The following is a 230,686-nucleotide window of genomic DNA, read 5'->3' on the forward strand; positions in this document are numbered from 1 at the left end:
AAAGCGGTGAGAGTTTACTTCTCGTAAACTCTCACCGCTTTTTTCATCTCAGAGGAGGGGTTTTGTCCCAGCCTCCTTTTCTCCAAATAAAACGAACTTTATTCGCCGCGCTTTGCTTTTGTTGCGCTGTTTACTTGCTCATCGGCATGGTAAGAAGAGCGCACTAAAGGACCTGCTTCAACGTGGCTGAAGCCTTTTGATAACGCGATCTCTTTCAGTTCTTCAAACTCATTTGGATGGTAATATTTTTGTACTTTCAAATGCTTTCTTGTCGGCTGTAGATATTGGCCAATTGCCATAATGTCTACATTGTTTGCACGCAGATCATCCATTACGTCGATGATCTCTTCTTTTGTTTCCCCAAGCCCAATCATAATACTAGACTTTGTTGGGATATCTGGCTGCATTTCTTTTGCACGACGTAAAAACTCTAACGTACGATCATATGTAGCACGAGCACGAACTCTTGGAGTAAGACGACGTACTGTTTCAATGTTATGGTTTAGGATGTCTGGACGAGCATCCATAAGTGTTTTAAGGTTTTCTTCTACTCCACCCATGTCAGAAGGAAGTACTTCAATGGATGTTAATGGGTTTGCACGACGGATAGCACGTACTGTTTCAGCAAATACGCCAGCTCCTCCATCTTTTAAGTCATCACGCGCAACGGCTGTAATAACCGCATGCTTTAAGTTCATGATACGAACAGATTCTGCTACGCGCTCTGGCTCTTGCAAGTCTAGCTCTGTAGGTAGTCCTGTTTTTACTGCACAGAAACGGCACGCACGAGTACATACGTCTCCTAGAATCATAAAGGTTGCTGTGCGACGAACAGCCCAACATTCATGAATATTAGGACATTTTGCTTCTTCACATACTGTATGAAGATTTTTTTCACGCATCATTTTTTTAAGATCCGTGTAGTTTTCGTTTGTATTTAACTTAATTTTCAGCCATTCGGGCTTGCGAACATGTTCCTCTTTTGTTGCCATTTATACCAACTCCATCGTTTTACAGAATATTACGCAAATCTATAGTTATATACACCCTGTATTGAAAAAGTAGTTCTATGTCACTTTATCATATAAAAGTTGGGTTCGACAACCCTTGCGCTTCCAATAATTATTATTCAGAGATATATTTACTTGACAAAACAAGACCTCCTTCCTTTTTCCATTAATTAAGTATTATGAAAAGTTTTCATCCTCCACAAACTATGAATACGACTTTTTGAAATAGAAGGGAGGAAAATTTCTTGAAAAAAGCCCTTATTTGCTTCCTATTGCTTTTCATTACTCTTTCTCAAGCACCTGAAAGCTATGCTACTAAAACAACGTCAAATGAACAAACGTACCAAAAGCGAATGGAATTATATACCCACATGGAAAGTATTACGCATATTCCGTGGTACTACTTCGCGGGAATTGATCAATACGAACGAAGCGTACGCAGAGCACGACGTGATATTCCAAAAGAGTTAGGAGTATTAGGTATTTACATCGAACCTCAGCGATGGATTGGCAGCTTAAACAAAGACACATCGGACACTAATCCATTAACGATAGAGCTCCTAGGAGGCATCGGAAGAGATGGAAATGGTGACGGAAAAGCACTTTTAACGGATGATGAGGATGTCATTTATACAGTTGCAGAATATCTTCAAACCTACGGGGTTACGAAGGAACATATTGAAATTGGCTTATGGAATTACTATCAGCGAAGCAAAGCTGTTGATGTCGTGGTGGAAAATGCCAGAATGTATCAGCATTTCGGTCGACTAGATCTTGAAGGTAGCTCCTTCCCTGTTCCCCTACGTTCAAACTACAGCTACCGCAGTACGTGGGGTGATGCGAGAGGATGGGGTGGACGAAGAATCCATGAGGGAACAGACATTTTTGCAGACTATGGTGTTCCTGTTCGTTCTACCTGTTACGGCGTATTAGAAATTATGGGATGGAACAAATATGGTGGATGGCGAATTGGCATTCGTGATATTAACAATACTTATCACTACCTCGCCCATTTAAGCGGATTTGCGAAAGGATTAAAGGTAGGACAAATTGTTGAGCCGGGGATGCTCATCGGTGGAGTAGGCAGCTCTGGATACGGCCCACCAGGAACAGCGGGAAAATTCCCTCCTCACCTTCATTACGGTATGTACAAAGATAATGGCTTAAACGAGTGGTCGTTTGATCCTTATCCACGCCTCCGTTCATGGGAGCGTCAAGACCGAGTAAAGCGTCAAACAAAGAAATAATGATCTAAACAAACGTTTGTTTAAAAGTAAAAAAAGCCGCTAATAGAGCGGCTTTTCATGTTATTTCAGTGAAGTACGTTTGGCTTCCTTTGCCTTTCTAATTGCGTGAATAATGCTTAAAGCAAGCCCACCCCAAATAATACCCATTCCAATAATCATCATGATAATTGAGCTTGTATCCATTAGCTTGAAACCTCCTTGCTATCAGTCGGAAGGGATAATGAATTCTTTTTCCACTTGGATATTGAGAACACGATTCCAAGTAAAATGGCTAGCAACGTAGCCATCCATCCGTATGTGACAATAAAGGATGTTTCATAGCCTTCATAGTTGGTTTTGATGTTTGTACGAATGTTATCAAACATCATATACCCGAGTACAAGTGGGGTAACAACACCTAAACAAACCTTCCACCAGCTCCCGATAATAATATCTGACACTGAGTTGGCATGCTTTTGTAGGCTATTTAATTCTCTTAGTACCCAAGCAACTACGATTACTTCCACCAGACCAGCAAGCGCCACACCAAAATTATTAATAAAATAATCGACAACATCTAAGAAGAACAGTCCGCTTTGTGTCGCAAATAACAGTGATAAAACGGCTGCTAGCCCTCCACCGATCATAATTGACTTTGTGCGAGACACATTAAACTTATCTTGTACACCTGCTACGAACGTTTCTACGATTGAAATCAGCGACGTTAAGCCTGCTAAAATGAGCGAGAGGAAAAAGAGGACCCCAAACAACTCGTTAAAGGCTGGGAACTGATTAATAATTTGTGGAAAGACAACAAACGCTAGTCCTACTCCACCCTTTACGACTTCATCTACGCCAACGCCCTGCTGCTGGGCCATAAACCCTAACACGCTAAATACACCAATACCGGCTAGTAATTCAAATGCAGAGTTTCCAAAGCCGGTGATAAACGCGTTATTCGTAATATCCGATTTTTTTGGAAGATAGCTTGAATAGGTCACCATAATTGCAAATGCAATAGACAAACTAAAGAAGATTTGGCCATACGCTGCGACCCATACTTTCCCTTCAGTCAGCATGTCCCAGTTCGGTTTGAAGAAGGCATTCAGCCCTTCTACGGCTCCGTCTAACGTCAACGCTCTAATTACAATGACCATAAAAATAACAATCAATGTCGGTAAGAAAATTTTATTCGCTACTTCAATTCCCTTTTTTACTCCTTTAAATAAAACACCTAGTGTAATGACCCAGACAATAATGAGTGGGATCAACACTCCAGGTACTAAACTCCCAATCTCTCCAGGCGTTTTTGCAATATGTAGATAGTCATTATATAAAAAGCTCTCTGTATTTTCCCCCCAGCCTAACTTAAAGGCAAAAACAGTATAAGACATCGCCCATGCGACAATTGCCGCGTAGTAAATTGAGATGATAAACGAGATAGCTACCTGCCACCATCCAAGCCATTCTAACTTTCGATTCAATCGTGCGTAACTCAAAGGTGCTGAGCCTCTAAACTTATGACCAATTGTAAATTCCATAATTAACAGCGGAATCCCTGCGGTCAATAACGCAAATAGATACGGTAAAAAGAAAGCTCCTCCACCGTTTTGAAACGCCGTTGACGGAAACCTCCATATGTTTCCTAACCCTATTGCTGATCCGGCAGCCGCTAAAATAAAGCCTGCCCTTGATCCCCACTGCGGACGATTTTCCATCCCTATTCCCCCTCTTCTTTTTTTGTTTTAATTTTCTTTATTTTCTGTCTTTATTCTACAAATTAGTATAAGGATATTTTTGTAAAATGTCAAAAAATGTTGTCAGATTTTCTGACCAAAAGCTTGATTTCAATATAAATAAGGAAGCACATGGCGTGCTTCCTTATTTGTCAGACTTACTAGATGATGGCACCTGAATAGATGTACCGTCTCCTCGACCGTTATTATAATAATCGGGTACGTCACCCTTAAGAAGAGCTGTTGCTAACGGAATATCCGTCGTAATCGTCGTTTCCTTTGTGGCAAAAGGAATAATTACTTGAACGTTTACTTTTACATGAATGTACACTTCAAATAAGGCATTGTTAATTCCAAATTCCTTAATGCGCCGTTGAATGTCTGTTCTGGCATCACCAATAACGTGAAATTTGACTGGAATCATCGGGCCTAAGTTTCCTAATAGGGCGTTATCCGTTGCTCGACCAAGCGGAACGCGATAAATAATTCCCTGGCTTTTCATTTTTTTATCTTGTTCAAGCTCTACGTCTGCCGGAAGCTCAATGGAATCTAAATGTCCCTTTTCAGCTGCTTTTAAGTTCTCTTCTAGAAGTCTTGTCACTTCTGCCCATACACGATTTGATACTGATTCGTTGATACTGTAAATACCTGTTTCGCCTTTTGAATCACGATCTATTTCAATAAGACCCTTTGTATCTAAATCATCTGCTAGCTTCTTATTAATCGCTTTATTGACAACGAGGGTAGCAATTCGGTTCGTTTGCGATTCTGCGTAAGCCATTAACGTCGGTTCAATGCCTCTGTTAATGACCCAGATGCTGAGCATCGTAGAAAAAATAAAAAACACGACCGTTAACAGCAAGACATAACGAAAAGGTAATGGTCCTCTGCGCTGTCTTTTTATTCGAATTTTAGGCAACCATCATCCCCTCCTCACTTGATATGTATGCGAAAAGGGGACGGCCTAGACTATGAAAAAGGTGACCATCCGCTCTCTGACGGGTGATCACCTTTTTTTATATCATCTTTAGTAGCGCATCTGTTCCAGACATTCCGACATGAATTCCGAGCTTTTCTGCCTCTACTGTCACAGATTCTAACGGCGCATATAATAGCTGTTCAATTGTACGTACCCCAACAGCTCTTCCGGCGATAATGCCACGATCCTTCAACTTTTCGTTCAATAATCCGACATCCAACGCGCCACACATAATATACCCTTTATCTGACGCAACAGCTAACAGCGTGGTTTTAGGAAGTAAGACCGTGATCGCCTTAAATGTATATCCATCAATCGTAATTGGTTCTAATGACATCATTGAAATCAGCTCCTTTTCATACACACATTACAGTATGAAAAGAGAGAGTAGAAAGTGTATGTTTTATCCGACAATACTTTCGTATACCATCCGAATTCCGACGGCTAATAAAATAATTCGCAGTAAAGAAACGACTGTTTTATTTTTTCCTTTGGAATTAATGAACCAAGGTTTGCTTAAGTCTAAGCACCTGGAACGAGAAATGAAGCGAGCAGCCAATCAACGTTTCCTAGGCTAATATGTGTAATCGAGAACAAAAAGACCATCAGAACGGACTTGATAACAGCTACATGTAGGAAAACAAACAGCATGATCATAGCGGGAACCATTAGCGATCTGCCGCCTAAGCTCACTAGGCTACCGATTACGATTAGTCCACTACCAAGACACCAATCGATAATGATATGATTACTAGGCTCCTAACATAGCATTTGGTGTATACGTACTAAAAGCAATATATGTAAACGCAAAGCCTGCTAAAAAGCAGACGAGAGAACCTCCGAGCATAATTTTGCTTTGCCTCTTCAGTCCTAGTAACAGAAAAATAAACCCCATTAAAAATAACAGTAAGATAAAAATATATGATTCCATTTCTCCACCCCTTTATCCCTTAAAACAATTCATCAAATAAGCCAAGCTGCTTCGGTGCAAGTCCATCATATTCTAGGCCAAGCATTGCAATGAGCTGCTTCGCATTGTCAACGGCATCTCCACCTGAGTTATTGTTAAACAGCAGATAAATATCCTTTGTCTGTTTTTGCAGCTGTTCAAGCTTTTCTTTCCACTCTAGTAGCTCTTTTTCATTGTAGCGATACAAAAATCGAACCTTGCGCCAATTCCCCTCTGGCGGCTTGTTCCATCCATGAACATTACGACCATGAAAACGAATAAGCGTTTTATCCTTGTTCGTTGGGTGTAGAACCGTTGGGATGGATCCTTCCCCTGCCTGAGGCTCATCACAAATACCGTGAATCCAATTTTCTTGCTTCATAAAAGACAGCGTCTTTTCGTAAAATGAAGGCTCAAACCACGTACGGTTGCGAAACTCTAGGGCAACAGGAAAATCTCTCAGCTTCTCTCTGCTGTAGCGTAAGTAATCAACGTTCTCCTTACGACAATCAAACCAAGGCGGTGTTTGAAACAAAACCATTCCTAGCTTATTTGCCTCAACGTAGGGCGTTAGAGAATCAATAAACGCATCAAACATCTCTTCTTTTGATTCATAATACTCTTCTCCTCGCTGATGCCCCGTCATTCCCTGATAGGCTTTCACGACGAAACGAAAATCATCAGGCGTCTCTGACACCCATTTTTCAGCGTTTGATTTTGGCTGCACGGCATAAAACGATGCATCGACTTCAACGATCGGAAAATGTCCTGCATAAATACCTAGCTTGTCACGAGAAGGAACCCCAGCTTCATATAAAACATCATGATCCCCCCATCCTGTTACGCCAATATAAATCATGTCATCCCTCCTCTTTATTACTTTTATTTTAATACAAATCGGAATAGGAAGGAAATGTAGGAAGCCAACAGGCTGTTCAAAAAGGATGGTACTAAAAAAGCCCGCCTGCGTAAGTAACAGGCGAGCTCGTAAATGGAATTAACCGATTGAACCTTCCATTTCAAATTTGATTAGACGGTTCATTTCAACTGCGTATTCCATTGGAAGTTCTTTTGTGAATGGCTCAATGAAGCCCATTACGATCATTTCAGTTGCTTCTTGCTCTGAAATACCGCGGCTCATTAAGTAGAATAATTGTTCTTCAGATACTTTTGATACTTTCGCTTCGTGCTCAAGTGAGATGTTATCGTTTAAGATCTCATTGTACGGAATTGTATCAGAAGTAGACTTATTATCCATGATTAACGTATCACATTCAATGTTTGCACGAGCACCTTCCGCTTTACGTCCGAAGTGAACGATACCGCGGTACGTTACTTTACCACCGTGCTTAGAAATTGATTTTGATACGATTGTTGAAGATGTGTTTGGCGCTAAGTGAATCATCTTAGCTCCAGCATCTTGGTGCTGCCCTTTACCTGCAAGAGCAATGGATAATGTCATACCACGTGCGCCTTCACCTTTTAGGATAACCGCTGGGTATTTCATTGTTAATTTAGAACCGATGTTACCATCAATCCATTCCATTGTTGCATTTTCTTCTGCTACAGCACGTTTTGTTACAAGGTTAAACACGTTGTTTGCCCAGTTTTGAATCGTTGTGTAGCGGCAGTACGCATCTTTTTTGATCATGATTTCTACAACTGCACTGTGAAGAGAGTTAGTTGTATAAACAGGTGCCGTACAACCTTCTACGTAGTGTACGTGTGCGCCTTCGTCTACAATGATTAGCGTACGTTCGAATTGACCCATGTTTTCAGAGTTAATACGGAAGTATGCTTGTAAAGGCGTATCAACTTTAATGCCTTTTGGCACGTAGATGAATGATCCACCAGACCAAACAGCTGAGTTAAGCGCAGCAAATTTATTGTCTGTTGGAGGAATTACTTTACCGAAGTGCTCACGGAAAATGTCTTCGTTTTCTTTAAGAGCAGTGTCCGTATCTTTGAAAACGATCCCTTGTGCTTCAAGGTCTTCTTTCATGTTGTGGTATACAACCTCAGACTCATACTGAGCAGACACACCTGCAAGGTATTTTTGCTCCGCTTCAGGAATACCTAATTTGTCAAACGTTTGTTTGATTTCTTCAGGTACTTCATCCCAAGAGCGCTCTGATTTCTCAGATGGTTTTACGTAGTACGTAATTTCATCAAAGTTCAGGCTTCCTAAGTCGCCGCCCCATTGTGGCATCGGCATTTTATAAAAATGCTCTAGAGATTTCAAACGGAAATCGAGCATCCATTGAGGCTCAGACTTCATGCGAGAGATTTCCTCAACGATTTCTTTTGTTAATCCGCGCTTTGAGCGGAAAATGGATACATCTTTATCGGCAAAACCGTACTTATAATCACCGATTTCTGGCATTTTCTTTGCCATGATTAAATTACCCCCTCGAAATGGATTTGGGATTTATTATTTAGTTCGAATCTGACTGATCTTTATCACGCAATCCTTTTTCCATTGCTTTCCAAGCTAATGTGGCACATTTAATACGTGCTGGGAACTTTGAGACACCTTGCAGTGCTTCAATGTCCTCTAACTCTATACTATCATCATATTCTTTCCCTTGCATCATGTCGGAGAAAATCTGAGACATGTGAAGAGCTTCTTCGATCGGCTTGCCTTTCACTGCTTGTGTCATCATAGATGCAGATGCCATTGAAATCGAGCAACCTTCACCTTCAAATTTCACATCAGATACTTTGCCTTCCTCGACTTTAAACGAAAGTTGAATACGATCGCCACACGTTGGATTGTTCATGTTGATCGTCACCGTATCTTCTTCTAATACGCCGCGATTACGTGGATTTTTATAATGATCCATAATCACCTGACGATACAACACATCAAGGTTGTTATTAAAAGACATTAGTGAAATACTCCTTTGTTTTGACAAGCGATGATACAAACTTATCCACATCTTCTTCTGTGTTATACAGGTAGAAGCTTGCGCGCGCCGTTGCTGAAACATTTAGGTAGCGCATTAATGGTTGTGCACAGTGATGACCGGCACGAACTGCAATTCCTTCAGCGTCTAATACCGTTGCCACATCATGAGGATGGACTTCGTCAAGATTAAACGTTACAAGGCCTGCGCGCTCTGTTGGACCATAAATGGTAACACCGTCAACTTCAGACATACGACCAAGCGCATATTGGGCAAGCTTATGCTCATGCGCCTCAATATTTTCTAAACCAACTTCTTCTAGGAAATCAATGGCTGCACCTAGACCAATTGCGCCTGCAATGATCGGCGTGCCGCCTTCAAATTTCCACGGAAGCTCTTTCCACGTTGAATCGTATAGGTTAACAAAGTCAATCATTTCCCCGCCAAATTCAACTGGCTCCATGTTTTCTAGAAGTGCCTTTTTACCGTACAGTACCCCGATACCTGTCGGGCCACACATTTTGTGACCTGAGAAGACAAAGAAGTCGCAGTCTAGATCCTGTACGTCTACCTTCATATGAGGCGTACTTTGTGCACCATCTACGACCATAATCGCACCATTGTCATGGGCAATTTTGGTGATTTCTTTAATCCGGTTGATCGTTCCTAGCACGTTTGATACTTGCATGATTGAAACGATCTTTGTATTTGATGTAATGGTCTTTTTCACTTCTTCAAGATCCAAGCGACCATCCTCTGTTAAATCAATATATTTTAGCGTTGCGCCTGTTTGCTTCGCTACTTGTTGCCATGGAATGATATTACTATGGTGTTCCATATGCGTAATGACAATTTCATCGCCTTCTGAAAGATTCGCTCGCCCGTAGCTTGCTGCAATCGTGTTAAGAGAAGTAGTTGTTCCACGCGTGAAAATAACCTCTTCCGTCGACTTTGCATTAATAAACTTACGAACCTTTTCACGAGCGCCTTCATAGCCATCCGTTGCTCTTGTTCCTAACGTATGAACACCGCGGTGAACGTTTGAGTTGTAACCACGGTAATACTGTTCAATTGCCTCAATAACAGCCGTTGGCTTTTGAGAAGTTGCAGCACTGTCTAGATAAACAAGTGGATTCCCATTAACTTGCTGATCTAGGATAGGGAAGTGCTGACGGATATTTTTCATATCCATCAACGAACTTTCCTTTCAATAACTTCTACTAGCTGCTTCTTAACTGTTTCAATTGGAAGAGCATTAACAACTGGTGCTAGGAATCCATGAATTACTAGACGTTCAGCTTCAACACGTGGAATACCACGGCTCATTAGATAGTATAGTTGAACAGGATCTACGCGACCTACAGAAGCAGCATGACCTGCTGTTACATCGTCTTCATCAATTAATAGAATTGGGTTCGCATCTCCACGTGCTTTTTCGCTAAGCATTAATACGCGAGATTCTTGTTCAGCGTTTGCTTTAGAAGCACCGTGTTCAATTTTACCGATCCCGTTAAAGATTGAAGAAGCACTGTCTTTCATTACGCCATGTTTTAAAATATAACCTTCTGAGTGTTTACCAAAATGAACAACTTGAGTAGTGAAGTTTTGTTTTTGCTCTCCACGTCCAACTGTTACTGTTTTAGTATCTCCATAAGAGCCGTCACCCATTAGGTACGTTGTATTTTCAGACACTGTGTTTCCTTCGTTCATTAAACCTAGTGCCCATTCAATACGACCATCACGCCCTGCTACACCGCGACGATTTACGTAAACAGTTGATCCTTCTGAAAGGTAATCTACTGCACCAAACGTTACTTTTGCATTTGTGTTTGCAAATACTTCGGCAACGATGTTTACAACCGCTTCGTTTGCACCACTTGTAGAAATATAGTTTTCTACATATGTTACAGAACTGTTGTCATCTGCTACGACAATAACGTGGTTGAATAATGCTGCGTTTGCATCTTCATGTACAAATACAGATTGAAGTGGTTCTGCTACTTCAACATTTTTCGGTACATAGATGAATACCCCACCGTTTACTAGTGCAGCATGTAGAGCTGTTAGACGATTTTCATCTACTTTTACTCCGTCTTTCATGAAGTACTTTTGTAGAAGCTCGCCGTGTTCTCTTGCAGCTGTTTGGATATCAGTGAAGATCACGCCTTGCTCTTTTAACGTATCAGAAACCGCTGCATATGCAGGTGATTCATTGCGCTGTACGTAAAGATTTTTTGCATTTTCTGTATCGATAAGTGCCTTTACTTCCTCAGAAAGCTCATCAATAGAGCTAACAGCCGCTGCTTTTGTCGCATGGTTTGAGAAAGAAGTAAAATTCCACTTAGTAATGTTTGTTTTATCTGCTCTTGGTAGTGAAAGATCTTCTGCCTTCGCAAGAGCCTGTAAGCGAAGGTCTAGAAGCCAGCTTGGTTCGTTCGCTTCTTTAGAGAAGCTGCTGACGTACTCCTGATCTACCGGTAGTTTAGTGTCAATAGTCATTTGAATCCTCCTATCGCTTACGCTTCTTCGCCTACTGTTTCGTCTTCAATACCTAGTTCTTGTTTAATCCAGTCGTAACCTTCTGCTTCTAGACGTTGTGCTAATTCAGCACCACCAGATTTTACGACACGACCTTGCATCATTACGTGTACATGGTCAGGTGTGATGTAGTTAAGTAGACGTTGGTAGTGAGTGATGATCAAGCAACCAAAGTCTTCTCCGCGCATTTCGTTGATCCCTTTTGAAACAACTTTTAACGCATCGATATCTAAACCAGAATCGATTTCGTCAAGAATTGCAATTTTCGGTTGGATCATCATTAATTGAAGAATTTCGTTACGTTTTTTCTCCCCACCGGAGAAGCCTTCGTTTAGGTAACGTTGAGCCATATCTGGATCCATTTCTAGGAACTCCATGTTTTTGTCAAGCTGACGGATAAATTTCATAAGAGAAATTTCATCGCCCTCTTCACGACGTGCGTTAATAGAAGAACGTAAGAAGTCTGCGTTTGTTACACCGCTGATTTCACTTGGGTATTGCATAGCAAGGAATAGACCTACGCGTGCACGCTCGTCTACTTCCATTTCTAATACGTCTTCACCGTCAAATAAGATGCTACCTTGTGTAACTTCATATTTTGGATGTCCCATAATTGCAGAAGATAAAGTAGATTTACCTGTTCCGTTAGGGCCCATGATTGCGTGGATTTCTCCACCCTTAATTTCTAAATTTACACCTTTTAAGATCTCTTTGCCGTCGATTGCTACATGAAGATCTTTGATCGTTAATGTTGATGCTGCCATGATAAAACCTCCATCCAATTCTATACGTATATTCAAATTATATACCTATATAATTTTTATTAATTCTCAATTTATTCTCATTACAATCTTATAACAAATGAAATGTTATAGCAACCTTTTGGACCAGATCTTCCCTAGTTAATTCATGACTCGTTTCTATGTAAAAATGAATGAGTTTCTACTTATTAAAATAGACCTTCCTCCTGAAATGGAAGAAGGTCTATTTTGCTCATGTAAAAATTAATGCGTGCGATGATCTAACTCGTGGATACATTCGTGAACGAGCGTAACGGCTTGACTCATAGCCGCTCCCCCACCAAATGCTGCCGCTACGCCACAGGCTTCTAAAATTTCTTTTTCAGTTGCCCCTTGATCTAGGCACCCTTTTGTATGATAAATCATACAGTACTCATCTTGAGCTACTAAGCTAATGCCAAGCGCAATCAGCTGTTTTTCCTTTTTGGAAAGCTCTCCTTCTTTAAAGCACGCTTCGGTAAACGCATTAAACGTCTTTGTTACGTCAGGCATTTTTTCAGCAAAATGACCAACTCCAATTTTATATGCGTGTAACGCTTGTTCTGTCGAGCTCGTTGGCTGTTGATTTTCCATATGTAGCATTCATCTCCCATCATGATCGTTGTTCTTGCTTTAGTATGTCCTGGACACAAATATGATTATTCGCTCCTTGTGGGAAAATTGATGTGGAATAAACTAAAAAAAGAGCGTTGCTTATGCAACACTCTTTTAATGACTAACCTATTATTTTGATACTGGAAGTACAGCACCTTTGTATTTCTCTTTAATGAAATCTTTAATTTCTTTTGATTGTAAAACAGCGACTAATTCTTTAATTTTCTTCTTATTTTCGTCGCCTTTACGAACAGTGATGATATTCGCATACGGGTTGTCTTTTGTTGATTCAACGGCAATTGGATCTTTTACTGGATCTAATCCTGCATCAAGCGCGTAGTTGGCATTGATGACAACTGCATCGCCTTGATCATTTTTGTACACTTGTGGCAATAGGCCTGCTTCAACATTCGCTTTAAACTTTAGCTTTTTCGGATTATCCACAATATCTTTAATTTGAGCATCTACTTTGTCGACACCCTTTTTAAGCTTAATTACGCCCTGTTGTTCAAAGATGGAAAGAATACGCCCTTGTTCTGAAACAGCATCACGCATTACAACCGTTCCACCTTGCGGAAGGTCTTTTAAGCTTTTATATTTTTTAGAATAAATTCCGATTGGCTCGACATGAATAGCACCGGCACTTACAAATTTATAGCTTGGGTTATCCTTTAATACGGAATTCAAGTAAGGAACGTGTTGAAAATAATTCGCGTCCACGCGCTTTGTAGCAAGTGCCTTATTTGGAATGATATAATCTTGTGCAACCTCGATTTCTAAATCAATGCCTTTTTTCTTTAAAATTGGTTTTGCTTCCTCTAAAATCTCTGCGTGAGGAACGTTTGATGCACTAACTACTAATTTGTCGTTATCAGAAGATGCGCTGTCGTTGCTCGTTCCGCATCCAGCTAATCCTAGTACCAGTAATGAAGATGCTGCTAAACCTGTTATCCACTTTTTCATATTAGTTGATCTCCTTTTAATATGTTATCTCTTATCGATTTTTGCTGTAATAATATCTCCAATGAACTGGATGATAAATACAATAGCTAAAATTAAAATAGTCGCTACTAATGTTACGTCATTATTATTTCGTTGGAATCCTTGTAGGTAAGCTAGGTTTCCCAGTCCCCCTGCACCTACTACTCCGGCCATAGCTGTATATCCAACTAACGCAATAGCCGTTACTGTAATACCAGAAATTAGTGCTGGAAGTGCTTCTGGAAGTAATACCTTCCAGATGATTGTCCATGTGGTAGCTCCCATAGACCTTGCTGCTTCAATAACACCTTTATCAATCTCACGTAATCCAATTTCTACTAAACGTGCATAAAAGGGAGCAGAACCGATAATTAGTGCTGGCAGTGCTGCCTTTGCACCTAACATGTCGTTTACAAGGAAAATCGTGAACGGAATTAATAAGATAATCAAAATAAGGAACGGTATGGAACGGAAAATATTCACAATCGCTGCCACAACTGCATTGATCGCTTTATTTTGCCAAAGCTGACCCTTGGATGTTAAAAACAACAGCATCCCTAATAAAATCCCTAAAATTAAAGTAGCTACGACAGAAATAGCGGTCATGAACAATGTTTCCTTGGTAGCTAGGATAATCTCGCTCGCCTCTACATTCGGAAAATACTTCTCAAACATTTGTAATCACCTCTACTTCTACCTGCTGCTGTTTCACAAACTCAATGGCCTTCTCTACTTCACTCTCGCATCCACCAAGGTGAATCACGAGTGTTCCGTACGAGCCGCCCTGCGTGTAAGATACTTTCCCCTGTAGAATGTTGACGGTAATATCAAATTCTTTGATAACACTCGTAATGAGCGGTTGCTCAGCTCCTTGACCGATAAAGGTCAGCTGAATAATATGTCCATCTGGATATTGTTCTCGTACATTCTCAATTGCTTCAAAGCTCTCATCTGCCTCTGTTACTTGTTTCACGAATGTTTTGGTAATTTGAGCTTGAGGTCTTTTGAAAACATCTAATACGTTGCCTTCTTCAGCTACTTTTCCATCTTCCATTACCGCAACACGATGACAAATTTTACGAATAACGTGCATTTCGTGCGTAATAAGTACAATGGTAAGTCCTAAGTTTTTGTTAATATCAACGAGCAGTTCTAAAATTGAATCGGTCGTTTGAGGATCTAGTGCTGACGTTGCTTCGTCACACAGCAACACTTTAGGATTGTTTGCGAGTGCTCTTGCAATTCCGACGCGCTGCTTTTGACCACCGCTGAGTTGTGAAGGATACGCATTTTCTCTGCCTTCTAATCCCACTAGCTTGATCAGCTCATCAACTCGTTTTAAACGCTCCTGCTTTGGTACTTTCGCAATTTCTAGCGGAAATGAAATATTCTCTCTTACTGTACGAGACCAAAGAAGATTGAAATGTTGGAATATCATGCTGATTTCTTGGCGCGCTTTTCTTAATTTTCCGCCTTTTATTTGTCCAATATTGTTTCCTGCAACTTCCACCGTTCCCTCTGTTGGCTTCTCTAGACCGTTTAGCAACCGAATTAACGTACTTTTTCCGGCACCACTATAGCCAATAATGCCAAAGATTTCTCCCTGCTGTACGCGTAGATCCACGCCATCAACAGCTCGAACGGTTCCTTGACCACTTTGATATATTTTTTTCACACCTTGAAGTGTAATCATGTTGACTATTCACCTTCCTCTTAAAAACCTATCGAAACGAGGACTCTTATCTAAAACAAAAAAGCCTTTCTGCATAAATGAGCAGAAAGGCTTTTGACCTTCCTCTCATCTTTCAAAGCACCATACTTGCATGCTTTGTAGGAATTGGCACCATTTCAGTCTTCACTGACGGTTGCCGGGTTTCACAGGGCCCAGTCCCTCCACCTCTCACGATAAGAGTTATCTATTTAAATTTTCGACAAATTTCGTTTTATTGGATACGATTGTGATTTTAGCACGTACTGAAAAAGGTGTCAACATTATTTTCACATCATCTTTTTGCAAAATTAAAAGGTTAGTGAAGCAGACTTTTGCCCAGTTGCGACTTCGATTGCTTGCTCTAAATCATTTAAAATATCATCAATATGCTCTATTCCAATAGATAAACGAATGAGGTCCTCGCTTACTCCTGCCTCTTTTAATTGATCAGCCGTAAGCTGCTGATGAGTTGTGCTAGCAGGATGGATAATCAAACTTTTTGAATCTCCTACATTCGCCACATGCGACCATAATTTAACAGAATTAATGAGTTTTTTCCCAGACTCTCGACCACCTGCTATACCAAAAACAACTACAGCACCTGCACCTTTTGGTAAATATTTTGATGCTTCTTTTACTTGAGGATGTGACGGAACTTCCGGATAAAGCACCCAGTCAACAGCAGGATGATTTTCTAAATATTGTACAACTTTTCTTGTATTCGCAATATGCTCCTTCATTCTTACGTGCAATGTTTCAAGACCTAGGCTAAATTGATACGCATTAAACGGACTAATGGATACGCCTAAATCACGGAGCAATTGTACACGTGCTTTTACGATGTAAGCAGCTGTACCAATTGCCTCTGCATATACAAGATCATGGTAGCTAGCATCAGGCGTTATAAAACCAGGAAACTTCGGTGAATTCCAATCAAACTTTCCTCCGTCTACGATGACCCCGCCTAGAGTTGTTCCATTTCCCAACAACCATTTCGTCGCAGAGTGAACAACAATATCCGCTCCGTGCTCAATTGGACGGCATAGATATGGAGTAGCAAAGGTATTGTCGATAATAAGTGGAATGCCTGCCTCATGAGCAATAGTTGCGACAGCCTCGATGTCCAACACGCTTAAGCTTGGGTTGCCAATAGTTTCAGCATAAATAGCTTTTGTGTGAGGCGTAATCGCTTGTCTAAAGTTCTCAGGATTGCTCTGATCGACAAATGTTGTCTTGATTCCATAGCGAGGGAGTGTCGTATCAAATAAGTTATATGTACCTCCGTAAAGAGATGAAGACGAGACAATCTCATCGCCACTTCCTGCAATATTTAAAATAGCCGTCGTAATGGCCGCCATGCCGCTAGATACGGCTAGACTCCCTACTCCACCTTCTAGCTGAGCGACTCTTTCTTCAAATACGGATACGGTAGGGTTATGGATTCGTGTATAAATGTAGCCAGGCTCTTGTAGCGCAAACAAATTAGCTGCGTGATCCGTGTCTTTAAACTGATATGCATTAGACATATAAATCGGCAAAGCCCTTGCACCTGTTAGTGGATCTGGTTGTAATCCCCCGTGCACCCCTATTGTTTCCAGACGATACTTATTTGTTCCCTCTCCCATCATCAACACTCCTTTAGTCAGATTCATTGATAAAAAGCCTCTCTTCATAGAAAAGAGAGGCTTTTACTACCTGTTCTCATCTACCAGAATAAACTCTGTTGGAATTAGCACCGTGTGTACGTACCGGTTGCCGGGCTTCATAGGGCCAATCCCTCCACCACTCATGATAAGCATTCATGTTGATTATTTAATTCCTACTATTTTTATAGAATTATAGTATATTAAAACTAATAATTCCACATATTTTATTCGACAAAAAAAGAGAGAATTTGACTTCTCTCCCTTCACGCTATCTCTCGCAGCTCGCCCAGTAAATACTCAATTGAGCGGAACGCATAAATCTTTTTGTAAATACGATCATTTTCCACTGCGATTAAACAAGGAACGCTCTCAATTTCAAACCGTTCTGCCATTTTCGGCATGTAATTTAAATTACACATGCCAATTTCGAGCTGCGGCACTAGCTCTGCTGCTACTTCTAACATCTTCTTCGAAACTTGGCATGTCCCACACATCGGGGTATAAAAGAAAATGACCTGCATTCCTTTTTTCGCTAGCTGTAACTCAGCTTGCTGTTCTGTCCATTCTTGCATGAAAACTCATCCTTACTTATATGTTAAATATTCGGCACATACATCAATATTCGCACTAATTAACACAGAGGCAATATGATTTTTAGGGGCTGCCGCAACCTCACGATACATACGATCCACATACAAATGCTCTGCTTCAGGTAATTCTCGGCGAAATTGTTTTCGTAGCTTGTCACCTGCGTCATCGGAGTCCACCAAAATAAACACTTCACGATCAAACGTCGCATCAATGATTTCATCAAGCTTTGCGATACTAATCGTGCCATTCGTACAAATAATTTCAATAGGCTCTTTAATGATGCTTTGGATTCGTTTTTTATCCGACTTTCCTTCTACAATTATGACTTTCCCATTGTCTTCTAATGCCATCGTCATCACCTGTACTTATTAAGTGTGTAATAGAGTATGCCTCTATACTATACAATATTCGTTAAAAGATCGCAGTTCCCCTGTTTTTTGTAAAATGTGTCTTTTTAAATTTTTGTAAATGTATCCATTCAGAACTTTGTAAAAAGAGCAACTTACGAAGGCTTAAGCGCCCCATAAGTTGCTCTACCACTTTTTTGTGTTACTTAAACACGCGAAAGAGTTAGCACCAGCCGCCTTCTCCATCACAATCTACGTATTGGTTCGTTTCGCCTTTTGCGACCTTCTCTGCATGACGACGAATAGCCGCATCGTTTTGTTGCTCAGCTGCTGAATCCTCATATACGGCTTTATTTGTTTCATTCGTTACCTGATCTTTTTGCTCTTCTTTCATACGAAAAAGACACTCCTTTACTAAGTTCGTTAGTAATAGAGTGTCCTACTTGTTTCTCATCATTCAAGTCAAATTTTTGCTAAGCAAAAATCAGTCTTCGTTGATCATTTTTTTGTAGTCGTCAGCATTCATAAGCTTGTCTACTTCGCTTGCATCAGATGGTTCAAGTACAATCATCCATGCTTGTTCATATGGAGATTCGTTTACAAACTCAGGATTGTCGTTAAGTTCTTCATTCACTTCTACTACCTTACCGCTAATTGGTGCGTAAAGCTCAGATACTGTTTTTACAGATTCAACGCTGCCAAACGGCTCGTTTACTTGAACAGTAGCACCTACTTCTGGAAGTTCAACAAATACGATGTCACCAAGTTCAGCCTGTGCGAAATGTGTAATTCCTACACGTACCAAATTATCCTCTGTTTTTACCCATTCGTGCTCTTCAGAATAGCGTAATTCTTTTGGCGTACTCATGATAAATCCCTCCATATTGTTATGTATAAATTTCATCTTCTGCCTATGTAAAGCCATCACCAGCTTTAGCATATGAACAAGAGAACATACCTCGTCTTTAGTGTACATGAAACGACTGCTTTTTTCTATGTAAAGCTGACAGAACCGTTATTTTTTTACACCAGATTCTCTTTTCCCAAAGAAGCCTTTTTTATGCCCAAACCTGTTCAAACTGCTCTTCTTTAAAGCCGACGGTTACGTTCTTTCCGTCTGTTAAAAGCGGACGCTTAATTAGCATTCCATCTGATGCTAATAGATCTAGAAGCTCGTCATCAGAAGCTGTGCTTACTTTATCTTTTAGTCCCAGTTCTCGATATTTCATACCACTTGTGTTAAACAATTTTTTAATTTCAAATCCACTTGTTTCATAAATAGCTTTTAATTCCTCTTTCGAAGGAGGATTTTCAATGATATGAATTTCTTCGTACGCTACTTCATGATCATCAAGCCATTTTTTCGCTTTACGACATGTGCTACATTTTGGATAAGAATAAAATTTAACTGTCATTACCTGCACCCCATCTATTGTTCACTTTTTTCGTATTTTAACATACTCCAAATTCATTTCGCTAATTCTAACACATATTTTCACATAATTAATTTGGAAATGGGTGCAAATACACAGAAAGAAATAAGAGACCAAACGGCCTCTTACTTCCAAGCTTTACTTATAGATTAATGATCAAACAAGGTATTTTTCTGCTTCAAGAATTACACTTGCAATTTCACGTTTTTTCGCAATTACGTTGATTGGTGTATAACGTGTTAGCTTACGAAGAGCTGACATCATCATACGAAGCGTATCGCCTTTTTCTACTGCTACAAGTGTTTCTTTTGCATGAGCTTCAATCTCATTAAACGCTTCTTGACAGAATACTGCTGTGTAATTTACTTTTAATTGGTTTTTCTCTAAACCTGTGCGATCAATTGCTTTTTCTGTACGAAGGACAACAGATTCCATTGCGTACGCATTGCTGATCATGTCAGCAAGGTTCACAAGTACCTCTTGCTCTTTGTCTAATTCTTTACCGTATTTTTGTGCTGCTAATCCAGCCATCATAAGCGCGATTTTCTTCGCGTTGCGTACAAGGTATTTCTCTTGCGCTAATACTTCATCGCCCACTTCTTCCGGCATAAGCATCATAAGTTCCTCTTGAAGAGCTTGCGCTTTTTGTAATAATGGAAGCTCACCTTTTAATGCTTTACGAAGGAACGTGCCTGGAACTAATAAACGGTTAATTTCGTTTGTTCCTTCAAAAATACGGTTGATACGAGAATCGCGGTACATACGCTCAATTTCGTATTCGCTCATGAAGCCATAACCACCGTGGATTTGAACGCCTTCATCAACGATATGATCATGTGCTTCTGTCGCGAATACTTTGTTTAGTGAGCACTCAATTGCATATTCAGCAATCGCAGCTGCTACTGAACGACCGTCTTTTGCTTCTTCTTCTGTGAACCCACCCATACGAGATTCAAATAATCCCACTGTACGGTACACAGAGCTTTCAGATGCATACAATTTTGTTGCCATTGTTGCTAACTTCTCTTGAATTAATGAGAACTTCGCGATTGGTGTTTTAAACTGTTGGCGTTGATTTGCATATTGTGCACTAAGCTCAAGCGCACGTTTACTTCCTCCAACTGCACCTACTCCTAATTTGTAACGACCGATGTTTAAAATGTTAAAGGCAATAACATGCCCTTTGCCAACTTCACCTAATAGGTTTTCTTTCGGCACAAGCGCATCTTCTAAAATTAAGGTACGTGTAGAAGAACTCTTAATACCCATTTTCTTTTCTTCTGCCCCTGTTGAAACGCCACCATACTCACGCTCTACGATGAAAGCAGAGAATTTGTCGCCGTCGATTTTTGCATACACAACGAATACGTCAGCGAATCCTGCATTTGTGATCCATTGCTTTTCACCATTTAATACGTAGTGTGTGCCCTCAGCGTTTAAGTGAGCAGTCGTACGAGCACCTAATGCATCAGAACCTGAACCTGGCTCTGTTAATGCGTAGGCAGCAATTTTCTCACCTGTTGCTAAAAGAGGAAGGTACTTTTGCTTTTGCTCTTCGTTTCCGAAAAGAACGATTGGTAATGAACCAATTCCTACGTGTGCTCCGTGTGTAATCGAGAATCCGCCCGCTCTAGACATTTTTTCAGCAATTAAAGCTGAGCTTACTTTATCTAAACCTAATCCGCCGTATTCTTCTGGTACGTCTACGCCTAATAAACCTAGGTCTCCGGCTTTTTTCAGTAGCTTCACAGAACGATCGAATTCATGTTTTTCTAAGTACTCTACGTTTGGCACTACTTCGTTAACAACATAATCTTCTGTCGTTTTCGCAATCATTTTATGCTCTTCACTGAAATCCTCTGGAGTATACATTTGATCAAATGTTACATCTTCAATTAAAAAGCTTCCACCTTTGATTTCTTTTTCCACTTTGTTTGCCATGGTTTCTCCCCCTGATCTCATTTTAAAATTCACTACCTATTTTTGAAGAAGGAGCTATTCGCTCCCTCATTCTTATAACAGTTCAAATACCCCAGCAGCGCCCATTCCGCCACCGATACACATTGTAACGACACCAAACTGAGCCTGACGACGCTTCATCTCATGAATTAAGCTCAGCGTCAATTTTGTACCCGTACATCCAAGTGGATGACCTAGTGCGATTGCGCCACCGTTCACGTTAATACGTTCTTCGTCTAACCCTAATTCACGAATAACTTGAATAGATTGAGAAGCAAAAGCTTCGTTTAGTTCAAACAAGTCAATATCAGACACTTGTAGACCAGCTAATTGCAACGCTTTTGGAATTGCCACGACTGGGCCTACACCCATTACTTCAGGTGGTACGCCGCCTACTGCAAACGAACGGAATCTCGCAAGTGGCTTTAACCCCTCAGCCTCTGCCTGCTCGCGGTCCATTAATAAAACCGCTGCACCGCCATCACTTGTTTGTGAAGCATTCCCTGCCGTTACAGAACCTTTAATAGAAAAGGCTGGGCGCAGTCTTCCAAGCACATCAACTGTTGTTCCTTCACGTACTCCTTCATCTTCAGAGAACAGGAACGATTTTTCACGCAGCTTGTTATTTCCATCAACAAATCGTTGTGTAACCTCAACAGGTACAATCTCATCTCTGAACTTGCCTTCTCTAATTGCTCTTGCTGCTTTTTCATGGCTTCGAACAGCAAACGCATCTTGATCTTCACGAGAGATGCCATATTTTACAGCTACTTGCTCTGCTGTATGACCCATTCCCATGTAGTATTCTGGCGCTTCTTGTGCAAGCTTCAAATTCGGACGAGTCGTGTGACCCATCATCGGAACTAGACTCATAGATTCTGCGCCACCGGCAATAACCGTTTTCGCATGCCCAAGCATAATGCGCTCTGCACCGTAAGCAATACTTTGTAAGCCTGATGAACAGTAGCGATTAACTGTAATCGCTGGAACTGTGTAAGGAAGACCAGCTAAAGCTCCAATGTTGCGCGCCATATTCAAGCCTTGCTCTGCTTCAGGCATTGCACATCCGATAATAAGATCATCAATTGGCCCATCATAGTTCCCTGCTCTTTTTAGTGTTTCTTTTACTGCGATAGCCCCTAGATCGTCAGGACGAACAGTTGCTAATGATCCTTTTTTTGATTTTCCGACTGGTGTTCTAGCACCAGCAACAATGACCGCTTCTCTCATGCTATCCTCCCCCTTAGTTACGTAATGGTTTGCCTTTTACTAACATGTGCTGCATACGCTGTTGAGATTTTGCTTCCCCTACTAAACTAAGGAATGCTTCTCGCTCAAGATCTAATAAATATTGCTCATCGACTTCTGTTCCATAAGGGACTGTTCCACCAGCTAAAACATATGCTAGCTTGTCAGCGATTTTATAGTCATGATCCGAAATATAACCGGAATACTTCATTGTTTGTGCACCAAGTAACAGCGTTGCGTAACCTGTTTCACCGACAACTGGAATGTTTTTACGAACCGGCGCTTGGTAGCCATTGTCATACAGCGAAATAGCTGACTGCTTCGCATCGTGTAACAAGTGGTCACCGTTAATGCTGATGCCGTCAAAGCGATTTAAGAAGTTTAAATCACGCGCTTCTGCTGCGGACGTGGATACTTTTGCTGTCGCAATCGTTTCGAAGACTTTGTTTGCTACTTTCTGCAAGTCTACTTCCACACCGTTTGGAAGACCGCTTAACTGCTTAATGTATAGCTCTTTGTTACCGCCTCCGCCTGGGATCAGACCGACTCCTACCTCTACAAGCCCCATGTATGTTTCGCTAGATGCTTGAATTTTCGAGGATGGTAAACAAATTTCCGTTCCGCCACCAAGCGTCATCCCGAATGGTGCTGCAACAACAGGACGATTTGAATACTTTAACTTCATCATCGCGTTTTGGAAGTTCTTTACGACCATTTCGATTTCAAAGAAGTTATCGTCTTGTGCTTCCATGAGAATAAGTGCAAGGTTTGCACCAACACAGAAGTTTTTCGCCTGATTTCCAATTACAAGTCCTTTGTAGTTCTTTTCTACTTCATCCACCGCATAGTTGATCATCTGGATAATATCCATCCCAATTGCATTATTCGGTGAAGTAAATTGAAGTCCCGCAATGCCGTCTCCCAAATCAATTAAGCTTGCGCCACTGTTTTTCTTAATAACTTTGTTTTCATTTTTTAACGTTTGTAGATGAATGACCTTTTTGTTTTCTTGAACCGGCTTGTATTCACCGTTGTCGAAGTAAAGTGTTTTTCCATCTACTTTTTTATAAAACTCTGTAAAGCCTGCTTCCAACATGTTATGAATCCATGCTGGAACGTCATGGCCTTCTTCTTTCATTTTTTCAACTGAGCGCTGTAACCCAATTGCATCCCATGTTTCAAACGGGCCAAGTTCCCAACCGAATCCCCACTTCATCGCTTGATCAATTGCCACGATGTCGTCAGCAATTTCTTTTGTCAGCTGTGCGGAATATAAAAGGACAGGGCTGATGATGTTCCAAAGCAATGTTCCGGCACGATCATCCGCATATATAAGCGCTTTCATTTTGTTTTGTAAGCCCTTCGCCTGCTTGCTCATTTCAGTTGAAGCTGTTTTTAATTTTTTGCGCTCTTCGTATTCAAGCGTATGAGGATTTAACTCAACAATCTCTTTTCCTTGTTTTAAGAAGAATCCTTGACCAGACTTACTTCCAAGCCAGCCTTTTTCCAGCATTTCTTTCATAAACGCTGGAACATCAAACGCTTCTTTTTCTTTTCCATCCACTTTGTCATACACGTTTTTCGCTACGTGAACGAAGGTATCTAGTCCTACAACATCAAGCGTGCGGAATGTCGCACTCTTTGGACGACCGATTAGTGGTCCCGTTACGGAATCTACTTCTCCAACGCTGTATCCTTTGTTTAACATTTCTTGCACGGTAATCAGTAAACCATATGTCCCAATTCGGTTGGCAATAAAGTTTGGCGTATCTTTTGCTAATACAACACCTTTTCCTAATACATCTTCACCGAAGGTTTTCATAAATGAAACGACTTCATCTTTTGTATCTTTAGTTGGAATGACTTCTAATAGTTTTAAATAGCGTGGCGGGTTGAAAAAGTGTGTCCCTAGGAAGTTTGCTTTGAAATCTTCCGAGCGCCCTTCTGCCATCGCATGGACAGAAATACCAGATGTATTTGAACTAATAATACTACCTGGCTTACGAACAGCGTCTATTTTTGAAAATAGCTGCTGCTTTACTTCAAGGTTTTCAACAACAACTTCAATTACCCAGTCACAGTCACTTAATAGATGTAAATCATCTTCTAAGTTCCCTGGTTGAATCAATGCCAGATTTTGTTTAGAGGTAAGTGGTGCTGGTTTTTGTTTTAATAAACGCTTTACCGCATCACTACTAATACGATTTCGAACTACCTTATCTTCTAGCGTTAAACCCTTCTTCTCTTCCTGTGGTGTGACTTGTTTTGGAACGATGTCCAATAACAATGTCGGGATTCCTACATTAGCTAGATGTGCTGCAATACCTGCTCCCATCACCCCAGATCCAAGAACTGCTGCCTTCTTGATACGAAGGTTCATCACAACTCCCCCTTTTAACGAATGAACATTCATTCATTTTTTACTTAAAAAAATATTTGATGATTCCCATCTCTATTAATAATATAAAACATTTAGAAAATTTTCGCAATATATTTACTACGTTCTTTTCATGTTTTCTAAAAAGATGGTTACGTTAAGGATGAATCCTCTTCGTTTTTAGTCGGTCTAAGCGACGAAGATTCTTTTGAAAAATTTAGGCTCGTATTGAGGAGAGCGGGGTGAAAACATGGCACACTTAGATAAAAATCCTTCTAAAGCTGGCGTTAGCGCTGCAAGCGTAAAAGGGAACGCTGGACCTGGTAGCGAACGTGACAGAGGTGGGAAAAAGACCTCTCAAAATCAGCAGTACACTAAACATAATATGCAACAAGACTAAAAAAGTAAGGAGGAAACAGGCAAAAAAAGCCTTCTCCTCCTCACCTCACTATTTATTTTTTTACCATTCCTTTTAACACGAAAGCTACATTCGCTGGACGTTCTGCTAAACGTCTCATGAAATATCCGTACCAATCTGTTCCGTATGGTACATAAACTCTCATTTTGTACCCTTCTTTTACAAGCTGCTCCTGGCGCTCTGTACGAATACCGTAAAGCATTTGGAATTCGAACTGATCGTTTGAAATTCCCAGTTCTTTGACGACTTGTTTTGTGTAGTCAATAATCGCATCATCGTGCGTGGCTATCGCCGCATAGTTTCCATTTTCTAAATGCTGACGGATGATTTTTTTGAAGTTCTCATCCACATCTTTTTTCTCTGGAAACGCAACAGATGGTGACTCTTTATAAGCTCCTTTAACAAGACGGAGATTTGGTTTGTACGCATTCAAATCAGCAATATCCTGTTCCGTACGGTATAAATAAGCCTGAATAACGGTTCCGATATTGTCATACTCTGATTTCAATTGTTTAAAGATTTCGATCGTCTTCCCACAACGACTGTAATCTTCCATATCAATCGTAACAAATACCCCGTTTTCAGTAGCAGCTTCTAGTATACGTCGCATATTTCGTAGTACAACCTCATCCGAAATATCTAACCCCATGGACGTCATTTTAAGTGAAAGCTGTGCGGTTAAGTTCTGTCTTCCAATGGCTTTAATTGCTTCAATAGACTGATCTGCCATTTCATTTGCTTCTGCCTCATTATCCACAAATTCCCCTAAATAATCGATGGTCACATCAAGTCCCTTTGCATTTAAGCTCTGAATGACATTTGATGCAAGATCAATTGTTTCTCCTGCAACAAATCGGGCTGCCCCGAAGCGAAGTCCATACCTTTTCGCCATTTTTGTAAGCGCTCTATTCTTTGATAAAAATAAAAAGAAATCTCTCATTGCTTGCTCCATTGCGATTCCTCCTGTCCCCCTGCGTGATGCGCATATCCTCAATAAATAGATACTTCTATTATTATAATTTTAGCATTTTTTTCATTATTTGAATATATTATTTTGAAGATTTTGTCGTATTTTGACTGAATAAGGTAAGAAGCTTTGCCATACACTATCTCATGATAATTATTTTATGTGGGAGGTCTTCAAATGCAACAAGAAAATATGTCATCAGAAAAGATGAATCAACAAGGAATGATGTCTACACCACCTCAAGTGATTTCATCTAAAGACGCTTTTTACTTGTCTGACATGATGTCTTGGAACCTGCTTTCGATCAAAAAAGCAAACCATTTTGCAAAAGAGTGTCAAGACCAAGAAATTGCAGCTGCACTTCAAAAAGTCGCACAAATGCATCAGCGTCACTACGGACAAATTCTTCACTATCTAGAAAATGGACAAAAAGCTTCTCAAATGCCCCTTCAATAAGGAGAGATACATATGAATCAAAAAAAAATTAAAAACCCAGAAACACAAGTACCTAAAACACCTGAAATGAATGACCGTGACTATATCAATGATCTTTTGGCAACTGAAAAGTACATGACCGCTTCTTATTGCACAGCTCTAAATGAATTTAGCCATGATGCTCTTTACCACGAAGTATTAGGGATTTTCACTGAAACACAAAACTGTCAGCGCGAGCTATACAACCTCATGTTTAAAAAGGGATGGTACGGCGTAGAGGCAGCGGACCAGCAACAGCTTCAGCAGACGTACGAGCAGTTTTCAGGCTATACAAACCAATTCCCTCATCATTAATACATTAAAACGTCATCCCCTCAAAATGATTGCATGGGGATGACGTTTTTTACTCTATTCTTTTTTTGCACGATGCGATTCATTCAGTTCTTTAATTTCATGAATAAGCTTACGAAGCTCATCTTTTCCATCTGGATAGGTCTCATTCCAATGCTTGGCTAGAGGCGGCATGGATTTAGCAATATGGGTATAGAGTGCCCATATTTTGATTTTTTCCTGTAGCTCCTTGCTATTTTCCCCTACCATAAGCTCCGTATATTTCTCAATTAAACCATCAAATTGCTCGAGAAACGTTTGATTCATTTCTTTTCTCCTCCTTTTGATCGTTTAGAATGGGACAATTGCTACAATATTTCTTTTTCTCCATGCAATAGGAATAACAACACGTTTGTCGCTTTCCCTGCAGAGAATGAAACTGCTTAAAAGGATTGTGAACTGTTCCAAAGGACGCACCTTGTGCTTCATCCATTAAATAATCGTAATCTGCTTGTATGGACTTATGAATAGAAGCTAAAGTGTCATCTTTTAACAGCTGCTCATACATCCATTTGACGTACACGTAGAGGTTTTCCCACATCACTTTTTGAGGTATGTTTGTTAACGACTGTAACTGATGGAAGATCGGTGCAATATGAGTTTCAATGATTGCTTCAAGTGAAGAAAGATGGTTAGCTTGTGGTACCATTTCATATAAAACCGCCGAAGCATAAAAGGATGGAATCCACAAACGTTCTCGTTCATTTCCCACCTCTAGCTCAATGTCTTCAGCACTTAATCGTAATCGCTTCCTCCACACGCTTAATGCATAAAAGTGCATCAGGATAAAAAAACTGTACCGCTTCACAAAGATCGAAGCGGCTACTTTTAAGGAAGGTAGCGCCAGATATTCCTGCAAGGACATCAGTACAACTTTTAACTTTTCTGTTTTTACAAGACTTGTTCCTGAAACCTTAATGAGGGCGTCAGTACACTCACTCACCAAACGAAATTTACTCAAAGACTGGAGCTGATCTTTGTTTAGAGACTGTATCATGTCACACGCTCACTTTTTGCTGGACATAACGACCTTTCCCATGTGGAATACAAAGAGGTGTCCCAAAAATAGGATCAAATGATACTTCGCAGTCCATCTCAAATACATCCTTTACAAGCGCTTTTGTAACGACCTCTTCTGGTTTTCCCTGCGCATAAACCTGCTGATTTTGAATTGCAACTAAATTATGAGCGTAACGACACGCTAAATTTAAATCATGCAGCACCATTACAATTGTACGGTTTTCCTTTTCATTCAATTCAAACAACAAATCTAAAATTTCAATTTGATGCGTCATATCTAAATACGTAGTTGGTTCATCCAATAAAATAACGTCTGTGTCTTGTGCAAGGGTCATGGCAATCCATGCGCGCTGACGCTGCCCGCCAGATAACGAGTCAACAGGTCTGTCAGCAAGTTCAAGCATGCGAGTAGCTGCAAGTGCTTCGTAGACTTTCTCTTCATCTTCCTCTGACCATTGGCGGAACCACGTTTGATACGGATAACGACCTTGCTTGACAAGCTGCAACACAGTCAAGCCTTCAGGTGCAACCGGGCCCTGCGGTAAAATAGCCAATTGCTTGGCAATCTCCTTTGTTGGAAGAGATGAAATTTTTTCTCCCTCAAGAATAATGGAGCCCTGCTTCGGTTTTAATAGCCGAGCCAATGAGCGAAGTAACGTTGATTTCCCGCACCCATTACTTCCGATAAACACACTTACCTCACCTTTTGGAATTTGTAAGTCTAATTCATTTATAATAACGGTCTCACCATATGACAGAGTAAGGGAATTTGTTTCTAATGCACTCATCTCATCCGTTCTCCTTTCGTGATATCTTTCATTTATTTTTTCGAGCGAAATAGTAGAAAAATAAAATACGGTGCGCCGATCGCTGCCGTAAAGACACCTGCTGGGACCTCAACAGGTAGAAACGCTGTTCTTCCAATCGTATCAGCGATGATAACAAGAAGAGCACCAATCAAAGCGGTTAATGGTAGCAATGCACCAAAAGAGGAACCGACTAAACGCCTCGCGATATGTGGAGCCATTAGTCCGACAAACCCGATACCGCCCGCAAAGGCAACAGCACTGCCGACCAACCCCGTGCACAAAATAAGCAGAAGTAAACGATGCTTTTGCACCTTACTTCCTGCATTTTGAGCTAAATCTTCTCCAAGCTCGTGTATATTAATAATGCGACTCAACACAAAACTAATTATTAGTAGTACAAATGTGATGGGAGCAAGCACAGCGATATTACGCCAATTCGCTCCGTACACCGTTCCTGTAATCCAAATATTTGCTTGGCTTGCTTGATAAATAGGCCCTAGTACCATAAATAAAGTCGTAAAGGCTTTTGTTATCGCCCATAACCCCACGCCTACAAGAACAAGTGTAAGAGGAGAAACTCCCTTTTTCCAAGATAACATATATAAGATTAGTGTAACCAGTAATGCGCCAAGAAACGCACTCACCGGCATCCACTCAATGCTGACAGTTAATGAGTTGCTTTTATTACTAAATAGGGATAAAAACAGCACGACTCCAACAGATGCTCCTCCTGTAATGCCCATCATATCTGGAGCTGCTAGCGGGTTGCGAACCAGACCTTGTAGAATGGCTCCTGCAACACCAAGGCTCATCCCAACTAAAAGAGCCATGACAATACGAGGAAGTCGAAAAGAGTTAATGACTAGCTCATGAAAGGAATCTCCGTACCCTAACACCGTCTTTGCTACAATCCACGGGTTGAAAAACGTTTCCCCCATTCCCGTACTTAAAAGAAAAACAACGAGCAAAAGAAAGAAAAAGACCGCAATCGTAAGGATGACCTTTTGATGAATGAGCGTAGAGAATCGTCCCACCCTCACTGCTTTAAATTTGTTCATGATTGTCGTCCTCCTTTACGTGCGATGTAGATGAAAAATGGTGTCCCTACAATCGCCGTCATCACTCCTACCGGAACTTCTTCAGGCATAATGACGTATCTTGCGCCTATGTCTGCGATTAGAAGAAAAATCCCTCCAACGACTGCACAATAAGGCAAGATCCAGCGATAGTCGTGACCAACCAAGAAGCGGACGATATGAGGAATGATAATACCAATAAAGGTAATAGGACCTGCAATGGCCACAGCACCACCTGACAAAACCACAATAATAAGAGCGGTGACAACTTTTAGTGTACCTGTACGCTGTCCTAATCCTTTTGCTACCCCGTCTCCCATTGTTAAAATATTAATTTTTTGAGCGATGAAAAAGGACATCACAATTGCAACTGCGATATAAGGGAACACCGACCATAGAATGGATAACTTGCGTCCCTGTACAGAACCTGCAAGCCAAAATAGTACTTGTTCTAATGACGTTTCATCGAGGACCAGAAGTCCTTGTGTCAGCGAGGAAAACATCGCTGCAATCGCTGCTCCTGCTAGCGTTAGGCGAATTGGTGTTAGACCTTCTGCTCCTGACGCTCCTAATAGATATACGATCATTGCAGCGACCGCCGCTCCTAGAAACGCTACCCAAGCAAACGCTTGTAATGAATTGAGTGAAAACAGCATGAAGCCCACCACAATAAAGAAGCTTGCTCCTGCATTCACTCCCATAATATCTGGTGAAGCAAGCGGATTTTTCGTTAATGCTTGCATTAAGGCCCCTGCTATCCCAAGGCTTGCTCCTACTGTTGCCGCGATGAGAGCTCGTGGCAGACGAACATTCTGAATGACAAGATGCTCCGTTGATCCATTATTATGTTGAAACGCATCATAGGCCATTTTTAAACTTGTGTGCGTATATCCCATTACGATGCTTGCAACGGCACAAACAATGAGTAACAAAAGCCCCCCCACTAATCCTACAATTCGTGCATTTCTTGTTTGTAGCAACATGCTTTAAACTCCTATCTCTCCCTATGTAGCTTTTTTCTCTTTTTATAGGTCACGTTCAAACGTGTTGATTAAGATTTATTCTCAATTAAAATTTTATGGTAACGCTCGCACTCTGTCAATGAGTTTGAAAATCATTTTCAATTAGTTATTGACTTTTTACTCATTTATCCATTATTCTTTAATTGTTATTGAAAATCATTATCAATTATGGGGGTTTAAGATGAAACGTACATATTCTACACTACTAGCTGTTTTTACTGCTCTTTTACTCGTCGTGCTAGCCGCTTGTGGCAATAATAGCAGTGACAACAAATCCGAAAGCAAAGATGACTCAAAGAGCGCTTCCACCTATACAATAAAACATGCCATGGGCATCTCTAAAATAAAAGAAAACCCGAAACGTATTGTCGTCTTAACAAATGAAGGAACAGAGGCTTTACTTTCAATGGGCATAACACCTGTTGGAGCCGTTCAGTCATGGGCGGGTAACCCTTGGTATGACCATATTAAGAAAGACATGAAAGATGTGAAAAGCGTAGGTACAGAAAGTGAGCCAAGCTTAGAAACGATTGCTTCATTAAAACCAGATTTAATTATCGGGAACAAACAGCGTCAAGAAAAGATCTACGATCAGCTCAATGCAATTGCCCCAACTGTCTTCTCAGATGAGCTTCGTGGCGATTGGAAAGAAAACTTCAAGCTTTATGCAAAGGCCGTTAATAAAGAAGAAAAAGGCAACAAAGTGATTGCTGATTTCAATCAACGCATTCAGGACTTAAAAGGAAAACTTGGGGATAAACTTCAACAAAAAGTATCGATTGTACGCTTCACAGCTGGTGATGTTCGTATTTATCACAAAGATAGCTTCTCTGGAGTCATTCTTGATCAATTAGGATTTGCACGCCCAGCATCACAGGACAAACCAGATTTTGCAGAAATGAACGCGACAAAAGAGCGTATCCCTGCAATGGACGGTGACGTGCTGTTCTACTTTACTTATGACCCAGCGAATAAAGAAGTCTCAAAACTACAAAAAGATTGGCTGAACGATCCATTATTTAAAAAGCTGAACGTGTCTCAAAAAGGCAACGTACGTGAAGTAGATGACTCCATTTGGAACACAGCCGGTGGCGTAATCGCTGCTAATTTAATGCTTGATGATATCGAAAAGTACTTTTTGCAAAGTAAATGAAAGAAGAGTTTCCGTTTTTGCGGAAACTCTTTTTGGTTATTACTCGCTCTTCTCTTCTGAAGGAATTAAAATCTCACCTGTTTTCTCTTGTGTTAAAAGAATTTGAAGAATTAGCTTTGATAATTGGCTCGGTCGATATGGTTTTACTAGGTAGCTACTTGCTCCTAACGACATCCCCTTCTCTTTTTCCTCTAATGCGGATGATACGACAATTGGAATATCCTTTAGACGAGCGCTTTGTTTTAAGTACGTTAATACGTCCCAACCCGTTAAATCTTTTTCATTCAGCATAATATCTAACACAATGGCATCCGGTTTTTGCTCCTCAAGCGCACGCATTGCTTCTCTTCCTGATTTGTAATGCTTCACGGCGAAGTTACTATCTTGAAGCTCGGCCTCTAGCAATGTTGCCAAGCTCATATCATCCTCAATAATCATGACATGCGCATGAGCGCTTTTCGTAAGTAATACCTGCTCTTCTATCTCCTGGTCGGCCTGTTGCACCGACGGTAACTTAACGGTGAAAGTACTTCCTTCTTTGAGCGTAGACTGAACCTCTACTTCTCCTTGGTGAGCTTTAACGATTTCTTTGACAATAGAAAGACCAAGACCCGTCCCTCCAATTCTACGGCGATCGGAATTATCTACTCGGTAAAACTTCGTAAATAACTTATCAAGTGCATCTTTTGGTATACCTAGTCCCTGATCGATGATATCTACACAAAGCTTGCTTGATTGCTCATACACTCTTACCGTAATGTCTTTTCCATTTGGAGAATATTTCACCGCATTGCTAATCAGATTCATCAGCACCTGCCCGATTTTATCTTCGTCCATTAAAATAGTGGTCTGATCTGTCTCTCGTTGCAGGTGGAACGTATGATCTTTCACATTTATTTTTTGTAGATCAATTACTCTTTGAATGACTGGCATCACATCGCCATATCGTTTGTCATACGTTTGCTTTCCAGATTCCATCCTCTGCACATCTAAAAAGTCATTAATCAACGCTGTTAGACGCTGTGCTTCCTGGTAGATTGTTTGAACATATTTTTTCTGTCTCTCGGGCTTCAGCTCTTTAGATAGCATCAGTTCCGAAAACCCTAAAATACTTGAGAGCGGTGTGCGAAGTTCATGACTAACCGTGCTCACAAACTCCGATTTGATTTGATCAATTTCATACTCTTTCGTAATATCCCGATGAACGAGTATCGTGCCAATTTTTTCTCTCCCATTGTAAAGAGGCGTTGCGTATACTTGAATGACCTGCATTTCTTCTTTTAGCTGATAGGTGTACACTTCATCAGACTCATTAAACGCAATGGCAAAATAATGTGCCAAACCGTCAGCATCTTTTACAAGGTGAAGCAAGTTATCCTGCCACGCAGTTGCCTTCGTCTGACTTGAGCACGTTAAAATCTCAGTCATTTTCGTATTGAGCGTGATGATATCTCCTTCATTATTCACGAGCTGGATACCTTCTTGAACATTATTTAAAATACTTTGAAACGTTGAGCGGTCATTTTCTGCTCGCTCATACATCGTAATTTTTTCTAATGAAATGGCGATTTGCTTTCCTAGTCCTTCATATTCAGCCACTTCCGCTGCTGAAAACTCATGGCTAAAACGATTAAATACCATCACCGCTTCTACCTCATCTTTTGAAGACAGAATAGGGATATACACATCATAGCTGTACCCTACTTCAGTGTGAAATCCTTTTTCAGAAGGAGCAATCTCTCGTTTAATGGTGTACGCTCTTTTTCGCTTGAATAATTTTTCGTTTAACCCATTGTACAGATGGTCTAAAAATTGTTTTGCTCCTTCTGCTGAAACACCGATACTCGCATAGCTTCGTTCTTTATTAAATAGTGACACAATTCCTCGGTCAGCCCCAAGAAGTTGAGACATTGAAAGCACGATGCTCTCTAACACTTCCTGCTTATCTAGCGAATTCGAAAGGCCGTTAATAAGCTGATTTCGTCGATTCAGCATTTGCTCACGTTTTTCAGTGAGATCTAATAACTCCTCAAGCTCTGTTTGCTGTGCTTGAAGTTCCTCTTGTTGTGCTAAGAGCTCATCGTTTTGAGCAATTAAATACTGCTCTTTTTCATGAATCGTATGAACCATTCGTTGAAACGCACTTGATAACTTCCCTATTTCGTCTTTGCGATTCGTATCTAACAACATAGCGACTTCCTCATCCGCTGCTAGCTGTTCAGCGGCTGATGCTAGCGTACTCAGTGGTTTTCCCATTTGATTAACTGCCAAGCGGATAATGCAAGCAATCGCAAATAAAATAATTAAAATAAAGATAATAAAAGCGAACTCCATTTGAGATTGCTTGCTTACTTGTTGTAAAAAATCATTCTCAAGATCTTTGTTAATCTGACTCGTAAAATCCGACCAATCACGCTGAAAGGTCACGACGCTTTTTGTTCCACCTGATTTGGATAGATTAATGAGCTGGTCCCGTTCGTTGCGCTCATGATACTGAAAACCCTTGAGGAGCAGGTCTTTGAAATAATATTGCCTAAAGCTGTTCATTTCATTGAAATATTGCTTATCACGATTACTTTTTACGTATGGCTTCAGTTTTTCTTGTAGCTGATTGATGACTGCCTCTTGCCGAAGGGCATTTTCTTTTAAATCTTTTCGGTCAAAAGCGATGTACCCCCTTGAATCGAAAAATGCTTCATTAAACGCTGTACCAATTTCTTGCACAACTTTCCTTTTCGCTCGCAAATCCTCCTGATTATCGGCATAGTGATTGATCATGTAACGCTGATAACCAACTAACGAACCCGATCCAATGACAAAGATACAAATAAAGATCATCATCACAAGGGAAAATTTACGAGACAAGCTGTTACTAAAATAAGTGCTTACGTTACTCACCTACAATCTCCTCGACTCTCTTTACCAAATCAATTGGACTATAAGGCTTAGCCATGAAGTAATTTGCTCCTGCATTTAATACACGTTCTTTATCTGCCTGCTGACTTTTAGCAGAAAGCATCATAATTTTCACATCTTGATTACGATTCATTTTTCGAATATGTTGTACTACCTCTAGTCCTGTTTTACCAGGCATCATATAATCTAATAACACTAAATCATATTCATTTTTCTGGAGTAAATCGATTGCTTCATCCCCATCAATTGCTTCATCGATGCAATGATCTTCATCTTCCAATACATCAACTACCAACATACGTAGTACTTCCTCATCTTCTACCAATAAAATATTTGCCATTTTCGTCACGCCTTCCGATACGAACTTCTTAAAATCCATTTTTCTACACGATCTATTAATTCTTGATTATAAAAAGGTTTAATCATATAATCATCTGCTCCTAGATGAAGCGCTTTTGCAATATCATCAGGTGTCTGTCTTGATGTGAGCATAATTACTTTATATTGATCAGAGCTTTGTAGAGAACGAATATGTTTGAGTACCTCTAATCCGTCCAGTCCCGGCATTACTCCGTCTAGAATAACGATACATGGTGCAGGGTCTTGGTGAAAGCTTGAATCAACGAAATCTTGTCCATCACCAAACGTTTCAACGCTACACCGAACATTCATTTCTTCTATTAAACTAGTAATCGTATTTTTCACTACGACCCGCGCAATCGGATCATCATCTACGACAGCAATTCTGAGATCAGTGCGCTGTGAACCAATAGTAGATGAACCTTGATGAACTTTTACTCGATTTCGTCCGCTTTCCTTTGCCTCGTAAAGGGCATCGTCGGCTAGGTCAACCCATTGATCAATATCAACCGAAACGTCCTTTATTTCCACTAGCCCTGCTGAAAATGTACAGGAAAATTGCTCTGCCTCTCCATCAAATAACAGCATTGAAAACTGATCGCGAAGAGTATTCATGACCCTCTCTGCCTCACTAATGGAAATATTCGAAAAAAGTAGGACAAACTCTTCGCCTCCGTATCGACAAATGAAATCCTCTTTTCGCAGATGGCGACTTAAAAATTGAGCAAACGTTTGGAGTACTTTGTCTCCTACAATATGTCCGAAGCTGTCATTCACATTTTTAAAATGATCTAAGTCTACCACAGCCAAGCACGCTCTACCTTCGTGTAGCGTATGGTTAGCGAGAAGAGTTGGGTACATTTGCGTCAAAAACTTGCGGTTGTAAACCTTTGTCAACTCATCCACTAGCAGTAACTGATCAACTTTCTTTTTCCTCGTCAACTGACGCTTAATTCGAATAATAAGTTCGTCCATCTCCATATCTTTCGTTAAAAAATCATCTGCACCTTTTTCGTACGCCATGACTCGCGTCGATTTGGAATGATCCATGCTGATCATCATCGTCGGAATAAAACTGTTTTTTGACTGCTCTTCAAAAAAATTGAGCAGTTCAAACCCCGTTTCATTTTTCATATAAACATCTACCAAAATACAATCAGGTTGAATTTCATAAAAACTTTGGACCGCTCGTTTTATATCTGTTTTAGGTACTACTTGCCATCCTTCATCCTCTAACGCTTTTTTTGCAACCATTAAGAAGGAGGTATCGTCATCTACTACTAAAATAACGGGAGCATTTTTATTAATTCGTGTCTGTATCTCTCCATTCGGCTGATCTTCAATCGCTGAATCGACTTCAAACGTGTAGCAAAGGTGTAGCAGCTCTAAACAGTACTTTTTTACTTCATCAGATGTCCAAACACGTTCGCTTTCCTCTTGTAGTGAGTGCACAAGCACAGCCGCTTTATTGGAAATGTCTTGCAAGCCTAATATTCCGCTTGTCCCTTGAATGGAATGTAAAAAACGATAGACGTCCTGGTGAGAAATATGAGAAACTTCATCCCACCGAACGAGCTGATTTTTTATATTTTCTAAAAAACGATTGTGGTAACGTTTCACATTTATTCCTACCTTTTCTAAATCTATAACTCGATTATAGGTCTTAAGGACTGACCGAGTAAACCATTTCTATTGAATAAAGTACGATAAACGAAAAGGGCTAACGCTCCTCATGAACGAGGTAGCGTAAACCCTTCTCCAAATACATCACGTACATCGTGAATCACAACAAACGCTTTTTGATCAATGTGATGAATCACTTTCTTCACTTCAAACAGCTCTTGCTTGTTGATAACAATATATAAAATTTCTCTTGCCTCTTTCGTATAACCACCCTGAGCCGAAAAAACCGTCACTCCTCGGTTAACGTCCTTATTAATCTTATCGGCAATTTCAAGCGCTTGTGAAGAAATGACCGTCACTGCTTTTCTTGAATCCATTCCTTCCATAATATAATCGATCACTTTTGTGCTTATATAAATGGAGATAATCGTATACATCATGTTTTCAAGACCAATCACAAACGATGCGCTTACGACTACGATTAAATCAAAAAACAGCATTCCTTTGCTCATGCTCCATCCAAAATACTGTGTCATCATACGGGCTAATACGGTCGAACCTCCTGTCGTTCCACCAGCACGAAATACTAACCCTAGTCCCACTCCGATTATTACTCCTGCAAAAATTGCCGCCAATAACGTGTCATCAAGCGGTAATTGCAGATGTTCCGTTGCATATAAGCTGAGCGAAGTGGTCACAATGGAGATAATTGTATAAATAATGATTCTCTTCTGTAATAGTCTGTATCCGATCATGAGTAAAATTGAATTCAAGATAAAGCTTACGGTTCCTGGTGACCACTTAAAAAGATAGTACGTGATCATCGTGATCCCGGTAACGCCACCTTCAGCTAATTCATTTGGCAAAGCAAAATAGTTAATGCCAAAAGCAAACAGAAAAGATCCAATAATGATATAAATAATTTCTTTCATCCAGCTCTTCATGATGTCCCTCTCGTTTCTCTAGTTGGTAATCCCTTATGGTTCATTTTCAAATAACTTGATTGTAACAAGAAGGGAATCTATTGAAAAGATGCTTTGTCAAATAATGTTCTTTTTATCTAATGTCCTTTTTTGATATGATAGAGATTGATTATTTAAATAGAGGTGTAAACACATGGAATATCAAGTATTACTTTATTATAAATATACGCCCATTGAAGATCCGACTCTTTTCAAAGAAGAGCACATGGCGCTTTGTGAAGAAATCGGCTTAAAAGGACGTATTCTTGTGGCAAATGAAGGAATCAACGGGACCGTTTCTGGTACTGTGGCTCAAACAGAAGCCTACATGGCGGCTTTAAAATCTGATGCACGTTTCGCTGATATGATTTTCAAAATCGAGAAATCTGATGAGCATGCGTTCAAAAAAATGAAAATTAAAGTCAAGCGTGAAATTGTAAACTTAAGCTTAGAAGATGATGTAAATCCGAATGAACTTACAGGGAACCATCTTCCTCCTGAGGAGTTTTACAAAGCGATGCAAGAAGACGACGTCATCATTATTGATGCGCGAAACACATATGAGTATGATCTTGGACACTTTAAAAATGCCATTCGTCCAGACGTTGAAACGTTCCGTGATCTTCCTGACTGGATTCGTGACAATCTAAGTGACCAAAAAGACAAAAAAGTGTTAACGTATTGTACAGGTGGCATTCGCTGTGAGAAATTCTCTGGGTTTCTTCTAAAAGAAGGTTTCCAAGATGTGTCTCAACTTGAAGGTGGAATCATCACCTATGGCTACGATGAAAATGTACAAGGTCGCTTATGGGACGGAAAGTGCTACGTATTCGACGAGCGTATTTCGGTACCGGTAAATCGTACAGAAGAATCTACAGTCGTTGGAAAATGCTACTACTGTGGAAATCCTGAAGAGCGCTATGTAAAATGCGGAAATCCTGATTGTAATAAACATCTTCTTTTATGTGAAGACTGTGAACATGAGCATATTCGTTCTTGTAGTCAAGAATGCAAAGATCATCCACACAACCGTTATGTAAAAGAACACTCTGAACAAGTCCATAGCTAAGCAAAAAGGCAGCCCTCTAAACGTGAAGTTTCACCTATTTAGACCGCTGCCTTTTTTGTAAAACTTGGGGGTTGAATAGGTGAATAAGACGATTCATTTTCATTAATATTTGTAAATTACTATTATATAATTCCTATATTTGTTATCCTGTATATGAATGGACTTAAATTCTTTCGCCTGTTTTCTAGAAATATTTGATGTAATTCGGCGTGATTCAACCTTAATACGTCTTGGTAAACGATCGCTATGATCAAACGATCGTAAAATGTTTAGATACCAGTCATTCACCAAACATACTGTCATCCCCAAAAGTTTCGCAGGCCTTTTTAGTAGAAGGCTCTTAAATATGTATGTACTTAGTCTAGACGAATTCCCCTTTTTCCTTTAAAAGGGCGCCTAGCAATGCCCTTTTCACTACGAATTAGAAGATTCCTTTGCGTTTTAACATATACATATAAAGCAATTTTCATCATATGTATAGTGATGACGAAAAGGATCTTAGGCACATGTAATTTAAAAACCAAAGCAGAAATGTGGTGAGAATGTCAAATGGAACATGAAATGGGATATATGATCTCTCACTATGGATATTGGGGAATCATTGCTCTCTTTGTAGGAGGCATGATTGGGCTCCCTATTCCTGATGAAGTGATTTTAGTATTTGTAGGCTATCAAATTCACCGTGGGAACATGTTTTTCTTATATGCCTATATAAGCGCAGTATTTGGGACATTTATCGGAATTTCCATTAGCTATTGGATCGGTAGATTGTTGGGCATGTCCTTCTTACAAAAAATTGGACCAAAAGTGGGGTTAAATGAGAAGCGGATTGAAAAAGCTCATACCTACTTTAATCGCTGGGGACCTGTCGTACTATTCGTTGGATATTTTATTCCTGGTGTAAGATATATTACAGCGTATTTAGCTGGCATTTCGAAAATGGACGGAAAGAAATTCATCATTTATGCATATAGCGGTGCTATGTGCTGGGTGCTTGTGTTCTTGCTTATCGGAAGGGAACTTGGTCGCGGCTGGGAGCAGATGTCTAGTTACATTCACTACCCACTTATTATCTTCCTCGCCTTGTTAAGTCTAGGAATCGGACTCTTCTGGTACTACAAACAGCAAAAAAGAGTGTACAAATAAACGAGATGGTCTGCAAAAAGGACTGTCTCGTTTATTTGTGTAGTCTATTGAAACAGCAAGGCATAGAGCTGCTTGCCTAATTTATCGTTATGAGCGACGAGTGAAATTTGTCTACTTAAATCAATTCCCTTAATTTTCAACGCTTTGACATGAGATCCTCGGGCGTGATCAATAAAAATCTTTGGTAAAATAGACATTCCTAAATTAGCATGAATAAACCCAATAATACTTTGCCCAAAATCTATCTCCGTTGAAATAGGAAGGTCTTTTCCTTTTTCACTATATGCTCTTTCAATAGAGGAACGTACATCACAGCCTTCCGGAAGTAAAACGAGCGGTTCATTCTCAAACTCCGAAAAAGAGACCTCTTCTTTCTTTGCTAGCGGATGATCCGAATTCAAAAACAAATAAAAGTCTTCGGTAAACAACGGCTTTGACCAATACGTATGTGAGATAAATTGATCATCAATTAATGCCGCATCCACTTCCCCTGACTTCAAATAGTCAAAAATATCATGGTAACTGTATGATATTTTAACGTTTATTTTCCGCTCGGTCTTTGCCTCTGCAAGCTTGTACGGTAAATAAGAGCTCGCAATACTCGGCCACGTCCCTACCGTTACGGATGTCCATTCTTCCGTCAAAACGATTTCGCGCTGGATGCTTTGTAGCTTTTGAAGCAGCGGCTGAACTTCTTTATACAGTATCTCTCCTGCCTTCGTGAGCTCCACACCGCTAGAAGTACGCTTGAATAATGAAGCACCAAGTTCCTCTTCTAATTTACGCATTTGCTTACTCAAGGCCGGCTGCGACATATGCAGTTGCTCGCTTGCTTTTGACAAGCTACGTGTATCTGCGGTTATCCAAAAAGACTCAAGCCATTCTGTTCTCATCTTTATCACCCATAACCTTTTGTTATACCCCTACTACTTAAGGGAAGTTCTCAACATTTTAGATACATGATAGTCTATGTATGAATCAAACGCAACACACAAGTGAACCATACGGTTACAAGGAGGAATTGAACGATGTTTTTAAATAAAATGCTTATTAACGGTGAATGGATTTCAACTGAAAAAACAATGGATGTCACAAATCCTGCAACAGAGGAAAAAATCGGTTCTATTCCAAACGGAGGCGCAAAAGAAGCACAAATGGCAGTTGATGCTGCTTCTGAAGCCTTCACAACATGGTCAAAACGAACGGCAGAAGATCGCGGTCGCTTACTAATGAAATGGTTTCAATTAATTGAAGAAAACATAGATGAGCTAGCTGAAATTATGACAACAGAGCAAGGAAAATCATTAAAAGAAGCACGAGGAGAAATTGCTTACTCCAATAGCTTCATTTCTTGGTTTGCTGAAGAAGGAAAACGTATTTACGGTGAAACGATTCCAGCTTCTTCTCCAAACAAACGATTGTTCGTTCAAAAACAACCTATTGGGGTTGTCGCAGCTATTACACCTTGGAATTTCCCTGCTGCGATGATCACACGAAAACTAGCTCCGGCTTTAGCTGCTGGTTGTACAGTCGTACTAAAACCATCTGAAGAGACACCTTTTACAGCACTACGACTAGCGCAGTTAGCTGAAGAAGCAGGTATTCCAAAAGGGGTCGTGAATGTTGTAACAGGTGAAGCTGCACCTATTTCAGAAGTGTGGCAAAATGACGGACGCGTCCGCAAGCTTACCTTTACAGGATCTACACGTGTCGGAAAAATTCTCATGAGCGGTGCTTCTGAAACAGTAAAAAAATTATCACTAGAACTAGGTGGACATGCTCCGCTTATTATTACAAAGCGTGCTGACATGGAAAAAGCAGTTGAACAAGCAGTGGCATCAAAATTCCGAAATGGTGGTCAAACATGCGTATGTACAAACCGCATCTTTGTTGAAGAATCTGTCGCAGAAGAATTCACTACAAAATTCACCGCAAAAGTAGCGGAGCTTCGTGTTGGTAATGGTTTAGATGAGAGCACAGATATTGGACCGTTAATCAATAAAAGCGCAGTTGATAAAGTGAAAGCGCAAATTGAAGACGCTGTTCAAAAAGGCGGCGAAATCCTGACTGGTGGACATGCACTAACAGACCAAAAAGGATTCTTTATTGAACCAACTGTTATTAAAAATGCAACAGACGATATGCTTTGTATGTATGAAGAAACGTTTGGACCACTTGCACCAATCACAACGTTTACAGATGTTGATGATGCGATTCGTCGTGCAAACAACAGCCCATATGGATTAGCAGCTTACGTTTTCACGGAAGATATTAAAGAAGCCATCCATATTGTCGAAGCACTTGAATATGGAATCATTGGTTTAAATGATGGTGGCCCTTCTGCTGCTCAAGCACCGTTTGGTGGATTCAAAGAAAGCGGACTAGGTCGTGAAGGAAGCCGTCACGGTATTGAAGACTTCCTCGAAATGAAATATATTTCCTTAGGACTATAAGAGCTGATTGTGTATAATAGACCTTTATTGACAATTGATTAGTGAACCGGACTTGCCCTTTGCACGTCCGGTTTCCTTTGTTTAGATTTGAAAGAAAGGAGCTTCAACATGAAGCGTATAACAAAAGAAACAGCTGCCTTTCTCTCGAAAATGGGCATTACCTTACAAGTTTTTAAAACGGCGCTTGCTGCCGGTATCGCATGGTGGGTTTCAAAGCTCGTTTTCCCTGACCTTTTCCCATTTTTAGCACCGTTGGCGGCTGTCTTAATTACAAATACAACTATTCAAAACTCTATTCAAAAGGCCCTCTTCCGAATGGCCGGAGTCATTGGTGGGGTTACAATTAGTGTAGCCATCGCCCACATCCTACCGATATCAGGTTTTACCGTCTTTATTAGCATTTTAGTCGGTATGGCTGTATCAACCGCGCTCAACATCCATAAAGAAATTGTCTCTCAAATTGGCGTGACGGCCACGATGGTACTTGCTTTTATGTCTTCTTCAGGGTATGGATATGGACGAATTGTTGAAACAGCGATTGGTGCTTTTATCGGCGTCATGATTAACCTACTCATCGTTCCTAGCTCCTCATTTTCTGCTTATATAAAAGGTCTTCAAACGGAATTAAGTGAAGCGAAACAACTTGCTTCACCTAAGAACATTTTGAATAAGCGATAAAAAGCATTTCCTGTTGGAAATGCTTTTTACGTTAGATGATAAATACGGTGGCGATTCGTACCTTCCCGTGCTGGAGAAGTAAGCAAAAGCTTTCTAGTGACTATCGGAGACTCGATGCATAGGAAGTTGCGCGCTTGTTGATTGGAAATGGTGTGACTAATTAAGAGCTTATAATCATTGAGAGCAGCATAATGGGCCGTCTTTGATGTTTTATAACATAACAGACAGTCCCATCTTCCCCACCCTCTCTTCATTGAAAGCTCATCACAAAAAGGACATTGAACACCCTTTATGAGCTCGATCGGTAAAATCTCTTCCTGTTCTAAAATATCGATGTCGAGGGGCGCATGCTCGTTTAAGGTTAATTTTATTGCTTCATATACTTGATTTTTAGACCATTTCTTTTTTGAGTGAAGCTGAGACATTTCTCTTACTATGAATGGAATTTTTTCTGCGTGGATCATCGTGTGTATGTGAGGGTGATTCGGTGTGGATTGTAAAATCGTTTGTGGTCGGCTAATAACTACTAGGCCTTCAATAGGAATGGGGGCAATATGATGAAACGCAAACCATTTTTTAAGTTGATTTTTCTGTCGTTCAAGCTGAAAAACTGGATTAGGAAAGCCCTCTTTCTTCTCATCAATGATGCGAATCATCTGCTGAAAGCTTTCTTCTAAGACGAGTACACCTTTAAAGTTCTTCACTTCTAAAATGAGGGCGAATCGCTGTGAGATCACTAACGTATCAATCTGAAAATAATGGCTACCATCGAAAAGACGCAAATCATGCAAGATCCAGTAAGTATCTTCTGGTAAAAAGCTAAGGGGATAATCAATCTCCCTCTCTCCTCTATAACCCGCTTTTAAACGATATAACTTTTCAGCGATACTGTCTCTTTTTGCGTGCTGATGTGGAAGACGTCTCAGTAAGGCCTCTAACTTTTGAAGCTTTAATGGAATTGTGCGTTCCTTCGCAATCATTACATTCCTCCTTTTATTTAGTCATTCATATGTTCGGTTTAAAAGAGAGAATTCCCTGCTATTCTGAGATGATTTTCAACAGTAATCACTCGTCTCTTCCCTCTTATCCCTATAATTTAAGTAAAACGAATTTTTTTATGATTGAGTAACTCGTTTTTAACTGATTTTTCTTTTCTATCGATCGGTTTTTCTGTTCTATCGATCAATTTTGCTTTTCTATCGATCGGTTTTCCGCTCCTATCGGTCAATTTCTCCTCGCTATCGGTCTTTTTACTGAATTGGCACTTCTTTCTTCTCGCATTTAACTGGGTTTTCTCTTCTATCGATCACTTTTGCTTTTCTATCGATCGGTTTTCGGCTTCTATCGATCATTTTCTCCCCGCTATCGGTCTTTTTACTGAATTGGCACTCCTTTCTTCTCCCATTTAACTGGGTTTTCTCTTCTATCGATCACTTTTGCTTTTCTATCGATCGGTTTTCCGCTCCTATCGGTCGATTTCTACCCCTTATCGGATTTTTTCCTGGTCATGTGCTCAGCACCACGGTCTACCAATAAAAAAAGCAGACCCCAAAAGGTCTGCTTCTCTCTTATTCACCTAAGTCAACGTTGTGGTACACCTGTTGAACATCGTCTAATTCTTCTAACGCATCAATCATTTTTTCAAACTGTGCTTGTGCGTCTTCTGGTAGCTCAACGTCATTTTGCGCTAACATAATGATTTCTGCTACTGAGAATTCTGTTACACCAGCTGTTTTGAATGCTTCTTGAACAGCATGGAATTGTTCTGGATCTGCATATACGATGGCTGCGTCTTCTTCTTCAAGAATGTCACGCGCATCTACGTCTGCTTCCATTAGTAGTTCTAGCACTTCGTCACCAGATTTACCTTCTACCCCGATAACAGCTGTTGCGTCGAACATGTAAGCAACCGATCCACTCACACCCATGTTCCCACCGTTTTTACCGAACGCTGCACGAACGTCAGATGCTGTGCGGTTTACGTTATTTGTTAGGGCATCAACGATTACCATTGAACCGTTTGGTCCGAAGCCTTCGTAGCGAAGCTCGTCATAGTTTTCTTCTGCGCCGCCTTTTGCTTTTTCAATGGCACGGTCAATAATTGCTCTTGGTACGTTATATGTTTTAGCACGCTCAAGTACTACTCGTAATGCTTGGTTAGATTCTGGATCTGGTTCACCTTGCTTGGCAGCAACGTAAATTTCACGACCAAATTTTGCGTAGATACGGCTAGTATTAGCATCCTTTGACGCTTTCTTTTCTTTAATATTGTTCCACTTACGACCCATATTGAACACTCTCTTTCTTTTTTTGAATCTATCTCATTTCATCATAAATAAAGTATATTTTGCGTTTTACACGCAAGTCCTGCATACCATTATACATCAACTCCCCCTCTCATTTCGAGTTTATTAACTAAAATTAGGGGGAAGCTTCCTCTTCAAAATATTGACATTCAAAATTAAGTCGCATACAATAACTACCAATAAAGCACACAAAATTCGTTGATGAGAACTAGTACGCTACAAGCTGTTCCACAGAGAGCCGGTGTTTTGCTGAGAACCGGTGCTCAGGGTGTAGCCGAATATCCTCTCTGAGAAGCCAGGCTGAACAGTAAGTAAGCCTGGACGGTAGTCTACCGTTAAAAAGAACGCGTATGATTGTACGTTGCTGAGTGCTATTGATGAACGGTCAATAGAATCCAGGGTGGTACCGCGGGTTAGACCCGTCCCTTGTTTAGAGGGACGGGTCTTTTTTGTGTGCTTTTCATTCATTATGAAGGAGTGGTATCACATGAAAGAAGTGAATGCAAAAGAAACAGCCGTTGAACGCGAACAGCGCACCCAAAAGCGCTGGTCTGAGCAGAATGTATTTCAGCGATCCGTTGAAAATCGAAAGGATAAACCATCATTCGTTTTCTATGAGGGACCACCGACAGCTAACGGTCTTCCACACGTTGGGCATGCTTTAGGTAGAACGATTAAAGACGTGGTAGCACGATATAAAACAATGTCTGGCTATCACGTGTTGCGAAAGGCTGGTTGGGATACGCACGGGCTCCCTGTCGAGCTTGGGGTTGAAAAACAGCTTGGAATCTCAGGCAAACACGAAATCGAAGAGTATGGCGTAGAAGCATTTATTCAAAAATGTAAGGAAAGTGTGTTTACGTATGAGAAACAGTGGCGATCGTTTACGGAGAAGATCGGCTACTGGGTCGACATGGATGACCCATACGTTACACTTGATAATTCATATATCGAAAGCGTATGGCACGTGCTTGGAACTATACACGAAAAAGGACTGCTTTATAAGGGGCATCGCGTGTCACCATACTGCCCTAGCTGTCAAACATCACTGAGTTCACACGAGGTTGCACAGGGCTATAAAGATGTAAAAGACTTAACAGCAACGGTCAAATTTAAGCGGACCGATCGTGACGGAGAGTTTTTCCTCGGGTGGACGACTACGCCGTGGACATTACCAGCAAACGTTGCGCTAGCTGTTCATCCAGAGATCACCTATGTTCGCGTACAGCAGCAAGCGGAAACATATGTAGTCGCAAAGTCACTCGTTAATGAGGTATTAAAAGGTGACTTTACGCTTTTATCAGAGCATAAAGGAAATGAGTTTGTCGGCGTGTCCTATGAGCCTCCGTTTCAAACAGTGACTGTCTCTAATGGTCATAAAGTGCTCACTGCTGACTATGTTACAGAGGCAAGCGGAACAGGTGTCGTTCATATCGCACCTGCTTATGGGGAGGATGATTACCGCGTAATCAAAGAACATGGCTTTTCTTTTGTTAATGTTGTAGATGAAAAAGGACATTATACGGCTGATGTTCCGATGTTTGAAGGACGGTTTGTAAAGGATTGCGATGTAGATGTTGTTCGTTACTTGGCTGATCAAGGGCTTCTTTATCACAAAGAAAAATACGAGCATAGCTATCCATTCTGCTGGCGATGTGACTCCCCTCTCCTCTACTATGCGACAGAGAGCTGGTTTATCCAAATGACCGCGATCAAGGGTCAGTTAATCGAGAATAACCACGACGTTACTTGGCATCCAGATCATATCAAGTACGGACGTTTTGGAAACTTTTTAGATAACATTGTTGATTGGAACATCAGTCGAAAGCGATACTGGGGAACTCCGCTGAACGTATGGGAATGTGAGCAATGTAACCATCAGCTTGCTCCGAAAAGCATGAAAGAATTGCAGCGCTATGCAACGAGCACTGTAGAAGACGACGTTGAATTACACAAACCATATGTAGATAAAATTGATCTTACGTGCCCTTCTTGTCAGGGTAATATGAAGCGCACGTCAGAAGTCATTGACGTATGGTTTGATAGCGGCGCAATGCCATTTGCACAATATCACTACCCATTTGAAAACAGTGATCAATTCCAAAATCAATTTCCCGCCGATGTTGTCGCAGAAGGGATTGACCAAACACGTGGATGGTTTTATAGCCTCCTCGCCGTGTCAACGCTCTTTACAGGGAAAGCACCTTATAAACGAGTTCTCTCTCTCGGTCATGTGTTAGATGAAAATGGACAAAAAATGTCTAAGAGTAAAGGCAACGCACTTGATCCACTAGAGCTTGTAGATACATTCGGAGCCGATGCACTTAGATGGGCACTTCTAGCTGACAGTGCACCGTGGAATCCAAAGAAGTTCTCTAAGCGCGTCGTACAAGAAGCGAAGTCAAAAGTTATTGATACGCTCATGAACGTATACAGCTTTTACGTTCTATATGCAAAACTCGACGGATACGATCCTGCTCAACATCAGCATACGAAAAGAACAAAACTCGATGAATGGATTCTTTCAAGGCTTCACAGTACGCTACAAAACGTTACACATGGTCTAGAGAACTACGAATTTACAGGTGCTGCCCGTGAGATTGCCGCCTTTATCGAGGAGCTAAGCAACTGGTATGTTCGTCGTTCTAGAGAGCGCTTTTGGGCAAAGGATATGACGACAGAAAAAGCGGCTGCCTACGCAACGCTTCGCGAAGTTCTGTTAACACTTAGTAAAATGATGGCACCTTTTGCACCGTTTATGACAGATGAAGTTCATGAAAATCTTACAGGAGAAAGTGTGCACGTAGCTGATTATCCTACGCTTAACGATAAGCTCATCAACGTAAAGCTTGAGGAGGAAATGAGCGCTGTCTTACAAGTTGTAGAGCTTGGGCGGAGTATACGTAACAATCACTCACTTAAAGTAAAGCAACCACTTCAAGCGCTAACGATTGTGTCTGATGCGGATGTACCGTGGGAAAATTACGAGGACGTCATTAAAGAAGAGCTGAACATCAAACAAATCAAGGTGTCATCACCTCAAGAGAACCTTCTAACATATGAAGTGAAGCTTGATTTTAAAAGTGCTGGACCGAAGTTTGGAAAGCTTGTCAATGAGGTAAACCGCTGGCTAACGAGCCAGACTGATACGGTAGCAAAAGAATTGTTGGAGAGAGAACAGCTAGAAGTTCTGTTACACGATCAAATACTTCACCTTACAAAAGAAGATGTGATCATTTCGCAAGTAGCACCAAACGGAATGGCCGTTGCCGCTACAAATGAATTAACGGTTTTACTCACGATCACACTGACAGATGAATTGGTTCATGAAGGAATGGTGCGGGAAGTCGTGCGGGCCGTTCAGGATCAACGTAAAAAGCTTGATTTGCCAGTTAACTTACGAATTGATTTGACGCTCGGGGTGACCGATGAGATGAAGAACATTCTTTCGCAATTTGATTATGTCTTAAAAGAAAATTTATTGTTAAAAAATTTAATGTTGACCGATTTAAAAACAGAACCTACCCTCACGGTGAATCAGCAAGCCGTATCAATTCATATCAACGCTAACTAAACAAAAGCCTGCCCGTTCTCACGGGTAGGCTTTTCACAATTAAAATAAATGATTCCATTGAAGATATAGAACAACGGCTCCGATTATGAGCAAAACAAGTGGCATGACCATGCTTTTGAAGCTGTCTTTTATCTTTATATGTGTGAAGACCGCTCCAATCATAGTCACAACAACTAACAAACCACCCCACGCTGCAAGAGCTTCTTTCCATATCCCTGCTACTAATAATCCGGCAGACACGACCTCAACAAGTCCTGTAAAGATGCGGAACCAGCTTGGATAACCATACTGTTTGAACCCCTCCACCATTTGCTTGGAACCAAATTTCATTAGACCAAACATTACAAAGCCAATACCTAAGATTACTTGAAGAATGACGGATAACATCCTCATTCAACCCCCTTGTCATAGGTTTTTTGCTTCGAACAATAGGGTACATGTTCCCTATTACTAGGATATATTGCAAAAATGCCCCACGTAGAACTTCTTTTTTTGCTCAACCCAGTTTTTACAAAATAACAAATGAAATAGTTTGACAATTACAACTACCCTAATTATAATTATCTTGAGTTTGAAATATTTTAATTCGAAACAAAGGACAATTGGGAGGAATAACAAATGACAATCGATTTATATGAAGCGTTACAATCACGCCGTTCTTATTATGCAATTAACAAAGATGTAAAAGTATCAGATGAGCGTATTAAAGAAATTGTTGAATTTGCGGTTAAGCACACTCCATCTTCATTTAACTCACAAAGTGCACGTGTTGTGGTCTTAACAGGTGCTGCACATGATAAGCTTTGGGACTTAACAACAGACACATTAAAAGTAGTTGTAGGTGACGGAGACTTCTCTGGAACACAGCAAAAAATGGATTCATTCAAAGCTGGCTATGGCACAGTGTTATTCTTTGAAGACGAGTCAGTTGTAAGAGCTCTTCAAGAACAATTTGCTCTATATGCTGACAACTTCCCTGTTTGGTCTAACCAATCATCTGGTATGCACCAACTTGTTGTATGGACAGGATTAGAAGCTGAAGGCTTAGGCGCTTCATTACAGCATTACAATCCACTAATTGACGAGCAAGTAAAAGCAGAGTGGAACATTCCAGCAGAATGGAAGCTTATCGCTCAAATGCCTTTCGGAAACCCTGCTGCTGAACCAGGCGAAAAAGAATTCCAACCGCTAGATACACGTGTAAAATTTTATAAATAATGCAAAAAGCCGCAATTAATTTGCGGCTTTTTTGTATTGTAACTTGTTTTGCAGTCTGATTTGTGAGAATAAAACCAAAAATAAAAGTCAGCGCCTAGGGGCACTGACTTTTCGCTTCAATCATTTGTTTGATAAAAATAAAAAACCACCAACAGTATGTATTGGTGGAGACGGTGGGAGTCGAACCCACGTCCAAAAATATCGGCACTTAAGCGTCTACGAGTGTAGTCGGCATATTCGTAATTCGCGATCTCTTCTGCCTACCGACAGGCGTCCGAGTCGCTAGTCTGATTAATCTCTTCCTTCGTCCTCAGACGGCGAACTCCGGCGTAGCCCACTTAAAGTGAGTCCCTTACCCTACCACATGGGCGATGGAGGGAGGAACCGCTAAGCTACTATTAGGCAGCTAAAGCGAAATTGTTGTTTGATTTGCCAGTTATTATTGGCTTTGACGTTTTGACGAGGCCGATCCCCTCGACTCGCGGCTTAAGCTCGAACTATCCCTGTCGAATCCGTAACGTCCCCATATAAGAAAGGAGTTATTCGGAAAAGCTACAACGTCTTGTCATAGCAGGTAGCTACAATGAGCTTAAAATAACTGCGGTAACTGGCAACTACAGTTATTATTATAGCACAAACACAAAATCATGCAAATGTAACTTTTTGTAAGTTACACTTTCTGACGATCACGGAACGCACGCTCAATGTCACGCTTCGCTTCCTTCTTCTTCAGATCTTCACGCTTGTCATATTTCTTTTTACCCTTCCCGACACCAAGTAAAACTTTCGCAAATCCGTTTTTCAAGTACACTTTTAGCGGTACGAGCGAGTAACCTGTCTCTTTCGTATAGCCAATTAGCTTGTTGATTTCACGGCGATGCATCAGTAACTTACGCGTGCGCAGTGGGTCATGATTATAGCGGTTTCCTTGTTCATACGGACTTACGTGCATGCTGTATAGAAACAATTCCCCGTTGTGGACACGTGCGTATGAATCTTTTAAGTTCACGCGACCAGCACGAATGGATTTAATTTCTGTCCCTTGTAGCACAATCCCTGTTTCAAATGTTTCCTCAATAAAGTAATCATGGTTTGCTTTTTTATTTTGAGCTATTACTTTTCCTGCTCCCTTTGGCATAACAATCCCTCTCTATCTACATCAAACTTAGCGGGAGATTGGAGCCCTAAGGCTCCTTTCTCCTACTATTGTTTTTTGCGCTTTTTCTTTTTCGCCGGCTTTGCAACGCCTTCGTAGAACTTGCGCTTTTTCTTCGGCTTCTTATCAGATGATGATGAGGCTGAAGCTGAAGGTGAAGACGGTTTTCTTCTTGTTGAACGTTCGCCGCCTTGTTTTTTCGTCGGCTTTTTGCGTCCATCCTGTTTCCCTTTAATCACCGTTGGACGTGCTTTACGCTCACGGCGCTGAGAGCCCTTCATACCTTCTACAACAAAATCAACTGAACGCTCTTCTTTATTCACATCGACTACACGTACCGTAATTTCATCACCAATACGAAGAATATTACCTGTGCGTTCACCGATCATAGCGTATTGACGATCATCATAGCGGTAGTAATCGTCTGTTAAGTCACTTACATGAATAAGACCTTCAACCGTATTTTCTAACTCCACGAACACACCGAAGTTTGTTACGGAGCTAATAATACCGTCAAATACTTCGCCAACTTTGTCAGCCATGTATTCTGCTTTCTTCATGTCATCTGTTTCACGCTCTGCATCAACTGCACGACGTTCCATGTTTGACGAATGCTCCGCAATTTCAGGAAGCAGCTCTGCCCATTTCGCGCGCGTATTTTCATCAACTTTTCCTTCAATTAAGTACGTACGAATAAGTCTGTGTACAATTAAATCTGGATAACGACGGATTGGAGACGTGAAGTGCGTATAGAACTCCGTTGATAGCCCGAAGTGACCTAAGCTGTCTGGCGCATAACGAGCTTGCTTCATTGAACGAAGCATAACAGTTGATACAACCATCTCTTCTGGATTGCCGTGAACTTCTTCTAAAAGCTCCTGTAACGCACGTGGATGAACATCGTTTCCTTTTCCTTTGATCGTATAACCAAAGTTTGCGACAAACTCGAAGAAACGCGTTAGTTTTTCTTCGTTTGGCTCTTCATGGATACGATAAATGAACGGGATCTTCATCCAATGGAAGTGCTCTGCTACCGTTTCATTGGCAACTAGCATGAACTCTTCAATCAAGCGCTCTGCTACCGAACGTTCACGTAGTACTACGTCACTTGGCTTCCCTTCTTCATCAACCAATACTTTTGCTTCTTTAAAGTCAAAGTCAATGGCACCGCGATCCATACGCTTTTTACGTAGAACGCCTGCAAGTTCACCCATAAGTTCAAACATTGGAACGAGCGGTTCGTATCTTTCAAGAAGTTCTGGATCTTTGTCATCTAAGATTTTCTTCACGTCTGAATATGTCATACGCTCCGTTGTTTTGATGACGCTTTGGAAGATTTCGTGTTTGACCACTTCACCATGACTGTTGATTTCCATCTCACAAGAAAGCGTTAAGCGATCGACTTGAGGATTTAATGAACAAATCCCATTTGAAAGACGATGTGGAATCATTGGAATAACGCGGTCTACTAAGTAAACACTCGTTCCGCGATCTTGAGCTTCTACGTCAATCGCGCTATCTTCTGTTACGTAGTAACTAACGTCAGCAATGTGGACACCTAATTTATAATGACCGTTATCAAGCTTTGTCACCGTAACAGCATCATCTAAATCTTTCGCATCTGCGCCATCGATCGTAACGATCATTTGGTCACGTAAATCACGACGATTTTTGATTTCATCTTCGTTAATCGTTTCTGGCGTATCGTTAGCCTGCTGCAAGACGTTCTCTGGGAAAGCCGTTGGCAAACCGTGCTTGTGAATCACTGAAATGATATCCACTCCTGGGTCATTTTTATGACCAAGAATTTCAATAACTTCACCTTCTGCACTCATACGACCCTCTGGATAAGAGGTAAGGCGTACGATTACTTTATGTCCGTCAATTGCTCCGTTCTTTGCCTTTTTCGGAATAAAGATATCGCTCACGATTTTTTTATCATCGGCAATTACGAAACCAAAATTACGGCTTTCCGTATACGTTCCGACGATCTCCTTCGTTCCACGCTCAATGATTTTAACAATGGTACCTTCTTGTCTTGAACCGCTTGATTTTGTTGCGACACGTGCAAGAACGATATCACCGTGCATGGCGTTCCCTGTTTCATTCGGTGGAATAAAAATGTCGTCTAGCTCTGTATCCTCTGGATCAACGAAAGCAAATCCTTTTGCATGTCCAATAAACTTACCGCGCAGTAAATTCATTTTTTCTGGTAGACCATAGCGATTGCTTCGCGTACGAATAATAAGACCTTGGTCTTCCATCTCTACTAATGCTTTGACAAACAATTTGAACGTAGACGAATCTTCAATACCAAATACTTCTTCCAATTCTTTTACCGTAAGCGGCTTGTATGACTCTTCTTTCATATAAGCAAGCAGACGATCAATGTGTTGCTGCATTTCCTGTTCCATGCTGTTCCCTCCTTTAAATTGGAATCTGACTCTATGTAAAAAGGATGCTCCGCAGATTTATTTTATGTCGGAGCATCATACATTCATTCGCTGTTACCAATCTAAACTCTCTAAAAATTGATATACATCTTCATGGAGCTGATCACGTTCTTTACCAAACGTGATGGCATGACCAGATTCCTCATACCACTTGATGTTTTTGACCGGTGACTCAACACCGTTATAAATAATATTCGCACTGTCCGTATTAATCATGTGATCGTTGCGGGCTTGTACCACAAACGTCGGAGCATAAATCATGTCCACAGAATCACGCACATCGCCAATAAGGTTTTGTAGCTCTTTTAGCGTCGTCATTGGTGTTTCTTCAAACTTCTTCATTTCCTCTTCAATTTGTTCAGAAGTTTTTCCTTCACGCTTTTTATATTCTCTAGCGTATTCCAAAACACCTTCATACATCACTTCTTCGCTCTTAATGTACATAGGCGCACACATGGTCACAATACCCTTTATAGGTACAGTGTAACCCAATTTCAATGAAAATACGCCACCTAGCGAAAGACCCACAGCTGCGATATCTTCATAGCCTTCGTCACGCAGTGATTGATAGGCATCTTGTACATCCTTCCACCAATCTTTTGGACCCGTATGAACCAACTCTTCTGGTGATACGCCATGGCCGCTGTAGATTGGGGCATGACACGTATAGCCTTTCGTTTCTAAAAATCTTCCTAGCATGCGAACATCAGCAGAATTTCCTGTAAATCCATGTAGTAATAAAACCGCTCGATCTCCACCCTTAAAAGTAAAAGGTTTCGGTGCAACTAATTTCATGATTTTTGTACTTCCTTTCTTACTTTTAGCTATGTGTATTTTATGATGATATGCATCATTCATGCATTAATGAACTGAGTCATTCCTATCTAAATAAACGTTTGTTTAAATTGTCTTCCGTCTAGAAATATCAAGGCGTTGCCCGACTTCAATCAAACGTTTGTTTAATGCACAATCCTATTGGGTTATTATATCATTTGCCCGTAACGAATAAAAATAAAGTGACAAATTCATGAAGAGGAATTTAACGACTTTCCCCTTCTTACTCCCCTGCATCCAACCAATAAAAAAAGACCAGCCCAAAAGGTGAGCTCGTCTTACAATTTAAAGTAAGTAACTGCGATTGCTAGCCCGAAAAATAAAACCGCCAGAACAATTGTTACGCGATGTAGCACAAGATCAATCCCGCGTGCTTTTTGTTTACCGAATAACTGCTCTGCTCCACCAGAAATGGCACCTGAAAGCCCCGTACTTTTACCTGTTTGTAATAATACAACTACAATAAGGGCAATTGAAACGATCACTAATAATGTTACTAAAACTGTATGCAGCATGTGTCTACACCTCCTGAGTACGCACCTTACCAATTGTTTTAAATGTACCATAAAAGGATGGCATGTACAAGATAACTTCATTTAATATACATAAAATTAACAAAAAATTGTGTCTGATTTCCCTTCCCTATGTAAAGGAAACGGAATCCTTGACATTGACGTTAGTGTTAATGTTTATACTAAGAGAGATGTTTTTGTGAACGTATCAATTGTAAGGAGAGGAAAACGCATGAGAATTGGTGTCCTAGCTGAAAAAACAGGGGTTAGCGAGCGGTCACTACGACATTATGAACAGCAGCATCTACTCGTATCAACCCGTCTTAAAAATGGCTATCGTGATTTCGATGAGTCAATGGTCGAGCGTGTAAAACAGATCCAGCTTTATTTAAGCTTAGGGCTTAATCTTGAGCAGGTAGCCATTATTTTAAAGTGTCTGGAAGACAAGCCTCTTTTATACGAAGAGCCCTGTTCCTCTATTATTGATATGTACGAGCAAAAGCTTTCCGATGTAAACGAGCAAATTGCTTTGCTTTCCACCATTAAGCAAAACCTAGAAGATCACGTCGGAATTTTAAAAGAAAATGCCAAAAAACAACGTATATAGGAGATGACCAACATGATTCCATTTTTACAACATAACCCTACTCGACTATGGTTTGGAAAAGACCAAATCACACAGCTTTCAAATGAAGTAGGTGAAAATAAACGCGTACTGCTCGTGTACGGTGGCGGTAGTATCAAACGAAACGGTGTTTATGATGCTGTTATCAATCAGTTAAAACAAGTGAACGCTGAAATCTTTGAACTAACAGGGGTTGAGCCAAACCCTCGTTTGACGACTGTTCATAAAGGCATTGAGATTTGCAAAACAGAGAAGATTGATCTTATTCTTGCTATGGGTGGAGGAAGCGTAATTGACTGCACGAAAGCCATTTCAATCGGTGCTACTTATGAAGGTAACGTGTGGGATATCATTACACGCAAAGCAACGGCTACTTCTGCCCTACCGTTTGGGACGGTACTAACACTCGCTGCAACAGGATCCGAAATGAACAGTATTTCAGTCATTAGCAACTGGGAGGAAAACGAAAAGCGCGGTTGGGGAAGCCCACTTGTCTATCCAACCTTCTCCATTCTAGATCCGACTTATACATTCTCAGTGCCTCTTGATCAAACCATTTACGGAGTTGTCGATATGATGTCTCATGCTTTAGAGCAGTACTTCCATCGTATTGATAATACGCCAATGATTGATGGGTTCATGGAATCATTCTTAAAAACCGTTATGAACGCAGGAAAAGAACTCGTGAATGATTTAGAGAACTTCTCTTTACGTGAAACGATTATGTATGCCGGGACAACTGCTTTTAATGATACATTCTCTAACGGAACAGACGGCGGTGACTGGGGTTCACATCAAATTGAGCATGCGCTATCAGCTCTTTATGACATCCCTCACGGTGGTGGATTAGCAATCGTATTCCCTAACTGGATGAAATATTGCGCAGAGTTTGATCCAACGCGTATGAAAATGCTCGCTGTAAATGTTCTTGGCGTATCAGCAGAAGGCAAAACAGACTTAGAGGTGGCGCACGAAGGAGCAGATGCACTTCGTAGCTTCTGGAATTCTCTCGGTGCCCCGAACCGCTTAGCTGATTACGACATTGACGATTCACGCCTAGATGAGCTTGTTGAAAAATCATTCATGAAGGATCAAGTCGGCTCTTATAAAATCTTAAACAAAGACGACGTGCGTGAAATTTTAAAAATGAGCATGTAATGAAAAACCAGGTGCTAGCTGTGCCTGGTTTTTTATAAACAAAAAAAGCTGCCCCAGAGGGACAGCTTTTTTCTATTCAGTCAGACAACTTATTTTTTTAAGTTGTAGAAAGATTTAAGACCATCGTATTTAGAAACTTCACCAAGTTGGTCTTCGATACGAAGTAATTGGTTGTATTTCGCAACACGGTCAGTACGTGAAGGAGCACCAGTTTTGATTTGACCAGCGTTTAATGCAACTGCGATGTCAGCAATTGTGCTGTCTTCAGTTTCACCAGAACGGTGAGAGATAACTGCAGTGTAACCAGCGCGTTTTGCCATTTCGATTGCATCAAATGTTTCAGTTAATGTACCGATTTGGTTAACTTTGATAAGGATTGAGTTAGAGATTCCTTTTTCAATACCTTCAGCTAATTTTTTAGTGTTTGTTACGAATAGATCGTCACCAACTAATTGAACTTTGTTACCAATACGTTCAGTTAGTAATTTGTGGCCATCCCAGTCGTTTTCGTCTAAACCATCTTCAATAGAGATGATTGGGTATTTAGCAACAAGATCTTCGTAGAAAGCAACCATTTCTTCAGAAGTAAGAGATTTGCCTTCACCAGCAAGATGGTATTTACCGTCTTCTTTGTTGTAGATTTCAGAAGATGCAACGTCCATTGCAAGCATAACTTCTTCACCTGGTTTGTAACCAGCTTTTTCGATTGCTTCAATGATTGTTTGAAGAGCTTCTTCATTAGAACCAAGGTTTGGAGCGAAACCACCTTCGTCACCTACAGCTGTATTGTAACCTTTACCTTTAAGTACAGATTTTAAGCTGTGGAAGATTTCAGCGCCCATACGTAGAGCTTCTTTGAAGTTAGCTGCACCAACAGGCATTACCATGAATTCTTGAATGTCAACGTTGTTATCAGCATGAGCTCCACCGTTGATGATGTTCATCATTGGTACTGGAAGAGTTTTAGCATTTACGCCACCAAGATATTGGTATAAAGGCATGTCATAGTAGTCAGCTGCTGCACGAGCTACTGCCATAGAAACACCAAGGATTGCGTTAGCACCTAATTCACCTTTGTTTTCAGTTCCGTCAAGTTCAATTAACGCTTTGTCAATTGCAACTTGATCGAATACATCGTAACCGATGATTGCTGGAGCGATTTTTTCGTTTACGTTTTCAACTGCTTTTAAAACACCTTTACCAAGGTAACGATCTTTGTCACCATCACGTAATTCAACTGCTTCGTATTCACCAGTTGAAGCACCACTTGGAACTAATGCGCGACCCATTGCGCCTGACTCAGTGTATACTTCTACCTCTACAGTTGGGTTACCACGAGAATCTAATACTTCACGACCATAAATATCAACGATAATTGACATGTTACATTCTCCTTTTCATCTAGAAAATTTATTTGATTAACGTTTTGCCTGTCATTTCTTTTGGTTGTTCTACGCCTAGTAGTGTCAGCATTGTTGGTGCTAAGTCACCTAGGATTCCACCATCACGAAGCTCAATTCCTTTTTTCGTTACGATTACAGGAACCGGATTCGTTGTGTGAGCTGTATGCGGATTGCCTTCGTCTGTTGTAATGATGTCTGCATTACCATGGTCAGCCGTGATAATCACTGTGCCGCCTTTTTCTGTAATTGCATCAACAACTTTTCCAAGACATTCGTCTACCGTTTCAATTGCCTTGATTGTTGGCTCAAGCATGCCTGAGTGTCCAACCATATCAGGGTTTGCAAAGTTCAACAGAATAGCATCTTGCTTGTCACCAGCGATTTGCTCTAGTAACGCGTCCGTTACTTCGTAAGCACTCATTTCTGGTTGTAAGTCATACGTTGCTACCTTCGGAGAATCAATTAGAATACGTGTTTCTCCTGGGAATTCTGCTTCACGACCACCGCTCATAAAGAACGTTACGTGAGGATACTTTTCAGTTTCAGCGATACGAAGCTGTCTTAAGTTGTTTTGTGATAGCACTTCACCCAATGTGTTATCCATTCCAACTGGTTTGAACGCAACGTACCCGTCTACTGTTTCACTAAAGTGCGTAAAGCACACGAAGTGAAGGTTTTTTGGGTGTTTTTCTCCACGATCAAATGAACGGAAATCTTCGTTCGTGAACGTGTTTGAAATTTGAATCGCGCGGTCTGGACGGAAGTTGTAGAAAATTACCGCATCGTCATCTTGAATAGTGGCCACTGGTTTACCATCCTCTTGGATCACAGAAGGTAAAACGAATTCGTCATAGATGCCATTTTTGTAAGAGTCTTCTACAAGTTCGTACTCGTTTTCGTAAGCTGGACCTTCGCCATATACCATAGCTCGGTAAGCTTTCTCAACGCGTTCCCAACGCTTGTCACGGTCCATTGAGTAGTAACGACCTGAAAGCGTCGCTAATTTACCAATACCGTATTCTTTGATTTTTTCGTTCAATTCGTTTAAATACTTCTCTGCTGATTGAGGTGCTACATCGCGACCATCAAGGAAACCGTGAATGTATACTTGTTTCACGCCTTCTTTTTTCGCAAGACGAAGTAATGCATATAAGTGTTCAATGTGACTATGCACACCACCATCAGAAAGTAGACCAAACACATGAAGGTTTGTACCTTTTTCTTTTACGTGGTTAACCGCGTTTAGGAACGTTTCGTTTTCAAAGAACTCGCCCTCACGGATTGCTACATTCACACGTGTTAAGCTTTGATATACGATGCGGCCTGCACCGATATTCAAATGTCCAACTTCTGAGTTACCCATTTGTCCCTCAGGAAGTCCAACTGCTTCGCCTGATGCTGTTAACGTTGCATGTGGATATTCATTCCACAAGCGATCAAAGTTTGGTTTTTTCGCTTGAGCGACCGCATTACCATGCTCTTCGCCACGAAGTCCAAAACCATCTAAGATGATTAAAGCAACTGGTTTATTACTCATTGTTACCTGCCTCCAAAAGTTGTAGGAAAGATTGCGCTTCAAGACTTGCGCCACCTACTAAAGCACCATCGATGTCAGGTTGAGAAAGATATTCTTTAATGTTAGCTGGTTTTACACTACCACCGTATTGGATACGTACTGCATCAGCAACATCTTGTGAGAATTGCTCAGCCACTACGCTACGGATATATCCACAAACTTCGTTTGCATCTGCAGATGTAGAAGATTTGCCTGTACCGATTGCCCAGATTGGCTCATAAGCGATAACCGTTTGTTTTGCTTGCTCGTCAGTTAAGCCTTTGAAAGCTTCTTTTACTTGTTGAGCTACAACTGTTTTTGTTTCGTTGTTTTCATACTGCTCGTCTGTTTCACCACAGCACACGATTGGTACCAGGTTGTGAGCGAAAGCTGCTAACGTTTTTTTGTTAACCGTTTCGTCCGTTTCAGCGAACATTTCACGACGCTCTGAATGACCAAGGATTACGTATTGTACGCCTAGATCTTGTAATGCTACAGGGCTAACTTCCCCTGTGAATGCACCACTTTGTTCAAAGTGCATGTTTTGAGCACCGACTTTAAGGTCAGTTCCTTTAGTTGCTTCTACTAAGCGGTCTAAAAATAGCGCAGGCGCACATACTACTGCATCTACTTTTTCAGATCCAGGTACAGATCCTTTTACTTCTTCCACGAAGCTTGTCGCTTCTGAAAGAACTTTGTTCATTTTCCAGTTACCTGCAATAATTGGCTTACGCATAGTTATCATCCTTTTTCAGTTTGATAGTCAAGACTTGCTCTGTTTTGCATGTTAAAAGACTACAGTTTCCTGTATTGGCTCGTCTTTTATCACCTTCCTACCCAACTTCTCCCCTTCGTAATCGGCATATTACATCTGGTTAAAAGAGAGTGTGGGTCATGGCTTTTTTATTCATCACGATACTTCCCGGAAAACCGGTTGGCTCAAGCATTTGATGGTAATAACACCATGACCTCTCTCCGCTCTTTTAGAGAATTAAGCATTCGGGTTATAATGCACTTCTTACTTGTCGTTTAGAGCTACAACGCCTGGTAATTCTTTACCTTCCATAAATTCTAGGGAAGCACCGCCACCTGTAGAAATATGGTTCATTTTGTCAGCTAATTTGAATTTCTCAGCTGCCGCTGCAGAGTCTCCACCACCGATAACAGAATATGTATCAGTTGATTCTGCTAAAGCTTCTGCTACTGCTTTTGTACCGTTTGCGAATGTATCAAGTTCGAATACACCCATCGGTCCATTCCAGATTACAAGCTTAGAGTTTTTGATTACGTCTGCATAAATTTCACGCGTTTTAGGACCTGCATCTAAACCTTCCCAATCACTTGGAATGTTTTCGATCGGTACGATTTGTGTATTTGCATCGTTTGAGAAATCGTCACCAACAACAACATCTACCGGCATGTAGAAGTTTACGTTGTTTGCTTTTGCTTTCTCCATGAATGATTTTGCAAGGTCAATTTTATCTTCTTCAAGAAGAGATTTACCTACTTCATAACCACGAGCTTTGATGAACGTATAAGCAAGTCCGCCACCGATGATTAGGTTATCGACTTTATCTAATAAATGATCGATTACACCGATTTTGTCTTTTACTTTCGCTCCACCAATGATTGCTGTGAATGGGCGCTCTGGATTTGATAAAGCTTTTCCAAGTACGTCAAGCTCTTTTTCCATTAAGATACCCGCTACTGCTGGAAGGTGATGTGCAATCCCTTCAGTAGAAGCATGCGCACGGTGAGCAGCACCGAATGCATCATTTACATATACATCTGCTAGTTCAGCAAATGATTTTGCTAATTCTGCATCGTTTTTCTCTTCACCAGGGTAGAAGCGTACGTTTTCAAGTACTAAAACGTCGCCTTCGTTCATGTCAGCGATTTGTTTTTGTACGTTTTCACCAAAAGCTTCGTCTGCTTTTGCTACGTCTTTTCCTAGATGTTGTTGTAAGCGTTCAGCTACTGCATTTAAGCGTAGCTCTTCCACTACTTGACCTTTCGGACGACCAAGATGGCTAGCTAAAATAACTTTTGCTCCTTGTTCTACTAAATAGTTGATAGTAGGTAAAGCAGCACGGATACGAGTATCATCTGTTACTTTCCCATCTTTCATTGGCACGTTGAAGTCAACGCGGCAGAATACTCGCTTTCCTTTTAAATCGATGTCACGAACTGTTTTCTTGTTCATCGTCAAAAGGCCTCCCTTATGTTCAATGTATTGGCAGACTTTGTTTATGAAGTGGTGCTCCTGTAAACAATCGTCTAAATAAAACAAGGGAAAGTAGGGGTATAAGCCCCACTCCCCCTAATCACGTTCCATTATAAAGGTTCTCGTTCATCAAATCCAATGATAACCGACATTCTTCGACACCGCTGCTAAACAACGGTGCCGAACTGTCTTTTATCACGAAGCATATTCTTGTTGTGGCACGATGTGCTCTTAGATGTATGCTTCTCTGTTAAGAATTAAAGTCCTTTAGAAGCGATGTAGTCAACTAGGTCAACAACGCGGTTAGAGTAACCACTTTCGTTGTCATACCAAGAGATAACTTTAACCATGCTATCTTCCATTACCATTGTAGATAATGCATCGATAGTAGAAGAGTTAGCGTTACCGTTGTAGTCACCAGATACTAGTGGCTCTTCGCTGTAACCAAGGATTCCTTTAAGATCACCTTCAGCTGCTTCTTTAAGAGCTGCGTTTACTTCTTCAACTGTTACGTTTTTGTCTAGTTCAGCAACTAAGTCTACTAGAGAAACGTTTGGAGTTGGAACACGCATAGCTCCACCGTTTAATTTACCTTTTAGTTCAGGTAATACTAGAGATACTGCTTTAGCAGCACCAGTAGTTGTTGGGATGATGTTTTCAGCTGCTGCACGAGCACGACGGTAATCTTTATGAGGTAAGTCTAAGATTTGTTGGTCGTTTGTGTAAGAGTGAACAGTTGTCATCATACCACGTTTGATACCGAATTTATCGTTTAATACTTTAGCAAATGGCGCTAAGCAGTTTGTAGTACAAGAAGCGTTAGAAATTACATCGTGGCTTGCTGCATCGTATTTATCATGGTTTACACCCATAACGATTGTGATGTCTTCATCAGTTGCAGGAGCAGAGATGATAACTTTTTTAGCACCAGCTTCTAAGTGTTTTGCAGCGTCTGCACGTTTAGTGAAGAAACCAGTAGATTCTACTACTACTTCTACTCCACGGTCAGCCCAAGCTAATTTAGCTGGGTCGCGCTCAGCAGATACTTGAATTGTTTTTCCATCAACGATTAGATTGTTTCCGTCTACAGAAACCTCAGCATCTAATTTGCCGTGAACAGAATCATATTTTAAAAGATGAGCTAACATGTTAGCATCTGTTAAGTCATTAACCGCTACTACGTCCACGTTAGGATTTTTTAATGCTGCACGGAATACGTTACGACCGATACGGCCAAAACCATTAATACCAATTTTTACTGCCATGATAATTTCCTCCTTGAAAAGTGAGTAATTTTTATATATCAGGGATAATATCCCCTACTAACTGTTTTGCGGCACCTTCATCGGTAATTAATATCGAATCATGTGCTTGTTTCATAAACGCTCGGATCGCTTTTGCTTTTGATGATCCACCGGCTACGGCAATAACACACTTATTATTCTGTAAATCGTCTAGTTGTATGCCAACTGTTTTTACTTTGTGAACAATATTGCCTTCTTGGTCAAAATAATAACCAAATGCCTCGCCTACCGCGTGACCTTCCTCAATTTTAGTTAAATCTGAATCAGACGTTTGACGGCGTGCTGCCATTGTCATTGCGTCCCCAATTCCATGCACAACCATGTCGGCTGATTTAATCATGCGAATCGTCTCCCGAATAGAAGGTTCAGTTATAATTGAGCGATATGCCTCGTCGCTTAGCTGATCTGGAATATGTAGCAGGCGATAGTTCGATGAGAACTTGTCAGCCATTTTCGCACAAATCGTGTTTGCTTGATTTTCTACATGCTCTCCTAGTCCACCGCGTGCGGGGACAAACAGCGTATCACGATCTTTTCGGTCTGGAATCATCATCTCCGCTACAGAAGCGAGCGTTGTTCCACCTGTAACAGCAACGATATTTTTTTTGCCAATGAGACGCTCTTTTATACATCCGGCACATGCTCTTCCCATTTCTTTTTTGACCCAAGGTGACTGATCACTATCACCAGAGACCACAATGACACGAGAAATACCAAGTGCTTTCTGTATTGTTGTTTCCAATAAACGCTGTCCTGAAACTTCTTTCATAATATCTTCTAATTGTGAAAGGAGCATTTCGCCTTCTGTCGTTAGCGTCATACCAGATGTTTTAATATCAATTAAATTTTGCTCATTCAGAAAAGTTACTTCGCTTCTTAGCACACGTTCGGTTACTTCCAAACTGCTAGCCAAGTTTCTTCTTCCGATTGGTTGCATGAACCGTATGTACTGCAAAATTTGATATCGCTTCTGCATGACCGATAGAAGCTCAGGCACTAATTTTTGTTGAATGTTTAAAAGCGAATACATTAACAATTCCCCTTAAGGTACAAATAGAGTTGGACATTTTTTGTCCCGTATAGACATATTATGTCCCACCTACTGCAAAAAAAATTCACCCTGTTACGAGACTTATTTTAACAGGAGTGAAGACGTTATTCAACTAATACATCACGTTATTTTAAAAGTAAACGCTTTCTTATTTTTTCAGCGCTAATTATCCCAAAATCTACCTCTTCTCCGTTTATTTCCACCACTGGAATCATGATTTGATACTTCTCTAAAAGAGCGTCATCTTGGTAGATATCAACCAATGTATAAGTGAACCGATATTCTTTTTTCAATTCTTCTAATAAATCAATCGCTTTCTCGCATAGCGAGCATGTTTCTTTTGTATAGACGACTACTTCCACCTTTTCATCCCCCTCTAACAAACATACACTTTTCGCTGTGAAGACGGTAAAATATGAAGTTCATCTCGGTACTTTGCTACCGTTCTTCGAGAAACCGACATGTTATATGCTTCCTTCAGCAATTTCGTAAGCTGTTGATCTGATAACGGCTTTTGTCTATTTTCATTCGTAATAAGTGCTTGAATGGCCTCTTTTATCTGCGCTGACGAGGATGATCTTCCCTCGTCTGATACTCGACTATTGAAAAAAACATTCATTTCATGAGTTCCAAACGATGTTTCGACGTATTTATTACGGATCGCTCTACTAATAGTTGATTCGTGGACACCTATCTTGTCAGCAAGCTGCTTCATTGTCAGTGGTTTCATATAAGCCATTCCATTCGAGAAGAACGCCTCCTGCTCTACTAAGAGCCCCTCCATAATAAGCTGCAACGTTCTCTTTCTTGTATGTAAGCTTTTCATAATCCACTGCAATTCCCGCTGCTTGTCTTCTAAATAAGCCTTCGCTTCCGTACTTCTGCTTTCAGCTAATACGTTCATATACTGTTGATTTAAGCGAATCGTAAAATCTGTTTCGGCGTTCATTTGAACATCATAGCGATCGGCTACTTTTTTTACGATAAAGTCCGGTGTGATATAACGATGACGTTCATTTGAATATTGCAGTCCAGGTCGCGGATTCAAATGAATAATTTGGTCGTTAACGCCTTGAATATCTTTGGTAGTCACGTGCAGTTCTCGACTAAGCTTTTCCCATTTTTTTAGCGCAAACGCCTCAAAGTGGTCTTTAAGCAACTGAAGCGCGAGCGGCGTTTCCTGATGCTTTCTCTTTAGTTGAATCCACAAACACTCAGATAAACTCCGCGCTCCAACTCCACTAGGCTCTAGTTGCTGAAGGATTTTAAGACTGCTTTTGACCAGTTCTCGTTCCTTTCCTAGAACTTCACTGACATACTCAATCTCCTCATCGAGATATCCGTACTCATTTAAACTATAAATAAGATATGTAATAATAAGCTCCTCTTCAGAGGAAACAGGAAGAAAATGAAGCTGAGAAATTAAATGCTCCTGTAACGATTCATAGTCATCTCTTAATTGATCAAATTCGATGGACGATTTCGTCGAATCACGATCACTTTTTAAAAACGTCGAACCAAGCTCTTGAAAATCCATTAGCGGATTTTGCATTGCTTGTTCTTGTAGAAACGTTAGGATCTCTGTATATGAATATTGAAGCAGTGATATAGCCTGTGAAAGCTCCTTGCTCATCACCACACGCAATGATTGGGTTTGAAATAAACCTACTTCCATGTGTCTCTCCCCCTCTGATGCCACAACGTGGAATGTAACCTTTTTCAGCACATCTATATTAAAACGCTTACATTAATACTTATATTTTACTATAAAACGTTACATTCGAAAACATTCTTGTAAAGGAAGCTGACTACCAAAAATTTTCACTTTTCATTTTAAATGGATTTGTTATACTTGCACCATACGAACAAGCGTCGTATCTACTATTGATTTTTGTCCAGCCTCGGCAGGCTGGACTTTTTACATAAAAAAGCAGCCCTCACGTTGGAGGACTGCTTTTTCTTATTTGATTTGAATGGTTTTAGCCATTTCTAAATATGCCGGTAGTTCATCATTTGCAGAAGATGTGTAGATGCTTAATAATAACGGGCTTTTCCCCTGAATAAGGATCATTTTCACGTTGTCTTCTCCCGTTGATGCTTCGTACCATGTTGCGTCTTTGAATGCTGGCTTTTGGGCATCATCCGTAATCTTTTTCGCTTCGGAACTAATTGCTTCTGCGCTTTCTTTCATATTCGCTTCAGCTTGCTCAAGTGTAACATCGCTTGGCAGTACCTCTACACGCATGAAAGAATGAGAGTCTTTAATATTAGCAATGCTATCTTTTCCTGGCTCTTCCTCTAGCAAATCGTAGTTTTCAAGAACGTATAGTGAATACGGTTGATTTGTGCTTTCTTTCAACATCGCATCTTTTTGTACAGCTTGTCCATTTTCTTCAACCGTTAATTTCTTCTCTGGCACACGAACAGTCGTATCGCTAGATGTTGCTTGATCCTCTTTTTCTTCTGTTGCGTTGTCTTCTGTAGACGTCGTCGAACCATCCTCTTTTTCTACCTCATCTGTTGATGATGCAGAAGAGTCGTCTGTCTTTGTAGAAGTAGAGTCATCTGTTTTTGAAGAAGTAGCGCTATCCTTAGCAGTCGAATCATCTGCTGAGTCTTTTCCCTCCGTACTTGCTTCTGTATCAGATGTTGCATCTGTTGTTTCAGACTTTTCTTCCGTCTTTTTTGTATCCGTTGAATCATTCTTCACTACGCTTTCTTCTTTTTTATCCGAAGTTGTCGTTTTGTCTGATCCCTCATTAGTCGTTCCACAAGCGGAAAGAACGAAAGCGAGTGCAGCACTGAGCATGAGCATTTTGCTTACAGATTTCATTATTTTTCCTCCTAAGTTGTTCTTTTCCTTCTATAACTGTTGTAAATCATAGCAGGGAATTAAGCAAGAGATTCTAAAGTCTTATTTGCGTCTCTCTCGCTAGCTGTACAGGGAAGCTCGAGCTTTTTTTTGAAAAAAGGTACTTTTTTCTTATTGCTCTCTCTCTTCTAGTTATCGTTTATTTTCATGTTTTTTACAGTGTTTTTCAAAATTAAGGAATAAAAAAAGTCGTTGCTACGAATGTAACAACGACTCGGTACGCCCTCGACAGGATTCGAACCCACCCTAAGAGAACCGGAATCTCTTGTGCTATCCACTACACTACGAGGGCAAAAATTCACTCTACTCTTAATTATAGGTAATCCCATAACATTTTTCAAGCTATATTGCCCAAATTTGACTTCAAAAGCCTTCATTCATCAAGCTTCTCGACAGAATTTGACGCAGAGTGCTATTATTCTTTATATCCCTTCCTTACAATAGAAATAGCTGCTCCTAGCTTTCTGGGAAGCCGGGTTTAAATTTCAATTGTTGGGGGAAAAATTGAAATTATGTACGCGTAAGAAAAGGAATATCATAAAATCATATGGAATATGTTTAAAGGGAAATCCTTTCGTTTGACCTTCCCTGACCTTATGTGTATTATTAAGGATACATAACAAAATTTTTATTTAGAGGAGGAATTTACATGAATTTAATTCCTACAGTTATTGAACAAACCAACCGTGGTGAACGTGCATACGACATCTACTCTCGTTTATTAAAAGATCGTATTATCATGCTTGGTAGCGCTATTGATGATAACGTAGCAAATTCAATTGTTTCTCAGCTTTTATTCTTGGCTGCTGAAGATCCAGAAAAAGACATCTCTTTATACATTAACAGCCCAGGTGGTTCTATTACAGCTGGTATGGCAATCTATGACACGATGCAATTTATTAAGCCAAAGGTTTCAACAATCTGCATCGGTATGGCTGCTTCAATGGGTGCTTTCTTGCTTGCTGCTGGTGAAAAAGGCAAACGCTTTGCTTTACCAAACAGTGAAGTAATGATTCACCAACCATTAGGTGGAGCACAAGGTCAAGCAACGGAAATTGAAATTGCGGCAAAACGCATTTTATTCCTACGCGAAAAACTAAACCAAATCCTATCTGAGCGTACAGGTCAACCAATTGAGGTTATTGGCCGTGATACAGACCGTGATAACTTCATGACGGCTGAACGTGCAGTAGAATATGGATTAATCGACCGCATCATGACAAGCGATCCTACACAAACAGTATAATTCCATAAAAAAAAGTGCATTCTCTGGAATGCACTTTTTTGTTTAGCTTTCTTTTTTCACGTAGTTTACAAGTGCTTCAATTGCTTCTTCTTCGTCTGCTCCGTCAGCAATTAACGTAATTTCAGAGCCTGAATAAACAGCTAAGCTCATTAACCCCATAATGCTCTTGGCGTTTACTTTTTTACCTTCCTTCTCTAAAAAAACGTCTGATGAAAAACGATTTGCTTCTTGTACGAATAGTGCAGCCGGTCTTGCTTGTAAGCCTGTTTTTAATAGAACTTCTACCTTTTTTTCGACCATTGCTTCATTCCTCCTTTTTTCACTCTTCTTTTTTATATAGATTCCCTGCAAATGAGATAAACCCTCTCAACAAAATGCATATTTGATCTATACAAAATTTATCCCTTTTATTTGTTGTCTTAAGCATCGTATTTATGAAATCGTTTGACCTGCTCGTAAACGATCGGCAATTTCATCGATTTTACGAAGACGATGATTAATCCCTGATTTACTGATCGGACCTCCTGAAAGCATTTCTCCAAGTTCTTTCAACGTTACGTCTTGATATTCAACACGCAAACGCGCAATTTCTCGAAGCTTATCAGGAAGTACGTCTAGCCCCACGGTCCCTTGAATATATTCAATGTTTTCAACCTGTCGGAGGGCCGCTCCAATCGTTTTGTTCAGGTTAGCTGTTTCGCAATTTACAAGACGATTAACCGAGTTTCTCATGTCCCTCACAATTCGAACATCTTCAAATCGTAGCAGGGCACTATGCGCACCAATAATACTGAGAAATTCAGTAATCTTTTCTGCTTCCTTTAAATACGTAATAAAGCCTTTTTTACGCTCTAGCGTTTTGCTGTTCAATTGAAACGTATTCATCAGCTCACATAACGCCGTATTGTGATCTTCATATAACGAAAAGATCTCGACATGATATGAAGATGTTTCGGGATTGTTAATAGAACCTCCTGCTAAAAATGCTCCTCTTAGGTAAGAACGCTTGCAGCATTTCTTTTTAACCAAATCCTCTGAAATATCATGGATAAACGTGAAATCCTGATTCACGATTCGTAAATCTTCAAGAATCACGCGCGCTTTTTCCATTAATCGAACGATATAGACATTGTTCTTTTTCAGTCTCATTTTCTTCCGAACGAGTAATTCAACTGAAACGTCATAGCTTTTTTTTAGCAATACATAGATACGACGTGCAATAGCTGCATTTTCCGTTTGAACGTCCACCACTACTTTTCGGTTAGAAAAAGAGAGAGAACCGTTCATCCGAATCAGCGCTGATAGTTCCGCTTTCGCACAGCAATCCTTCGACTCTAAGTTTGTTAGTTCCTTTTTTGTTTCTGAAGCAAAAGACAACTTCCCACCTCCGTTCCCGTACTAAGAATCGTACGCTTGTCACTCTGTTATGAAATCGTCATAACTAGGATTATATTTCTCTCCTAATAAATCGAGTAGCAGTAGAGCTACTTTTTTTGTGTCATGGCGGATAATGTGTCCATCATATTGAACGATATGTTCCGCGATTACTTCTAGCCCCAACTTTTTCAGTTCCTCTTCATCAAGCTCTACTGGCGTAGCGTTCTCTTCCTCATATTTGCGCTTCACGATGTTTGGTACAGGAGCACTATTGACGATTACACTCGTTAAAAACGGTTCTGGCAAATGATCATACAGTGCTTTAATATGATCAGCTGCCGTGTAATTAGACGTTTCTCCTGCCTGTGTCATAATATTGCACACGTACACCTTCTTTGCATCGGATTTACAAAGTTCTTCTCCGATTTTTGGAACAAGTAAATTAGGGAGAATGCTTGTATACAAGCTTCCGGGACCAAAAACAATGAGGTCAGCACGACGAATCGCCTTCAACGTCTCAGCTAGAGGTTTGATGTCAGGAGGAGATAAAAATACTCGCTTAATCTGCTTATTCGCTTCTGGAATTTTTGACTCACCTGTTATAATCGTTCCATCCTCCATTTCAGCATGTAAAACCACGCTTCGATTTGCGGACGGAATGACCTTACCACGCACGTTCAGTACTTTACTCATTTCACGAATGGCATGCATAAAGTCTCCTGTGATGGAGGTCATGGCTGCTAAAAATAAATTCCCCACAGAATGACCAGTTAGCTCATTTCCCGTTTCAAAACGATGTTGAAATAACTCTTCTACAAGAGGCTCTACATCTGATAATGCAGTCAGTACATTTCGAATGTCTCCGGGAGCTGGAATTTCCAGCTCATCACGAAGTCTTCCTGAGCTTCCCCCGTCATCTGCGACCGTTACAATGGCGGTGATATCAATCGGGTAATTTTTTAACCCTCTCAACAGCACCGACAATCCAGTGCCACCGCCAATGACTACTACTTTGGGTATTACGCGCTCACTACCGGCAGTCATCGCTTCGTTTCCTTTCTCCTCTCGATATCTCGATGTGAAATATGAGTATTGTATTCTGTCTCAAAGTGATGGCCAATATGTTCTGCGAGCGTGACAGAGCGATGTTGACCTCCTGTACAACCGATTGCCACTACAAGCTGACTTTTTCCTTCTCGCTTATAATGTGGTAGCATAAATGCTAACAGATCGATTGTTTTTTCGATAAACTTTTGTGTCTCGTTCCATTTTAAAACATAGGAAGACACTTCTTCCTCTAATCCCGTTTTAGGACGCATGTGATCTATATAGTGTGGGTTAGGTAAAAAACGCACGTCAAACACTAAATCAGCATCGATAGGCAGTCCGTATTTAAAGCCGAACGACATCACATTCACTGAAAAGACTTCGCCTGCATTAGAAGAAAACTGCTTTAAGATTTTCTCTCGAAGCTCACGTGGCTTCAAGTCGGACGTATCAAGAATTAGCTGTGAGCGTCCTTTCAAATCCTCTAAAAGCTCTCGTTCATTTTCAATGCCTTCTAATGGCAGACCTGTTGGTGAAAGAGGATGAGATCGTCTCGTTTCTTTGTAACGAGAGACGAGGACTGAATCTTTGGCATCTAAAAATAAAATTTGCGGTGAAATCCACGTCGTCTCCGCAAGATTATCCAATGCTGCTAACAAACTCTCAAAGAAATCACGGCCTCTTAAATCCATTACAAGCGCTACTTGATTCATTTTACTTCCGGACTCTTTCATTAACTCTAAAAATTTAGGTAGCAGTGTTGGAGGAAGGTTATCTACGCAAAAATAACCTAGGTCCTCTAAGCTTTGAATTGCAACTGTTTTCCCGGCACCTGACATACCCGTTATAATGACTAATTTAATATCGTTTACAGCACCAACACTCATTCTTGTCTCCCCCTAATAAACGAAACCTTCCTTATAACTAAGGCGGTTTCAGTTTTCTATACCGCTAACGGCTTTATGCCCTCTTACGGTAAGAATAAGCGTATTTACATCCTATTAAGTTGGATCTATTCGATAGGCTAGCAGCTCAAAGTCTGTTGTATACGTAAAGTTTCCATAGATAACGCCGCTTCCCTTTGCCACATAATCAATAATATGATAATCCCCTGGGGCCATCGGAAGCTCACTAACATCCTCGATCTCATGCCATGAGAGCTTACCTTCTTCAGATTCTAGCACATTTGTCCCATCAAAATCTGTAGCAAAAAAAGTAAACATCATCCATTCCGAAACGACTTGATCGTTTTCTTTCATGGTAAACGTGAAAATTCCCTTTACCGTCGGATTTTTTAAGTAAATTCCCGTTTCTTCACGATACTCCCGCACCACGGTATCTTTAACAGACTCCCCTTGCTCCATTTTCCCGCCTGGAGCCACCCACCAGTTGCGTCGGGGCTTTTGAAGTAATAACACTTTGTTATCTTTTACTAATACACAGTTTGTGACCCTTTGCATCTTATTCACCTCACGAATATACACGTTTATCATTTATTATACTACGAATAAACAACTCGCTACAATGAACGAGAACTAAGTAAAGGGGATTTCGTGCCTGTCCCTTTTATTCTCTACACGAGCTCATCGCCCACCGACTTGTTGAATACGTTCTATTGTATTGTATGAGTTTACATCGGATTCAATCTCTGGATTCTTCGTTTCCTCTAAAAAATTCCCATTTAAACGCAAAAAAAAGGAGCACAGGCGCACCTGTACTCAAAGACATATATTTTATAAAAGGGGGTCAATTACTATCTTTATAATACCCCATCTATATTTCATCCGTGTTACAGGAGAATTAAAACATAATTACGTTTATTTTGCTACTTTTAATTCTTCCATTAACTCTTCTACATAATGCTGTGCTGCTTGTGCGGCAATGCTTCCGTCACCTGTTGCAGTTACGATTTGGCGAAGTGATTTCTCACGAACGTCTCCAGCTGCAAAAATCCCTGGTACGCGTGTTTCCATCAATTCATTTGTTTCAATGTAGCCTTCGTCATTCGTAATGTTTAAGCCTTCAAACGGTTTTGTAAGTGGCACCATTCCGATGTAAACGAACACGCCGTCTGCTTTAAATTCTTTTTCTTCTCCGTTTTCTGTGCTAACAAGCGTTACGCTTCCTACTTTTCCATCTTGTTCGTGAATTTCTTTGATCGTATGATTCCAAATGAAATCCACTTTTTCGTTGTCAAACGCACGTTGTTGAAGAATTTTTTGGGCACGAAGCTCATCACGACGGTGAACGATTGTTACTTTTGAAGCAAAGCGAGTTAAGTACACGCCTTCTTCTACCGCTGAGTCTCCACCACCGATGACCACAAGCTCACGGTTTTTGAAGAACGCACCGTCACACACTGCACAGTAAGATACGCCGCGTCCACCTAGTTCTTTCTCGCCAGGAACACCAATCTTTTTATACTCAGCACCTGTTGAGATAATAACCGCGCGGGTTTTGTATTCTTTGCTTCCAGCACGAACTGTTTTAAATTCTTTTCCGTCTACGATTTCTTTAATATCACCATACGCATACTCAGCCCCAAATTTCTTCGCATGTTCAAACATTTTGTTTGATAAATCTGGTCCTAAAATATGATCATATCCTGGATAATTTTCTACTTCTTCTGTGTTTGCCATTTGGCCACCAGGTACTCCCCGCTCAATCATTAAAGTTGATAAATTGGCACGAGATGTATATACAGCGGCAGTCATCCCTGCAGGACCTGCGCCGATAATAATGACATCATAAATTTTTTCTTCTGTCATTGAATGTACACTCCTTTTAACATCACTATAAGATCTTTATTGCATCAAAAGCATTTGCTTCCTTCATTGTATTCAAAATGACGGTAAGCATTTTCAGCTAGAACATTTAAATTTAACTACAATTATATGGTATAAAGAATTGGTACTAACGTCTATTTTTTTGCTCATTCAAGCAAGCTATTCACGACTTTAACATATTTTCCGATCGTGGACGTCGACATCCCATAAGAGTCAGCGACTTCTGCTTGTGACACTTTTTTCTCTTTCACGTATTTACGCCACATATAGTTAATCGCTGCTGCCCAACCTTTTGCATTTACGATCGGTATTTCCTTTTTAAATGCCTTTACATACAAGTGTGACCAAAATGACAACAGAAAATAACTATCTTCATTTTCCGTAAGGCCTAGATACTGAACAACTTCAGCACCTGGGTGAGTCCCTCGTGTCATAAGCTCCTTGTACACACTGATTAACAACTGATCGTCTTTCATCTCAGCCTCATAAGGCGAGAGAAGATGACTTAAATCATCGTTTAAAAAAGACGTTAAAAACAAGCCACATAACTGCTCTGATTGCTTGTCGCTTGAAAGATTCTCATGAATTTGTTGCTTTAACGCCACTGGGTCTAGTTGAATTTTCGCATCAACTCGATTCCAAGGCTCTAGCCCCTCTTTATCCGGCATCTCTTCTAATACACGCTTCCAGATGCTTTTCGCGAACTTTTCGTTCCCTGTAAAATAAGCAGCGCTTGAAAGCCAATAATAAAAAGAAGCATCTCCCTCGTACCCATGCTTGTAAAGCAAGCGAAGGCAACGATACGCGTACTCATATTTCCCTATTAACGCAAATGTCGCACCTAGTTTGTACCGGTGCTCAACGATCATTGGAGTAATCGGTGCTAGTTGTTCAGCCAATGCATTCATTTCCTCCGTTTGCTGACAGTAGTAATGGAAGATAAGCTGATTACATAAAGCATGAATATTACCCGGATTTTTCTCTAATACCATTTCTAGAATACTCATTGCTTCTTCTAGATGATCTAAATAAAAATGAGCAAGCGCTAAATTATTATATGCCGACCAAAATTCAGGGTAGTCTTCAATAACACCATTTAGCACGGTGATCGCTTCTTCGAACTTCGCTTGTTCTAAAAGACGCTTTGCCTCTTCTTGCTTAATAATTAAATCATCTTCATAAGCCGATTCTACATCATCATCTTCGACCTCAATGGACAATAAATCCAATAATTCTTCCGTTTCTTCCTTAAATTCCCCCTCCGGATCTGCTTCTAGGTAACGCTGTGCGTATTTTGCAGACTCCTGAAACAATCCAAGATGAGCATAATTATTTGCAATTAAGTAGTGACACTCTACGGTATCATTTTCTACATCTATATCAAGTAAGAGTTGGTTAGACTGTTGGTATTCCCCTAACTCCGTTAGGACGACAGAATACTCAAGCATAATGGATGTATCATCAGGCTTCAGACGATGGGCACGTTGAAAATACTTTTTCGCTTTCACTAAGTCGTGATTTTGGTAGGCCTTTACACCTTTTTTATAGTAAAAGTCACCGGCTTGCTTAAATAACACGACCTGTGCTTTTTCTGTTTTTATATTAGAGTCTTTTCCCATTCAGTCCTCCACAATCAATAATTTTGACGTTGGTAGTATACCATATTTACCAATGCGAATGACACACATTGTAGAGAATTTCAAAAAATTAGGGCAGAGCTCATAGCGCCAAAAATGCGCTGATGCTCTACCCTTTTTCTTATTTATGACGTTTATTTAAAACAGCGATAACTTCATCAAGAGGCAATTTTTGTTCACGGAGCAGGACAAGCACGTGATAAAATAAGTCCGCAACCTCCCACTTTAGCTCCTCAGGATCACGGTTTTTCGCTGCAATGATCACTTCTGACGCTTCTTCGCCTACTTTTTTAAGAATTTTATCGACACCTTTTTCAAAAAGGTATGTCGTATAAGCGCCCTCTGGCATTTCCGCCTCGCGTTCTGCGATTACGGTCTCTAACGTACTAAGAATTTCAAATCGATCTGCAGAAGGCGTTGACTGAACACCTGTTATTGTCTCATTAAAACAGCTGTAGGCTCCCGTATGACAAGCGGGTCCGTCTGGATTTACTCTCACTAAAATGGAATCTGCATCGCAGTCATAGGACATGCTAACAATCTTTTGCGTATTACCAGACGTTGCGCCTTTGTGCCAAAGCTCTTGGCGGGAGCGGCTATAAAACCAGGTCTCACCTGTCTCAACGGATTTTTCTAATGACTCTTTATTCATATAAGCAAGCGTTAACACCTCCTTACTGCCCGCATCTTGTACGATTGCTGGTACTAATCCTTGTGCATCAAATTTAATAGCTTCTATGTTCATCGCACTGACACTCCTTGTTGTTTGGCATAGGCTTTAATTTCTTTTACAGATGTTTCTTTGTAATGGAAGATCGAAGCAGCAAGCGCCGCATCAGCATGACCTTCTTGGAAAGCATCCACAAAATGCTGGCCGTTTCCTGCTCCACCTGATGCAATAACAGGAACGCTTACCGCTTCGCTTACTGCTTTTGTAAGAGGAAGGTTAAAGCCATTTTTAGCACCGTCTTGATCCATACTTGTCAGAAGGATTTCACCTGCGCCGCGCTTCACCACTTCTTTTGCCCACTCCACAACTTCCCACTCCGTTGCGTTACGACCGCCATGCGTATACACACGCCACGATCCTAATTCGGGATCATACTTTGCATCAATGGCAACGACAATACACTGTGAGCCGAAGAAATCTGCTCCTTCTGTGATTAAAGATGGGTTTAGCACAGCAGCTGTGTTGAGTGAAACCTTATCGGCACCTGCACGAAGCATGCGCTTCATATCGTCTACTTCATTAATTCCTCCACCTACTGTGAAAGGAATGGCAAGCTGACTTGCTACCTCTTCGACGACGTGAACCATCGTTTTACGTCCTTCATGAGAAGCTGAAATATCTAAAAAGACGAGCTCATCTGCTCCTTCTTCATCATAAAACTTGGCTAACTCAACAGGATCACCTGCGTCTCGTAGCTCAACAAACTGAATTCCCTTCACAACGCGTCCTTCTTTTACATCTAAACATGGAATAATTCGTTTCGTAATCATGCCTTCACCTCTTGAAGCGCTTCTTTTACCGTAAACTTATTTGTGTAAAGAGCCTTACCGACAATCGATCCAGCTACACCTTTACCGCTATATTCTTTAAGAGCAGTTAAGTCAGCTAGTCCACTAATTCCACCAGAAGCAATAACTTGCTTTCCTGTCGCTTCCGCCATCTCCACAATTCCTGTAACGTTTGGACCTGATAACATGCCGTCCGTTGCAATATCGGTAAAAATAAACGTCTCCGCACCGGCTGCCGCAAGTTCTTTCCCTAGATCTGTCGCTTTAATGGTAGACGTTTCTGTCCAGCCTTCTGTTGCGACATATCCGTCCCTTGCGTCAATGCCGATTGCAATTTTCTCCCCGTATGTAGCAAGCATCTTTTTCACAAACGCAGGATCCGCAATGGCCGCACTTCCTAAAATGACTCGGTCAATACCTGCGTTTAAGTAATAAGCCACGTCCTCTTCCGTACGAATGCCTCCGCCAATTTGAACCTTGACTGGAAGCGTCTCTTTTACTTTTAGCACGTATTCATCATTTACTCGTTTTTTCGCCTTTGCTCCGTCTAAATCGACCATGTGAATCCATTCTGCTCCCTCATCAGCAAACAGCTTTGCCATATCAACCGGTGAATCACCATAAACCGTTTCTTGATCATAATCTCCTTGTAACAAGCGCACACACTTTCCGCCGCGCATATCAATCGCTGGATAAATCGTAAAATTACTCATCACGATTTCCTCCTTTCTCAACAAAGTTTGCGTAATTGCGTAAAATGCCCATTCCTAGATGGCTACTTTTCTCGGGATGAAACTGCGTGCCGAATACGTGATCTTTTCCAACTACAGCTGGAACATCAACGTCATAGGAGCTTGTCGCAATCACTTCTTCTTGTTGTGTACCAGTCGCATAATACGAATGCACAAAATATACGTGACCTTGGTATACTTGCTTTAAAAGTGGTGAAGACTGTTGAAAGTCTAGTACATTCCACCCCATATGAGGAACCTTATAGCGCTCACCGGATTCTGTCACACCTTTGAATCTAGCAATTCGCCCTGCTAATAATCCCAATCCAGACGTTAGTCCATTTTCATCGCTTTCTTCATATAAAAGCTGCATGCCTAAGCAAATGCCTAGGATCGGTTTCCCTGCCTTTACTTCAGATTGAATGAAACTCGTTAATCCCTGGTTGTTCAAGGCTTCCATCGCATCTTTGAAGGAACCAACGCCAGGAAGAATATAACCCTTTGCTTTTTGAAGCTCTTCAGGATTTTCTGAAATAAAATAGTCGTACTCTAGGCGCTCGAGCGCTTTGCTCACGCTATATAAATTCCCCATTCCATAGTCAATAATCCCGATCATTTACAACATTCCTTTCGTTGATGGAACTCCTTTGATGCGCGGATCAACCGTTGTTGCTTCGTCTAATGCTCGTGCCATTGCTTTAAAGACGGCTTCAATAATGTGGTGCGTATTGCGACCATAGTGAATAATGACGTGTAGGTTCATGCGTGCCTCTAACGCAAACTTCCATAGAAACTCATGAACAAGCTCTGTATCAAACGTTCCGACTCGACTTGCGGGAATATCACCACGAATTTCAAAATGTGGACGGTTGCTTAAGTCTACAACCACTTGCGCAAGAGCATCATCCATTGGTACAAATGCATTTCCATAGCGCTTGATTCCTTTCTTGTCTCCTAGCGCCTCTTTTAATGCCTGACCTAAACAAATTCCGATATCTTCTGTTGTGTGATGATCGTCAATCTCTACATCGCCTTTTGCATCCAAATTCAAGTTAAACTGACCGTGTTTTGTGAACAAATCAAGCATATGATCTAAAAAAGGCACCCCTGTTTCAAGCTCTGCTTGACCCTCTCCGTCGATTGCCAGTGTTAAATCAATATTCGTTTCGTTTGTTTTGCGTGCAATACGTGCCTCTCTCATTCTGTTCGTTCTCCCTTCAGTTCGTATCTTTTTTAAAACGTGACTCAACCGCTCGTGCATGGGCTTCTAATCCTTCTAAGCGAGCAAACGCGGCAATTTTATGAGCATTCTCTTCTAATGCTTTTTGGCTATAAGAAATGATGCTTGATTTTTTGACAAATGTATCAACAGATAGCGGACTTGAGAACTTCGCCGTACCGTTTGTTGGTAGTACGTGGTTTGGCCCGGCAAAATAATCACCGACCGGTTCAGAGCTATAGCGACCTAAGAAGATCGCGCCTGCATGTTTGATACGACCTAAAATCTCCATTGGATTTTCGGTTACTACTTCTAAATGTTCAGGTGCTAAGCTGTTTACGGCATCAATTGCTTCAGCCATCGTTTTCGTTACGTATATAGCGCCGTAGTCACGAATGGATGCCTCCACGATCTCTTTACGCGGCAAGCGGCTCGTCTGTTCTTCTACTTCAAGTGCGACAGCTTCTGCTAGTTCCATCGAAGGCGTGACAAGAACACTTGAAGCTCGTGCATCGTGCTCTGCTTGTGATAACAAATCAGCTGCTACTTCATTGGCATAAGCCGTTTCGTCAGCCAATACGACAATTTCACTCGGGCCGGCAATCGAATCAATGTCGACTAACCCAAACACTTCTCGTTTCGCTAATGCGACAAAAATGTTTCCGGGGCCAACGATTTTATCTACCGGCTGAATGGTTTCTGTTCCGTATGCAAGAGCCGCAATAGCCTGTGCGCCCCCTACTTTGTAAATCTCTTCTACCCCGAGCTCTGCAGCTGCTACAATCACTCCAGCAGGTAGTTTTCCATTTTTTTGCGGGGGTGATACCATCACGATTCTCTCTACACCTGCTACTTGCGCAGGAATCACGTTCATTAAGACTGAGGAAGGATAAGCAGCTAACCCACCTGGTACGTAGACTCCTACTGCATCAAGAGGGGTCACCTTCTGTCCTAGCATTGTTCCGTCTTCTTTTGTCACCATCCATGATTGCTGTACCATACGAACGTGATAATCACGAATGTTATCCGCTGCCTCGCGAATAATGGCAAGCATTTGCTCGTCCACTTCTTCGTACGCCGCTTTCTTTTCCTCGTCGCTAACAAGAAGCGTAGGTATCGTCACTGAATCAAATTTTTCCGTATACGCCCGAAGCGCAGCATCTCCTTCTCGCTTCACCGTTTCTAGGATTGATAAAACAGCTTCTCGCTGCTGCTCATTTCCTTGATCAATCGATCTCTTTAAGCTTACTGAACTTGATATTTTCTCAATTTTCATTCGTTACACCTCCGTCACATGTTCTCAACAACTGTTGTTAAGCGATTAACCATATCATCAATTCGTTCATCTTTTAAACGATAGCTCACTGGATTTACAATTAGGCGAGACGTAATATCCTCGATATGCTCAAGCTCAACGAGTCCATTTTCGATAAGGGTTCGTCCCGTGGAAACAATATCTACGATGCGATCAGCAAGACCAATGATAGGCCCTAGCTCAATTGATCCGTTAAGCGGAATAATTTCGACCTGCTCCCCCTGCTGACGGAAATACGTGGATGCTACGTTTGGATATTTTGTTGCTACCTTTTTCGCTACTTCAGACGCCTGTCCGTTCGCTAATCCTGCTACAGCTAAGTGACATTTACTAATTTTCAAGTCGAGGACTTCGTAGACATCTCTCTCTTCTTCTAATAAAACATCTTTTCCTGCAATCCCTAAGTCTGCTACGCCGTACTCAACATACGTCGCAACATCCATTGGCTTGGCAAGGATAAAGCGAATGTTTTCTTCGGGAACGTCTACGATAAGTTTTCTTGAGTCATCGAATTCCTGTGGCAGCTGAAAGTTTGCTTTTCGTAGCAAATCAGCTGCTTCTTCAAAAATTCTTCCCTTGGGCATCGCAATGGTTAACACTTCGCTCATGATTGATCCTCCTTGCCGTTTCGTCCAATTAAATAGCTGACATCTTCAAATGCCTTTGTAAATGTATCAATATCATCTACACCGCTGACTTCTTGCATAACGATCATCTCTCCGCGCTGACGCTTCTCCGTTGCGAGAGCTAGCGCTTCTGTTAAGCGCTCTTGGCTATATAAAATACACGCTCGCTCTTTTTGCTGAAATGCGTCTTTCCCTAATGCTTCTAAAAGGCGATCAAGCTGAATGCCAAATCCCGTCGCTGCCATCGGCGTATCAAATTTTGCTAGCAGCTGATCATAACGACCACCGTTTCCGATTTGAAAACCAACGTTTTCCGCATAAACTTCAAATAAAATTCCCGTGTAATAGCTCATATGACTCACAAGATTAAAATCAATTTTAATTTCTTCCGTTACTCCATACGCATCTAACATGCTCCATAAACGCTGTAGCTCAGAGGCAGCTTTTTTGCCTTCTTCACTCTCCACTAAATCCATTGCTTCGACAATTTTCATTTCGCCACCGCGTAAATTTAGTAATTGTAGAAGTCTCTCTTTATCGATAGAGGATAATCCGAGCTTTCGAACGTGGTTACGGTATCCTACATAATCCTTTTCATAGAGAAAACGTCTCAGTACGTTCGCTCGTTCTTCGTTCCCCACGATCTCAAGGAACAATGCATTCACATAACCGATATGCCCAATCGCTACTTTAAAGGACGCTAATCCTGCTCGCTTTAATGCCCCAATCATTAAACTAATGACTTCGGCATCGCTGCTAAGAGACGGATCACCAATCAGCTCCACACCGATTTGTTCAAACTCAGCTGGGCGACCGCCCTCACGTTGCTGTGCGCGATATACGTTCGCTTCATAAGCAAGACGTAGCGGAATATTTTTGTGCAGCTTGGATGCTGCGACACGTGCGATTGGGGCCGTCATATCAGGGCGTAACACGAGCGTATGCCCATCTTTATCCAATAATTTAAAAAGCTGTTGATCTAAAATAGAGGAAGCACTGCCAACCGTTTCATAATACTCAAGGGTTGGTGTTGCCATATATTGATAACCCCAGCTGCTAATTTCGGAAGCCACCTGCTCTCGTACGGATTTTTTATATTCAAATAAATTTGGGAGCGTATCACGCATTCCGAGAGGCTTTTCAAACATAAATAACTTTGACACATCGACACATCCTTTTAAAATTAATCTCCGAGTTTATGATAGATAATACTTTAGCTTGGTAACGTATTATCGAAATAACAAATTAAAGTTATTTGTAGTTTACACCCCTTCCGATTGATCGTCAACCAAAAAGAAGTGATTTTTCAGATATCTATTTCCCGTTCTACAATAGAAAAAAAACCACAGCTTAGTATTTTCTAAGCTGTGGTTTCACATCCGCATCCTGCTGATTCATATGGGCTTCTAACTCTTCTTTTGTGTAAATTAAACGCATCGGATTACCTCCTACAAAGCATCCCTCTGGCACATCTTTGTGAACCAATGTTCCAGCCGAAACAATTGCTCCACTGCCAATTTTCACCCCTGGTAAAATGGTCGAGTTTGCTCCGATCATTACCTCATCTCCGATTTCAACGTCACCAAGACGATACTCCCTGACCAAATACTCATGAGCAAGAATGGTCGTGTTGTAGCCAATCACCGTGTTACGCCCAACGCTAATTTTTTCTGGAAACATCACATCCAGCATCACCATAAGCGCAAAGGATGTTTGCTCGCCCACATCCATTCGTAAAAAGGTACGGTATAGCCAGTTTTTCATCCCTAGAAAGGGCGTGTAGCGGGCAAGCTGAATGACCACAAAGTTTTTAACAACCTTCCAAAACGGCACGGTTTTATAGACGTGCCACAGTGAGTTAGGACCTTCCACAGGATAGCGGGTCGTGTTTCTCACTTCTTGTCTGCTCCTAAAATTTCAATCAAGTCCCGCATATCATCAAATAAATAGGTCGGCTCGAATGAGGCAATGTGCTCTCTTCCCTTCGCACTCCAAGCAACGCCAGCCGTCTGCGTACCAGCATTTTTTCCTGCTAGAATATCATGGTAGTTGTCTCCTACCATTATCGTTTCTTCTGGCTTTGCATCTAACAATTTCATGGCTTTTTCAACCGGCTCGGGATGTGGTTTCGCATGCTCGACATCATCAATTGCGACAATGACATCAAAAAATGCATCAAGCTTTGTGAGCTTCAGCCCCATCATAACCGTACGACGAATTTTTGTCGTCACGATCCCCATTTTATATCCGTTATCTTTTAACCATTGAACCGTTTCTAGTACGCCTTCAAATTCTGTTACTAAGCGGTCATGATTTGCGTGATTGTACTCACGATACGTTTCAATCATCTCTTCCGTTCGTTCTGGATTTAGTCCTGAAAACGATTCATGAAGAGTAGGCCCCATAAAAGGAAGCACGGCTTCACGATCATACTCACCTGGATAGTAATGATTTAACGTGTGTAAAAAGGATGAAATAATTAATTCATTTGTATCAATTAACGTTCCGTCTAAATCAAAAAGAATGGTATTTACACTCATGCTTATGTTCCTTTCTATCTATCAGCTTTTTTCATATGTAGTTCCCTTCACAAGTAAAGGAAAAAAGGATGCTAGTTCATCAAATAGGTGCGTCGAAATATCGTGTCTACTGAGCATCCTCTCTTTTATTATTGCCTCTTTTTTCACACTATTCTTCCGTGTATTTTTTCTTACTCATTCCCGTCACCCGGCGAACGATGATTAAGATAATAGCCACAGCAATTAAGATGAGCGACACAACTTGAGCGATACGCAAGGAATCGGGAAGCATTAAGCTATCCGTACGCATCCCTTCTACAAAATAACGCCCGATGGAGTACCAAATCAGGTACGATAAGAAAAGCTCTCCTCTTCTTAAAGGCGCACGGCGAAGCAGAATTAAAATCACAAATCCAGCTAAATCCCACAGCGACTCATATAAAAACGTCGGATGGCGATACATGCCGTTAATGTACATCTGATTAATGATAAAGTCAGGTAAATGGAGGTTTTCAAGAAATGCACGTGAAACAGGATTACCAAACGCTTCTTGGTTCATGAAGTTCCCCCAGCGACCAATCCCTTGTCCTAAAATAATACTCGGCGCTGCGATATCAGCTAAACGCCAAAATGATACGTTGCGAATACGGGAGAACACAATTGCTGTAATGACCGCACCAATTAAGCCTCCGTGAATAGCAATTCCACCCTGCCATATTTTCGGGATTTCATTTAGATGCTGAGAGTAATAGTTCCACTTAAACGAGACATAGTAAATACGAGCACAAATAATAGCAATTGGCACAGCAAATAAAATTAAATCGATAAACATTTCTTTTGGCAGCCCACGCTTTTGACTTTCACGCATGGCAATAAAAAGTCCAAGCAATACACCCACACCAATAATGACTCCATACCAGTAAACGGTGATTGGACCTAGGTGAAGGAACGCACGATCGAGCGGTTGAATCGTTGATTCCAAGTAAATCGCCTCCTTTTATCATCATGTGTGGTGATGAATTGATTTATACAATTCATCACCTTTTATATAAGAACACTTCTTTATCGTTCATCATGATCGACGTGGTCAACATCATCGATTACTGTTGTCAAACGATCAGAAAATTGCTCCGCAGCATTAATTCCCATGCGTTTTAGACGGAAATTCATAGATGCTACTTCAATAATAACGGCTAAATTTCGTCCTGGTCGTACAGGTACCGTTAGCTTCGTTACTTCTGTATCAATAATTTTCATTTTTTCTTCATCTAATCCTAAACGATCGTACTGTTTATTTTGATCCCATAGTTCAAGATCAATAATAAGAGAGATACGTTTGTAGCTACGAACGGACCCTGCACCAAATAGCGTCATCACATTAATGATTCCTAGTCCGCGAATTTCAAGCAAATGCTCAATTAATCCAGGCGCATTTCCGACTAATGTGTCCGTGTCCTCTTGGCGAATCTCTACACAATCATCCGCTACAAGACGATGACCTCGCTTCACAAGTTCTAGAGCGGTTTCACTTTTTCCGACGCCGCTTTTCCCCGTGATTAATACACCCACTCCGTACACATCAACTAATACGCCATGAACAGCTGTAGTTGGGGCTAACTTTGTTTCTAGAAAGTTTGTTACATGACTCGATAAACGAGTTGTTTTCATCGTTGATTGCAAAACCGGTACTGATTCACGTTCAGATGCTTCAATTAATTCTTTCGGCACTTCTAAATCTCGAGATACAATAATTGCTGGTGTGATATCTGTACAAAGCTTTTCCATTCGGATCACTTTTTGCTCATCATCTAATCGTTCAAAGAATGTCAGCTCCGTTTTCCCCAAAAGCTGCACACGCTCAGCAGGATAGTAAGCAAAATACCCAGCAATTTCAAGGCCCGGACGAGAAATGTCACTCGTTGGAATCGGGCGATCAATCCCCTCTTCCCCACTAATTAATTTAAGATTGAATTTTTCAATAATATCTTTCGTACGAACTTTCGCCATTCGAAAACCTCCTTTATGATGTAAGCTTCCTTCTATTTAACCCTCTGTTGCGGATGGATGTTTAGTCAATTTTTCGAACAGAGTTCATACTTTTAAAAGGAGTGCCATTTCTGTTCATCCTCTTTGTGTAAAAGTACCATTTTATTTTAGCATTATTTGTGAGAGAAGCACAAAAAAACATTCAGCTCTCCTAAGCTGAATGTTTTGCTTACTTTCTTTTCTCTTGAAGCGGATCAATAACAAATTTATAAATAAGCGTCGTTAAAATCGACATAATAACGGCGGCTAGTAAGCCCATGCCGAATCCGTCAATGTCAAATGAGCTTCCCATAATTCCTTGCGTAATCATCAGCGTAATCGCGTTGATTACAAATAAAAATAAACCAAGTGTTAAAACGGTAACGGGTAACGTCAAAAGCACCAAAATTGGTTTTACGATTAGGTTTAAGAAAGACAAAATGATACTCGCGATAATCGCAGCACCTATACCTGAAAGATGAAACGATTCATCAAAATAACCGGCAATGACGATCAGTACAACTGCATTCACCAAAATGCTTGTAATCCAACGTACAAACATGTTACTTCACCTCTTCATTTGGTACAACAAATATCCAAACTAAATAAATTAATGGAAGAGATCCAACGCTAAATAAAATGCCGAGTACGAACAAAATACGAAGAAGTGACGAATCAATTCCTGTGTATTCAGCAATTCCTCCTAGCACGCCGGCTAGCTTTCGATCTGTTTGTGAACGATATAACTTCCTCAATACTCTCACCCCTTACTTGGCTTTAACGTAATAGAGCCTGTTTTTGATTCTGCCACAATTTTCATTGGAGAAGAACTTCCTAAGTGCGTTTTAAATTGAAGCGATTTTTGAACAGTCTCACTTTTTTCATCTAAGATCTCAAGGTTTTCAACTAGGCAGTTAAAGTTTCCTAAGTTAGATCGAAGCGTTCCTTCTAGATCAAGCGAATCTGGAATGACAACATCGATCGATCCAGTGGTTGATTTAAAATAGGCTTTTTTCCCTCGATCTCCGCTAAGATAATATTTGATGCTTCCATTAAACGTTTGAATATCCGTACGCTCATAATCTCCTGCAATGTCAATGGAGCCGTTAATTGTTTCAGCTTCGCATTTTAACATGTAAGAATCCTTCAGCAAAATATGTCCGTTGGCCGTTTCAAGTTCAACAGATTCTCCTCTGAGCTCTGAGAACGCCACGCCGCCGTTCGCTGTTTTTGCTTTTAAATCCTTTACCATAAGTTTTGCCCCTTCAATTGGTCCATTAAACATGCGGACTTTAATCCGGTCATAGGTAAATTCCGGAACATAAATTTTGGCTGCCACTTTCATTTGCTTCTTTTGAATCGTAAATCGCAGCTTGCCGTTTTCGATCGAAAAGACCACGTCCTGTAAAAACATTTTGCGTGCCTCATCCTGACTTGTCGCCTTATAAACCTTTGCCTCACACTCAATTCGCACGTCTTGGCTTTGCCACGGGATAAGCGTTACGCTCCCGTTCGCTACGTCAATATCGAGCTCTGACAGGTACGCTTCTGCGTGCTGAAAAATATGCTGAACGTCAACTGAAGGACCAAAGTTGAAATCAAGATCGACATCCTTTACCTTTTTCAACGTTTGATTAACAAATCCCATCAGCTTCTCCTTTAACGGCGGAGTAACTACTTTTTCCTTATAGAAAGCCTTTGGTTCCTTATCTAAGACAACGGTGGACACATCTTTGCTGCTTGATACTTGCTGACCGGTTGAACTTTCATTTTCTAATGAATTCAACAGAACGAGTGCTTCATCAACCGATAGCTTTCCATCCTCAACCATTTGTAAAATTTGCTTCTTTTTGTCCATGCTTCTCTCTCCTTTTTCACATTTATATGAACCAAGTCATTTTTAATTCAGCAGTGCTTTAATACCCTTTACAATGTTCCAGACAATCACAATAAAGATAATAATGGCAGAAATTACGACTAATAGAAGGAAACCATAAAAAGCAGTTGAATCTGAATCTATGCTATAAAAATAGAGAAGGGTAAATACAGGAATAAGTACAACCGGGAATACGTGAGAAAGCAATGCAGCTTTCGCATCCCTTTTTACCTCGTATTCGTTGGTGATAAAATACACCACAACCGGCAATAAAAATGGTGCAAAAAAGATACTAAAATAACACAAAGCGGAAAGAATTTTGCGAACCTCCACTTTATCAACTCCTTTATAGGTTATACGATTAATCAGCGAAGAAGTTTCAAAATTATTGATCCTTTTTAACTCTATTCCGCGTGAAATCAGAACATGTTAGTTGTACTTTAAACACGAATTGTTTTCCCGCTTTTCTCTCATCGCAACCTTTCTTCGTATGTCACTCAATAAATAAAAAAACGAGCAGAAGAACCTCTTCTGCTCGTTTTTGGCTTATTTCACTGCTTCCATTTCCTCAAGCCTCTTTTTCATACGCTCACGTTCACGCTCTAAAATCGGCTTTAAGTAATGACCAGTATATGATTCTTTCACTTCAGCTACCTCTTCAGGTGTTCCGGTTGCGACAATCTCGCCACCTTTATCTCCGCCTTCAGGGCCTAAGTCGATCAGATAATCTGCTGCTTTGATGACATCGAGATTATGTTCAATAACAAGAACTGTATCTCCATTGTCCACTAGGCGTTGTAAAACCTTCAATAGACGCGCAATATCATCAACATGCAGACCTGTTGTCGGCTCATCTAGAATGTAAAGCGTGCGGCCTGTTGAGCGTCGATGAAGCTCAGAAGCAAGCTTCACACGCTGTGCTTCCCCTCCAGAAAGTGTCGTCGCAGGCTGTCCAAGCGTAATATAGCCAAGACCTACATCTAAAATTGTTTGAAGCTTGCGCTTAATTTTCGGGATGTTCTCGAAGAAATGAAGCGCATCTTCTACCGTCATATCTAACACGTCTGAAATGCTTTTATCTTTATATTTTACTTCTAGCGTTTCACGGTTGTAGCGTTTGCCATGACAAACTTCACACGGCACGTATACATCAGGTAAGAAATGCATTTCAATCTTGATGATTCCATCTCCGCGGCAAGCCTCACAGCGACCACCTTTTACGTTAAAGCTGAAGCGACCTTTTTTATAACCACGTACACGTGCCTCGTTTGTCTGTGCGAATACGTCACGAATGTCATCAAATACGCCTGTATATGTTGCTGGATTTGAACGCGGGGTACGACCAATTGGCGACTGATCGATGTCAATAACCTTATCCAACTGCTCAATTCCCTTAATTTCCTTATGCGCTCCAGGCTTACTTTTCGCTTTATGAAGTTTTTGCGCCAATGATTTATGAAGAATTTCATTGATCAACGTACTTTTTCCTGATCCAGACACACCAGTTACCGCATTAAATGTCCCGAGCGGAAGCTTCACTTTTACGTTCTTCAAGTTGTTCTCTTTTGCTCCTACGATCTCAATCATACGTCCTTTATCAACCTTGCGACGCTCAGTCGGAAGCGGAATGAACTTTCGGCCAGATAAATATTGTCCCGTTAGTGAATTCTCATCTTCCATTACTTCTTTTGGCGTTCCTTGTGACACGATCGTCCCGCCGTGAACACCAGCTCCAGGGCCAACATCAATCAGGTAATCCGCCGCCATCATCGTATCCTCATCATGCTCAACGACGATGAGCGTATTCCCGATGTCACGCATATTTTGAAGCGTTGAAATTAAGCGGTCGTTATCACGCTGATGCAGACCGATTGAAGGTTCATCAAGAATATATAAAACACCTGTTAAGCGAGAGCCAATCTGAGTTGCAAGACGGATACGCTGTGCCTCTCCACCTGAAAGCGTTCCAGCTGAGCGGTTCATCGTTAAATAATCCAACCCTACGTTATTTAAGAACCCTAGACGTTCGCTAATTTCACGAAGGATGAGTTTCGCAATTTGCATTTCCTTTTCAGAAAGAGAAAGACCTTCAAAGAAATCAAATGCTTCCTTCACAGAAAAAGTCGTTACTTCGCCAATATGCTTGTCATCGATCTTAACTGCTAGCGTTTCCTCTTTTAGACGATGTCCTTTACATTTCGGACACGGCTGCTGTGCCATGTATTTTTCCATTTGCTCACGAATGAAGTCAGAGCTCGTTTCCTTGTAACGACGCTCCACGTTGCGCACAACGCCTTCAAATTGAATATGATTTTCGCGTACTTGTCCAAAGTCATTTTCATAGCGGAAGTAGATTTTTTCGCGGTCACTTCCATATAAAATTTTGTCTAGCTGATGCTTTGGCAAATCTCGTACTGGCGTATTCATATCAATGCCATAATGATGACAAACTGCCTCTAACAGCTGCGGATAGTACTGTGAGCTTGTTGGCGCCCATGGTGCAATCGCATCTTGTTTCAGAGTTAAATCGTAATCAGGAATAATCAGCTCTTCATCTACCTCTAGCTTTGAGCCGAGACCGTCACAGCTTGGACATGCACCAAATGGACTGTTAAAGGAGAACATGCGCGGCTCTAGCTCTCCAATGGAGAACCCACAAATCGGACATGCGTGATGCTCGCTAAATAACAGCTCTTCTTCCCCATTAACATCAATCGTTACACGGCCGTCTCCTAAGCGAAGAGCTGATTCTAATGAATCAGATAATCGTGCCTCAACGCCTTCTTTTACAACGATTCGGTCCACCACGACCTCGATTGAGTGTTTTTTGTTCTTCTCAAGTTCAATATCCTCAGACACTTCACGCATCTCTCCGTCTACACGAAGACGAACGTATCCTTGCTTTTTAATATCTTCAAATACTTTTACATGGGTACCTTTTCGGCCAGATATCATCGGTGCTAGCACTTGAATTTTCGTTCGTTCCGGATATTCTAAAATTCGGTCAACCATTTGCTCAATCGTTTGGGACGTAATTTCGATCCCATGATTCGGACAGACCGGATGACCGACACGAGCAAATAAAAGACGTAAATAATCGTAAATCTCCGTTACCGTTCCAACCGTCGAACGAGGGTTACGACTCGTTGTCTTTTGATCAATTGAAATTGCGGGCGATAGCCCTTCAATCGTATCAACATCTGGCTTATCCATTTGTCCTAAAAATTGTCTTGCATAAGCAGACAGCGACTCTACATATCGTCGCTGTCCCTCTGCATAAATCGTATCAAAGGCAAGAGATGATTTTCCTGATCCTGATAAACCCGTCATAACGACGAGTTTGTCACGAGGAATATCGACATCAATATTTTTTAGATTATGAGCCCTCGCACCTTTGACGATTAGCTTATCCTTTGCCATATCTATGTCATCCTTCCGCTTTTAGCTCTAAAAGTAAATCGCGCAGTTCTGCCGCACGTTCAAAGTTCAATGCTTTCGCTGCTTCTTTCATCTCTGCTTCCATACTTGCAATGAGCTTTTCACGTTCTTTTTTGCTCATTTTCGATACTTCTGGTAACGCAGCTTCGTATGTTTCTTCCTCTTCTGCGACTTGTGTAGCGCGAATGGAAGCACGAACAGCCTTTTTAATCGTTTGTGGCGTAATGCCATGCTCTTCGTTGTACGCAATTTGAATTTCACGGCGACGCTTCGTTTCTCGAAGAGCAATTTCCATGGAATTCGTAACCTTGTCAGCATACATAATAACGTGACCGTTTGAGTTACGGGCAGCACGGCCAATCGTCTGAATGAGCGAGCGTTCTGAACGTAAAAACCCTTCCTTATCGGCATCTAAAATCGCAACAAGCGAAACTTCCGGAATATCTAATCCTTCACGAAGTAGGTTAATACCGACCAGAACATCATATTTGCCTAGGCGAAGTTCTCGAATGGTCTCAATCCGGTCGAGCGTTTTCACTTCAGAATGAAGGTATTGAACCTTGATCCCGATTTCCTTTAAATAGGTCGTTAAATCCTCAGACATTTTTTTCGTTAGCGTCGTAATAAGCGTTCGTTCATCTTTTTTGATACGCTCATGTATTTCTCCAATAAGGTCGTCAATCTGACCTTTAATCGGACGCACGTCGATCGTTGGATCTAGTAATCCCGTAGGACGAATGATTTGCTCAATGACTTCCGGTGCCTTTTCACTTTCATAAGGTCCTGGCGTTGCGGATACATAAACTGCCTGCTTCACATGCTTTTCAAATTCATCGAACATGAGCGGTCTGTTATCTAGCGCAGATGGAAGACGGAAGCCATGGTCAATTAATACCCCTTTACGTGCTTGGTCACCGTTGTACATTCCACGTACTTGCGGAAGCGTTACATGTGACTCGTCAATTACCAGTAAGAAATCCTCTGGAAAATAATCAAGAAGCGTATATGGAGTGGAGCCTGGCGGGCGAAGCGTGAGATGTCTGGAGTAGTTCTCAATTCCTGAACAAAAGCCCATTTCTCTCATCATTTCAAGATCATACCTTGTACGTTGCTCTAAACGCTGTGCTTCTAAAAGCTTGTTATTTTCACGCAGGTACGCCAATCGTTCTTCAAGCTCTTTTTCAATATTATCAATTGCTACCTTCATCTTTTCTTCGCGGGTAACGAAGTGAGATGCTGGGAAGATTGCGACGTGTTCACGTTCACCAAGGATTTCTCCTGTTAGTGAATCCACTTCACTAATACGATCAATTTCATCACCGAAAAACTCCACTCGAATGCAGCGTTCATCGCGTGAAGCTGGGAAAATTTCGACTACGTCTCCTCGAACACGAAACGTTCCGCGTTTAAAATCGATATCGTTTCGCTCATACTGAACATCAACAAGCTGGCGAAGAAGCTGATTTCGCTCTCGTTCCATGCCAACGCGAAGAGACACAACCAACTCATTATATTCTTCTGGCGAACCTAAACCGTAAATACAGGAAACGCTGGCGATAATAATGACGTCGTTGCGTTCAAATAATGAGGACGTTGCAGAGTGACGAAGCTTATCAATTTCATCGTTGATGCTTGCGTCCTTTTCAATAAATGTATCTGTTTGAGGCACGTAAGCCTCGGGCTGGTAATAGTCATAGTAGCTGACAAAATACTCCACCGCATTGTTTGGGAAAAATTCCTTAAACTCACTATATAATTGACCAGCTAGCGTTTTGTTATGAGCAATCACTAGCGTTGGTTTGTTAATTTCTTTAATGACGTTTGATACGGTGAACGTTTTCCCCGTTCCCGTTGCACCTAGCAATACTTGATGTTTTTTTCCTTGTTGAATTCCTTCAACAATCTTTTGAATTGCTTTCGGCTGATCACCTTGAGGTGAATAAGCTGACACTAGTTCAAATTCAAGCGAATCGTTCACTCAAAAGCCTCCAATCCAACCAAAATATATTTTCATTGTACCACATTGCTTCTTAAAAAAACCAAAAATACGAACTTATATTCGTATAACTTTTTTCCCTGCAATTTTCCTTTTTCCTCAACTTTTCCAAACAAAAAGCCGAACAAATAGATCCCTATCTGTTCAGCTTTCCCTTTTTTCTTAAAAGATTAACACCTATTCTTACACGCTCTTTTGCATTCGTTGAATCATGTTCCGAGCTTGGAGAACGCCAAGGAGCAGTGACAGCGTATCAATGGCTACGATAAGCGGATAATTAGCGTACCCTTTATAAATAGAAATAACAATTAACATCGCTGTCAAAGCGGTGGATACGTACAAATTATAGGTTACTCTGGCAAAAAGAATGACCAGAAACCACGGTACTATCAGCGCTACAATTAACTTGATCAGCATAGGTCCCCATCCCTTTTTCCTTATTTTAACACAAAACAAGCAAGTGCGAAGAACGCACTTGCTTGTTTAAGCGATTTTTATGGAAGAGGTTCTACCGCTACGTTTCCAACGGTTACAGCTTCCGTATATTTATTTGTACTGCCTTCGCGCAATCGAATATTAGCACTGCCAGTTGAACTTGAATTCAATTGAACATTGACAACCTTTTGGCCGTTTCCAGAAGCATCTGTTGTAACGGAGAAGTTACTGCTATAACCATATGCAGATGGCCAGCTGCCGTCTGCGTTCTGAACTTTTGCAATTTGGCTTCCTGATCCATTATAGATACCTAAATTCAGCGTGCTATACGTCGTATTAGCTGCCATACCTGTAACTTTCACACGAATTTGGAACGTTCCTGTCGTTGGTAAAACGGCTTGATGATCAAACGAATAGCCTGCTGTAGCCGGAGGCTGTGTTGTTCCTCCGCCCTTGTATCCGTAAGAACCAGAAGCAAAAGTAGACGTATCGTACCATTTGTAGCCTGCTGTTGGTGCTGACCACGGCTCTACCTGTGGTTCTGTGGATTGACTTGGGTCTTCAAATGATAAAAGTGATGTTTTTGGATCTAATTGTAGGCCTGATACTTGATTTAGTGCTGTATAGCTTTCTTGTTTCGATAACCAAGTCACCATGTTCACAAGAAGTGTCGCATCGTTCTGTTCTTTGAATCCATCATACGTTGTTTTTGTTGATCCTGTATCCTCACGCTTGTATTTTGGTGTTGCATCCTCTACAGGAGAAGAATCTCCAATGAACGCGGCTTTTCCTGCTCCCACTTTTGAAACGGCTGCAAATGGTCCTTCAGCTCGTCCACCACCATTATAAACGCCTTGATCAACCGCATTTCCCCATTTAGTTGTCGTTTGTGGTAAATAGACAATTCCTTTTGCTTTTGTTGGATCCATAATCGCAAGCGTTGATCCGGCATGCATAGCAGCTGTTGAAACACCTTGCGTAATGCCAAATGATTGTGAAGGTGCTACGATATCATTTGCCGTAATATCCCCTAGCGCATTGTAACGGAAACGAACGCCAAAGTTTGTTCCTAACCAATCTGAACTTGTCACGCCTTGCATTGCAGCAGAAGATGCTTCCTCCGTGCTCATACCTTTCGCAGGGTTTGTCCATGCTCCTCGTCGGTAGCCATTAAAAACTTCGGAAGAATCCCAGCGGTTTTTATTACGATCCGCATTGTAATGATCAGCGATAAAAAAGATGCTTCCACCGTTTTGAACATATTGAAGAAGTGCTGCCTGCTCAGAAGCTTTATATGGAATATTCGCCTCTGGAATAACGAATACGCTATAAGCACTTAAATCACTATAGGTAATCGGCGTCGTTTTACGAAGCTCTTTCACATCAAATCCATTGTTCGCTAGACCGTTTCCAAAGTCTGAAAAACCGCCGTCAATTACCCAGTCGGCCGTTCCTGCTGTTTGGCCATGTGTGTTATCAAATAAAACTTTCTTGCCGTTATTAGCGTTGACCACTTTGGCACTGATCGACGGTGCCGGATCTGTTGCGCTTTCTGCTAAAGCTGGTTGAGATGAAGAAGGAAATGAAACTGATAAAGCCGTTAACACCGTTAAAGCTGCGTACCCTAAACGTCCATATTTTCTTTGCATGCTGACATGCTCCTCTCAAATTTGTGAAAAAGGATTTCCTTTTACAAGAGGATTATAACAGCTAAATTTGAAAGTTTATTTAATTTAATGTAAATTATGAATATTTCTCAATAAATGAGAATTTATACCTATTTCAGGCAACAAAAAAAGACCTTTAGCCAAATAGCTAAAGGTCTTTGAAGCGTAACGGCTCAGCCTCTTCCTGCTTGGAAAGAAGGATATTTAGTCATACCGCCATCAGCGAATAATGTAATACCAGTTACATAGCTTGCTTCAGAAGATGCTAACCATGCTGCTACAGCTGCTACCTCTTCTGGTTTACCGATGTAACCCATTGGGATCATGCTTTCAACGTCAGCGCGTTGTACAGGATCAGCAAATTTCTCTGCATTGATTGGTGTATTCATTGCACCAGGTCCGATGTTGTTAACGCGGATACCTTTTGGCGCATATTCAAGAGCTAATGTTTCAGTCATTAACTTGATTCCACCTTTACTTGCTGCATAGTGAACAAATAATGGCCAAGGAATCATTTCATGAACACTAGACATGTTGATGATGTTACCTTTTACGTCGTTTTCTACGAAGTATTTAAGTGCCTCACGGCTACCTAGGAAAGCACCTGTTAAGTTTGTGTCGATTACTTTGTTCCAGTTGTCTAATTGTAATTCATGAGAAGGAACTGGGTTTTCAACACCAGCGTTATTGATCATAACGTCTAGTTGACCGAATTCTTTGATTGCTGTTTGAACAAGATTTATAACGTCTGCTTCTTTTGTAACGTCACCTTGTACGATGATTGCTTCTCCACCAGCTTGTTCAACTTCTTTTTTAGCATCTTGTGCTTCTTCTTCGTTATTGTAGTAGTTAATAACTACTTTTGCTTCTTCTTTACCAAAACGAACTGCCATTGCACGTCCAAGACCTGTTGAACCACCTGTAATTACGACTACTTTACCTTTTAAATCTGTATACATAACAAATTACCTCCTGTTGTAATCAATCATATTTTTATTATGAGCTAGGCAATGGAAATTTATCCTTTGGCCATTCCTAAGAATACGCCACCTAGAATGATTAAAATAATCCCGATTGTAATAGATACCATTTGGCGTTTTGATTTCTTTTCACCAAGTAAGAAAATACCGCCAAGTGTTGAGATAACAATCCCCATTTGAGATAGTGAGAAGCTTGTTGCTACCCCTACTTTTGGTTGAGAAATAAATAAGAACATATTACCTGCTGCCCAAATTAAACCTGGGATGATGTTGCGAATTGCATATTTGTTGAATGGTTTGTGCTTCGCACTAAGAATCAGTCCACCAATTAACATTCCAATTGCTTGTGGAAGTAGAGCTGACCAACCATCTACATCAAATAAACGAGCAATTACTACGTATACTAAATACCCGATTGTAGAAACGATTAACGTAAGAATACCTTTTTTGAACTCACCTGATTTTTCAGGGTTCTTTTCACTTTCAAGTGAAGTTAATACGATACCGATAACGATAAAGATAAGAGCACAAACTCCTAATATAACAGTGGTTGTTGTAGACCACTCATGAAAAACAATAACACCGAAAAGTGCTGTTGATACTAATTGCATACCCGTTGAGATTGGCATTGTTTTTGAAACACCAATATACTCAATCGTTTTTAACTGGTTTCCTTGTCCTACTGCCCAGAATAAGCCAGATACAATACCTACAATAAAGATCTTAGGCGTTAAGACAGGGTCGACTACGAAATAGATAACGATCGAAAAGATCAAGGCTCCTAATGTAGTCCCTAAAAGCTGGCTATATGCGCCACCGCCTAATTTAACATTAAATAAGACGATGCTTCCCCAGAAGATAGCAGGAAGAATGGCCAAAAGTATATCCATCCTAATTCGAACCTTCTTTCTAAAATGATTAGTATGTTTTTTATCCTAGGTAACTTTTCACGTCACTAGGTAACTTAACGTAACCAATCTTAAACCTAATATGTCAATTCGTCAACAGAAGTTTGTCGATTTTGTGAATTTATTTTTCAATCTTTACAATGGAACGCTTTCAATGTAAAGAATATTTCAAAAAGAAAAAAAGATAGCCTTTTCATAACAAAAATGTTACTCTATAATAAAGAATATATAGGTTATTAATTGTAACCATCTATACTAATAAGAAGGTGCTATTAAATTGAATGATTTCCAAAAATTATGTCCAAAAGTGCAAAAAACTTTCGACATTATCGGTAAAAGATGGAATGGTTTAATTATTTATGTACTAATGAGTGGTCCCAAACGTTTCAGCGAAATTCATACAAGCATTCCATCCTTGAGTAAACGCATGCTTACAGAAAGGATGAAGGAGCTAGAAGATGAGGGTATTGTCATTCGACATGTTATTCCTGAACGCCCTGTCCGTATTGAATATATATTAACGAAAAAAGGTACTGAGCTTGGAAGTATTCTTGGTCCTGTAAGCCAATGGGCAAATGAGTGGCTGTAAAGTTTCATTTGCTAGAAAAAAAGCGTGCCCCTATGAGGCACGCTTTTTTCATGGAAGAAATGGTTATTTATATATAATAGAAGAAAGTCATTCTATTTTGCATCACATAAAAAGCGATGGAGATAATTCCCCATCGCTTTTTGCGTTTCCTTATACGACCGCTGGCTTACGTTTTTTATAATCTTGCACAAACAAAATGCCTAATTCGTGATGCTCTCCGTCATACAGAGCACGCTGAGCAAAACGCACCTCACCGTGTACGTCTGCGACTTCTAACTTACAATAAGCCCGATTTGTTTGAAGCGCCTCGTAAAATTCTTGCACGTTTGAAATGGCGATCCCATTCACCTTCATAATCACTTCCCCCACACCAAGCCCCATTTTTTCTGCCGGTGATTTCGGAATCGTCGATAATACGACTAAACCACGCTCACGTTTAGAAAAGAAAAAGGACGAGCTGTCATCGCGCAGACGCTGACGAATAGTGATAAATTCGCGCACTAGAATCGCAAACCCTGCGATGAAAACAGATGCAGCGGGATAGAAAAATACCGCAATCGATGCTAGTGCAATGAAGATCCCGACAAAAAACACTCTTTTCCCAGTCATGGAAATAGAATGAACGGGAAGCATCCCTTGGACACGCTGGAAGAATCCAATGCTAAACGGAACAAAGAAAAAGCTAAACGATTGATGATGGACGTCTAAGACTGGCCACCATGAAAAAAGTTCTTGTAATCCGCTACCTGGAATAAGGACAAATAATGGGACTACCCAAAGCTTTTGTGAAAAATGAGCTCCCACATCTTGTCCGCGTTTGCTCGTGACAATGGCAGGCGATGTCCCCCTGTTGCCCCATTGCCAAATTAAGTAGCCTTCTGCGAGCATTAACAGAGCTAATAAAACCATTAACGATGGCAAATCGGCTTGACGGGCCTCATTCGCCCACTTTCCAAGTACACCTGTTAGACCTGTATGCTCCGGAATAAGTAGGGATACAATCATCGTTAATCCTACAATGTAAACAGGAGATAACCATCTAAACGTCCAAGGGCCACTCAATAGCACTGTAAAAATCGCCATTAGCACAATCGTTCCGATGGATAAATATGTACCAAGTAATACAGAGGCCACGGATAAAATAAGGCCAATTACAACTCCTGGGACAAATAAATGCTTTAGCTCTAAAACAAAGTCAAATACACGTACATGAAAATTCTTTCTCTCTCTTTTTACTCGGGACAAGCCAATAAAGAATGCAACCAAGATAAAAAAGTACGTTAACGGATGCATAAATAATCGACCGAAGCCTTTGAGTAATTCTAAAACAATCTCCACCCTTAGTCACCACCTACTATCTCTATATCAAAACGGGTAAAACGTATGGATCTTTGATGTATGTACGCTTTCTGTTTCCACCTTCACAAATGAAAGTTACACGTAATCCTATTCTATCAAAAATACACAATGAACATAAGAGCTTGATTTATCCTATTTTTGAAATCTCTGTGCCACTCCCCTGCACTCTTTCCCTTTTCAGAAGTAAACAAACCATCCTCCCAAAATGTTTCACGTGAAAATGAGCGCATATAAAAAGCTCCCAAACGACTTGGTTTGAGAGCTTTTTTATCGACTTACTTCGCAACAAGGTCTAGTGCTGCTTGAAGCTGTTTATCGGATTTTTCAGAGCGAATTTGCTCAAGAAGCTTTGTTTCAATTGATTCTGCTGTTTTTGTATCAATTTCGCCTGTCACACTCAGCTTATTCTTCTGCTGGAATGATTTCACGGCACTTTCGGTATCTTTACTGAAATAACCGTCCGAACGCTTCGGATCGTAGCCAAGCCCTTTCAGCATTTGCTGTGCACTTTTCACCTGTGCGCTTGTTGTGTCCACTTTTAATGGCTTTTCAATTTGAATTGGTGTGGCATAATAATAGTCAGGCTGATTTACTTTTACCGTTGGCTGAATTCCTTTTTTATGAATCCAGTTCCCGTCCGGTGTTAACCATTTGAAGAACGTAAGCTTTAAGCTGCTTCCATCCTTCATCGGAACAGCCTGCTGAACCGTACCTTTTCCGAATGATTTTTCACCTACAAGCGGATAGCCACCTGCTTCTTTTAGTGCACCTGCTAGAATTTCAGAAGCGGACGCACTGCCACGGTCGATTAGTGTCGCAATTGGATAGTCCTTCTGTTTTTTCAACTCAGAGAAGAAGCGTTGCTTATCACCGTCACGCTCTTGAATTTGAACGTATGGCTTTTTGCCCGTTACAAGCTGTTTTAAAATATCTTCTACGCTTTGTAAGTATCCACCTGGATTACCACGAACATCAATAACTAACCCATCGATACCTTTTTTCTCTAATTTGTTAAGCTGTGTCGTAAATTCTTTCGCCGTATCTTCTGAGAATGACGTAATTTCTAGATAACCAATTTGCTTATCATTGTCCTTCTTAACAGAACCATGAACGGTTTCAATTGGAATTTCATCACGGATTACATCGATTTTAAGAGGATCTTTTGCACCTGCGCGCTGAATTTCAAGCGCAACCGTAGATCCCTTTTTACCACGAATCTTTAATACGGCTTGAGAAAGATCAAGTCCTTCTGTTGTTTTCCCATCAATGCTTAAAATTTTGTCATTTGGCTTCAAGCCTGCTTTTTCAGCAGGAGATCCTTTAAATGGAGCAACAATTGTTACTTTTCCATCCGTCATACTTACCTCTGCACCAATTCCTTCAAATGAGGAATCAAGTGACTGTGTGAACTGCTGAGACGTCTTTTTATCCATGTAAACGGAATAAGGATCATCTAACGTGTCAACCATTCCTTGAATGGCTCCGTTTAATAACTTGTCTTCATCAACGTCTTTGTAGTATTGATTTGAAATCATGTCGTACACTTGCTTAATCTTTGCAAACTCTTTGCTTTCGTTTGTGCTTGTGCTCTTTTCATCCGAATCTGAGCTTACTACTTTACTGCTCATCGCAGGTACCGTAGCTTGTTCATTCTTGTCCGCAATTTCCATGCCTGCGTATGTACCGCCTGCACCAACGGCAAGAGAAAGTGCCATTAATAAGGCCACGACTTTTTTATTCAATTATGCTCAATCCTCCTCAAGGCTGACTCATCTCTTTTTATTATAGTAGATTCTAGCAAAAGTATGTAATAAAAAGAAGAACGTTGTATAAATATTATAGAAAAAAGCCGACTTTTTAGGAAAAATTCCCAGTCGGCTTTTTTTATAGATGATTAAAAGTTAATGTAACGTCGTGGGTCTACCGCATTTGATTTGCTCATATTCCACGGTCCTTCGTGAAGCTCAAAGTGTAAATGAGGACCCGTTGAATGTCCGGTGCTTCCCATATATCCGATCTGCTGTCCTTTTGATACAGATTGTCCAACAGAGACTAAATATTTTTCCATATGTGCATAAACGGTTGTATACATTTTTCCATTAATAGAGTGAACAATAAAGACGCAGTTGCCGTAAGAGCTAGAATGATACGCACGAACAACCTGGCCATCTGCCGCTGCTAGAATTGGTACTTCACTTGCACGCTTCCCAATATCTACGCCGTCATGGTGCGTTCCCCAGCGTCCACCAAATTCTGATGTGACAGGACCTGCTGCTGGACTTGTAAAGTTCCCTGCTGATGTCGCTGGCGTTGGTGCTGCCGGTGCTGGTGCTTCCTCAACTTTTTCTACCGCTTGAGGCGTACGCGCTGCTGCTTTATGCTGCTTTAGAGCTTCTTTTTTCGCTAATTCGGCTGCTGCTTGCTTTTTCGCTTCCTCACGCTTACGCTCTGCTTCTTTTTTCTCCCATGCCGCAAGCTGATTTTTGTATGCCGTTTCCTGATCAGCTAGAAGCTTGTCTTGGTCTTGAAGGGAGAGCGTTTCGGTATGCTCATGAACTTCACTTACTTTTAGTGAAGACATCAGTTTGTTTTTCTCATCCATTTCACTTTGAAGCTTTTTGCGAAGATGATCAAGGTCTGTTAGCGTTGCTTGAACCTCTTCTAGCTCCTTTTGAACTTCAGCTTCCTTTTGCTCACGGTCCTTCTTATCTTTTTCATGCTGCTCTAAAAGATCTTTGTCCGCTTGAACGATTGTTCCAACCGCATTCATACGGCTAATAAAATCTGAAAAGCTTTGTGCGCCTAATAGAACGCCCAAGTAATCCATGCTTCCCCCGTTTTGCTGAAAGGAGCGCGCACGATCTTTTAACAGCTCTGTTCGCTTGTTGATTCGCTCTGTTAAAATTTTAACTTCTTTTTTTAATTGATTAATTTTGTCTTGTGTTTCCTTTAGCTCTACTCGTTTCGCACGAACTTTATCACTTGTTTCTTCGACTGATTTATCAAGTCTCTCAATTTCTTTATCAAGCTTGCTTTGTTGATTTTGAAGGCTCTTAATTTGGTCTTGGTGTGTTTTAAGGTCTTTTTGAAGATTTGATCGCTTTCCTTGAACATCATTGATTTTGTTTTGTAAATCCTGACCGGCTGCATACGCGTTTGTACCAGAAAAGGTGAATACGCCACTTAAACCAATCGCAACAGCTGTTGTAACAGCTAGTTTTCGACTTTTCATGTCTTCTTCTCCCCCAATTTCCGTTTCTTGATGACTTAGTCATACAAATTCCTAGACGTAAAACATCTAGGAATTTGTGGTCTTCATATGTAAGCCGAACGAATGACGTTCGGTCAATCTAGCATTATGTTACTTATTTGTACAAGAATTTACGAACTGAAATTAAGCTTCCCCAAACCCCGATACATGCACCGATTACAGCTAGCACAGCTGATACTTGCAGAACAAACGGGAAGGTTGGTAATAGCTGAACAAACGGAAGGGATTGAATGACCTTCGGCTTGATGCTGTCATATAAGAAGCTGTACGACACGGATATAAGAATGATTGGGATGACCGAACCAATTAATCCGATGAACAGCCCTTCTAAAAACAGCGGCCAGCGAATGAACGAGTTTGTGGCTCCTACTAATCTCATAATCTCAATTTCATCTTTTCGAGCAAAGATGGTAATTTTAATCGTATTTGAAATTAAAAACATCGCCATTAATACAAGCGCAATGATTAAAGCAGCACCGATATTACGTGCCACCTTCAATACCTTAAACAATTTTTTCACTTCTTCTTGTCCGTATTGGACCTTTGTGATGTGCGGCAGCTCGTTCATTTGAGTCGCGGTCTTTTCAACGTACTTTGGTTCTTTTGTCTTCACGATGTAAACATCGCTAAGTGGATTATCCTGTTCGAACAGCTTAAACGCACTTCCATCGTCCCCAAAGCTCTTAATAAGCTTTTTTAATTCTTCTGCTTTTGAAGAAAATGTTACGCTTTCGACATATCGATTTTCTTTAATCTTACTTTGCATTGCCTGAATGTCAGCCTGTGACGTAGATGGATCGATGTAGAGCTTCATTTCAACATCGTCTTCAATAGAAGAAGCAAAGTTATTTAAATTTAGTAGTAAAACAAGAAAAATCCCTACAAGGAGTAACGTTACCGTTACAGCACTTGCAGATGCAAAGGTCATCCAGCTGTTACGACCTAAGCTTTTTCCACCTTCACGAAAATGGCGCCCTAATGTCCTAGCTTTCATAACCGTAATCACCTCTTACTTCATCGCGAACAATCTTTCCATTCTCTACAGCAATGACGCGTTTACGAATTGTATTTACAATTTCACGGTTATGTGTAGCCATTAAAATCGTTGTTCCCGTTTTATTAATTCGATCAAAAATGTCCATAATCTCCCATGATGTTTCTGGGTCTAGGTTTCCTGTCGGCTCATCAGCAATAACCACTTTTGGTTTATTGACGATTGAACGAGCGATCGACACACGCTGCTGCTCCCCACCTGACAACTCATCTGGAAGTGAACGAATTTTATGTTTCAGTCCAACAAGATCAAGCACTTCTAACACACGTGCTTTAATTTTTTCAGGATGCTCTTCAATTGCTTCTAAAGCGAACGCTACATTTTCATAAACAGTAAGCTTTGGTAGCAATTTAAAATCCTGAAAGACAACGCCAATATTACGACGGAAAATCGGTACGCGACTACTTTTTAGCTTTGCCACGTTCACGCCATTTACATTGATCGTGCCTGTACTCGGCTTTTCTTCACGGTACATCATTTTGATGAACGTTGACTTACCGGCACCACTTGGTCCTACTATGTAAGCAAACTCACCTTGATGAATTTTAACGTCGATCCCATTAATTGCTTTTACACCATTTGGGTACGTCTTATGTACATCCTTCATTTCAATCATATTTATCACCTTAACTAACGGTTTTTATTTTTCTTACCTCTCTTACTCTCGTAAACTCAATGTTCTTCACCTTTAAAATGTCGAAAACTCCTGTTGTCGGGGCTCCCCCTTCGACATGCCCCCTCATTATAACATCTAAAAATTACATGATAAGCCCCAAAAATATTACAATTTCATTTCAAGTATACCAAAAGTATGAATTTATAGGTTTTTTTAACAGTTTCACCTAGGTATTTTGACGTCATTTTACCAAGTAATTTGATTTCTTTACTGTTAACTTTTCGACAAAAAAAGACAAGGGGTCTGTTCCCCTTGCCATTTTATTTTTTCTTTGATAGCCATTCTGCTACTTTATCAGCATCTTCGCCTTCAATCACGTTTTGAGGCATGGCTCCTTTTCCGTTTGCAATAATGTCACGAATTTCATCCTTTGAGTACTTGCTGCCGATTTTTTGAAGACTCGGTCCGCCTGCACCTTCTAAATTACCACCGTGACACGTTGAACAATTTTGTTTGGCAATCGTCTCAGCGCTCTGCGTCGACTCGCCGCCTTTATCATCACTTCCGCCGCCACATGCTGCTAGCGCAAGCGACGTTCCTAAAAACAATACCGCTATTCTTTTTTTCATCGGTTCTCCTCCCTTGATGATTGGAAAATTATTCTCTCATTATATCCTAGTTACGCCTGTTTGAAACCCTCTCCCAATACATCAGAGGCATCTGTAATAATGACAAAGGCTGTTGGATCAATTGCTTTGATCATTTGTTTCAATTTTGTGAATTCTGTTTGATCAATGACCACCATTAATACAGGACGCTCGGTATCGGTATAGCCACCCATTGCCGATAATCTCGTGACGCCGCGATCAATTTCATTCAGCACTGCTTTTCGCACATCTTCTTCCTTTTGGGTAATGATGAGCGCCATTTTAGAACGTCTTACCCCAACTTGAACGAGATCGATCGTTTTACTTGTTACATAAAGACCAATCAACGCATACAGCCCACGCTCCAGGTCAAAAACAATCGCCGCCGTTAAGACGATGACACCGTCAATCAGCGCTACGCACAGTCCAAGAGAAAGCCCTGTGAATTTGTGAATGATTTGAGCGGCAAGATCCGTTCCACCCGTTGACGCTTTTCCTCGAAACACAATTCCAAGACCAAGTCCTACTCCTACTCCGCCAAATAACGCTCCTAGCAGCGGATCATGTGTGGCAGGCTCCATGTGCTTTGTGACATATACAACAAACGGTAAAAACATCGTTCCAATTAACGTTTTAGCTCCAAACTGTCTTCCTAAAAAGATAACCCCCGCAATAAACAGCGGAATATTTAATGCCCACTGCACATAAGCAGGCTCCCACCCTAACGTGGCGTCTATAATCGTACTAATCCCACTTACTCCACCAGATGCTACTCGGTTAGGCAGTAAAAACAGATTAAATGCGATCGCAACAAGCGCTGACCCGACCAGTATGTACAAAATCTCAAACAGTTGCTCCATTCTTGTTGAGTAAAGCCTTTCTCCCTTTTTCTTCACGTACGTGCTCCTCCATCCAATTACTTCATTAATTCTGTAGCGTAAGAAAGAACCCTAAAAAGTAACGAAGCCCACGCATCGTAACGATGCATGGGCTTCTACAAAACGGGTCGATCTACACGTCCCGTTTTGCTCTTATAGCTGTGAACGTAGGTAAGCATCAATAAACGGATCAAGCTCTCCGTCCATTACGCTGTTTACGTTCCCGATCTCTGTGTTTGTACGGTGGTCTTTTACTAAAGAATATGGGTGGAATACGTATGAACGAATTTGGCTTCCCCAACCGATTTCTTTTTGCTCACCGCGGATTTCTGCAAGCTCATTTTGTTGCTTTTCAATTTCTAATTGATAGAGCTTCGCTTTTAACATTTTCATTGCTTGCTCACGGTTTTTAATCTGTGAACGTTCTGATTGACACGTTACAACCGTATTGGTCGGTACATGCGTAATACGAACCGCTGAATCGGTTGTATTGATATGCTGACCACCGGCGCCGCTCGCACGGTACGTATCAATTTTAAGATCTTCTGTACGAATATCGATTTCGATGTCATCGTTTAGCTCTGGCATTACTTCACATGAAACGAAGGACGTATGACGGCGCCCTGATGAATCAAACGGTGAAATACGCACAAGACGGTGTACGCCTTTTTCAGCTTTTAAGTAGCCGTACGCATTGTGACCTTTAATAAGAAGCGTAACGCTCTTAATTCCAGCCTCATCACCAGGTAGGTAATCCATCGTTTCCACTTTAAAGCCTTTTTTCTCTGCCCATCTCGTATACATACGAAGAAGCATTGAACCCCAGTCCTGTGACTCCGTTCCACCAGCACCTGGGTGAAGCTCTAGGATGGCATTGTTTTTATCATGAGGTGCACTTAGTAAAAGCTGAAGCTCAAAGTCATTTACCCCAGCAGAAAGCTCTTTAATTTCTGTTTCAAGCTCTGCCGCAAGCTCTTCATCATACTCTTCTTTCACAAGCTCGTAAGATACTTGAAGGTTTTCATGTGAGTCACTTAAGTTTGTAAACTCATTAACCTGCTCTTTTAACGCATTCGCTTCATTAATAACCACTTGTGCTGCCTGCTGATCGTTCCAGAATTCTGGATCAGACATGCGCTCATCTAGTTCTGTAATACGGGCTTTCTTGTTATCGAGGTCAAAGAGACCCCCTAAAGTCCGCTAATCTCTTAGCTGTTTTCTCAAGCTCTTGTCTAATTTCTACTAAATCCATATTCGACACCTCTGTTATTATTTTCATTGTTTGTCTGAAAGCAACCGCACGAAATCGCCCACTCAGAATCTCCATATCTACAGGATATCCATGAAGGGGCGATTTCACCAGTGCTTTCATTTATTTCATCCTAAAAAGGATTCATAATTGAACTTATGCCTGCTCTTTTCCACAGCAGTTTTTGTATTTCTTGCCGCTTCCACAAATACACGGATCGTTACGACCTACGTCTAAATGCTTTACTTTTGGCTTTTTCTTCGCAGGAGCACTGTCATCTGAATTGTGAACAGCCGCCTGACCTTTTGCTACCTCTTGGCGCTCAAGGTTTTGACGAATTTCAGCCTTCATAATGTATTTGGATACCTCTTCTTCAATGGCTGCGACCATGTTCTCAAACATCGCAAATCCTTCAAATTGGTATTCACGAAGTGGATCTGTTTGGCCGTAAGCGCGAAGGTGGATACCTTGACGAAGCTGATCCATCGCATCGATGTGATCCATCCATTTTGAATCGACAGAACGAAGCACCACAACTTTTTCAAATTCACGCATTTCTTCATCAGGAAGAAGCGCTTCCTTTTCGTCGTAGCGTTCTTTCACTTTCGCAAAGATGAGCTCGATCATCTCCTGTGGATCTTGACCACGAAGCTGTTCTTCCGTTACGTCGCCTTCTTCTAACAGATTACCATGTAGATAATCAATTACGGCTTTTAAGTTCCAGTCTTCATCAAGCTCTTCACGCGGCGTGTTCACTTCGACCACACGACGAATCGTTGCAAGAATCATTTGCTCGACGATTTCACGCAGATTATCTGAGTCTAATACATCAAAGCGCTGTTTGTAAATAACCTCACGTTGCTGACGAAGAACATCGTCATATTGAAGAAGCTGTTTACGTGCATCAAAGTTATTCCCCTCAACGCGTTTTTGCGCAGATTCAACCGCACGTGTCACGATTTTACTTTGAATTGGCTGTGTATCATCCATGCCAAGACGCTCCATCATGGCACGCATGTTATCGGAACCGAAGCGGCGCATTAATTCATCTTCCATTGAAAGATAGAATTGTGATACCCCTGGGTCCCCTTGACGTCCTGAACGACCACGAAGCTGGTTATCAATACGACGACTCTCATGACGTTCTGTACCGATTACCGCAAGACCGCCTAATTCTTTTACGCCTTCACCAAGCTTGATATCTGTACCACGACCGGCCATGTTTGTTGCGATCGTAACCGCCCCAATTTGACCAGCATTTTCAATGATTTCCGCCTCACGCTCATGCTGCTTCGCATTTAACACGTGATGTGGAATACGCTTGCGTTTTAGAATATTCGATAATAGCTCAGATGTTTCAATCGCAACCGTACCAACAAGAACAGGCTGTCCTTTTGCATAGCGCTCTGCGATGTCTTCAGCTACCGCAAGGAATTTCCCTTCCATCGACTTGTAAATCAAGTCAGCGCGATCATCACGGGCGATATCACGGTTCGTTGGGATCACGATAACGTGCATGTTGTAAATATTACGGAACTCTTCTTCCTCTGTTTTCGCTGTCCCTGTCATACCAGAAAGCTTTTCATACATACGGAAGTAGTTCTGGAACGTAATCGTCGCAAGCGTCATGCTTTCGTTTTCGATTTCCACGCCTTCTTTTGCTTCAATCGCTTGATGCAACCCGTCACTAAAGCGACGACCTTTCATTAGACGACCTGTAAATTGGTCAACGATGACAACTTTCCCATCATCGACTACGTAATCAATATCATTATGCATCGTCACATGCGCTTTTAAGGCTTGGTTAATATGATGGTTTAACCCAACATGTGCGATATCAAATAAGTTTTCGATTCCAAAAGCACGTTCTGCTTTTGACATTCCGTCTTCTGTTAACTGAACGCTCTTCGTTTTCACATCAAACGTGTAGTCTTCCTCTTGTTTTAACGTACGAACAAACGCATTCGCTTGAATATAAAGCGCCGCTGACTTTTGCGCAGAACCCGAAATGATAAGTGGTGTACGCGCCTCATCAATTAAAATGGAGTCAACTTCATCAATTACAGCAAAGTGAAGTGGACGCTGTACCATTTGCTCTTTGTACAGCACCATGTTGTCGCGAAGGTAATCAAACCCAAGCTCATTGTTTGTGCTGTACGTAATATCTGCATAATACGCTTCTTGCTTTTCTTCACGAGACAGGCTGTTTAAGTTCAAGCCTACCGTTAAGCCTAAAAATTCATATAAACGTCCCATCTCGCCAGCATCACGACTTGCAAGGTATTCATTGACCGTTACAACGTGAACGCCTTTTCCTGTGATCGCATTTAAGTAAACAGGCATCGTTGCCGTTAACGTTTTACCTTCACCGGTTTTCATTTCAGAGATATTTCCTTCGTGTAGAGAAATCCCCCCCATAAGCTGAACCTTGTATGGGAAAAGCCCTAATACACGCTTGGCTGCTTCACGAACAACCGCAAATGCCTCAACAAGCATCGAGTCGAGCGATTCACCGTTTTGATAACGTTGCTGAAAGTCAGCTGTTTTTTCACGAATTTGATCATCACTAAGCGCACCAATCTGTGAACTTAACGCTTCGATTTGCTCCGCTCTTTTCGCTAAACGATTAACATGGCGCTGGTTGCCATCGATAACTTTCTTAAAAATTCCAAGCATCTTAAAACGCTCCTCTTTAATTCAAAGAATTTATTTATAAGACTATAGTTAATGGTTTCAAAGTTTGGGTAATACTATAAGTGGATTCGTCTGTCTTCATCGTCTGTTTTTACGATGATCATCCTCTCTTTTGTCTCAACGTATAGGAAAGCTAGTTGGATCATTTTTTATGAACGAACCTATCTTAACCACCGATCATTTCCTTAGGACTAGAGGCACATTTCCTGCACTTATTTTTCTTCTAGCTCGATACATATTATTGTAATACATTTTGAACTAGAATAACATGATATTCATACCTTCTATATTATAACAACTCAGCACTTTATACAATTTTCCCCCATTTTATTTATCTGAAAAGGCAAAAAGCGTAGCCAGATTGGCTACGCTTCCTACCTTGCATTTTTATATTCAGTTAGTTAGGTTCAATTAAACCGTAGCGACCATCTTTACGACGGTACACGACGTTCGTTGAGTTTGTCTCTGCATTCGTAAATACAAAGAAGCTATGACCAAGCATATTCATTTGTAAAATAGCTTCTTCATTGTCCATGGGCTTTAGGTCGAATCGCTTGTTACGAACTAATTCAAGATCGTCCTCGTCCTCTTGGACTGCTACTGCTGTCGCTTCGCCTTCTAAGTTTGCAAATACGTGCTTAGCGCCGCCTTTTTCGCGAACGCGGCGATTTAGTTTTGTTTTATGCTTACGAATTTGTCTCTCTAATTTATCTACGACCAAATCGATGGCTGCATATAAATCGGTGTTTGTTTCTTCGGCACGTAACACTAAATCACTCATTGGAATTGTTACTTCAATTTTTTGGTCGTTGTTATAGACTTTCAAATTGACATATACTTCAGATTTTGGAGTGTCGTTAAAGTATCGTTCGAGTTTGCTAATCTTTTTCTCTACATAGTCCTTAATTGCTGGAGTTACTTCAATATTTTCGCCACGAATGTTGTATAACATAAATGGACTCCTCCTTTATCATCCAAGGTATACTGTTACATTTCTACATTACCCGACATATTCCCTCCTTAAACCACAAAATTTATTGAATATTTCGTTAACTTAATCAAAGTGTATGAATAAAAACATAAAAAATGCCTTCTCCGTAAGGGAAAAGGCACGAAAATCTTAGTGAACGAGGTGCTGTGAGAGCGGCTCATAGACACCTTTCATCCAAGCACGATAAACAGGTGAGAGTGATTCTTTCACGATCTGCTGTTTGGCATTTTGATCTTCCATCTTATCTTCAAGCTTTAGGCACTCGATCAGCACGTCTTTAAATTCATTAAAGCTCTCGACTAGAACTGGATCTTTCGCAAAAAGATCGCGGAAACGAACGTGTGTCTCTTCAAGCTCCATAAAGGCCGTGATGATGTCGCTTAACACGACATCGCCTTCCGTTTTTTCATAGTCCGTAAAACTTTCTTCTACATAATCTAAGCCTTCTTCAACCGTTTCAAGAAGAGCTAAATATTCTTTCACCGCACGTACTTGGCTATCTGCTAATTTCATCTGTGTTCCTCATTTCTTTTTATCATAAAACGTTCCGTCCATTGAGGACAAATTGGCATATGGGTTGGCATAGTGATTCGCCTGCTTCTTTTTCATGCGAAGCCCCCGAATATCTCCCATTATAGCATGCTTTATCTCTTTAAGCTTTTCGTCTATTACTTCATTCATCTGGATAATGCGTAGCGCACGTTCTTTTTCTTCTGCTGTATTCGGAGGTTGAAGGGCTGATAGAATCTCTTCTCGTTGCTCAAGCAACCCATCAATCTTTTCAATATACCCTTCTCGCTCTGATTCCATAACAGGCGTCTGAAGGTGATCGTATAACGATTTCGTCAGGTCATACAAATTATCAAGTGAAGAACTCATTTCCACCACTACTCTTTCTGTCGTTGTTTTATAAAAGCGAATAGGACTTGACCACATCTGGGTCAAGTCCTATTCATTTTCCATTATGCCTGGCCACCCTGTCTATGGGTTTGCTGGCGATTAAGCTGAATAACCTGCTTCCACGTATCACGAAACTCGGTTACGTAGCCCTCTACTTCATCTAAAATTGCCACATCGTTTTTCATGTTGGCTTCCATCAGGCGGCGATTCATATAATCATACATCACCATCATATCTCCACTAATTGTGACATCAGTGTTCAGCGTCACCATAAACTCCTGGATAATTTTCTGCGCCTTCAATAAATTCGTATTTTTTGCTTCAATATCCTTTTGCTCAATCGCCTGCTTGCCTAATTTAATAAATTTCAAGCAGCCGTTATAAAGCATAAGCGTTAACTCTCCCGGTGAGGCTGTATTCACACTGTTTTGCTGATATGCCTGATAAGGATTATTCACTGCCATTTTGAGTATACCTCCGTTTTTTAACCGCTAAATTGCTGCGTAATATAAGCGCTTTGCTGATTCGCTCGCTGAATTGCTTTTTCCATTGCCGTAAACTGACTGTAGTATCGGTTTTCCATTTGCGTAAGGCGATCCTGGAAGCTGTCGATTTGCTTGTTCATCGTATCGAGCGTTCGACCGAGGGAGAACTTTTGGTTCGTCCATGATGTTTTCCCTGCTTTTTCTTCTACTTTGCCAATGGTACTTGTAATCGTTTGAACAAGACGATCCGCAATTCCCATCGTACTTTTCGTTTTGCCGTCCCCATTTTCTGCGAAGAGCTTATAAATGGCATCCGGATTTTCCGCAATCTTGCTACGAAGCTTTGATTCATCGTTAATGATAAGTTTTCCTTTATCAAGGTAGTTAGAGGACGTCGTAATCCCTAAATCACTAAGCTGAGCGAACCCTTGAAGCGCTCCTGCAAGCGGCGCATAAAAATCTGTCCGCATCGTATTCAAACCAGAGCTTAGAGAACTATCACCGCGCAGCAGCCCGCTCTTTGATTTTTCTTCCCAAAGCTCAATATCCTTGTCCTTCATGTCCTTTTTCTGATCATCAGACAGCGGCGCGTAATCACGATAGCGCTTCTCATCAAGCTTTTTATTAACTGACTCAATGATTTCGTTGTACTTGTTTACGAATTTGACGATGCTGTCAAACGTGGCGTCGGTATCAGTTTGGACGCTGATGGTTTCATTCCCTGCCGTCACGTTCTTTAAGTTCAGCTGAATGCCGTTGATTGTGTATTGGTTGGATGTGCTTTCGACTTTTAATGCGTTGTTATAGATAAACTCTGCGTTGGTACCGCCTTTTTCAGTCAAGGTCGTCCCAGCTGGATCAGTTGTTAATTTCATTTGCAATACATTTTTCAGAAAATCGTTGGACTGATCAAAACCAATCTCCGCTCCAAAAAAATTGTCAACAACAGGTGGTTCAGTGGTAACCTTGTTGAAATTACCTGTTTCAGTTCGCTCCATCACGACCTTATCAGAAGCAGAATCATAAAATGCTCGGATGCCCGCACCGGAGTCATTGATCTTTTTTAGTATGCCGTTTAGGGTATCAGTCGTTAAGACAGGTATTGTAACGTCTTTCGCTACTCCACCTTCTCCGTACGTCGTTAGCTTAAAAGATCCATCCTTAACAACTGCGTTAAATGAGCTTGTGCCGCCAGAAACATCCTGCTGCTCAGCAAACGTTTTGTTAGGATCAATTTTCTTTGTCGAATCTGGAGAAGATAATGCTTTCTGACTCGTATTAATCGCCGCAGTCGCAATTTGATTTACCTTAATTGAATACGTTCCCATAGAAGAACTAGGAGACGCCGTCGCAGAAACTGCCCCTTCATTTGAGCTTGTCGTCTTCTTGGAAACATACGTTTTTTGGTAGTTCATGTCTTTTGCCATTGTTAACAGTTCATTTAGCTTTGTGTTGACATCACGATAGGAATCTCGCTGCCATTCTGTCCACTGCTTTTGCTGCTTCATTTTATCGAGTGGAATCTTCTGTGCTTTCATCATGTCACTAACCATCTGGTCAATGTCCATTCCACTTGCCAAACCGCTAATACGGGTGACCATTTGCTCCACCGCCTTTAAATTTTCTTATCGAATAACACACCTAAAAATTTCGTCATTTCCGCATGCATATCGAGAATGCGCTTCGACGGAATTTCGCGTACGGTTTCTTGTGTTTTGTCATCAATTACTTTTACGTAATACTCTTTGGATTCTTCATGCAACTCAAATTTTAGAGACGTGTGCGTAGGCTGAACGAAATTATTCATTGCCTCAACTACCTCTGTTACCCGCTCTTTTGATGGTTGCTTTTCCTCTGTTTCCTTCGGTTGAACCTTATCTTTTATCATTTCTTTATCTACAAAATTTTTCACGTCTTGGTTGAGATACTTAGATGCCGATGAAGTCGCTTTTTCAATCACGTTATATTCCTCCACCAAACAACTTATTTATCATATATATCGGTCGACTAAAAAAGAATTTTAGTAGGAACTCGCCGTTAAAAGTAATATAATTCCAAATATTTCTTTCAAAAAGAAATATTCATGCACTAAAATATGACCAATGAACCATGTTTGACTCTAGTATCTTCCTAGTTTTGTTAGAAATTTAGAGTAAGAGAACTGTTTTCTCCTTTTTCAAGCAGTGATAAAAAAAGGAAGAAGCTAAAAACCGCTTCCCCCTCCTTCAATACTTTCTTTAAATTAACGTAGTAATTGTAAAACGCCTTGTGGCTGTTGGTTCGCTTGCTTTGCGATCGCATCTTTCGAGTACGAAATAGACTATCTCTTCACCCTAAATCATAGGGGCTGGGCGCTTCGGACACATATTTCGGTCCTACGAGATTCATAGTCATAGCATATTGCCTTAGACCGTATACTCTAGTCGTTGAACCTTCTCCTGAGTTTCCTCACAGGAGCTTGGCTGCTGATCATCCATTGTGTCATCTTCATCTTTTTTACACCTTCACGCTCACCGTTTCCCGTCACGTTGTGGTAGATAAAGCTTTAGGAACTCCCAGCAATTCACCCAGTGATGATCTGGCTCGTTACCAAACCAGACGCCCTTGTCATTACTACCTGAGGAGTTGAAGTACTCCTTGCGGCAGCTGATTAGATTGAGCTAGCATTGCTTGTGCTGCTTGAGACAAAATACCATTTTTCGTTTGTTCCATCATTTCTTTCGCCATCGTGCGAACATTTACTTTCATAAATGACTAGACTATCTCTTCACCCTTCTTTAAAAGATAGGGGCCGGGCACTTCGGATTGGCAGGCGCCGCACCTAAGGATTTCATCATCATAAGCTTTGCTTTTAGATGGTCTATCCTAGTCGTTGAACCTTCTCCATCCTTTCGGAACAGGAGCTTGGCTGCTGATTGCCCAATCGCTCTTCTTTTTACCCGTCGCACCTGTCGTTTCCAACTTCGCTGTGGGGAAAAACGCTCTAAGGGGTTTCCAGCAATTCACCCGGTTATAATCGCTGACCGTTACCAGTCAGGACGACTGTGCTTTTGCCTAGGCGGCCAAAGCATAATCCACGTCACGGATACGAGATTCCGCAGCCGTTAAGTTTTCAGAGGATGTGTTCAAGTTGTTGATGGTATGCTCTAAACGGTTTTGAACAGCTCCTAGTTTTGCACGCTCAGAAGATACGTTTTTGATCGCTGTATCTAAAGACGTTAAACCAGCAGAAGCACCAGCAGATGTGGAAATATCAAGTCCTGATAAGCCTAATGCAGCTGTACGCATATCGTTAATACCAAAGTTGATGGTTTGACCACGGTTCGAACCGATTTGGAACGTTAAGCCGCCATTTCCGCTCGCAGAAGTAGAAGCTTGATCTAGCCCAAGATCTTTCACTGTTGTTTGACCGTCACGATCCCAGAAGGAAACCGTTCCGCTCTCGCTTGAAATTTTGAAGCGGCCATCTTCTGTTACAGTAACCGCAACAGCTTGTAAGAACCCTTCTTGGCCAGCTGTTTTACCTTGAGTTGTGTTGTATGAAGTGATACCAGCATTAATCGCTGTTTGTAGTGTAGAAGCAGCAGCGCTCATAGAAGTCGTGCCGTTAGTGATCGCTGCACCAGTAGCGGCTGTTTGAATGTTAATGCCGTTAATCGTGAAGTCAAATTTTGTGGCGTTTGCAACAGTTGAACCGTTGTACGTACTCGTTCCTAAGTTCGCTGCGTACGTACCAGCTCCTCCAGAAATATCTCCAGCGGTATTAGAAAGAACAAGTGCGCCAACGCCAGTTGCTGCGCTGCTTGTGAATAGAGATACGCCAGAGCTTGTTCCTTTGCTTCCGCTTTCTAACACAATTTCACCTGAAGAAAGGTAGCCGTTCACGTGTTGAACCGTTGCACCAGCAGCGTTTGTTGCATTGTAGTTATCAATAGCTGTGTTTAACGTATTTGTTAAAAGGTCAGCAGTTGCTTCTTGTGTAGCCGTAGAGTCACTGCTCATATCACGCTTTAAGCTGTCTTTTTGAGCTTGAGTTAACAGCGTACCCCAGTCAACATCAATATGATGACCGTCGATTTCAAGGGTATCTTTTCCAAATGTTAACGTGGAGTTATCAGCAGCTAGGTTTTGCGCAGCTGTCATTTTACCAGCGGCTAGTTTTCCAACAACAGAGCTGATGGTAGAGTTAGATCCGACAACAGATCCTGCGCTCTTTTGAGTACCGTCTAATAATTTCTGCGTATTGAATTCAGTTGTGTTTCCAATACGATCGATTTCTTCTTTTAATTGTTTGATTTCATCTTGAAGCGCTTTGCGGTCTTCCGTTGTATTCGTTCCGTTAGCGGATTGGTCAGATAGCTCACGCATACGCTGTAGGATGGAGTGTACTTCGTTTAAACCGCCTTCAGCTGTTTGAATCATGGAAATACCGTCCTGTGCGTTACGAGAAGCTTGGTCTAATCCACGTACTTGAGCACGCATTTTTTCAGAAATCGCTAGACCGGCTGCATCGTCTCCAGCACGGTTAATACGAAGGCCAGATGCCAATTTCTCCATTGATTTGGACTGTGCACCTGCAGCCGTTGATAATTGGCGGTACGTATTTAACGCCGCAATATTGTGGTTAATTCTCATGGTGTCTTTTCCTCCCTGGAATATAAGGTGAACTTCCGTTTTCACCTAATGTAAAGTGGCGCCTCTTCTTTACTGGCAAGGATTACACAAATAAAAAAGACGACTGAATGGTGTACCTAAAAACCATTTTAGGTACAGTCATTCACTCGTCCATGAGTGTCTTATGAAGAGGAGGAATCGCGTTTTTCGTAGATTTCTCCGCGCACAATGGAAATATCCTTTGGCGCTTCAATGGCTAATCTGAGCTGTCCGCTATCACTCTTGACCACTTTTACAATGATGCAGTCATCAATGACCACATACTCTCCTGGCTTACGACCCACTACTAACAGAGGAACTCCTCCTTTTAACTCAGCTACAAAGAACAATATATGAGGACTAAATAGTACTTATTACTTGTAGTTTATAGTATGCAGAGGAGTTAATTTTGCGATTAGTAGTTTTGCGGAAAAATAGTAAAGAATTGATTGGTTACTAGATTATTCTCTTACAACATATTTTCATTTCGTTCTGACTGCTTCTTGCATTTGCTCTGTAATTTTATATAGCCACTGTAGAGGAGTTAATTCAATCTCCGGAAAATAAACTTCTGCATGTTGTTGAATAAAGTCCTCTTTCTCTTGATTTGTCACATCACTATTCAAAAGCTCCTCACAGTCCTTTATGGTAGATAACAGACACTCTTTTGTAACTTCACTTATAAACTCATCCAAAGCCTGTTGAGATGAACTGATATCTTGATGAAATGTTCCAGCTAAAAAATCTTCTAACTCCTCTAAATGATGATATCTATTCCTCATCAATACTCCTCGTTTCTTTATGTAGCTCAATAACTTATTTTAAATAAAATGCCCTCTTGATTCACACAAGTTCTCAATCTCAGTAAGCCAAAAACCTTCCTCTTCTATACACGTAGCGTCAATGCTTCTTAACGTCTCTTTTAACCAACTAATCACAGATTCTGGTATATCATGATCAATAAAAGCATCCTCACCGTTTAATTCTATTGCTTTGTCTATCATTTTTACATATGCTAATAAACACTCTGCAAATTGGTTAATCGAAGAATTAATAAATACCTCTTGATCACGATCACTATGATAAAGAACCACGATATGTTCTTGCTTCTCAACGATACATATCGTATCTCCGGCACTAGTTGATCCCAAAAGCCAATATTTTCGAAACGCTTCTGATAGATTAAATACGCTTGTGATCGGTCTTATACAAGATTTTAAAGAAGTGAACTCTAGGTATGGTGGTGGAGATTCTGGTAACCCTCCTACAGTCAAAAACGTCTTCACATTATCCGAAAAATTTGTGCTCATTAAATCGTCGGCATTACATTTAATCAGTGGACCATCCTTACTAACATCCCATTTCTCATTAAACTCCTCTGGTACGATCATCGTTTCACCTTCTGAAATGTTTTACGTACTACTGAAAAGATCCGACATTTGAAATCAAAGAAGAAGCTGGATCTTCTCCTTCACTCCCACATCAAAAATCGCACCATCAATCCTAGCGCCTGTCCAAACGGTATTTTCAAGGTTTGCGCCTGTAAAATCCGCCCCACTAAAAATACCGCCTGATAGATTCGCCCCTGTAAAATCGGCTTGTGTAAAATTTGCTCCTTCTGCATGAACGTTCGACAGGTTGGCATGACAAAAGCGAGATTTTTCAAACTTACTTTCACTTAAATGAGCGTCACTAAAATCGACTCCGCTAAAATCGGCTTGCTCGGCATCGGTATGCTTGAAGATCGCACGGCGAAACGTCCCGTCGTTAAATGAACTGCCAACCACTTCACCATTCGAAAATTCCGTGTCATCAAAGCAAGCGTCAAAGCAAATACTGATCGTAATCGTTGCACCGTTCAGAATGGCTTGTGTAAAGTTCGCCTCATACATCCGGCAATCAACCATATGAATATGTTCCAAATTACAGCTTCTAAAATCGGCCTTCGCAAATTCACTATCAAAAAAAGAGGCGCTAATAAGGGAAGAAGCTCTCATCTTGACAAGATCCCCAATCACACGCTCTGCCATCACCTCCGAAAAATCTGAAAACGTCAGATCGAGTTCGCTCATATCGAGCTTAGCAACGACTTCTTGATTTAATTGGGCTTCGTTTAGTTTTCTCATCACGACTGCACGTCGATTCTCTTTTTCACTCATATCATTTACCACTCCTTATTTAGTCAAATACCTTTTCCAGCCTGGGCTTGGTGAGAAAGAAATTCTTCTTCGATTTTCCTCGAAGTTAGGAGTAGCGATGAAATTAGCTTTCTTCAGATGGTCCATCGCCGCAAGCCAACGATCCAACAACATATCCAAATTAACATCTAACGGGTCTTCCACTAGATCTATTTTTACTCCTCCCCACTCTAACGTAGAAAGAAAGGCAGGAATTTCCTGCATTGACTTAGCATCAACTAAATCTAAAATCTCACTGCCAATGTACGTTCTCATCCCTAATCCCAATGGGCCGTTTGATAGAAAACGAACCGGAACAGGCTGAGCACATATGTTCATCCATTTATGTACGCGCTCACGTTCTGTGTTACAAGGATGTGCGGCAGGCCAAAATGGATGCGCCAAACCAAAGCGGGGCTTCGCAATCTCTGCCAATTGATCGGATAACGTAAAGAAATTAGCCCACAATTTTTCGGGAATTGATTTTGAAAAATCCATGTCTAAAAAAGAACGTGGACTACTGTTAACCTTAACGTTAAACGTATAACTCACCGATTTATTACGATGTAGATAGATCTCAGATACGTTACCTTCCTCAATCACCTTTTGTATTAGTTCTTCACGGTTATATTCGACCTTTATTGTTTCACTATTTCCCCAATGAGTAGGTTTGAAGGATTCGTGAGACTCGAGTACATCTAATAAACGACGGAGCGCTTCCTCTTCTTTAAATGATACGGTTGGATACATCTCAATTAAAAAGAATTTAGGTTTCATTTCAATCACCTTCTTCGTTATAAGTTACCCGCTAACGCCAATTACTTACTCCTAAAATAAGGAAAAGAATACTTTTCTAAGTATAAGATTGTTTCAAGAAGAGAGAAATAGGACAATAGAGGTACTTTACTTGTGTTTAGCAGCTCTTATTAGAGATGCATTTAAAAAAGACAAACCGTTGAAGGGATTTGTCTTTTCTGTTCTAAATTTAAATGTTCCTGACTGTATCTCTGAATACAGCATGTAAAATTTAAACAAACGTTTGTTTAAGAGGTGCATGCCTTAACAGAAATGAGATGTAGCTCTTCCATTATTCTTCGTCCCACGCCCATTGAACGGAGACATGACTATCACAAAATTCATCCAAATATCCCCATTAAACATAAGATGCATTATCGAGAACATTCTCCAAACGATCTTTAAGATGATCGTACCACTCCTCATTTTCATTGCACTGCCCTGCCACCCGATCAAACATTCCATTCATGTTGTTGTAAAAGCTCTCTTGAATGTCACCGTACAAACTAGTAAACTCTGTCCCCATTTCCACATAAAACAACATTAAATCAAGCGTTCTAAACTCATCACCCGTCATCTTCGAAAAGCTAGTGATCGCTTCCTTTGCTTTACTTAAGCGCAGCTTCCCAAGCCCTCGGTCCGGAAGAAACTCATTCTGAACAACCTTTTTAGCCTTCTCATACAAAAGGGCAACCTCATCATCTCCAGCAAATCTGCTAGAAAGATAGCCTTTAACCTCTGGATTCAACTTGTACAAATCAGCGACCAATCCAATAAGCTCTTTTTGATCTAATTCTTTCAATGATTTTTTGAGAGTCGTTAAGTTCATCCCGTTTCTCCTTTTGCTTTTTAATTTAGTATAGGGGTATTTTGGGGAGGTTTAAACAAGTTTTTGGGGAATATAAAAATAAGAACGTATGATCTATTTTCAAGAGGTATCTATGAAAGAATTATTATCTCTCACACCTATTCAGCAAAACATGTTAATCGCAAGCATTATTGGAGACGGGGAAATTACAAAAATCTATCCCCATAGTCGCAGAAAAAATAATAGCTACAGAGAACATTACGGACAACAGCAAGAAGCATACCGACAATGGAAGGCAACTTTTCTTCCAAATATTTTTTATCTCACGCCAAAAAGCCAGACATTAAGGTCGCCTTCTATGGAGCTGTTTACCAACCTCTATCCTTATTTTTATAACGAAAACGGAGAAAAGAACATTCCTCTCGAGCTGCTTTATCTATGTACTGAGCCTGAGTTTCTAACTTTTTTGTACATGGATGATGGTACTCTCTCCATTACAAAGAGTATTAACCATAGAAAAAAATGCATTTATTTAACGCCTACTATTTCTCTTTACCTTCAATGTTACACCCTATCCCAATTACAACTATTAAAACAGCATTTAAATTCAGCTTTTAATCTTAATTTCACCATTAAGCGACGTCCTGATGGATACGGTCACATTCTTTATTTAACAAAATGCGATGATAACTATAAACTTCTGAAGATAACTGAAAAAATAGCTAGTCCTTGTCCAACTATGTACTACAAAACAAATTGGAATTGGCGCCTAAAGATGGAGACAGAAAAACTTACTACGATCTATCCGAACTATACCGTTCTTTCTTCACAATCAAACCGTCATGCAAACTATACGGAACAAGAAATACAAGCACTTATTTCCTTAAAAGTAGCAGGATATACAATAGAAAAAATAGGGAAACATCTAAATCGCTCGTACTGGTCAATTGTGTATAAAACTAGCGAATTAAAAAAAGAGGGTCGACTTTGAAGTCGATCCTCTTTGTACGTGATTAACGTAGTAATTGAAGTACACCTTGTGGTTGTTGGTTCGCTTGCTTTGCGACTATGTCTTTCGATCATAGAATAGACTATATCTTCACCCTGCTTGTCACAGGGGCTGGGCACTTCGAACAGCTTTTGCTGCCCTACGAGATTCATAGCCATAGCTTTTTGCCTTAGACCGTCTTCTCTAGTCGTTGAACCTTCTCCTGAGTTTCCTCACAGGAGCTTGGCTGCTGATTATCCATTGTCATATCCTTACCCTTTTCAAACCATCGCGCTTACGATTTCTCATTACGCTGTGGTGGATAAAGCTTTAGGAAGTCCCAGCAATTCACCCAGTCATTCTCTAGCTCGTTACCAAACTAGACGCCCTTCAAATGGAACTTATCGAAGAAGTTGTAAAACTCCTTGTGGAAGTTGATTTGATTGAGCCAACATTGCTTGTGCTGCTTGAGAAAGAATCGAGTTCTTTGTTTGGTTCATCATTTCTTTCGCCATCGTGCGAACATTTACTTTCATAAATGACTAGACTATATCTTCACCCTCCGTATTCGGTAGGGGTTGGGCACTTCGGATTCACAGTAGTGATGATCTACTGCTTCACCTATGGATTTCATCATCTTGAGCTTTAGCTTTTAGATGGTCTATCCTAGTCGTTGAACCTTCTCCATCCTTTCGGAACAGGAGCTCGGCTGCTGATTGCCCAATCTCTCTTCTTCTTAAACCCATCGCGTCTGTCGTTTCCAACTCCGCTGTGGGGAAGAAAGCTCTAAGGGGTTTCCAGCAATTCACCCAATTATGATCTCTAGCCGTTACCAGCTAGGACGACTGTGCTTGTTACTGCTTACGCAGCTAAAGCATAATCTACGTCACGAACACGTGATTCTGCAGCTGTTAAATTCTCAGAAGAAGTGTTAAGATTGTTGATTGCGTAATCTAGGCGATTTTGATAAGAACCTAAATTAGATCTCTCTGCAGAAACAGTTTTAATAGCATCGTTAATAGTAGAAATTGCTGCTGTTGCAACTGCCGCTGTTGAACTAATATCAATCGCATCATCTGTCTCAGTGTCTCCTTTAGCAATCTTTAAGCCAGTACCACCAGTCATGTCACCTACTGTTAATGTAATTTGTTGGTCCTTATTAGCTCCCACTTGAAATGCAAATGTTCCATCTGTATTAGGTCCACCTGCTCCAGTAAGTAAATCTTGACCATTGAATTGAGTATCCTTAGCAATACGATTGATATCTTTTGCCAATTGATTTGCCTCTTTTTGGATTGCTGTTCTATCTTCAGTAGTATTTGTATCATTAGAAGCTTGTACAGCTAATTCGCGCATACGCTGAAGCATAGAATGTGTTTCATTCAATGCACCTTCTGCAGTTTGAATTAAAGAAATACCATCTTGCGCATTACGAGAGGCTTGATCCAATCCACGGATTTGACCTCGCATTTTTTCCGAAATAGAAAGACCTGCAGCATCGTCACCAGCACGGTTAATACGAAGACCTGAAGATAATTTCTCCATTGAACTTGATTGTGCACTAGTAGCACTGTTTAATTGGCGATAAGTGTTAAGAGCCGCGATATTGTGATTGATTCTCATTATAAAAATCCTCCTTGAAAGGTTTGTGATCCACGTCCTTGTGGATTTTAAATTGGGAACCAGCTTGTTCAAAAGTCGGCCGCCTTTGGGATAAGCTGGTTGACATTATTAATATCGACCCGTTCTACAAACCTTTAATAGGAGGAGCTATTCTTTTTTAAAATTTTTCAAAAAATCAATTGTTCCTTCTGCTGCCTGCTTGTTTTCTTGCTGAATGAGGTCAAAAATTTCTTTTCGGTGGATTTCAATGTGCTTTGGCGCATTGATTCCGATCTTCACTTGATCACCAACCGCAAGAACGGTAATTTCAATATCATCGCCGATTTTAATTGATTCGTTGAGCTTTCTTGTGAGTACGAGCATCACCCTCTCCTCCTTTATTTCGCATTTGTTTTGAACAGCGGATGTCTTGTTTGATAGTTGGTATTCGTTAAGATAATTTGTTTTCCCTGCTTGTTTCTTGTATTCAAAATAATAGGCGCTTGAAGATTTGCGGTCGTGTCCTCAAAGTTTTCTTTTACTGTTAAAATGGCGTACACCTCGACTTCTTTTTCCTCTTTAATATCCAGCTGTGTTAAATAGCTTTCATCAAGCGTAAAGTCATAGTCTTTTATAAAATGGAACGGATTCACCACAATAAACGCAAGTCCTGCGCTTTCCGTTGACTGCAGGGCATAAAATATCTCGTCTTCATTTAATGAAAGGAGCACAAATGATTTTTCCTCTTCAAATCCTGGAATGCCCTGTGAGAATGTAATAATTTGATGTTGATCCACGTCTATTTTTCCATGATACCTTGTTTCTATTGTCATTCTGTCACAACCTTATATTTTTTGTTCGTAGTTAATGCCTTTATAATATAAATTTTCAAAGTCTACTTTCACATTTGGATACTGCTTCATACTAACGGCTGTTGTACCAGGAGTGTAATGATGAATCGGTTTATTTATATTCACCTGAATGTTTGGTTTATGTGTTTGCCACTGAATATTTACGTCACCAGGATCATACCCAATCTCTACACTTCCAGCAGACGGAATAAAGCCAATATTAAACTCATAAAAAGGCGGCAGTCCGTTTGCTTCTGCAATATCAGGAATCGCGTTTCCTCCGTCCTCTATATGCATCAACTGATCTCCCTGACTTGATACGCGCGCAATTCCATCAAGCAAATCCTGCTTACCACGATCCGCAGCCTCTTCAATGCGCCTGCTAATACTTTTTAAATCAACATCCTCACGCGCTCTCGTCTGATCAATTGTAAGCTTTGAAGGCCGACGATCAATCGTCATCTCAGCGGCAGGCTGCTCAATCGAAAGATCAGCCTGTGGCTGCTGGATCTCCTGCACCGGCTGATTAATCTGCAACCCAATCTGCCCCCGAGTCGACTCCAACCGAATCTGAGGAAAAATCATCACTACCACTCCCCTCTATATAATAATTTTTTACGTGTACATTAAAAAAGCTCTCCACACAAGCTATAAAATTCGTAAAGAGGTATGCTCACCACCACCGCAACACCAGACTCCCTGAACTCACCCAAAGAAAAAGGTTTACCTAAGCGTAAGTGGTCAACCCCGAAAGGGGGACCACTTACGCTTAGGTCTAGAAGACACCCCCTCACTGCACTATAGTGAGGGGGTGTCTTCTAGCATCAATATACATCACCGGAGGAAATCCATTAGGCTTGGTTGGATGATTCGTGACCCTACCCCTAACGCAGCACGGTGCACGCTCTCTTGCGTCTTCAAATCTGTAATCACGCGCTCAATATCTGCATCCTCATTATCAGACACGATGCGCTGAGCAATCACTTCCTGCTCATCCACACGATCCTCCATCATCTCAAGCCGGTTTTGACGTGCGCCGAGCTCGGCACGTGTGTTAAGCGTTTTATCAATATGTGTATCAAGAGAAGTCAGAAATTTATTAATATCCGTATTCGTCTTCGTTCCATCCTTCAAATCTGCACTAAGCTTATCTAGCATACTAAAAAGCCCGTTTTCAGGATTAGCTGTATCATGTGTAAAAACCGCATTCGTATCTATACTTACCGGCATATAGATCCCTTTTGACAGCTCGATTTTCACTTCATTTCCGCCTAGGCCATTTCGCGTACCGTCTTCTTTAATAGGAGCTTCAAGTGTTTTTGTGCCATTAAAAATATATTTATCGCCAACCTGCGTATTTGCAATTGTTACAAGATGACCTTTAAGCTGATCAATCTCAGCGGCAATATTTCCACGCTGTGAGCTATCGTACGTATCATTACTTGCCTGTACGACAAGCTCACGAATACGCTGCATCGCTTGTGTTGCTTTATCTAACGCTGCATCCGAGTTTTCAATCCAGTTGTACGCTTCTGAAAAGTTCGCTTTATATTGCTCCGTTTCAGCGAGTGATGTACGATACGTAATTCCCTTCATCGCGATAACTGGATCATCAGATGGGCGATTAATTTTCTTACCAGTTGAAAGCTGATCTTGGTATTTATCCATACGCTGATAGCTCGAGCTCAGGTTACGAAGCATGTTTGTCGAAAGCATTCCTTGTGTTACGCGCATTATCTATACCTACCTTCCAACGAGTCCCATACCGTTAATAATTTTATCAAGCATTTCATCTACGACGGTAATGTTTCTTGCCGCCGCGTTGTATGCATGCTGAAACTGAATCATGTTTGTCATTTCTTCATCAAGTGACACCGCACTCACTGATTGACGACGCTCGTCAACCGATTGACGGAGCTTATCTGAATTATCAAGCATACGATTTGCCTGCTGACCGTCTACACCTACTTGTCCAATGATCGCTTCATAAAAGGATTGAATCGTACCATTCTTAATAGGCAAATTCATCGCTGTCAGATCAATTGTAGTAGTCGTCCCGACGAGAGTAATCGTGGACTGATTAAGCTGATAGCTCTTTACGTTACTTAAGTTAATAGCATTGCTACCGTTCCCAGCCGTTCCTGGTTCAGTTGAAACGGCAATTTCGGAACCTTGACTCAAGTTCACACCGATGTTTTTCGCGGCATCCTTTTGCGCCCCAACACCTGAAAAGAAGTCCTTACCTGATGGATCTGTACCATTTAACTCATAGCCCGTTTGATGAACGGCGTTAAAAAGCTGTCCAAACGAATAAGCCATTTGGTCAAGCTTATCTAGTGCTTCTGGATACAATCCCTTTGACGTTGTTCCGTCTGAATAACCAAAGCTCTCAATAATTCCACGAAGCTTTCCTGATGGGAATTTATCATTAAAATCCAATGTAGCTGTAGAAGCTGCCGTGCCGTCCTCATTTGTAAGTGCAGTCCCATCCTGATTCACAATAGCCATCTTTGTGACACCTGTTTCAGGGGGAACATCTACTAATCCACTGTTAGGTGGGACAGTTGGAAAGGAAAGCGCATTTCCTTTTGTCCCTTCCACTAAATAATGCTCCACACCTGCACCGTCAACGAGAATAATATTAGCAATTCCTTCAGCCATTTTAGATGCGTTGCTTGGTACGCCTGGCTGAGTGCTTGGCTTCATTTCAACCTTCACGTCAACAAGCCCTGTTAATTGGTCAATTAAGCGATCTCGCTCATCATAAAGATCATTTGGAAGATAACCGTGAGGCTCAATTTCTTTAATTTGTTTATTAATATCACCAAGTTGCTTTGCAATGGAATTGATCTCTTTTACCGTCACGCTCGCTTGGCTGGATAAATCTTTTTGAATCGCGCTTAACGAATTGCTTAAATATTGAAACGTCTCTGCGACAGCTTTCCCGTTCGATAAGACAACAGACCTTGCACCTGAGTTTTCAGGACTTGTGCTGAGAACCTGCAGGCTTTTCCAAAACTTATCCATTGTATTTGCGAGTCCACTATCAGATGGCTCATTTAAAATGTCTTCCATCTTCGTGACAGCATCGGCTCTTGCCGTCCAATACCCCACCTTATTCTGTTCATCACGATACTGAAGGTCTAAGAAATTTTCGCGGACGCGCTGAATGCTGCCTGCTTTTACGCCGGTACCCATCTGGCCTGGAATTTCGGGGCGGTTCATGGATGGGGCTGGGTATGGTTCTGTTTGTTCGAAGTTGACGCGCTGGCGGCTATATCCTGGGGTGTTTGCATTGGCGATGTTTTGTCCTGTTGTGTAAAGAGCGGCTTGCTGTGTGCTCATGCCCCGCTTCGCTACTTCCAGACCATGAAAGGTTGAAGTCATGGTGATTCCTCCATTTCTCGTTAGGCTTTTGAATTAAACATGGATCGATTGTACGTCGCATTTTGCAACACACTTTTCTTGCTGTAGTTCATGCTCGGTTGCTGCGGCTGCACAAGATCCAGTGAAACGTTAATAAATTGCAGCGATTGATAAACCATATGCTGATTGAGATGATTTCGGTGCTTCAAATCCGTCATGACCGTTAAAAGCTGCGTTTGCAGAGATTGCAGCTTGCTTTTTTCAGGCTCATCTGCACGATTGATCACATCAGACAAAACAGGCGCATCGTTACTGCTGTTTGCCAGAGCTTGTCGTACCATCTGCTGTCTCGTTTGCTCTAACTGATTAATTGCAGCAATATGTGCCTGTTCCTGTGTCATAATATCGTTTAACGACTGAATATCATTCTTTTTAATGATCTCTGTTTTCCGTTCTGCAAGCGACAAAAGGCTTTTATGACAGAGAAGCTCTTTTTCTAAAATGGTGCTTAGCATTTGAACCATACGTTGTCAGCTCACTTTTACTTTTTATAAAAATCAACTAATCCTTTTGCGATTTCCTTCGCATCAATTTGATACGTGCCGTTTTGGATCTGTTGCTTCAGCTCATCAATTTTTTTCTGGCGCTCCGTAACGACTTGATTTGTTTGCTGCAGCTCTTTTGCCTGAGTTGAAATTTGTACTTCATCTCGTTTGCCTGCTGCTTTCTCAATTTGTGCTAACTTGTCAATTTGCTTTTTATATGGATTAATACCTGATGTTCCTAATGGATTAATCTTCATTCCTTTCACCTCGTTTTTCCGTTTCGATTTACTTGTCTATAATATCGGTTATCTTCACATAAAGTTAACAAATCGAGCCAAAGATAAGCCGTTGCACCTATTAATAGTGTATTATACGTCGACCGCTTATTTCCTTTATCCTGCTTATATTTTCTTCCTTATATCTAAGGATACAGGTCTAGCGATCTAGAAATGCTAATACCCTATTTTATTCCAAGTAAATCGCTTTATCTCCTCCTCTTTTTTCTTAAATTTTATGACTCGTTAAAATTTTTCGTATGATAAGCGCCTCGATTGGAGCGTCGTGATTCTTCCTTTTTTTCTTGATCCGCTAGAGATGTTAAATCGCGCTGTAGACTATTTCGGCAGCCGTCACAGATTTTTCCTTGTGAAATTAATGCGCCGCATTGATCACACGGGTAGCCAAGATTCGGAAACTTCGTGATTTGCAGTCTCCCTTGTTTCACAAAACGAAAAATCATTTCCTCTGTTACTCCTGTCGCATCTGTGATTTGGTGGGAAGTTGCCATCCGGTTTTCACGCTTGCGCATAAAGCTATACACAAGATCAAACTGACGGTCCTCTTCCTTACGACACGAATCACACATACTGCGAAAGGCAGTCTTCATAAATAACTGATTACATGATGGGCAGTTCGCAACTTCACTCATAAATCGTTCTCCCTTTCTCCTCGTCTCCTTTTTATATCGTTCTTTTGGCCTTGTACCTTTAGCATTTTATAAAAAGATTTTCTAACCGCGAGCAAGCGTATAAGATGCTACTTCTGTTGCCCCGGCCTCAAGTAAGCTCCGCGCCGCAAGCCTCACCGTTGTTCCCGTCGTATAAATGTCATCGATCAATACAATAGACGTCCCTTGTACCACTTCAGGAGTGAGCACCGAGAAAATTTGCTCACTTTGCAGGCGTTGATTTCTAGACCGCTTTGACTGCTTTTCACTATGAAGGCGTGTTAACGCGTTTTGCGTCTTGATTCCTAACAGCTCTCCTAACGCCTCTGCTTGATTAAAGCCTCGTTCGTATAATCGTTTTGCGCTTAATGGGATGGGAACGACAAGATGAGAAGGTAAAAATGATTGCTGATACACGTTCATCCATTTTACGCGAAACGCCTCCCGAAGCTCATAATCACCGCGAAATTTGAAGGTTGCCATAACGTCTTTCATCCATTCATTGTACGTATAAAGAGACACGTTTTTCGTCAGAGCATCTCCTCCTTCTTCCCAGCGCTTGCAGTCTAGACACTGACCGTTTTCTTGATACGCTGCTTCTAAAAGAAGAAGTGATCGTCCGCATCTACACGTATCACCACTAATAAGCTCAAATTTCTCCGCGCAGTCCGCACATATCTGTTCATTTTCTGCTCGTTGAATGAGAAAACGCCACGTAGGAACGTTACGCATGACGTCATGACAGATAAGGCAGCTAGTCATCAATTAGTCCGCGTCCTTTCGCAAGCTTATTCATTGCTTTGATATGGTGAACGGCTCGCTTCATCTCCAGCGTTTTTCCGTAATGAAAGAATGTAATCGTCCCTGTTGGAAACGAGGCGCTTCGTCCCACACGTCCTCCAATTTGTACGAGCGCGCTTTCGGTAAAAATACCGTCCTCAGCTCCTAATACGGCAACATCTATGTTTGGAACGGTGACTCCCCGCTCGAGGATTGTTGTCGTTACAAGAATAAGAATCTCACCTTTTCGAAAACGAGCCACCTTCTCTTTACGATTTGGGTCCTCAGAATGAACGCCTTCGACGGATGAGCAGAAGGTTTTGATACATGTAACAACGGTCTCCATAAGGCTAATTTGAGGAAGAAAAAGAAACACCTGTTTTTGCTCGTTTATTCGTTGTTGCAGCCATTTTACAAGCACGGAGACAAGCCTGTTTTTCTTCAATGCTTTTCGCCAATTTCCACACCACTGAAAGGTGGGGACCGGGATGGCGTGACGGTGATAGCGCGCTGGAATCATCACCGCATTCCGTTTGCCTCGTTCTACTTCCTTTTGCCAAAGAAGACTCGGAGTGGCTGTTAAATACACAAGCGCTGAATCGTCCTTTCTCGCCTGCTTTACCGCATAATGAAGCATGGGTTCTGTTGTATAAGGAAAAGCATCGACTTCATCTAAAATAATCAGATCAAAGTTTTTATAGTATCGAAGTAATTGGTGAGTGGTTGATAACACAAGGGGAGCGGTTTTTAAGCAATCTGAGCTACCGCCGTAGAGGGCAATCACGTCCGTTTGTGAGAAGGCAGCCTGTAAGCGAGGCTTTAGTTCAATGATGACATCTGTTCGTGGACTTGCGAGGCATACGCGTAAATTTTGCTTCAAAGCGGCTTCAATTCCTGGAAACAGCACCTCCGTTTTCCCTGCCCCGCACACCGCCCAAACGAGCAGCTCCTCGCGCTTAGTCATGCTTTCAATGACTCGCTGTGAGGCGTCCTGCTGTGGTGGAGATAATGTACCGGACCACGTCATAACAGGTGGTGTCTGTGCTGCTGGTAATGGCCCTGACCAGCTAACAAGTGGCGTGCATTCACTTACTCGTCCCATCATCAAACATACCCTGCAATAACGGCAATCTTGTTTGCATCTCGCACACGGAAACTGCCCAAAGGAGCTACTATTCCCGCAGCGCTCGCACCTATCATTTTCGATCCCCTTACGATAGAATATGCATCCGTTTTGGTAGTGTTCGTGTAGTTGATTCGTAGAAAATGATAGTTCTTCAAGTAAAAGCTGCTTACCAGCGAGAATGTGTTGAAGCTCAGGTGAGTATGAAAAATGAGGATTGTAAGCTGGGGTGTTCCAATGAGGAATTTGTGAAATGGATCGAAGCGTAGACTGTTTTTCAACAAGAGGTTCGGGCACAAGCTTATCATTTATAAGTGCGAATCGCACAAAGCATCACTCCTTTTACTTGTCGTTCGGTTCTATTATACGACAAGTTGAGGCAGTAGCAGTAATTTATCGCTGTCACTGCCGAGATTACCGATTTGATCGATACATATGCTATTTTGATCGATAGATTCTCAAATTTGATCGATTCATTCACGCATTCGACCGATAGGCTTTCCAATTTGATCGATACATACGCTATTTTGATCGATTCATTCACGCATTCGACCGATAGGCTTTCAAATTTGATCGATTGACTCACGCATTCGACCGATAGACCCCCAAATTTGATCGATCTAGTCACTTTTTCATTCGATAAATCCTAAATTCCCCTCCTCCAAACACCACGCTCATCCCACTCTTTTTATCTATCAACTAAAAAAACCACCCCGCACGATGCGAGATGGTTTCGTCACTTATTTTTCATACCAGCCAATTCCGACTGCACCTTCTCCTAGGTGTGTACCGATGACAGCTCCGAAATAGGAGGTGCTGAATTCGACGGTTGGGAATTGCTGCTGTAGATCTTGTAGAATTTCCTCTGCTTCGTGTGGACGATTAGCGTGAATAATGACGGCGCGAATCGGACCTTTTGCTTTCACGTCTTCACCAAGCAGATCGTAAATACGCTTTAGCGCTTTTTTACGCGTGCGGATTTTTTCAAACGGAACGATTTTTTTATCGACGAAGTGAAGAAGTGGTTTGATTTGTAGAAGGCTTCCCATGATTGCCTGCGTTGCTGACAAACGACCGCCGCGCTGTAAGTGTCCGAGGTCATCGACCATAAAGTAGGCACGAACAGATGGCATCATTTCATCAAGACGAGCCATAATGTCGTTTACATCACGCTCTTCTCGCGCCATTTTTGCCCCTTCAATTGCGTAAAAACCTTGTACCATACAGCTGATCTCAGAATCAAAGGCACGTACGTCAATGCCCTCTACCATATTGCCTGCTGCGACAACGTTTTGATATGTACCGCTGATGCCGCTTGAAAGTGTAATCACAATCGCAGCGTCATAGTCTTTTGATAACTCTTCGAACAGCTCAACAAATTGGCCGATCGGTGGCTGGGACGTAGTCGGAAGAGCTTTATGTTCACGAACTAATTCAAAAAATTCCTCTGCTTCTAAATCTATGTCTTCACGATAGGTTTCGCCATTGATGATGACGCTCAATGGGATCATGCGGATATTCCATTTTTCACGTTCTTCTTTCGAAATATAGGCTGTACTATCTGTAATAATGGCTGTTTTCATTGGTTTATTCCATCCTTTTATTTTTGTAAAAAGATCTTTATTTCAGTCAGACTCACATTCTCATGCTTGTCTTGTCCTTGTAATCACTTTTCCTATTGTACAATATTTCCCTAGCCTTTGCATTATTCCTCCCTAAGCGAATCGACTCCATAAAAAAAGAAAGTGAGCGGCCGCCACTTTCTCACGTATAAATATTTACAAGTAGCCCCTGTACCTCACCGATCTTTTGCAGGATGGCTAAATGATCTTTTTCCTTATTCAGCACCTCATTGGTCAGCTCTGTTAGCTTTTGATCAACGGCTCGAACGGTTTTATAAGTAGAAAAAGCGCCCTGATGATTAAAATCTCGTTGTTGATTCAACTCAAGACCATTGTTGACCGCTTCGTCCATAAACTCCTTCACAAGCTTCTTATATTTACGCAGTGCGTCCACCGTATGATTTTTGGCAAGCACCTCGCCTTGTGCGTTCAGGTCTTCCATCATACGCTGCAGGCGCTCGTACGTTACTTCCTGTTTTTTCTTCCCTAATACCTCTGTAAAACCAACGGAATCCGTTAGCTCCTTCCCTTGAAGCTTTGAGGCTTGAAGAGAAGGTCGATTTACGCGCTGAACTTCCATATCATCACTCACTCCGTTTTCTCGTCACTGTTTTCCACCTGGTGAATAAACGCAAACAGCTCGGCGATTACCGCGTAAAGCTGGGGCGGGACACGCTCTCCTAGATCGACTTGTAGTAACTCCTTCATCAAGAGCGGATCGCGCTGAATGGCCACTTTGTGTTCTTCCGCAAATCGAAGCACTTGCTTAGACGCTGCTTCTGCGGCTAATGAATCATCCACCGATTTGTTTTGCGACTGTCCATTTTTTGAATAATTCATATGAGATAATCAAACCCTTCCTTCGTTTCACGAACAGAAGTCGATTGTTCTTTCGTTACATCCCCATCTACTGATTGAAACGCTTGCTGCTGAACGCTTGTAATGCGGAGCCCTAAGTATCCGAGCCCCTTTTTCATTTGCTCAGCTAACCCGGTTGCTTTTTCGAGTAGATCTGGTTGATCATGCTTTAAGGTAAGCGTAGCATCTCTGTCTTGAATCGTTAATAAAATACCCATTCGACCAAGCTTCGCTGTTTCAAACTCTACATACATACTACAATTTTGCCAGTCAATTGTCCCTTCATTTTTTTGCGATTGAATAAAAATTTTCATATCCTGTGCTTCTGCTTGCAGTAAAACCGGTAGTTGAAAAAACAAGCTCTGCATGTTTCCACCCTGATCCTGCTTACTTAAAAGCTGCTGACCCGTAATATGCTGAACCGCCTGTTCAGCTTGTGTGACTGCTTTTCCACTAGCTTCAGAAGTACTTGAAAGCAATGCCTGCTTTACGCTCTGCTGTACTGCACTTCCTTGCTTTAAAACCGCACGTTGCCAAAGCTCACGTTCGTCTTGAAGACCCGTTTTCCGAAGAGTTTCATACACTTGTCGCGGAGTCGCGGAATCTTGAGTAAGAGAAGGTCGATGACTTTCATTTTTTGTTAGCAGTCGTTCTTGCACGAGGTGCACCATTTTGACTTGAGAAGGCTTATAGTCAGCTGATGTGATGAGCTGTTTTACTTGCTGTACGATTTTGCTTGCCTCAGCTGTGTTTCCAAGAGAAATTTGCTTTTTCGCTTGCTGCAAAAGCGTGCTCGCTTCTAACACATTCTTTTCTGTCTTCATATCCGCATAAAGCATAAAGTCACTCTTTATAAGTGTTTGATCAAGCTTTTTAATCGTCGTATCGAGCCATTTTTTCGCCTGCTCTGGTGGTGCACTTGGCAGTTTCTGTTCAATATGCTGAAGACTCCCCTCAACGGAGCGCTTCATACTCGAAAACTGCTTTGTTGCCTCTTGAAGCTCCTTTGAAATAAACGTTACAATGACATTCTTTGTTTCCGATGAAAGCTTTGGCGTAGAATCTAACATTGTTTCTGGTGCCAAGTCCATCAGTTCTCCTAAATCATTGCTTGTCTCTTGGGTTTCGTCACGCGTATTCGCTACTTCTATTTTAAGTGACTCCTGTGGCGCTGAAGTCTTCGGTTTCTGATCCTTCATTTCTCCTAAGTCACTGTCTGTCTCTGACGTTTCATCACCTTTGTTACTTACTTCTGTTTCAAGTGGCTCCTGCAGTGTTAGATCCCGCGGTGCAAAATAATCGGCACTCTCTGGATCTCTCATGTTTGCCAATTTAGTAGGAGCGATAACCTCTCCTCTTACCATTAAAGGAGCCGACTCTTTTTCTAGGATTTTGCTCTCTTCTTCGCCATGACTTTGTTCGATGGACGCTGTTTTCATCCGCTGAGCGCTTTGCTTGATCACTTGTTCCGCTCTTGGCTGCTGCTGAAATGACCTTTGAGGTTCAGGTACCTTAGAGACAGCTGTTGCTGGAGCTCTCGTAAAAGAAAGCGTAGGTTCCACTTCATTCTTACTAGTATGCAAAAAAAGGCGTTCTGATTGTGCTTTTGGCAACGTTTCTGTTTTGATCGAACGCGGGGTATCTTTTTGATCAAATGCCACAGGCTCTTCTTTTGGTTTCGTGCTCATCATCCGTTCATGAATGTCTTTCCCCTCGGAGGTTTTTTCGCTCATGGGGGCAGCTGGACTTCCTTCTTCCTGCTGAGTAACACGTTCCTTTTTGCCTAGTTCAGCTTGTTGAATCACGTCCGCTACTAAACTCTCTAGTTCAGGTAATGGCACGGAAGGATTCATGATCTTTGGCGTCTCTTTCCCAAAAAGCGCAGCCATAATCGGTTGGAAAAATCGACTTTCAAGCGGGTATTTTTTATCAAGCATCATACCAATTGCTTCTATTTTTTCTTTTGGCGTCCCGTTCGTTTGAGATAGTAATACCGCTACCTTCCGAAGCGTTGTTTCATTTATTGGATAGCCCGCCTTTTTTAACGTCGAAAGGAGCTGCTGAACGTCCTTTGAGGTACCTCCTTCAAGTACGTTCTGAAGCAGGTTTGAGGGAAAAGACTTTTCAGCTGGCGCTTCTACGATCGTTCCCTTCCACTGCCCTTCTGCTGGGATATCCCTTATTTTTAAATAAACGTTTGTTTGATTTTTAAGATCTCCATCAATGGTTATTTTCACAGCCTGTCCATTTAGCGAGACGATGGCTTCATTATCACTAAGTACTTTCTGGATGTTTACTTTTACGGTGTCTCCTACTCCAATGAGAGGGTCCCCTTTTCCAGATGGAAGCCCGTAATTACCAAAGTTCGGTTGAATTTGCACTGCTACCACACTCCAGGTTCGTTCGAATTCGTCCTTTTTACTATCGGATGGTTTTGAAAAAATTATATGAGAGAATTGGAAATTCGTGCATAAGTAGGTGGGTAAAAAGTGCGGATTTTTAGGATAGGCCGTTTTTCACGCGTATTCTGCATCCATGGGGGTAATAGATAACTAGACAAAAAAAGCCAGACTCAACAGAGCCCGGCTTTTCCTATTTTTATCGAACTTCTACCCAACCGTTTTTAATCGCTACTACTACAGCCTGCGTACGATCGTTTACGTTCATTTTTTGAAGAATGTTACTTACATGGTTTTTAACCGTTTTTTCACTAATGTATAATGATTCTCCGATACCACGGTTACTTTTACCGTCTGCTAGTAATTGAAGAACTTCACACTCACGACGAGTTAATAGATGTAGTGGGCGACGAATTTCAACTTCCTCGAACCCAACTGCTGAAGACTGGCCTTGTTGTGCTAAACGACGATATTCTTTTACAAGACTATGCGTTACTTTCGGATGTAAATAAGAACCACCCTCTGCGACAACCTTGACTGCTTCGATCAGTGCATCTGCATCCATTTCTTTTAATAGGTAACCGCGTGCTCCCGTTTGAAGAGCGTGCGTCACGTATGTTTCATCATCGTGGATTGATAAGATAATAACCTTTGTTTCTGGGTTATCTTCTACTAATTGCTTTGTTGCTTCTACACCGTTCACAGATGGCATATTAATATCCATAATGACTACATCAGGGTTATGCTCTGCTACTAATTGAAGAGCTTCTGAACCGTCGTCACCTTCTGCTACGACTTCAAAATCCTGTTCAAAATCTAGAATTCGTTTTACACCTTCACGGAATAATTGATGATCATCAATTATAACAATATTCGTTTTCATGCGTTACTCCTCCCCAACACAACCTACACCTCATGTATTTAACTACTCATTTTCATTCTAATGTTTGTGACAAGGCCACCTGAATTAAAATGGTTGTGCCTTTGCCTTCACGAGAGTTGATATTGATTTTTCCATCTAATAAATCAACTCGTTCTTTCATTCCGATTAATCCGAAGGAATCTTCCTTCTTTTGTTCGATTTTAAATCCTTTTCCATCGTCCTTCACTAAAAGAATAACATGGTTTTTGGAAATTTCAATCTTAACCTGTATTTCCGAAGCTTCTGCATGCTTTAGTGCATTAGTCACAGATTCTTGGACAAGGCGAAATAATGCTACCTCCAATTTTGAAGGAATTCGGACTTCTTGTCCAATGGAAATAAACGTTATTCGCGGATTTCCGTTGTTGTACTCCTCAATTGTGGCTAGATATTTGCGTAATGTGGGAATTAGGCCTAAATCATCAAGTGCCATCGGTCTTAAATCATATATGATTCGACGCACTTCATAAAGAGCAGATCTTACCATTTTTCGCAAATCCCGAATTTCCTGTAGGGCTTCCTCAGGGCTTCGTTCGCGATATACACGTTCTACGAGCTCTGAGCGAAGCATAACGTTCGCCAACATCTGAGCGGGACCATCATGAATTTCACGAGAAAGTCGTTTTCTCTCTTCTTCCTGTGCTTCAATAATGCGGAATCCGAAATATTCTTTTTCAATCGCGTCCTCAACGATCTCTCCGACCTGCTTCAAATCACTGTTTAGGTAATTTAATACGACCGTAATTTGACCAGCGAGATGATCGGCACGCTGAATCGTTTCAGATAGCGCTTTTAATCGTCTTTCTAACTCATCCCGACGCTGTCTCAGCTGTTGCTCATTCTGCTGATTCATTAAAAGCTTCGTTTGTAGCTCATGTGCCTTTTCATACGCGTCGCGCACTTCAGGCTCAGAGTAGATTTTAAAATGACGACTTACTTCAGACAGACGTCTACGAGCAAGTCTTGCGTGGAGCTCTAACTTCTCTCCTTCAGCAATCGTTGATAATACCTGCTGTTTTAGATCATCTAGTTCCTTCTTAATTCGTTCATACTCTTGTCTTGCATCTTCTGCAATTAAGTAGATTTCACCTTTGCTGTCATCTACGGTTTGAATAATATTGTCTAAAATTAAATCAAGCGATTCGCCTGTTAATCGTTTTTTTGCCATACTGTCACCTCATGCAAGGTTGCTTGCTGAAAACTCATTCAGTGGTATACACACAGAGTGTCCTTATACCTTTCGTGTGAAGAGCTGTCTTTATAAGGATAGATCCACTATTTTTTGAAAAAAAGGTTTCCTTTACCTTATCATGTACAAATCGCTTCCCCAACTAGCATGAAAAATGAACTCAGCGCTGATGTCGTTATTTGCAGCATGTATAATAGACGCTTTATAATAAAGAAAGGTTACAGGATTCGTTAAAAATCGACATAACATTGCGAAACCGATTCACTATCCTGTTCAACATTCTGAGGCTAAACCAGTGTGCGTTCCAGAGAGAACAACCTCTTGTTTAAAATACGGATGTCTGTCAGAATAGAGAATTTGACATCTACTATATACCCACATTTCCCAAAATATAACTCACAAATTGAAGGAGGCTTTCCTAATGTTACCTCACTATTATACCGTAAAAGAATACGGAGAACATGAAATCATTATTCAAAAATCACGTTTTATTTGTCATACAAAACGGGCAACTACTGAACAAGAGGCACAGGAATTTATTCAAGAGATCAAGAAAAAGCATCGTGACGCCACGCATAACTGTTCTGCCTACTTAATTGGAGAGAACGACCAGTTCCAAAAAGCGAACGATGACGGTGAACCGAGCGGCACGGCTGGCGTACCGATGCTAGAAGTGCTGAAAAAGAAAGGATTAAAGGATACTGTTGTCGTTGTAACACGTTATTTTGGTGGCATTAAGCTCGGCGGAGGTGGACTCGTTCGTGCGTACGGTGGCTCTGTTTCTGAAGGTCTTCAGGCCATTGGCATCGTTAAACGCACGCTCATGCGGGTTATGCATACAAAAGTCGATTATACGTGGCTTGGCAAGCTTGAAAACGAGCTTCGTTCCTCTGTTTATGACGTAAAAGAGATTCACTATGCAGACGCAGTCGAGATTGAAACCTATGTCGAAGAAGCTGAAACAGAGGCATTCACAGCTTGGATGACAGACCTAACAAACGGCCAAGCAACTATTGAAGAAGGCACGCAAACCTACCTTGAACAAGACGTAAAATGAATGATTTACGAATATGAAAAAATTATGTACAATGTAATTTAGCATCGCGACGTGCAGTGCTTCTGTAAAGATTTTTGACAATGAATGAATAGAGACGATATCATAAAAATAAAGCGATGAAAAAAGAAAATCTTTTTCATACATACTTAAACCACTCTGTGGTAAAATGCTCTGCGCTGCTCCCCACTTTTTTAAAAAAAGTGGGGTTTGTAGCCGATTAAGTTTGAAGATGCTTTTCTCTGTCACTTATTCAAAACCGCGTAATATCTTTCAAACGACAAAACAAAGAGATGTTTGGGAGTAAAAGCGCGCGACATGCAATTCTGTATATTTTGTAAAAGGTCAAACTACCGAAAATTGTATAAAGGAGAACTTGTATGCCTGAATTTAAGCGATATCAGAAGAAAGTAAACAAGCGAAAGCGCAGAAAGAGACTGTTTCTTCTGTTTGCATTACCAATCCTACTTGTTGGTTTAAGTGCCACTGCTTATGGCTCCTATTTGTTTGCCAAAGCAAAATCCGTCGTGAACGACTCATTTGAAGCAGTCGGTGACCGACACAAATCACCTCTTCGTGATAAGCAAGTTGACCCGAAGAAAGACAACTTCTCTATTTTGTTTATGGGTGTCGATGATAGCGACTCTCGAAAGTTCGGGAACAATACGAGAACAGATGCCTTAATTTTGGCAACATTTAATAAAAAAGATAAATCCGTTAAAATGGTTAGTATCCCGCGTGACTCTCGCGTGTACATTCCAAAAGAGGATCGTCGCACGAAGATCAATCACGCATACGTCTCAGGTGGAACCGCTGGAACGATTGATACAGTCGAAAACCTGTTTCACGTACCGGTTGACTACTATGTAAAAATCAACTTTAAAGCATTTATTGAAATTGTGTCCGCCCTTGACGGCATTGAATTTGATGTTCCGTATGATATGGTCGAGAAAAACTCACACGATAAGCATAACGCCATCGTGTTGAAAAAAGGAACACAAGTGTTAAACGGTGAAGAAGCGCTTGCTGTTGCCCGTACCCGCAAACAAGACAGTGATATCTACCGCGGGCAGCGTCAACAGGAAATTATGAAAGCCATGATCTCAAAAGCCGCAAACATCAGCTCCATCGGGAAATACGGAGATCTCATTGAAGCAGTTGGAAACAACATGAAGACGAACTTAACGTTTGGTGAATTATTATCGTTCTATGATTACGCAGCAGAAGGCTCCAATATTAACATTGAGAACTTCACGATTAAAGGTGACGATGATACAATCAACGGCATTTACTATTACAAGCTAAATGATGAATCCGTAAACGACATTTCAGATACGCTAAGCAAGCATTTGGAGGTTCAAACATCCACTACTGAGCCTGAGCAACAACAAAATTAACACACAGCAAGCGGCAAAAAGTCGCTTGCTGTTTTATTGACGTCATACAAAAAAGCCCCAGAGCTAAGCTCTGGGGCCTTTTTCAATTTCGCAACTTGAACACACGTACCATATTCAATATTGGACGATAGTTCTTCCCAACGAGTCCGATCTTTTCTACAATAATTTCGATGGCGAGGGTTAAAATAGCTAATACTAAGAATGAACCCCACATCGTTACTTTCGAGAAGATAACAGCAGCTAAACCAAATATTGCGCTCATGCCGTAAATGATTAGCACAGTTTGGCGATGACTATATCCAAGATTTAATAAACAATGATGTAAGTGTGATTTATCCGGTGCAGATAGTGGTTTTTTATTCACTACGCGTCGAATAATGGCAAAGAATGTATCAGAAATCGGTACACCAAGCACAATAACAGGAACGATGAAAGAAATAATCGTAACGTTTTTGAACCCTAGCAGTGACAAGACGGAGATCATATACCCTAAGAAAAGAGCACCGGTATCTCCCATGAAAATTTTCGCCGGGTGGAAGTTGTACACTAGGAATCCTAATGTTCCACCAAGAACGATCATTCCCATACTTGCAACGAACATGTCACCTTTCATAATCGCCATACCAGAAATGGTAATGAGTACGATTGATGACACACCTGCTGCTAATCCATCTAAACCGTCAATTAAGTTAATGGCATTTGTAATTCCGATAATCCAAAGCATCGTTAATGGAATGCTTAGAAAACCAAATTCAAGTGTACCGCCAAAAGGCAAGTTAACAAAATCCACTTGTACGCCGCCATATACAACAACGATCCCAGCTGCTAGCACTTGACCTAATAATTTGATCTTCGCTGAAAGCTCGATCATGTCGTCTAGCACACCGGTAATGATGATGATGGTACTACCGATTAACATCGCATCTACCTTCACATATTGGCTATTTGGAGTCAGGATAAAGTAACCAATTAAAAAACTGATATATATCGCTAATCCGCCTAAACGAGGCATGATTTTTTGATGTACTTTTCGATTGTTCGGTTTGTCTGTTGCTCCTATTTTAAAGGCGAGCTTTTTGACAAGAGGCGTTACGAGTACGGAGGCTATAAAGCAAATCAACAAGGTCATATAATCCATATAGACCCTCCTTATTATTTAGAATAACCATTCCAGGATAAATTGCATCATTAAATTTCAATATTTTTTTAAAGCTCACGAAAAACATACTGTTAAAAAAGTTAGAATTTCACAGAATGGATTATATCACATATGTACATATCGTTAAAATATCTTTTTTGTAATTTTTGTAGAATGATAGAAACAGGAAGGATTAAAGCGGCTCAAAAAAGATGATGTACGTACTAGTTTATACCCCCTTTTTTACCTAAAAACAAACATCTTTTTTAAAGATGCTGACGTTTTTTATCTAACGTTGTTATATTTTAACTAATATACCATAATAGTAGAATTAATTGCCATTTTTTTATATGATTTTACATGATATACTAAGTTAGGAAATTAATGAAGGAGAGCAACGAGAATATGTTATCTTTATTTAGAAAATCATGGAAAGATACGAACGATCGTCGTTTGAAACCATATTGGAAATTAGTCGAGCAAATTAATGCTCTAGAGACTACGATGGAAGCTTTATCTGATCAAGAATTACAAGCAAAAACCATCACATTTAAAGAAAAATTACAAAATGGCCAAACCATTGATGATATTAAAGTCGAAGCTTTTGCAGTGGTACGTGAAGCAGCAAAACGTATTCATGGCATGCGTCACTACGACGTACAGCTGATCGGCGGCCTTGTTCTAACGGAAGGAAATATTGCCGAGATGGCAACGGGAGAAGGAAAAACGCTTGTCGCGTCTCTTCCTAGTTATCTTCGTGCGTTAGAAGGAAAAGGCGTTCATGTGATCACCGTCAATGACTATCTCGCAAGACGTGACTGTGAAAAAATTGGCCAAATTCATCAATTCCTTGGATTAACAGTAGGATTGAACGTTCCCCAAATGGAACCTGAGGAAAAGAAAGCTGCTTACACGGCGGATATTACGTATGGTGTAGGAACAGAATTCGGCTTTGATTATCTTCGTGACAATATGATCGGAGACCTCTCTCAACGAATTCAGCGTCCCTATCATTTTGCGATCATCGATGAAGTGGATAGTGTACTAATTGATGAAGCGAAAACTCCTCTGATCATTGCCGGTAAAATGAACGCTAGTATTAGCTTGCATCGTATCGCAGCAGGCGTTGCAAAACGTTTCAAAGTCGAAGTTGACTACACGTTTGATCCTGAGACGAAGGCAACGAGCTTAACAGATGAAGGAATTGAAAAAGTGGAGCGTGCATTTGGCATCGACAATCTATACGATTTGGAGCACCAAACGCTTTATCACTATATGATTCAAGCTGTACGTGCTCACGTTATTTTTGAACGCGATGTTGACTATATCGTAAAAGACGGAAAAATTGCCCTTGTCGATATGTTTACAGGTCGTATTATGGAAGGCCGTAGCTTAAGTGATGGACTTCATCAGGCAATTGAAGCCAAAGAAGGCCTAGAGCTAACAGAAGAAAACAAAACACAAGCTTCCATTACCATTCAAAACTACTTCCGTATGTACCCGAACCTGTCAGGGATGACCGGAACAGCTCGTACAGAGGAAAAAGAGTTTAGACAAATTTACGGCATGCTAGCTATTCAAATCCCAACGAATAAACCGAAAATTCGTGAAGATATGGGTGACAAAGTATTCAAAACCACTCATGACAAGTACACAGCCGTAGCCAAGGAAGTAAAAGAGCGCCATGCCAAAGGACAGCCGGTCTTAATCGGTACAACGTCCATCCTACAATCAGAGAAGGTTGCGGAGTATTTGGAAAACGCGAAAATTCCGTTCACTCTCTTAAATGCGAAAAATGTCGAGCAAGAAGTCGAGCTTATCTCAAAAGCTGGCCAAAAAGGCATGGTAACAATCGCAACGAATATGGCGGGTCGCGGGACAGATATTTTACTCGGTGACAAAGTATATGAATTAGGTGGACTTCACGTTTTAGGTACTGAGCGTCACGAAAGCAGACGAATCGATGATCAATTAAAAGGTCGTGCAGGTCGTCAAGGAGACCCTGGATCTAGTCAGTTCTTTATTTCACTTGAAGATGACATGTTCCGCCGATTCGCCTCAGAGGAATTAGAGAAGCTTGTTCCTTCTGTAAAAACAACTGAAGAAGGTATTGTATTAAACAATAAAATTAACGACTTCGCCGATCGAATTCAGCGTATCGTCGAGGGCTTCAACTTCTCTATGCGTGAATACAACTTAAAGCTTGACGATGTTATCAACGAACAGCGTAATGTCGTTTATCAGCTCCGCAACAACCTATTAGAAGGTAAAAATAGCGTTGAGCTTGTAATTCCGATGATTCAACATGCGGTTCAAGAAGAACTAGACGCTCACTGTTCTGAGGAAGTAAATCCAGATTCTTGGCCGCTGAAGGAGCTAGAAGAGCAGATCAATCAAGTGATTGCTTTTCCAAAATGCACCCTACCTGAATCAGTCGATGAACGCTATCAAATAGAACAAACCATTCAGGAAGCATTAGATGCTTATATTGAAGCAATTCAGCCTTATAAAGAAGACGAAAGCGTACAATCTTCTCTACGACAAACGATGCTCATTTTCTTAGATCATGCGTGGACACGTCACTTAGAAGACATGACCCGTTTAAAAGAAGGAATTGGGTTGCGACAATATCAACAGGAAGATCCAATTCGCCTTTATCAAAATGAGGCGCTCGCTATATTTACGATGATGTACAAGCAGTATGAAAAGAGCGTTTCCCTGCAGTGCGCAGGACTTGTAGAACATATTCTAGTTGAAAAATAATGAACGGAATTGAAAGGAGAAATAACGATGGCATCTTTTCTAAAAAAATGGCGTAAAAACAAAGAAAAAGTAGCAGCAACTGGACAAGAAAGCGTAGTCTCCTCAGCTGACCTATTAAATGAGCAGCCGCTAACAGCTGCTCCTGACGAAGATGTATACACAGCTTTATCATTTGATCCTTCTTGGAATTTGGATTCTGAAGATAAATATGTGTACCAATATTTAAACAATGAGCTTCCTCCGCTGAAGCCAAATCAAATTTCACTATCAGGGATTGATTTAAAGCCTGAGGATAACTTTATACAAGTTATGGCGTTTATTCGAAATTCACTTCCAAAGGCAATCAAGTTTGAAGAAACAACACTTTTACTTGTTGGACCTAATGGTGATGTACTAGCAAGAAAAGCATTCGACCTATCAAACCTTGGTGAAATCCCAGAAAACAGCAGTCGTCCAGCAGCATTTTTGTTTGAGCCTGGTAGCTTGTTGGCAAAGGAAATCCCGCTAGAGGGCTGGAAGCTTGCATTCGAGCTTAAGAAAGCCGTGAAGCATCAGTTAGACTTACCTGAAAGCTGGAAGACTTCTCTTCCACAAAGCGAACAGGACAAGCTTCATCAAATCGTTGAGTCTCTAGAGCCACCTCAAGAAGGTGAAGTAAACTTCTACGGCCTCCAAGCAGGTCAAAACGAAGAGCGTGATCTGCACGTAACGGTGTTAATCCGAAACGGTAGCGACCGCAATATGCAAATTCAGCACCTTCCTCTTCAAATGGAGGATGCAAGTGGTGAGATTATTGCACAAGGAAGCTTTCAGTTTGATGACTTCGAAGTAAAAGCAAATACAACGAAGCCTTGGACATTTATTTTCCCTCATGAATTAATTAAAAAAGACGAACTCGACTTCTCACGCTGGAGAGTTATGCCCATCCAAAACGAAGAATAAACAAAAAGCGGTTGATCATTGGATCAGCCGCTTTTTACTGTGCTCAAAAATAATGCAAATAGACCTACGTCTTCTTCTTCCTTTTTTTCTTCATTTGACTTAAATCTATTGAACTATTACTATTTCATTAGTAAAATCTCTATTTTTTACACAGAATTTGGATAAAAAAGCAAAAAAGATGCTCTATGGAATCCATAAAGCATCTTTCTTGGCCTACAAACCAACCTTCGCTTGCCAAAATGTAAAACAAAACAGGAGTTTGTATTACATTAAGTATTGTAACACATGAACCAATTTCTACAAATAAAAAATATGAAAATATTATATATTTTACCTAAATTAATTAATAGAAGAAAAATATTCTAATTAAACCACAATATATAAAAAATATAATTAAAAAGTATTGAACATATATACCTAATTACTTTATGTAAAATAAAGGGTTTTAATCATCTTTTTGTGAATAACAAAAAGCCCTCACGAATGACTCATGAGGGCTTTTACTATTCTTTATTTCGGGCGACGAATAGACGCTTGGTGCATCGGTTTCTCCATGTGTACGGAAGCAGCCGATATTTTCGCTTTACTAGCTTTACTAATACTAGAAGTTGTAATTTCTTTTATGATCCCATTTTGAATACCTACTTTTTCAGCAGCCGTTATAACATCCGTGTTGCGATTAGCAGATGTGCTGTAGAACGTATTCAACTTCTGAATTACTTGAGAAGCGACTTGGTCGTAGTCCCCTTTTCCGTAGTAATTAAAGTAGCTATACGCACTGTCCCAATATTCCACGATAAATCCTGCAATTTCTTTTTTATCAGAAGAATTAAAGGTTACCCAATCACTTCCATCAAGTGCCGCAAAGCTATCATATGTGCTAGTCGAAGCAATATCCTCTAGCATAAACGATACGTCCCACATTTCAGACGTTCCATCTTTGTAATAAAGCTGAATTTCATCGCTATTAATTAAATCTACTTTGACAACATCATAGTAGAAGTTTTGTGCAAATAAATTGAGCGCGCGCTCCATAAACTTATTCTCTTCAAATTTCATTTGATAAATAAATTTCGCGACCGCTTCCCTTGTAGACGGACCACCCGGATTAAATTTCCCATTTGATCCCGACAAGAAGCCAATGTTTTCTAGAAAAGCAACTTGCGCCTGTGAACGCCCTGCAATGACGTTGTAGTCTTTGAATTTTGAATCAAAATCAAACAGCATTGCATAATCTTCTAATCCCATTGCACGAACAAACATTGTAGCCATGTCTTGGCGCGTAATATATGCATTTGAATTATACGTTGTAGCCGTTACACCTGCTGTAACACCTTCATCTAAAAGAGCTCCTACATACGGTTTATAAGCCGTTGGAACGTCTTTAAAGTTTTTTGCAGCTCCAGCGTCTAAGTGATAGTTCATCGCCAGAGAAAGCATTTTCGCGAACTGTAGACGCGTCACATTTTCTTTCGGATGAAACGTTCCGTCGCTATAGCCTGAAATAGCTCCTGCTTTTGCTAGGGCTTCAATCTGCGTTTTCATTCCTGAATTTTGAATATCTTTAAATAGTGTATCTGCATGTGCGGACATCATCATTTGACTTGAAAGCATCACGGTCAAAGCGGCTGTAACACCTAGTTTTTTCATGGTTTTTAAACTCTCCTATTCTCATGTTATACCTCCATTTTAATATTTTACCAAGAAAGTATATATAGGTATTTACTCACCATTAATTAGAAGATACTAGAATTAAACGACTGATTTCACTCGTTGTATTCTAACTATATGCCTAGCACATAAGGTGAACAAATGTTAACAAAATGTTCGGATCGTAAGGTAAAATAAGAACGTATACTACGACATAAACGAGGTGCAATTGATGAAAAAGAAGTGGATTATCGGAGCATTACTTGGCAGCTTTTTGTCTGTTGTGACAAGCTTATTCTTGTCTAAGCATGTTCGCCAGCAGAAAAAGCTGGAGAAACAGATTAATAACTCTACTCTACCGGTCCTCCAGAAAGCAGAACAGCTTTTAATCGTAACAGCTGAGAGTGATCATACGTCTAACGCAACGCTTGTATTTCTTGAAAAGCGAGATGGAAGCTGGAAACGCGTGATGAAGCCTATCTCCGTTTTGATTGGGAAACACGGAATGACCACGCAAAAGCAAGAAGGCGATGGAAAGTCACCAATCGGTGGGTTTTCTCTTGGAACCGCATTTGGTCATCATGAGGTGACAGACTTACATATTCCTTATCGTCAAACAACGCCCCACGATTATTGGGTAGATGACGTGGAATCACCTGATTACAATACGTGGGTACACGAAAACGGCAATCCTGAAAAACGATGGGAATCGTTTGAGCGGATGAACCATCCTCTTTATAAGTATGGAATTGTTGTAAACTATAACGAAGATCCGATCATTCCAGGCAAAGGAAGCGCTATTTTTATTCATCTAACAAATCAAACGACCACCCATACGGCTGGGTGTGTCAGCATGCCTGAACGAGATTTTCTCCCTCTTCTTTACAAACTAGAAGCAGAAAAGCACCCTGCAATTGTTATAGCAGAAAAATCAAACTTGCTGTCTGTTCTATCTTAATTAAGCATCCCCCTACTGCATGTTACGTAGGGGGATGTTCATGATTATTGAAACTTCACGCTTAGCTTGTAAGGATTGATGGTTGAATTTCCGTTTACGTCTTTTACTTCAATGTGGTATTTTCCTTTTCCTAAGTTAAACGGCATAATTTCAGCATCCCCATCTACATAATGATTAGATGTAGAAAGCAGCTTTCCATCTTTATACAAGGATATGACGCCATCAATTTCCCCTCCAAATTCAAACGTCATCGTTCCTTTTGCTGCTTTTTTAAGATTAAGGACGTACCAGTCTTTATCCCCGTGCGTAATACCTGCATTCAAATGCCCTTTTGCTGTCCATAAACCAGGAGCTTCCGGTTTTAATTCGAGCGGCTTGGATGGAACATTATTTCTCACCACTGAGCCTGCATCCTCATCTTTCGTCAAAACGTTTCTGACTGTAAAATCATATGGAATGACGCTTGCTTGGGTGGAGCTGTTAACAAAAGGTAAAAGACCAACAAAATAATTTTTCCCCTTTTTTGTTGGGAACGATCCGTAAATAGAGTTATTAAGGCTCATTTTCTCCACAAAACGAACTTTATCTAACTCCGTATCATCAATCTTGCGATTATTATTCGTATCTTCAATTATTACTGGAATGCCATATGCCTCATTTAAAAGGCTTGATGGGTACTTATCGGCTAGCTCTTTTGTGAGCTCCTGCTGCTTATAGAACACACCGTTTATACCTGTTTGTTTAGCACTTACATAATAAAAATCTACGTCATTTGGTAACGCAAAGTTCCCTGTAATCGTTCCTTCAGGTATTGTCTTCGCTTTTTCAGGAGCATCATTGTCTTCATACTTATCTTCAGGGTTGTCTACTACGAGCTTTGAAGACAGCTCGTATGGATCAAATGATAACGTTTGGTTTTCAAAAGGCGTTCGGGCTACGGCAAAGTATTTCTCACCCTTACGCAGGCCTACGCTAATACGTTCATTTACGCGTCGGAAAGGTGAAAAGTAGTCTAAATTTGCTGTAACAGGCTCTAGCATTTCAATCTTCTTCCCATCTTCCTCATACTGAGCAAGTCGATAAATTTCAAACATCGGAACGTTTTCATCTTTATTAAATGTAAAATCATAAATAGCAGTACGCTCCGGTGTAATCGCAAACCAGTCTTCGTCTTCTAAGCTTTGGATATAGCCCTTAGCATTTGTTTCACCTAGCTTATGAGGCTGCGCTCCTGCTTGAAGATCTTTAAGAAACTGTTCTTCTTCATTTTCTGCTTCTTTAGCGTCATCCGAACTATCGGCCGTAATTCCTTTGATGACTTCCTCTTTTTTCTTTGCATACTCTTTAACCGTAAGCTTTCCTTTTTCGACCCCATCCTCTGGTAGATCACGATGAACCGGTAGTCCATCTTCATCTTCTGGAAGAACTTTTCCTTCTATCGACAGCTGGTATGGAAGCGCAGATTCCTCAGGATCTTCTCCTCCAAACATTAGATCAAAATTCATGGCGAAGTCTTCTATTCCAAAGAAAGAAGGTGCTTTATTCGTTATGCGAACATAGTAGTCCTGACCTGGAATCGCTTTAAAAGCCAACGTTTCCCCTTCGCTAGTACCATTCACATTTGCTACAAACATTGGCATAGCCTCGTCGTCTAATTTACTTTCATCAATGGGAACGGGCGGGGTATTTTCATCTGTTTGCACCATTAAATCATCCGATCCGTACACCTGAATACTTGAATTTACGCCCGCTACAGCTGATAGCTTTACTTTTACTACTTGAGGCTCGTCTACTTTTAACTTAAAGAAATCATTGTCTCCTTTCTCTCCACTAAACGTTAGCTGTTGATTCCCTGATTGATACGGAAGTGCACCTATTTCAAGTGGATTCGCAAGGGAAATATGATCTTCTGGCACTGCTTCTAAGCGCTTTAGCGACAGCTTATACGTTGATTTTTTAGCTCCGGAGTTATCGTAGTTTCCGTTTGTATCCTTCACACCGATCGCTAAAATTCCATCCGCAGGAACTTTATACAATTTCCCTTCCTGTTTTCCATCCTGTACTTGATCCACTTCTTTTACATCATTACCGTCCTTTGAATAAAGGTGAAGCTTATATTTGTAATCATAGTTATCTGATCCCAACAGCGAGGTTTGAATATACTCTCCTTTTTTGACATCAAACTTCATCCACTGTTCTTCGTTTGGTTTTGTAAGAGCTCCTTCTTGTATAAGCTCATCTTTTAATTCAACCTGCTGCGCCGCTGCTAAAATTTGTTGCTCTGTTTTCGGATTTTGAACAGAAGCCGGGATTTTCTTCATGTCATACTGTAGAGCTCCAACGGGATTCACAAGTCCGTTTCCGAACTTTGTATCATAACCCTTTGCACCTAAATCCTTTGCCGTATGCTCTAATACGTACTCAACTTGTGCTGGAGTTAAATTTGGGTATTTAGAGAGTAATAATGACGCCGCACCTGCGACAACTGGTGATGACATAGACGTGCCGCTTAAATTAGCGAACCCTGATTTTCCTTCATAATAAATAGATGAATAAATGTCCTCACCTGGAGCAACTAAATCCACTGAGGAACCATAGTTGGAGTACGAGGATAACTGATTGTTTTTATTTGTAGATCCTACGCTAATGACCCCTTCGTAAGACGCTGGATAATCTCTATGCGCTATTCCATCATTTCCTGCCGCTGCTACTACTGTGACATTTTTATCAATAGCTGTTTTAATTGCTTCTTGGAGAAGAGGTGACGAGTAAGGTGAGCCGAGGCTTATATTAATAACCTTTGCACCATGCTCCACAGCATATAAAACACCTTCTGCAACCAGATAATCTGATCCAAATCCATTATCCATAACGGTAATTGGAAGAATACTTGCGTTTGGATTAACACCATAACCACCTACACCATTCTCTTTTTCCCCTGCAATAATTCCCGCCACATGCGTACCGTGAAAATGTGGGGACGCTGGATTCATTGGATTTACCGCATTGTATCCAGGAAGCAAGGCCTCTTTTAATTCAGGGTGATTAGAGTCCACACCTGAATCAATCACCGCTACTTTTACTTTATTTGCTCCTGCTAATTTTTGCGCCTTCGCGATTTCTAATAATGAAAGATAATATTGTTTATTCACTTTTAGGTCTGCAGAACCTGTAAGCGGCTGATAATTAACGCTCGGACTTACTGAGAGCACCTTCGAATTTTTTTGATACGCTTTTAATACGTTATTGATATCGCCTTTTTTCTTAATTTTCACAATGGCATATTTTAAACTCGATATTTGTTTGATGACCATTGCACCAGCACGCGCGTGATCAGCAGCTGACAGCGGTCGATCGTATTTAACAACAATTGTATCGGTGCTAAAAGGAGTCTGATCTTTTGTTGTATTTAACCCTAGCTTCTCTGCCTGTTTTTTAAGAGCGGAAATGCTAACTTTTTTCGGGGCCAACAGCTTTTCTTTTTCTACGGCCGTTGAAACACCTGGCATAAGGCTTCCTCCAACTAAACTTGTTGTAACACCTAAGGCAACCCACTGTTTTACAAAACGCTTCATTTCATTTTCCCCCTATGACCACAAATAGTGTAAGACTCCAAAACAGAGAAGTTAGGAAAATATGTAAATTAGAATCTGTCCACTATATGACGTAGAAAGTTAACAAAAAGATTCATTTTTTTATAAAAGATCTTAAAAATGTTTTCGACAGCATTTTCCGATAAAAAAAAGACGTAGCTGCTCGCCACGTCTTTCTTCACTCTTAATGCTGAACAAGAGCACGATATAAAAATAAGCTATACTGTCCTCTTGTAACTGATTCTCCTGGTCTAAATGTGCCGTCCGTGTATCCAATCGTAATATCAGAGGCGATTAAAGCCTGAATGGCACTTTCTCCAAAGCTTCCTGGTCGTACGTCGCTGAATGTATTGGTCGTTGTTCCACTAAGCTTAAACGCTTTTTGTAAAATAACGGCCATTTCAGCACGTTTAAGGTTACTGTTTGGATCGAATAGACTGTTTGCTTTTCCGTTCATGACGCCCGCTTTTGTAATCGCGGCGATGTATGGATAGAAACGATACGTTTTTGGAACGTCCGTATACTCTACGTCGCCTACGTTTGTCACATCAAGATTTAATGCACGAACAAGTAAAAGTGCCGCGTCAAGACGTGTTAGATTTTTAGATGGCTTAAACTCTCCATCATCGTATCCGGCAATGACGTTTTGACTCGTTAAATATTGAATAGCTGTCGCATACGGATGAGAGGCTGGAATGTCGCGCATAACAGGCTCATCATCTGTATCGTAGATTGCTTTTAATTTATCAAAGTAAAGATCTCCGCTGCCTTGTTTAGAGGCTTCTGGTTCCGTTACATATAGCTGCTGCAGTTGAACGGGTCCTATAATGCTTGTTGGCACGGAAGCTTTTACATACTTCCATCCCTTCCAATCCAGTCCGCCAGCTTCCGTAAAGTTCACCGTATAGGTTTGCCCACTCTGATCACTAAGCGATCCACGAAGCCAATGTTTATTGCCATCGCCATATACCCACATGCCAAGCTGCTGTGGTGCCTGCTCTATTTTTAAAGGTGCTGCTGGTACAAGATAGGAAGCAGCTGTCCCGTTTTGAGCGGCATCGAAATCATAGTGTAAATGAGCGGCACTCTTTCCTTCCATATTTGGAGACGGTGATGTGCTAAGAGACAGCGTTGACGCCGCACGAGTGTTTTGTGTTGTCCACCCTGCTATAGATTCAAACGCGTCGAGCACAACCGGCTTGTTTGGTCGTGCAGGCGTTCCAATAGTAACTGGAATTTTTGTCACCGTATTGCCGTATGCTGCGGTAATCTCGCCGCTTCCTTCCGTACCACTCGGTTGGAAAACACCGTCTTTTGAAACTGTTCCAAGATTGTTTGATACGTTCCATGTAATCGTTTGTGGGTTAAAGATAATTTCTTTCCCACCTTCATCAAACGCTTTTACACTCAGCGTTTGATTTTTAGGCGTTGTCATCGTAATAGAAGCAGGCGAAACAGCTAGTTTGTCTACCTGATCAACAATGGTGATTGGCAAATTCTTTGTCGCGTTTCCGTAGGCAACCGTTATATACCCGGAACCCGCTTTTTGCGCCGTAAACATCTGACCGCTACCTGTTCCCCATGCATTTGATACAACGGAGAACTTCGTATTATCAATGCTTAGCGGGCTGTAGTACTGATCTAATACGTAATTAAGCTTCGCATTTACAGATGCTCCAACCGCTACCTTTGCAGAAGCGCTCACGTTTGCTGATAAAATGCTCGGCTGCCCAACCGGTGCAGACGAAATGACTTGAAGCGTCGTCGAAACAGCGCGCTCATGACCATCAGATGGTTTGTTAACAAGCGCCGCATTTAAATCGCCGTTGTTACGAACAGCCATTGCTGTTGAGCCACCCCCGTCAAAGTTGAGCGCCTTGTATGCACCCATATTAACCAAATATTGCGCAAACTCTTTCATAGACATACCCTTACTATCGGTCTGTCTTGAATCAACCGTTACAAAGAACACCTTTGTCATCGTTTTATCAATCGCAACAGCCGTACGTGCAGTACGCTGTGTGGCACGGTCACTCGTTAAATCCATGCTAACATCCACTTTACCGTTATTCACAAGCATCGGACCACTCGCAAGCATAAACTTCGAGTTTTTCCACTTATCATCAATTCCTAAAGAGATGGATACGTTGTCTCCAGGCTTTAAGTTCTTCAGCTGCGGCATGCTTGTACCGTTTGCTGATAAAACAAGCCCATCTGCTGGAATAGCAGCTGCCTCTCCGTAAACAAGCTGTTTTTGCACAGTTGCTGTAATCGTGTCACCGAATGACAAGTTTTTGTTTTTAGAAGCGCCTGTTAACACAACCTCTAATCCAAACTTATTGGAATTTGTCGCCGTTCCGTACTCAGGCGTATATAAAATGAGATCATCATAATTTCGGATTTTATTAATACCTGTAATATCATATTTCGTTCCGTTGTGCGTATATGCCATCTGAAGATTAAACGAATCAATTTGCGGTTTATTGTCCTTCGTCATCCCAAACGCAACCGGAATATTCACATAATCCTGCTTGCTGCTTGCGATAATACCTGAATTGACGATTTGATTATTATACGAAATCAAATACATCGGCAGGCGTGAACCAACCATATCAAAAAAGCCACCGTTAACTGCTCCAACAACACGATGTCCATCCCGACTATCCGCAATCGCTTGTTTGGACGTCGTTACTACTTTATTTAGCGGTGATGGTACACTCACATCAATTCCTGTATACGTATCCTGCGTGTTGATTTCCAACGCGCGAACCGTTTGAGGGTAGGAATTAATAGTACTTTGTTTCTGGGTATAAGTAACCCCTGGAGACACCTGCATGTTTGACGGAACCGCTGCCTGAGCTTCCGGCGCTAATCCTACAAAACATGCTTGAAACGACACAACAGCACAACCTAACCAAACCCAACCTTGCCTTTTCAAACGCAAAAAAAGACCCTCCCAATATGTTTCTATTATTATAGTAAATTACATCTAATATAAGTTTTACCATATAATTATAACTTTTGTCGAATGACGTAAGAACTATTTAAGGGGTCTGTCCCCCATAACGTTAATGTGTTAAAGTGAGCCGTGAATCCAGTAATAACACCATCAAACACAGCTCACACACACTAAAAATTTTGTCGAAAAACTTTTTAATCAAACGTTTGTTTAAGATAACTTTCTACATCTTTTTTACTTTCTTCTACATAATATTGGTAGAATGCACGCGGTGGATGAGGGAGGCAGGACAATAGTCGGTCTGTCGTAACTCGAAGGCAGTCGGTAGGATAAATGTAAGAGGCATAGCTGCTCCAAGGATATTCGTATGGACGAGCAACCATTTTTGCTTTGACAGGATTAAGGTGAATGTAGCGGCTAACGGTTAGAAAATAGTTTCGGTCTGTAATAATTTCGCTTTTGTAGCGTCCTTGAAACAGATGGCCCTCGTAGCGGTATTTTTTATTGAAGTAAACCGCATACTGCGATTCAAGCATTTTCATCATGTATTGAGGATGATGATCGGTTTGCACAAGTAAATGAACATGATTGGTCATGAGACAGTATGCATGTAGCTGAAAGGGCCACTTGCGCTTTGTATCGTCAACTAAGTTTAGAAAGTATTCATAATCCTCCTCTCGATAAAAGATTGCTTCGCGTCGATTTCCTCGACACGTCACATGATAAATAGAACCCGGATACCAAATTCGAGGTTTTCTTGAGATTGTCTTCACCTCCTTTATCGTTATGTTTCTTCATTTGCACTCATTTTCCTTTTATAAATAACAAAAAGAGCCTAGTCACATGACTAGACTCCCCTGTATTACTTTCCTAAAATATTCTCAATTACGTTCTTATGCTCAGCACTTCCAACGATGTCGTTTGCTTTGGATTCATCCACAAAAGTGAAGGTCGGAAGTTTTTTCATTTTGTGCGTCAAGACGCGCGTTACGGCTTCGTTTAGACGACTTTCCGGAATTTCACCAGATTTTATGCCCTCGACGATTCCGTTGTATACGTCTAGCTGATGGTCATATTCATGACAAACGAGTAATAAATCAGCACCCGCTGCTAGCGCTTCTTTCCCCATATCTTTGTACGTGTAATATTTGTTAACGGCGCCCATTTCCAAATCATCCGTAACAACAATACCTTTATAACCGAGCTTATCACGCAATAGCGTTTGCATGATGACAGGTGACAAACTCGCTGGTTTTTTCGCATCATACGCCGGATATTTAACATGTGTCACAAGGACAAAGAAATCATCAGGATCGACTTCATTAATCATTTGCTTAAACGGATAGATGTCGGAACCCTCTAGATCCTGCTGATTGGCCCCGACTGCTGACGTATCCTTATGGGGATCGACATTGGTGCGGCCGTTTCCAGGAAAGTGCTTAACAACACCGGTGATGTTGGTATCATTTAGTCCTTTTACAACCTGCTTTCCGTACTCATACGTTTTTTTCGCATCGCTTCCAAAGGAGCGTTTGTCCGTATCAGATATGTCGAGTACAGGGGCAAAGTTGGTGTTGAAGCCCATCGCTTGAAGCTCAGTTGCATTAAGCTTCGCAACGTCATACACTTGCTGAGCCGTTGCCACGTCGCCAAGTGCTTGCTGAGAAGGAATCGGTGATACCTTCTCTTGCATACGAAGAATATCGCCTCCCTCTTGGTCCACGCCAATCATAAACGGCAATTGATAGGGCTGTTTTTGAGCGAGTCGCTGCAGCTCATTGTTTAGAGTAGCCACTTGCTTTGGTGACTGCATGTTGCGACTAAATAAAATAATATTGCCAATATGCTTGTTTTCGATCATGTCCGTGACGGACGAGCTCGGTTCCGTCCCATAGAACCCAACCATCATAATTTGGCCGACTTTTTCTTCAAGTGACATTGAGCTAACTAGCTTTTTGACCTTGTCATCGACCGTCGGTAATTGATTCACTTCTTGTCGTACCGCCCGTTTTTGCTTTGTTTCTTCCTTCGTCGGCTTTTCTTGTTTTTTCGTTTCAGCATTTTGTGTCGCCACGTTTTGTTCAGGCTTTTGCACCGTTTTCCATAGCCACGTTCCTGCCACTAACGCTAAAATGATCGTAATAATTGCAGATAAAAGTACTAGTTGTTTTTTAGTCATTATTCTTTATGCGCACCTTGCTTTTTAATATCGTAGTCATTAAGCTTCCAGTCGTAGCCTTCTTTCACCAAATACCAAGTACCACTCCATGTTTGTACAAGCGTTGAACCATCTGTTTGGTTGTCATAAGAAGTCATCGAGAACGTCGCGGATGCATGGCTGTCATCAATCGGATTAACGTTGATAATGGTCGCATCATCTTTAATCGTATTTTTCAAACCAGCGGCCCATGACTCATATTTCACTTTACCTTGACGATCTGATGAAAACAACTCATAGGCCGCTGAATAATTTCCATCACTAATATAATTGTAGTGCTGCTCGATCGAATTCTGAATGTCTCCTGCAGCATCCTCCGCAGCCATGATTGCATCATGATCGTTCTGCTCAACCGAATCATCTTCAGCAATAGCTTCTTCGTCAGCACTTTCTGCTAACGATGGATCTGCCTCTTCTTCCGCTGATTCGATATAGAGATATGCTTCCTCTTCGTCTTCAATCGTAAACACATCGCTTTTATCTTTTTTCTTTCCGCCTGGTAAGACAGCTTGAAGCTCCATTGAACCATCTGTTGGTACGGGTCCTAGTTCATCAACGTTTTTCAGCTTTTTACCTGTGCTTTTTCCGTTGATATAAAGTACTGCATCCTCATCATTGGTGCTGACCGCAATATGTGTTCCAGTGACATCTAGATCAACAGCTAAATTATTTTCTTCCAGATCATCCATGCTAAGGTCCTGCTTATCGGATACATCTGTATATTCGCCCTTATACACGCCTTTTACAACATGATCACTTGGTAAATACGGGCCAAACGTTTGCTCCTTGTCTTTTTTGAGCGTTTTTACCTTTTTGCCGTCAATGTAAAGCTCCGTTTGACTCTCATTTGATGTCGCTTTAATGTACACTGACTTCGTATTGATCCCGTATTGATTAAATACGATCCATTTCTTATCCAACGACGTTAAGGATGCCAGATCGTTATCACTTCCGCTTACATTCGCTCCATCCGCATAGTTTTGCGCTTCCATGCGAAGATGCTTAGACGTTTCATTCCAAACATCAGGATTGTTTTTTAAATACTTAATAAAGCTTTTCGCCTCTTGATCACTAATATCATGATCAGCCTTTGAGTTATTTAAAAGTGCCACCACTCGACTCGGATCGTCCTGGTTGACGGCAGAAATGAATTGATCTGCAATCTTGTCAGGGCTATTTTTCGCCTCTACATATTTGTATCCTCCAAACCCTAGACCTATTACTACAACACAAGCAGCCACAGCGATCTTAGGACCCTTTTTTAATGACTTAGCAGCAGATCTCTTTTTTTCCGCCCCTTTATTGCCACGATCATGATGAGCCTCTTTTTCAACCGTTACACCACAATGTGTACAAAAAGCTCTATTTCTCTCAACTTCTTTACCACAACTTTTACAATGCGTCATTCTTGTTTGCACTCCCTATTTCATTCAAAAATTTTAGTATGTATTGATTCATCATGTAAAAAAGCACATGTGAACGTATCTCATCTCTCTGCCACCGAACATTTTATTTTATATCAAAATAATTTATAAGTTTTTTAGAAATTAATCTAATATATGGTTGTTAAGCATTAATATAGTAATACATATTGTAAAAACATACAATATATCTCGGTATTTTTCCCTTACACAAAATAAGCAGAAATAAGAAATATAGATTAATTAATTGATTAAAATTGTATTTTTTCTATATCTATATAAATATTATTATGGTAAATTTGTTATGTTTGACTATATTTTTACAGAGGTGACAGAAAATGAACGACTTACAAAGCAAACTTGGCGGGGGTTTAAATAAAATTCAAGATAGCCTGCAACAAGGAAAACAAAAGCTACAAACGGTACAAGAGATTAGCCAGCAGAAAAAGATTATTCAAGAGGCTTCTTCAAAGCGTGCTCTTTTATTAATCCAAGCTGGAGAAGAGGTCTATCGAAAAGTACGTAACGGTGACATTCAAAACGAAGAGCTAAAAGAACGTTTCAACTTACTAATTGAGCTTGATCAACGAATCTATGGTGCTCAGCAAATGATTACGAGCTTAAACCAAGCAAACAGCGATTCAATGAGCTGTACAGGGTGTGGCTCTGCAGTAACAGCAAACGACAAGTTCTGTGGTTCATGTGGAACACAGGTTGTCATCCCTAGTAGTGAAGAACTCGATACGAAAGTTTGCCGCACTTGCGACCAATCTGTTCCTGCCAATACGCAGTTTTGTAATTGCTGCGGAACTAAATTTTAATCTAAAGGAGACTTAAACGATCTATGTATTGTAAAATTTGTGGTGCTTCGAGCACTGAAGGAAGCAACTATTGTGGACACGATGGTGCTTCTCTCATAGAGAGCATCCCTAGACTGAACGTAAAGAAAAATCAATCTACTTTTTGTCCAAGCTGTGGCGAAAAAACAGGGGAACAGCAAAACTACTGCGGTGCATGCGGGGCGTCTGCCTTAACCTATGATGCATCCAATGAACCGATTCGTGAAACAACAACAAAAGATGATCAAATACACGAACGTGCTTTTGTTCGCCCACGTTTTCAAGTATCATACTTAAAAAAAGCGCTTATTCCAGCGGTTATTGCGTTTGCTTTCATGCTTGTGCTTAACATTTTTGCTTATCAATATGCGGGCAGTACATTTACGGACCTATTTGAAGATAGGTTGTCCGCAGGGGGAATCCAAACAGCTACCTATACAGGGGACCGCATCGATGATGATATGCCCAAACCTGATCAACTATTTGGTTTTAGTGATATGGTAATGAATTCACACTTAATCACTCCTACTTATCACTTATCATCTGATGCTACTGATCCTTATTCAGAGGAGAACAATACATACGAAGGAAAATTACATATCTCGTTTACCTTTGTCATTTACATACTAATTCCTATGTTGGCTCTATTTGTTGGAGGGCTATTTGCAGGTCGAAAACAACCGCACTCATCTGTGATGGAGCGCCTTTATTTAGCACTATCTATTGGTGGAATTTATGGTATTATTTTAGCTCTTTTCTCGTTGTTTAGTGGCTTTAGCTATGACGTAAATATGGCCAAAGATGCTTTCCATTTGAAGCTGGATATTCACGCCTCTTATTCGTTTATTAAGAGTCTATTTATTGGTCTTACGGTCGGAACGGTTCTTACTTTTATAGGAATGCTGTTCTCCATTAATTACCGTCAATTTACGAAACAATTAAGCGATACTGTTCCATTTGGCGAAGTCATCCATCAAGCTTTCTCTACGTTTGTGAGAGGAATCGTGATCATGAGTGTCATTATGATGATTGCTGTACTCGTTCTCAAAGATAACCTTAGTGATTTCATTGATTTCCTACCCGTCGACTATCTAAGTGATCAATCAGCATTGTTAGTTGCGGCAGCAGGAACTCAAGCAGGTAGTATATTGTTGAATCTTGCTCACCTTGTACCTTTACACATTGATAACTTGCTTACGAAAGATACTTCATTAACTTTTTCCATTTTTGGCGGACTAAAGGGCGATGAATTAGCAGAGTTATTGGGAGACTTTATTGAAACCCCGTTCTATTTATACTTCGTTTTCTTATTGCCAATTGCCCTATTTATTTGGTCAGGTTACAAAATGAAGACAGCTAGACAAGGGTCTCTTCAAAACCTTGCTATTTACAGCATCATTTATGCGATTTTAATAGGATTTATGGCATATTTAACACAAATGAACTTTAACCTTGAAGATTCTAAGCACGATGATCCTTTAAACAGTTTTGTTGGCTTCAGCATCTTCGGCTCCTTCATCAGAGCCTTTATCTTCTCCTACATTTTTGCTTATGTAGGTGGATACATCGCAAAGAGAAAAGGTTATTAATCCAAAAAAGCTGTTATTCTTGGCGAATAACAGCTTTTTCTTTAATTAGCCACATGAGACTGATAGGTTTGCTCATACCACTGTTCAAATTCTTGAACGGGAAGTGGTCGGCTATAGTAGTAGCCTTGGACGGCATCGCATTTTTCTTGTTTTAAGATGTCGACTTGTTCTGGGAGCTCGACTCCTTCAGCGATGACTGAGAGATCTAAGCTTTTAGCTAGCGTAATGATCGCGCGTACAATCGCTTGCTCTTTGACACTAGTACTTAATCCAATGATAAAGGAGCGGTCGATTTTGAGCGTGTTGATCGGTAGCTTTTTTAAGTAGCTAAACGATGAATAGCCTGAGCCAAAGTCATCGATCGAAATATGAACACCAATATCCTTGAGCGTCTGAAGCTTTTCAATTACATCATCTACGTTTTGAATGGCCACACTCTCCGTAATTTCAAGCTCTACGCTGCTTGGACAAATATCATTTTCACGCAGCGTTTCAAGAACCGCCTCAACAAATGATTCCCTCGCAAAGTCAATGCTAGAAATATTAACGCCCACCTTCATCGTATAATAGCCCTTATCATGCCAGCGTTTGTTTTGTACACACGCCTCACGAAGCGTCCATGTACTTAGCGGAACAATTAACCCCGTCTCTTCGGCAACAGAGATAAATTCACCCGGAGAGACAAGACCTAGCGTTGGATGGTGCCAGCGAATGAGTGCTTCCACACCGGTTAATCGGCCTGTTTCAAGGTCGATTTTCGGCTGATAGTAAAGCTCAAATTCGTTATTTTGAATCGCGGTACGAAGGCCTGATTCGATAACCATTCGTCTTGTTGTATACGCCTGCATACTTTCTTGGTAATATTCAATGGCATTTCGACCGTTTTTCTTCGCTTCGTCAACAGCGAGATCGGCCTGACGAATTAACGTATTTAACGCAGAGCTACTCTCTGATAAAAAGCTTCCACCAATACTCGTATTTAAATAAATATCAGATCCTTCGATTTTAAACGGTACGGATACGGTTGATAAAATACGCCCCGCCATGTTTCTGATGTCCTCTTCTTCATTTCGACGAACGAGCATAAGAAATTCATCGCCACCAAAGCGCGTTAATAGATCCTGTGTATTCATAATCGCTTGAAAACGACGAGATAATTCCTTTAAAATGCGGTCTCCTATTTGATGTCCATGCTTCTCATTTGTATATTTAAAGCGATCCAAATCGATACATAAAATCGCACAGGACTGGTCATCGTTTTTAGCTTTATGAATCGCCGCCTTTGCTAGCGTTTCAAACAATCCTTTATTCGGAAGTCCTGTTAAGCTATCGTAAAAAGTGAGCTGCTGAAGGGCCTGTTTTGCCTTTCGTTGCTCTGTCACGTCACGAATAACGGTCTGAATATACTTTTCACCATTTAATTGGATGACCGTCGATTTGGCTGTGACCCACTTTTCTTCTTGATTTAAGGTCATTACTTGAACCTCTTGTCCTGTAAACTCACGCTGAAAGGTTCCTTTTAATAAATCATCCACATCCTTCGCCAAGGCATCCCAATCGTCTTTACGAAGAAAATGAGAAATGGAGAGGGCTTTTAATTGCTCAAAGCTTGAGGCGCCGATGATATTAAGCGCTTCTTGATTGGCTGATGTAATTTGACTATACCGATGGATGACGATCGCGAGAGGAGATTCATAAAACAGGCTTTCATAACGATCATTTGTTTCTTTAAGCATTTGCGCGAATTTTTGATCCTCCGTAATATCACGAATATACAGAATGTATTCCAAATCTCGGTCCGCCACTACCTTTGTGACAGTCAGCTCAATGATCTTCGTTTCACCCGTTGATGATATAACCTCTAGCTGATGACGTCGCTTCACCATCGACAATAGATTTTCAACCATCGGAAAAATACTGGCCACATTTTTTCCGATATTTTCTTCTTTCATAACTCCTAACAGAGTTACCGCCTCTTCGTTAATATTCAAAACTTCTCCCTGCTCATTCGTTACCACAATGGCATCCAACGCTGATTCGAAAATGGCGTTTTTCATCAGCTGCTGTTGATTCGCCCGGCGATCAAAGTAACTGAGGAAGGATAGCGTTCCGAACATCAATAAAGCAACTCCCGTAATGATACAAGCGAACACAACCGAATTAATTTGATACGAGAAAGCAGATTTATCACCGTTCATCGGCATGTAAAATGTTGCGGCCTTCATGCCTGTATAATGCATCCCTGTAATCGCTAGTGCCATCATCAGCGAAAATCCAATCTTCCCCTGGATATTTTTCTGATTGTTGAACCGTGAATAAAAGGCCAGCCAAAGCGCGGCAACAGATGCCACGAGCGCAATGACAACGGAAAGGATTACAAATGTTGCGTCATAATGAATCTTCATCGGCTCCATAGCTGCCATTCCTGTATAATGCATGCCGCTAATACCCGTTCCCATTAACAGACTGGCTGTTAATAGATGCTTATAGGACCGATTGGTAAAGTGCACAAAAAATAAACCACCGTAGCAGCCCGCAATTGACCAGACCACAGATAAAGCAACAAGAAATAAATTATAGTAAGATGCGGCCATTTCGAGTTCAAACGCCAGCATTCCGACAAAGTGCATCGACCATATTCCAATTCCTAATGCAAACGAGCCATTAAAAATCCAGAAGTTTTTGAGTTTTTCCTCCGAGGCCTTTACACGGTTGGCCAATTCAAACGATGTGTACGAAGCCACTAATGCAATAAAGAAGGAAAGTCCAACTAACCAATTATTGTAATAACTATGCAAATGAGCAACATGATTCATAATATCTGCGAACTCTCCCTTTGACATAATTGTTCTCTATGTGTTTTATCGGTTTAAAGTAAGCAGGTTTGAAGATATAAACGTTACCTTTTCACTCGGTTCGCAAAAAGAGTTTCCTTTCTTTCCACTTGTCATTTCTAAAAAAACAGATGTATTCCATGAGAATAACCGTCATTAAAAATGCAAGGCAGACATGATGTGGAACTAAAAAAAGCAGGAGCGCCACGATAAGCGCTTCTGCCTTTTCAACGATATAAGTTGTGCTTCTTAATGTACTCATAGCAAGCCTCAGGAAGCAAATACCTAGGCTCCCCGCCTTTTCCGAATTCGTCTCGGATGTACGAAGAGCTTATTTCCATTGCGAGTCCCTTATCTACTAGATGAAAGTGGTTCCCGTCATCGGCATTCCGAAGTAGCGGTGAACTTGAGATGGTCTTTAGCATATCAACTCCGTCTCTTGCCATAACGATAAACCGATTCTCCGTCACAAGCGGTTCTTCGTATCCCCATTTTCCACTCGCAATATCAACTAAAAGATCTGCCCCCATAATGAAAAACACTTCGTCATTTGGGTACATGCTCTTAAAATAATTCATCGTGTAATACGTATACACATTCCATGCTTCCTGCTTCATTTCGTAATCGTCTGCTACAAACTTATCGTTTCCTTGAATCGCAAGCTGCAGCATCTCCCAGCGGTGATGATCTTCCGTCTTCATTCGCTTATCTTTTCGACGATTCGAGCATGGCAAGAAAATAATTCGATCGAGTTTACAGCGGTGCGCAATGGTGCTTGCTGTCCAAAGATGAACATTCGTCACAGGGTCAAAGCTACTACCGTAAATCCCGATTCTAGCCATGGCGCTCCACTCCTGCCTTTTGCTTTACTTCTTCAATTCGCTTCATTTTATTTTCCCAGCATGCAAGGCTAAGATCAACCGGATAGGATTCCGGATTCAACGCACGTTTGTATTCATCCCACAGCACAACGAGGTTTTCCTTTTTAAATGCCTGAATGGCTTTTAATTCAGGTAATTCATAGATCAGTTCGCCGTTCTGAAAAATATCGTGGTGAAGCTCGCGCGCTTCAAACTCAGACACGAACTTACTAATGTACGTATGAACGGGATGGAACATTTTGATTTTCTCTTCTTCCGCTGGCTTTTCCCAGTCGAGCGCGATGTAGTCGCCTTCTGACTTTCCGTTAATCGTGTTAATGATGCGATACACTCGCTTCAGTCCTGGCGTTGAGACCTTTTCGGGATTAGCGCTAATTTTAATGGTATCGACCATCTCGCCCTTTTCATCTTCAATGGAAACGAGCTTATACACCGCACCTAGTGCTGGCTGGTCGTATGCAGTAATTAGCTTTGTGCCAATGCCCCATACATCAATTTGAGCACCTTGAGATTTTAGATGTGAGATCGTGTGTTCATCAAGATCGTTTGATGCGATAATTTTCGTTTTTGTAAATCCTGCATCATCAAGCATTTTGCGCGCTTTTTTAGACAGATACGCCAAGTCACCGCTATCAAGGCGAATGCCGACAAAGTTAATTTTATCGCCTAGTTCCTTCGCGACCTTAATAGCTGTCGGAATACCTGAACGAATCGTATCGTACGTATCAACTAGGAACACGCAGTCCTTGTGACGACGCGCATATTTATGAAAAGCGATATACTCATCGCGATAAGCCTGCACGAGCGAATGAGCATGCGTACCCGCTACTGGAATGCCGAATTTTTTCCCTGCACGAACGTTTGACGTTGCTTCAAACCCGCCGATAAACGCTGCGCGCGTTCCCCAAATGGATGCATCAAGTTCATGCGCGCGTCTCGTACCAAACTCCATTGCCACTTGGTCACCGACTACCTGCTTAATTCGAGAGGCCTTCGTCGCGATTAATGTTTGATAGTTAATGATATTTAAAATAGCCGTTTCTACAAGCTGTGCTTGAATAAGCGGTGCCTCAACGCGTAGGATCGGCTCATTTCCAAAAACAAGCTCGCCTTCTTTCATCGCCCGAACGTTTCCTGTAAAACGAAGATCTTTTAAATAAGAAAGAAAATCATCTCCGTACCCAAGCTCATTTCGAAGATAGTCTAAGTCGCTCTCTGTGAAGCGAAAATCCTGAAGGTATTCCACAACGTGCTCTAGTCCTGCGAATACCGCATACCCGTTTCCGAATGGCAGTTTGCGAAAGAATACTTCAAACACCGCGTTTCGTTCATGTGTTCCATCTTCCCAGTAGGTTTCTGCCATGTTAATTTGATATAAGTCCGTATGAAGTGACAAGCTGTCGTCTTGATAAAAGGTTGTCATTACGATCCCCCATTTCATGAAGTAACTAATTTGTTAAACAATTTTAGCTCCTAAGCAATTTTTAAAGTGACCAAGCGCCCAAACATGGCCGTCTGGATTAAAGCTTGCGACCGCTTTTTCGTGAATAACAAGCGGATAATGTTCATTATATAAATCAACGCACGTATGAAGGCAGCAAATATCGGTTGTAACGCCCGTAATATGAACTTCCTCGATGCCTCTCGCCCGAAGCTGAAGCAGCAGATCTGTTCCAGCGAGAGCGCTGTATCTCGTTTTATCCATCCAATAGACGTTTTCGCGTTCCTTATATTGTTCGTACACGTTGTGAAGCGTTCCATATAGTTTTCTACCATCTGTGCCCATAATATTATGGGGCGGATATAATTTTGTTTCAGGGTGATAGAGATCTCCCGCTTTGTGCGCATCAATTGCAAATACGACAAAATCACCATTTTCAATCGCTTCTTTTGTTACTCTTACGATTTCACTCTCAATGTCCTGTGCGGGCTTCCCACACGTTAATGCCCCGTTGTCTGCCACAAAATCATTTGTATAATCAATGCTCAATAACGCTCTTCTCACCTGAATTCCCCCTTGTGTGAACTCGTTAATATTTCACTGAATAAATCGGTTTAATAATATCCTCCATCTCAACAAAACGGAAAAGCTGTGTCGGTTGCTTAGACGTTCGTGTTGTCGTTTGTCCGTCTAGCTTTTCAATAAACGGCAGGCTTTTAATTTTTCGCGAAAACGCCGGATCACTCGTAATCACCGGATCATTCGTCACTGTACGTAAAACGGCTTGAAGCTCTGAATACGTAAAGGTTGGTGGCAAAAAGTTTTTGGCAGCCGTTGTTTGTAACAGGTCAGCCGTAATGGCCTGGACAGCATGTTTGATAATGTCCTCATGGTCAAACGCTAGCGCTAAATGGTTGATCTCTTCTAATGTAAAAAGCTCTACCTCGGATGCATCGTCATTGGCCTGACGGTGCATCAAATGACGCTCTGGCACGATCGCATAATGGGCATTTGTAATAATCCAGCCCCGTGGATCGCGGCCAGGACGGTCATATACACCGAAATGTTTCACGTGAACTCCCTGTACGCCTGTTTCTTCTTGGAGCTCTCGCTTCGCTGCTTGAAGAGCCGTTTCATTCGCCTGCACAAATCCCCCAGGCAGTGCCCACTTATCTCCTTCAATGTTTGGATGGCCCTCTGCGTTTGTCGCCGCTCGCTTAATCAACATCAGCTTTAGTTCCATCACCGGTTTTTTATAAGACTCTGCTTCTTTTGTCATAATCGTAAATATCGCAATATCAGACGTATAGCCGTCTGGGGTGCGGTACTTCTTCACATCATATTTCTTTAATGCATCTTCATTTGTCATTATTTAACCTCTCTAACTTTTAACAATTTGTTAATTGTTAATTCTATTATATACAATTACAGAGAAAATGCAACATTTATAAAATAAATAGGCTCCGTTCAACAATTCCCTTGCTAAGCGGCTAGCTTCTCAATCACATTTAAGTTTATTTTAAGGTTATCTTTATTTTCCTTAAAGTTCCTTTTTTTATCCTAGTAACATACCTAGAAAAGTTGTAGAGGAGAATGTATGTGAATACAACGTCACCCTTAAAGGTGCAAAACCTAACGAAACGAATTAAAAACGCTACGCTCGTTGACCATCTATCATTTGAGTTAGATCCAGGAAAAATCTATGGATTCCTAGGACCAAACGGTGCTGGTAAAACGACAACGATCCGAATGATTACAGGACTGATTTCCATTACAGAAGGTGAAGTATTCATCAATGGATATGATATTAAAAAATCACCTCAAAAAGCGCTCTCTCACCTTGGAGTTATTGTTGAGAACCCTTCTGCTTACGGATATTTAAGCGGCTATGAAAACCTTCAGCAATCCGCTCGCCTAAGCCTCAAGTCTATTTCTTCTACTCGTATGAAAGAAATTATTAAGCTTGTTGACCTAGAACATGCGATTCATAACAAAGTAAAGACTTACTCTCTTGGGATGAGACAGCGCCTTGGTATTGCGCAAGCTCTTTTACATGAGCCTTCTATTTTAATTCTTGATGAACCAACAAACGGACTTGATCCTGCAGGGATTCGCCAGCTTCGTGATAATCTGAAACAAGTTGCACGTGATGAAAATACGACGATTCTTGTTTCAAGTCACTTGCTTCAAGAAATTGAAATGATCTGCGAAGAAGCGATCGTTTTAGATAAAGGAAAGCTTGTCGATGTTATTAAAATTAAGGATGACTCAACAGAACCAAGCAAAATGGTGAGCTTACTAATTGAAGTGAGCAATGTTGGAAAAGCGCTAGACGTTCTATCATCCTTCCAAGTGGTACAAAGCACTGAAAACGCGATTGAACTCCTCGTAGAGCAAGAACAAGTACCAAATGTCGTGTATAAGTTAGCAGAAAACCGCGTTGATATGTATGAGATGAAGCGCAAAGCTGTGAGCTTAGAGGACCACTTCTTAACATTAACTGCGAAAGGATCAAACTAATGTTTAAAAATTTACTCATCAACGAATGGATTAAAATTAGCAAACGCAAAAGCAATCGCGTGTTTGCGATTATCATGGCCGCATTTATTCTTTTAATTGGTCTTTTAAGCGTGTTGTTTCGACACAACACTTTCTTTAAAGAAATGCCGTATACCTCTTTAACAGTCGGAATCGTGCTTTCTGTTGTTCAGTTTTATGCGATTGTCATTGGCGCAGCCGTCATGTCCAATGAATTCAAAGATTCCACTATGAAACATTTGCTTGTAAAGCCCGTTTCTAGAGCCAGCGTACTACTTTCAAAGCTCTGCATGGTGATCTTCGTTATTATCGGTCTTAGCGTCATTCTTTCCCTGTTATCTTATCTTGTAGGTATGATTACCCCAGGTGGAAACGATTTAACCTTTGTCGAAGTAAGTAAAATGGTTGGTTATGGCCTCCCATCTGTTATTTTCTTCGTCACAGTTGCGATCTTCATTTCAGTTCTATTAAAAGCACCAAGCTTAGCGATCGTTATTCCGATTGTTGGTAGCTTCATTGGCACAACTATTACATTCATGCTTGCAAAATATGATTTTTATAAATACATCATTTTTGCTCATCTAGATCCTAGTATGTATGATTCGGATAAAAATATCGGCGGTGGCCAGGCTCCTGATGGCTTCACTCCAGGTCTTACTATTGTTTTATATGTTGTCTACTGTGCAGCTTTCATCGCACTTAGCGTATGGGTATTCCGTAAAAAAGAGATTAATTAACGAAACGAGCTGATAGAGCCAAACCTCTATCAGCTTTTGTTATAATTAAGGAAGAAACAGTAAAATTAGTTACAGTGAGGAAGATTCGATGTCACCAACTATACTTGTCGTAGATGATGAGAAGGAAATTGTTGAATTAATTGAGCTTTATTTAACTCAATCAGACTTTCAAATTATGAAAGCCTATAACGGAAAAGAAGCGTTAACCATTATTCAAAATCAACATATTGATTTGTTGATTGCCGATATTATGATGCCAGAGCTAAATGGCTATCAGCTGATTCAAAAAGTTCGTGAGCACCATCATATTCCGATTTTAATTATCTCCGCCAAAAACGAAAGCTACGATAAAATTTTAGGTCTAAACATCGGTGCCGATGACTACATTACAAAGCCGTTTGATCCTCTAGAGCTTGTGGCACGCGTGCAGTCTCAGCTCCGTCGGTCAACAGAACTCAATCATTTCAAGGCGTTAGATACCGATCTTAAAATTGGCCCGCTTACGCTAAATACCGTAAGCTGTACCCTCTTTGTGCATGAGGAAGAGGTTATGCTTACTTCAACAGAATATCGCTTGTTAAAGCTTTTTATGGAGCACCCTAATCAAGTATTTACGAAGCGTCATTTATTTGAGCGAATTTGGCGCGAAGATTACATGGGGGATGACAACACGATCATGGTTCATATTAGCAAGCTGCGAGACAAAATCGAACAGGATAGCCGAAATCCTTACTATTTAAAAACGATCCGAGGACTTGGCTATACGTTTAAGGTGAATCATGAAGTTTAGGCGAAATCTTTCCACCTTTTTTGTGATTAACTATCTCGTATTGAGCGTAATTTCCATTATTACGATCATTATTTTCTTTACCGTCATGATTCTCGACAGCAAGGATTATCTTGATGATCAATGGTCATCAGACATTGCCCAAAAGATTATACGTCCTGACTACAAACACATTGAAGCCGATTCTGTCGTACAGCGCGGAGGATGGGTCGAAATTGTCCATAACAACCGCATTGTCTACGTAATTGGTGACAAACAAGATCACAATAAGACCTATGACATGATGTATTTTGAACCCTACCTTCCTGGGACCTCTTCTCCTGATCCAGACTACGAGATCGGAATGAAGGCCTTCAAGGGAACAGACGGAAAAGAATATATCGGTATCGTCAAAGTTCCGAACTTTATGGCGGGTGAAATTGCAGACAAAATGAAAAATAGTGCGATTAAAGGCGCCGTGATTTCCCTCTTGTTTTTCTTTATTTGTAATACGCTTTATATCTTCTATTCGAAGCGTAAAGTGGCCAAGCCGCTCATTTTAATTCAGCACGGAATTGATCAGATGACTAAGCACGACTATTCTGTACGCCTGAACTTTAAAGCATACAAGGAAGCGATGCAAATTCAAAAAGCCTTTAACTTCCTCGTAGAAAAACTAGAATCCATTGAAGAAGAGAAAAAGCTTATGGAAGAGCAGAAGTATCGCTTGCTACGGGACATTTCTCATGATATTAAGACACCGATGACGTCGATTTTGGGATTTAGTAAGGCGCTAGTGGAGAAGGATTTGGACGAAGAAAAAAAGCGAACGTACCTTGAGTATATCCATAGCAAATCAACGCGTCTTAATGGGCTAGTCGATGAGCTGTTTTATCTCACGAAGCTTAATACGATTGATGTTCCCCTGCGCTTGCAAATTCAGGATATGGGCATGTTTTTAGAAAACCTCATTATTTCCTACTACGGAGAAATAGATGAAAAGCAGTTTGAGCTCGATATCATTCTCCCTGAATCACCTGTGTATGCGGAATTTGATACAAAAGAGATGTCGAGAGCGGTTGGGAACCTGATTTCTAATGCGCTAAAGTACAACCCACGGGGCACAGAGCTACGCATTTCCCTCCATAAAATTGGGACGGATCTTCGTCTTGTCATTCAAGACAATGGGATTGGCATTGAAGAGAAGTTTTTATCAAGCATTTTCCACGAGTTTGCGAGAGGAGATCAAACGAGGGGTAGTGACGGAGGAAGCGGACTTGGTCTTGCGATTACAAAGCGAATTGTTGATATTCATAAGGGCCATATTTCGATTTATAGTACGTTAAATAAAGGAACGACCTTTTCCATTATCCTACCCCTCTATAACGACAACAAAGGAAGTAAGCAATAGCGCTTACTTCCTTTGTTGTCCAATGCCCCATGCATCGATTTCGTAGCCTTTTGCTGCATTCACGACCGCATTCACCGCAATTTTAGAATCTCCGCTCACATGACCGTCCACGAAAATATCGCTATCTCCTTCATCTGAAACCGTTACGTCCGTTACTTTGATCTTTACGTTTTCCTTCTTTTTAAAGAATGCTTCAACCTTTTGTACAGCCTCTTTCTTCATCTCATCATGCGAAATCGATTGAGCTGTAGATGGCACTCCTTCATGATCATCATAATAAAACGAATAAATTTCAAAGAGACCCATTCCCATAACCGCAACGAATAAAATTAATAATGGCTTTTTCACGTAAACAGCCTTCTTTCATAAGAGTTTTGCACACCCTTCGTGCACCCTTATCCATTATTTACGCTTCTGCTCCCGGTCATACCTATAAACGAAAATTGCTAACACAATCACAATCACAATCGTAATGCTATTTAGAACAATATGAACGGTGTAGCTATCGATAAAAAGATTAATTCCAATCGACAACAAAACCGTAACCATAATAAGTAGATAGGCTTTTTCTCCGAATTTCTGCATACATACCTCCAAAACCAATTGATGTGCTGTAAAGACAAATTATAAAATAAAACCTAGCCCTTTTTAAGAGCTAGGTTTATCTTATGGTTTTATTCCTTTCGAAACATACTTCAACTGTTTCGTGTTCCAGCTGTATGTAGTCACAACCATGTCCCAACCGCCACCGTCTCGGTACTTTTTCCATTTTTGGATAATATTATATCCAGATATCTTAACTGCTTGATCTCCCATGATATTCAAAACATTTTTTGCTTTTCCTTTAGATAGACGATACACATACGCTTGAGTATTAGAAGGTCCATAATAATACATAGCTACTACGTGTACTTCATTCTTCGAAGGTTTAAACGTTAGAATTTGTGGAGGAGGAAAGTCTTCTTCACTTATAATTTGACGAGCCATCCATTGTACATTTTTGTTTTTAATAATAAAAAGATTCCCTTGCTTAGATAAAATGATTGTTTCATTTTTACGATCGTTATCTAAATCAACATTTTTAATTTGATCTACTTGTTCTCGCGGAAACTTCTGCTTGAACACGGCAGGAACTGTAGTTGCTTCAACAGTGTTCTGCACTCCGACTACTCCGAAAATTAAAATCATCAATAGTAATAAACTCAACGTTTTTTTCATCCCACTATTCCCCTTTACTCTAGTTGAAAACAATTTAGTGCTTACTTTATCAGTTAGAACAAACAGGAATACATTACTATTAATTGTAAAAAATGTCAATATATTTTTCGAACAAACGTTTGATTAAATCCAGCCTTTCTTTGTCGCAATACTAACGGCGTCCATTCGGTTTTTAGCATCGAGTTTTTGAATAATGTCTGATATGTAGTTTCGAAGAGTGCCGTAGGATAGGTATAGCTCTTTTGTCATTTCCTTCGTTGTTTTTCCTTGTGAGGCGAGGCGCAAAATATCACGCTCACGATCTGTCAGTGGGTTTTCATCACGAAGCACATCGAGCATTAAATCAGGACTAAAAAGCTTTCCACCGTTGATAATTTTCCGAATGGCTCCCGCTAAATCTTCGATGGAACCGTCCTTTAATAAATAGCCGTCCACTCCGGCTTTCACGGCCCGTTCAAAATAACCTGGACGGGCAAAAGTAGTAAGAATAATTACCTTGCACGAGGCACCTCGATCTTTTAACTCTTCTACTACGTCTAGCCCGCTTTTTACGGGCATTTCAATGTCCATTAAGCAAATATCTGGTTGAAGAGTGAGGATGTTTGTCACCGCTTCTTCCCCATTCATTGCCTGACCGATAACCGTCATATCCTCCTCAAATTCCAGTAAAGAACCTAGCGCGCTTAACAGCATGCGCTGATCCTCTGCAATAAAAATACGAATCATCTTCTCTCACCTTCCTGCTGACTTCTCTCTACTAATGGGATCGTCACGGTTAATACAGTTTCTTTCTCAGCGCTCAGCATCATTTCCCCACCAACAAAGGACAAACGCTCATTCATTCCTTTTAACCCGTTCCCAAATGAACTGCTTACTCCTTCGCCGTCATCTTTCACCTTCATTTGCAACACAGATGGCATTTGCACGACCGTAATCCAGCAGTTTGTTGCACGACTATGCTTGACGACGTTTGTGACTGCTTCTTTTAAGCACATGCTCATAATGTTTTGAAGAAGCGGTGAAGCCGTTATCTCTGTTCCTTCGTAATGGTAGGAGATATTCGCTGCTGACAGCATTCGCTCGACTTCAGCGAGCTCTTCTTCTACCTTTACCGCTCGCATCGTTGTTACAAGCTCTCGAACTTGGTTAAGTGCCGTTCGAGACGTTTCTTCAATCTCTTTTACTTCTAATTTTGCCTTATCCGCATCCACCGAAATTAAGCGCGATACAAGCTGACTTTTTAATGTAATGAGTGATAACGTATGACCTAACGTATCATGAAGATCACGTGCGATCCGGACGCGTTCCTCTTTCTTAATGAGCGCTTCGATTTGCTCTTTTGCCTGATCTAGTTCTTGTTCAAGCGCCATTCGCCGATTCATGGAACGAATACCGAGCGGAAAGAAAAACATAACCAACAGAAACGGCAGCGTATAAAAGAACGGAAAGCTGTGATGTTTTAAAACATAATACAGTAAAGGAACCGTTACGGTGAGCACCAAAAAGAAGAGACCGCGTTTAAAATTGGTTTTTTCGTCATACCAACCAACAAAATTAGCGGGGAAAAACCCCAGAAAAATACTGTTTGGATCATAAGCAACGCTCAAAATAAAGATAATGCCCATTTGAATACCAAGCCAGCTTGCAAAAGCTCTTCCCTTCGGCGCAAAATAGAGCTGGCGGTAAGTAACTAAAAATAGCGCCACTAGTGTATAGCCGATCACCTGCTTCCACCCATGCTGCGTTGTGAGGGAGAGAATTGGAAGTAATAAATAAGCTAAAAAGATATAGGGAAAAAATCCGTACCGCTTTGGAAATAGTTCAAATCGTCTTCGCATTCATTGATCACACCACTTCTTGATTTCTACGAATATATTTAGATAGTAGCATGAATACAACAAAATATCCCATTAATATAAACAAACTTTTCCATTCAGGAGCATGACCTTGCACAATATTCCACGCCCCATTTCCATAATTAAACGACGGAAGCCAGTGGGCTACGCTTTGCATCACTTTTGGCATAATCTCAACAGGCATCCACATTCCCCCGCATACCGCAAGCACCATATAAATGACGTTACTAATCCCAGAAGCCGTTTCGACCCGCTTCATTGAGCCAATTAACGTACCAAGCCCTAAAAACGGAATGGATGCGAAAATAATCCAAAGACCGCTAAATAGCCATTGCGTGAGTGATAATTCAATGTGATTGACAAGTCCGCCTACGATAAAAATAACCAATACTGAAAAACAGTGAATAACCGTTTGGCCAACCATCTGTGCGATAAAGTAAACAGTATCGGAAAGCGGCGTTGTTCGGATATAAACAGACCAACCCGTCGTACGTTCCTGCACCATTCGAATTCCTAATGTCATAATCGCAGAACCCATTACGCTAAAGGAGGTCATAGACATGAGATAATGGGCATTCCATTCTCCTTGATTAGAAGGATTCGTGTTGACGACGTTTGTAAAGATATAATAGAAGATAAGCGGCATACATAAGGACCAAAACACGTAATATCGATTTCGTAAAATACGGATAATTTCTGATTTGCACTGCATAGCTAACATACTCATTTATCCAACCTCCTTCGCTGTAAGTTCACGAAATGCATCTTCTAGCTTTCCTCGTTCAATCTCGATTTGATTCACGTGAAGATTTTTCTGAAATAACGTAAACAGAACTTCATCTGTATCAAGCGTTTCGACAAAAATTCGGCCATTACGAAACGTCCATTGATTCGGGTACAAACGATCTAATACATCTGTAGGTCCCTCATAGCAGAAGGAAACAAACTGCTTTGTTAAACGTGCTTTAATGGAGGAAGGTGTGCCGTCCGCTGCAATTCGTCCGTTATGAAAAAGCAAAATTCGCTCCGCAACATCATCAGCTTCTTGCAAGTAATGAGTCGTAAACAAAATGGTTTTTCCTTGATGGGCCAGAAGCTTAATCGTATCCCAAAATCGCTTTCTAGACTCAATGTCCATTCCGACCGTCGGTTCATCAAAAATAAGCAAGCTTGGATTCCCGGCAAGCGCTAGTGCGAAGTTTAAACGACGCTTTTGACCACCCGATAGCTTCTCAGCCCGTGTTTTGAGATCTTTATCGGATAACCCCGTATACGCAATCAGCTCGTTCATTGATAGCGGATTTTTATAATAGTGGCGAACCATTTCTAAAATCTCTTTTACCTTCAATCCAAGCGGAACGCTCACTTCCTGAAGCATGGTGCCAACCTGCTCTCGAACGCTTTTATTCATTGGCTGCTGATTGAACAAATGCAAGTTCCCACCTGTCGGCTTCATAAGTCCTAAAATCATGGAGATCATCGTTGTTTTTCCAGCTCCGTTTGGTCCAAGCAAGGCCACTACCTCACCTCTTTGAATCGAAAATGACACGTCACTCACCGCTTCCTTCTCACCAAAACGCTTTGAAATACCGTCTACCTTCACAACCTCTGTCATTCCGTCGCACCTCCGTCTTCTCTATACGTTAAGTGTACGCAAAAATCGTGCTACTGCTCAGTAAACTCTGTCATGAAGTAAGGGTGACATTTGTCATTTCTTTACACAAAAAAAGACATTCGCAGGGAATGTCCTCTTATTTCTTCTTGCGAAACACAAATCGGAAAATACGATTCACTGTAGCATATGTAAAACTGGGTAGCGCGAACAAAAAATCAATGAGATAACTGTCCAGTAAACCAGCATCCGCTCGAACATCAGTTGAATCCGGCTCTTCTACGTTCCCTTGTTCCACGATGAATCCTGCGACGTAGATAATCACCCAAAATAGACAGGCCTTTCCTAAAAACGCTACGAACGTTCCATCTCCAAAAATGGTGAGGAGCTCCCAAAGAGCACCAAACCCAATAGGTAAATTGATAAAGAATAACGTTACTAAAAGAAAGACCCGAAAAAGCATTCCTAAACAGCTTCCTTCGTCTTCACCCGGTCTCTGAACCCGTGTCGCTTTCCTTTCTGACAACCTTCCTCACGTCCTCTCATTTGTTCCACCTCTTAGTATAAGAAATGATGGTTTTTTCCGAAATGGGTAGATTTATCCACTTTCTAGGAGATTAAAATCTGCTAGTCTTTTCCCTTAAAACGAAAAAAAGACGCCTAAATAGCGTCCTTTTTGTTAATCTTTTTTAATTTTCATTCCCGGATGAACGTCAGAAGATGGATTTGTTAAGTAGCGATCGCCATGTTCTAGACCCGTCAAGACTGTATACGTCTCTTTGTCTTTTGATTCAACGCTCACTTCTTGCTTTTGCACTTTACCTTTTTTAGCCACGTACACGTAAGTTGTTTTACCTTTTTTCATGACGCTGCTGCGTGGAATCGTAATCTCCATTTGAGAAGGTAAATCCACTTTTGCTGTTACATGATATCCAGGGTAAAGCTTTTCTGAATCGTCTAGCTGTGCTTTAAAAGCATAGACTACTTTTTTGCCTTGATGAGTTGGGTAATCACTAACAGATAAGATGTGACCTTTCCAAGACTGATTGGATACAACATCTGCTTTGATGCGAACCTCTTGGTTTACAGCCATTTCGCTCTTTTGCTTTTCCGTGATGGTACCTTCCATTTGATACGTGCTGTTTGAATAAATCGTCATCACAGGCGCATCCTCTTTGTCTGACCCTGGAGCTGTGTATGTATACTGAGCGCGATCTGCGTCAATGTTTCCAACGACTCCGTCCATCGTGCTATACACGATTGAATCTTGTTTTTTCTTATTAAGCTGATCTTGATCAAGCTTAATTTTTTCTAGCTGTAGGTCCGCAAGCTGCTTGTTCGCCTCTTGCTGTGAAATCGTACGCTCAAGTCCTGGCTTTTTATCGCTGTCAGCTTCCAAGCGGTTAACCTGTTCAGTAAGAGAATCGATGATTTTCTGTGCTTCATCACGATTTGCCTCAGCTACCTTTTGATCAACAGCCTTTTTTGCTAGCTGCAAATCAATATTTGACTGTTCATATTGGAACAGTTGAGCGCCTTTCTGTACAACTTGTCCCTCATTAACAAATACTTGTTGAATTCGACCCTTCGATGAATCCTGGTAAATGGTTTGAGCATCGCTTGGCACGATTTCCCCTTTTACCGTATTCAGCTTATCTGGAGCCGGTTTCGCAATTGTTACCCACTTTAACTTATCATTCATTACATTTGCCGCAATCACTCCACCAACTGCTGCCACGACAAATAATGCAACTACTATCGTGACAATAACATTCGTTTTCTTCGAACGTTTCTCAGCAGAAGCTTGCTCTCGTTGTACTTCCACTCACTAGCACCTCATTAATAGATCTGTCTATTTTTGTATATTTTTGAAATAATACCAGTCTATTATAATACTTAAAAGACATAAAGAAAACTTTTACCTAAAAACCGCGCAATAATTAGGTCATTAGTCACCGATAAAAATAACCACACAATTACCAACTTATCCTATGAAAAGATACTTACTCACTTGAAATCTGTATGTTCTTCTAGGTCCTCCTGCTCTGCGTCGGTTAACATCGACAGTAAAAAACACTCCCAGTCCTTGTCACTTAAATAAAAGAAATCTAAATAACTTGATTCAAATTCATATCCAGAGTCCTCCCGCTGAATAACCCTTCTGCGTCCATACTCATCATTCTGCGCTGAATACATGTGCTGCAGGTTTGATACAAGCTGATGAAATCTCATCTCAGGGAACTTCTCCCAAACCTGTTTTAATAAAAATATGATCCGTTCAATATTTGGTTTTTCTCTCATACCATCACTCCTTTTATTTAAATAAACGTTGTTTAAACATGTAAAAACAAAATGAATTAGTCTGACTTTCGCCTCTTCTTTATCGTTTTAACAACATTTCATACCCATCCTTGCATCATTACGAACTTCTTCAAGGTTTGAGTTGTACATGGTTTGTACGTTTTAAAGAAAATCCAAATTATGTATCTTAATCATGTAGCACAATTATGACTATACAATAAGGGTTGGACCATAAATGGCTGTTCTACCTTTTAAAGGACATATTTTAATTTTTCTACTCGAATGTCTACTTCATGTCCTCACACGCCTAATAAAAGAAAAATAACTAAATTAACGTTTATTAATTTGTAAAAAAAGGGTATTGCATGAGCAAATGGTCTCAAACTATGTTGCCTTTCACGAAAATTGACTTATGTAAAAAAACGGAAAAACATTTTACAATTGATGTGAGCGCTGTACACAAAGAAGAATATTGAGTGTGCAGTCAGAATGAATAACATTGGAGGCAACCTATGTTTAAACGAAAAAAACATCTATTCTTTTGTTTAGTAAGCGGTCTACTGTTAGGAGGATGCCAAGTGAGCAATGGTGGAAATGAACCAATGGAGAAAAAGCCTAGTGAGTTGAAGGCAGAAGACTTACCAAAAGACAAAGCTCTTCAACATTCATTTACGAGGGAGTTTATGAAATCTACAGATGAATCTGAAAAGGGATACTATACGTTTGACTCAAAAACTGGGCGCTATACGATGTTATTTCCGAAAGACGGATCTATTTCTGAAGAAGGCTATTCAAATGAGAAAAGCAAAACAGAGTCTTTTTTAGCGGGAATTAAAAACAAAGATCTTCCGAATGCCTCTTTAAGTGTGAGTTACAACGCAGAAACATCTAACACTGAGAAAGGAATTAGCTATTCCTTAAAATTTTTAAAGAGCCAGGCTGATATGAAGGAGCCCTTTCAAGAGGAAAAAACTAATGCTGCTATCATTCATTGGGCACCTTTCACAATTGACCGGGACGCATACGGATACGGGGCCTATATTCATCCTACTACAGGAAAAGGTGGTATTGAGGCCATCTATTCTGTCGAATGTGATCGTGCAACGAAATGTGAGGCTAATGAAGACGCGAAGAAACAAGCATTACACATTTTCGCTTCTGTAAAGTTCAGTAAAGAAAGTAGCAAAGCAAATGAGTGACAACCAAGTACTAGATACGAATGAATTGCGGCTTCGATTAACAAATTTACAGTATCAAAACATGAGCAATGAACAATTTAGTGCGGAAGTACAGCGCATTTATATGGAGGAAACCGGCGAGAAGCTACCCGTGTCTGTTCAGGTTGTGCGTTCTTCCGACTTGAAGAAAGTAAATAGTGATATCCCCTCTTCTTATGATGGTACAGCCATCCATTTTTACTCCAAAGAAAAAAACACTAATGAAATATACGTGATTTCTCAAGGTTCAGCACAGCTTGATGATTGGACCTACAATATTCGTGCTATGCAAGCGGGAAAAGAAAATAGTCAAGCCAAAAATACGGATATATTCGCCCAAGAAGCAAAAGAAAAATTTATGAAGGAATCAAAGATGGACACGGATGCGACAATGATTGGGCTATCACATTCACTCGCACACAACAACAACACCGTGTCACAGCTTATGTTTGATACGTTTGATGAGATTTATAGCGCAAATGGAGCGCAAACCAATTACTATCAACAGTACAACACGGACGCCACGTTTCGCGCCAAGGTAAACAAGGAGTTTAACATCGATTACGGCGACGAAAGAAAAGTATACGATGTTAACCCTGCTCAACTAGAATCTTTTGCCCTCTCGTATTACGGAAAAAAAGGAGCCAACGTCCATCAATTAATTTCGTCCGATGATCCGTTAAATGCGATCAGTAGTAACACACGTGGTTTTTTTACACTCGGTGACGTAACCGTAATCGATACGGACGCCGAACATCCCGGTCTTCAGTCGCTAATGGGGAAAATGCCTGATAGCGAGGTTGCAGACCTTCAGAAAATAGCCATTGAATACGCTGATATGTACGCAAAGAATGCAAGCAATAATGAGATTATTCAAGAGCTAACAGGTGTCAACATGGACCTCGTAACTAAATTCCAAGAAAGCGATGGCATCTGGGGAGGGATTAAAACCTATTTTACAGATAGCAAAGAAATTGACGATATGATCGAAGACGTAAACGAAAAGTTCCCTCCCCTTTTAGATAAAGTAAAAAAAGTCACAAGCAATTCCGATGCCATTTTCGATGATTTGTATAAAGGGAATTACATTTCCGCTGATCAAAAAAAGGTTGCCGTAGAGGAAATGAACAATATTCAAGACATTTTAGATGATATGGAGCAGTCGATCAGTGACATGCAGGCCACCAGGGATCTTGCGGCTTCTGGGTATGAAACGTCAGTTTTAGGCGGAGACATTGGGTCTGGAATTCGATTGTTTAATGATGCGAAGAAATTAGCGAAGAGCTTTGAGAATTTAAATAAGGCGCTTGGCCCTGCAATGGACATCATTGGGAAAGGCCACAGTATTAACGAAATATTAAATGCGCTCGCAATAGGAGAAAACAAGGCCTATATTGGCGGAGATATGATCTTAATGTCTGGAAAAAATCAAGAAATTAAGATTAACATTTCAGCAGCGGTTCGCATGTACCAAGAAGGACAGGCGTCTCTAGCAGAAAAAAGCACGCTAATCACAAAGTATAGCAATGCTTTTCAGCAGGAAGTGACGGAAGACTCTGCACAGCAAAAGCAAAAAATAATGACGGAGATTAATGATATCGAAGGGAACCCAAGTGCTCATATGGATTTATTAATGAGACATATTTTCTCCATATACCCTATTCGAGTAGAAAGTGCCCAGGTACACGATAATTTACAGCCGTTAACAGGTCTCGATATTTCACATATTATTGATGAGCTCAATAAAACTGTAACGGAAAGCAATAAATTTTTAGAGTCGACCCGCTCTGGAATTGAGAAGCTATTTGTGAAAGACCATGACGTCAGTATGTTGTTTGACTTATATGCAGGAGGTAAATGACAAATGGAGTTATCTGAAAGTAAATCGATCCGTTTCTATGATCGCATTTTACCTAAAGAAGATTTAACAGGAAAAGCAAAGATTTTCCAAGCGATTACAGACGAAATCGCAAAGATTGATCATGAGCTTGAAAAAAAAATTGAGAAGATTTCGGTTGAAGATAAAGCAACGGGGGAAATTGTTAATGCCATTTTAGAAAAAGCACGCGAACAAACATCTCAGCACCTTGCTTTATTAGAAAACGTTGATGACCAAATGACAAAAATAATCTCCTCCTACGATCAGCAAGTGGACGCAATGAAAAGCCAAAGCATGACTTTCTGCTACTTAGAAGAGAAAATAGGCTCTCTTACTCTCCCACTCTCTTCTTCTCCATTCGTTCCTAAAAAAACGCCTCCGTTTAAATAAATGACCCCGCAGCTTCATTTGTGATGCTGCGGGGTTGTTTTTGATTCGCTTCATCCATTAAATTTAACCACACAAAGACTAAATAAGCGCTGTTGACAATGAAACTTATTAGAATATGGGAATGTAAGTCACTAAAAAGAGAGACCTGTTGCCGCAGGTCTCTCTTTTCTACTCTTAAAATCCGCCTTCTGCCTCCACTTTGGCAATTGCTTTTTCTGTACAAAAATCAAAATAGCGCTTGCAGATGTCCAGCAGTTCATCTTTTTTGACGATTTCATTTAGCCATTCTTCTGGAAGTCCTTCCTTATGATAGCACATGCCTGCCATCGTTCCAGCTATTAATCCAATCGTATCCGTATCTCCACCTAGATTAACTGCTTCTAACACAATGTCTCGATAGTTATCATGCTTTAAAAAGCTCCATAGCGCTGCTTCTAATGAATGAACCACATAACCATCTGACACGATCTCGTCTTTTGATAAATCTGGAATACTTAAATTCAACACGCGTTCGTAGGCAGGAAACTCTTTTTCGTATTTGGTACCTTTTAAATAGTTTAGGCATATCTCTGCTGCTTGCTTATAAGCCTTTAACGGCTTATTGTTATTAAACAAACCTAGGAGAAATTCGATATAAAACACACATCCTAAAGTAGATCGAGGATGTCTATGCGTCACATGAGCAATTTCTTCTACAAGCTTTAGACGATTATCGAAATTAAATTCTTTGAATAACAGAAACACAAGAGGGGAAATTCTCATCAATGCACCGTTTCCATTGTCACTTTCTAATCCTCCACCCCACTGATCGGCAGAAAAGCCCGATAAAAATCGGTCAACGGACTGTTCAGTTGTTCGCCCAATATCAAACATGTGGCCATGCGGCGTCATATATCCATGGTCACGCCAATCAGCAAACTTGCGCATCAGCCCTTCAAGGTCTTGTTCTTCCATTAAGTTTTCCATTAAACAAAATGTCATCGTGGTGTCATCAGACCATGTTCCAGGTGGCTGGTTGTACGTTCCGTAGCCTGTTATTCCTGTAATGTTGAATCCGCCTCGTCCCATAAATTCAACCGGAACACCGATCGCATCTGCAATTACTCCACCCATAATCGCTGGAATCAACCGTCTCTTTATACGTAATGCTAAATAACTGCGGTCATCCGCATCCCAACGTTCTAGTAATGAACTTCTAGTCAATTACGTCACCTACTTTTTATTATTTTTTTACTAAATCTGCTTTAATATATATTTTACCATCAATATCAGGACCATCTGAAATCTCTCGAATAATTAGCTCGTGCCCAAGATCAAATAGAATTTCTGCCTCCATCTGATGCCTACTCATATGTCCAATATAGGCACCGTTTGCACCCTCGGGTACATTGATGGTCCAGTTAACCATTTTCTCAAATGCGGAGCTACTCGTAGCAGATGTGCTTAAAAATCCCTCTTCTTTGAACGTTTGACCTAGTAATTCATAGAAATCAAATTCATTAAAGTTATTTGCTGGTAACATACTTTCAAGGGCATCTATATTCGTACCACGATAAACCGTTAATGGCTCTGGTGTCTCTGCCCGCATCAATGCATTATGAACCGCGCTAATTTTAATGCGAACATCCTCGCTAACGAAGTCGTCTTTTCCGCGCAAATAATTGTTCATATCCTCGTAGTACTGACTACCCGTATAGTCACGAATACCATCTTTTTCTTGCTGAGTAAGCTGATTTTCCCACTCTTTATAGTTCTCTATTCCCCATTCTTCTGCTTCAAATATATGTTTAAAACGCTCTGGTTTTGCATTTGCATTCGAACCGCCATGATTGCGGAAAAATTGTACGTCCGGCTCATTTACATGAAGAGGTCCGCCTGATCCGTATTCAAATGCAAGCTGACTTGCCTCATCATTTGAGAACCAGCTCATATTGCGATAAGACTCGAGTAGGGACGTTGTTTTACTATTTAGAGCCTTTGCGTGCTTTTTGGCAAATTCTTTCGTCCCCTTCGCAAACTTAGACGCTCTTGACACTTTTGAAAGCTTATCAATGCCTTTTCCGCCCAATAATCCGACTCCAATTTCTGTTCCCATAAAAGCAATCCAGTGTGAACGCTGCTGAGCATTCCCGTGTACCATCTCTTCGTTCCATGACTTTGCAATTTGTTTGCCAGTAGCAACAGCCACCTCATCTAAATGCGTTGCTGCATAGCCAATTCCTTGAGCCGTTTTAATGGGATGCTTCACCATTGAAACAGTTCCTTCAACCGTATCCTTAATCGCATCTCCTGCTCCGGATACTACTCCGTCCCACGAGCGCTGAAAAATATTTTTTTCTTCTTTTTTAGTATGTAATCGATTTGCTTTTTGAACCTCTGCTTGATGCTTGGCTCTTACCTGCTCGCGGTATGCTTGTCGCTCAAGCTTCTTCTCCTTCACATAAGCAGTCGCAAATTCATTCGTTTCTTTTTGAACTTGATACGCACGACTACTATGGTATGCTTTTTCATTAAAATATATAGGCGAAGATTCTCCGCTACGTTCTGTGGCATTCATCAACGACTGAATGCCCGCGTTAACCGCCTGATACAACAGCTCTAGCAACTTATAGTCACTGAGAAGCTCTTGATCTAATGACTCTACGTCATCAACGGTGTGAGTTCGTTCCTTCTTTGCTTCATCCATGTCCTTTTCAAACACTTTTGTTGAAAAAGGACGGAGAGACACAATATCATCAATGCTAGCTAAAATTTTCTCTAGGCTGCTTTTCTGCTCATCCACCATGCTGCGTGATTGCTTCTCACCAGCATCTAGATTTTGAGTAAGAAACGACACATCCACAAACGTCCCTTTCGGAAGATCTGCTTTTGCAATCTTTGTTTTTACCGTTTTAAAAAAGGCGATCTGGGTGTGGATTAAGTTCAGCCACTGATTTGCAATATCTTCATGCCCTTTATAAAAGGACTTGATATTGTCAGCACCTTTGCCCTTAAAATCATTCTCTAAGTTTGCTACGCCCTCAAACGCTTTTTTCAAGGTTTGGATTTGCGCCTGTAGCTTTTTATATGAATCTACGCGCTTCTCCGCTGCCTCCAAAAGCGTATCAGCTTCATATACGGCATTTTTCAATACAAAAAACCTCTCTTTTCATCAAAGATCAATCTTCATTTATGACTCTTTTTTCCATACCCCATCATTATACGCTCCTGCCATCTCTTTCTAAATAGGTCGTTTTCTTTAGGTCTTTGTGTGGGATTTCGGTTACAAACTACTTATTTTGCACCTCACTAACCTAGTACATACTATGAGACTAAACAAAAAAAGAAGTGGATGTTGTAATCCACTTCTCTGCAAACACTGATAGTTGCTTACTATATTTCTAAGAAACAAAGAATAATTCACTTCTACTTTGAAACCATATAACAATTATTTAACAAAAATTCATTTCTGATAATTTCTTACGTTAATTCTATACCGAACTATTTGTATAATCTACTTTTATCTAAAATACATTACAAAAAAACCTTCCAGGCAAAAAGAATTTCAATTGAAATTCTTTTTGCCCTAGAAGGAATTTATTAAAACTTTATGCTACGTATGTTTAATTTGGTTTCTAAATTAAGGAGTTACTACAACTGGTGTAGTATCTACTTCAGAAGTACTAGCAACCACAGAACCAACTTTTAATTTGTTGCCTGCAACGTCTTTTACATTGATTACAGCATTGCTTGGCCCTTCAGGAACTACGCTGATAGTAGAATTTTGAGCAATATTTACATCGTCAGCCAAAGTTACATAGACAAACTTAGCATTTGTAGAATCTTTTGCAAGATTGCTAATAGTAGCTGTGTTACCATTAACTACTACTTTAAAGTCTGCAATAGTTGCAGCGTCACTAGTTATTGCATCAAGATTTTCACTAAATGTCAGCTTGATTTTTCTAGTAGTAGTGGATGTAGATGTAGCTTTTTCATAGATAGCAGATGTTAATTCAGGTGAAACATTGTCTGTAAATGTTAACAACTTTTCAACAGGTGCTTTTGTTTGAGCATTCACTACAACACGACTACCTACTGCATTTTTAACGTTAGTACTAATAGTTAATTTTGCATCTTGTGTTTTGCTATAAGTTCCAGTAGGTAAAGTAATTACTACTATCTGTTTTCCGCCTACAAAATCTATAGTCGTTCCACTTGGAAGAGCAACACCATCAATTTTATAGTTAGTTAAATCTTTAGCACTTGAATCCATGTTTTCACCATAATTGATAGTGATTTTTCCGTCTAAAGCTACAGTATTAGTCGTAATAATTGCTGCTGTTTTTTCAACAACAGGTGTTGAATTACTAGTTGATACAACGCTTGTAAGGAAAGCTGTATTAACGTTAGTGTTTACAGAATAAGAACCTGCTGCAGTATCTTTTGCAAATTTTACAGCTCCTGCTTTAAATTCTACAGAATAAGGCTCATTTGCAACAGAATAAGAAGGTGTAGAAGTAGCTAAGTTTATGTGTAAGATGGATTTATTAGTACCATCTACACTTACGCTTGCTCCATTTAACACTACGCCATCTTTGTCTCGAACAATGATCTTAGAGTTATCAGTAGCAGTACCATCCAAAGGTCCATTAAACTTCAGATTTAAAGTTGAACCTGTGATAGAATTTAAGTTTGTATTTGTTACAGCTGGTGTTAAAGTATCTGCTGATAAAGTTACAGAAGTATCAACAGGTTGCCCTAACAAGTTAGCATTATCTTTATAATTTTTAACATTAACACTTAGAGAAGAAGAAGTTTCACTACCAGCATACAACGGATTCAGCGCACCGCTGACATCTTCTTTTACAGAAACGATATAAGAATTCAGTACGTTTGGATCTTCTGCAACTTCAACTTGACCTGCTCCAGTACCAACTGGGAATGTATAGTTTCCTTTTTTAACTGTAACTGTTGGTGGTACAGATAAAGCTTCGCTGAACACAACGCGGAATGAACGGCTGTTTACAGCTTCAACTTTTGATACTACTGGAGCAGTAACGTCAGCTGATACAGTATATTTAGTAGTACTTACAGACGTAACATTAGGGTTTAGAGCTAACACATCAGTCGCATTGTATACTACTACTTCGTGATCTCCATTAGAGAAATAATCATTTGTAGCACTAATATCAGCACTTGTTAAAGTGTAAACGCCTGTCACGCTTGAAGCAGTAAAGTTTCCAGGAACAGTTACTCCATCAACTTTCACTGAGAAACCGCTAGCAGTTGGGGCTACAGGCTCACTGAAAGTTAATTGTACTTTTTTATTAGAACCGCTTCCAGCTACAACTTTAGCTCCTAAAAGCGTTGGTGCCACATTATCAGAGAATGTTTGTTCATTTCCAATGTATTTGTTAATTTTTTGATAGTCTGTTGTTACTACACCATCACTTACATGAACAGCATATTTATCGGCATTAGCCAGAGGCGTTACTAATTGGAATGTTACACTTCTACCGTCTTCAGATAATGTTCCTTTTTCACCTGAAGTACCTACCAATGCAGATGCAACTAATGTTGTACCATTTAGTTTTAGTGTGTAGTTTCCTTCGTTAATTGCAGATGCTTCGTTTACTTCTTTATTGAAAGTAACTTTGATTTCTTTTGCGTTGATTGCAGATGCAGATTGCACTTCAGCAACTAAAGGTGCTTTAACAGTTACTTCACGTACTACTGGTTTTGCTTCATTACCAGCACTGTCTTTAGCAGTATAAGTAATTGTATAAGTACCTGTCACTTTAGTATCGATATTGGTAATTACTTTACCTGCAGCATCTTTAATTTCAGTTTTTACATCTACTTGTTTATCTTTATTATCCTTAACAGTTACCCCAGCATCAACATATGATGAACCAAAGTCAACCGCTACTTTTGCATCACCTGTTAAAGTAATTACAGGAGCTTCAGTATCTGGATCTTCTGGTAATCTTTCAACATTGTATAAGAAAATGGCAAATTGGCCACGAGTAATTTCTGACGTTGTTCCAAACATGTCAGCAGTTGTACCACTAGCTACTTTGTTTGAGTAAAGTGCTAATACAGCATCTGTATAGATACCTGTTGCATCTTTAAATGGATTTTTAACATCTGCAACAGCTTTTAAGCCATAAGCTTTTGCTACGATGATTGCCATTTCACCACGAGTGATGTTAGCATCAGGCTTAAATTCAGTAGCAGTTTTACCACTAATAATTCCAGCTTCTTTAAGTGGATTAACAGCTTTTGCTACACGATCGTTGATATCTTTGAAGCCAGCGTCTTTAGCTTCTTTTCCATAAACGTCTAGAGCATTAGCTACCATGATCGCAGCGTCGCCACGTTTAATTTTTAATTGAACACCGAATGTATCTTTATCAATACCGCTAGCAATACCTTTTTCGATAAGATAGTTTACAGCATCCTTATAGATTCCTGAAGCATCAGTTGCAGCAAATGATGCTAATGGAGCAACAGCACCAGCGACCATAGTAGCAGTAGCAGCAGTTGCGATAAATTTACGATAAGACTTAGGTTGGTAAGCCATGTAATAAATCCTCCCCGTTTTGTACAAAGTTTATTATTATGAATCGAAGGTTGGTCCAACGATTGATAACGATGGTTAATTATTGCCTCACACTCTACTTTTTTCTCATACATTTTCCATTTCATTATGTATTAAGAATCATATAAAAGTTTGCCTTAAGTTACTTATGAACTATTTTGACCAACTATTCAAAAAAGTAGAATAAAAGCTTCGTAGATAATTCTACCAAAAAAGAATAATATTTCAACTATTTTTTACATTAAAATGCATAAAAAGATGAAATATGTAAAAATATATACTTTTTTACCAAGTAACATTTAACCTTATATGGTAAAAAACAGAAACAAATATGATTATACACACATAAAGTAAATATTGGAAGACTTTTTTGTTAATTTTTTATAAAAAATTAGTTCATAAATCCTTATTATGATAGAACTATTATTTTCTCAAAAAAATAACAAATTGCTTAATGATTATTTCGTGAATACCGTGTTGTCAGTCAGAATCACTTTCATCATGTGGTAAGTGTATATGTGCCATACTGAGTAGTTATGAAAATGGTTCTAGTTACATGTGCGTAACCGCTTGTTCTTTTATTGATATCGGTTAATGATCTCTGTTCTTTAGCTTTTTTTCTGTTTTTCTGCACTTTAAAAAGGATCGAGCACTAAAGTAGCAATACTTGGCCCTTCTATTAAGAAGATTGATCACCTTTTAACAAAGAGTACATATATAAATCATCAAACTTCCCTGCTCCATATTCGTAATGACGGAGCAGCCCCTCTTTTATAAAGCCCCTTTTCTCTACTAGTCTCTGAGATGGGATATTATCAGGTTCAATAAGTGCCTGAATTCTCTCTAACTGAAGATGCTGAAATCCATATTGAATGACAGCCATCATTGCTTCAATCGCAATCCCCGTTCCCCAATAATGACTGCTCAGCTCATAACCAATATCCGCACGAAAATGCTTTGCCTCACGATTCAAAAACCCGCAGCTACCAATTACCTTGTTGCTCTCCTTCAAACTAATTCCAAACCGTATACCTGTTTCCTCGCGATAAATTGACTCATACCAATCTACCTCGTCACGAACCTCTTCAATCGTCTGAAAAGCAGGTAGACCCACATGCCTCATTACCTTCTCATCAGACAAATACAAAAACATATCTGCAAAATCTGCTGAAGTAACTCTCCTCATAACCAAACGTTCCGTCTCTAATACTGGAAACTCACTCATTTATAAATCACTCCCTACGTTTACTTAACTAAAATTTAACATATAAGGAATTAAACAGGGTGAAAATTAAAGATATAGACCATTTTGCTAGGAATTAGAATTGAAGGGTTGAGTCCATTTGCTGTGTGTACACACCTGGGACACCTGGGGAGAATTTATATAAAGCTGATCACATTTAAATGAACTACTTTAAGTAAATAGAGAAAAGTGTGTGGGAAGCCATTTAGAACATCTCAACTCCAATCTAAGGATCGCAGTGAAAGATGCGAAGACTCCTGTGGGACTAGTGGGTAAGCTGAGATCCCGCAGGAAACGAAGTGACGAGGAAGCTCAGCGCCCGCCCCATGGAAAGCGAAGCGATCTGTAACGGAGAGCCGCTCTTATCATTTAAGTTACTCTAGTAGTTAAAAGAAAACATGATGAAGCTTCGGAGAAACAGTATGACCGCTAACTGCACAACTCCAACGAACTAAGGATCGTAGTGAAAGATGCGGAGACTCCTGCAGGACTAGCGAGTCAGGTGAGATCCCGCAGGAAACGAAGTGATGAGGAAGCTCAGCGCCCACCCCACGGAAAGCGAAGCAATCTGTAACGAAGATCCGCTCTTATCATTTAAGTTACTCTAGCAGTTAAAAGAAAACATGATGAAGCTTCGGAGAAACAGTATGACCGCTAACTGCACAACTCCAACGAACTAAGGATCGTAGTGAAAGATGCGGAGACTCCTGCAGGACTAGCGAGTCAGGTGAGATCCCGCAGGAACGAAGTGACGAGGAAGCTCAGCGCTCGCCCCGCGGAAAGCGAAGCAGTCTGTAACGAAGATCCGAATCGATAAAAAAAACGCACCAAAGTCTTATAAAAGACCCTGGTACGTTTTGATTGTTGCATCAGCTAACTGCTTCACAGAATAATTCGCTGATGCTTTCTTATATAGATTCATCCCTTTTTGAGAAAGCTCACCTGTTGCCTTCTCGTGGAACGCTTCTCTGATCGCTCCGGCAATCGCTCCGGCATCCTTCGTTGGAATGATCCAACCAAGCGATGAATCAGAAATCATATCCTTCACGCCGCCCACATCTGTCGAAATAACCGGCACGTGTGCTCTCGCTGACTCTAAGATTACAAGCGGGAAACTCTCGCTATACGACGCAAGTAGCTTCACATCCGATAGCGACAAGAACGAATGAACATCCTTTTGGAATCCTGCAAAGAGAACATGATGCTCTAAGCTCTTCTCTTTTACAAGTGACTTCAGCTCATCCTCCATCGGCCCATTCCCAACTGATAAGAGCTTCACATTTGGAATCTCATCCTTTAGCTGACAAATCGCCTCAAACGTCTCTTTATGACCCTTGATTGGATGAAGACGCGCAACCATCGTTACAACGAAATCCGTCTCAGCAAGGCCGACTTCCTGACGCGTAAGCTTATTCTCCAATGGAAGATCAAACTCAATGCCGTTGTAGATCGTGGTGATTTTAGACGAATTCACACCAAACCCTACGATCATATCTTTAAATCGCTCGGACACCGCGAAGAAATGATCAATGGACTTGATAACCGCCATGTTAATCTTCGTGAAAATCTTCCCTTTCACGCCGCCCTTAATGAAGTCCTGACGTGGATCACTGTGAATCGTCGTAATCCATGTGAACTTCATTGTTTTGCGAAGCAGAAACGTGAACGTATTGGCGCGTGGCCCGTGCGTATGAATAATATCAATTCGATTCTCTTTCATAAATCGACGAATTGACGTTAAAATTGAAAAGTCATAGCGTGACTTTTGCTTGAATACCGTAACAGGAACTCCTGCCTGGCGTGCTTCCTCTGAAAGAAGCCCCTCCTGAAACACGCCTAGGAATACATCTTCCGTTCCAATATGTCGTAATAAGGAAATAAGGTGGTTTTTTGAACCACCCGTTTCCCCTCCGCTAATTAAGTGTAAAACTCTCATAGCAAACTCTTCCTTCTCATTTCAATTCCAGTTGCGACTGCTCCGAGCATCATGAAGAAGTAAGCTGTAAACGTCTTATCCTCCCAGATGTTGTAGATCAATCCGCAGAATAAAATACCGAATAACACGGCTAGAACTGGTGCAGCCATGACTGTATCATGACGTTTCTTCCATAGATAAACGACCATACCAAGTAAGAATACCGCAAACAGAACGACGCCGATGATCCCTGTTTCCGTGATCACGACAATGTACTGGTTGTCCGCATAAATGTTCACTGTAATATCATAGTCTTTATAAATCGGTGATGGATTGCTTTTCGCAGCTGAATCACCGTACGTTGCAAATCCAGTTCCGATAATTGGATGGTCTTTGAACACTTCAAAGCCTTTTTTCACGATGAACAAGCGACCTGTTTGGCTACTTTGCTCTAACGTTTCACTGCTGAACGTTTTATTGAGACGATCTGATGCAGCTGAATGTTCTTTATCGTTGCCTTGATCTTCCCCGTTGTCACCAGGCTCCAAATCATCTCCGTTATCCTCAGGCTGCTGGTCTGGAGGTAGGTTTTCCATCTCTTTTTGAGAGTGATAGGCATCGGCAGCTTTTACGACTGGATAGTACACAATTGCCGTGGCGAAAACACCTAAAATAACGGTTTGGACGAGCACTCTCCAGTTACGAGTCAGGATCATGTACACCACAAGTGCAATAATTAGTCCAATCCACGTACCTCGTGAATACGTTAAGATGGTAATGCCAAGCATCAGAATCATTCCGACGTTTAGAATTCCCTTTGTTGACGCTCTCACAACGAGACGTTTTAAATACAGCGTCAGCATAAATGAGATCGATAGGAATACCGCTAGCATGTTCGGGTTGTTTATTAAACCGTAGATACGGGAACGGTTATTAGGAGAAAGCATGCGATCAACCCAGAATTGCGGCATTAGCATCGAACGATCGGAGATTTTCTCCACGATTCCGTGAATACATAGTACAACCGCAATGATGAAGGTTGTCCATAAAAATTTCAGTACGTCTTCTTTTTTTACATCTAGGCGTCTTACGACATAGAATAAAATAAACGTTACAAGAAATGCGCGTAGCTGGAACACGATTGCTCCAAGGCTAACGCCTGTAATGAGTCCTGCAACAGCACCGACTGCACAGAATAAAATAAAGGCCCACTCAAACACGTGCAGTTTGAAGATGGATTTTACATCTCTACGAGAATCAATTAACACTCGTAGGAACGCAATCACGATGATCGCATCACCCATGATTTTTAAACTTGGGTTCACCTGCATTAAAAATGATCGCGTTGGGAAGTAGATTAATAAGAGCATTAGTCCATTTTTCGGTGAGAATAGCGTTAGTGCCATGAAGACAAGCGTAACGGCATACCCCACGATGCTATGTGGAACGACTAATGCGACTGCTAATAAAATCACAGCAACATACAAAAACCAAAAGTCTCTCCAATTTACATTCATGAATTGAATCCTTTCTTGCATAAAAGTTAAGTATTAGTTCACTTTCCAAACAAGCATTTATTTAGAAAAGAGAATTTTCAATAAAAAACGTGGAAGTGCCAGTTGACGCTTAAAGCGACTAGGCTGTGTAATTAAACGATAAAACCATTCCAGGCCAAGCTTTTGGAAGAATTCAGGTGCACGTTTCACATGACCTGCATACACATCAAAGCTTCCCCCTACTCCTTGAAACACGGTTGCCGGAACATGATGCATGTTCTCGCGAATCCAGTGCTCCTGACGAGGACTCCCCATCGCTACAAACACAAGATCAGCGTTCACTTCTTGAATATGACGAACAATTTTATCATTGTCCTTCTCATAACCATTTTCATAGCCAACTATTTGAATAGTGGGATATTTCTTTTCAATGTTTTCTTTTGCCGCGCGAACGACTTCCTCTTTTGCTCCATAAAAAAAGACGCGTTTCCCCTCTTCAGCCGCAAAACGAAGAAGACGGTCCATCATATCAACACCGGTTACGCGTGAGCGAATACCGCCCTTTTTTAATTTAGATGCGAGTAGAACTCCAATACCATCTGGAATTTGATACGTCGATTCGTTAATAAGCTGTTTTAAGTCAGCGTCGGTTTCTGCTTTAATCATTTTTTCTGGATTAACGGCAATAATGGTTGATTTCTCACCTTTTGCCATGCGACCACGAAGATCAGCGATAATTTCCTCATAATTTAAAGGTGATACGTCTACCCCTAAATACGTTTCTTTCTGCATGAGACACTCTTCCTTTATCCGTCTTTCGTAGCTGTAACAGAGGCTGTCCCAAATCGGGCCGTTCACCTCACCAATATGAAGTGGAATGGCTATTTAATTCAGGACAGCCTTCTGTCAAATTACGATTAATTATTATGCTTGAATAGCCTGTAAGTTCGTTAAGTCACCGATACGATAGTGCATGATTGAATCGTTATCAATGTGTGCACAGTTTTTCGTATCAAAAACAACTGGTGTTGCCATACGTTTTACTAGCTCTGCTGTATCCATTTGCTTGAATTCATTATGATCCGTTAGGACAAGCACAAGGTTTGCATCTTGAACCGCTTCTTCAAACGATACAAGTGGGAATTTCACTTGTTCTTCGCGTACGTGTGGGTCATGTGCCACTACGTTAAAGCGAGGATTGCTTGCAAGCTTTTCATAGATTTCAATCGCTGGACTTTCACGCACGTCATCAATGTTTCCTTTGTACGTTAAACCAAATACCGCAATCTTCGGCGTTGGTAACTCAGCTGTTAGACGGTTTACTTGATCATAAACGAAGTCTGGCATTGAGTTGTTGATTTGACGTGAAATTTGAATCAGCGGTGATTCTGCCTGCGCTTTTTCAATAATGAAATAAGGGTCAACCGCTAAGCAATGTCCACCAACACCTGGTCCAGGGTGATGAAGATTTACACGCGGATGCTTGTTCGCAAGCTCAATAACTTCATGTGCGTTCACGTTTAGACGACTAGAAATTTTTACTAGCTCATTCGCTAAGGCAATGTTCACGTCACGGAACGTATTTTCCATTAATTTCGACATTTCTGCTGTAACAGCTTTCGTTTCAATCACATCACCTGTTACAACTGCGCGGTATACGTCTGCTGCTTTTGTTGCAGCTTCTTCCGTTAATCCACCAACGATACGCGTATTTTCGATTAGCTCGATTAAAATACGGCCAGGTAGAACGCGCTCTGGGCAGTGTGCAATCGCTACATCGTGTTCAGGGTCAATGCCGTGCTCACGAATGATCGGTGCTACTACATCATCCATTGTACGTGGAGGAATCGTAGACTCAACGATTACAACGTTTCCTTTTTCTAAGTAAGGAGCAACACGTTTTGTTGCTGATACAACGTAATCCACGTCAGCCGTGAAGTCTTCATGAATTGGCGTTGGTACCGCAATAATATATACATCTGCTTTCTCAGGCTCTAGAGAAGCGCGTAAGTTTCCACTTTTCACAACTTCTTTTACAAGCTCTGGTAAGCCTACTTCTTCAATATGAATTTCACCTTTATTAAGGGAATCTACTACCTTTTGGTTTACATCTACACCAACAATTTCGTACCCAGCTTTGGCAAAAATAGCAGCTGTCGGTAAACCTATATATCCTAAACCAATTACACAGATCTTTTTCATCTGATAAGACCTCTCTTTTCGTTTTTCAGGTATGTTTGTTGTTAGTATGCTTTAGTTCGGCAATTCCTAACATAGTATAACAAATTGTGATAGAGTGTGCACCATTTACATTGAATAAATTGGAGGAAGGTGCTAAAATATACGGTAGTTTTGCATCACTCATGGAGTGAAGTATAAAGCAGGAAACCGCTTTAATGCAACCATGAAATGATGCGCCTTTTTGGTCGACTCTCACACGGGAGTCTTGTTTTCTTTTACCCGCTTTCTTATTACCCATAAATCATTCGTCTTTTGCGAAGAATATAAGGGTGTACAGAAGCAATAGCTATGAACTATGAAAATTAAGGAGGATTCACTTCTTTGAAAGTTGTTATCTCAGGATTTTATGGTTTAGGAAACACAGGCGATGAAGCAATTTTAGAAGCAATTATCGATAATCTGCGTCAGGAATTAGACTCACCGGACATTACGGTGTTTTCATTATCACCAGAAGAAACAGCTAAAACGCATAACGTAAAAAGTATCTTCCGCGGCTGGAAGCAAGACTTTAAAGGAAAAGTACGTGCGCTTCGTCAAGCGAACTTACTCATCAGCGGTGGTGGCGGATTACTTCAGGATACGTATCCAACGAAGTTCCTTTTCGGCCCGCTTCCTTATTATTTACTTATTGTCTTTTTAGCAAAGCTTTGTGGAACAAAGGTCATGTTCTTCTCTCAAGGAATTGGACCGGTTAACTCAAAGTGGGGCAAAACGCTCATGAAGATGTTCGCAAACATGGCGGACTTTGTTACGGTTCGTGATCAGTATTCAAAAGACTTACTTCACAAATTAGGCGTAACAAAGCCTGAGACGATCGTAACATCTGATATCGTATTTGCGTTTCATCGCAAAGAGGATACGTCATGCATGGACAGCCTTCCGCAGTTAGAGCGTAAGGACAACCTTGTAGCGGTATCCGTTCGACCTTGGTTTGAAAAGGTAAAGCAATTTGAACAAATGGCAGAAATTTTAGACGAACTAATCGAACAACGCGGCATTACGCCTGTATTTGTTCCGATGGAAGGTCATCATGACGATAAAGCAAGCCGTGACGTGATGAAGCATATGAAACATGCAGATAAATGTCACATCCTTGGAACGGACTTTACTCCGAATCAATACTTGAACTTTATCGGTCAATGTCAAATGACGATTGGAATGCGACTTCACGCTCTAATCTTCTCGACGTTAACAGGTGTACCACATATCGGGTTCAGCTACGATAAAAAAGTAGAAAGCTTACTAAAACGCAGCGGCATGTGGGATTACTCAGCTGTTCTAGAAGAAATCGACAGCGCGAAACTCACACAAAACGCACTTACGCTGTTGGACAATCGTGAAGAGCATTCACAAGTCGTGCAAGCAAACGCGGCTCAACTCCGTGCAGAAGCGATGCGCAACCTAGATCTATTAAAAGAAAAATTCGTATACACAAAATAAAAGGAGGATGAGTACGCATGAAAATTTTAATCGCAACGGCGTATGATTACCCTCATGCTGGCGGACTATCCACCCATGTGACGACATTAAAAGCAGGTCTGGAAGCACGAGGTCATAAAGTTGACGTTCTTTCATTTTCCGATATTCCTCCGGCTGTTCGCAAGCTTTCTGCTCAAGGACCAAGCTTCGTATTGAACAAGCTAAAAAAAGGAAAAGGGATTGTCTACAGTCATAAACAGCGTCAAAAAATGCTAACGAACTTAATGAAGAAACGCGCGCATGAGAACTATGATTTAGTTCACGCACAAGATCCATTCACAACGCTTGCTGCACTTGATGCAGGTCTACCGACGGTTTCGACTGTTCATGGATATATGGCTTTTGAATCGATCAGTAAAGGCTCGATGGATGAAGGAAGCGCAGAAGCGAAATTCATGCAGGAAATGGAGATCAAATCATACCGCGAAACCCTTGAAGTAATCACGGTAGACCAACGTCTACTTGATTATGTAAAAGATGTATCCGGTGTAGAAGGTACGGCAATCCGTAACTTCATCGATATTCACGGCTTCCGTCCCGAAAAAGAACGAAAAGCAGAGCTACGCAAACAAAATGGACTTTCTGTTGAAGATCCGATCATGTTTGTTCCGCGTCGTCTTACACGTAAAAACGGCGTTATCTACCCTGCCCTATCACTTCCGGCTGTGTTAGAAAAACATCCAAACGTGAAGCTGATCTATGCGGGAAGCGGTGAAGCACGTACAGAAATCGAACGTATCGTCTCTGAAAAAGGCTTACAAAACTCGGTTACTCTTCTCGGTGCAGTCGCACACGAGAAAGTAAAAGAGTACTATGCGCTTTGCGATATCGTTCTTGTACCAAGCGTTCACTCTGCTGGGGTTGAGGAAGCGACGTCAATCTCTGCTCTTGAAGCAATGGGATCTGGTTCACCGTTAATTGCCTGTGCGGTTGGTGGACTAAAAGAAATCGTTGAACCTGAGCGTGATGGTCTATTAGTAGAAGAGAAAAACGTAGAAGAGCTATCGGATGCGATGAATTTCCTCCTTGAAAATCCTGAAAAAGGTGCGGAGCTAGCGAAAAACGCCCGCGCTAAAATCGAAGCTGAGTACTCGCACGTTGCTGCGGCTGAAAAGTACGAGCAGATTTATTTGAAGGCTTTGGCTAAGAAGGGTTAATTGGTATATTTTTACTAATTTGTCGAATGGGGACAGACCCCCACTCCGTTAAAGCATTAAAGAAGAGGCGCTTCCGTCAAAAACGGGAGCGCCTTTTTATGTTGTTTCATTTATCTTACTTCATTCCTGCATAAGGAACGACTACGCCAATATCATCACGCAAATATACTTTTTCTACACCCATCACGTCTGACTGAATTTCATGCCAGTAGTGACCACCCGCATCAGGTGCTGTCGTTTTTCCGATAACAGTAAACGGCGTACCTACTGTTTGATATTCGTATGCAATGCTTTGAGATGTCGTAGGTGCTACGCGGAAGTTAGCACCAGGTTCTTTCGTTACACCAGTTTGATAACGTCCGAAATCCTTTTTGCCGAGGGCGCTGTCTACTTCAAACATCCATCCTGCAATTTTCTCTCCCCAGAACGGATCTGTCGCATAGTGTGCATTAAGTCCAACGGCTTTGTTTCCTGGTTGCGCTCCTGCAAAGAAGTTATTGCCCGGCTTGTAGCTTAAGTAGCTTCCGTTCAGCAACGCCGCATAGTATTGAATACCTTCTTCAAACGTAGCGAATGTGTGCATTCCTTTTTCCGCTTCTCCGTCAAAAGCGCCGATACCAAATAAGTTTTTCTTTTGGAGCGCTGTTGCATTCATCGCTTTTGAGCCGGAAGCCGTGCTTTCATGAATCGCATGAGAAAGCAAATACAGAGCGTTAATATGATAGGTGGCTTCTGCTTCTTTAAACGCTGCACCGAGATTAGCTAAGGGATTGCTTGGGTCCATATATTTTTTCACATAGCTGTTCAGCTCTTCAGCCGTGTAAGCACTTGTCGTTCGAACAGATAATTGATTGAAATACTGATAAGACGTTGTTACCGCTTTACCGTCCTTCGTATAAAAATCGTGACCGTTCGGGCTATAGTATACGACGCCTTCTTTTAATGCTGACGGAACCGCTCCATACTCAATTCTGTGTGAAATACCTGATCCTGCCGTGTATGTATAGTGGTATAGAACACCGTTTTCTGCTTTATAATAATTAAGCTTTACTTTGTCAGCTGTCGTAAGCTTTAATTCAGAGCGTTTTGCATATCCTACTGCACCGTTTACTTCTATTTTTACAACGGTATCATTGCCTTTCACTAACTCATACGAAAGTTCTGTCTGATCGGCTACGCTTGTCAAAAACACGGATGCGTTCGTATTTTCGTCTTTATAAATTTTAAGAGCTTGTCCACCCGTGTTGGCATAAGCAATCCCGCTTTCTGCTGGTGCTTCTGGTGTTTGATGTTCAATGAGATTTAGCATGCGTGAAACGAACGCAGCTGATTGAGCACGTGTTGCGAGTTCTTTCGGCGAAAATGCATAGGTACCGTCTCCATTTGAATTACCACGGATAATTCCATACGCCGCAACCTGCAAAATAGATGGACGAAACGCCTCTCTTACCTGTCCCATATCCGAAAAGGCAAACGCTGTTTTTGCTTTAGGAACTCCCTTGAAATCCAGCGCTTTTTTTACCATATAAGCGGCTTGCTCGCGCGTGATGTCCTTATCAGGTTCAAACGTCGTCGCTGTATAACCACTTGCTATGCCTGAACTATAGGCGCTGTAGATATCTTTTGCTAACGCAGAGTTCTGTGGAACGTCAGAGAAATTCCCTTCACCTTTAGGTAGATCAAGCGCACGCGCAATAAACGCGACAAACTGTCCTCTTGTCACATGCTCTGAAAGCTTATAATCTCCGTTAACTCCTTTTAAAATTCCTCTGTTAATTAAGTCCTGCACTTCCATTTGAAGCGCACTGCTTGCGCTCACAACTGTGGAGGCTTGTACATCCTTTATGACAGGTGCACCGCTTAACAGCATAGCCCCAATGGCCATACTACTTGCTATTTTCTTCATTTGTTCTCCCCCTTTTACTACACTACTTTTATCCTATCTTTGCTTACAAACCATTTTCATAAAAGCTCTTCTATTCCACCTGCATGCTCAGGATTATGAATATTTCATGGTCATAGAACAGCTCTTACGGCGAAACATCTATTATTATACTATTCTTCTAACTGGCAATCCCCTTTTTATGGTAACTTTGTCGAAATCTTTGTCGAAAGGGTCTGTCCCCCACCCCATTAATGCATGAAAGCATTCACACAAAAAAAGAACAGCTCTTGTGAAAGAACCGTTCTTTTCCATCTCATATTCTTAGTAATTCTTCGGCACATACGTCATTTGTTGAATGTTATCTGCTCTTGTATAAGCACTGCTATAACGAATGTCATCAGATACGATGTTATACCAGCTATATCCGTCAGGTTGCGGTGAGTTTCCAAGGATAATGAAAGGCGTTCCTAAATCAGGGTATTTATAGAGGAAGTTCGAATCCACCGTTGCCCCTTCACGGACATACACGCCTGATTTAACCGTTAGCCCAATGTTATACACGCCGTAATCTTTTCCACCTAAAAAGCGATCCGCGCGGTACATATGCCCAGATACTTTTTGACCCCAGAACGGATCAGAGGCATACATTACGTTAAACCCTACTGACTTGTTTCCAGATACCGACCCGTTGAAATATTTGTTCGCTGGATCCGCATAGCGATTGTTCATATATTCTCTCGCATACGTGTTAATGCAATCTTCATAGCTTTTAAATACCTTTGCATCTCCGCTTGGATCGCGATCTGTTGCATTAATTCCGTAAATGTTCTTTTTCTCATCCGCAATTTGACTTACACCGTTCGGACGAGTTAGATTTGTGCTTTCCGTTAAAGCATGTGCCATTAGGTAAAGGGCATTGACGTTGTAAGCTGCTTCGGCCTTTTTAAAGTACTCCCCTAACGTCCCAATTGTGTTTACTCCCGATTTGGCTGGGAAATTCTTTTGAACATAGTTATTTAATTCTTCCGCCGTATAGTTTGTTTTACTGCGAATTGGCAGGTAGTTAAAATATTGATAGAAGTTGCCAATGAATGTACCTGCTTCATCGTAAAACGAATAGCCGTTTGGACTATAGTATTTCTTTCCGGACTCTAGCTGTGCCGGTGCAGGGCCGTATTCGTAGCCTACATAGGTGTCGCTTGTAACGTTATAAAGGCGATGCACAAGCTTACCGCCTGAAGCCTGGTAATACGATTTTGCAATGGCGTCTTTTTGATCGATTAGCTGGACTTGAGTAGCGCTCACGTAGCCTACCACATCATTAATAGCCACTTGAACATAATCTGCTCCAGAGGATAAATAGCGCATCTCTGTATCAGCACTCACGTACGTAATATAGTCACCGCTTAAAACTGAGGTTGGATAGATTTTTAGGACGTGATCAGCTGTCGTCGGTTTTGCGTATGCAAGACCTAAGCTCGAAAGTTTTGGTACTTCTTGTGCTTCAACGAGTTTCAGCATTCGTGAAATAAAGGCAGCTGCCTCAGCACGCGTTGCTTGTTTGGTTGGGGAAAAGGCGTACGTCCCGTCAGGATTAGCATTTCCTTTAATAATTCCATAACCTGCAACCTGTAAAATAGAGGCTTGGAAGGACGGACTAGCGGTTGTTAAATCTGAAAAAGAAGCAGGTGTTGAAGGTGCCATTACTTGCTTATAATCAAGTGCTTTTTTAATAATTGCAGCGGCCTGCTCACGAGTAATTGGCTCACTTGGATGGAACAAGCCGTCCTTATACCCACTCACAAGACCAGCACTATATGCACTGTAAATTCCTTTTGCTAACGCTACGCTCGCTGGAACATCTGTAAAATTACCCGTTCCATCAGGTAATTTAAGCGCGCGAGAAATAAACGCAGCAAATTCTCCGCGTGTTACGATTGCATTTAGCTTGTAGTCACCATTAGTTCCTTGTAAAATCCCTCTCGCAATTAAATCGCGAACTTCATTCTCCAGAGCAATACCTGTAATGCCATCATCAGCTGCTTGTGCTGTCATGAGAGGCGTTCCTCCTACTAATATGGCTCCTATTAGAAGGCTGCTTACGAGTTTCTTCATCTTCCTGTTTCCTCCTTTAATTACCGCTACACAATGTTTTGATAACTAATCTATTTTCTAATTCCATATAATTCTACATTTATAGACAAAATCATCTATTAAGTTATCAAATATTGTTATTTATCGGAGTAAACAGGCATTTATTAATAGTTCTAAAGTAATTAATAGGAGCTTTTGGATGTTAATCAACTACTATCATATGCAAACTCTATTATTTTGTTCCTTACGTTTCGTTTGATAGACGCCTTGAGAGAAATAAAAAGAGCGCTGATCTCATTGAGATCAGCGCTCTTTTGTTCTCTTGGCTTATTTTCCTAGCTTTTCTGCATTTGCTAAGAAAATGGCAAAATCGCCGCGAATAATTTGATTATACGGACGGAAAGTACGATCCGGATAGCCTTCTGTAATATGGTAGTAAGCAAGTTTTTTGATCGAACTTGCGGCAGCCATGCTACTTGAAACATCCTTGTAAGAACTTGTCGTCATATATTTTAAATCATAGGCTCTTGCTAAAAGAATGGCCATTTCCGCGCGCGTAACAAGCTGTTGCGGCTGGAATGTTCCATCTCCAAACCCTGAGATAATTCCTTTTTCAGCCGCAGACTGAATATACCCTGAACCGAAGCTTGTTTTCGCTACGTCGCTAAATTTTGTAGCTCTAGGTGTGCCATTTAAACCAATAGCACGTGCAGCCATCACAACTGCCTCAGAGCGTTTTAGATAAAGCTGTACGCCAAAGCGACCGTCTTGGAAGCCACTAACAATATGATCATGACTTAGATAACCAATTGAGGAGGCAAAGCGATCCTGCTTTTGTACATCTAAATAAGAAGGCTCTGTGATCATCGCCGAAATAGTTGATGTCCAGTCTCGCTCAAGACCTCCGGTTACAACCGCTGCCTCGTAGGAATACGTTCCTTTTACGCCGTAATCTTCAATGGAAGGGTTTGTTACGTTTGATTTTAAAAGCTGTCCGTCACGGTAAATGTTGTAGCTTGCTCCAGAAGGAAGCGCTGGTAGCGTAAAGGCTGCTTTCCCCGTGCTTACGGCTGCTGACGGTGTGGAAACGGATTGACTATTTTTAAACATGGCAAGACCATATCCAAAATATTGATCCTTTCCCTTTGCTCCTAAATCAAAAGCCGTTGAATCTAGCATGTCACGAAGCTCTGCACCTGTTTTAGTCGGATACTTCTCTTTATAAAGAGCGAGGACACCTACCACAAACGGAGCTGCCATTGACGTACCTGTCATCCACGTGTAGCCATCGCGCTTACCGTCCCAATCAACTGATAACGGGACGGTGCTGTAGATATCATCTCCGGGTGCCGTTACTTCAACTTTATCGCCATTTGAAGAACTAGGAACTCGTTTGAATTGACTATTTACAGATGATACAGCAATGACACTGCTGTACCGAGCAGGGAACTGAACCGTATCGCCCTGTCCAGATGCTTTTCCTGTATTTCCTGCTGCTGCCACAACGAGAATGCCATTGTTATAGGCTTTATCGACTGCTTTATGCAACATTGAATCATCTTCATCAGCTGTTAGGCTTAGGTTAATAACATCCATTTTATTTTGGATTGCCCAGTTAATGCCCGCTAAAATAGACGTCGTTGTTCCTTCTCCTTCAGAATTCAATGATTTTACAGCATAGATTGCTGCATTTGGTGCAACACCGACTATTCCAACAGAGTTATTTTGCGCTGCAATAATCCCAGCTACATGAGTTCCATGGCCTTCGTCATCCTGATAGCCATTTGGACAATAGCGGGTTCCGTAAGCATCCTCGTTAAAGCATGCTCCTCCAGCAACCTTCAGATCAGGGTGGTTACGATCAATACCAGTATCTATAATAGCAATTTTTACACCCTTCCCTGTATATCCGAGGCTTTTTGCTGTTGGCGCCTGAACCGCCTTGTTGGACCATAGCACCTGCTGCGGAGCTGTGCTATAACCTTGTGTTTCGTAGGTCTTTTCTTCCGTTACTTCACTGACATTCGAATCAGCCTGCAGGACGGGAACAAGATTTGATGGCACGTTAATAGAAGAAACATGAAGCTCATCAAAATTATGCACGTCCTCTGCTCCTACTTGGTTAAGAAGCTTTTGATCAATGTCTCCTTTAAAGGAAACAAGCACGCGCTCTTTTACCGTATCTGCAGAAGATGAGGTAAAAGAAAATGGAGAAACCAAAAGAGTGAAGCTAAGTGCAACAATGGTCGTCATTTTTTTCATTATGGACATTTCTCCCTATCATTTTACTAAACTACTATTTTCCTCTTTATCTTAATGTAACCAAAAGATAAAAACAATTCTAGATTCTCTACTTGATTAAATATCCCTATGAGAAAAAAATGAGAGGGTAAATTTGCTAAATATACACGTCTCTGGTCCTTAATTAGCCGTATAAAATCAATAAAAAGAGAGCCAAAAAGCTCTCTTTTAGATGATGTTTATATTTTTCAAAAATAAGGAATAGACCTATGGGCGAACTTTATCATATAGTGATGATACGTTATAACCGCTCGCTTTATAGTAATCTAAAATTCCTAGCACAATGGCTTCAGCAGCACGTTCTCGCCAAACGCTTGATCCTAGCTTTTTGGCATCCGTCGGGTTATCGATGAACCCTAGCTCTGCTAGACTAGATGGCATTGAATTGTATTTCAACACGTAATAATTAGCCGTTTTGACTTTTCGATCATTCAGCTGCCATTCTGTCAGTAACCGTTTTTGAATGCTTTGTGCTAGCAATTTACTTTTTGTGATGTACGGATTCGTTGCAGTCGCTGCAGCTCCGTAATAATATGTTTCAGTACCGTTTGCTGCGCCGTTAAATTTGTTGGCGTGAATGCTAACAAACGTATCTCCGCCGTGACTTTGTGCCAGTACAGGACGATCTTGCAGAACGATGAACACATCTGTTTCACGCGTCATGTAATAAGAAATTCCCATTCTCTTCAGGATGTTACGAACTTTTAGGCCAGTATCCAGCACCACGTCTTTTTCTCGTAATCCACTACCTAAAGCACCTGGATCTGTCCCACCATGACCAGGGTCAATAACAATGGTTTGTCCCGCTAATGGATTTTTAGTCGGCGGTGGCGTTGTAGGTACTTCTGGAACGTCCACATCTGTTAGAGTCACATATTGCTTACTCACAAAACCTGTTACAGTCTTTGCTGTATTCGTAACTTGAATCCAATTTCCAACTGTATGTGATACATTAAGTTTTGTATTTTGAGTAAAGGAACCTATTGAACCGTAGATCGTAGAAGGCCCTTTTCGAACAAGTAGAGAACTTGCTGTCACTGTTCCCTCTTGCAGATAGACCGGCTTGTAGTTAGGGCGAAGCTCATCATTAATCGCGCGCGCAACAAAAACCGCAAAGTCGGCTCGTTTAATAAGTTCTTTGCCGCCGAAGTCTCCATTTGCCATTCCTTCTGAAATATGTCGAGACAACAATTCATTAATCGCTGCATCTGTTGTCGTTGCATGATAACCAAAGGCCTTGCTGATAAATAGGGCCATTTCTCCTCGCGTTACGTGTTGACCAGGCTTAAAGTAGCCACCGCTATATCCATTTGCAAATCCTTTTTCAAAGGCAGATTGAATATAACCTGATGCGAAGCTTGTTGAGGGAACGTCCACGAAACGAGTTTCCCTTTGCGTGCCGTTTAACCCAACAGCTCGTCCAATAATGGAAACTGCTTCTGCTCTTGTAATGTCGCTGTTTGGATGAAAAGATCCATTAGACCCTGTGATAATATTTCCCTCTGCTAAATAATAAATTTCCTTTGCAGCTCGGTAACTGCTACTCACATCGCTGAACGTTGTGGCAGCCTTTACTGGAATCGTAAAAGCGCTGATCAATAAAACCAAGATGGCCAAAACAATGGTGCTTTTGTTCTTCAATTCTTCCTCTCCTTTCAGAATACAACTGCCATAAACTAGTATATATTAAATAATGATACTATTAACCATATAATAGAATCATTAGTAACTTCGACTAATTATAGAAATTATTAATAATATTCGAGGTAATTAGTCCCTTTTTAGGTATAAACAGAAAAAATAGTTCTAATTACTTATAAAAATATAGTAATTCGCACTAATTCCTATCCCCACAAAAAAATTATGTGCTCGAATGCATCATAAAAAAGGGTAGAACCGAACTATGTTGGTTCGGTTCTACCCTTTTACTGATTTTGTACCAATTCTCTTATGTATGCTAAAAGTGGTTCTCTTAATTCTTCTCGTCGAAGGGCATAATCAAGGTTAGCCTTTAAAAAGCCTATTTTATCTCCTACGTCATATCGATTTCCTTCAAAAAGATAGCCTACCATTTCCTGCTGCTCGCTTAACTGAGAGAGCGCATCTGTGAGCTGAATTTCTCCTCCAGCCCCAGGAGCCAATGATGCTAAAATGTTGAAAATATTAGGCGTTAAAATGTATCGGCCCATAATGGCGAGATTAGAAGGCGCTTCTTGAACGCTTGGTTTCTCTACTAGTGATTGAATTGGTATAACCGTTTGCCCACTTTCATACTCTCGTGGATGGAGAATTCCATACTTGCTTACGTCCCCCTCTGGTACAGCCTGTACGCCAATCACAGGGCATTCATATGTCTGGTACACATCCATTAACTGCGACAGTACGGGTACATCTGAATCGATTATATCGTCCCCAAGCAATACCGCAAATGGCTCATCTCCAACGAACGTTTTTGCACGGTAGATTGCATCTCCCAGGCCCTTAGGCTCTCTTTGGCGTATGTAATGGATATTGGCTAAGTTTGAAATACGCTGAATACCTTCTAACATGTCCCACTTTTCACGCTTACTAAGCTCCTCTTCAAGCTCATAGGATTTATCAAAATGATCTTCGATTGCTCGCTTTCCCCGTCCACTTATAATCATAATGTCTTCGATTCCAGATTTCACAGCCTCTTCCACAATATACTGAATGGTTGGCTTATCAACGATCGGAAGCATCTCTTTTGGCTGGGCTTTTGTGGCTGGTAAAAATCGGGTGCCGAGTCCTGCTGCTGGTATAATGGCTTTACGTATGTTCACTATGCTCTCCCCCCTCATTTCTATTATAGAAAAATTATATGCTATTCATCGACTTTTAATAGGCACTTTTTACACTTTGATAAGACATACACTCTAAAGTTCACCTTTTGCCTCATGCCTTGTTAACATCTTCTTAATTCAGACGATATGTATAAAAAGCTAGGACTACCACTACTATATGACAGCATGTGGAAACTGCAATAAATCTACAAAATAAGACAAAATAACTAAAAAAATCACACGAAGCGTGTTCAAAAAGATCATATATAGATCTTTAGAATGCATAATTGAACATATAATTCCAATAAACTATTTACTTTCAGTATTTAATTGTCATATTATAGTAAAGTAATAAGAAAAAAGTAGAATAACCAAATAGTATACTATTGTCACACTTACATATATTTGAAAATTCTGAATTCAGGAGGATGAATATGAAAAAGAAAGTCTTATCAATGACTGCCTTTGCAGCAATCGGAAGCGCATTTCTATTTCACTCGCACGCTTCAGCAGATGAAATTAAGGTACAATCCGGTGATTCTCTATGGGGATTATCAAAAAAGTACAATTTAACGACCACTGAATTAAAATCACTCAATAAGCTAACCTCTGACACAATTCGTATTGGACAAACCCTATACATTCCAGGTAAAAGCGCGCCTGTGTCTTCACCGGCCAAACCTACGTCAAACAAGCCATCCGCCTCAGCTATTGTCTCTACTTATAAAGTAGAGAGCGGAGATAGTCTTTGGAAAATTTCCACTAAATTCAAGCTGTCTATAATAGACTTGAAAAAGCTAAATAATTTGGATAGTGATCAAATTTATGCTGGACAAACGTTAAAAATTTCTGGGACAAGCAGTACACCTACAGCACCTGTTGAAACAAAGCCGCAGCCAGCACCTGCTCCTAGCACGCCAAGTACAGGTAGCCAAACTAATACATATACTGTAAAAGGTGGAGATAGCTTATCGAAAATCTCACGCTTATTTAATGTATCAGTCGCAAATCTAAAAGCATGGAACAACTTAACATCAGATGCTATTTTCGTTAACCAAGTGCTAACTCTTCATAAAGCAAGCAGCGCTAGTGATTCACCGTCTGCTCCTCCAAGCGATAACGGCATTGACGTTGCGAAGATGATTAGTGATGCCAAAACGTTAATGGGAATTCCGTATAAATGGGGCGGTAACACTACGTCTGGATTTGACTGCAGTGGAATGATCAATTACGTATTAAATAAGCAAATTTCTGTTAAGCGTCTTACAACGGCAGATTACTGGAGAATGTCTACTTCTGTTAGCGATCCACAGCCTGGAGACATTGTTTTCTTTACGACCTATAAAGCTGGTCCGTCACATCTTGGAATTTACCTTGGTAACCGTCAATTCCTTCATGCTGGATCTTCTACAGGCGTCACGATTTCAAGCCTTGATAACAGCTACTGGGCACCTCGTTACTTAGGGGCGAAGCATTTTAACAATAACTAATATACACAAGTAAAAGCACTTGGGATGGATCCTAAGTGCTTTTTATGTGAAGTAAAAAACGATCATTTTAAATAGGTGGTTATGTAATTTTTGACTTTTATTGCAAAAAAAAAGAGCCGGCAGATGCCGGCTTAGGATTGAAGGTATAAAAAATGAATGAGAGGGTAAACCTATTTTCTTTCTTGGGGATGTGGACGAGGGTGCTGCACCGTTCATGCATTTGCTGCATGAACGGTTTTTAGAGGAGCGTAAATTTCCTCTGTTTAGTAGAAAGTTAGTAGCTAGGGTTTCCATCACCTCCTTTCATTCCTGCAAATTTTATAAAAAAGCTTGTTCCTGAGATGACGATGTTTCCTGAGCTTTCCCGCTCAGAAACTTTACACTTTCCGCAACAATTTCCGTTGTGTATACACGCTGTTGCTGGTTTTCATAGCTTCTTGTTTGTACTCGTCCTACTACCCCGATTACCGATCCCTTCCGGCAATAAATCACCGTGTTTTCTGCATTTTTTCGCCATAAGGTAAGGGTGACAAAATCTGTATGAAAATCGCCTGCTTGATTACGAAAATTACGATTAACTGCCAAGGTGATTTGGGAATATGCTGTACCATCTGATGTATTTTTTAGCTGAGGATCCTTTGTGAGTCTTCCAACGAGGGTCGTTTGATTAATCATTGAGACCATTCCTTTCGCAACATGGATAATAGGTTAAATAATATTAATCTTTCGACATCTTATGCTATAATGAAATAAAATTTGATTATGATCTTACGGTGTGAGGAGGAACAAAAAATGAAGACATTTAAATTAGTAGCGCTAACTGTCGTAGTAGGAGAAGAAAATGAAAACCGCCATCCTATCGAGCTTTTAGATGGATTAATTATTAATCAAGAGGATGGAGAAAATCACTGGACAATTGAGGCGTTAGTTGAGAGTAAATACGTGGAGCTTTTTCAGGAATTAGATCAAGAAAAACAACCATTTACCATTCAGGCTACGATTACAAAGTCTAGTAATGATCCTGCTACATTTAAAGTGAGCGTTGCTAAAATCACTGTATTTGAACATACTGTGAGCATTTTGTTGGATGGGATCTTGCTTGCACGTAAGCTAAGCATTGCTGAAACGATTCTAGAAGACTTAATCAGTCGAGGGTTAGAGGGAGAGCAATTGCTTGAGCATTTTAAAGAGAGAATTCATTACAAAACCATTCCACATTCAAAATAGCAGAGATTAGCGATTACAAACAGGTGTCCTTTTTTTGGAATCATGACGTCGTTGGTCTTTTCCTAAAGGCTGAAATACGTATACCTCGCGCTGTTTACCTAACAAAAAATGATCGGTGTGGGATCTTTCCAACTGATTATAACTACGCTGTCTTCTGCTTAAATAATATTTCGTCAATATGCAATCCTCCTTTTTATTATCTAATTGTAATAATAATGCATTTTCCATAAATTTCAATATCTCATTTTTAACCAAAATGTGACAAAATGCCCTTTTATTCATAAATCTCGACAAATGGGATTTATTATCACTACAGCGGGTTTCTTTCTACTATTTTAGATACTTACTTGTTTATACAGCGGGGTTCCTTACTGAATCTTACGGTTTCACCTGTTTCGTAACACAGTCTCAAGAGAAGGTTATATTTATTCATCATATTGTTTTCCTTTTTTATAAGAAGTGACTTTTTCGCACATTTTTCGAAACGTGCTATAATCGATCAAATTTTTGAAACGAAATGGATGATGTTAATGAATGTAATTGCCAAAAATGTCCGACGAGGACGTAAAAGACGGGGATTGTCACAAGATGAGCTCGCATTAAAATTAAACACCTCTCGTTCCAAAATTACCAAGTGGGAAACAGACAAACAGCTTCCTTCTATCGAAGATATTATGATGATTTGTGATTTATTTGATAGTAGCATCGACAGCTTTGTTGGTTACAAAGGCTGTAAAAGCTCCAGGAAAAGTATCTTAAAGGATGCGAATCACTTCTATGGTGCCACATCGCTTTTTGAACATGAAGTGAAAGAGTTACGAGAGCTCATGGAACAGTATCCTGCTTTTCATCAGCTGATCGAGCTGCTTATTTCTCTTCCCTCCACACAACAAGAAACCTTCATTCCATCTCTTTGCGAGTTTATTAAACATACAGCCTCTTTAAAAAGCAACTAAATGCTTGCCCATCTTTTCACTTTTCTTTACAATAAAAGAAAGAAAATCAGGTGCTGCCACACCTGATCACAGTCGCAAATGAAAGAAACCATTGTGAAGCAGTAGCTTATGTCTAGCTACTGTTTTTTCTTGAACATCATGATGAGCGATACGATAAATGTCAGCATTGCGAGAACCATCATATTCGATTGCACGAGTAAATTAAGACTCTCAAACACTGAAATAGTCATCATCCCCTTTCGTGAAAAAGTGGAAAATTATTCTTGCGACTGTTGATTTTATCTTATCACCTCTATTTAATAAAATCTATCATTTTATCGAACAAACGTTCCTTTTAGTTCTTTTTACCTTTTTTTGTTCGCCTTTTTTACCTCATATAAAAAGGTGATTAGCAAATGTGCTAATCACCCTAATCTATCATCAATTAATTAGATAACGTATCAATTAGATAACGTGCCTCAAGCTTAGAAGAGTAATCAATCTCTTTTCCTGTCGATTTCGTAAGCTCTTCAAGCTGTTGAATTTGTTCTTCTGTCGGCTCCTCAGCTAAGATCTTTTCAATCGTTTCATTGATCTTTACTGCTAATTCTTCGTGAAATATAGGATCTGCCTTCGTCTCAGCGTCTAAATTCTTAAACCAAGATGCGTTTTGCTCAATATACTGTTTCCATTGCTTGATGAAGTCGTTCATATCAAACTGAGTTTCATTCCATTGAATGTTATTCATGTACTGTTCAAATGCAATATGAATAGAACGAGTAATACTAATTTTCGTTCCTTGTGGTAGATTTTTTAGCATCAATGATTATAGCCTCCAAACTTTTTTTCACTTATTCCTTTTTCTTTCCTGCCAAGCAATTCTTTGTCCGCCTTCAAAGCGCTAGCAAGCATTTGAAAAATCAGATAAGTCACACTAACCTTTATTATTCTAGCAATAAATTCATTTAACGACAAGAGATGGAAGTCATGAGGACTTCCATCTCTTGTCGTTAGTCATTTTTGTGCTATCGTTCGTACATTACTTTTATACTTATCATTACTACTAGAAAAGGCCATAAGCATTCGGTAGAGTCCTAAGCATCGATCAAAATGTAGACGAAACTATCTTAAGCTTTGTCTCCTAAAGCAAACGTAATGTCAACTTCACACGCTATTTCTCCGTCCACGGTTGCAATTCCTCTCCCTTTACCAATTGATGCACGTACGCGCGTCATTTCAACCTCTAAACGTAGCTGATCCCCTGGTTTTACTTGGCGCTTAAAGCGGCAGTTATCAATTCCTGCAAAGAAAGCAAGACGTCCACGGTTTTCTTCTTTTTTAAGCATCGCAACTGCTCCTACCTGAGCAAGCGCTTCAACAATTAGTACGCCTGGCATAACCGGGAAGTCAGGGAAATGCCCATTGAAAAACTCCTCGTTCGCTGATACATTCTTAATTCCAACTGCTTTTTGACCTTCTTCCACTTCTAAAATACGGTCAACTAATAAAAATGGATAACGATGAGGAATAATATCTTTGATTTCTTGAATATCAAGCATGTCCACACACTCCTTCTAATATTTTACAAATAATTTAGATCATAACCATTTTACTATACTGAATCTCTCGTCAAAACACAAATGCAACCTAAATAGAAAAGAGGACAATCACAGATCGCCCTCTTTCCTTTATGATCGTATTGTATTCACAAGTCCCATCATCTGATCAGACATAGAGATCGCTCGTGCATTGAATTGGTACGCTTTTTGTGCCATCGTTAAGTTTGTCATTTGCTGACTCACGTCTACGTTGGACTGTTCTAGCGCCTTCGTTTGAAGGATATCATTACGATTCGCTCCTGGTGCTAGAGGAGTAAGTACATCAGCCATTGTGACATTCATCGCTCCTAGATTTGGAAGCTGAAAGTGATTGTTTCCCTTTGCTTCTAAGAGCTGTGGTTTGTTCACTTGAACGATTCCTAAGTCAATAGACTGCTTTCCTGCCGGTGTTGTAACCTCCACAGCGCCCGATGCTGTGATTTGAACGTCTGTTGCATCTTGTGGAAACGCAATGGGATTTCCTGCTGCGTCTAACACTGAATTCCCATCTCGATCCACTAGCATAGACTGTGTGCCATTCGGTGAAATGTAAAACGCACCGTCTCTTGTGTACTGCGTTACCTGCTGACCGTCTTGATTGACACGCACTTGAAAGAATTGATCCTCTTTCTGAAGAGCTGCGTCTAGAGCACGATTTGTTTGAATGAAGGAGCCCTGATTCATTTGCAGATAGGTTTGAGATAGTTTCGCACCGGAACCTTGACGAATTCCATAAGGCGTTAGGCGTCCCTGCTCCTTCTGCTGATCAGGCTGATTGTCAAACTGCTGATAAAGAAGGTCACTAAAGCTAACGTCCCTGCTTTTAAAACCGTTTGTATTGACGTTCGCTAAATTGTCACCGATGACATCAATCTGATACTGAAGCTGTCCCATCGTATTGGACGCATTAATCATTGAACGATTCACAATCATTCTCCTTTGTTCTACGTAGTTTTATGTTGATATGCGTCAACGTAATCGTCCTACTTCATTTACAGCTCGATCCATACTGCGGTCGTATGCTTGTAAAATCTTTTGGTTGGCTTCAAATGAACGATAGGTAGTCAGAAGCTCTGTCATCGTTTGAGACATATCTACGTTTGAACCTTCAATAAAGCCTTGATGGACTTGAAACGAAACGCCATTGGCTGTTAAAGCAGATGGAAGAGCTTGATTATTTGTCATATGATAATAACCATTTCCCTCTTTCTCAAGCGCCATCGGATCCTGTGCATAGGCAAGGCCCACACGTGCAACCTGCTGATTATTTTCCGTAATCATTCCGTCGTTTCCCACTTGAAAATTCGCGCTTTGCAGCTGAATTTTAGCCCCGTTTTCATCTAATACGTAGTTGCCTTGATTGGTTGTTAAAAAGCCCTGTCCGTCCAATGTAAACTTCCCATCACGTGTATAGCGAGGCTTTCCGTCTTCTCCTTGAACGGTGAAAAAGAGCGTACCTTTACGTCCTGTCTTTTCATCCGCAGGAAGAGTTCCGTCTAAAATAGCAAAGTCTGTTGGTTGCTTTGTTTCACGAAGATCTCCTTGAAGAAAATTCGGCATGTTCTCCTGCATATAGACACCTGTATTAATTGATCCAAGCGTCTCCCTCGGAGTAGCTGAATCACCGTTCTCTTTTGAAAAGCTATGGTTGTTCATACGCTGTAAAAGCATATCAGGAAAAGCTCGCAGTGATGCTTGATCAGCTTTGAAACCAGGCGTGTTGGCATTAGCCAAATTATTCGTTAATAGGTCTGTACGGCGTTGCTGAGCAATCATAGCGGATGAAGCTGTATAAAAACCTTTAAACATCACTTAGTCACCTCAAAACTTCGATTGGATAGAAGCAAGTTAAATCAATCGGCATTTGATCATTGAATACAGTTTTACGTGTTACAAGCTTAGTTAATTGAACTGACGGCGCGGTAGCTTATCCATATTATCAAGCATGATACCTGTTCCAATTGCCACGCAATCCATTGGACTTTCAGCAATGAACACAGGCACTTTCAGTTCTTCCGCAAGAAGCTGGTCCATCCCGTGCAACAATGCACCGCCACCTGTTAAAATGACTCCACGATCTATTATATCTGCAGAAAGTTCTGGTGGTGTTTGCTCTAGGACACTTTTAGATGCTTGCACAATGACCGTTACGTACTCACGAAGCGCTTCTTCCACTTCCTGAGATCTTACCGTTACTGTACGAGGCAACCCAGATACCATATCACGTCCGCGAATGTCCATTTCTTCATTACGAGAACCTGGGAATACGGTACCAATTTGGATTTTAATATCCTCTGCTGTACGTTCCCCGATTAAAAGCTTGTATTCACGTTTAATGTAGCTTAAAATTTCTTGATCGAAACGATCGCCTGCCATTTTTATTGAGCTTGCCGTTACGATATCACCCATTGAAAGAACTGCTACATCCGTCGTTCCCCCGCCGATATCTACGACCATGTTTCCGCTTGGTTGGAAAATATCCATTCCAGCTCCAATTGCGGCTACCTTAGGCTCTTCTTCAAGATAAATCTTTTTGCCCCCGCTTTTTTCAGCAGCTTCACGAATTGCTTTTTGCTCCACTGATGTAATATTCGTTGGACAACAAATCAGAATGCGAGGCTTTGATAAAAAGCCTTTTACATTTAGTTTATTAATGAAGTATTTAAGCATTGCCTCTGTAATATTAAAATCGGCAATTACGCCATCTTTTAAAGGTCTCATCGCAACAATATGACTCGGAGTACGTCCAACCATACGTCTCGCTTCTTCACCAACCGCTAAAACTTTGCCATTATTTTTGTTTATCGCAACCACAGAAGGTTCATTGAGTACAATCCCTTTCCCCTTCACATGAATTAATACGTTCGCCGTGCCAAGATCGATGCCGATATCTTTTGCCAACATCCGTTAATTGCTCCTTTCAAGCGCCATTTTTCCTATGACCTCTGTCTTTTTTTCCTAATTAAATATTTTATCATAATTTGGTTATACATGTAGAATTTTACGGAAAAATATTTCTAACGAATGTTGCTTTTAGGAAGCGAATATGATTGTGATAGATCACTTTAGACAATTTGCACTAACAGCTACTAGCTAGTTTAGCAGTGGTTGCAACCAAAAATCCCCCTCAAACGCATAATTCCCTAGTCAGTGAGGAACACTCGTTTATTCTGTTTTAAAAAACGACACAAACTAAAAGCCCAAACGTGAAAATACTCTTCTCACATTTGAGCTTTTATGATCGATCTATATTCACTTGGCTGGTTCCTCTTGTAACTCTTCTTTTTTGTACTTTAACTTTGTGGCTTCACCGCCACGCAAATGCCTGATTGATTTATGATAATCAAGAATCTCTTTCACTTCGTTTGCTAATTCAGGATTAATTTCTGGTAGTCTTTCCGTTAAGTCTTTATGGACAGTACTCTTCGAAACGCCAAACTCCTTCGCAATAACGCGTACAGTTTTTCGAGTTTCTACAATATACTTTCCAATCTTGATAGTTCTCTCTTTGATGTAATCATGCACACCACTCGACCTCCCCAAATTGGATGTGAGAAGCGTGAAATGAGATTCGCTCTGACAACACGAAGAAGGATAATCCTGTAACAACTCCTCACTACATGATAGTCGGGTCTCCGATGTCATATGACGATCCCTCACCTCATACATTCTCTTTGTTAGGTTTGTAACAGTTTATTAGCTTGGTTGAGGATATATGCTATAAATGTCAAGCGGGACAAGGATTTTATCAGATTTTTTTTACTTTTTTGCGTTTTTAACCCCATTTAAAGAAAAATAGACCTTTTTCGAGCAAATATTCACCCCTATCCTGAGAAGACCAGGATAAATCTACACCAAATAAAATCACACACACCAATTAAACAACAACTTTCATACAACAAGAGAATAGAAGGAATCTATAGTAAAATAACGCACTGATCGCTCTAACGAAGAACGACCAATGTAAAAGAGACCTATTTTTAACAAGACTTTTTCTAAACACTAAGGATCGGAGCGAAAGATGCGAAGACTCCTACGGAACTAGCGAGTCAGCTGAGATCCCGCAGCGACGAGGAAGCTCAGCGCTCGCCCCGTGGAAAGCGAAGCAATCTGTAGTGGAGGGACAGAGCTATCGCTTTTAAAAAGATCAGCCACTTCAAAGCAGACTTCGTCATCAAAATGACCTATTCATCTCAACCGTCCTCATCGTCTGAACATCGGGCCCGGAACGTAAGATGCTCCACTCCTGCAGGACTAGCAGGTCAGGTGAGATCCCGCAGGATGCGCAGCGACGAGGAAGCTCAACGCCTGCCCTGCGGAAAGGGAGCAATCTGTAGTGAAGGGGCCGACCTGTCGTTCTAAATAAGTACCACTATTACAAAGCCACTCATTTGACAAGTCTGTTTCTAAACACTAAGGATCATAGCGAAAAATGCGAAGACTCCTACGGGACTAGCGAGTCAGATGAGATCCCGCAGGACGCGCAGCGACGAGGAAGCTCAGCGCTCGCCCCGTGGAAAGCGAAGCAATCTGTAGCGGCGGGACCGACCTATCGCTTTTAAAAAGATCAGCTACTCCAAAGCAGACTTCGTCATCAAAATGACGTATTCATCTCAACCGTCCTCATCGTCTGAACATTGGGCCCGGAACGTAAGATGCTCCACTCCTGCAGGACTAGCAGGTCAGGTGAGATCCCGCAGGATGCGCAGCGACGAGGAAGCTCACCGCCTGCCCTGCGGAAAGGGAGCAATCTGTAGTGAAGGGACCGACCTGTCGTTCTAAACAAGTACCACTATTACAAAGCCACTCATTTGACAAGTCTGTTTCTAAACACTAAGGATCGGAGCGAAAGATGCGAAGACTCCTACGGGATTAGCGAGTCAGATGAGATCCCGCAGGAACGGAGTGACGAGGAAGCTCAACGCTCGCCCCGTGGAAAGCGAAGCAATCTGTAGCGAAGAGACGAACCCGTCGCTCTAACAAATCATTACTACTATAAAGAGACGTTCAGGCGAGCACCCTTTTGACCTAACCTTTTCAAACACTAAGGATCGGAGCGAAAGATGCGAAGACTCCTACGGGACTAGCGAGTCAGCTGAGATCCCGCAGGATGCGTAGCGACGAGGAAGCTCAACGCTCGCCCCGTGGAAAGCGAAGCAATCTGTAGCGAAGAGACGAACTGGTCGCTTTTAAAAATTCCTCTTTTAAGAGACACAAATGATTGAGACAAAGCACTAATAGCTTATGACCATTAAATACACTAAGAATCATAGCGACGAGACGGACTGGTTGCTCTAACGAAAATCAACCAATCTAACACAAAAAAGCCGCTTTACCGGAATACTCTTCCGACAAAGCGACTCTCCTATTATTGACCAGTTGATTGGTCTTCATCAGATGATGATCCATCATCTGTTGTGTTTGTTTGATCCTTTGACTCAGTGCCAGTTGAAGGCTGCTTTTTAGACTGCTCGTCCGTAGACTTTGTTCCTTCTTCTGTACCTTGCTCAGTTGTATTTGAATTTCCACCCTCAGGTGTTGTTTCAGATACTACCTCTGCTTTAATTGTAGCCAACTGCTTGCTGAATGAATCAGTTGGGTTAATCGCTACGCCGTCTTTGCGTACTTCAAAATGAAGATGCGTTTTTGCTTCTGCATTGTAAGTACTCTCACCAGCTTTTGCGATGACTTGACCTTGCTTCACTGTATCGCCAGCTTGAACTTTTACATCAGATAACGATTGGTAGAATGTCACTAAACCATTTTGGTGATCGATTTCTACCGTATAACCTAAGATTGGATCTTTCACTGCCTTCGTAACCGTCCCACTAGCTGCTGCTGTTACATCAAATGTTTTACCATCTTTCGCAACAACATCAATTCCTGTATTTTGATGGTACGTATTATTATAAAAGACAAGAGCTGCTTGCTGTTCTTTCTCAGATGCTGTGCTGCTATAGAATGGTGTTTTCACTTCTACGCTATTCTCTTTTACAACAGGCATAACTAGCTTTTCGACTGCATTGCTTACTTCAACTGAATCGTGTTGTCCATGCTGTGGAGCATTCCCTGCTTTTTGCTTATCTTGATCGGCTGCATTTCCTTGGAACCATAATACAGCTGTGATGATGATTGCTGCGCTGAATAAGTATACAGCTGGAAATACCCAACGTTTTCTAAATAATTTTTGAACTTTGGAAGGTTTTGTCATACGTTTATTTTCTTCCTCTCTCATTAATATCACCTCAGCAACCATTTTGAACAGAATCTACTAAATATATACATCGTCTAAAAATTTTTTCGATTATTTTCTGCAAGAGAGAACGATTTTATGCAAAGAAATAGGAAGACCTATTAAATGAAGGGGTAAAAAGAAAAAAAGCGCACTCACAATGAGTACGCTTTTTACACCTTTATTATTTTTTGGCGGTTAGAGTAGATAGATATTTTGAAGCCTCCGCAATCTGCACATTCTTGTAGTAAAAATGAATAATGTCCATATACGATTTTCCGGCTTTCGCCATTCCATCGGCACCGTACTGACTCATACCAATGCCATGACCATTCCCTTTTGTTGTAATTAAAAGCTCATTGCCTTTTCGTACCCACGTAAAGTCTGTTGATTTTAAACCAAGAGCGCTACGAATGTCCGTGCCTTTAAACGTCTTGCCGTCTAGCTGTAACTTATCTACGCGCCCACCAGGAGTACGTGATACCACTTTTCCAAGATCGTTCTCAATCGACACTTTCTTATTAGTAGCGGCATAAATCTTTTGCTCAAAGTCTGACACGGTCATCGACGTTTGCGCTGTGAATTTTGGCGAGTCTTTATCCCATGGGTTATCGATGCTCTGTAGATAAGGAAGAGACGATCCCCAGACCACTTTTGCATCTTCTGTACGTCCATTGCTCGTTGAATAAAACACCGCATCAATAGGAGCATTATTATAGACGATTACTTGCCCTCTTGTAGCCTCTACCGCTTCCGTGATTTTCTTCATGTTTTGATCGTAATCTGAACCCCAACGTATCTTTAGTTCCTCTGGACTAGCATATACTTGATCAGCCGTTGTATCACGTGCATCAAACTCTTTGGAACCTTTTTTCATTTTAAGCTCTGATCCATTTACTAGCTTTCTAACAATATACGTACGAGCAGCGAGGCTTTGTGCTTTTAAAGCCTCCATCTCAAAATCCGCTTTCATTTCGGATGCCACCACTCCGACGACATAATCTTCAAGAGGGACCTCTTCAACCTCCTGCTTTTTTGCTCGGTACACCGCCACATCTACCGCTGGCTCTGCGGCGAGTGCTTGCAGCGTCTTTTGTGTATGGTGAGAATCCTCTCCTAATTTCCCTCCGGTTTGATCCGTAAATGGAATGACTAATACTGTCGGAATACATAAAATAACGAAGGATAGTATGGCGATAATTACGACGACAGGCTTTAAACGTTTCATCAATGATTGAGCCTCCACTTCATGAATTTAACCTCTTCTACTTCATTTTTATGGAGGTGGACAACCATTTATGACTGTAATTTTTTATGAATAGGGAAAACAGAAAGAGAATTAGAAGGGACGAGACTAAGACATGCACCTGTTTTTTCACCATAAAACGACAAAAAAAAGAGACCCATTATAGGGTCACTTTTTTTTATACGTTCATATCTGAAACAGATTGTTGGGCAGGTTCTTGTGTTGCTTGATCGTTTACACGTTCAATGTCTGCACCCAATCCTAATAACTTGCCGTGGAAATCAACATAGCCACGATCTAAGTGCTTAAGTTCTGTTACACGAGTGAAACCATCTGCGATCAGACCAGCTAAAACTAACGCTGCTGCTGCACGAAGGTCTGTAGCAGAGACTTCTGCACCTTGAAGCTTAGAAGGTCCGTTAATGATTACTGAACGCCCTTCAATTTTAATATCTGCATTCATGCGTCTGAATTCTTCCACATGCATGAAACGGTTTTCGAATACTGTTTCTGTGATCATGCTTGTTCCTTCAGCTGCTAGTAAAAGAGACATCATTTGTGACTGCATATCTGTCGGGAAGCCCGGATGTGGCATTGTTTTAATGTCAATTGGCTTTAACTTATCTGGACCAATAACACGTAGGCCGTCTCCCTCTTCGGTGATTTGCACGCCCATTTCTTCCATTTTCGCAACAAGTGAACTTAGGTGCTCCATAAGAGCTCCTCTTACCAATACGTTCCCGCCTGTAATCGCAGCGGCAACCATAAATGTTCCAGCTTCAATACGGTCTGGAATAATTGCATGTGTAGCACCATATAATTTAGAAACTCCCTCGATACGAATCGTACCAGTTCCAGCGCCACGTACCTTTGCTCCCATTGCATTTAACAAGTTAGCTAAGTCTACGATTTCTGGTTCTTTTGCACAGTTCTCAAGGATTGTTGTTCCTTCTGCTAATGTTGCTGCCATCATGATGTTTTCAGTAGCACCTACACTTGGGAAGTCCAGGTAGATTTTCGCACCTTGTAACTTTCCTTCTACTTCTGCATCAATAAATCCATTTCCTACTTTTACTTTTACGCCCATTGCTTCAAAGCCTTTTAAATGCTGGTCAATTGGTCGAGAACCAATTGCACATCCTCCTGGCAATGCAACACGAGCTTTCCCTGTACGAGCCAATAAAGAACCCATTACAAGTACAGATGCGCGCATTTTTCGTACATATTCAAACGGTGCATCCGTTTTAAGTTCTCTAGATGCATCTACAATTACGCGATTTCCTTCGAAATCTACCTCTGCATTAAGGTGACGTAATACCTCACTGATCGTAAATACATCGGAGAGTGCAGGTACATCATTTAGAATTGTTTTTCCATCACTAGCTAATAATGTTGCAGCGATAATAGGTAATACGGCATTTTTTGCTCCTTCTACCTTAACAGTGCCGTTCAGCCTTTTTCCGCCGCGGACGATGATTTTTTCCAAGGTATTCCCCTCCGCGTCCATTTTCTCTATATTAATATTCAGACGTAATAATGGGTGTGCCAACAACTACGGTTGTCTTACCGCCCAATCCAGTCTTTCGCAATGCTATTTGTAAATTCATCTTGTTGTTTTTGGTTGGCAATACTTCTTTCCACATTCCAGTATATGCGGACACCGAGACAAATGTCTCCTCAACCAACGATTCCACTGTTTTGGCCTTAAAAGCTTCCAACAGCTCATCCTTACCTAAAGACAAAACACTTTTCATCTTATCATTGAACTGCCCTTTTACACAAGAGAAAATTTTGGGATTAAATGTGAAAATTTTATGATAGCTTTTTTGAAATTCATCATAGCCTAAATTCCACTGGTGCTTATCCCAAGCTTTTCCTGCCACATGATATAATATATACGAATCCGATGTTTTGTTTTTAAGGGTCGAAACCAATTGAACTTCTTCCATCATTTCAGAATCTTTGTTGTAATGCAATCCAACTGCTTTCCACACATCTCTTTCCCTTTTCAATTCCCATTTGAAACCTTTTAATGAAAATTTTAATTCATTAATTTTTTTGACGAACGTTTCTTTAGAAATAACTGATGGAACCTCTTCTTTCGTATATAAGGACCATGATGTAACAGCAACATCTTTGTCCAATAAAGTCTGTGCGATTTGCATAACAGGTACATCGTTATTACCTTTAGCTTGACTCACATAACTCCCATAATAAATGAAGAATCCAAGAAAGAAAATAGCCAAAAAGACACTAATTTTTTTATTCATCCCCGTCACGTCCTCTCCTATTCTTCATTTTTTCCAGAATAGGACGATAAATACTCGAAAAAACTCGTCATGTTTAGACATATAGGGATATTTTTTTGTACTTACACGTTTTTTAAAGGTGAAATTTGGCTTATATTCCTTCTTTACACAGCGAGTTAAGGTGAAAACACGTTGGGAAGTTGCTGCGACCAAAATAAATAATCCAAAAAGAAATTACTTACGCTTGATCCAATCGCGATGGTGAGAAAAATCATCAATAATCGCGCTTGCGCTACTCGATTCGGTTTCATTGCACGCTCAATTTGAAAACCTTGCAATGCGTACCATGTGAGAGCAATAAAAAACAAATGTGAAATAAGGGTAATGAGTGCTTGCGGTCCAGATCCTGCAAACAATAGGATCCCCCCTTTTGAAATAAAATCGCCCTTTGTCTGTTAACAAGCAGCTACAGACATTGGGCGACACTTGGTTCCTTCTATATTAAACCACATTGTTCTATTTGCTTCAAACTTCAACTAAAATTATCCACTTTCTAATTGAAAAAATCTTTGAATTGATGCACTTCATTAAAGAAAAACTGATACGCAACATTTGGAAAGATTCCAAGTATGATCGTAGCGCCCAGGCAAAGGAATGTCGAAAAGAGAAGTACCCTTGGAACCCTATAGGTTCGCTCCTGTTCAGCCGAGCGAAAAAACATTTGTGTGAAGATGCCAAAGTAGTAGTAATAGGAGATAACGGTTGCTATGATCATGAGTGATACAATGACGTAATGTGTAGGAGACGTGGCAAGCGCTCCGAGAAAGATATTGAACTTACCGATAAATCCAGCCGTTCCCGGAATCCCTGCTAGCGAAAGCAGAAAACCACTCATGACGATTGCTAAGTAAGGTGATGTTTTGTATAAACCAGCGAAGGAGGTAATCCCATCGTTCCCCTGCTGCTGTTGAATAATATGAATTACCGTAAACGCTCCGACCGTCATAAAAAGATAGGCAAGCAGGTAAAACCAGATGGCATCCATCATAAAGGGTGATAAAACGGCAAAAGCTACTAATACATAGCCCGCATGCGCAATACTAGAGTAGGCAAATAAACGCTTCATATTTTTTTGTCTCAGTGCTACTACATTTCCGATCACGATCGTGACACCGGCTACGATAAAAAGATAATCCTGCATCCCGTACAAGAAGGTGACGCTTTTTTGTAGCATTGGTACATTCGCAAACACGCTGAGAAAGACGCGTAAAATGAGAACAAAACCAGCTGTTTTGGATACGATACTAAGAAAGGCTGTTACAGAAGTTGGTGATCCCTCGTAAACATCCGGAGCCCACATGTGAAAAGGAGCCGATGCAATTTTAAACGTCAATCCTACCAGTACAAGCAAGAAAGCTAACACCGCAATAAACTCATAGCTTTGATTTTCGCCTAGCACTTCTGAGATGGTAAGTAAATTTGTTGAACCTGTTATTCCGTATATATAACTTAGTCCAAATAGCGCAATAGCCGATGCAATGCCGCCGGTGATGACGTATTTTAAGGCCGCTTCGTTTGAACGGAGTGAACTCTTTTTTATTCCTGCTAATATATAGGAGGAGATAGAGAGAAGCTCAAGTCCAACGAACAGCGTGATCAAATCCCCGCTAGATGCCATCATCATTGCTCCTAACAGAGCCGTTAAAAAGAGATAATAGAACTCTCCTCGATGTTTAATTTCATCAGAACGTTCATGGATGGCAATCAGTAGCGTAAAGAACGCACCAATGAGTAATAGAAATTTAAAGGTGACCGCAAAGCTATCTAAACGAAAGGTATCGTATAGAATCGTAACGGGTAGTCCCTTTCGCAACAAGCACAGTGACACAAATGATCCGATTACGCCAGCAGCAGCCAAATAACCAAGCCAGCTATGCTTAATTCTTTTTCCAACAAATAAATCAAGCAACGATATCAAAGTTGCGACACCTAAAATGATAAATTCTGGCATCATTGCTGACCACTGGTAGCTCAGTAACGTATCCATATCCACTTCCGTTCACCCCCATACCATGGTATCAAGTACCGGTTGAATCATATTCGTTAACAGGGACGGATAAACACCAATCCCGATAATAAGGAAGATAAACAGCAGTGCAGGTGCCCACTCTAGACGATTAAGGTCTTTCCCCTCTACTGACTTCACTTCATTTCCGAACGTTATGCTTAACACGGCCTTTAACACATACACAGCTGTTAAAATCATCCCGAGCGTCGCAATGCCGGCTAGATAAGGTGCGTGTTGAAACAATCCCATAAAGGCCATGAATTCGCTAATGAACCCTGACATTCCAGGCAATCCAAGAGAAGCGAGCCCGCCTGCTAGTAGAAATCCCGATGCAATCGGCATATTTTTCGCCAATCCGCCGAGCTTTGAGAGTGTCGTCGTACCTGTACGCTCGTATAAAACACCAATCAAGAAGAACAAAAAGGCAGCAATTAACCCGTGAGAAATGACTTGGAAAACAGCCCCTTGTATTCCTGATTCGTTTCCTGCTCCTAATCCCATGAGGATGATCCCCATATGTGAAAGACTTGAATAAGCTAATACAAGTCTTAAATCATCCTGCTTCAGAGCTAAAAAGGCACCAAACAGCAAGTTAATGACTCCGAGGAGCGCGATAAGAAACGACATATGGGCGAACTGATCAGGAAAGAATCCCATTCCGAAACGAATCAAACCGAACGCACCTATTTTCAGTAGCACACCTGCATGAACCATAACGATCGGAACGGGAGCTTGGGTATGAACCTTCAACACCCAAGTATGCAGTGGAAAAATCGGTAACTTGATACCGAATGCAATTAATAGTGCTATGAGTAACGTTAGCTTTTCTTTGTTCGAAAAAGCATCGGTTGATTGTAAAATCCCCTGTAGCTGATCAATATTAGCCGTGCCTGTTTTCGCGAACAAAAGAACAAAGACGACTAATAAAATCGCTGATCCAATTCCGTTGTAAATGAGAAAATAATAGGAGGCTTTTTCTTTCTCGAATAAGCCCCACCGACCAATTAAGAAAAACATCGGAATGAGCGTTACTTCGAAAAAGATGAAAAAAAGGACAAGGTTTTCTGCCGCAAATACGCCCATCATACCAATTTGGAGCGTAAGAAATAAAAGGAAATAGCCTTTCCAGTTATGTTTAATTTTAAAAGATGCAATAGAAGCGAGCAGACATAAAAATGCGGTAAGTGCGATCATGAGGAATGAAAAGCCATTAATGCCTACTTCGTACGAAACGGAAAAATATTTTCCGTACAGCTCCGGGTCTCCGAAACGAAACCATGTCGCCTTTTGTGAAAACGAATCATAGCTATTTCCCCCAGATGACTGAATATATAGTAGGACCATAAGAAGACAGGTAAAGATCGTTGAACTCACTCCTACTGCTTTAATTAACACTTCACGGTTTTTCGGTATAAAAAAGAGTAGGAGCATTCCGATTAAAGGTGAAAAAATGATAAGACTCAGCAAGAACGTACTCATTATAAATACCCTCCTGTCACGGCAACGATTACTAGTAGAAGTACGAGACCAATGATCGCTACGAAACTATAGCGCTGTATTTGGCCATTTTGCACCGTTGATCCTGCTGATCCGATCCCTTGAATCACATTGATGATCAGTACAATCACTCCGTTTACGATGTACTGGTCAATTGCTTTTCCAATACGACGTATGAGATGAACAAGAGCAATAATGGTTTTCTGATAAAGCTCATCCATATAATACTTTTCCTTTAAAAGCTTGTAGATGAATGGAGCGGACGATGAGAATGTGTCTCTCGAAATACTTTTCTTACCGTACATGAGGTACGCTAGGTAAATGCCAGCAAGGGATATAATCGTTGCCGTAATCATTAACCAAAGAGGCGCATGCCCTTCACTTACTAGTCCTGGTGCACCTTTTGTTAACCATTCAGCAAGGAAATCCCGCGGGACATTTACGTATCCTGCTACCACTGCTAGTACAGCAAGAACGCCCATCGGTACAATCATAATCATTGGCGAGTCATGAACATCTTTATGACGTTTGTTTGCTTCTCCTGTAAACACCATAAAGAAAAGGCGAAACATGTAAAAAGAGGTTAAAAACGCTGTAAACAGTGCAAGCGCGAACAGTACATAATGTCCGCTAGACCATGCTGCTCCGATGATCTCTTCTTTACTAAAAAATCCTGATAAGAGAGGAACACCGCTAATCGCCATCGTACCGATCAGGAACAGGACACCCGTTTTTCGAAGCTTGCCCCACAGTCCTCCCATCTCTTCAATATTTTGCGTATGAACGGCGTGAATGACGCTTCCTGCAGCAAGGAACAGAAGTGCTTTAAAAAATGCATGGGTGGTGAGATGAAAAACACCTGCAACATACCCTCCTACTCCTAATGCAAGCATCATATACCCAAGCTGACTCATCGTTGAATACGCAAGCACCCTCTTAATATCCGTCTGCACAAGGCCAATGGTAGCCGCAAATAAAGCCGTTACTCCTCCAACAGTTGCCACAACCATCATAGCCGTTTCACTCGCAGAAAACAGGGGAAACAGACTAGCTACAAGATACACACCTGCTGCTACCATGGTCGCAGCATGAATTAATGCTGATACAGGCGTTGGACCCTCCATCGCATCTGGTAACCATGAATGTAGCGGAAGCTGACCTGACTTTCCAATGGCACCAATAAAAATGAGGATGCTTGTTAGCGTAATGTAGCTAGAGGAAAGCGTGCCGTTTTGCACCGCTTGAAAAATTTTATCGTATTCAAAGCTCCCTACTTGCCAAAACAGAAGCATCATGCCAATAAATAAGCCAACGTCTCCGATTCTCGTCATGATAAACGCTTTTTTAGCAGCTGCCTTTGCTTCTTCTTTGTAGAAATAGAAGCCAATTAATAAGAATGAGCCCACCCCTACAAGCTCCCAGAAAATATACAGCTGTAGTAAATTTGGAGCAAGCACTAGTCCAAGCATCGCAAAGGTAAACAATCCTAGGTAAGAGAAAAAGGTGCCAATTCGCGCATCTTTCTTCATATATCCTTTGGAATAAAGATGTACAAGCAAACTTACAAGTGACACGATGACAAGCATCAACGCGTTTAACTGATTCACTTCAAATCCCATCGTAATCGATGTACTGCCAACATGAAGCCACGTTCCCTCAGCTTTATAGGTTGCCTCTTTTAATCGATCTACTAACACAAGTAGCGACAGTACAAATGATAGAAATACCAAAATAATTCCTACATAAGGACTCCGTTCTCTCCAGACTCGACCAAACAAAAGCAACACGATAAAGGAGATGAGTGGAAACAGCGGTATGAGCCAAGCATTTTCCATCATGCGTAAGCCATCCCCCTTTTATCTTTCGTTTATTTTTTAACGCTTCATTGAATCGATCTCATCAATATTGATCGTTTTTCGGTTGCGATATAAGGAAATAAGAATGGCTAACCCTACCGCCGCTTCAGCTGCCGCTATCGTAATTGTAAAGAGCGAAAACACCTGACCCGTTATGTTAGGCGTCACACCGTATTTACTGAACGCAACGAAATTAAGATTGGCTGCATTCAGCATTAGCTCAATCGAAATTAAGACGATCACGGTATTTCGTTTTGTCAGGGCACCGTATAGACCAATACAAAATAGAATGAGCGCGAGAATTAAATAAGCAGATAATGATACTTCATTCATGGTTATCACCCTCATCTTCATCTCGTTTTGCGAGAATAATAGCACCGATTAATGCAACCAGTAAAACGATTGATGTTAACTCAAATGGGATAATAAACTTGGAGTATAAAGCTAAACCGATTTGCTTTGTATTTTCATTCTCAAGCGCTACGTTCTGTACGGCTGGTGATAAGTTTTTAATCCCCATAAACATAATAAGTCCAAAAGCAAGTACGCCAAGAAACACGCCGAATCGTCGCCAACCGCCCGTTAAGTCGAGCGTCTGATCATTATGCTTTGTTAGCATGATACCGAATAACATAATAATGGTGACGGCACCAGAGTAAATCAGTACTTGAACCGCTGCGATAAATTCAGCAGATAGCAACACATAGAGGCCTGCAATACTTAAAAAGGTAAACACGAGTGAAAGAAGCATATGAATAACTTTTGTGAGGTTAAGCATCAAAATACCACCGGAAATAGCAATCGTTGCAAGGGCGAGAAAAGCAATGTATTCCCCCGACCACATTACACTTTGTTCTCCCGTCTTACATTTTCATCGTTTTCATCCAACCACTGAAGATTTTTAAAAAGGTGATCCCGACTATACTCTGCTAACTCAAAGTTATTTGTCATCACAATTGCTTCTGTTGGACAAACCTCCGTACATAAATCACATAAAATACAGATCTCAAAATTAATATCATACGTATCAATGATTTTCCCTTTTTTCGTCGGGTCTGGATGCTTCTTTCCGGTTAGCTGAATACAGTCTGTTGGACAAATATTCGCACACTGATTACACACAATACACTTTTCCGGATAAAACTTCTGAATGCCTCGAAAGCGATCTGGCATTGGAATGGGCTCATTGGGATAATCATAGGTGACTTTCTTTTTCGTTAGGTTTCCTAAGGTGTATTTTAAGCCTTTTACTAAACCAAACATCATGACTCACCCCTTTTTATTCATTAAAACCAAAGCACCTTGATTAGCGCGGTTAAGAAGATATTTGCTAGTGCGACAGGTAAGAGAACTTTCCAACCAAACTCCATGAGCTGGTCTGCTCGAAGTCTTGGAAAGGTAATGCGAAACCAAATGAGTAAGAAAACGATACAGCTAAATTTAATCGCAAACCAAACGGCTCCTGGTATGAATCCTAGAAACGCAACTGGATGCCATCCGCCAAGAAAAAGAACAGTCGTAAGAGCTGCCATTGCGAAGAAATACACATATTCAGCGAGCATAAAGAACGCCCAACGAAATCCTGAATACTCAACGTGGAACCCTGCGACAAGCTCTGATTCCGCTTCTGGAAGGTCAAATGGCGTACGATTTAATTCTGCGACGGATGCAATTAGGAAGACGATGAATGCAATTGGCTGAAGGAAAATAAACCATACATCATCCTGTGCCCGGACGATGTCATTCAAATTCAAACTCCCTGTTAATAAAACGACTCCAAGAACAGACATAACGAGCGGGACCTCGTACGAAATCATCTGTGCGGCTGCCCTCATTCCGCCAAGAAGCGCATACTTATTATTGGAAGCCCATGATCCTGCTACAATTCCAATTGTGGTAAGTCCTGAAATGGCAATGTAGTAAAGCAGTCCCACTCCAATATCAGCAAACTGTAGCTTATCTGTGAACGGGATTGTCGCCAAAACCATAAAGGCAGGGGCAAATGCAATGACAGGGGCGATAATAAACAACGGCCGATCCGCTAATTTAGGAATGGTATCTTCTTTTAGCAAAAGCTTAAGCACGTCGGCTACTGTCTGCAAAAGCCCCCACCGTCCACCAACCTGATTCGGACCGTACCGTCCTTGCATAAAGCCCATGACCTTTCGTTCTGCTAAAATGGCATACGTGACGAATCCTAATACAACGAAAAGAAAGGCTGTTGCTAACCCAAAAAAAATGGCAAAATTCGTCAAGCTGGGCGTTGATTCTAATAGGTGATTAATCATTACCCGTCCACCTCTCCTAGCACAATATCAATAGCGCCTAAAATGGTAATGAGGTTGGCAATATTTTTGCCTTTTAAAAGCTTCGGAAGTATTTGCAAGTTGTAAAAAGAAGGTCTGCGAAACTTTAAGCGATACGGCTCTTTTTTTCCTTCACTCGCAATATAGCAACCTATCTCGCCACGAGGTGACTCGATTCGTACAAACGCTTCGCCTTTAGGCGGCTTTACAATCTTCGGCACCTTTGCCATAATCGGGCCCTCAGCAGGAAATTGCTCAACGGCCTGCTCAATGATTTTTAATGACTCCTCTATTTCTTCAATGCGGCATTTGTAACGTGCAAACGCATCTCCCTCGGTATGGACAGGTACATGAAAGGTGAACCGATCGTAAATAGAGTAAGGTTCATCTTTTCGGAGATCCCAATTCACTCCCGTACAGCGCAGGTTTGCACCGCTTAATGAGTAATCAAGTGCCTCTTGTGCACTGTAAATTCCTACTCCTTTCACACGATTAAGGAAAATTTCGTTTCCTGTTACGAGGTCATGGTAGCCTTCTAGCTGTTTACGCATGTAGGGAACAAACTCACGGACTTTCTCAATCCATCCCTCTGGTGCATCCCACTTCACGCCTCCTACTCTCATGTAGTTAAACGTTAAACGTGCACCGCTGAGCTCATTTAAAAGATTGATAATGACCTCTCTTTCACGGAAGGCATATAGGAATGGACTAACGGCCCCAATATCAAGCAAATATGTACCCCACCATACGAGATGACTCGCTACCCTTCCTAATTCCATTGCAAGTACACGCAAATATTCAGCTCGATCTGGTAAAGTAATGTTCATCATTGTCTCGACTGCGTGACAAATGACGTAATTGTTCGTCATCGCCGATAGGTAATCCATGCGGTCTGTATAAGGAATAATTTGTGTATATTGCAGGTTCTCAGCAATTTTCTCTGTTCCTCTATGAAGATAGCCAATGACAGGGGTTGCTTCCGTAATAATCTCCCCGTCAATTTTAATAACGAGACGGAACACCCCGTGAGTACTCGGATGCTGAGGACCAACGTTAAGCAGCATTTCCTCTGTTCGTATCATGACTTACACCTCCACATCAAACGGCTCATAATCTTTACGTAGCGGATACCCAACCCAATCATCTGGCATCATAATACGCTTCAAATTAGGATGGCCGATAAACGTAATGCCTAATAAATCATACGCTTCTCGCTCAGGCCAGTCTGCACCAGGCCAAAGCGGCTGTAAAGACGGCACTTCCGGACGCTCACGATCAACCTTCACCTTTAGGGCTACAGGCTTTTTATGCGTATAGGAATACAAGTAGACGTACACTTCGAAGTGCGTTGAAAAGTCCGTTCCATGCAACTCAGAAACGTAATCAAACTTAAGCTCTTCATGTGTTTTAAACAGCTGTGCCACTTCATAATAAGCATCTAATTTTGCGACGATAGTAGGTACATCTTTTGATAAACGATTAATGTAGGAATCTTCAATGGCTGTAGGTGTAAGGTGTTTTGAAATATGTTCTACGTATTGATCTAACAGTGGTTGATGGGGGGATGGTGGTAACTCTTGCTGATGCTCTTCCTCTTTTTTTAGTACGCTGGCTCTCGCCTTTGCCGCTGCAGCTGCCTTTGCCTTTGCTGCCGCAATTGCCTTCGCTTTTTCGCTATCTTTATCATCACTGGTGGACGTGGTGCCATCACT

Annotated in this window: 215 protein-coding genes, 1 tRNA gene, 1 other RNA gene, 2 pseudogenes, 2 riboswitches and 1 other annotated feature (1 of these 222 cut by a window edge); of the genes and pseudogenes, 36 read left to right on the forward strand and 183 right to left on the reverse strand. The window is 40.9% G+C overall.

Annotated elements, in window-relative coordinates; all coding sequences use genetic code 11:
- Nucleotides 1–98: 98 nt before the first annotated feature.
- Nucleotides 99–992 carry a lipoyl synthase gene (gene lipA, locus AMD01_RS21545; protein WP_053403512.1) on the reverse strand — a complete coding sequence of 298 codons (894 nt, stop codon included), beginning with the start codon at nucleotides 990–992 and terminating at the stop codon, nucleotides 99–101.
- Nucleotides 993–1,255: 263 nt separating this feature from the next.
- On the opposite strand from lipA, the gene AMD01_RS21550 reads away from it, so the two are divergent.
- Nucleotides 1,256–2,257: a M23 family metallopeptidase gene (locus AMD01_RS21550; protein WP_053403513.1), complete on the forward strand. Its 1,002-nt coding sequence runs from the start codon at nucleotides 1,256–1,258 to the stop codon at nucleotides 2,255–2,257.
- A 60-nt stretch (nucleotides 2,258–2,317) separates the two neighbouring features.
- On the opposite strand, the gene AMD01_RS23775 is transcribed toward AMD01_RS21550, so the two are convergent.
- From AMD01_RS23775 to AMD01_RS21660, 25 genes are all read right to left on the reverse strand, one after another.
- Nucleotides 2,318–2,440 (reverse strand): methionine/alanine import family NSS transporter small subunit, encoded by a 123-nt coding sequence (locus AMD01_RS23775; protein WP_083446662.1) that lies wholly within the window; start codon nucleotides 2,438–2,440, stop codon nucleotides 2,318–2,320.
- The gene (locus AMD01_RS21555; protein WP_053403514.1) at nucleotides 2,440–3,954 is read right to left on the reverse strand and encodes a sodium-dependent transporter; all 1,515 of its coding nucleotides are present in this window, start codon (nucleotides 3,952–3,954) and stop codon (nucleotides 2,440–2,442) included. Before AMD01_RS21555 ends, AMD01_RS23775 begins: the two co-directional genes overlap by 1 nt.
- A gap of 163 nt (nucleotides 3,955–4,117) precedes the next feature.
- Nucleotides 4,118–4,891: a sporulation protein YunB gene (yunB, locus tag AMD01_RS21560; protein WP_053403515.1), complete on the reverse strand. Its 774-nt coding sequence runs from the start codon at nucleotides 4,889–4,891 to the stop codon at nucleotides 4,118–4,120.
- Nucleotides 4,892–4,988: 97 nt separating this feature from the next.
- Entirely contained in the window at nucleotides 4,989–5,291 is a 303-nt protein-coding gene (locus tag AMD01_RS21565) for a YunC family protein (RefSeq protein ID WP_053403516.1), read from the reverse strand.
- Nucleotides 5,292–5,473: 182 nt separating this feature from the next.
- The gene (locus tag AMD01_RS24325) at nucleotides 5,474–5,620 is read right to left on the reverse strand and encodes a hypothetical protein (RefSeq protein WP_157052820.1); all 147 of its coding nucleotides are present in this window, start codon (nucleotides 5,618–5,620) and stop codon (nucleotides 5,474–5,476) included.
- Between the two features lie 82 nt (nucleotides 5,621–5,702).
- Nucleotides 5,703–5,882: a hypothetical protein gene (locus tag AMD01_RS21570; RefSeq protein WP_053403517.1), complete on the reverse strand. Its 180-nt coding sequence runs from the start codon at nucleotides 5,880–5,882 to the stop codon at nucleotides 5,703–5,705.
- Between the two features lie 19 nt (nucleotides 5,883–5,901).
- Nucleotides 5,902–6,759 (reverse strand): DUF72 domain-containing protein, encoded by an 858-nt coding sequence (locus AMD01_RS21575; RefSeq protein ID WP_053403518.1) that lies wholly within the window; start codon nucleotides 6,757–6,759, stop codon nucleotides 5,902–5,904.
- A gap of 138 nt (nucleotides 6,760–6,897) precedes the next feature.
- The gene (gene sufB / locus AMD01_RS21580; protein WP_053403519.1) at nucleotides 6,898–8,295 is read right to left on the reverse strand and encodes a Fe-S cluster assembly protein SufB; all 1,398 of its coding nucleotides are present in this window, start codon (nucleotides 8,293–8,295) and stop codon (nucleotides 6,898–6,900) included.
- A gap of 40 nt (nucleotides 8,296–8,335) precedes the next feature.
- Nucleotides 8,336–8,788, reverse strand: coding sequence for a Fe-S cluster assembly sulfur transfer protein SufU (gene sufU / locus AMD01_RS21585; protein ID WP_053403520.1), 453 nt, complete (start codon nucleotides 8,786–8,788; stop codon nucleotides 8,336–8,338).
- Nucleotides 8,778–9,998 carry a cysteine desulfurase gene (locus AMD01_RS21590; protein WP_053403521.1) on the reverse strand — a complete coding sequence of 407 codons (1,221 nt, stop codon included), beginning with the start codon at nucleotides 9,996–9,998 and terminating at the stop codon, nucleotides 8,778–8,780. Before AMD01_RS21590 ends, sufU begins: the two co-directional genes overlap by 11 nt.
- The gene (gene sufD, locus AMD01_RS21595) at nucleotides 9,998–11,305 is read right to left on the reverse strand and encodes a Fe-S cluster assembly protein SufD (RefSeq protein WP_053403522.1); all 1,308 of its coding nucleotides are present in this window, start codon (nucleotides 11,303–11,305) and stop codon (nucleotides 9,998–10,000) included. The genes AMD01_RS21590 and sufD overlap by 1 nt, the downstream gene beginning before the upstream one ends.
- A gap of 17 nt (nucleotides 11,306–11,322) precedes the next feature.
- Complete coding sequence (sufC, locus tag AMD01_RS21600) at nucleotides 11,323–12,108, reverse strand: Fe-S cluster assembly ATPase SufC (protein ID WP_053403523.1); 786 nt, start codon at nucleotides 12,106–12,108, stop codon at nucleotides 11,323–11,325.
- A 240-nt stretch (nucleotides 12,109–12,348) separates the two neighbouring features.
- Nucleotides 12,349–12,717 (reverse strand): carboxymuconolactone decarboxylase family protein, encoded by a 369-nt coding sequence (locus AMD01_RS21605; RefSeq protein ID WP_053403524.1) that lies wholly within the window; start codon nucleotides 12,715–12,717, stop codon nucleotides 12,349–12,351.
- Nucleotides 12,718–12,867: 150 nt separating this feature from the next.
- Entirely contained in the window at nucleotides 12,868–13,701 is an 834-nt protein-coding gene (locus AMD01_RS21610) for a MetQ/NlpA family ABC transporter substrate-binding protein (protein ID WP_053403525.1), read from the reverse strand.
- A 24-nt stretch (nucleotides 13,702–13,725) separates the two neighbouring features.
- Entirely contained in the window at nucleotides 13,726–14,394 is a 669-nt protein-coding gene (locus AMD01_RS21615; RefSeq protein ID WP_053403526.1) for a methionine ABC transporter permease, read from the reverse strand.
- Entirely contained in the window at nucleotides 14,387–15,412 is a 1,026-nt protein-coding gene (locus AMD01_RS21620; RefSeq protein WP_053403527.1) for a methionine ABC transporter ATP-binding protein, read from the reverse strand. Before AMD01_RS21620 ends, AMD01_RS21615 begins: the two co-directional genes overlap by 8 nt.
- A 102-nt stretch (nucleotides 15,413–15,514) precedes the next feature.
- Nucleotides 15,515–15,631, reverse strand: a riboswitch (SAM riboswitch).
- 107 nt (nucleotides 15,632–15,738) lie between these two features.
- Nucleotides 15,739–17,055 (reverse strand): O-acetylhomoserine aminocarboxypropyltransferase/cysteine synthase family protein, encoded by a 1,317-nt coding sequence (locus AMD01_RS21625; protein ID WP_053403528.1) that lies wholly within the window; start codon nucleotides 17,053–17,055, stop codon nucleotides 15,739–15,741.
- A gap of 73 nt (nucleotides 17,056–17,128) precedes the next feature.
- Nucleotides 17,129–17,228, reverse strand: a riboswitch (SAM riboswitch).
- Between the two features lie 111 nt (nucleotides 17,229–17,339).
- Nucleotides 17,340–17,648: a thioredoxin family protein gene (locus AMD01_RS21630; protein ID WP_053403529.1), complete on the reverse strand. Its 309-nt coding sequence runs from the start codon at nucleotides 17,646–17,648 to the stop codon at nucleotides 17,340–17,342.
- A gap of 12 nt (nucleotides 17,649–17,660) precedes the next feature.
- Nucleotides 17,661–18,023 (reverse strand): toprim domain-containing protein, encoded by a 363-nt coding sequence (locus tag AMD01_RS21635; RefSeq protein ID WP_397428605.1) that lies wholly within the window; start codon nucleotides 18,021–18,023, stop codon nucleotides 17,661–17,663.
- 214 nt (nucleotides 18,024–18,237) lie between these two features.
- Nucleotides 18,238–18,408: a DUF2553 family protein gene (locus tag AMD01_RS24330; RefSeq protein ID WP_157052821.1), complete on the reverse strand. Its 171-nt coding sequence runs from the start codon at nucleotides 18,406–18,408 to the stop codon at nucleotides 18,238–18,240.
- Nucleotides 18,409–18,498: 90 nt separating this feature from the next.
- The gene (gene gcvH, locus AMD01_RS21640) at nucleotides 18,499–18,882 is read right to left on the reverse strand and encodes a glycine cleavage system protein GcvH (protein WP_053403531.1); all 384 of its coding nucleotides are present in this window, start codon (nucleotides 18,880–18,882) and stop codon (nucleotides 18,499–18,501) included.
- A gap of 190 nt (nucleotides 18,883–19,072) precedes the next feature.
- Nucleotides 19,073–19,429, reverse strand: coding sequence for an arsenate reductase family protein (locus tag AMD01_RS21645; RefSeq protein WP_053403532.1), 357 nt, complete (start codon nucleotides 19,427–19,429; stop codon nucleotides 19,073–19,075).
- A gap of 174 nt (nucleotides 19,430–19,603) precedes the next feature.
- Nucleotides 19,604–21,388 carry an acyl-CoA dehydrogenase family protein gene (locus AMD01_RS21650; protein ID WP_053403533.1) on the reverse strand — a complete coding sequence of 595 codons (1,785 nt, stop codon included), beginning with the start codon at nucleotides 21,386–21,388 and terminating at the stop codon, nucleotides 19,604–19,606.
- A gap of 72 nt (nucleotides 21,389–21,460) precedes the next feature.
- Nucleotides 21,461–22,636 (reverse strand): acetyl-CoA C-acetyltransferase, encoded by a 1,176-nt coding sequence (locus AMD01_RS21655; protein ID WP_053403534.1) that lies wholly within the window; start codon nucleotides 22,634–22,636, stop codon nucleotides 21,461–21,463.
- A 13-nt stretch (nucleotides 22,637–22,649) separates the two neighbouring features.
- Nucleotides 22,650–25,034 carry a 3-hydroxyacyl-CoA dehydrogenase/enoyl-CoA hydratase family protein gene (locus AMD01_RS21660; protein WP_053403535.1) on the reverse strand — a complete coding sequence of 795 codons (2,385 nt, stop codon included), beginning with the start codon at nucleotides 25,032–25,034 and terminating at the stop codon, nucleotides 22,650–22,652.
- 247 nt (nucleotides 25,035–25,281) lie between these two features.
- On the opposite strand from AMD01_RS21660, the gene AMD01_RS23780 reads away from it, so the two are divergent.
- Complete coding sequence (locus AMD01_RS23780) at nucleotides 25,282–25,431, forward strand: YuzL family protein (RefSeq protein WP_083446663.1); 150 nt, start codon at nucleotides 25,282–25,284, stop codon at nucleotides 25,429–25,431.
- Nucleotides 25,432–25,483: 52 nt separating this feature from the next.
- On the opposite strand, the gene AMD01_RS21665 is transcribed toward AMD01_RS23780, so the two are convergent.
- Nucleotides 25,484–26,401 (reverse strand): proline dehydrogenase family protein, encoded by a 918-nt coding sequence (locus AMD01_RS21665; protein ID WP_053403536.1) that lies wholly within the window; start codon nucleotides 26,399–26,401, stop codon nucleotides 25,484–25,486.
- Between the two features lie 192 nt (nucleotides 26,402–26,593).
- Here AMD01_RS21665 and AMD01_RS21670 point away from each other — a divergent pair, with 192 nt between their 5' ends.
- Both AMD01_RS21670 and AMD01_RS21675 read left to right on the forward strand, forming a co-directional pair.
- On the forward strand, nucleotides 26,594–26,872 hold the full coding sequence (locus AMD01_RS21670) for a hypothetical protein (RefSeq protein ID WP_053403537.1): 279 nt from the start codon (nucleotides 26,594–26,596) through the stop codon (nucleotides 26,870–26,872).
- A gap of 12 nt (nucleotides 26,873–26,884) precedes the next feature.
- Nucleotides 26,885–27,205 carry a spore coat protein gene (locus AMD01_RS21675; protein WP_053403538.1) on the forward strand — a complete coding sequence of 107 codons (321 nt, stop codon included), beginning with the start codon at nucleotides 26,885–26,887 and terminating at the stop codon, nucleotides 27,203–27,205.
- Between the two features lie 54 nt (nucleotides 27,206–27,259).
- Here the strand turns inward: AMD01_RS21675 and AMD01_RS21680 are convergent, their stop codons facing one another.
- Genes AMD01_RS21680 through AMD01_RS21700 form a run of 5 tightly spaced genes read right to left on the reverse strand, consistent with a single transcriptional unit; the run spans nucleotide 27,260 to nucleotide 31,129 of the window.
- Nucleotides 27,260–27,508, reverse strand: a complete 249-nt coding sequence (locus AMD01_RS21680; RefSeq protein WP_053403539.1) for a YusU family protein — start codon at nucleotides 27,506–27,508, stop codon at nucleotides 27,260–27,262.
- Nucleotides 27,480–28,184, reverse strand: coding sequence for an IucA/IucC family C-terminal-domain containing protein (locus AMD01_RS21685; protein WP_169776001.1), 705 nt, complete (start codon nucleotides 28,182–28,184; stop codon nucleotides 27,480–27,482). The genes AMD01_RS21680 and AMD01_RS21685 overlap by 29 nt, the downstream gene beginning before the upstream one ends.
- 55 nt (nucleotides 28,185–28,239) lie before the next feature.
- Nucleotides 28,240–29,049 (reverse strand): ABC transporter ATP-binding protein, encoded by an 810-nt coding sequence (locus tag AMD01_RS21690; RefSeq protein WP_053403541.1) that lies wholly within the window; start codon nucleotides 29,047–29,049, stop codon nucleotides 28,240–28,242.
- Nucleotides 29,050–29,081: 32 nt separating this feature from the next.
- Nucleotides 29,082–30,128, reverse strand: a complete 1,047-nt coding sequence (locus AMD01_RS21695) for a FecCD family ABC transporter permease (RefSeq protein WP_053403542.1) — start codon at nucleotides 30,126–30,128, stop codon at nucleotides 29,082–29,084.
- The gene (locus AMD01_RS21700; RefSeq protein WP_053403543.1) at nucleotides 30,125–31,129 is read right to left on the reverse strand and encodes a FecCD family ABC transporter permease; all 1,005 of its coding nucleotides are present in this window, start codon (nucleotides 31,127–31,129) and stop codon (nucleotides 30,125–30,127) included. Before AMD01_RS21700 ends, AMD01_RS21695 begins: the two co-directional genes overlap by 4 nt.
- A gap of 220 nt (nucleotides 31,130–31,349) precedes the next feature.
- Here AMD01_RS21700 and AMD01_RS21705 point away from each other — a divergent pair, with 220 nt between their 5' ends.
- Complete coding sequence (locus AMD01_RS21705; RefSeq protein WP_053403544.1) at nucleotides 31,350–32,321, forward strand: ABC transporter substrate-binding protein; 972 nt, start codon at nucleotides 31,350–31,352, stop codon at nucleotides 32,319–32,321.
- Nucleotides 32,322–32,360: 39 nt separating this feature from the next.
- Here AMD01_RS21705 and AMD01_RS21710 read toward each other — a convergent pair whose 3' ends face one another.
- From AMD01_RS21710 to AMD01_RS21725, 4 genes are all read right to left on the reverse strand, one after another.
- Entirely contained in the window at nucleotides 32,361–35,219 is a 2,859-nt protein-coding gene (locus AMD01_RS21710) for an ATP-binding protein (RefSeq protein ID WP_245638998.1), read from the reverse strand.
- Nucleotides 35,212–35,577 (reverse strand): response regulator transcription factor, encoded by a 366-nt coding sequence (locus tag AMD01_RS21715; RefSeq protein ID WP_053403545.1) that lies wholly within the window; start codon nucleotides 35,575–35,577, stop codon nucleotides 35,212–35,214. Before AMD01_RS21715 ends, AMD01_RS21710 begins: the two co-directional genes overlap by 8 nt.
- 5 nt (nucleotides 35,578–35,582) lie before the next feature.
- Nucleotides 35,583–37,217, reverse strand: coding sequence for a diguanylate cyclase (locus AMD01_RS21720; RefSeq protein WP_053403546.1), 1,635 nt, complete (start codon nucleotides 37,215–37,217; stop codon nucleotides 35,583–35,585).
- A gap of 110 nt (nucleotides 37,218–37,327) precedes the next feature.
- Nucleotides 37,328–38,164: a YitT family protein gene (locus AMD01_RS21725; RefSeq protein ID WP_083446664.1), complete on the reverse strand. Its 837-nt coding sequence runs from the start codon at nucleotides 38,162–38,164 to the stop codon at nucleotides 37,328–37,330.
- A 172-nt stretch (nucleotides 38,165–38,336) separates the two neighbouring features.
- On the opposite strand from AMD01_RS21725, the gene trhO reads away from it, so the two are divergent.
- A complete protein-coding gene (gene trhO, locus AMD01_RS21730) occupies nucleotides 38,337–39,251 on the forward strand; it encodes an oxygen-dependent tRNA uridine(34) hydroxylase TrhO (protein ID WP_053403548.1) in 915 nt (304 codons plus the stop codon).
- Nucleotides 39,252–39,800: 549 nt separating this feature from the next.
- A complete protein-coding gene (locus AMD01_RS21735) occupies nucleotides 39,801–40,397 on the forward strand; it encodes a DedA family protein (RefSeq protein ID WP_053403549.1) in 597 nt (198 codons plus the stop codon).
- A 44-nt stretch (nucleotides 40,398–40,441) separates the two neighbouring features.
- Here the strand turns inward: AMD01_RS21735 and AMD01_RS21740 are convergent, their stop codons facing one another.
- Nucleotides 40,442–41,290: a LysR family transcriptional regulator gene (locus AMD01_RS21740; RefSeq protein WP_053403550.1), complete on the reverse strand. Its 849-nt coding sequence runs from the start codon at nucleotides 41,288–41,290 to the stop codon at nucleotides 40,442–40,444.
- A gap of 135 nt (nucleotides 41,291–41,425) precedes the next feature.
- Between AMD01_RS21740 and AMD01_RS21745 the strand changes: the two genes are divergently transcribed.
- Both AMD01_RS21745 and AMD01_RS21750 read left to right on the forward strand, forming a co-directional pair.
- Nucleotides 41,426–42,850 (forward strand): NAD-dependent succinate-semialdehyde dehydrogenase, encoded by a 1,425-nt coding sequence (locus AMD01_RS21745; RefSeq protein WP_053403551.1) that lies wholly within the window; start codon nucleotides 41,426–41,428, stop codon nucleotides 42,848–42,850.
- Nucleotides 42,851–42,958: 108 nt separating this feature from the next.
- Nucleotides 42,959–43,528 (forward strand): FUSC family protein, encoded by a 570-nt coding sequence (locus tag AMD01_RS21750; protein ID WP_053403552.1) that lies wholly within the window; start codon nucleotides 42,959–42,961, stop codon nucleotides 43,526–43,528.
- A gap of 26 nt (nucleotides 43,529–43,554) precedes the next feature.
- On the opposite strand, the gene AMD01_RS21755 is transcribed toward AMD01_RS21750, so the two are convergent.
- Nucleotides 43,555–44,508, reverse strand: a complete 954-nt coding sequence (locus tag AMD01_RS21755; protein ID WP_053403553.1) for a nuclease-related domain-containing protein — start codon at nucleotides 44,506–44,508, stop codon at nucleotides 43,555–43,557.
- 588 nt (nucleotides 44,509–45,096) lie between these two features.
- Nucleotides 45,097–45,816 carry a YebC/PmpR family DNA-binding transcriptional regulator gene (locus AMD01_RS21760; RefSeq protein ID WP_053403554.1) on the reverse strand — a complete coding sequence of 240 codons (720 nt, stop codon included), beginning with the start codon at nucleotides 45,814–45,816 and terminating at the stop codon, nucleotides 45,097–45,099.
- Between the two features lie 207 nt (nucleotides 45,817–46,023).
- Nucleotides 46,024–46,264, forward strand: a binding site (T-box leader).
- A 57-nt stretch (nucleotides 46,265–46,321) separates the two neighbouring features.
- Between AMD01_RS21760 and ileS the strand changes: the two genes are divergently transcribed.
- A complete protein-coding gene (gene ileS, locus AMD01_RS21765) occupies nucleotides 46,322–49,408 on the forward strand; it encodes an isoleucine--tRNA ligase (RefSeq protein WP_053403555.1) in 3,087 nt (1,028 codons plus the stop codon).
- Between the two features lie 39 nt (nucleotides 49,409–49,447).
- Here ileS and AMD01_RS21770 read toward each other — a convergent pair whose 3' ends face one another.
- On the reverse strand, nucleotides 49,448–49,801 hold the full coding sequence (locus tag AMD01_RS21770; protein ID WP_083446665.1) for a DoxX family protein: 354 nt from the start codon (nucleotides 49,799–49,801) through the stop codon (nucleotides 49,448–49,450).
- A gap of 225 nt (nucleotides 49,802–50,026) precedes the next feature.
- On the opposite strand from AMD01_RS21770, the gene AMD01_RS21775 reads away from it, so the two are divergent.
- Nucleotides 50,027–50,626 carry a nitroreductase family protein gene (locus tag AMD01_RS21775; protein WP_053403556.1) on the forward strand — a complete coding sequence of 200 codons (600 nt, stop codon included), beginning with the start codon at nucleotides 50,027–50,029 and terminating at the stop codon, nucleotides 50,624–50,626.
- Nucleotides 50,627–50,788: 162 nt separating this feature from the next.
- Here AMD01_RS21775 and ssrA read toward each other — a convergent pair.
- From ssrA to secG, 5 genes are all read right to left on the reverse strand, one after another.
- Nucleotides 50,789–51,151, reverse strand: a transfer-messenger RNA (tmRNA) gene (gene ssrA / locus AMD01_RS23785).
- 145 nt (nucleotides 51,152–51,296) lie between these two features.
- A complete protein-coding gene (gene smpB, locus AMD01_RS21780; RefSeq protein WP_053403557.1) occupies nucleotides 51,297–51,764 on the reverse strand; it encodes an SsrA-binding protein SmpB in 468 nt (155 codons plus the stop codon).
- A gap of 65 nt (nucleotides 51,765–51,829) precedes the next feature.
- Entirely contained in the window at nucleotides 51,830–54,196 is a 2,367-nt protein-coding gene (gene rnr / locus AMD01_RS21785; protein ID WP_053403558.1) for a ribonuclease R, read from the reverse strand.
- Nucleotides 54,197–54,289: 93 nt separating this feature from the next.
- A complete protein-coding gene (locus AMD01_RS21790) occupies nucleotides 54,290–55,033 on the reverse strand; it encodes an alpha/beta hydrolase (protein ID WP_281176912.1) in 744 nt (247 codons plus the stop codon).
- A gap of 314 nt (nucleotides 55,034–55,347) precedes the next feature.
- Nucleotides 55,348–55,581, reverse strand: a complete 234-nt coding sequence (gene secG, locus AMD01_RS21795) for a preprotein translocase subunit SecG (RefSeq protein WP_053403829.1) — start codon at nucleotides 55,579–55,581, stop codon at nucleotides 55,348–55,350.
- 232 nt (nucleotides 55,582–55,813) lie between these two features.
- Between secG and AMD01_RS21800 the strand changes: the two genes are divergently transcribed.
- Both AMD01_RS21800 and AMD01_RS21805 read left to right on the forward strand, forming a co-directional pair.
- Entirely contained in the window at nucleotides 55,814–56,188 is a 375-nt protein-coding gene (locus AMD01_RS21800; RefSeq protein WP_053403560.1) for a MerR family transcriptional regulator, read from the forward strand.
- A 12-nt stretch (nucleotides 56,189–56,200) separates the two neighbouring features.
- Complete coding sequence (locus AMD01_RS21805; protein WP_053403561.1) at nucleotides 56,201–57,364, forward strand: iron-containing alcohol dehydrogenase; 1,164 nt, start codon at nucleotides 56,201–56,203, stop codon at nucleotides 57,362–57,364.
- A gap of 89 nt (nucleotides 57,365–57,453) precedes the next feature.
- Here the strand turns inward: AMD01_RS21805 and eno are convergent, their stop codons facing one another.
- The 10 genes from eno to AMD01_RS21855 form a co-directional block, all read right to left on the reverse strand.
- Nucleotides 57,454–58,746: a phosphopyruvate hydratase gene (gene eno, locus AMD01_RS21810; RefSeq protein WP_053403562.1), complete on the reverse strand. Its 1,293-nt coding sequence runs from the start codon at nucleotides 58,744–58,746 to the stop codon at nucleotides 57,454–57,456.
- Between the two features lie 28 nt (nucleotides 58,747–58,774).
- Nucleotides 58,775–60,304, reverse strand: coding sequence for a 2,3-bisphosphoglycerate-independent phosphoglycerate mutase (gene gpmI / locus AMD01_RS21815; protein WP_053403563.1), 1,530 nt, complete (start codon nucleotides 60,302–60,304; stop codon nucleotides 58,775–58,777).
- Nucleotides 60,297–61,058, reverse strand: a complete 762-nt coding sequence (gene tpiA / locus AMD01_RS21820; protein ID WP_053403564.1) for a triose-phosphate isomerase — start codon at nucleotides 61,056–61,058, stop codon at nucleotides 60,297–60,299. The genes gpmI and tpiA overlap by 8 nt, the downstream gene beginning before the upstream one ends.
- A gap of 282 nt (nucleotides 61,059–61,340) precedes the next feature.
- A complete protein-coding gene (locus AMD01_RS21825; protein WP_053403565.1) occupies nucleotides 61,341–62,525 on the reverse strand; it encodes a phosphoglycerate kinase in 1,185 nt (394 codons plus the stop codon).
- 278 nt (nucleotides 62,526–62,803) lie between these two features.
- A complete protein-coding gene (gene gap / locus AMD01_RS21830; RefSeq protein ID WP_053403566.1) occupies nucleotides 62,804–63,811 on the reverse strand; it encodes a type I glyceraldehyde-3-phosphate dehydrogenase in 1,008 nt (335 codons plus the stop codon).
- Nucleotides 63,812–63,842: 31 nt separating this feature from the next.
- Complete coding sequence (locus AMD01_RS21835; RefSeq protein ID WP_053403567.1) at nucleotides 63,843–64,880, reverse strand: sugar-binding transcriptional regulator; 1,038 nt, start codon at nucleotides 64,878–64,880, stop codon at nucleotides 63,843–63,845.
- Between the two features lie 146 nt (nucleotides 64,881–65,026).
- On the reverse strand, nucleotides 65,027–65,263 hold the full coding sequence (locus tag AMD01_RS21840) for a glutaredoxin family protein (RefSeq protein ID WP_053403568.1): 237 nt from the start codon (nucleotides 65,261–65,263) through the stop codon (nucleotides 65,027–65,029).
- A gap of 14 nt (nucleotides 65,264–65,277) precedes the next feature.
- On the reverse strand, nucleotides 65,278–66,576 hold the full coding sequence (rpoN, locus tag AMD01_RS21845; RefSeq protein WP_053403569.1) for an RNA polymerase factor sigma-54: 1,299 nt from the start codon (nucleotides 66,574–66,576) through the stop codon (nucleotides 65,278–65,280).
- Nucleotides 66,577–66,861: 285 nt separating this feature from the next.
- Nucleotides 66,862–67,734 carry a hypothetical protein gene (locus tag AMD01_RS21850; RefSeq protein ID WP_053403570.1) on the reverse strand — a complete coding sequence of 291 codons (873 nt, stop codon included), beginning with the start codon at nucleotides 67,732–67,734 and terminating at the stop codon, nucleotides 66,862–66,864.
- A gap of 259 nt (nucleotides 67,735–67,993) precedes the next feature.
- Nucleotides 67,994–68,065, reverse strand: a tRNA-Arg gene (locus AMD01_RS21855).
- Nucleotides 68,066–68,422: 357 nt separating this feature from the next.
- Here AMD01_RS21855 and clpP point away from each other — a divergent pair.
- Nucleotides 68,423–69,019: an ATP-dependent Clp endopeptidase proteolytic subunit ClpP gene (gene clpP / locus AMD01_RS21860; protein WP_053403571.1), complete on the forward strand. Its 597-nt coding sequence runs from the start codon at nucleotides 68,423–68,425 to the stop codon at nucleotides 69,017–69,019.
- Between the two features lie 42 nt (nucleotides 69,020–69,061).
- Here the strand turns inward: clpP and AMD01_RS21865 are convergent, their stop codons facing one another.
- The 29 genes and pseudogenes from AMD01_RS21865 to AMD01_RS22005 all read right to left on the reverse strand — a co-directional run bounded on the left by AMD01_RS21865 (nucleotide 69,062) and on the right by AMD01_RS22005 (nucleotide 97,101).
- Complete coding sequence (locus tag AMD01_RS21865; protein ID WP_053403572.1) at nucleotides 69,062–69,319, reverse strand: HPr family phosphocarrier protein; 258 nt, start codon at nucleotides 69,317–69,319, stop codon at nucleotides 69,062–69,064.
- 132 nt (nucleotides 69,320–69,451) lie between these two features.
- Nucleotides 69,452–70,396: a DNA-binding protein WhiA gene (whiA, locus tag AMD01_RS21870; protein ID WP_053403573.1), complete on the reverse strand. Its 945-nt coding sequence runs from the start codon at nucleotides 70,394–70,396 to the stop codon at nucleotides 69,452–69,454.
- A 39-nt stretch (nucleotides 70,397–70,435) separates the two neighbouring features.
- Nucleotides 70,436–71,440, reverse strand: a complete 1,005-nt coding sequence (locus AMD01_RS21875; RefSeq protein ID WP_053403574.1) for a gluconeogenesis factor YvcK family protein — start codon at nucleotides 71,438–71,440, stop codon at nucleotides 70,436–70,438.
- Nucleotides 71,437–72,330, reverse strand: coding sequence for an RNase adapter RapZ (rapZ, locus tag AMD01_RS21880; RefSeq protein WP_053403575.1), 894 nt, complete (start codon nucleotides 72,328–72,330; stop codon nucleotides 71,437–71,439). Before rapZ ends, AMD01_RS21875 begins: the two co-directional genes overlap by 4 nt.
- Before the next feature lie 114 nt (nucleotides 72,331–72,444).
- Nucleotides 72,445–72,903 carry an 8-oxo-dGTP diphosphatase gene (locus tag AMD01_RS21885; RefSeq protein WP_053403576.1) on the reverse strand — a complete coding sequence of 153 codons (459 nt, stop codon included), beginning with the start codon at nucleotides 72,901–72,903 and terminating at the stop codon, nucleotides 72,445–72,447.
- Nucleotides 72,904–73,260: 357 nt separating this feature from the next.
- Nucleotides 73,261–74,220: pseudogene (trxB, locus tag AMD01_RS21890) on the reverse strand (thioredoxin-disulfide reductase); the annotation flags it as partial.
- Nucleotides 74,221–74,375: 155 nt separating this feature from the next.
- Entirely contained in the window at nucleotides 74,376–75,848 is a 1,473-nt protein-coding gene (locus tag AMD01_RS21895; protein ID WP_053403578.1) for a tetratricopeptide repeat protein, read from the reverse strand.
- A gap of 139 nt (nucleotides 75,849–75,987) precedes the next feature.
- Nucleotides 75,988–76,611: a bifunctional phosphoribosyl-AMP cyclohydrolase/phosphoribosyl-ATP diphosphatase HisIE gene (gene hisIE / locus AMD01_RS21900; RefSeq protein WP_053403579.1), complete on the reverse strand. Its 624-nt coding sequence runs from the start codon at nucleotides 76,609–76,611 to the stop codon at nucleotides 75,988–75,990.
- Nucleotides 76,608–77,366, reverse strand: coding sequence for an imidazole glycerol phosphate synthase subunit HisF (gene hisF / locus AMD01_RS21905; RefSeq protein ID WP_053403580.1), 759 nt, complete (start codon nucleotides 77,364–77,366; stop codon nucleotides 76,608–76,610). The genes hisIE and hisF overlap by 4 nt, the downstream gene beginning before the upstream one ends.
- Nucleotides 77,363–78,097, reverse strand: a complete 735-nt coding sequence (gene hisA / locus AMD01_RS21910) for a 1-(5-phosphoribosyl)-5-[(5-phosphoribosylamino)methylideneamino]imidazole-4-carboxamide isomerase (RefSeq protein ID WP_053403581.1) — start codon at nucleotides 78,095–78,097, stop codon at nucleotides 77,363–77,365. The genes hisF and hisA overlap by 4 nt, the downstream gene beginning before the upstream one ends.
- Nucleotides 78,090–78,731, reverse strand: a complete 642-nt coding sequence (gene hisH, locus AMD01_RS21915) for an imidazole glycerol phosphate synthase subunit HisH (RefSeq protein WP_053403582.1) — start codon at nucleotides 78,729–78,731, stop codon at nucleotides 78,090–78,092. The genes hisA and hisH overlap by 8 nt, the downstream gene beginning before the upstream one ends.
- Nucleotides 78,732–79,316 carry an imidazoleglycerol-phosphate dehydratase HisB gene (hisB, locus tag AMD01_RS21920; RefSeq protein ID WP_053403583.1) on the reverse strand — a complete coding sequence of 195 codons (585 nt, stop codon included), beginning with the start codon at nucleotides 79,314–79,316 and terminating at the stop codon, nucleotides 78,732–78,734. It abuts the gene before it with no gap.
- A gap of 16 nt (nucleotides 79,317–79,332) precedes the next feature.
- A complete protein-coding gene (gene hisD, locus AMD01_RS21925; RefSeq protein ID WP_053403584.1) occupies nucleotides 79,333–80,610 on the reverse strand; it encodes a histidinol dehydrogenase in 1,278 nt (425 codons plus the stop codon).
- A 14-nt stretch (nucleotides 80,611–80,624) separates the two neighbouring features.
- A complete protein-coding gene (hisG, locus tag AMD01_RS21930; protein ID WP_053403585.1) occupies nucleotides 80,625–81,257 on the reverse strand; it encodes an ATP phosphoribosyltransferase in 633 nt (210 codons plus the stop codon).
- Nucleotides 81,254–82,423: an ATP phosphoribosyltransferase regulatory subunit gene (locus AMD01_RS21935; RefSeq protein WP_053403830.1), complete on the reverse strand. Its 1,170-nt coding sequence runs from the start codon at nucleotides 82,421–82,423 to the stop codon at nucleotides 81,254–81,256. The genes hisG and AMD01_RS21935 overlap by 4 nt, the downstream gene beginning before the upstream one ends.
- Nucleotides 82,424–82,625: 202 nt before the next feature.
- Nucleotides 82,626–83,171 carry an acyltransferase gene (locus AMD01_RS21940; protein ID WP_053403586.1) on the reverse strand — a complete coding sequence of 182 codons (546 nt, stop codon included), beginning with the start codon at nucleotides 83,169–83,171 and terminating at the stop codon, nucleotides 82,626–82,628.
- On the reverse strand, nucleotides 83,168–83,815 hold the full coding sequence (gene ppaX, locus AMD01_RS21945; protein WP_053403587.1) for a pyrophosphatase PpaX: 648 nt from the start codon (nucleotides 83,813–83,815) through the stop codon (nucleotides 83,168–83,170). Before ppaX ends, AMD01_RS21940 begins: the two co-directional genes overlap by 4 nt.
- Nucleotides 83,816–83,963: 148 nt before the next feature.
- On the reverse strand, nucleotides 83,964–84,776 hold the full coding sequence (gene lgt / locus AMD01_RS21950; protein ID WP_053403588.1) for a prolipoprotein diacylglyceryl transferase: 813 nt from the start codon (nucleotides 84,774–84,776) through the stop codon (nucleotides 83,964–83,966).
- 80 nt (nucleotides 84,777–84,856) lie between these two features.
- Nucleotides 84,857–85,801, reverse strand: a complete 945-nt coding sequence (gene hprK / locus AMD01_RS21955) for an HPr(Ser) kinase/phosphatase (protein WP_053403589.1) — start codon at nucleotides 85,799–85,801, stop codon at nucleotides 84,857–84,859.
- Between the two features lie 208 nt (nucleotides 85,802–86,009).
- A complete protein-coding gene (locus AMD01_RS21960; protein ID WP_053403590.1) occupies nucleotides 86,010–86,381 on the reverse strand; it encodes a phage holin family protein in 372 nt (123 codons plus the stop codon).
- Between the two features lies 1 nt (nucleotide 86,382).
- Nucleotides 86,383–86,574, reverse strand: coding sequence for a PspC domain-containing protein (locus tag AMD01_RS21965; protein ID WP_053403591.1), 192 nt, complete (start codon nucleotides 86,572–86,574; stop codon nucleotides 86,383–86,385).
- Nucleotides 86,575–86,579: 5 nt separating this feature from the next.
- Nucleotides 86,580–87,677: a DUF4097 family beta strand repeat-containing protein gene (locus AMD01_RS21970; protein ID WP_053403592.1), complete on the reverse strand. Its 1,098-nt coding sequence runs from the start codon at nucleotides 87,675–87,677 to the stop codon at nucleotides 86,580–86,582.
- Between the two features lie 42 nt (nucleotides 87,678–87,719).
- Nucleotides 87,720–88,028: a magnetosome magnetite crystal formation protein family gene (locus tag AMD01_RS21975; protein WP_053403593.1), complete on the reverse strand. Its 309-nt coding sequence runs from the start codon at nucleotides 88,026–88,028 to the stop codon at nucleotides 87,720–87,722.
- Between the two features lie 213 nt (nucleotides 88,029–88,241).
- Nucleotides 88,242–91,115: an excinuclease ABC subunit UvrA gene (gene uvrA / locus AMD01_RS21980; RefSeq protein ID WP_053403594.1), complete on the reverse strand. Its 2,874-nt coding sequence runs from the start codon at nucleotides 91,113–91,115 to the stop codon at nucleotides 88,242–88,244.
- A gap of 7 nt (nucleotides 91,116–91,122) precedes the next feature.
- Nucleotides 91,123–93,111, reverse strand: a complete 1,989-nt coding sequence (gene uvrB, locus AMD01_RS21985) for an excinuclease ABC subunit UvrB (protein WP_053403595.1) — start codon at nucleotides 93,109–93,111, stop codon at nucleotides 91,123–91,125.
- 201 nt (nucleotides 93,112–93,312) lie between these two features.
- Nucleotides 93,313–93,546 carry a DUF2198 family protein gene (locus AMD01_RS21990; protein WP_053403596.1) on the reverse strand — a complete coding sequence of 78 codons (234 nt, stop codon included), beginning with the start codon at nucleotides 93,544–93,546 and terminating at the stop codon, nucleotides 93,313–93,315.
- Nucleotides 93,547–93,623: 77 nt separating this feature from the next.
- Entirely contained in the window at nucleotides 93,624–95,213 is a 1,590-nt protein-coding gene (locus AMD01_RS21995) for a DNA-binding protein (protein ID WP_053403597.1), read from the reverse strand.
- A gap of 191 nt (nucleotides 95,214–95,404) precedes the next feature.
- Nucleotides 95,405–96,190, reverse strand: a complete 786-nt coding sequence (gene gdh, locus AMD01_RS22000) for a glucose 1-dehydrogenase (protein ID WP_053403598.1) — start codon at nucleotides 96,188–96,190, stop codon at nucleotides 95,405–95,407.
- A gap of 59 nt (nucleotides 96,191–96,249) precedes the next feature.
- Entirely contained in the window at nucleotides 96,250–97,101 is an 852-nt protein-coding gene (locus tag AMD01_RS22005; RefSeq protein ID WP_053403599.1) for a GRP family sugar transporter, read from the reverse strand.
- A gap of 295 nt (nucleotides 97,102–97,396) precedes the next feature.
- Here AMD01_RS22005 and AMD01_RS22010 point away from each other — a divergent pair, with 295 nt between their 5' ends.
- On the forward strand, nucleotides 97,397–97,708 hold the full coding sequence (locus AMD01_RS22010) for a winged helix-turn-helix transcriptional regulator (RefSeq protein ID WP_053403600.1): 312 nt from the start codon (nucleotides 97,397–97,399) through the stop codon (nucleotides 97,706–97,708).
- 150 nt (nucleotides 97,709–97,858) lie between these two features.
- Here the strand turns inward: AMD01_RS22010 and AMD01_RS22015 are convergent, their stop codons facing one another.
- The 24 genes and pseudogenes from AMD01_RS22015 to AMD01_RS22130 form a co-directional block, all read right to left on the reverse strand.
- Complete coding sequence (locus tag AMD01_RS22015; RefSeq protein ID WP_053403601.1) at nucleotides 97,859–99,046, reverse strand: PDZ domain-containing protein; 1,188 nt, start codon at nucleotides 99,044–99,046, stop codon at nucleotides 97,859–97,861.
- Nucleotides 99,047–99,342: 296 nt separating this feature from the next.
- Nucleotides 99,343–100,809 carry a S41 family peptidase gene (locus AMD01_RS22020; RefSeq protein WP_053403602.1) on the reverse strand — a complete coding sequence of 489 codons (1,467 nt, stop codon included), beginning with the start codon at nucleotides 100,807–100,809 and terminating at the stop codon, nucleotides 99,343–99,345.
- A 152-nt stretch (nucleotides 100,810–100,961) separates the two neighbouring features.
- Complete coding sequence (locus AMD01_RS24995) at nucleotides 100,962–102,299, reverse strand: murein hydrolase activator EnvC family protein (protein WP_053403603.1); 1,338 nt, start codon at nucleotides 102,297–102,299, stop codon at nucleotides 100,962–100,964.
- A gap of 133 nt (nucleotides 102,300–102,432) precedes the next feature.
- A complete protein-coding gene (ftsX, locus tag AMD01_RS22030) occupies nucleotides 102,433–103,332 on the reverse strand; it encodes a permease-like cell division protein FtsX (RefSeq protein WP_053403604.1) in 900 nt (299 codons plus the stop codon).
- Nucleotides 103,322–104,008 (reverse strand): cell division ATP-binding protein FtsE, encoded by a 687-nt coding sequence (gene ftsE / locus AMD01_RS22035; RefSeq protein WP_053403605.1) that lies wholly within the window; start codon nucleotides 104,006–104,008, stop codon nucleotides 103,322–103,324. Before ftsE ends, ftsX begins: the two co-directional genes overlap by 11 nt.
- A 320-nt stretch (nucleotides 104,009–104,328) precedes the next feature.
- The gene (gene cccB / locus AMD01_RS22040) at nucleotides 104,329–104,637 is read right to left on the reverse strand and encodes a cytochrome c551 (protein WP_053403606.1); all 309 of its coding nucleotides are present in this window, start codon (nucleotides 104,635–104,637) and stop codon (nucleotides 104,329–104,331) included.
- 50 nt (nucleotides 104,638–104,687) lie between these two features.
- Nucleotides 104,688–105,515 carry a YitT family protein gene (locus AMD01_RS22045; RefSeq protein ID WP_053403831.1) on the reverse strand — a complete coding sequence of 276 codons (828 nt, stop codon included), beginning with the start codon at nucleotides 105,513–105,515 and terminating at the stop codon, nucleotides 104,688–104,690.
- Nucleotides 105,516–105,686: 171 nt separating this feature from the next.
- A protein-coding gene (prfB, locus tag AMD01_RS22050) for a peptide chain release factor 2 (protein WP_245639003.1) occupies nucleotides 105,687–106,785 on the reverse strand; the annotation gives its coding sequence in 2 pieces (ribosomal slippage) (nucleotides 105,687–106,721 and nucleotides 106,723–106,785; 1,098 coding nt in all).
- Entirely contained in the window at nucleotides 106,711–106,905 is a 195-nt protein-coding gene (locus tag AMD01_RS24555) for a hypothetical protein (RefSeq protein WP_053403608.1), read from the reverse strand. Before AMD01_RS24555 ends, prfB begins: the two co-directional genes overlap by 75 nt.
- A gap of 33 nt (nucleotides 106,906–106,938) precedes the next feature.
- Nucleotides 106,939–109,458, reverse strand: coding sequence for a preprotein translocase subunit SecA (gene secA, locus AMD01_RS22060; protein ID WP_053403609.1), 2,520 nt, complete (start codon nucleotides 109,456–109,458; stop codon nucleotides 106,939–106,941).
- 415 nt (nucleotides 109,459–109,873) lie between these two features.
- Nucleotides 109,874–110,428, reverse strand: coding sequence for a ribosome hibernation-promoting factor, HPF/YfiA family (gene hpf, locus AMD01_RS22065; RefSeq protein ID WP_053403610.1), 555 nt, complete (start codon nucleotides 110,426–110,428; stop codon nucleotides 109,874–109,876).
- Between the two features lie 168 nt (nucleotides 110,429–110,596).
- Nucleotides 110,597–110,980, reverse strand: a complete 384-nt coding sequence (locus tag AMD01_RS22070) for a DUF8042 domain-containing protein (RefSeq protein ID WP_053403611.1) — start codon at nucleotides 110,978–110,980, stop codon at nucleotides 110,597–110,599.
- A 9-nt stretch (nucleotides 110,981–110,989) separates the two neighbouring features.
- The gene (gene fliT, locus AMD01_RS22075) at nucleotides 110,990–111,403 is read right to left on the reverse strand and encodes a flagellar protein FliT (protein ID WP_053403612.1); all 414 of its coding nucleotides are present in this window, start codon (nucleotides 111,401–111,403) and stop codon (nucleotides 110,990–110,992) included.
- Nucleotides 111,404–111,429: 26 nt separating this feature from the next.
- Nucleotides 111,430–111,831, reverse strand: a complete 402-nt coding sequence (gene fliS / locus AMD01_RS22080; RefSeq protein WP_053403613.1) for a flagellar export chaperone FliS — start codon at nucleotides 111,829–111,831, stop codon at nucleotides 111,430–111,432.
- Between the two features lie 20 nt (nucleotides 111,832–111,851).
- Nucleotides 111,852–113,453 carry a flagellar hook-associated protein 2 gene (locus AMD01_RS22085; RefSeq protein ID WP_053403614.1) on the reverse strand — a complete coding sequence of 534 codons (1,602 nt, stop codon included), beginning with the start codon at nucleotides 113,451–113,453 and terminating at the stop codon, nucleotides 111,852–111,854.
- Nucleotides 113,454–113,467: 14 nt separating this feature from the next.
- Complete coding sequence (gene flaG / locus AMD01_RS22090) at nucleotides 113,468–113,812, reverse strand: flagellar protein FlaG (RefSeq protein WP_053403615.1); 345 nt, start codon at nucleotides 113,810–113,812, stop codon at nucleotides 113,468–113,470.
- Between the two features lie 653 nt (nucleotides 113,813–114,465).
- A pseudogene (locus AMD01_RS22095) lies at nucleotides 114,466–114,579 on the reverse strand (flagellin); the annotation flags it as partial.
- Between the two features lie 327 nt (nucleotides 114,580–114,906).
- Entirely contained in the window at nucleotides 114,907–116,487 is a 1,581-nt protein-coding gene (locus AMD01_RS25000) for a flagellin N-terminal helical domain-containing protein (protein ID WP_053403617.1), read from the reverse strand.
- 161 nt (nucleotides 116,488–116,648) lie between these two features.
- Nucleotides 116,649–116,855, reverse strand: a complete 207-nt coding sequence (locus tag AMD01_RS22105; RefSeq protein WP_245638999.1) for a carbon storage regulator — start codon at nucleotides 116,853–116,855, stop codon at nucleotides 116,649–116,651.
- A 132-nt stretch (nucleotides 116,856–116,987) separates the two neighbouring features.
- Nucleotides 116,988–117,287, reverse strand: coding sequence for a contact-dependent growth inhibition system immunity protein (locus AMD01_RS22110; RefSeq protein WP_053403618.1), 300 nt, complete (start codon nucleotides 117,285–117,287; stop codon nucleotides 116,988–116,990).
- Between the two features lie 39 nt (nucleotides 117,288–117,326).
- Nucleotides 117,327–117,896 carry an SUKH-4 family immunity protein gene (locus AMD01_RS22115; protein ID WP_053403619.1) on the reverse strand — a complete coding sequence of 190 codons (570 nt, stop codon included), beginning with the start codon at nucleotides 117,894–117,896 and terminating at the stop codon, nucleotides 117,327–117,329.
- A gap of 54 nt (nucleotides 117,897–117,950) precedes the next feature.
- On the reverse strand, nucleotides 117,951–118,664 hold the full coding sequence (locus AMD01_RS22120; RefSeq protein ID WP_053403620.1) for a pentapeptide repeat-containing protein: 714 nt from the start codon (nucleotides 118,662–118,664) through the stop codon (nucleotides 117,951–117,953).
- A 15-nt stretch (nucleotides 118,665–118,679) separates the two neighbouring features.
- Entirely contained in the window at nucleotides 118,680–119,459 is a 780-nt protein-coding gene (locus tag AMD01_RS22125) for a hypothetical protein (RefSeq protein ID WP_053403621.1), read from the reverse strand.
- Between the two features lie 376 nt (nucleotides 119,460–119,835).
- A complete protein-coding gene (locus AMD01_RS22130; RefSeq protein WP_053403622.1) occupies nucleotides 119,836–120,306 on the reverse strand; it encodes a DUF6155 family protein in 471 nt (156 codons plus the stop codon).
- Between the two features lie 112 nt (nucleotides 120,307–120,418).
- Between AMD01_RS22130 and AMD01_RS22135 the strand changes: the two genes are divergently transcribed.
- Nucleotides 120,419–121,276 carry a DNA endonuclease gene (locus AMD01_RS22135; protein WP_053403623.1) on the forward strand — a complete coding sequence of 286 codons (858 nt, stop codon included), beginning with the start codon at nucleotides 120,419–120,421 and terminating at the stop codon, nucleotides 121,274–121,276.
- 398 nt (nucleotides 121,277–121,674) lie between these two features.
- Here AMD01_RS22135 and AMD01_RS22140 read toward each other — a convergent pair whose 3' ends face one another.
- The 18 genes from AMD01_RS22140 to AMD01_RS22230 form a co-directional block, all read right to left on the reverse strand.
- Nucleotides 121,675–121,809, reverse strand: a complete 135-nt coding sequence (locus tag AMD01_RS22140; protein WP_053403624.1) for a flagellin — start codon at nucleotides 121,807–121,809, stop codon at nucleotides 121,675–121,677.
- Nucleotides 121,810–122,134: 325 nt separating this feature from the next.
- Nucleotides 122,135–122,896: a flagellin N-terminal helical domain-containing protein gene (locus AMD01_RS22150; protein ID WP_053403626.1), complete on the reverse strand. Its 762-nt coding sequence runs from the start codon at nucleotides 122,894–122,896 to the stop codon at nucleotides 122,135–122,137.
- A 147-nt stretch (nucleotides 122,897–123,043) separates the two neighbouring features.
- Nucleotides 123,044–123,259, reverse strand: coding sequence for a carbon storage regulator CsrA (gene csrA / locus AMD01_RS22155; protein WP_053403627.1), 216 nt, complete (start codon nucleotides 123,257–123,259; stop codon nucleotides 123,044–123,046).
- 14 nt (nucleotides 123,260–123,273) lie between these two features.
- Nucleotides 123,274–123,708, reverse strand: a complete 435-nt coding sequence (fliW, locus tag AMD01_RS22160; protein ID WP_053403628.1) for a flagellar assembly protein FliW — start codon at nucleotides 123,706–123,708, stop codon at nucleotides 123,274–123,276.
- Nucleotides 123,709–123,720: 12 nt separating this feature from the next.
- On the reverse strand, nucleotides 123,721–124,311 hold the full coding sequence (locus AMD01_RS22165) for a DUF6470 family protein (protein WP_053403629.1): 591 nt from the start codon (nucleotides 124,309–124,311) through the stop codon (nucleotides 123,721–123,723).
- Nucleotides 124,312–124,560: 249 nt separating this feature from the next.
- Entirely contained in the window at nucleotides 124,561–125,460 is a 900-nt protein-coding gene (gene flgL / locus AMD01_RS22170; protein WP_053403630.1) for a flagellar hook-associated protein FlgL, read from the reverse strand.
- Between the two features lie 9 nt (nucleotides 125,461–125,469).
- Nucleotides 125,470–127,113 (reverse strand): flagellar hook-associated protein FlgK, encoded by a 1,644-nt coding sequence (gene flgK / locus AMD01_RS22175; protein WP_053403631.1) that lies wholly within the window; start codon nucleotides 127,111–127,113, stop codon nucleotides 125,470–125,472.
- Between the two features lie 20 nt (nucleotides 127,114–127,133).
- Entirely contained in the window at nucleotides 127,134–127,616 is a 483-nt protein-coding gene (locus AMD01_RS22180) for a flagellar protein FlgN (protein WP_053403632.1), read from the reverse strand.
- A gap of 17 nt (nucleotides 127,617–127,633) precedes the next feature.
- Nucleotides 127,634–127,894: a flagellar biosynthesis anti-sigma factor FlgM gene (flgM, locus tag AMD01_RS22185; protein ID WP_053403633.1), complete on the reverse strand. Its 261-nt coding sequence runs from the start codon at nucleotides 127,892–127,894 to the stop codon at nucleotides 127,634–127,636.
- A 254-nt stretch (nucleotides 127,895–128,148) separates the two neighbouring features.
- Nucleotides 128,149–128,565, reverse strand: coding sequence for a TIGR03826 family flagellar region protein (locus tag AMD01_RS22190; protein WP_053403634.1), 417 nt, complete (start codon nucleotides 128,563–128,565; stop codon nucleotides 128,149–128,151).
- Nucleotides 128,566–128,646: 81 nt separating this feature from the next.
- Nucleotides 128,647–129,345 (reverse strand): ComF family protein, encoded by a 699-nt coding sequence (locus AMD01_RS22195; protein WP_053403635.1) that lies wholly within the window; start codon nucleotides 129,343–129,345, stop codon nucleotides 128,647–128,649.
- Nucleotides 129,338–130,813, reverse strand: a complete 1,476-nt coding sequence (locus tag AMD01_RS22200; RefSeq protein WP_083446667.1) for an ATP-dependent helicase ComFA — start codon at nucleotides 130,811–130,813, stop codon at nucleotides 129,338–129,340. The genes AMD01_RS22195 and AMD01_RS22200 overlap by 8 nt, the downstream gene beginning before the upstream one ends.
- A 413-nt stretch (nucleotides 130,814–131,226) precedes the next feature.
- Entirely contained in the window at nucleotides 131,227–132,069 is an 843-nt protein-coding gene (locus AMD01_RS22205; protein ID WP_053403636.1) for a DegV family protein, read from the reverse strand.
- Nucleotides 132,070–132,250: 181 nt separating this feature from the next.
- On the reverse strand, nucleotides 132,251–132,700 hold the full coding sequence (locus tag AMD01_RS22210; RefSeq protein ID WP_342667010.1) for a YaaR family protein: 450 nt from the start codon (nucleotides 132,698–132,700) through the stop codon (nucleotides 132,251–132,253).
- Nucleotides 132,697–132,948: an EscU/YscU/HrcU family type III secretion system export apparatus switch protein gene (locus AMD01_RS22215; protein ID WP_053403637.1), complete on the reverse strand. Its 252-nt coding sequence runs from the start codon at nucleotides 132,946–132,948 to the stop codon at nucleotides 132,697–132,699. The genes AMD01_RS22210 and AMD01_RS22215 overlap by 4 nt, the downstream gene beginning before the upstream one ends.
- Nucleotides 132,945–135,356 carry a hypothetical protein gene (locus AMD01_RS22220; RefSeq protein ID WP_157052824.1) on the reverse strand — a complete coding sequence of 804 codons (2,412 nt, stop codon included), beginning with the start codon at nucleotides 135,354–135,356 and terminating at the stop codon, nucleotides 132,945–132,947. The genes AMD01_RS22215 and AMD01_RS22220 overlap by 4 nt, the downstream gene beginning before the upstream one ends.
- A 208-nt stretch (nucleotides 135,357–135,564) precedes the next feature.
- A complete protein-coding gene (locus AMD01_RS22225; RefSeq protein WP_053403639.1) occupies nucleotides 135,565–136,248 on the reverse strand; it encodes a response regulator in 684 nt (227 codons plus the stop codon).
- 52 nt (nucleotides 136,249–136,300) lie between these two features.
- Nucleotides 136,301–137,455, reverse strand: a complete 1,155-nt coding sequence (locus AMD01_RS22230; protein ID WP_053403640.1) for a sensor histidine kinase — start codon at nucleotides 137,453–137,455, stop codon at nucleotides 136,301–136,303.
- Nucleotides 137,456–137,897: 442 nt separating this feature from the next.
- Between AMD01_RS22230 and AMD01_RS22235 the strand changes: the two genes are divergently transcribed.
- Together AMD01_RS22235 and AMD01_RS22240 are read left to right on the forward strand one after the other, a co-directional pair.
- Entirely contained in the window at nucleotides 137,898–138,533 is a 636-nt protein-coding gene (locus AMD01_RS22235; protein ID WP_053403641.1) for a YigZ family protein, read from the forward strand.
- Nucleotides 138,534–138,910: 377 nt separating this feature from the next.
- Nucleotides 138,911–139,927, forward strand: coding sequence for an LCP family protein (locus AMD01_RS22240; RefSeq protein WP_053403642.1), 1,017 nt, complete (start codon nucleotides 138,911–138,913; stop codon nucleotides 139,925–139,927).
- Nucleotides 139,928–140,009: 82 nt separating this feature from the next.
- On the opposite strand, the gene AMD01_RS22245 is transcribed toward AMD01_RS22240, so the two are convergent.
- Nucleotides 140,010–141,065 carry a glycosyltransferase family 4 protein gene (locus AMD01_RS22245; RefSeq protein ID WP_053403643.1) on the reverse strand — a complete coding sequence of 352 codons (1,056 nt, stop codon included), beginning with the start codon at nucleotides 141,063–141,065 and terminating at the stop codon, nucleotides 140,010–140,012.
- A 405-nt stretch (nucleotides 141,066–141,470) separates the two neighbouring features.
- On the opposite strand from AMD01_RS22245, the gene secA2 reads away from it, so the two are divergent.
- On the forward strand, nucleotides 141,471–143,828 hold the full coding sequence (gene secA2 / locus AMD01_RS22250) for an accessory Sec system translocase SecA2 (RefSeq protein ID WP_053403644.1): 2,358 nt from the start codon (nucleotides 141,471–141,473) through the stop codon (nucleotides 143,826–143,828).
- A gap of 27 nt (nucleotides 143,829–143,855) precedes the next feature.
- Nucleotides 143,856–144,770, forward strand: a complete 915-nt coding sequence (locus AMD01_RS22255; RefSeq protein ID WP_053403645.1) for an accessory Sec system S-layer assembly protein — start codon at nucleotides 143,856–143,858, stop codon at nucleotides 144,768–144,770.
- 510 nt (nucleotides 144,771–145,280) lie between these two features.
- On the opposite strand, the gene AMD01_RS22260 is transcribed toward AMD01_RS22255, so the two are convergent.
- A complete protein-coding gene (locus AMD01_RS22260) occupies nucleotides 145,281–146,420 on the reverse strand; it encodes an S-layer homology domain-containing protein (protein ID WP_053403646.1) in 1,140 nt (379 codons plus the stop codon).
- 232 nt (nucleotides 146,421–146,652) lie between these two features.
- Between AMD01_RS22260 and AMD01_RS22265 the strand changes: the two genes are divergently transcribed.
- Nucleotides 146,653–147,378 carry a L,D-transpeptidase family protein gene (locus tag AMD01_RS22265; protein ID WP_083446668.1) on the forward strand — a complete coding sequence of 242 codons (726 nt, stop codon included), beginning with the start codon at nucleotides 146,653–146,655 and terminating at the stop codon, nucleotides 147,376–147,378.
- 44 nt (nucleotides 147,379–147,422) lie between these two features.
- On the opposite strand, the gene AMD01_RS22270 is transcribed toward AMD01_RS22265, so the two are convergent.
- The 5 genes from AMD01_RS22270 to AMD01_RS22290 all read right to left on the reverse strand — a co-directional run bounded on the left by AMD01_RS22270 (nucleotide 147,423) and on the right by AMD01_RS22290 (nucleotide 157,554).
- The gene (locus AMD01_RS22270) at nucleotides 147,423–150,953 is read right to left on the reverse strand and encodes a S8 family peptidase (protein ID WP_053403647.1); all 3,531 of its coding nucleotides are present in this window, start codon (nucleotides 150,951–150,953) and stop codon (nucleotides 147,423–147,425) included.
- A 202-nt stretch (nucleotides 150,954–151,155) separates the two neighbouring features.
- Entirely contained in the window at nucleotides 151,156–153,915 is a 2,760-nt protein-coding gene (locus AMD01_RS22275; RefSeq protein WP_053403648.1) for an S-layer homology domain-containing protein, read from the reverse strand.
- Nucleotides 153,916–154,124: 209 nt separating this feature from the next.
- The gene (locus AMD01_RS22280; protein WP_169776002.1) at nucleotides 154,125–154,703 is read right to left on the reverse strand and encodes an REP-associated tyrosine transposase; all 579 of its coding nucleotides are present in this window, start codon (nucleotides 154,701–154,703) and stop codon (nucleotides 154,125–154,127) included.
- An 89-nt stretch (nucleotides 154,704–154,792) separates the two neighbouring features.
- Nucleotides 154,793–156,109 carry a glycoside hydrolase family 3 N-terminal domain-containing protein gene (locus tag AMD01_RS22285; protein WP_053403649.1) on the reverse strand — a complete coding sequence of 439 codons (1,317 nt, stop codon included), beginning with the start codon at nucleotides 156,107–156,109 and terminating at the stop codon, nucleotides 154,793–154,795.
- The gene (locus tag AMD01_RS22290) at nucleotides 156,109–157,554 is read right to left on the reverse strand and encodes a TcaA 3rd/4th domain-containing protein (RefSeq protein WP_053403650.1); all 1,446 of its coding nucleotides are present in this window, start codon (nucleotides 157,552–157,554) and stop codon (nucleotides 156,109–156,111) included. Before AMD01_RS22290 ends, AMD01_RS22285 begins: the two co-directional genes overlap by 1 nt.
- A 353-nt stretch (nucleotides 157,555–157,907) precedes the next feature.
- Between AMD01_RS22290 and AMD01_RS22295 the strand changes: the two genes are divergently transcribed.
- Nucleotides 157,908–158,390, forward strand: coding sequence for a zinc ribbon domain-containing protein (locus AMD01_RS22295; RefSeq protein ID WP_053403651.1), 483 nt, complete (start codon nucleotides 157,908–157,910; stop codon nucleotides 158,388–158,390).
- A gap of 23 nt (nucleotides 158,391–158,413) precedes the next feature.
- Nucleotides 158,414–159,997, forward strand: a complete 1,584-nt coding sequence (locus AMD01_RS22300) for a zinc ribbon domain-containing protein (protein ID WP_053403652.1) — start codon at nucleotides 158,414–158,416, stop codon at nucleotides 159,995–159,997.
- A 41-nt stretch (nucleotides 159,998–160,038) separates the two neighbouring features.
- Here the strand turns inward: AMD01_RS22300 and AMD01_RS22305 are convergent, their stop codons facing one another.
- The 5 genes from AMD01_RS22305 to AMD01_RS22325 form a co-directional block, all read right to left on the reverse strand.
- A complete protein-coding gene (locus tag AMD01_RS22305) occupies nucleotides 160,039–162,840 on the reverse strand; it encodes a bifunctional diguanylate cyclase/phosphodiesterase (RefSeq protein ID WP_053403653.1) in 2,802 nt (933 codons plus the stop codon).
- 218 nt (nucleotides 162,841–163,058) lie between these two features.
- On the reverse strand, nucleotides 163,059–163,673 hold the full coding sequence (gene nadD / locus AMD01_RS22310) for a nicotinate (nicotinamide) nucleotide adenylyltransferase (protein ID WP_053403654.1): 615 nt from the start codon (nucleotides 163,671–163,673) through the stop codon (nucleotides 163,059–163,061).
- Entirely contained in the window at nucleotides 163,666–165,135 is a 1,470-nt protein-coding gene (locus tag AMD01_RS22315; protein ID WP_053403655.1) for a nicotinate phosphoribosyltransferase, read from the reverse strand. The genes nadD and AMD01_RS22315 overlap by 8 nt, the downstream gene beginning before the upstream one ends.
- A gap of 33 nt (nucleotides 165,136–165,168) precedes the next feature.
- Nucleotides 165,169–165,717: a cysteine hydrolase family protein gene (locus AMD01_RS22320; RefSeq protein WP_053403656.1), complete on the reverse strand. Its 549-nt coding sequence runs from the start codon at nucleotides 165,715–165,717 to the stop codon at nucleotides 165,169–165,171.
- Between the two features lie 25 nt (nucleotides 165,718–165,742).
- Nucleotides 165,743–166,522 carry an NUDIX hydrolase gene (locus AMD01_RS22325; protein ID WP_053403657.1) on the reverse strand — a complete coding sequence of 260 codons (780 nt, stop codon included), beginning with the start codon at nucleotides 166,520–166,522 and terminating at the stop codon, nucleotides 165,743–165,745.
- Between the two features lie 230 nt (nucleotides 166,523–166,752).
- Between AMD01_RS22325 and AMD01_RS22330 the strand changes: the two genes are divergently transcribed.
- From AMD01_RS22330 to AMD01_RS22345, 4 genes are all read left to right on the forward strand, one after another.
- Nucleotides 166,753–167,673 (forward strand): ABC transporter ATP-binding protein, encoded by a 921-nt coding sequence (locus AMD01_RS22330; RefSeq protein WP_242171911.1) that lies wholly within the window; start codon nucleotides 166,753–166,755, stop codon nucleotides 167,671–167,673.
- Nucleotides 167,673–168,428 (forward strand): ABC transporter permease, encoded by a 756-nt coding sequence (locus AMD01_RS22335; RefSeq protein ID WP_053403659.1) that lies wholly within the window; start codon nucleotides 167,673–167,675, stop codon nucleotides 168,426–168,428. Before AMD01_RS22330 ends, AMD01_RS22335 begins: the two co-directional genes overlap by 1 nt.
- A gap of 88 nt (nucleotides 168,429–168,516) precedes the next feature.
- On the forward strand, nucleotides 168,517–169,218 hold the full coding sequence (locus tag AMD01_RS22340) for a response regulator transcription factor (RefSeq protein WP_053403660.1): 702 nt from the start codon (nucleotides 168,517–168,519) through the stop codon (nucleotides 169,216–169,218).
- Complete coding sequence (locus tag AMD01_RS22345; protein WP_053403661.1) at nucleotides 169,208–170,605, forward strand: sensor histidine kinase; 1,398 nt, start codon at nucleotides 169,208–169,210, stop codon at nucleotides 170,603–170,605. Before AMD01_RS22340 ends, AMD01_RS22345 begins: the two co-directional genes overlap by 11 nt.
- A 3-nt stretch (nucleotides 170,606–170,608) precedes the next feature.
- Here the strand turns inward: AMD01_RS22345 and AMD01_RS22350 are convergent, their stop codons facing one another.
- From AMD01_RS22350 to AMD01_RS22395, 10 genes are all read right to left on the reverse strand, one after another.
- Nucleotides 170,609–170,953, reverse strand: a complete 345-nt coding sequence (locus tag AMD01_RS22350) for a hypothetical protein (RefSeq protein WP_053403662.1) — start codon at nucleotides 170,951–170,953, stop codon at nucleotides 170,609–170,611.
- Nucleotides 170,954–171,007: 54 nt separating this feature from the next.
- On the reverse strand, nucleotides 171,008–171,190 hold the full coding sequence (locus AMD01_RS22355) for a hypothetical protein (protein ID WP_053403663.1): 183 nt from the start codon (nucleotides 171,188–171,190) through the stop codon (nucleotides 171,008–171,010).
- Nucleotides 171,191–171,271: 81 nt separating this feature from the next.
- Nucleotides 171,272–171,823 carry a hypothetical protein gene (locus AMD01_RS22360; RefSeq protein ID WP_053403664.1) on the reverse strand — a complete coding sequence of 184 codons (552 nt, stop codon included), beginning with the start codon at nucleotides 171,821–171,823 and terminating at the stop codon, nucleotides 171,272–171,274.
- A 123-nt stretch (nucleotides 171,824–171,946) separates the two neighbouring features.
- A complete protein-coding gene (locus AMD01_RS22365; RefSeq protein ID WP_053403665.1) occupies nucleotides 171,947–172,549 on the reverse strand; it encodes a response regulator transcription factor in 603 nt (200 codons plus the stop codon).
- Nucleotides 172,546–173,661 carry a sensor histidine kinase gene (locus AMD01_RS22370; RefSeq protein ID WP_053403666.1) on the reverse strand — a complete coding sequence of 372 codons (1,116 nt, stop codon included), beginning with the start codon at nucleotides 173,659–173,661 and terminating at the stop codon, nucleotides 172,546–172,548. The genes AMD01_RS22365 and AMD01_RS22370 overlap by 4 nt, the downstream gene beginning before the upstream one ends.
- 7 nt (nucleotides 173,662–173,668) lie before the next feature.
- Nucleotides 173,669–174,406 carry an ABC transporter permease gene (locus tag AMD01_RS22375; RefSeq protein WP_053403667.1) on the reverse strand — a complete coding sequence of 246 codons (738 nt, stop codon included), beginning with the start codon at nucleotides 174,404–174,406 and terminating at the stop codon, nucleotides 173,669–173,671.
- Nucleotides 174,407–175,294, reverse strand: coding sequence for an ABC transporter ATP-binding protein (locus AMD01_RS22380; RefSeq protein ID WP_053403668.1), 888 nt, complete (start codon nucleotides 175,292–175,294; stop codon nucleotides 174,407–174,409).
- A gap of 136 nt (nucleotides 175,295–175,430) precedes the next feature.
- Nucleotides 175,431–175,754: a hypothetical protein gene (locus AMD01_RS22385; protein ID WP_053403669.1), complete on the reverse strand. Its 324-nt coding sequence runs from the start codon at nucleotides 175,752–175,754 to the stop codon at nucleotides 175,431–175,433.
- A 216-nt stretch (nucleotides 175,755–175,970) separates the two neighbouring features.
- Nucleotides 175,971–177,116 (reverse strand): efflux RND transporter periplasmic adaptor subunit, encoded by a 1,146-nt coding sequence (locus AMD01_RS22390; RefSeq protein ID WP_053403670.1) that lies wholly within the window; start codon nucleotides 177,114–177,116, stop codon nucleotides 175,971–175,973.
- Nucleotides 177,117–177,298: 182 nt separating this feature from the next.
- Nucleotides 177,299–177,592 (reverse strand): hypothetical protein, encoded by a 294-nt coding sequence (locus AMD01_RS22395; protein WP_053403671.1) that lies wholly within the window; start codon nucleotides 177,590–177,592, stop codon nucleotides 177,299–177,301.
- Nucleotides 177,593–178,104: 512 nt separating this feature from the next.
- Here AMD01_RS22395 and AMD01_RS22400 point away from each other — a divergent pair.
- From AMD01_RS22400 to AMD01_RS22410, 3 genes are read left to right on the forward strand one after another with little or no spacing between them, the layout of a single operon-like run.
- Entirely contained in the window at nucleotides 178,105–178,791 is a 687-nt protein-coding gene (locus AMD01_RS22400; RefSeq protein ID WP_157052826.1) for a hypothetical protein, read from the forward strand.
- Nucleotides 178,784–180,670: a DUF6792 domain-containing protein gene (locus AMD01_RS22405; protein WP_053403673.1), complete on the forward strand. Its 1,887-nt coding sequence runs from the start codon at nucleotides 178,784–178,786 to the stop codon at nucleotides 180,668–180,670. Before AMD01_RS22400 ends, AMD01_RS22405 begins: the two co-directional genes overlap by 8 nt.
- A 3-nt stretch (nucleotides 180,671–180,673) precedes the next feature.
- Nucleotides 180,674–181,078 (forward strand): hypothetical protein, encoded by a 405-nt coding sequence (locus AMD01_RS22410; protein ID WP_053403674.1) that lies wholly within the window; start codon nucleotides 180,674–180,676, stop codon nucleotides 181,076–181,078.
- 174 nt (nucleotides 181,079–181,252) lie between these two features.
- On the opposite strand, the gene AMD01_RS22415 is transcribed toward AMD01_RS22410, so the two are convergent.
- The 8 genes from AMD01_RS22415 to AMD01_RS22450 form a co-directional block, all read right to left on the reverse strand.
- Nucleotides 181,253–182,281, reverse strand: a complete 1,029-nt coding sequence (locus tag AMD01_RS22415) for an ADP-ribosylglycohydrolase family protein (protein ID WP_245639000.1) — start codon at nucleotides 182,279–182,281, stop codon at nucleotides 181,253–181,255.
- A gap of 19 nt (nucleotides 182,282–182,300) precedes the next feature.
- Nucleotides 182,301–184,208, reverse strand: coding sequence for a T7SS effector LXG polymorphic toxin (locus AMD01_RS22420; RefSeq protein WP_053403675.1), 1,908 nt, complete (start codon nucleotides 184,206–184,208; stop codon nucleotides 182,301–182,303).
- Between the two features lie 489 nt (nucleotides 184,209–184,697).
- Nucleotides 184,698–187,640: an S-layer homology domain-containing protein gene (locus AMD01_RS22425; protein WP_053403676.1), complete on the reverse strand. Its 2,943-nt coding sequence runs from the start codon at nucleotides 187,638–187,640 to the stop codon at nucleotides 184,698–184,700.
- A 697-nt stretch (nucleotides 187,641–188,337) separates the two neighbouring features.
- Nucleotides 188,338–188,883: a GNAT family N-acetyltransferase gene (locus AMD01_RS22430; protein WP_053403677.1), complete on the reverse strand. Its 546-nt coding sequence runs from the start codon at nucleotides 188,881–188,883 to the stop codon at nucleotides 188,338–188,340.
- 853 nt (nucleotides 188,884–189,736) lie between these two features.
- On the reverse strand, nucleotides 189,737–190,837 hold the full coding sequence (locus tag AMD01_RS22435; RefSeq protein ID WP_053403678.1) for a glycosyltransferase family 4 protein: 1,101 nt from the start codon (nucleotides 190,835–190,837) through the stop codon (nucleotides 189,737–189,739).
- Nucleotides 190,834–192,333: an O-antigen ligase family protein gene (locus AMD01_RS22440; RefSeq protein WP_053403679.1), complete on the reverse strand. Its 1,500-nt coding sequence runs from the start codon at nucleotides 192,331–192,333 to the stop codon at nucleotides 190,834–190,836. The genes AMD01_RS22435 and AMD01_RS22440 overlap by 4 nt, the downstream gene beginning before the upstream one ends.
- A gap of 57 nt (nucleotides 192,334–192,390) precedes the next feature.
- Nucleotides 192,391–193,104, reverse strand: coding sequence for a WecB/TagA/CpsF family glycosyltransferase (locus AMD01_RS22445; protein ID WP_053403680.1), 714 nt, complete (start codon nucleotides 193,102–193,104; stop codon nucleotides 192,391–192,393).
- Between the two features lie 132 nt (nucleotides 193,105–193,236).
- Entirely contained in the window at nucleotides 193,237–194,514 is a 1,278-nt protein-coding gene (locus AMD01_RS22450; RefSeq protein WP_053403681.1) for a nucleotide sugar dehydrogenase, read from the reverse strand.
- A gap of 360 nt (nucleotides 194,515–194,874) precedes the next feature.
- Here AMD01_RS22450 and csaB point away from each other — a divergent pair, with 360 nt between their 5' ends.
- Both csaB and AMD01_RS22460 read left to right on the forward strand, forming a co-directional pair.
- Complete coding sequence (csaB, locus tag AMD01_RS22455) at nucleotides 194,875–195,993, forward strand: polysaccharide pyruvyl transferase CsaB (RefSeq protein WP_053403682.1); 1,119 nt, start codon at nucleotides 194,875–194,877, stop codon at nucleotides 195,991–195,993.
- A gap of 17 nt (nucleotides 195,994–196,010) precedes the next feature.
- Nucleotides 196,011–197,189, forward strand: coding sequence for a glycosyltransferase family 4 protein (locus tag AMD01_RS22460; RefSeq protein WP_053403683.1), 1,179 nt, complete (start codon nucleotides 196,011–196,013; stop codon nucleotides 197,187–197,189).
- Nucleotides 197,190–197,304: 115 nt separating this feature from the next.
- Here AMD01_RS22460 and AMD01_RS22465 read toward each other — a convergent pair whose 3' ends face one another.
- From AMD01_RS22465 to galU, 5 genes are all read right to left on the reverse strand, one after another.
- Nucleotides 197,305–199,095, reverse strand: a complete 1,791-nt coding sequence (locus AMD01_RS22465; protein ID WP_053403684.1) for an N-acetylglucosaminidase — start codon at nucleotides 199,093–199,095, stop codon at nucleotides 197,305–197,307.
- 300 nt (nucleotides 199,096–199,395) lie between these two features.
- The gene (locus tag AMD01_RS22470) at nucleotides 199,396–201,189 is read right to left on the reverse strand and encodes an S-layer homology domain-containing protein (RefSeq protein ID WP_053403685.1); all 1,794 of its coding nucleotides are present in this window, start codon (nucleotides 201,187–201,189) and stop codon (nucleotides 199,396–199,398) included.
- Between the two features lie 306 nt (nucleotides 201,190–201,495).
- Complete coding sequence (locus AMD01_RS22475) at nucleotides 201,496–203,430, reverse strand: S8 family peptidase (protein WP_053403686.1); 1,935 nt, start codon at nucleotides 203,428–203,430, stop codon at nucleotides 201,496–201,498.
- A gap of 246 nt (nucleotides 203,431–203,676) precedes the next feature.
- Complete coding sequence (locus AMD01_RS22480) at nucleotides 203,677–205,110, reverse strand: N-acetylmuramoyl-L-alanine amidase (protein WP_053403687.1); 1,434 nt, start codon at nucleotides 205,108–205,110, stop codon at nucleotides 203,677–203,679.
- A gap of 284 nt (nucleotides 205,111–205,394) precedes the next feature.
- Nucleotides 205,395–206,270, reverse strand: a complete 876-nt coding sequence (gene galU / locus AMD01_RS22485) for a UTP--glucose-1-phosphate uridylyltransferase GalU (protein WP_053403688.1) — start codon at nucleotides 206,268–206,270, stop codon at nucleotides 205,395–205,397.
- Nucleotides 206,271–206,704: 434 nt separating this feature from the next.
- On the opposite strand from galU, the gene AMD01_RS22490 reads away from it, so the two are divergent.
- Nucleotides 206,705–207,760, forward strand: coding sequence for a C40 family peptidase (locus tag AMD01_RS22490; protein WP_053403689.1), 1,056 nt, complete (start codon nucleotides 206,705–206,707; stop codon nucleotides 207,758–207,760).
- A 318-nt stretch (nucleotides 207,761–208,078) separates the two neighbouring features.
- Here AMD01_RS22490 and AMD01_RS22495 read toward each other — a convergent pair whose 3' ends face one another.
- The gene (locus AMD01_RS22495; protein WP_053403690.1) at nucleotides 208,079–208,435 is read right to left on the reverse strand and encodes a single-stranded DNA-binding protein; all 357 of its coding nucleotides are present in this window, start codon (nucleotides 208,433–208,435) and stop codon (nucleotides 208,079–208,081) included.
- A gap of 117 nt (nucleotides 208,436–208,552) precedes the next feature.
- Here AMD01_RS22495 and AMD01_RS22500 point away from each other — a divergent pair, with 117 nt between their 5' ends.
- Entirely contained in the window at nucleotides 208,553–208,987 is a 435-nt protein-coding gene (locus AMD01_RS22500) for a YwpF family protein (RefSeq protein ID WP_053403691.1), read from the forward strand.
- Nucleotides 208,988–208,993: 6 nt separating this feature from the next.
- On the opposite strand, the gene AMD01_RS24340 is transcribed toward AMD01_RS22500, so the two are convergent.
- On the reverse strand, nucleotides 208,994–209,164 hold the full coding sequence (locus tag AMD01_RS24340; RefSeq protein WP_157052828.1) for a hypothetical protein: 171 nt from the start codon (nucleotides 209,162–209,164) through the stop codon (nucleotides 208,994–208,996).
- A 344-nt stretch (nucleotides 209,165–209,508) separates the two neighbouring features.
- Here AMD01_RS24340 and AMD01_RS22505 point away from each other — a divergent pair, with 344 nt between their 5' ends.
- Nucleotides 209,509–209,943 (forward strand): helix-turn-helix domain-containing protein, encoded by a 435-nt coding sequence (locus AMD01_RS22505; protein WP_157052829.1) that lies wholly within the window; start codon nucleotides 209,509–209,511, stop codon nucleotides 209,941–209,943.
- Nucleotides 209,944–210,367: 424 nt separating this feature from the next.
- Here AMD01_RS22505 and AMD01_RS22510 read toward each other — a convergent pair whose 3' ends face one another.
- The 6 genes from AMD01_RS22510 to spoIIID form a co-directional block, all read right to left on the reverse strand.
- Complete coding sequence (locus tag AMD01_RS22510; RefSeq protein WP_053403838.1) at nucleotides 210,368–210,742, reverse strand: hypothetical protein; 375 nt, start codon at nucleotides 210,740–210,742, stop codon at nucleotides 210,368–210,370.
- Between the two features lie 307 nt (nucleotides 210,743–211,049).
- Complete coding sequence (fabZ, locus tag AMD01_RS22515) at nucleotides 211,050–211,481, reverse strand: 3-hydroxyacyl-ACP dehydratase FabZ (protein WP_053403693.1); 432 nt, start codon at nucleotides 211,479–211,481, stop codon at nucleotides 211,050–211,052.
- A 129-nt stretch (nucleotides 211,482–211,610) separates the two neighbouring features.
- Nucleotides 211,611–212,447 (reverse strand): flagellar hook-basal body protein, encoded by an 837-nt coding sequence (locus AMD01_RS22520; RefSeq protein WP_053403694.1) that lies wholly within the window; start codon nucleotides 212,445–212,447, stop codon nucleotides 211,611–211,613.
- A gap of 42 nt (nucleotides 212,448–212,489) precedes the next feature.
- Nucleotides 212,490–213,329, reverse strand: coding sequence for a flagellar hook-basal body protein (locus tag AMD01_RS22525; protein ID WP_053403695.1), 840 nt, complete (start codon nucleotides 213,327–213,329; stop codon nucleotides 212,490–212,492).
- 93 nt (nucleotides 213,330–213,422) lie between these two features.
- Nucleotides 213,423–214,424, reverse strand: coding sequence for a rod shape-determining protein (gene mreB / locus AMD01_RS22530; protein ID WP_053403696.1), 1,002 nt, complete (start codon nucleotides 214,422–214,424; stop codon nucleotides 213,423–213,425).
- A 348-nt stretch (nucleotides 214,425–214,772) separates the two neighbouring features.
- Nucleotides 214,773–215,045, reverse strand: coding sequence for a sporulation transcriptional regulator SpoIIID (gene spoIIID, locus AMD01_RS22535; RefSeq protein WP_053403697.1), 273 nt, complete (start codon nucleotides 215,043–215,045; stop codon nucleotides 214,773–214,775).
- Between the two features lie 866 nt (nucleotides 215,046–215,911).
- On the opposite strand from spoIIID, the gene AMD01_RS24350 reads away from it, so the two are divergent.
- Nucleotides 215,912–216,082: a hypothetical protein gene (locus tag AMD01_RS24350; RefSeq protein WP_157052831.1), complete on the forward strand. Its 171-nt coding sequence runs from the start codon at nucleotides 215,912–215,914 to the stop codon at nucleotides 216,080–216,082.
- Between the two features lie 806 nt (nucleotides 216,083–216,888).
- Here AMD01_RS24350 and spoIIQ read toward each other — a convergent pair.
- The 14 genes from spoIIQ to AMD01_RS22605 form a co-directional block, all read right to left on the reverse strand.
- Nucleotides 216,889–217,755 carry a stage II sporulation protein SpoIIQ gene (gene spoIIQ, locus AMD01_RS22540; RefSeq protein WP_053403698.1) on the reverse strand — a complete coding sequence of 289 codons (867 nt, stop codon included), beginning with the start codon at nucleotides 217,753–217,755 and terminating at the stop codon, nucleotides 216,889–216,891.
- Between the two features lie 181 nt (nucleotides 217,756–217,936).
- Complete coding sequence (spoIID, locus tag AMD01_RS22545) at nucleotides 217,937–218,980, reverse strand: stage II sporulation protein D (protein WP_053403699.1); 1,044 nt, start codon at nucleotides 218,978–218,980, stop codon at nucleotides 217,937–217,939.
- A gap of 196 nt (nucleotides 218,981–219,176) precedes the next feature.
- On the reverse strand, nucleotides 219,177–220,484 hold the full coding sequence (gene murA / locus AMD01_RS22550; protein ID WP_053403700.1) for a UDP-N-acetylglucosamine 1-carboxyvinyltransferase: 1,308 nt from the start codon (nucleotides 220,482–220,484) through the stop codon (nucleotides 219,177–219,179).
- Nucleotides 220,485–220,515: 31 nt separating this feature from the next.
- Nucleotides 220,516–221,268 (reverse strand): YwmB family TATA-box binding protein, encoded by a 753-nt coding sequence (locus tag AMD01_RS22555; RefSeq protein WP_053403701.1) that lies wholly within the window; start codon nucleotides 221,266–221,268, stop codon nucleotides 220,516–220,518.
- A gap of 155 nt (nucleotides 221,269–221,423) precedes the next feature.
- Nucleotides 221,424–221,663 (reverse strand): DUF1146 family protein, encoded by a 240-nt coding sequence (locus tag AMD01_RS22560; protein WP_053403702.1) that lies wholly within the window; start codon nucleotides 221,661–221,663, stop codon nucleotides 221,424–221,426.
- Between the two features lie 137 nt (nucleotides 221,664–221,800).
- Nucleotides 221,801–223,300 carry an NADH-quinone oxidoreductase subunit NuoN gene (gene nuoN / locus AMD01_RS22565; protein ID WP_053403703.1) on the reverse strand — a complete coding sequence of 500 codons (1,500 nt, stop codon included), beginning with the start codon at nucleotides 223,298–223,300 and terminating at the stop codon, nucleotides 221,801–221,803.
- Nucleotides 223,301–223,306: 6 nt separating this feature from the next.
- Nucleotides 223,307–224,794 (reverse strand): complex I subunit 4 family protein, encoded by a 1,488-nt coding sequence (locus AMD01_RS22570; protein WP_053403704.1) that lies wholly within the window; start codon nucleotides 224,792–224,794, stop codon nucleotides 223,307–223,309.
- Nucleotides 224,794–226,650 carry an NADH-quinone oxidoreductase subunit L gene (nuoL, locus tag AMD01_RS22575; protein WP_053403705.1) on the reverse strand — a complete coding sequence of 619 codons (1,857 nt, stop codon included), beginning with the start codon at nucleotides 226,648–226,650 and terminating at the stop codon, nucleotides 224,794–224,796. The genes AMD01_RS22570 and nuoL overlap by 1 nt, the downstream gene beginning before the upstream one ends.
- A 36-nt stretch (nucleotides 226,651–226,686) precedes the next feature.
- Complete coding sequence (gene nuoK, locus AMD01_RS22580; protein ID WP_053403706.1) at nucleotides 226,687–227,001, reverse strand: NADH-quinone oxidoreductase subunit NuoK; 315 nt, start codon at nucleotides 226,999–227,001, stop codon at nucleotides 226,687–226,689.
- Nucleotides 226,994–227,512, reverse strand: a complete 519-nt coding sequence (locus tag AMD01_RS22585; protein WP_053403707.1) for an NADH-quinone oxidoreductase subunit J — start codon at nucleotides 227,510–227,512, stop codon at nucleotides 226,994–226,996. The genes nuoK and AMD01_RS22585 overlap by 8 nt, the downstream gene beginning before the upstream one ends.
- Entirely contained in the window at nucleotides 227,512–227,931 is a 420-nt protein-coding gene (gene nuoI / locus AMD01_RS22590; protein WP_053403708.1) for an NADH-quinone oxidoreductase subunit NuoI, read from the reverse strand. Before nuoI ends, AMD01_RS22585 begins: the two co-directional genes overlap by 1 nt.
- Nucleotides 227,932–227,954: 23 nt before the next feature.
- Nucleotides 227,955–228,956: an NADH-quinone oxidoreductase subunit NuoH gene (nuoH, locus tag AMD01_RS22595; RefSeq protein ID WP_053403709.1), complete on the reverse strand. Its 1,002-nt coding sequence runs from the start codon at nucleotides 228,954–228,956 to the stop codon at nucleotides 227,955–227,957.
- Nucleotides 228,956–230,056 carry an NADH-quinone oxidoreductase subunit D gene (locus AMD01_RS22600; RefSeq protein ID WP_053403710.1) on the reverse strand — a complete coding sequence of 367 codons (1,101 nt, stop codon included), beginning with the start codon at nucleotides 230,054–230,056 and terminating at the stop codon, nucleotides 228,956–228,958. The genes nuoH and AMD01_RS22600 overlap by 1 nt, the downstream gene beginning before the upstream one ends.
- A 3-nt stretch (nucleotides 230,057–230,059) precedes the next feature.
- Nucleotides 230,060–230,686, reverse strand: partial view of an NADH-quinone oxidoreductase subunit C gene (locus AMD01_RS22605; RefSeq protein WP_053403711.1) — the 3' portion only. 546 nt of this gene lie beyond the right edge of the window; the window shows 627 of its 1,173 coding nt (coding positions 547–1,173); its start codon lies beyond the right edge, outside the window; its stop codon occupies nucleotides 230,060–230,062.

The organism is Priestia koreensis (genome assembly GCF_001274935.1).
Lineage (GTDB): Bacteria > Bacillota > Bacilli > Bacillales > Bacillaceae_H > Bacillus_AG > Bacillus_AG koreensis.

What these genes read in the sequence shown, in the direction of transcription:
- lipA (WP_053403512.1), bottom strand. Translation starts at nt 992, where the DNA reads ATGGCAACAAAAGAGGAACATGTTCGCAAGCCCGAATGGCTGAAAATT.
- AMD01_RS23775 (WP_083446662.1), bottom strand. Translation starts at nt 2,440, where the DNA reads ATGGATACAAGCTCAATTATCATGATGATTATTGGAATGGGTATTATT.
- AMD01_RS21555 (WP_053403514.1), bottom strand. Translation starts at nt 3,954, where the DNA reads ATGGAAAATCGTCCGCAGTGGGGATCAAGGGCAGGCTTTATTTTAGCG.
- AMD01_RS21565 (WP_053403516.1), bottom strand. Translation starts at nt 5,291, where the DNA reads ATGATGTCATTAGAACCAATTACGATTGATGGATATACATTTAAGGCG.
- AMD01_RS24325 (WP_157052820.1), bottom strand. Translation starts at nt 5,620, where the DNA reads ATGGTTCCCGCTATGATCATGCTGTTTGTTTTCCTACATGTAGCTGTT.
- AMD01_RS21570 (WP_053403517.1), bottom strand. Translation starts at nt 5,882, where the DNA reads ATGGAATCATATATTTTTATCTTACTGTTATTTTTAATGGGGTTTATT.
- AMD01_RS21575 (WP_053403518.1), bottom strand. Translation starts at nt 6,759, where the DNA reads ATGATTTATATTGGCGTAACAGGATGGGGGGATCATGATGTTTTATAT.
- sufB (WP_053403519.1), bottom strand. Translation starts at nt 8,295, where the DNA reads ATGGCAAAGAAAATGCCAGAAATCGGTGATTATAAGTACGGTTTTGCC.
- sufU (WP_053403520.1), bottom strand. Translation starts at nt 8,788, where the DNA reads ATGTCTTTTAATAACAACCTTGATGTGTTGTATCGTCAGGTGATTATG.
- AMD01_RS21590 (WP_053403521.1), bottom strand. Translation starts at nt 9,998, where the DNA reads ATGGATATGAAAAATATCCGTCAGCACTTCCCTATCCTAGATCAGCAA.
- sufD (WP_053403522.1), bottom strand. Translation starts at nt 11,305, where the DNA reads ATGACTATTGACACTAAACTACCGGTAGATCAGGAGTACGTCAGCAGC.
- sufC (WP_053403523.1), bottom strand. Translation starts at nt 12,108, where the DNA reads ATGGCAGCATCAACATTAACGATCAAAGATCTTCATGTAGCAATCGAC.
- AMD01_RS21605 (WP_053403524.1), bottom strand. Translation starts at nt 12,717, where the DNA reads ATGGAAAATCAACAGCCAACGAGCTCGACAGAACAAGCGTTACACGCA.
- AMD01_RS21610 (WP_053403525.1), bottom strand. Translation starts at nt 13,701, where the DNA reads ATGAAAAAGTGGATAACAGGTTTAGCAGCATCTTCATTACTGGTACTA.
- AMD01_RS21615 (WP_053403526.1), bottom strand. Translation starts at nt 14,394, where the DNA reads ATGTTTGAGAAGTATTTTCCGAATGTAGAGGCGAGCGAGATTATCCTA.
- AMD01_RS21620 (WP_053403527.1), bottom strand. Translation starts at nt 15,412, where the DNA reads ATGATTACACTTCAAGGTGTGAAAAAAATATATCAAAGTGGTCAAGGA.
- AMD01_RS21625 (WP_053403528.1), bottom strand. Translation starts at nt 17,055, where the DNA reads ATGGGAGAGGGAACAAATAAGTATCGTCTGGAAACAATAGGGGTGCAC.
- AMD01_RS21630 (WP_053403529.1), bottom strand. Translation starts at nt 17,648, where the DNA reads ATGCAAGAATGGACAGAACAGCAAGCTGAGTTACAGCTAGCGAAAAAA.
- AMD01_RS21635 (WP_397428605.1), bottom strand. Translation starts at nt 18,023, where the DNA reads ATGACGATGGCATTAGAAGACAATGGGAAAGTCATAATTGTAGAAGGA.
- AMD01_RS24330 (WP_157052821.1), bottom strand. Translation starts at nt 18,408, where the DNA reads ATGAAAGAAGAGCAAAAAGATCAGGTAACGAATGAAACAAATAAAGCC.
- gcvH (WP_053403531.1), bottom strand. Translation starts at nt 18,882, where the DNA reads ATGAGTACGCCAAAAGAATTACGCTATTCTGAAGAGCACGAATGGGTA.
- AMD01_RS21645 (WP_053403532.1), bottom strand. Translation starts at nt 19,429, where the DNA reads ATGACAGTTAAATTTTATTCTTATCCAAAATGTAGCACATGTCGTAAA.
- AMD01_RS21650 (WP_053403533.1), bottom strand. Translation starts at nt 21,388, where the DNA reads ATGGCAAACAAAGTGGAAAAAGAAATCAAAGGTGGAAGCTTTTTAATT.
- AMD01_RS21655 (WP_053403534.1), bottom strand. Translation starts at nt 22,636, where the DNA reads ATGAGAGAAGCGGTCATTGTTGCTGGTGCTAGAACACCAGTCGGAAAA.
- AMD01_RS21660 (WP_053403535.1), bottom strand. Translation starts at nt 25,034, where the DNA reads ATGAACCTTCGTATCAAGAAGGCAGCAGTTCTTGGATCTGGGGTGATG.
- AMD01_RS23780 (WP_083446663.1), top strand. Translation starts at nt 25,282, where the DNA reads ATGGCACACTTAGATAAAAATCCTTCTAAAGCTGGCGTTAGCGCTGCA.
- AMD01_RS21665 (WP_053403536.1), bottom strand. Translation starts at nt 26,401, where the DNA reads ATGGAGCAAGCAATGAGAGATTTCTTTTTATTTTTATCAAAGAATAGA.
- AMD01_RS21670 (WP_053403537.1), top strand. Translation starts at nt 26,594, where the DNA reads ATGCAACAAGAAAATATGTCATCAGAAAAGATGAATCAACAAGGAATG.
- AMD01_RS21675 (WP_053403538.1), top strand. Translation starts at nt 26,885, where the DNA reads ATGAATCAAAAAAAAATTAAAAACCCAGAAACACAAGTACCTAAAACA.
- AMD01_RS21680 (WP_053403539.1), bottom strand. Translation starts at nt 27,508, where the DNA reads ATGAATCAAACGTTTCTCGAGCAATTTGATGGTTTAATTGAGAAATAT.
- AMD01_RS21690 (WP_053403541.1), bottom strand. Translation starts at nt 29,049, where the DNA reads ATGAGTGCATTAGAAACAAATTCCCTTACTCTGTCATATGGTGAGACC.
- AMD01_RS21695 (WP_053403542.1), bottom strand. Translation starts at nt 30,128, where the DNA reads ATGAACAAATTTAAAGCAGTGAGGGTGGGACGATTCTCTACGCTCATT.
- AMD01_RS21700 (WP_053403543.1), bottom strand. Translation starts at nt 31,129, where the DNA reads ATGTTGCTACAAACAAGAAATGCACGAATTGTAGGATTAGTGGGGGGG.
- AMD01_RS21705 (WP_053403544.1), top strand. Translation starts at nt 31,350, where the DNA reads ATGAAACGTACATATTCTACACTACTAGCTGTTTTTACTGCTCTTTTA.
- AMD01_RS21715 (WP_053403545.1), bottom strand. Translation starts at nt 35,577, where the DNA reads ATGGCAAATATTTTATTGGTAGAAGATGAGGAAGTACTACGTATGTTG.
- AMD01_RS21725 (WP_083446664.1), bottom strand. Translation starts at nt 38,164, where the DNA reads ATGAAGAGCTGGATGAAAGAAATTATTTATATCATTATTGGATCTTTT.
- trhO (WP_053403548.1), top strand. Translation starts at nt 38,337, where the DNA reads ATGGAATATCAAGTATTACTTTATTATAAATATACGCCCATTGAAGAT.
- AMD01_RS21735 (WP_053403549.1), top strand. Translation starts at nt 39,801, where the DNA reads ATGGAACATGAAATGGGATATATGATCTCTCACTATGGATATTGGGGA.
- AMD01_RS21740 (WP_053403550.1), bottom strand. Translation starts at nt 41,290, where the DNA reads ATGAGAACAGAATGGCTTGAGTCTTTTTGGATAACCGCAGATACACGT.
- AMD01_RS21745 (WP_053403551.1), top strand. Translation starts at nt 41,426, where the DNA reads ATGTTTTTAAATAAAATGCTTATTAACGGTGAATGGATTTCAACTGAA.
- AMD01_RS21750 (WP_053403552.1), top strand. Translation starts at nt 42,959, where the DNA reads ATGAAGCGTATAACAAAAGAAACAGCTGCCTTTCTCTCGAAAATGGGC.
- AMD01_RS21755 (WP_053403553.1), bottom strand. Translation starts at nt 44,508, where the DNA reads ATGATTGCGAAGGAACGCACAATTCCATTAAAGCTTCAAAAGTTAGAG.
- AMD01_RS21760 (WP_053403554.1), bottom strand. Translation starts at nt 45,816, where the DNA reads ATGGGTCGTAAGTGGAACAATATTAAAGAAAAGAAAGCGTCAAAGGAT.
- ileS (WP_053403555.1), top strand. Translation starts at nt 46,322, where the DNA reads ATGAAAGAAGTGAATGCAAAAGAAACAGCCGTTGAACGCGAACAGCGC.
- AMD01_RS21770 (WP_083446665.1), bottom strand. Translation starts at nt 49,801, where the DNA reads ATGAGGATGTTATCCGTCATTCTTCAAGTAATCTTAGGTATTGGCTTT.
- AMD01_RS21775 (WP_053403556.1), top strand. Translation starts at nt 50,027, where the DNA reads ATGACAATCGATTTATATGAAGCGTTACAATCACGCCGTTCTTATTAT.
- smpB (WP_053403557.1), bottom strand. Translation starts at nt 51,764, where the DNA reads ATGCCAAAGGGAGCAGGAAAAGTAATAGCTCAAAATAAAAAAGCAAAC.
- rnr (WP_053403558.1), bottom strand. Translation starts at nt 54,196, where the DNA reads ATGGAACAGGAAATGCAGCAACACATTGATCGTCTGCTTGCTTATATG.
- AMD01_RS21800 (WP_053403560.1), top strand. Translation starts at nt 55,814, where the DNA reads ATGAGAATTGGTGTCCTAGCTGAAAAAACAGGGGTTAGCGAGCGGTCA.
- AMD01_RS21805 (WP_053403561.1), top strand. Translation starts at nt 56,201, where the DNA reads ATGATTCCATTTTTACAACATAACCCTACTCGACTATGGTTTGGAAAA.
- eno (WP_053403562.1), bottom strand. Translation starts at nt 58,746, where the DNA reads ATGTCAATTATCGTTGATATTTATGGTCGTGAAGTATTAGATTCTCGT.
- gpmI (WP_053403563.1), bottom strand. Translation starts at nt 60,304, where the DNA reads ATGAGTAATAAACCAGTTGCTTTAATCATCTTAGATGGTTTTGGACTT.
- tpiA (WP_053403564.1), bottom strand. Translation starts at nt 61,058, where the DNA reads ATGCGTAAGCCAATTATTGCAGGTAACTGGAAAATGAACAAAGTTCTT.
- AMD01_RS21825 (WP_053403565.1), bottom strand. Translation starts at nt 62,525, where the DNA reads ATGAACAAGAAAACAGTTCGTGACATCGATTTAAAAGGAAAGCGAGTA.
- gap (WP_053403566.1), bottom strand. Translation starts at nt 63,811, where the DNA reads ATGGCAGTAAAAATTGGTATTAATGGTTTTGGCCGTATCGGTCGTAAC.
- AMD01_RS21835 (WP_053403567.1), bottom strand. Translation starts at nt 64,880, where the DNA reads ATGTATTCGCTTTTAAACATTCAACAAAAATTAGTGCCTGAGCTTCTA.
- rpoN (WP_053403569.1), bottom strand. Translation starts at nt 66,576, where the DNA reads ATGGAAGTAGGTTTATTTCAAACCCAATCATTGCGTGTGGTGATGAGC.
- AMD01_RS21850 (WP_053403570.1), bottom strand. Translation starts at nt 67,734, where the DNA reads ATGAAATCTGTAAGCAAAATGCTCATGCTCAGTGCTGCACTCGCTTTC.
- clpP (WP_053403571.1), top strand. Translation starts at nt 68,423, where the DNA reads ATGAATTTAATTCCTACAGTTATTGAACAAACCAACCGTGGTGAACGT.
- AMD01_RS21865 (WP_053403572.1), bottom strand. Translation starts at nt 69,319, where the DNA reads ATGGTCGAAAAAAAGGTAGAAGTTCTATTAAAAACAGGCTTACAAGCA.
- AMD01_RS21875 (WP_053403574.1), bottom strand. Translation starts at nt 71,440, where the DNA reads ATGACTGCCGGTAGTGAGCGCGTAATACCCAAAGTAGTAGTCATTGGC.
- rapZ (WP_053403575.1), bottom strand. Translation starts at nt 72,330, where the DNA reads ATGAGTGTTGGTGCTGTAAACGATATTAAATTAGTCATTATAACGGGT.
- AMD01_RS21885 (WP_053403576.1), bottom strand. Translation starts at nt 72,903, where the DNA reads ATGCAAAGGGTCACAAACTGTGTATTAGTAAAAGATAACAAAGTGTTA.
- AMD01_RS21895 (WP_053403578.1), bottom strand. Translation starts at nt 75,848, where the DNA reads ATGGGAAAAGACTCTAATATAAAAACAGAAAAAGCACAGGTCGTGTTA.
- hisIE (WP_053403579.1), bottom strand. Translation starts at nt 76,611, where the DNA reads ATGAACATAGAAGCTATTAAATTTGATGCACAAGGATTAGTACCAGCA.
- hisF (WP_053403580.1), bottom strand. Translation starts at nt 77,366, where the DNA reads ATGATTACGAAACGAATTATTCCATGTTTAGATGTAAAAGAAGGACGC.
- hisA (WP_053403581.1), bottom strand. Translation starts at nt 78,097, where the DNA reads ATGAGTAATTTTACGATTTATCCAGCGATTGATATGCGCGGCGGAAAG.
- hisH (WP_053403582.1), bottom strand. Translation starts at nt 78,731, where the DNA reads ATGATCGGGATTATTGACTATGGAATGGGGAATTTATATAGCGTGAGC.
- hisB (WP_053403583.1), bottom strand. Translation starts at nt 79,316, where the DNA reads ATGAGAGAGGCACGTATTGCACGCAAAACAAACGAAACGAATATTGAT.
- hisD (WP_053403584.1), bottom strand. Translation starts at nt 80,610, where the DNA reads ATGAAAATTGAGAAAATATCAAGTTCAGTAAGCTTAAAGAGATCGATT.
- hisG (WP_053403585.1), bottom strand. Translation starts at nt 81,257, where the DNA reads ATGAGCGAAGTGTTAACCATTGCGATGCCCAAGGGAAGAATTTTTGAA.
- AMD01_RS21935 (WP_053403830.1), bottom strand. Translation starts at nt 82,423, where the DNA reads ATGTTTGAAAAGCCTCTCGGAATGCGTGATACGCTCCCAAATTTATTT.
- ppaX (WP_053403587.1), bottom strand. Translation starts at nt 83,815, where the DNA reads ATGAGTGTAAATACCATTCTTTTTGATTTAGACGGAACGTTAATTGAT.
- hprK (WP_053403589.1), bottom strand. Translation starts at nt 85,801, where the DNA reads ATGGCGAAAGTTCGTACGAAAGATATTATTGAAAAATTCAATCTTAAA.
- AMD01_RS21960 (WP_053403590.1), bottom strand. Translation starts at nt 86,381, where the DNA reads ATGTTTGTACGTTGGATTACAAGCATTTTGGTGAATGCAGTTGTACTG.
- AMD01_RS21970 (WP_053403592.1), bottom strand. Translation starts at nt 87,677, where the DNA reads ATGGACAAAAAGAAGCAAATTTTACAAATGGTTGAGGATGGAAAGCTA.
- uvrA (WP_053403594.1), bottom strand. Translation starts at nt 91,115, where the DNA reads ATGGCAAAGGATAAGCTAATCGTCAAAGGTGCGAGGGCTCATAATCTA.
- AMD01_RS21990 (WP_053403596.1), bottom strand. Translation starts at nt 93,546, where the DNA reads ATGCTGATCAAGTTAATTGTAGCGCTGATAGTACCGTGGTTTCTGGTC.
- AMD01_RS21995 (WP_053403597.1), bottom strand. Translation starts at nt 95,213, where the DNA reads ATGCAAAGAAAATATGGACGTTTAGGGTACGCAGCTTTAACGGTGTTA.
- gdh (WP_053403598.1), bottom strand. Translation starts at nt 96,190, where the DNA reads ATGTATACAGATTTAAAAGGTAAAGTAGTCGTAATTACAGGTGGTTCA.
- AMD01_RS22005 (WP_053403599.1), bottom strand. Translation starts at nt 97,101, where the DNA reads ATGGATATACTTTTGGCCATTCTTCCTGCTATCTTCTGGGGAAGCATC.
- AMD01_RS24995 (WP_053403603.1), bottom strand. Translation starts at nt 102,299, where the DNA reads ATGAAAAGTCGAAAACTAGCTGTTACAACAGCTGTTGCGATTGGTTTA.
- ftsX (WP_053403604.1), bottom strand. Translation starts at nt 103,332, where the DNA reads ATGAAAGCTAGGACATTAGGGCGCCATTTTCGTGAAGGTGGAAAAAGC.
- ftsE (WP_053403605.1), bottom strand. Translation starts at nt 104,008, where the DNA reads ATGATTGAAATGAAGGATGTACATAAGACGTACCCAAATGGTGTAAAA.
- cccB (WP_053403606.1), bottom strand. Translation starts at nt 104,637, where the DNA reads ATGAAAAAAAGAATAGCGGTATTGTTTTTAGGAACGTCGCTTGCGCTA.
- AMD01_RS22045 (WP_053403831.1), bottom strand. Translation starts at nt 105,515, where the DNA reads ATGGAGCAACTGTTTGAGATTTTGTACATACTGGTCGGGTCAGCGCTT.
- AMD01_RS24555 (WP_053403608.1), bottom strand. Translation starts at nt 106,905, where the DNA reads ATGAAAGCACTGGTGAAATCGCCCCTTCATGGATATCCTGTAGATATG.
- secA (WP_053403609.1), bottom strand. Translation starts at nt 109,458, where the DNA reads ATGCTTGGAATTTTTAAGAAAGTTATCGATGGCAACCAGCGCCATGTT.
- hpf (WP_053403610.1), bottom strand. Translation starts at nt 110,428, where the DNA reads ATGTTATACAACATTCGTGGCGAAAATATTGAAGTAACTCCAGCAATT.
- AMD01_RS22070 (WP_053403611.1), bottom strand. Translation starts at nt 110,980, where the DNA reads ATGAAATTAGCAGATAGCCAAGTACGTGCGGTGAAAGAATATTTAGCT.
- fliT (WP_053403612.1), bottom strand. Translation starts at nt 111,403, where the DNA reads ATGTGGTCAAGTCCTATTCGCTTTTATAAAACAACGACAGAAAGAGTA.
- fliS (WP_053403613.1), bottom strand. Translation starts at nt 111,831, where the DNA reads ATGGCAGTGAATAATCCTTATCAGGCATATCAGCAAAACAGTGTGAAT.
- AMD01_RS22085 (WP_053403614.1), bottom strand. Translation starts at nt 113,453, where the DNA reads ATGGTCACCCGTATTAGCGGTTTGGCAAGTGGAATGGACATTGACCAG.
- AMD01_RS25000 (WP_053403617.1), bottom strand. Translation starts at nt 116,487, where the DNA reads ATGAGAATTAACCACAATATTGCGGCGTTAAATACGTACCGCCAATTA.
- AMD01_RS22110 (WP_053403618.1), bottom strand. Translation starts at nt 117,287, where the DNA reads ATGAGGAATAGATATCATCATTTAGAGGAGTTAGAAGATTTTTTAGCT.
- AMD01_RS22115 (WP_053403619.1), bottom strand. Translation starts at nt 117,896, where the DNA reads ATGATCGTACCAGAGGAGTTTAATGAGAAATGGGATGTTAGTAAGGAT.
- AMD01_RS22120 (WP_053403620.1), bottom strand. Translation starts at nt 118,664, where the DNA reads ATGAGTGAAAAAGAGAATCGACGTGCAGTCGTGATGAGAAAACTAAAC.
- AMD01_RS22125 (WP_053403621.1), bottom strand. Translation starts at nt 119,459, where the DNA reads ATGAAACCTAAATTCTTTTTAATTGAGATGTATCCAACCGTATCATTT.
- AMD01_RS22130 (WP_053403622.1), bottom strand. Translation starts at nt 120,306, where the DNA reads ATGAACTTAACGACTCTCAAAAAATCATTGAAAGAATTAGATCAAAAA.
- AMD01_RS22135 (WP_053403623.1), top strand. Translation starts at nt 120,419, where the DNA reads ATGAAAGAATTATTATCTCTCACACCTATTCAGCAAAACATGTTAATC.
- AMD01_RS22140 (WP_053403624.1), bottom strand. Translation starts at nt 121,809, where the DNA reads ATGAAAGTAAATGTTCGCACGATGGCGAAAGAAATGATGAACCAAACA.
- AMD01_RS22150 (WP_053403626.1), bottom strand. Translation starts at nt 122,896, where the DNA reads ATGAGAATCAATCACAATATCGCGGCTCTTAACACTTATCGCCAATTA.
- csrA (WP_053403627.1), bottom strand. Translation starts at nt 123,259, where the DNA reads ATGCTCGTACTCACAAGAAAGCTCAACGAATCAATTAAAATCGGCGAT.
- fliW (WP_053403628.1), bottom strand. Translation starts at nt 123,708, where the DNA reads ATGACAATAGAAACAAGGTATCATGGAAAAATAGACGTGGATCAACAT.
- AMD01_RS22165 (WP_053403629.1), bottom strand. Translation starts at nt 124,311, where the DNA reads ATGATTTTTCCTCAGATTCGGTTGGAGTCGACTCGGGGGCAGATTGGG.
- flgL (WP_053403630.1), bottom strand. Translation starts at nt 125,460, where the DNA reads ATGCGCGTAACACAAGGAATGCTTTCGACAAACATGCTTCGTAACCTG.
- flgK (WP_053403631.1), bottom strand. Translation starts at nt 127,113, where the DNA reads ATGACTTCAACCTTTCATGGTCTGGAAGTAGCGAAGCGGGGCATGAGC.
- AMD01_RS22180 (WP_053403632.1), bottom strand. Translation starts at nt 127,616, where the DNA reads ATGGTTCAAATGCTAAGCACCATTTTAGAAAAAGAGCTTCTCTGTCAT.
- flgM (WP_053403633.1), bottom strand. Translation starts at nt 127,894, where the DNA reads ATGAAGATTAATCCATTAGGAACATCAGGTATTAATCCATATAAAAAG.
- AMD01_RS22190 (WP_053403634.1), bottom strand. Translation starts at nt 128,565, where the DNA reads ATGAGTGAAGTTGCGAACTGCCCATCATGTAATCAGTTATTTATGAAG.
- AMD01_RS22195 (WP_053403635.1), bottom strand. Translation starts at nt 129,345, where the DNA reads ATGACTAGCTGCCTTATCTGTCATGACGTCATGCGTAACGTTCCTACG.
- AMD01_RS22205 (WP_053403636.1), bottom strand. Translation starts at nt 132,069, where the DNA reads ATGAAAACAGCCATTATTACAGATAGTACAGCCTATATTTCGAAAGAA.
- AMD01_RS22215 (WP_053403637.1), bottom strand. Translation starts at nt 132,948, where the DNA reads ATGAATTATTCAAAAAATGGACAGTCGCAAAACAAATCGGTGGATGAT.
- AMD01_RS22225 (WP_053403639.1), bottom strand. Translation starts at nt 136,248, where the DNA reads ATGAAAACGAATATTGTTATAATTGATGATCATCAATTATTCCGTGAA.
- AMD01_RS22230 (WP_053403640.1), bottom strand. Translation starts at nt 137,455, where the DNA reads ATGGCAAAAAAACGATTAACAGGCGAATCGCTTGATTTAATTTTAGAC.
- AMD01_RS22235 (WP_053403641.1), top strand. Translation starts at nt 137,898, where the DNA reads ATGTTACCTCACTATTATACCGTAAAAGAATACGGAGAACATGAAATC.
- AMD01_RS22240 (WP_053403642.1), top strand. Translation starts at nt 138,911, where the DNA reads ATGCCTGAATTTAAGCGATATCAGAAGAAAGTAAACAAGCGAAAGCGC.
- AMD01_RS22245 (WP_053403643.1), bottom strand. Translation starts at nt 141,065, where the DNA reads ATGGATTATATGACCTTGTTGATTTGCTTTATAGCCTCCGTACTCGTA.
- secA2 (WP_053403644.1), top strand. Translation starts at nt 141,471, where the DNA reads ATGTTATCTTTATTTAGAAAATCATGGAAAGATACGAACGATCGTCGT.
- AMD01_RS22255 (WP_053403645.1), top strand. Translation starts at nt 143,856, where the DNA reads ATGGCATCTTTTCTAAAAAAATGGCGTAAAAACAAAGAAAAAGTAGCA.
- AMD01_RS22260 (WP_053403646.1), bottom strand. Translation starts at nt 146,420, where the DNA reads ATGAAAAAACTAGGTGTTACAGCCGCTTTGACCGTGATGCTTTCAAGT.
- AMD01_RS22265 (WP_083446668.1), top strand. Translation starts at nt 146,653, where the DNA reads ATGAAAAAGAAGTGGATTATCGGAGCATTACTTGGCAGCTTTTTGTCT.
- AMD01_RS22270 (WP_053403647.1), bottom strand. Translation starts at nt 150,953, where the DNA reads ATGAAGCGTTTTGTAAAACAGTGGGTTGCCTTAGGTGTTACAACAAGT.
- AMD01_RS22285 (WP_053403649.1), bottom strand. Translation starts at nt 156,109, where the DNA reads ATGACTAAAAAACAACTAGTACTTTTATCTGCAATTATTACGATCATT.
- AMD01_RS22290 (WP_053403650.1), bottom strand. Translation starts at nt 157,554, where the DNA reads ATGACGCATTGTAAAAGTTGTGGTAAAGAAGTTGAGAGAAATAGAGCT.
- AMD01_RS22295 (WP_053403651.1), top strand. Translation starts at nt 157,908, where the DNA reads ATGAACGACTTACAAAGCAAACTTGGCGGGGGTTTAAATAAAATTCAA.
- AMD01_RS22300 (WP_053403652.1), top strand. Translation starts at nt 158,414, where the DNA reads ATGTATTGTAAAATTTGTGGTGCTTCGAGCACTGAAGGAAGCAACTAT.
- AMD01_RS22305 (WP_053403653.1), bottom strand. Translation starts at nt 162,840, where the DNA reads ATGTCAAAGGGAGAGTTCGCAGATATTATGAATCATGTTGCTCATTTG.
- nadD (WP_053403654.1), bottom strand. Translation starts at nt 163,673, where the DNA reads ATGGCTAGAATCGGGATTTACGGTAGTAGCTTTGACCCTGTGACGAAT.
- AMD01_RS22315 (WP_053403655.1), bottom strand. Translation starts at nt 165,135, where the DNA reads ATGACAACCTTTTATCAAGACGACAGCTTGTCACTTCATACGGACTTA.
- AMD01_RS22325 (WP_053403657.1), bottom strand. Translation starts at nt 166,522, where the DNA reads ATGACAAATGAAGATGCATTAAAGAAATATGATGTGAAGAAGTACCGC.
- AMD01_RS22335 (WP_053403659.1), top strand. Translation starts at nt 167,673, where the DNA reads ATGTTTAAAAATTTACTCATCAACGAATGGATTAAAATTAGCAAACGC.
- AMD01_RS22340 (WP_053403660.1), top strand. Translation starts at nt 168,517, where the DNA reads ATGTCACCAACTATACTTGTCGTAGATGATGAGAAGGAAATTGTTGAA.
- AMD01_RS22345 (WP_053403661.1), top strand. Translation starts at nt 169,208, where the DNA reads ATGAAGTTTAGGCGAAATCTTTCCACCTTTTTTGTGATTAACTATCTC.
- AMD01_RS22355 (WP_053403663.1), bottom strand. Translation starts at nt 171,190, where the DNA reads ATGCAGAAATTCGGAGAAAAAGCCTATCTACTTATTATGGTTACGGTT.
- AMD01_RS22360 (WP_053403664.1), bottom strand. Translation starts at nt 171,823, where the DNA reads ATGAAAAAAACGTTGAGTTTATTACTATTGATGATTTTAATTTTCGGA.
- AMD01_RS22365 (WP_053403665.1), bottom strand. Translation starts at nt 172,549, where the DNA reads ATGATTCGTATTTTTATTGCAGAGGATCAGCGCATGCTGTTAAGCGCG.
- AMD01_RS22370 (WP_053403666.1), bottom strand. Translation starts at nt 173,661, where the DNA reads ATGCGAAGACGATTTGAACTATTTCCAAAGCGGTACGGATTTTTTCCC.
- AMD01_RS22375 (WP_053403667.1), bottom strand. Translation starts at nt 174,406, where the DNA reads ATGAGTATGTTAGCTATGCAGTGCAAATCAGAAATTATCCGTATTTTA.
- AMD01_RS22380 (WP_053403668.1), bottom strand. Translation starts at nt 175,294, where the DNA reads ATGACAGAGGTTGTGAAGGTAGACGGTATTTCAAAGCGTTTTGGTGAG.
- AMD01_RS22385 (WP_053403669.1), bottom strand. Translation starts at nt 175,754, where the DNA reads ATGCTTTTTCGGGTCTTTCTTTTAGTAACGTTATTCTTTATCAATTTA.
- AMD01_RS22395 (WP_053403671.1), bottom strand. Translation starts at nt 177,592, where the DNA reads ATGAGAGAAAAACCAAATATTGAACGGATCATATTTTTATTAAAACAG.
- AMD01_RS22400 (WP_157052826.1), top strand. Translation starts at nt 178,105, where the DNA reads ATGTTTAAACGAAAAAAACATCTATTCTTTTGTTTAGTAAGCGGTCTA.
- AMD01_RS22405 (WP_053403673.1), top strand. Translation starts at nt 178,784, where the DNA reads ATGAGTGACAACCAAGTACTAGATACGAATGAATTGCGGCTTCGATTA.
- AMD01_RS22410 (WP_053403674.1), top strand. Translation starts at nt 180,674, where the DNA reads ATGGAGTTATCTGAAAGTAAATCGATCCGTTTCTATGATCGCATTTTA.
- AMD01_RS22425 (WP_053403676.1), bottom strand. Translation starts at nt 187,640, where the DNA reads ATGGCTTACCAACCTAAGTCTTATCGTAAATTTATCGCAACTGCTGCT.
- AMD01_RS22430 (WP_053403677.1), bottom strand. Translation starts at nt 188,883, where the DNA reads ATGAGTGAGTTTCCAGTATTAGAGACGGAACGTTTGGTTATGAGGAGA.
- AMD01_RS22435 (WP_053403678.1), bottom strand. Translation starts at nt 190,837, where the DNA reads ATGAGAGTTTTACACTTAATTAGCGGAGGGGAAACGGGTGGTTCAAAA.
- AMD01_RS22440 (WP_053403679.1), bottom strand. Translation starts at nt 192,333, where the DNA reads ATGAATGTAAATTGGAGAGACTTTTGGTTTTTGTATGTTGCTGTGATT.
- AMD01_RS22445 (WP_053403680.1), bottom strand. Translation starts at nt 193,104, where the DNA reads ATGCAGAAAGAAACGTATTTAGGGGTAGACGTATCACCTTTAAATTAT.
- AMD01_RS22450 (WP_053403681.1), bottom strand. Translation starts at nt 194,514, where the DNA reads ATGAAAAAGATCTGTGTAATTGGTTTAGGATATATAGGTTTACCGACA.
- AMD01_RS22460 (WP_053403683.1), top strand. Translation starts at nt 196,011, where the DNA reads ATGAAAATTTTAATCGCAACGGCGTATGATTACCCTCATGCTGGCGGA.
- AMD01_RS22465 (WP_053403684.1), bottom strand. Translation starts at nt 199,095, where the DNA reads ATGAAGAAAATAGCAAGTAGTATGGCCATTGGGGCTATGCTGTTAAGC.
- AMD01_RS22470 (WP_053403685.1), bottom strand. Translation starts at nt 201,189, where the DNA reads ATGAAGAAACTCGTAAGCAGCCTTCTAATAGGAGCCATATTAGTAGGA.
- AMD01_RS22475 (WP_053403686.1), bottom strand. Translation starts at nt 203,430, where the DNA reads ATGAAAAAAATGACGACCATTGTTGCACTTAGCTTCACTCTTTTGGTT.
- AMD01_RS22490 (WP_053403689.1), top strand. Translation starts at nt 206,705, where the DNA reads ATGAAAAAGAAAGTCTTATCAATGACTGCCTTTGCAGCAATCGGAAGC.
- AMD01_RS22495 (WP_053403690.1), bottom strand. Translation starts at nt 208,435, where the DNA reads ATGATTAATCAAACGACCCTCGTTGGAAGACTCACAAAGGATCCTCAG.
- AMD01_RS22500 (WP_053403691.1), top strand. Translation starts at nt 208,553, where the DNA reads ATGAAGACATTTAAATTAGTAGCGCTAACTGTCGTAGTAGGAGAAGAA.
- AMD01_RS22505 (WP_157052829.1), top strand. Translation starts at nt 209,509, where the DNA reads ATGATGTTAATGAATGTAATTGCCAAAAATGTCCGACGAGGACGTAAA.
- AMD01_RS22510 (WP_053403838.1), bottom strand. Translation starts at nt 210,742, where the DNA reads ATGCTAAAAAATCTACCACAAGGAACGAAAATTAGTATTACTCGTTCT.
- fabZ (WP_053403693.1), bottom strand. Translation starts at nt 211,481, where the DNA reads ATGCTTGATATTCAAGAAATCAAAGATATTATTCCTCATCGTTATCCA.
- AMD01_RS22525 (WP_053403695.1), bottom strand. Translation starts at nt 213,329, where the DNA reads ATGTTTAAAGGTTTTTATACAGCTTCATCCGCTATGATTGCTCAGCAA.
- mreB (WP_053403696.1), bottom strand. Translation starts at nt 214,424, where the DNA reads ATGTTGGCAAAAGATATCGGCATCGATCTTGGCACGGCGAACGTATTA.
- spoIIQ (WP_053403698.1), bottom strand. Translation starts at nt 217,755, where the DNA reads ATGAGAGAGGAAGAAAATAAACGTATGACAAAACCTTCCAAAGTTCAA.
- spoIID (WP_053403699.1), bottom strand. Translation starts at nt 218,980, where the DNA reads ATGAAACGTTTAAAGCCTGTCGTCGTAATTATCGCCATACTATCCTTC.
- AMD01_RS22555 (WP_053403701.1), bottom strand. Translation starts at nt 221,268, where the DNA reads ATGAATAAAAAAATTAGTGTCTTTTTGGCTATTTTCTTTCTTGGATTC.
- AMD01_RS22570 (WP_053403704.1), bottom strand. Translation starts at nt 224,794, where the DNA reads ATGAGTACGTTCTTGCTGAGTCTTATCATTTTTTCACCTTTAATCGGA.
- nuoL (WP_053403705.1), bottom strand. Translation starts at nt 226,650, where the DNA reads ATGATGGAAAATGCTTGGCTCATACCGCTGTTTCCACTCATCTCCTTT.
- nuoK (WP_053403706.1), bottom strand. Translation starts at nt 227,001, where the DNA reads ATGAATGAAGTATCATTATCTGCTTATTTAATTCTCGCGCTCATTCTA.
- AMD01_RS22585 (WP_053403707.1), bottom strand. Translation starts at nt 227,512, where the DNA reads ATGTGGTCGGGGGAATACATTGCTTTTCTCGCCCTTGCAACGATTGCT.
- nuoI (WP_053403708.1), bottom strand. Translation starts at nt 227,931, where the DNA reads ATGTTTGGTTTAGTAAAAGGCTTAAAATACACCTTAGGAAACCTAACG.
- nuoH (WP_053403709.1), bottom strand. Translation starts at nt 228,956, where the DNA reads ATGATTAATCACCTATTAGAATCAACGCCCAGCTTGACGAATTTTGCC.
- AMD01_RS22600 (WP_053403710.1), bottom strand. Translation starts at nt 230,056, where the DNA reads ATGATACGAACAGAGGAAATGCTGCTTAACGTTGGTCCTCAGCATCCG.